Genomic DNA, 230686 nt, shown 5'->3' with positions numbered 1-230686 from the left:
TTTACAGCTCTACCTATTGTGTCTGGCATGTTAGAAAAATATGGTATTCGAGATAAAGTGAAATTGGCAGCATCTGGTAAGTTAGTGACACCAGATAAAATTGCGATTGCACTAGGTTTAGGTGCAGATTTTGTTAATATTGCACGTGGCATGATGATTAGTGTCGGTTGTATTATGAGTCAACAATGTCATATGAATACATGTCCTGTAGGTGTTGCAACGACAGATGCGAAAAAAGAAAAAGCATTGATTGTTGGAGAAAAGCAATATCGTGTCACAAACTATGTAACAAGTTTGCATGAAGGCTTATTCAATATTGCAGCAGCTGTTGGCGTATCCAGTCCTACAGAAATTACTGCTGATCATATTGTATATCGAAAAGTCGATGGTGAATTGCAAACGATACATGATTATAAATTAAAACTCATTAGTTAACTTATTTATTTCGGGAAAATGAAAGCAGCGGATTTTAGCGTTACTGCAAATAATTTTATATTAGTAGTGGATGCTGGTCACACAAGAATTTCAAATATTAAAGCCCTCAGAATATGAATTAAGGTTTGTAACCTTAGTCTTATCTGAGGGCATTTTTATGTTATAAACTATTTGTCGTCCATTTTATCTTTTTCTTTTAAACCTCTGTGCTTTAATTGCTTTTCAAGTTTTTCAAAACTAATATCTTTATTTTCTTTAGTTGAAACACCAAGACGTTTATTTAATTTTTTCATGTCAACTTCTGTGTAATCTATGTCTAAGTGTTCAATTGCTTTTTTATCTTTATAGTCTACTTTGTATTTTACGCCTTTAAGGTCTTTGAAAATACTTTCAGATTTGGCGAATAACTTTTTGGCTTCGTCTTTATCCATACCTAGATCGTCATATTTAATTGTGTTGATTGTAGACTGTTTTAAAACTTTATCATCTTTATATGTGATAGAAGTTAGTACATGTTTACCACTAACATCACCTTCATATGTTTTGGTTTGTTCTTTACCACAAGCTGATAATGCAATGATACAAACTAATGCTACTACAATTAATGAACATAATTTTTTCAAAGTCAGTCGCCTTCTTTCGATATTTGTATTATAAAGAAATTATAACATTTACTAAAAAATGATGTTATTCAAAAATTTAAATTTTGATAATTTTTTTGTAAATATGAGTTTTTTGAAGCGGATTTCTCACAAAGTTTTTAAAAATATTTAAGCCTGAAAACGATAAAACGGTAGAAAACGTAGTGTGTTCCACTGCTGATTTCTTTTTGAGCATTATAGACGGTATGTTGGAAGAAAAGAACAAAAGCTTGTGTACGATAGTATATAGGGACTAAGATTACGACGGATGTGTCGGTGATATTGACGTACTTAAATACGTACGCTATAATTAGCGTATCAGAAGACAAAGGAGGGTTTATATGATTATCACTAGCCCTACAGAAGCGAGAAAAGATTTTTATCAATTACTAAAAAATGTTAATAATAATCACGAACCAATTTATATTAGTGGCAATAATGCCGAAAATAATGCTGTGATTATAGGTTTAGAAGATTGGAAAAGTATACAAGAGACAATATATCTTGAATCTACTGGTACAATGGACAAAGTAAGAGAAAGAGAAAAAGATAGTAGTGGTACAACAAATATAGATGATATTGATTGGGATAATCTGTAATGAGCAATTACACGGTTAAGATTAAAAATTCAGCGAAATCAGATTTAAAGAAAATAAAACATTCTTATTTAAAGAAGTCATTTTTAGAAATTGTTGAGACTTTAAAAAATGATCCGTATAAAATAACACAATCCTTTGAAAAATTAGAACCTAAATATTTAGAGCGATATTCAAGAAGAATTAACCATCAGCACAGGGTCGTCTATACCGTAGATGATCGAAATAAAGAAGTATTGATACTATCGGCATGGTCACATTATGATTAATGGATATTCAACATCTGAATAAGTTTAATGATAAGTTAAATAAAGAAACTAGTATTTAAGTGTAGGGGAAATTGCGGCGTTAATGCGTTGTTATCTCTACGCTTTTTATTTTTTTAATAGCGCAAGACTAAACAGATTGAAATTAATAACAATAAAAGAATAAGGTATTATAATAAGAAATTTTAAATGGTGACGTTTTCGGGATATTAAATTTTAGAAATATGATGTTTTTTAAGTGTATTTCTCACAAAATTTTAAAAATATTTAAGCCTGAAAACGATAAAGCGGTAGGGAACGCTTTTCTGAAAGTTAGTGATACAATAGTTTTAAGTTGAAATACAGGAGGTTGAATTACATGAATCAGTCAGTCAAATTACTTAAGCATTTAACAGATGTAAACGGCATTGCTGGTTATGAAATGCAAGTTAAAGAAGCAATGCGTAACTATATAGAGCCTGTCAGTGATCAAATTATTGAAGATAACTTGGGTGGCATTTTTGGAAAGAAAAATGCTGAGAATGGTCAATACTCAATTATGATTTCTGGTCATATGGATGAAGTTGGTTTTATGGTAACAAAGATTGATAAACATGGTTTTATTTCATTTACGCCAGTTGGTGGATGGTGGAATCAAGTCATGCTATCTCAAAAAGTAACGATTACAACAGATTCGGGCAAAGAAATTAGAGGTATCATCGGTTCTAAACCGCCGCATGTCTTAACGCCTGAAGAACGTAAAAAGCCGATGGAAATCAAAAATATGTTTATAGATATTGGTGTTAGTAGCAAGGAAGAAGCTGAAGAAGCTGGTGTTGAAGTAGGCAATATGGTTACGCCATATAGTGAATTTGAAGTGCTTGCAAATGATAAATATTTAACTGCGAAAGCATTTGATAATCGCTATGGCTGTGCATTAGCTGTTGAGGTATTAAAACGTTTAAAAGATGAAAATATTGGCATTAACTTATACAGTGGTGCCACAGTGCAAGAAGAAGTTGGGTTACGTGGTGCGAAAGTGGCAGCGAATACAATTAAACCAGATTTGGCGATAGCCGTCGATGTGGGTATTGCTTATGATACCCCAGGTATGTCAGGTCAAACGAGCGATAGTAAACTAGGCGGTGGTCCAGTTGTTATTATGATGGATGCTACAAGTATTGCGCACCAAGGTTTGCGCAAGCATATTAAAGATGTAGCTAAGAAACATAACATCGAAGTACAATGGGATACGACACCAGGTGGAGGTACAGATGCGGGAAGTATTCATGTCGCAAATGAAGGTATTCCAACGATGACAATAGGTGTCACGTTACGATACATGCACTCTAATGTATCGGTACTCAATGTGGATGATTATGAAAATTCTATCCGTCTTGTTACTGAAATTGTCCGTTCATTGAATGATGAAACTTATAAAAATATCATGTGGTAGTCAAATCCATAAATAATAAAGAAAGTCTTTAATATGATGTCATGCAAGAACTAAGTTAGATGCTTAGTTAGCATGAGATATCATGTTAAAGGCTTTTTATTTTTAAAAAGTGAGAATAAATCACTGCAGTGTACTTCAATTTTGACATAAATATTAAAAAATTTTCCGGAATGAAATGGCACTAAATTTTTCAAAAATGGGAATACTATATTTGATATGTCTTATTAGAGCGATTTTAAGGGGTAATAAGCATTGACTAGGTCGACTTATAGGTATAGCACACTATTCAAGAAAAGGAATACCCTATTATATCGAAATAACTCATGATACGAGGAGGGGTAAATATGTTGTTAGAGATAAAAGATTTAGTATATGAGGCAAGTGATAGAGTCATACTAAATCATATTAATTTAAAAGTAGATAAAGGTGAAACCATTGCAATTATTGGTCCTTCAGGTAGTGGTAAAAGTACATTTCAAAAATTAATATGTAATTTAATTAGCCCAACCAGTGGAACACTTTACTTTAAAGGTAAACCATATGATGATTACGAACCAGAAATATTACGCCGACACATTAGCTATTTGATGCAACAAAGCGATTTGTTTGGTGAAACGATTGAAGATAATATGATTTTTCCGTCTCTTGCGCGTAATGATAAATTTGATAAGAAACGTGCTAAGCAATTAATTAAAGATGTAGGTTTAGGACACTATCAATTAAGTTCTAAAATAGAACATATGTCAGGTGGTGAGCGTCAAAGGATCGCGATTGCACGCCAATTAATGTATACCCCAGACATCCTTCTATTAGATGAATCAACAAGTGCGTTAGATATTAATAATAAAGAAAAAATAGAAAATATCATTTTTAAATTAGCAGATCAAGGCGTGGCAATTATGTGGATTACCCACAGCGATGACCAAAGTATGCGACACTTTCAAAAGCGTATAACCATTGTTGATGGTCAAATTTCTAATACAGAGGAGTTGAACCAACATGAGTAATACAGCATTAGGACTGACGGCATTGCTATTAGTTATTCCAATTATTATTTCTTATAAAGAAGGTCTACATATTATTAAAGATTTGATTGTGGCGACACTACGTGCGGTCGTACAATTAATCATTTTAGGATTCTTACTGCACTATATTTTTAAAATTAATGACAAATGGCTATTAGTATTATGTGTATTTGTCATTATTGTCAACGCATCATGGAATACGATTAGTCGATCATCACCTGTCATGCACCATGTCTTTTTGATTTCCTTTGTGGCTATCTTTGTTGGAACGGCATTACCGCTTGCAGGTACCATTGCGACAGGGGCCATCCAATTTACAGCCAATGAAGTTATCCCTATCGGCGGCATGCTTGCTAATAATGGCTTGATTGCAATTAATTTAGCTTACCAAAATTTAGATCGTGCATTCGTACAAGATGGTACTAATATTGAATCTAAATTATCACTTGCAGCTACACCTAAATTGGCTTCTAAAGGTGCAATACGTGAAAGTATTCGTTTAGCTATAGTGCCAACAATTGATTCGGTTAAAACATATGGGCTTGTGTCGATTCCTGGTATGATGACAGGCTTAATTATTGGTGGCGTACCACCTTTACAAGCGATTAAATTTCAATTGTTAGTCGTGTTTATTCATACAACTGCGACCATTATGTCTGCTTTGATTGCGACATATTTAAGCTATGGTCAATTTTTCAATGCAAGACATCAATTAGTAGCAAGAAATACGGATGTTAAGAGTGAGTCATGATAGATTTTACCGCATCAGATTTAGGCATTAGTTTTAATTGGAAATGAAGTGACGCGCACATATAGTAATGCTATTATTTAGCTCAGCGAAAATATTCATAAAGGCACGCATACTTTGTAGTCAGTTATCTGTTCTGACATATAAAGCGTGCGTGCTTTTTTGGAGTCATTGTTGAAACTGAAGTAATTATACATAATTATTAAATGACATACTTGTGTTAATTTTTCAAATACTGAAAAACAATTTCAATAATTTTCCAATTAAGCACAGAAAATTAAAGCAAAATATTATATAATAGAACGGTTATATATAAAATTGTGTTGCACACATTTTTTAATAAATCGTTATTCTAAGGGAAATGAATATCGGAAATTTTGTTGAAAGGAGTTTTAAAATGTCAATCATGCGACTATTTACATTCATTTTAAGTATTTTTATCGTAGGAATGGTTGAAATGATGGTTGCAGGAATTATGAACTTGATGAGTCAGGACTTACATGTATCAGAAGCTGTCGTTGGTCAATTAGTGACAATGTACGCTTTAACATTTGCGATATGTGGACCTATTCTTGTTAAATTAACGAACCGTTTTTCATCAAGGCCTGTATTATTATGGACATTACTTATATTTATCATTGGTAATGGCATTATTGCTGTAGCGCCAAATTTTTCAATATTAGTAGTTGGTAGAATTATCTCATCTGCAGCAGCAGCACTAATTATCGTAAAAGTATTAGCTATTACAGCGATGTTATCAGCACCTAAAAATCGTGGCAAAATGATTGGACTTGTATATACAGGGTTTAGTGGTGCCAATGTTTTTGGTGTACCAATTGGAACGGTTATCGGCGATTTAGTAGGTTGGCGCTATACATTTCTATTCTTAATTATTGTGAGTATTATTGTTGGCTTCTTAATGATGATCTATTTACCGAAGGATCAGGAAATACAACGAGGCCCTGTGAATCATGAGGCACCATCTCATGAAAATCATGTTACTTCGAAAATATTAAGACCTGCTGAAGTAGCAAAATATTTAATTATTACGTTTTTAGTATTGATTGCAAACTCAGTGACATTCGTCTTTATAAATCCACTTATTTTATCTAATGGTCATGATATGTCATTCGTTTCATTAGCACTTCTAGTAAATGGAATCGCTGGCGTTATTGGAACATCATTAGGTGGTATATTCTCCGATAAAATTACAAGTAAGCGTTGGTTAATGATTTCTGTTTCTATTTTTATCGTCATGATGTTACTTATGAATTTAATCTTACCTGGTTCAGGTCTATTGTTAGCAGGACTATTTATTTGGAATATCATGCAATGGAGTACTAATCCAGCAGTGCAAAGCGGTGTGATTCAACATGTTGAAGGCGACACAAGCCAAGTAATGAGTTGGAACATGTCTAGTTTAAACGCTGGTATTGGTGTTGGAGGCATTATTGGAGGCTTGGTCATGACACATGTTTCTGTTCAAGCTATCACGTATACGAGTGCCATCATTGGCGCATTAGGATTAATCGTTGTTTTCACATTGAAAAATAATCATTATGCTAAAACATTTAAATCATCATAATTCTCATATGAAAAGCACGCCTGCTATCAAATTCAGGTGTGCTTTTTTAGATGCGATAACGTTATTGATATGTGCGATAATAGCGACGTTCATTATGATACATCGGCCAAGGCATTTTACCGCTTTTAGCAAAATTAGCTAAATCATTTTGCATTTGTCGACTTAAAAATTTAAGGTGAGCAGTTGTTGGATATTGATGTGCTGCTAATATTTGTAAGTTTCCGAACCAAAATACCATATCTAGAATATGGTAAGCACTGCGATAGTGTGCGCTAGAAGTATCATGCCATGCAAATTCAGCAAGCCATAGTTGTGCGTTTGAATCTTGTATATTGAGTTGTTGTAAAAATTGCTTCATCGGCTGTTTGAAATAACAATGTGTAATCGCTAAAGATTGTTGCTTCGCCGTCTGAACATCTTCGTATTTTAAAGGAATATCATTTAATTCCATAATGTCGATAAAGCGTTGCGGCGATAATTTTTTCTGTTCACTAGTAATATAAATATCGCCTTCATCTTTTGTATAACATGCAAAAATTGGTTTCGTTGTTGGATAATTATTTTGTATATAATCTGTTTTAATAGGCGCATATATTAAATCAAGCCCTTTAGAAGGTCCTCGAGATTGTTTTAGCTTCTCCATCAGCATAAGAATATCATCTGTCGATAATGATGTAACATCATCTGTATCTAAATAATCGAGCATCAATTTTTGGAAATGTTGTGCTTTATTGCGTGCACTCTCAAGGGTGTCTAATCGTAGTGCGCCACTTAGCAAAACGACTTTATGGAAGTATGGCTCAATGTCAGGTATTTTAAGTAAAGTCAAAATGCTCATACTGCCTGCAGACTGACCCATTAAAGTAATGTTATTAGCGTCGCCGCCGAAGGATTCAATAAATTGATGCACCCATTTTATGACATTGATTTGATCTGAAAGTCCATTATTGGAATGAAAATCTTTATTAAAATATGACCAGTCTAAATATCCTAATGCGCCTAAACGATAATTGCATGTAATAACGATAATGTCGTTATTTTGTACTAAATGTACCGGTTGATAGAGTTCGGCTGTGCCATGACCATTTTCAAAACTACCACCATAAAAATAAATGATGACAGGTTTCTTCGTCTGATCATTATGTTGTTTCCAAATATTTAAATATAAACAGTCTTCATGTTCAGTAAAAGTTGTAGATTGTGAGGAGAAAAAATCTTCTAATTTGTTGTCTGGTTGCGGTGGGATGGGTTGTATTTCAGTTGCATCAATTGGCTCTGACCATTGTGTTTTTAACGTAGAATGTTTAAAGCGATTGTCATGAACTGGTGGTTCTGCATAAGGAATGCCTAAGAAGATATCTAAACCATCTTGTGTAATACCATGAATTTGACCACCTGTAGTATTAATCTTCATATTTATTAACCTCCTTTATCATCCCCAATTTAATCATACCACGGTCTATAGATGATAGGTGACAAGTATAACAAGACAATTTTGTGACTGAATCAGACGAGCTTGATATCTGTTTTAACTCAAACCATTTTCAGCATTATATGATGTTCTTTTACAGTGACATTTCATTACAATATCACTCTCGCCATCTTGTTATGTTAGTTATTTATAACCCATTTTCAAAATAAAAGAGCTTAGGACATAAATCAATGTCCTAGGGTCTATAATATTATATTGGCAGTAGTTGACTGAATGAAAATGCGCTTGTAACAAGCTTTTTTCAATTCTAGTCAACCTTGCCGGCGGGGCCCCAACATAGAGAAATTGGATTCCCAATTTCTACAGACAATGCAAGTTGGGGTGGGCCGACGAAATAAATTTTGCGAAAATATCATTTCTGTCCCACTCCCAATGTGTGTGTTGAAATCATATATGGCATTGCATTTTAAAATATTTAATGAGATGACTTTGATTCATTATTTAGTGACTCGCGCATCTTTGTATTGATTCGTGTTGCGCGACGGAAATAGACGCTTTCAAATGAACTCGTTGTACCGATGTAATAGAAGATAAGCGCCACAATAATAATAACGATAAAGTCAAATGGATAGTGAATCATATTTAAGCCTTTAAATTCTTTGCTTCCTATAAATGACAGTATTGATAGCACGATTAAATATACAATAATCCATAAGCTACCACCAATTTGTTTCTTTGTATTACGCCAATTCATACGATATTCATAGAAGAAGTAGATTGGTAATCCAAGTATAATGATTAAAATAACTTCAGCCGTTGTTGGCCACATTGCCCAATATATAGCTAATGAAGCTAATACAAATGATAATGGCGCCATTACTTTTAAAATTTTTGCTCTAAATGGACGAGTCATTGTTGGTCCCATTTTTCTTAATGCAATCACTGTCGTTGGGCCAGTTAAATAGGCTACTAAAGTTGCAGTAGAAATAACTGCTGCTAGCGTACCCCAATCTCTAAATAACGTAACCATAATCATACTAATGATGGCATTAAAGATGATTGCTACACGTGGAATATGATATTTTTCATTCATCTTCCCAAGAAATTTAGGGATATGTCCATTTTTCTCCATTGCTCGTAAAACTCGACCTGTAACGGCGACAAATGACACGCCAGTACCGAATGGTGATACAAACGCTTCAATATATAGTAAAATTGCGAGCCAATTAATTCCTAATAAGATAGCTAAATCAGCAAATGGTGAATTGAAGTTGATGCCATTCCATCCACTATGTTGTAACATTGATTGAGGCATAGAAGTGATAAACGTACTTTGTAAAATGATGTACAACACTGCACTGATTGACAGTGAGATAGCGATGCCTCTTGCGATATTTTTTTCAGGATTTTTAATTTCTGAACCCATATTAATAATTGTCTGGAATGAATTGAATGAAAAAATAATCCCTGATGCTGTTGTTGCAGCAAAAATCGGTGCACTTCCGTAAGGCATAAATGTGCTTGCCGAATGGCCGTAATTTGAAGTGTCGAATCCTGATAACATCAACATGATGATGGTTAACATGGGTACGCCTAATTTAAATACAGAAATTAAACTCGTAAATGATGTTAAAAGTTTTACGGACCAATAGTTTAATAATGAAAAAATAACAATGATGAGATATACAGCTAGCAATCCGTATGTGCTAATAGAGCCATTTTCCATTAAATGTTTCATTGGTTTCGCCCAATGCCACGGCCAAGAACTCATATATTGAACAGCTGACACAGCTTCGATAGGTATTATTGTCACCAAAGACACCCAATTCGCCCAAGCAGCAATAAAGCCTAATAATGAGCCATGTGTATACTGGGCATAGTTACTCATGCCACCTGATTGAGGAAACATTGTGCCGATTTCAATGTAGTTATAGGCAATGGTTCCAATGACTAGGAATCCAAGAACCCATGATATGATAGCTGCTGGTCCAGCTATTGATGATGCTTCCCACGCACCAAATAGCCAACCAGATCCTATTAAAGAACCTAACCCTAATAAGACTAATTGGGATAGATTGATTTTGTCGTTGTGCAATTGCTTGTCTTTATTCATAAATACTCCTTCGTTATTGCCAAAAATACAAAAAATAATATGCGACAATTATACGCTTATTATAATAATAGTCAAATGCATTTTTTGTAAGAATGCAAAAGCATTTGTAAAATTAGTTTTTTATAAAATTAGGATATATAATACAATGTGTATTGAAAAATAAAATGGAAGTGATGACTATGAGTGAGAAACAACCGAATGAACAAGTTGAGGCATTTTTAAATAAAGAGAGTCAATGGCAAGAAGAATATAAATATTTGAGAGCGTTAATCTTTAATGAAACAGAATTAGAGGAAGCGTATAAATGGATGCATCCTTGTTACACGCTGAATAATAAAAATGTAGTACTTATCCATGGCTTCAAAAATTATGTTGCACTATTATTTCATAAAGGTGCCATTTTGGAGGATAAATATCATACACTCATTCAACAGACTGAAAAGGTGCAAGCAGCTCGTCAGTTACGATTTGAAAATTTAACAGAGATTCAAGCACGTACCGAAGAAATTAAATATTATCTAGCTGAAGCAATTAAAGCTGAAAAAGCTGGTAAAAAAGTTGAAATGAAGAAAACAGAGGAATATGTTATTCCTAAAGAGTTAGAAGCTAAGTTCGAAGAAATGCCACAGCTAGAGTCGTCATTTTATAAATTAACGCCAGGCAGACAACATCAATATATATATCATATTGGACAAGCTAAACGCAGTGAAACAAGACAAAAGCGTGTTGAAAAGTATATTAACCAAATACTAGAAGGTAAAGGGATGCATGATAAGTAATTAATGAGTAAAAGCATACCGGTTATACAACAACATACAAGATGACACGAAACAACCAATGGCTCATGCTGTTGGTTGTTTTTTAGGTGTGCCTGTCATGGGCAACACTTTGACGGTGGAATTCCGTTACAGGCTTGGGAGTAGGAACTGTTAGCAAAAGGCAAGGGTGTCTACAATGAATGATGAAGATATTAAAATATAAGGATGACTTTGTGGGTGGCGGATGGGCGTTTGTCCGCCTGTAACAATGGATGCGTGTGCATTATTACAAAAATTCGACTTTTGCGATAATATTTCACATTTTCGACACTTTTTTACTATAAAACAACCAATTGAGCGATAATAAATTCGCTTTTGAAAAATATGAGTTATCTATTTAGTTGCAAAAGATAAAATAATAATGTTTAATAACATCATATAGAGTATGTTAGTTTTAAATGTCGAATATACGAATGTGCAAACAAAGTAATCGGTAGAAATTCAACATACATAGCGCCGTTTACTGTTAAGTATTCACATTACAGATGAAAAATATAAAATTCTACATAATCAAGACCATGATGTGTACTTGTTTAACTTATGACTCTATTTGTTTAACAATTGCGATGATGGTCTTTTTATTTTATGCGTATCATTCGTCATATTTTTTATGAGGAAGGAGAAATGATTATGTTAAGTATTAAGCATTTAACGAAAATTTATTCTGGTAATAAAAAGGCAGTAGATGACATCTCTTTAGATATTCAATCTGGGGAATTTATCGCATTTATTGGAACCAGTGGAAGTGGCAAAACGACTGCTTTAAGAATGATAAACCGTATGATTGAAGCGACAGAAGGACAAATTGAAATTGATGGTAAAGACGTTCGGAGTATGAATCCTGTCGAATTACGTAGAAATATTGGCTATGTTATTCAACAAATTGGCTTAATGCCTCATATGACGATTAAAGAGAATATTGTGTTGGTACCCAAATTGTTGAAATGGACTAAAGAAGAAAAGGATAAACGTGCAAAGGAATTAATTAAACTTGTGGATTTACCGGAGTCATTTTTAGAGCGTTATCCAGCAGAACTATCAGGTGGGCAACAACAACGTATCGGTGTCGTAAGAGCACTTGCGGCCGAACAAGATATTATTTTAATGGATGAACCTTTTGGTGCATTGGATCCTATTACGAGAGATACGTTACAAGATTTAGTTAAAACGTTACAACGAAAATTAGGCAAGACGTTTATCTTTGTAACACATGATATGGATGAAGCGATTAAATTAGCAGACAAAATTTGTATTATGTCAGAAGGGAAGGTGGTGCAATTTGATACACCAGACAATATTTTAAGACATCCCGCAAATGATTTTGTACGTGATTTTATAGGACAAAATAGACTGATTCAAGACCGTCCCAATGACAAGACTGTAGAAGGTGTAATGATTAAACCAATCACGATACAAGCAGAAGCAACACTGAATGACGCCGTTCATATTATGAGACAAAAACGTGTTGATACTATTTTTGTAGTAGATAGTAATAACCATTTATTAGGTTTCTTAGACATTGAAGATATAAATCAGGGTATACGTGGACACAAAAGTTTACGAGATACCATGCAACAACATATTTATACCGTTCAAATTGATTCTAAGTTACAAGATTCTGTACGTACGATTTTAAAAAGAAACGTTAGGAATGTACCTGTCGTAGATGATAGGCAACGTTTAGTAGGACTGATTACGCGTGCCAATGTTGTTGATATTGTATATGACACGATTTGGGGTGATAGTGAGGATACAGTGCAAACAGGACATGTGGGGGAAGACACTGCGTCCTCAAAAGTGCATGAGCAACACACTACTAATGTCAAAGTACGTGACATAGGAGATGATAAATCATGATCGAGTTCCTACATGAACATGGTGGACAGTTGATGTCGAAAACACTGGAACATTTCTATATTTCTATAGTGGCATTATTATTTGCCATCATTGTTGCAGTACCTATAGGCATTTTATTATCAAAAACAAAGCGAACTGCCAATATTATATTAACTGTGGCAGGTGTCTTACAAACTATTCCAACACTAGCTGTACTTGCTATTATGATACCGATTTTTGGTGTTGGTAAAACGCCTGCAATTGTAGCGCTATTTATTTATGTATTATTACCTATTTTAAATAACACGGTACTCGGCGTTCAAAATATTGATAGCAACATTAAAGAAGCTGGAAAAAGTATGGGAATGACACAATTTCAATTGATGAAGGATGTGGAATTGCCATTAGCCTTACCGCTTATCATTGGTGGCATTCGTTTGTCGTCTGTGTATGTAATTAGTTGGGCTACACTTGCAAGTTATGTAGGTGCGGGTGGATTAGGTGATTTCATTTTCAATGGTTTAAATTTATATAATCCACTGATGATTGTAACTGCAACGGTACTCGTTACTGCACTAGCATTAGGTGTTGATGCCTTATTAGCTTTAGTTGAAAAATGGGTAGTTCCCAAAGGCTTAAAAGTATCTGGATAATTAGGAGGCTAAGATAATGAAGAAAATTAAATATATACTTGTCGTGCTTGTCTTATCGCTTACCGTATTATCTGGATGTAGTTTGCCCGGACTAGGTAGTAAGAGCACGAAAAATGATGTCAAAATTACAGCATTATCAACAAGTGAATCGCAAATTATTTCACATATGTTACGGTTGTTAATAGAGCATGATACACATGGCAAGATAAAGCCAACATTAGTAAATAATTTAGGGTCAAGTACGATTCAACACAATGCCTTAATTAATGGGGATGCTAATATATCGGGTGTTAGATATAATGGTACAGATTTAACGGGAGCTTTGAAGGAAGCACCAATTAAAGATCCTAAGAAAGCAATGATAGCAACGCAACAAGGATTTAAAAAGAAATTTGATCAAACGTTTTTTGATTCGTATGGTTTTGCGAATACGTATGCATTCATGGTAACGAAGGAAACTGCTAAAAAATATCATTTAGAGACAGTTTCAGATTTAGCAAAGCATAGTAAAGATTTACGTTTAGGTATGGATAGTTCATGGATGAATCGTAAAGGCGATGGCTATGAAGGGTTTAAAAAAGAGTATGGTTTCGACTTTGGTACAGTGAGACCAATGCAAATAGGTCTAGTCTACGACGCATTAAACTCAGAGAAGTTAGACGTTGCATTAGGTTATTCTACAGATGGTCGAATTGCCGCGTATGATTTGAAAGTACTTAAAGATGATAAACAATTTTTCCCACCTTATGCTGCGAGTGCTGTTGCAACAAATGAATTATTACGCCAACATCCAGAACTTAAAACGACGATTAATAAGTTGACTGGAAAGATTTCAACTTCAGAGATGCAGCGCTTGAATTATGAAGCGGATGGTAAAGGTAAAGAACCTGCTGTCGTCGCAGAAGAATTTTTGAAAAAACACCACTATTTTGATAAACAGAAAGGTGGTCATAAGTAATGGAAGGTGATTTATTACAGCAATTATTCAATTATTATGTTACGAACTTTGGCTATCTATGGGATTTATTTTTCAAACACTTATTAATGTCTGTCTATGGTGTGCTGTTTGCAGCTTTAATTGGTATTCCATTGGGAATCTTGCTTGCAAGATACACAAAACTTTCTGGATTCGTAATTACAATTGCAAATATAATTCAAACAGTTCCAGTCATTGCAATGTTAGCTATTTTAATGTTAGTCATGGGCTTAGGCTCAGAAACAGTAGTTTTAACAGTGTTTTTATATGCGTTACTTCCAATTATAAAAAACACTTATACTGGTATAGCTAGTGTTGATGCGAATATTAAGGATGCTGGCAAAGGTATGGGAATGACACGCAATCAAGTGCTACGAATGATTGAATTACCGTTATCTGTTTCGGTTATTATCGGTGGCATTCGTATTGCCTTGGTTGTTGCGATAGGTGTTGTTGCCGTTGGATCATTTATAGGAGCACCTACGCTTGGTGACATTGTGATTCGTGGTACAAATGCGACGGATGGCACAACATTTATTTTAGCAGGTGCGATTCCGATTGCTATCATTGCAATCGTCATTGATGTCCTATTAAGATTTTTAGAAAAACGATTAGACCCAACGACAAGACATCGAAAAAATCAATCTAATCATCGGCCGCAAAGTATTAATATGTAATAGTAGAAGATGTTTGTAATTTAGCGATTCCGTTTCATGGTTTATAAAAATGAGGCTACTCAAGGAGCTCAAATAATCTTTGAGTAGCCGTTTTATAGGTTGTATTTGTATGCGTTTACACTAAAATAGCAATTATTATCATGAAAGTTTTTGGATAAAAAGCGTTAATTATTGTAAAAATACTAAAAATTGAGATGTTTTATTTATAATTTTCTGCAAATTTATGATATTGTTTCTTAATATATCATATTAAAAATTTGTTTTTCTTAAACATAGGAGGCTTATCTAATTCATGGACACATCAAAACAATTTAGAGGTGACAACCGATTGCTTTTGGGTATCGTTTTAGGGGTTATTACCTTTTGGCTATTCGCGCAGTCACTTGTTAATCTTGTTGTCCCATTACAATCAACATATAGTAGTGACGTTGGAACGATAAATATCGCTGTTAGCTTATCTGCCTTATTTGCTGGTTTGTTTATCGTAGGTGCTGGTGATGTTGCTGATAAATTTGGTCGCGTCAAAATTACTTATGTAGGATTGATATTAAATGTTGTAGGTTCATTACTCATCATTATTACACCTTTGCCAGCATTTTTAATTATAGGTAGAATAATTCAAGGTTTGTCTGCAGCATGTATTATGCCATCCACACTTGCTATTATTAACGAATATTATATTGGTACAAGAAGACAACGTGCCTTAAGCTATTGGTCTATTGGTTCTTGGGGTGGTAGTGGTATTTGTACGTTGTTTGGTGGCTTAATGGCTACATATATAGGTTGGCGTTCAATATTTGTTGTTTCAATTCTATTAACATTATTAGCAATGTACTTAATCAAACATGCACCTGAGACTAAAGCAGAACCAATCAAAGGTATGAAAGCAGAAGCTAAAAAGTTTGACGTTATCGGGTTAGTCATTTTAGTAGTGACAATGTTAAGTTTAAATGTAATCATCACACAGACGTCTAATTTTGGTTTAGTTTCACCGTTAATTCTAGGTTTAATTGTAGTGTTTATCTGTTCATTAGTTGGTTTTGTATATTACGAAAATAAAATAAAGCATCCACTTGTTGATTTTTCAATTTTTAAAAATAGAGGATACAGTGGTGCAACTATTTCAAACTTCTTATTAAATGGTGTAGCAGGTGGTGCACTTATCGTCATTAACACGTATTATCAACAACAATTAGGATTTAATTCTTCGCAAACGGGTTATATTTCATTAACGTATTTAATAGCAGTGTTGTCAATGATTCGTGTAGGTGAAAAGATTTTATCTCAACATGGTCCGAAACGCCCACTATTACTAGGAAGTGGCTTTACAGTGATTGGGTTAATCTTATTGTCGTTAACATTTTTACCAGAAATGTGGTATATCGTATCTAGTATAGTTGGATATTTATTGTTTGGTACTGGTTTAGGATTATATGCTACACCATCAACTGATACAGCAGTTGCTAGTGCGCCAGATGATAAGTCGGGTGTTGCTTCAGGGGTATATAAAATGGCGTCATCATTAGGAAATGCATTTGGAGTAGCAGTATCTGGTACGGTTTATACTGTGTTAGCAGCTAATTTAAATTTGAACTTAGGTGGTTTCACAGGTATGATGTTTAATGCCTTGCTAGCAATTGTTGCATTTTTAGTCATTTTACTATTAGTTCCTAAAAATCAAACGAATTTGTAAAACTGAAATGAAAACAAGTTATTATGTAGGGATTTTAAAGGAAATTTTGTGAAAGTAAGTTTATCATACACACTTAATGTTGCGTATTGACGTTTAATGTTAGGTGTGTTCTTTTATAGACGATAAAAGCTGTGTGTATATTAAGCGAATGATTTTCAAATTGACGCTAATATGCGAAAGTAGTATTTTAAAAATGAACAACAACGATGAAGAGGGGTTTATAGGATGAAAATTGCAATTGCTGGATCGGGTGCATTAGGTAGTGGCTTTGGTGCCAAACTATTTCAAGCAGGATATGATGTCACACTTATTGACGGATATACATCTCATGTTGAAGCGGTTAAGCAACATGGATTAAATATAACGATTAATGGAGAGGCATTCGAGTTAAACATTCCGATGTATCATTTTAATGATCAACCGGACGAAAGCATTTACGATGTTGTCTTTCTATTTCCAAAGTCTATGCAATTAAAAGAAGTGATGGAAGCTATGAAGCCACATATTGATAATGAAACGATTGTCGTATGTACGATGAATGGTTTGAAGCATGAAGAAGTCATTGCGCAGTATGTTGCTCAATCACAAATTGTCAGAGGTGTTACGACTTGGACGGCAGGTCTTGAAAGCCCTGGACACAGTCATTTACTTGGTAGTGGACCAGTTGAAATAGGTGAACTAGTTGATGAAGGTAAAGAAAATGTTATAAAAGTTGCTGATTTACTTAACGAAGCGGAATTGAATGGTGTCATTAGTAAAGATTTATACCAATCGATTTGGAAAAAGATTTGTGTTAATGGTACGGCAAATGCATTAAGCACAGTGTTGGAGTGTAATATGGCATCACTGAATGAAAGTAGTTATGCGAAGTGTTTGATTTATAAATTAACGCAAGAAATAGTGCATGTAGCGACGATTGATAATGTTCATTTAAATGTTGATGAAGTATTTGAATATTTAGTTGATTTAAATGAAAAAGTTGGTGCGCATTATCCATCCATGTATCAAGATTTAGTTGTTAATAATAGAAAAACTGAAATTGATTATATTAATGGTGCAGTTGCAACATTAGGTAAACAACGTCATATTGAAGCGCCAGTCAATCGCTTTATTACTGATTTAATTCATACTAAAGAAAGTCAGCGACATGCACAGGATTAATTAGTGTTTTTAGGTATGATTGCAAGGAAATGACAATCACGTGATAATTACGGTCATTATTAAAATTGAAATGTAATAAATAAAGAACAGCAGTAAGGTACTTTCAAATTGAAATGATCTTGGTGCTGTTTTTCTTGATTGGTCTTCGTCATAATTCAGATTTGTCATAGGTCTACGACATACTACTAGCATTTGCTAGACAGTTTTTACGACGACACTTTGAAAAATTTTGAGGCAAATCATTTGGAAGTCTCACGTGAATTTTGTACACTCATCAAGCAAGTAATTATATTAAAAGACAAATAGAGAAAAGGTGTTTATAATGAGTAAAATTTTTGTAACTGGTGCAACGGGCCTTATTGGCATTAAATTAGTTCAAAGACTAAAAGAAGAGGGGCATGAGGTTGCTGGTTTTACTACATCTGAGAATGGTCAACAAAAGCTAGCTACTGTTAATGTAAAAGCATATATTGGTGATATATTAAAAGCTGATACTATTGATCAAGCGTTAGCAGATTTTAAACCAGAAATCATTATCAACCAAATTACGGATTTAAAAAATGTTGATATGGCAGCAAATACGAAAGTACGTATTGAAGGTTCTAAAAATTTAATTGATGCGGCGAAAAAGCATGACGTTAAGAAAGTAATTGCCCAAAGTATTGCCTTTATGTATGAACCTGGCGAAGGATTAGCAAATGAAAAAACGGCACTTGATTTTAACTCAACTGGCGATAGAAAAGTAACGGTTGATGGTGTGGTTGGTCTAGAAGAAGAAACGGCTCGTATGGATGAATACGTTGTTTTACGTTTTGGTTGGTTATATGGCCCAGGTACTTGGTACGGAAAAGATGGCATGATTTATAATCAATTTATGGATGGTCAAGTGACACTTTCAGATGGTGTAACATCATTTGTGCATCTTGATGATGCAGTTGAAACATCTATTCAAGCTATTCATTTTGAAAATGGTATTTATAATGTAGCAGATGATGCACCTGTTATAGGTTCTGAATTTGCAGAATGGTATAAAGAACAACTTGGTGTTGAACCAAATATTGATATTCAACCTGCGCAACCATTTGAACGTGGCGTAAGCAATGAGAAGTTTAAAGCGCAAGGTGGTACTCTGATTTATAAAACTTGGAAAGATGGCATGAATCCAATTAAATAATCGGTTTGTGAATATAGCATGTTAATAATGAAGACTTGTTCAAATAGCTAATCCTCATACATAAATATGTATGTTGCGGATTGATGGGCGATTGAACAAGTCTTTTTTATGGTTTCTTAATTGTCGTTGTATGTAGTACTAACAGAATTGTAATTAACATACTGAATAATGCAATAAATGTTGTAGTTAACGTTAATTTAATTTCTATTGGCAGCCAAGTTAGTACAAAAGACCAGTTATTGCTACCGAGAATGAGATATGGTAATGCATATAATATGAGTGCTATAGCGATACATAAACATAAAGTTAGCCAACTTAAAAATGTGGTAAGTTTTGATTTGCGCAGGATGATTTTCCCGTGACGCATTTGCCAAGCACGATAAGCCGAGAATATAAATGCTAATAAAATAAGTGTTGTCATCAAAACGGTAACAATATTAAATTGATCTTTATATTGATTGAGCATAGACGCAACTGTCGAATATCGCTTGTGATTTACAATTTGTGTGTTAAGATGCTCAACTAATTTGGGTACATATTCCGAATTTAGATTTGCAAGCACAACAATTCCATAATTTTGTTTTGGATTTAGTAAAATAAATGATGAAAAGTTATCGAGCGTTCCTGAATGAAACACTAAATGTTCATCATTATTGGTAAACCAGCCGGAAGCATATGCATTGGCATTAGGTTCACCAATTGTTGATGATAAATTTTTATGTGATTGTTGAACTAATGATTTGTATTTATCAGGTGGATTAAGTTGGAATTTTATCCAATGTTCCAAATCTTCAGTTGATGTCATCATATATGCTGATGGTGTATCCCAAAGGTTAAATTCAGGTTTAGAGACGACAGGTGTCGAACCTTGTAATTCGTAGCCAATAGCATCATTTTTTGATTTATTATTAGTTTGTTTGAATGATGTATGTGTCATATGCAAAGGCTTGAGCCATGAATTTGTAATATATTTTGTATAGGATTGCTTCGTAACGTTTTGGATAATTAAACCTAATAAATCATAGTTCATATTTGAGTATTCAAATTCTTCTCCGGGCTTATGATGTAATTCATCACCCATAATTGTACGGGTTACATCATTTAAACGATTATTTTTATTTGTTACGGCGTCTTCGCTTGTAATATCACTAGGTATACCACTTGTTTGAGCCAAAAGTTGCTTAATCGTAATAGTTTCATTTTGACCATTATAGTTCATTTTAAAATGAGGCACATGTTTGGATACGGCATCATTTAAGTTTAATCGACCTTCTTGAGCTAATTTTAAAATTGCAAGACCTGTGAAAGCTTTCGTATTAGAAGCAATTTCATACTTTGTTGTGGGAGAAGCTTTGACTTTTTTATCAACATCTTGATAACCATAACCTTTATTTAAAAAAACTTTGCCATTTTTTACTATTAAAATTGATGCTCCAGGAATATGTCCCTTTTGTAAATCATGCTCGATAATTGTATCTATTTGTTGTTGCGAATCATTGGTTAACCGTGTCTTCGTATTGCTATTAAATGTTATATATATAGCAATTGAAATGGCGACTAAAATGATAATAGAAATGGATAGAAAATACAGTTTTTTAGTAGTCATAAACGTTCCTTTTTATATGTTAAATTTACTTAAGTGCCTAATGAGATTTATTTTATTATACCAGTTCTATTGAATAAATTAATTAAAGAGGTATATTTACCATTATTTTTGACACCTTATATGTTAATAGGTGTATAATTACATAAAAAATATTAATTAACTCTCTATACTTTTTGGAAAGATAGGCGTATAGTGATATCCATCAAAAAGTATAAAAAGGAATAGGAGATTATGTTCAATCAATTTAAAAGACTTATTATAGGGCAACCTAAAAAAAACAGAGAACTAAAAGACGAAAAGATATCGAAGTTTAAAGGGTTAGCGATTCTTTCGTCGGATGCATTATCTTCAGTGGCTTACGGTCCCGAACAAATACTGATTACATTATCAGTAGTGGGTGCAGTTGCAACTTGGTATACTTTACCGATTGCAGGTGCTGTTCTGATCTTATTAGCTGCTTTAATTATGTCTTATAGGCAAATTATTTATGCATATCCTAAAGGTGGCGGCGCGTATATGGTGTCCAAGACCAATTTAGGAGAAAAATGGGGATTGCTTGCAGGAGGCTCATTATTAGTCGATTACATACTGACTGTTGCTGTTAGTATATCATCTGGTGCTGATGCATTTGTTGCTGCATTCCCAAGTTTATATGGGCATAAAGTACTGATTGCATGTTTACTGGTACTTTTTATTTTAATATTAAATTTACGTGGTTTAACTGAATCTGCCACCGTATTATCCTATCCAGTATATCTTTTCATTATAGGGTTAGTCATATTAATATTTATAGGTACTTTCCGTGTGGCGACAGGAGATATTCAACCACATATGCATGCATCAGTAGGAACTGCGGTTCCTGGAGTAACATTATTCTTGCTATTAAAAGCATTTTCATCAGGGGCTTCATCATTAACAGGTGTTGAAGCTATTTCAAATGCGGTAACCAATTTTAGAGAACCAAGTGCTAATAATGCTGTAAAAACGTTAATTGCTATGGGTTCAATTTTAGCGTTTTTATTAGTTGGTATCGTTGGTTTAGCATATGTTTATGGAATTATGCCACAAACGGAAACGACAGTTTTATCACAATTAGCTATGCAAATATTTGGTGATAATGCTGCCTTCTATTTTGTACAGGCAACGACCGTGATGATTTTGGTATTAGCAGCCAACACTGGATTTACAGCTTTTCCGATGTTAGCGGCTTCAATGTCTAAAGATAAATATATGCCTAGAATGTTTACTGTTAGAGGTGATCGCTTAGGCTACTCTAACTCGATTATTATTTTAGGTGTATTAGCCATTATTTTAATTATTGTATTTGATGGTATGACTGAAGATTTAATTCCATTGTATGCTGTTGGTGTATTTATTCCATTTACACTAGCACAATTCGGTATGGTTATTAAATGGATTCATGAACGTCCTAAGAATTGGTTAAGTAAGTTGTCTGTGAACTTACTTGGTGGTATCGTGACATTTATTGTTTTTATGATTTTACTCATAACTAAATTTAGCCAAGTATGGCCGATACTTATTTTCTTGCCGTTCGTGGTGATTTTCTTCTTGAAAATTAACAAACATTATCGAGATATCGCAGAACAATTACGTTCTGACATTGATGTTCTTAATGTGGACGTGGTAGATCGTAATTTAGCAATTGTGCCGATAACTAGTATTACAACAGCAGTTGATAAGTCTATTTATTACGCACAAATGCTTGCGAATAATGATGTCATTGCGGTACATGTATCATTTGGAGATGAAGATGAAAAAGCATTCCAAGAGAAATGGAAACGTCATTTCCCAGATGTAAGATTAGTTATTTTACACTCGGAATATCGCAGTATTATACGACCAATTTCACGTTTTATCGATAAGATTAATCGTAAAGCCAACGATCAAAACTATATGATTACAGTAGTGATACCAGAATTTATTACTAAGAAACGTTGGCATAATTTATTACACAATCAAACTAGTTTGCGTATGAAATTGTATTTAATTTATCAAAAGAATGTTAACGTATGTACAATTCCATTTAAACTTAAAAAATAGATTCTATAATCAAATCGGATTGATGAAAGGTTATTTACTTTTCATCAATCCGATTTTTTGATGTTGACTATAAAAACCCCGTACATATGAGATGATAATGACTTTGTCTCATATGTACGGGGGGTGTTGTTATGTCTTGCTTAATGTTTGGACTGTAAAGACAAGACAATTTCGTTGTAATTGATATTTTCTCGAATTTGAGCTGCAACGATATTGTTGATTTTATTTTTGCGAATTAATTCATCTAAAAGATGACGTTGTAAGTACAATGCTTCCAATTTGTGGTTGTGGAACATAGCTTGCGGTATGATTTGATTGCTATTTTCTTGACGTTCTTTTCGACGTTGTGCACGCCACTTTAATGAGCGACTCATATCATAGTAATGATTAATGACTAAGCTAACCTCAAGTACATTTGTACTATTTTGTTCTTCTTTTAAGCGTAAAATAATATTGTGATTCACAATACGCATAATTTTTTGAACATCTTTGAATGAATTTTCAAATTCTTGCTTCTTAGATTCTTTGTTTAAGGCTTTGTAGTGCTTCATCGCTTTAAGTCTAAGCCATAACATCTTGAAGAAGTTTGCAAATTTTTCAACAAATGAAGCAGTACGGTGTGTTTCTGTTAATTCGACAATATTGCGGTAATTATTTATATCCTGATATGTTGCCTTACCTTTATCAATTAAACGCTCAAGTGTAGATGTTTCGATTACTTTTGCAATATCTTCTAAACGTTTGAGTTCTTTTGTATTTTGATTATCAGGTTCTGAATTTAATAAAAATAACAATTCTCCATAGTATTGGGTTAATACTGGGCGATAATTTGTATCGTTTTTGTCTTTTTTACTTTCGTTTTTAAAATGCTGGATCACTTTTTGAACAATGAAAATTTTGGCAGATTGATAAGTCATACCTTTAAAAGTAGTATCTTCGGCAGATGGTGTAATTAAAGGTAAAACAATTTGCGCTAAGATTAAATTAATTAATACCATGAAAGATGCAATAAACAATAAATCATTACGGTATTCGAATGCTTGTCCTTTTGTAATGATAAATGGTAATGTAAGTGCCATTGAAAGTGAAATTGTACCGTGAATACCACACATGGTCATAATAAATGCGTAATGCACACGAGAAGGTGGTGTTTCATGTGAATCATGTTCCTCGTCTAGATAAGATTGTATATTTTTCGGGAAATAAAAATCTTTGTACCAGAAATAAACCCAAACAAATCGACATGCATAAATTGCAATAGCGATTAATATAGTGATCAATATTAAAAATGAAAAGTTGTCCGGCTCTGTTTGGAAAATATCTATGACTACAGTAGGAATCATAAAACCTAATACAACAAATACAAAACCATTTAAGGCATAACTAAATGTGTTCCAAATTTGATGGTAATTCATTTGTAGTTCCGTTTGTGCTCTAATTAAACGGTCGCGTTCTAAACCATGGATTAGACCTGCGATTACAACTGCAATGATACCTGAAGCATGAACTTCTTCTGCTAAAAAGTATACGACAAAAGGAGTTAATAATTGAATAAAAGTTAAGGTATTGTTATCTTTTAAACCTTTATTAGCTGTTAAGTCTATACGTATTCTAACGACAACGAATCCAATAATTGCACCAATAAGTACACCTAGTATTGTTGAAATGATAAATTGTTCAACAGCTTGGAATAATGAAAAAGTACCAGTTACTAATGCAGTAACAGCAATTTTAAATGAAATGATACCTGCTGCATCATTGAGTAAAGATTCACCTTCTAAAATCGTCATAGAACCTTTAGGTAATAATTTTCCGCGTGTAATAGCAGATACTGCTACTGCATCAGTAGGACATAAAATTGCTGCTATTGCAAAAGCGGCTGGCATTGGTAAGGCAGGCCAAATCCAATGTATAAAATAGCCAACACCGACTACAGTTGCAAACACTAGTGCCATTGACATTAATAGTATAGGTTTACGATATTCTAATAATTTTGTTCGAGAGACGTGGGTACCTTCCACAAAAAGTAGTGGTGCGATAACGGCAAACATAAATACTTCAGAATTGAATTGGAAATCAACTTGTATTGGAATAATGAAAATAACGACACCTAATGCAATTTGAATAAAGGCAGTAGGAATTTGTGGGAATCGATTATTGATAACCGAACTAATAATCACAGCAAAAATAAAAATTAAAAATGCTTCTAATAGTGCCATACAATACTCCTCAAAATTTTAATAGTTAATATTTTATCACTTTTAAGGCATAATGACATAGATATATTGATAAAATGAAGTTATTTTCAAAAAAACTCTAGTATCGGTTGAACTGATACTAGAGCGAGATGTTTAAATTATTGATTGTCATATCTGAAATGACCGCTGTCATTTTGTCGTTGTTCATACGCGAGCTTTTCAGCATTCGTTTTGTATTTTTTATAAAAGAAAAATAAAAATATAAACCAGAATGGCGAAATATAAATAGCTGCTCTTGTTTCGTCACTAAAGAATAATAAAATGAATACAAAGAAGAAGAACGCTAGAATAATGTAAGCAATAGGCTTACCACCAATCAACTTAAATTTACTGTTTTTATGTGCCTCAGGATGCTTTTTCAAATACATTAGATAAGCGACAATAATCATTGCCCAAACAACTAAAAACAACACAGTTGATAACGTTGTAACGTATATGAATAGTTGAATTGCATTAGGGAAAATGTAGTTTAACAAGGCTGCTATAAGTAATGCAATTGATGAAACTAACATTGATAAATAAGGCACGCCATGACTATTCGTTTTATTTAAAACTTTAGGACCTAACCCTTGTTGTGACAGTCCGAATAAGATACGACTATTCGAATAGATACCACTATTTGTAGCAGAGGCCGCGGCAGTTAGCACGACAAAGTTAACGACACCTGCTGCAAATGGCACGCCGATTAATGTAAAGAGTTTAACGAAAGGGCTACTATTTGGATCGATATCATTCCAAGGTATGACTGACATAATTACTAATAGACCACCGATATAGAATAATAAAATACGGATAGGTACATTATTAATTGCTTTCGGTAAGGTTTTTTCAGGATCTTTCGTTTCACCAGCAGTTACACCTATAAGTTCAATACCAATGAATGAATATACAGCAATTTGGAATGACATTAAGAAACCAAATGTTCCTCCAGGGAACATGCCGCCGTGACTGATTAAGTTTGTGAATGATGCATGCCCATAATGTGTTTTAAATGAGAAAAAGATTAATACAAGACCAACGATAACCATCGCAATAATTGTGACAACTTTAATAATCGAGAACCAAAACTCCAGTTCACCAAATAATCTGGCACCTAATAAGTTGAAGCTAATCAAGATTAAAACAATAAATAGCACGGTAATCCAATTTGGGACTTGTGGATACCAAAATGCAAAGTATTGTCCCATCGCAGTTAGGTCTGACATACTTGATACAATCCAACATAACCAGTAAGTCCAGCCAATGACAAAGCCACCAAAAGGGCCTAAATATTCATTTGCAATATCAACAAATGAATTAAATCTTGTATTGCTCAACAACAATTCGCCTAATGCGCGCATAAAAGCGAATAGTACAACCCCAATAATCATGTATGTGAATAACAGTGATGGACCAGTTAAAGATATTGTTTGACCTGATCCTAGGAATAACCCAGTTCCAATTGCGCCCCCAATTGCTATCAATTGGATGTGTCTGTTATTCAACTCTCTATGCAATTTTCTTGCCATAATTTTCCTCCTCAGGATAAAGCAAATAAAAAAGTTGTGTGTAAGCGTTTTCTTAATTATAAATACTAAAGAAATCCATTTAATAAAGCAATTATTTTTTTAAATATAAGAAAAAACATTTGATAGGTAAGAGTATGATAACTAAAACTTATCGATTTTTTGAAAAGATATAAGTTTTTATGCAAAAATATAAAATAATCATCTAAATGAAGCAGTTAACTATATATATTAGATAAGCTATGGCATAATAAATAACATTTTAATTTGAGTAAAGAAGGTATGGGTATGAAGATAGGGACAATCGCCGATTTACATATTGATCGTCATAATAAAAAAACATCCGACGATTACTTAGAGGCATTGGTTGAAATAGTTAAGTATAAAAATTTGGATATATTGTTGATTGCGGGAGATATCTCAAATCATTATCAATTGACGCACCAATTTATAACGCAATTGACAAAACAATTAGATATACCTGTGAAATTTGTTCCTGGAAACCATGATTTATGGGAAGTTGAAAGTATGACTACGCAAGACATTTGGAATAATTATAAGAGTATGTCACAGTGCTTGGTAGGAAAACCATTTATAGTAAATGAAGAATGGGCAATAATAGGACATACAGGTTGGTATGATTATAGCTTTGCAGCACAACGATTTTCATTAGATGAGTTACAAAAAGGAAAACATTATGGTGCGACTTGGCAAGATAAAGAACGAGTATCTTGGGGCATATCAGATCAAAATTTATCTGAAATAGCAGCTGAACAAGTGAAGAAAGATATATTAGAAGTAGGAAATAGACGAGTGATTTTAGTCACACATGTTGTGACGCACCCTGATTTCATTGTTCCTATGCCGCATCGTATATTCGATTTTTATAATGCATTTATTGGGACAAGTGATTTCAATCCTTTGTATGCGATGTTCGATATACCATATAGTATTATGGGCCATGTTCATTTTCGGAAAAGTGTGATGGATGATGGCAGATGTTATCTCTGTCCGTGTCTAGGCTATCCAAGACAATGGCGTTCAGAAGATATTTACCAGGAAATAAATGAGACGATACAAATAATAGAAATTTAAAATGCGCAAACCTGACCCAGTTTGCGCATTTTATGTTTTACACACGCGAGTAATGTGTTTACTTACGTGTGTTTATTTTGTTGTTGATTTTCAATTGTATATGAATGTGGTTGCACATAAATGCACTTTCTTCCTGGTGAATTAAAGCTGTATTCCATTTTCTCTTTACGAATTTTAATAATTTGTTTGCGATTTGGAATGATGGCAGGTAAAACTAGGCCACGACGAATATGACTCCAAAGTGGATCGATATAATAGTAATAGTAATCATCGTACCCAATGAGTAACGTTACGTGAATATTTGAAACTTGTTTCGCTGGCTTGTTATCAAAGCGGAAAACACGTAGTAATGGTTTAGAACCAAGATTAGTATGGTATATTAACACAGGTTGACCTTGATCGATAATACCTTTAAGATCTTCTAAGGATTTACCAGTGCCGTCTACGATATTAGGATTGTATTTTTGTAAAAATGGTACATATGCTTCTGGAAATATCGTTTGATGATAATTGCCAAGCTTAATGAATAAGTGATGTCCAACATAACCTTTATGTGGATTGTTCGGATGTGTCGGCCAATGTCTCATAATTTCTGTAGCAGGGATATGTTGGTTATTGTATTGCAACATCATGGCTGCGGAAACACCTTCACACCCCATGACCATAGGGATAGGAAATAGCTGACTGATAGGTTTAACTGGTAATATTTTTCGGTTCATAATATAGTCCTCGCATTGATTCAATAAATATTTAATATAATTATATAGCGTCAATGCAAAATGTCCTAAACATATGTTTTATATGAGTGAATAAAATTAATGGAGTGATTAAATGGAATATCAATTACAACAACTTGCGTCGTTAACGTTAGTAGGTATTAAAGAAACGTATGAAAATGGACGACAGGCTCAGCAACATATAGCAGGGTTTTGGCAAAGATGTTATCAAGAGGGAGTAATTGCGGATTTACAGTTAAAAAATAATGGTGATTTAGCCGGGATACTTGGCTTATGTATACCCGAATTAGACGGTAAGATGTCATATATGATTGCAGTTACCGGAGATAATAGTGCTGATATTGAAAAATATGATGTCATAACATTAGCAAGTTCAAAGTATATGGTATTTGAAGCACAGGGCTCAGTACCTAAAGCAGTTCAACAAAAAATGGAAGAGGTTCATCACTACATACATCAATATCAAGCAGATACGGTAAAATCAGCACCATTTTTTGAGTTGTATCAGGATGGTGATACTACAAGTGAAAAATATATTACAGAAATTTGGATGCCTGTTAAAGGGTGATTGAATAGAAATGTACTTGATATGAAGGCGTAATTTTAGTTGAAGATTGGATCTCATAATTCATAAAGAAGAACCCCGACAAAGATAGATATCTTTGCTAGGGTTCTAATTATGTTGAAGTGTTATGCGACATGTTGCTTTTTAATCATTTTAAAGTAAATGATTTGTAGACTGACTAATAGAATGGCTGTAATGAAGATAATAATCATATATGGTGATGTATTAAATTCGCCTTTTAAGCCAACTAATGGTGCAACAGCGCCACCTAAGATAAATTGGAATAAGCCAAGTAAACTTGATGCGTTACCACTGCCACCTGTTCGTTCTTCCATAGCCATTGTGAAACCGAGCGGTCCAATTGACGTCACAGGACACACATTTAAGAAGAATGCGATGAGTAAGACCCAAAGTGGTAAATGGAATGTAAGTGTCAGGATAATTAAAGCAACACCTACCACTTGTATAATAGTTAAAATGATTAATAATATGTGGCGATGTAATTTTTCTACTAATAAAGCAACGACTTGACTGACAATGATTAAACCTACACCGTTAACAGCAAACATGATACTAAATTGTTGGGGTGTCATATTATATAATTTTTGAGTAATAAATGGCGATGCAGATGAATAACTAAATAGCATTACATAAGTTAAACCTTGTAATAACATTGGAATAATAAATGCTGGTTTTTTCAAAAGACTTCCAAAGTCTTTAATGACGCTACTAAAATTCACCTGCTTTAATTCATCTTTAGATGTTTTAGGTAATTGAGAAGCGACGCCAATTAAAATGATGAGTGCCACAATAGTTAAAATTGTGAAAATAGAACGCCATGTTGCTACGGATAAAGCTAATCCACCGGCTAATGGTGCAAGAATAGTGATGATGCCATTAACTACCATTAAAGATGCTAAAAATTTAGCGAGTGCGTTGCCAGTAAATTTATCACCAGCAGAGGCTTTGGCAATAACGATGACGCCACCACCTGTCAAACCTTGAATAAATCGTAAAGTTAAGAATAATGGCAATTGATCAACAAACATAGACAAACCTGATACCAAAATGAAAATGATTAAAATGGATACAGCAATTCGTTTGCGACCAAAAGCATCGGATAAAGGTCCAAAGATAAATTGGCCTAGTGCAAGACCAATCATTGTGAATGATAATGTTAATTGAATTTCTGATGTAGTAGAACCAAAATCACCTTGCACTTTAGGTAATGATGGAACGTACATATCTATAGTTAGTGGGCCAAAAGCGGTCATGACGCCTAACGTAATTAGCAATAAAAATGAAAAATGCTTCGTTTTGGTTTTCGAAGATTGCATGATCAGACTCCTTTAAATGATATAATTATATAAATTATATACGTTTTGTGTGTATTTGTATGTAGTTAGAATACAAGTTTATATAAAAAATCCCTATACTCTTAATGCATCATCACGAATAACGTAGTGATACAGATAAAGTATAGGGAATTAATGTTTATCATCAAAGCAGGTTTAATAATTAATTAGCGCCACCATTGTCATCTTTAAATAAGCTTTCTAATTTAGATTTAATACTGTCGAATTTTGTATTAATATCATTTAACATACTTTCAATTTTACCTTGGCTTGCATTGTTTTTAAGTGCATTATTTGCCTCTGTCAATTTGTTGATTTGGTCTTGATAAAATTGAGTTAGCTTAGAATCAGCTTTGTTTTGTTCTTGCTGCTTCAAGTTGTCGATTTGATTTTGTAAATTTTTAATAATGTCATCAGTTTTTTGGTTGTTTTTAATATTTTCTTTAGCATTATCGACTTGCTGGTTAATTTGGCCGTCTTGATTTTCAACTTGTTTTTTATAATTTTGAGAGACTTTAGGGTCATTACTAACTTTATCGCTATCATTGTTAAGTATGGCGCGTGTGACAAAAATAGCGACAATAATTAAGAGAATAGCAATAATGATATATAACCATTTTTTTGAACGGCGGGATTTCTCGTTTTCTTCTTCAAGAATTTGTTCTCTTCGATAATCTCTACCGTTATAGTATCGTTCCGGGTGCTCTTCAGGATCGCCTTTAGCATATTGTTGTCTATACGATGCGTCTTCAGATTGACGACGATGATTTTGATTTTGATTGTCGTATTGATATGAATCACGGTATTTATCAGTTCTTTTCATGGGTTTCACCTCATTCAAGTTTTAACTGCAAATAATAAAGCTGATGATTTACTTTGACATTATTGTAATTTCAGAATACGAGCAATGTCAGTTGCAGTGTTTAATAAATTTTGTTCGCTATTTTGTAGGACATCTTCTAAAGTGCTAGGTGAAGAGATTATAGAATAGGCACTATCAATACCGAAATCGTAAACATGTTGATAATTTTCGCCTAGACTGCCACAAATCGCGATGACAGGAATATGATATTGTTTTGCAGCTAACGCAACGCCTACGGGTGTTTTACCAAAGATGGTCTGATAATCCATGCGTCCTTCTCCAGTAATAACGAGGTCTGCATCTTTAATTCTTTGATGAAAATCTGTAATGTCAAAGACGACATCAATACCTTTTGTTAAAGTTGTCTCACAAAACGCTAATAATGCTGCGCCCATACCGCCAGCTGCACCAGAACCTGGTATTTGATTAACGGACTTTCCTGTGCACATTTTTATCTTATCATGATAATGCGACATTGCGAAATCCAACTTTGGTATCATCTTTGCATCAGCGCCTTTTTGAGGACCATAAATATAGGTAGCACCATTTTCACCCAATAAAGGACTTGAAACATCGCAGGCCACTTTAAAGGTCACTTCTTTTAATCGCGAATCTAGATTGGTGATATCGATTTGTGCAATGTGAGCAAGATTAGCACCATTCATTTGTAATAAGTCCCCGTTTACATCAGTAAACTTTACACCTAGTGCACTTAGCATACCTGTACCACCGTCATTTGTTGCACTGCCACCAATCCCTAAAATAATGGTCTTAGCACCATGATTTAATGCATCTTTAATTAGTTCACCAGTACCATATGATGATGTGTATAAAGGATTACGTTCCTCTTTTTCTAATAAATCCAAACCTGACGCTGCCGCCATTTCAATAATTGCAATTTGTTGTTCGTCTGCGCGTGCATAACATGCTTCAATAGGTCGCATTAAAGGGTCATTAACGATGACTGTATACTTAGTGGCACCAGTTGCATGCATTAAAGCATCTGTGGTACCTTCACCACCATCAGCCATCGGAATGATATCATAATGAAGGGTATTCCCATAAACATTAGTAAATGCCTGTTTTATAATATTGCCAACTTGCTGTGCGGTCATACTTTCCTTAAATGAGTCAGGAGCGATGACAATTTTTTGTAATTGCATAGTAGACATCCTCTCATTACTGTTGTCGCTCTTATTGTATATAAAATAACTAGTGAACTAAAGTAATCTCTATAGTGCTAATGAGTCGCGCGATAAATCAGTTACATTATAATGGCGTATAAGGATGAGGGGAAAGAGACTAAATTTGCTGTGAAAGGGTATAAAAACTGAAATAAGTATATTTGAAGAGAAGCGGATTGGCTCGCATATTCGAGTATGTTGGAGAACGCAGTTATACATATATTTTGATGTTGAGGAGTTACACATATGAAACTAACACAAACGCATGCTGAAATTTTAAAATTTATCATTGTTGGCGGCATTAATACGTTAAACTATTATGTTGTCTATTTATTGCTGTTAAAATTATTACACATTGAATATATGATTAGTCATATTACCGGATTTATAGTCGCTTTTGTGATTTCGTATTATTTGAATTGTTATTTTGTTTACAGGGTAAAACCTACTTGGAGAAAATTCATTAGTTTTCCAATTACGCAGATTGTCAACGTAAGCTTACAAACAGTTTTATTATATGTATTTGTATCCTGGCTAAATTTGCCAGCAGAAATTGCACCATTTGCTGGTTTAATTATTACGATACCCATCACATTTATATTATCTAAATGGATTTTAAAAGATAGCAATTAAATTAGCGTAAACCACTAAAAAACGCTTTACTCGAACTTTAATATTGTGCGAAATATAATAAATAAATGATATAATATAATGGTCGCCTAACATCTCGGGCGTTACTTTAACGCAGAGAGGAGGTGTATGACGGATGTTCAATTTATTAATTGACATCATGACTTCAGCTTTAAGCGGCTGTCTTGTTGCGTTTTTTGCACATTGGTTACGAACGCGCAACAATAAAAAAGGTGACAAATAACCAACACCTAAATAAATCCCCTCACTATGGCAGTAGTGAGGGGATTTGGTGTATTTAGATGTTCAATTTATTATGTAACTAATTATAGCATTGATGAACAAGGTGTGCAATGTATTTTTGCAATATTACAATAAATGAATTTAATTATATTAGAATTAAGTATTTCGAAAAATGATTTAATAGTTGAGTCATAGGATCATTAGATAAAGCGAATAATCAATTATAGGGACATTGGGATACAAATCAATGTACTAGACTCTACAAGGCTATACTCAGGGACCCAACATAGAGAAATTGGATCCACAGTTTCTACAGACAATGCAAGTTGGCGGGGCCCCAACACAGTAGCTGTCGGAAAGTCAGCTTACAATAATGTGCAAGTTGGCGGAGCCCCAACATAGAGTTTTACTCATGTATTCCTATTTTTAAGTACATATTAGCTGTGGCTAATGTGTAAGAACCACTACATAATAAATCATTAGTGGCTCTTTATCATTTCTGCCCCATAACCTTGTGAATTTTTAAAAGAAATGTGTCACAAATCCACGCGACATTGATAATCGTTATCAACTAATATATGATGTACTTGTAATAAGTATTAATTTTTAACAAATAACAAATTTATATTATGTATATCATCCAGTGAAATAAATAATATAAGCGGCTTAATTTAGATTATTAATTGAAAGGAGTTACATATACGATGAACAATCAGACAAATTGGATAAAGATACTCAGCGGATTTGCTTCTGATAGTAAATGGAAAATTATGTTATCAATTTTGTTGTCTATCATCAGTGTCTTTTCTGGATTAGTTCCATATTGGGCAGTCTTTAAAATTATTTTAATGATGATTAACAATGCATATACGATTAATTCGATTATGGTTTATATCTTTATTGCTTTAATCGCTTATATTTCACAAGTGTGTTGTTTTGGAGCGTCAACGATGCTATCACATATTACGGCATATGAAATTTTATCTGAAATTCGTAAAAAATTAGCTCAAAAATTAATGCGTCTCCCTTTAGGCGTAGTGGAATCTAAGAAAATAGGTGAATTAAAAAATATATTTGTCGATAAGGTTGAAACAATAGAATTACCTTTAGCACATATGATTCCTGAAGTTATAGGAAACTTACTTTTGTCAGCTGCTATCTTTTTATACATAATGCTCATTGATTGGCGTATGGCTAGTGCCTTATTAGTAACGATACCAATTTCAATTTTCGCTTTTAAAAAAGTTATGTCTGGATTTAATGAGACATATGCTGAACAAATGAAATCGAATAATTATATGAATAGCGCGATTGTAGAGTTTATCGAAGGCATTGAAGTGATTAAAACATTTAATCAATCTCAAAGTTCATATAAAAAATATAAAGATGCAGTAGATAATTATAAGATTCACACTTTGAATTGGTTTAAAAATACATGGGGGTATATGAATTTAGGAGCTAGTGTATTACCTTCAACATTTTTAGGGATTTTACCGGTCGGCATGTATTTGATATCTATCAACCAATTAAACTATGCGGAATTTTTCCTATGCATCGTATTATCTTTAGGTGTAGTAGCACCGATTAAGAATTTTACTAATTATGTAAATCATTTAAAGTCTATACAATACGCATTAACTGAAATGAATCAAATATTAAGTCTAGAAGAGTTAGTATTGTCAACAAAATTTAAGAAGCCTCAACATTATGAAATTGCTTTTAATAATGTTGGATTTTCATATAACAAAGATAAGGACGATCTGGTCTTTAAGCATTTATCATTTACAGTACCAGAAAATAATTTCATAGCTATCGTCGGGGCATCTGGTAGCGGTAAGTCAACCATTGCCAAGCTTATATCACGATACTGGGATGTGACTTCAGGTGAAATTACGATTGGCGGTATAAATATAAAAGATATTGAATCGAAACAACTTAACGATTTAGTTGGTTTTGTTGGACAAGATAACTTTTTATTAAATCTTACTTTTAAAGAAAATATTAAACTTGGCAATCCAGAAGCTACGGATGAGGCAGTTGAAAAAGCTGCCAAGTTAGCACAATGTCATGAATTTATTGAAAAGTTGCCAGATGGATATGATACGAATGTTGGTACAGTGGGAGATAAATTGTCTGGTGGTGAAAAACAACGAGTCACTATTGCAAGAATGATATTAAAAGATGCGCCTATCATTGTATTAGATGAAGCGACTGCTTACATTGATCCAGACAACGAACAAAAAATTCAAGAAGCATTAAATGTGTTGACGCAGGATAAAACATTGATTGTTATTGCACATCGGTTATCTACGATTCAACATGCAGATCAAATTATTGTTTTAGGTAAACAACAAATTTTAGAAAAAGGGTCACATCACTTATTGCTAAAATTAAACGGTAATTATAAGAAAATGTGGGATACGCACATGCATACAAAAGATTGGGGAATCAATACTGGACATAATTAAACTAATGAGAAAAGGAGGTCAAATATGTTTCAAATTACATTTAAAATTTTAAACTGGATAAGACCATATAAAGCAAGAATGATTTTAGGATTTAGCATGTCATTTTTAAATGCTATTTTTATTGCGTTACCTATCTTTTTAGCTGCAAAAATATTTAATAATGTGCTATCTCATAAACCTATTTATATGAAAGATATATTGAATGTTGTAATTATCATGGTTTTATTAGTGATTGGACGATTTATTACAGCATATTTCAAAAGCAAAAGCCATGAGAGCATCGCTTATGAAATGAGTGCGAAAGAACGTTTAGATATAGGGGATAAATTGAAAAATGTAAGGTTAGGTTATTTTAATTCGCATCATTCAAATGAGTTAACAACAATAGTAACAACAGATTTAACCTTTTTAGAAAACTTTGCTATGAAAATGGTGGACGTTGTTGTTAATGGATACATATTAATTACAGTACTCATATTGTCTCTACTTGTAGTTTCGTGGCAAGTATCATTATTAGCATGCATTGGCGTATTACTATCATTTTTTGCGATTCAATTATTAGAAAGAAAGAGTCGACAAAATGCGCCAGCGTATCATAATGTACAAAACCAATTAGTGGAAAAGGTATTGGAGGTTATTCGTGGTATTCAAGTAATAAAATCATTCGCGAAAGAAAATACGAGTCTTAAAAGTTTTAACCAAGCAGTCAATGAAAGTAAACGTATAAATACAAAAATAGAAATGCAATATATCCCATTCAATTTATTGCATTTACTTAGTTTAAAAGTTGTTTCAATAATGATTGTATTAGTTGCATGCTTATTATATATGAATCATAGTATTGATTTACCTACCCTTATTATGATTTCAATTTTTTCATTTGTGATATTTGATAGTGTTGAAAATATTAATAGTGCTGCACACGTACTTGAAATGATAGATATGACGATAGATGATATTGAAAAGATAAAAAATGCTCCAGAACTGGATGAGAATGGAAAAAATTTGACGATTAAAAATGAAAATATCGCTTTTCAAAACGTGAATTTTTCATATGATGATAAACAAGTGATAAAGAATGTGAATTTTGAGATACCTACACAAACATCAACAGCAATAATTGGACCTTCAGGAAGTGGGAAATCTACATTATGTCACTTACTCTTGCGCTTTTATGATATCGATGATGGAAATATTCGCATCGATGGTGTTGATATTAAAGATATGACATTAAGTACGTTAATGTCGAAAATTAGTGCAGTATTTCAAAAGGTGTATTTATTTAATGATACGATTGAAAATAACATATTGTTTGGCAATCCAGGTGCAACGAAAGAAGAAATTATTCGTGCAGCGAAGCAAGCATGTTGCCACGACTTCATCATGTCATTACCTGAGGGATATCAAACAATGCTAAATGAAAAAGGTAGTAATTTATCTGGTGGAGAAAGACAGAGAATTTCTATCGCCCGGGCAATTTTGAAAGATGCACCAATTATTATTTTAGACGAAGCAACAGCAAGTATTGATCCTGAAAACGAACATCTCATTCAACATGCAATTGATGAATTGAGTAAAGGCAAAACGGTTATTACAATTGCACACAAACTAGAAACTATTAAAAATGCAGATCAAATTATCGTACTCTGTGATGGTGAAATAATACAAAGAGGAAGTCATGATGAATTAATTCAAAAACCAGGGATGTATCAAGACTTTATAACAATAAAAAGTAAGTCAGCAGGCTGGAAATTATAAATAATAGTTTAATATGGAAACAGAATGTGGAAATAAAAAAGGTGACAAATAACCAACACCTAAATAAATCCCCTCACTACTGCAATAGTGAGGGGATTTGGTGTATTTAGATGTTCAATTTATTATGTAACTAATTATAGCATTGATGAACAAGGCGCTCAACGTAATATTACAATTAATGGATTGTTTCACAACATGGTAAAGCTAGGATGTCTTTTTATTAAGAAATAATGCAATTATTAATTTTAACTGACATATTTTATCGAATCACTGTTTATATCTGCCCGAATTCCGTAAGAAGCCTTAGTCATTTCAATAGCAAGGTCAAAATTTTGCCAAAATTTAAAGTTATACTGAGAAGTTTAAATTCATGTTTTCTTGAAAAACATGCGCCTTAAATGTAAACTTATTAATTATAAAAGTTTACATTTGGATTGAGGTGCTTATTTTTTATGAGGATTTTTATTACAAGTACGAATACTGATGTAGGCAAAACCTATGTTACAAAGCATTTATACAATGCTTTGAAAACACGTGGTCATCGTGTTTGTGTTTTTAAACCATTTCAAACTGAGGAACGCCAAGACGGGACGTTTCCAGATTTAGAAGTATTTAAAAATGAATGTGATTTAAGCTATGACATAACGTCACTTTATACTTTTAAGCAACCTGTATCACCACACCTTGCATTTAAAATGGCAAATCAAATTTTTCTAAATAAGCAGTGTGTATTAGATAAGGTAAAAGTTTTAGATAAGGAATTTGATTTTATCTTAATTGAGGGTGCTGGGGGAATTGCCGTACCAATATATGAAGGTACAGATGATTTCTACATGACTAAAGATCTAATCAATGATTGTGCAGATTGTGTCATCAGTGTGTTGCCATCAAAATTAGGTGCTATTAGCGATGCCATTGTTCACCAAGATTATGTTAATCAGAATGTATCGGCGAGTAATTTTTTAATCATGAATCGCTATACAGACAGTTATATTGAAAAAGACAATCAAATGACGATTGGAAAATTAACAAATAAAACAGTCTATACATTTGAAGAATATGCCACGTATGAAAATTTCTCAGAAGCATTTTTAAAACAATTAATAGGAGTTAAAAATGAATTACACACAACAACTTAAACAAAAAGACTCAGAATATGTTTGGCATCCATTTACACAAATGGGTGTATATAGCAAAGAAGAAGCAATCATCATTGAAAAAGGAAAGGGTAGTTACCTTTACGATACGAATGGCAATAAATATTTAGATGGTTATGCATCGTTGTGGGTCAATGTGCATGGTCATAATAATAAGTACTTGAATAAGGTAATTAAAAAGCAACTCAATAAAATTGCCCATTCTACGCTGCTAGGATCATCAAATATTCCGTCAATAGAACTTGCGGAAAAATTAATCGAAATCACGCCAAGTAATCTAAGAAAAGTATTTTATTCTGATACAGGCAGTGCGTCTGTTGAAATCGCAATAAAGATGGCATATCAGTATTGGAAAAATATTGATAGAGAAAAATATGCCAAGAAAAACAAGTTTATAACGCTAAATCACGGCTATCATGGCGATACGATTGGTGCGGTAAGTGTTGGTGGTATCAAGACCTTTCATAAAATATTTAAAGACTTAATATTCGAGAATATTCAAGTAGAAAGCCCATCTTTCTATCGCAGTAATTACGATACTGAAAATGAAATGATGACAGCTATTTTAACGAATATAGAGCAAATTCTAATTGAAAGAAATGATGAAATCGCAGGGTTTATATTGGAACCGTTGATTCAAGGTGCGACAGGCTTGTTTGTTCATCCTAAAGGCTTTTTGAAAGAAGTCGAGAAATTGTGCAAAAAATACGATGTCTTATTAATTTGTGATGAGGTAGCTGTTGGTTTTGGGAGAACTGGAAAGATGTTTGCATGCAATCATGAAGATGTTCAACCGGATATTATGTGTTTAGGTAAGGCGATTACTGGTGGGTATTTACCACTTGCAGCAACGTTGACGTCTCAAAAAATTTACGATGCGTTTCTAAGTGATTCGCACGGTGTGAATACCTTTTTCCATGGTCATACATACACCGGAAATCAAATCGTTTGTACGGTTGCATTAGAAAATATAAGACTTTATGAAAAACGTAATTTATTGTCACATATTGAAACGATATCATCAACACTTGAGAAACAGTTACATGCGCTGAAGCGTCATCGAAATGTTGGTGATGTAAGAGGACGAGGCTTAATGTTTGGAGTTGAATTGGTTACAGATAAAGATAGTAAAACGCCGTTAGAAATTGAAAAAGTTGAACGTATTGTACGTAATTGTAAAGAAAACGGGCTAATGATCAGAAATTTAGAAAATGTCATTACGTTTGTGCCAGTGTTAAGTATGTCAAATAAAGAAGTAAAAACGATGGTACGTATTTTTAAAAAGGCAGTACATAACATTTTAGATAGGAAGTGTTAATATGAATTTGGCTAAACGCATATTACAAGGGGAACAATTAACAAAAGAGACTGTATTGAAAATTTATGAGGATACTAATATTGATACCTTAGATTTATTAAATGAGGCGTATATTTTAAGAAAACATTATTTCGGTAAAAAAGTAAAATTAAACATGATTTTAAATGCTAAAAGTGGTATATGTCCTGAGAATTGTGGGTACTGTGGACAATCACGAGATATTAAACAAAAACAGCGATATGCTTTAATTCCAGAGGAACAAATTATCGATGGAGCAAAGGTGGCACATGATAATCATATTGGAACATATTGTATTGTTATGAGTGGTAGAGGACCGAGCGATAAAGAAGTTGATCATATTAGTAACACTGTAAGAACGATTAAATCTCAACACCCGCAACTAAAAATATGTGCATGTTTAGGATTAACGAATGACGAACAAGCCAAGAAACTTAAGTCAGCTGGTGTAGACAGATATAACCACAATATTAATACAAGTGAAAATTACCATGATAACGTCGTGACAACGCATAGTTATAAAGATAGAACAGATACGATAGAACTAATGAAAGCGAATAATATATCACCATGTTCTGGCGTGATTTGTGGTATGGGAGAATCTAATCAAGATATTGTTGATATGGCATTTGCTTTGAAAGAAATGGATGCCGACAGTATTCCTATTAATTTTTTGCATCCAATCAAAGGCACAAAGTTTGGAAGCATGGATGATTTAACACCAATGAAATGTTTAAGAATCGTAGCATTATTCCGATTAATCAATCCTACGAAAGAAATTCGTATTGCTGGAGGAAGAGAGGTCAACTTACGTTCGTTACAGCCATTAGCATTAAAAGCGGCGAATTCGATATTTGTCGGTGATTATCTAATTACTGGTGGGCAACCGAACCAATTAGACTACGATATGATTAATGATTTGGGCTTTGAAATTGATTATGACACTTGTGAAAATAAGGAAAACAAGAATGATGTTTCAAGAGCAAATTGATTTATTACAACAGAAAGGGTTATATCGGTCGCTTAAATCGGTAGGGTATATAGATAGACAGTATATTGAAGTAGAAAATAAGCGATGTACGAATTATACATCTAATGATTATTTAGGATTAGGACAAATAGCTTTTGATAAGGATGATTTCGAAAGATTTATGCGGAAGTATAGTTATCACTTATCAAGTTCAAGGTTAATTAGTGGAAGTTCGACAGCTTATGAAGAAATTGAAACAATGTTAGCAGGTTGGCTCGGATATAGTGCATGTACTATCTTAAATAGTGGTTATGATGCTAATTTGGCGTTATTTAATATTTTCAAAAATACAAATTGTGTCGTGTTTTCAGATCAAGAAAATCATGCGAGTATTATTGACGGTATTAAGTTAAGTGGTTTAGAAAAAGTGATATATAAGCATTTAGATATTGCTGATTTAGAAAAAAGGTTAGCGGAATACCCTAATCAAAATATACAAAAAATAATCATATCTGATAGTGTATTTTCAACGAATGGCGACCTTGTGGATATTGGTCAATTAGTCTCATTAAAGCATAAATATAACGCAACACTGATACTCGATGTTTCACATAGTTTTGGAATAGAGAATTACTCGAATTATCAAGGTATAGATATACTCACTTCTAGTTTATCTAAAGCATGTGGTGCATACGGGGGTGTGATTTTAAGTTCAAATGATGTGAAGGATATGTTAATTAATCACGGTAGACCACTCATCTACTCAAGTAGTTTGCCAATTTATAATTTGTATTTTATAAAAAGAAATATTGAAAAGTTAATAAATGCTGATGATAGACGCACTAAATTAAATAGTTTGAGTAAATATTTTAACCAAAAGTTAAAAGCACTCAATGTTAATTATAATAGTTCAAACTCGCCGATTAAGTTTATTGAGTTTGATGACATAGAAGCGGCTGAGAACATTCATCAAACATTATTAAAGCATCATGTGTTTACAAGTTATTTAAGGTATCCAACTGTGACTAAGCCAATGTTAAGAATATCATTGTCGTATTTTCATACTGAACAAGATGTAGATAGGTTGTTTGAAATTTTGCATCAAGAAGATTGAGGTGATCGTCATGTATAGTATAAAAATGCGTTCTAGCAATCAAGATGTTCATATTAGTGGTGCTGAAACGATTTGTGAGTTTGACAAAATAGAACAGACGGTACAAAGGTTTTATAATAAAGGTTTTTTTCATGAAAATGGGCAACCAGATTTTCTCAATATAAAAATACAAAAAATTATGGAACCGATTCAACAAATAAAAGCATTACAAATTATTGAGGATGATAAAGCAAATCTCCAAAAATTAACACAAGAATGTGGTGTCACTGAACAAGCGCTAAATCAAGGGATGACATATATTAAAAATGAAACGGTTTATACAGGAGCTATTATTCTATCGGCTATATCTGGTAAACGTTTAGATTCATTTGGACAAAGGGGGATTAGGGCAACGCATTTTTCGTTTGAAGATATAAATAATAAAGGTGATCTTAATGAAAGAGTGACTGATGCCTTAGCAATTGCTAGTTGTATCAATGCGCATCCATATGTCAAAGGAGAACTTTGTGTGTCCGATGACTTAACGTATACGACAGGTTATTTTGCCTCTGCTAAAATTGGTTACCATCGATTATTTGATATTAAACCAGTTAATACGAGATATGGAGGCAGAATAATATTTGTGGACGATCGTATTGATTTACATCATTACATATCATTTTTAGAAAGCACACCGAAGCAAGTTGTTTATGAAACGGTATAGGGGTTTTAGTATGACATCAAAAGATATTACTCAAATTAGTGTCATTGCTGCGATTTTAACCATTTTGGCAGTTTTGAAAATACCATCCATTATACCAGGATTAGATTTTCAATTATCTGCACCGGCAGCATTATTAATATTAGCTTTCTTTGGAATTAAAAAGTACTTTTTAGGTGGGCTTTTATCAAGCGTTTTATTGCTGATATTTGGCGTATTTAATCCAATTAATGTGATTATTTCTATTATATTTAGAGTTATAGCTATTGCAGTTGTTTATTTATTGAAAATAAATGTACTATCATTAGTTTTAGCAAGTGTATTAGGCAGTTTGGTATCTAGACTACTATTATCTATTATTTTAAATTTACCTGTGTGGGTAGTGTTATTAAACGCGATTCCAGGCGTAATATTCACTTTAATTGTAGCTATTCCTTTATATCTCACATTGAGAAAAAGAATGGCAGTCTTACTAAGATAATAAATCAAAACACGGTCGTCACAATTACTGTTGGCGACCGTGTTTTACTAGTTATTTATTGTTTTCAGTTTCTTTTGTATCTAACAATTTCACTTTGTGATTTTCCCAATCAATTTCATATGTTGATTTAAATGTTCTAGTTTTAAAGTTTTTATAATTTGCGCCTGCCCAGTAGAAGCCATTCCAACGAATTTGGTATAAATCCATTTCACGTTGATAAGTTACTGTAATTTTAGATTTTTTAGCGCCATCTTGTCTGTGTGATAGTACGCTTAAAAATTCTGGATTGAAGTTACTTCTAGATAATAATGGCATTTGGTGTTGCGCTATGAAGTTTTGGCCAGCGTATGCACTGCTTTGTCTGCCAGCTAAGAAGAGTTCATTACCATATGTTGGGTGGAAGCTATCTCGTCCATAAGGTCCCCAGCCATTATTCATAATTTTATGTGCTTCAACTCCCCAGCCAACATTTTTATAATTTGTGTTGCGACTTAATGTTGTTCTGTAACTTTCTTGTTTATAATTAATTGTTTCAGAAAAAGCTGTATTTCCATTAAGTCCACCAGATAAACCATTAGAGATACTAATGTCACCACCAAATGTATAGCCTAAAGTATTTTGAACTTGAAACTCTTCATTTTGATTTTTTGGTGCATAATCAACGACGTTTACTGAATCATTAGATTGTGAGCTTATAGATACATTGTATTTAGCTCCCCAATATAATTTTGAAAAGTCATAGTCATTAGGATTAGGTTTCACAAAGCCTGAGTTAATATTCCCAGTAGCTTTAAGTACTAAAGTATCTTTATCATAACTTTTATCTTTGATGAAATTAAATGTTAAAATCTGTGAAATTTTGAATTTATCTGAATCTGCTGTAGCTGTAGTTTTGTATAAAGTAACTTTATCATCTACTTTTTTTACGCTGACTGGTGTGATTTTGCCTTCAGCATTAGCAGTACCAGAAAGTAATAATAATGCCATAGATGTAGCAACGGATGATTTGACTAATTTATTCATTTTCATATCAATTCTGTCCTTTCACCTTGATTTCATGAGTCTTCCAATTGACCTCGTATTTCACAGTATAGTTTCTATTTACAAATGCATTATGGACTCTATGTCCGTCTAAATAACTGTTGCCATAATGCGTTGATCTTTTAATGGCATGAGTGACATCCATGTTTCTTCCGTAAGTAATTTCAAATTCGCTTGTATCGCTTGAACCTTTTTCATGAGATACTGTGGCGATAAATGAAGGGTTAAATCCACTTTGTACAAGAGGTGGTAACTCACTGTCTGGAACGAAATAATCTCTTGGATCTTTACTATGAGGTTTGTAGCCTACAAATAAATCGCTATCAAATGCTGATTTTTGACCTGATTCAGTGGCGAATGAATTCGCTTTGACGCCCCATAAAACACTTTTTGAGTTTTGTTGTTCTACTTCACTTACATAATTTTGTTGTGTATAGCTAATCGATTTAGAATAGTTAAATGATCCATTACCACCGAGTGATGGGGCTGATTGGAAATTACCACCGATATTGTATCCTAATGTCTGACTCACGTTTGTAGATTCAATTTTATTTTTAGGTAAATAATTAATTAAAGAAACATATTTATCATTTGTTTTCAAACCAATGTTATATTGGAATGGCCATCGCATAGCTTTAACATGATTAGTTTTTTTATAGTTGTAATATGTTGTTCTAGAGCTAATGAATCCTTGCATCTTTAATATCAAAGCATCTTTGTTATATTTTTTATCCTTCACAAAATCAAATTGAATATTTTGAGTCACGCCCCATTTATTACTAGTTTTATCTTCTGTCCTTTTGATAATTTCTATATCGCTTCCTTTACCGATGTCTTCAGTATCGTTGGCAGCTTTAGCATTTTCTAATAACGGATTGGCAAGAGGGGCAAGTAAGCTCACAGATAAAGTTGTAGCTAATATTTTATTTCTAAGCATAAGTTTCACTTTCTTTCTATAATTTTATTTAACTTAATTAAATAATAATATATTTTGAACGTTATTATAATTAACTGTTCATTAACAATTGACCATTATCAACTTTTTTTACAATTAAGTTAAAAATGCCATAATTCCGTTCGATTTAACCTTTTTTGTTTGGAATGCTAAAAGCTAATTTTGTGAGAAATATAGTTAATAAAACCTTGGTATTGTTGACAGTTGTAAACAATTTAAGGTAACCGATTGCACGAATGTCTTGCTTTTATTTTTAATTAATGTTTGTAAAATACAAATTGTTCTTTTTTAAGATTTTTGATGTATCCATCTAAAAGTTAATTATTTATTAACTTGAGAATATTTTATTTAAGCTTTCAAGTTAAATTGCTTCATTTGTATTATTTGTGTATCTACTATGGTGTGATATTTTGTTCTTATAAAAATCAGTTGTTATTATTAAATTTAATGTACGATAAAATAATTTAATGTTATGAGACTGATTCAATATGTTAAAAAATCCTGAGACAAGTATGAAGTGTCCCAGGATTTTATAAAATGATTGAACTGTTTACTTAGGTGTGATGCTTTTAATTTTTACTTCATGTGTTTTCCAGTTCACTTCATATTTAACTGTAACGTTTCGGTTTTTAAAAGCATCATGTTTTCTATCAACGGCTAAACGATGTCTTGTCACGTATGCATAAGTAGCATCCATGTTTCTGCCGTAAGTGATTTCAAACTCGCTTTTATCACCTTTACCTCTTTCGTGTGACAATGTTGTAATAAATGATGGATTAAAGCCACTTTGAATTAAAGGAGGTAGTTGATTATCTGGGACGAAATAGTCTCTTGCTGCTGGACCAGTTGGGTCTTGTGCAAATAAGTATTGATCATATGCAGATACTTGACCATTCGGTGTAACGAATGAATTTGCTTTCACTCCCCATTTAACACCTTTAGAGTTCTGACTTTCTACTTCAGTAACATAGTTTTTTTGATTATAACTAATTGTTTTAGAGTAGTTGAATGAGCCACTGCCTCCGATTGATGGCGCTGATTGGAAGTTTCCGCCGATATTATAGCCTAATTTCTGACTAACATCTGCTGAATCAATTTTATTTTTAGGAAGATAATTGATTAAATCAACATTAGAGTCTTTCGTTTTCAAACTGATATTATATTGAAATGGCCATATCATTCTTTTAATATATGGATATTTTTTTAAGTCTGAATATGTTGTTCTAGAGCTGATGAAGCCTTGCATCTTAACAACTAGAGCATCTTTGTTATATTTTTTATCTTTTACAAAATCAAATTGAATGTTTTGAGTTATAGCTAATCGTTTGCTAGTAATGTCTTGAGTTCTTTTGATGATTTCTGCACCTTGGCCGATATCTTCTATCTTATTTTCTGCTTTAGAAATTTCTATAAATGGATTGGCTAAAGGGGCTATTAAACCAACTGCTAAAGTTGCTGTTAATATTTTATTTTTAATCATAGAAATCACTTTCTTTCTATTTAATTTTAAGTTCATATATATAATAATCTATTTGTAAGCGTTTTCGAATTAACTGTTCGTTAAAAGTTAATTACTATCAACATGTATTGAAGAGACATTTTAGCATTGTTAAATGATGTTTTTGCATTATGTTATGTTTAAAAGATTTATTGGTCGTAGGCGTTTATATAGCTACATAACTATGTTTTGCAAGTCTTATTCTATTGAATTGTTGTTTAATTATGGTGCTTGTAGTGGAAGAGGAATGGATTGCGCAATAGTTTGTGAAAATTTGAAGTTAATAAAGTTGTGCTGATTCAACTAAATGATGAACTATTCGTTAACGATGTAAGGATTATTTAACAAGTTGCAGGTAAAAAAGTAGGCTGACAAATAGCGAAGAAACATTTAATTGATGGAAAATAAAAAAAGAACCGCAGATTCGATTGAGAATCAACGGTTCTTTTTAATCACGGTTTATTACGAAAATTATTTAAAAAATGATGTAAAACTAGAGAAGATATTTTTGATTGATGATGCTGTTTCAGCTGTAGTTATAGCAGCTTTAACTACTTTTGGATTTTGATAAAATGCATATAATACTTTACCTGTGTTTAAAGTTTCAGTTACATAGTTTCTTACTTGTGCATATGATTTAGATACATAATTTTTTTGATCTTCAACTTTTAATGGTTGGATGTATGATTTGTATCCATTACCAAAAACTGATAGTACAGTTTTATCTATTGTACCTTTATATTTAAAATATTTATCAGTGTAGTACTTTGCTGTATCATATTTTTCTTTATAGCTTTTATAAGTATCTGTTAAATATTTGTAACCATAGTTAAATGAATCTTTTAATGATTGGTAGTAACCTAATAATTTAGATTGAGGAACCTCAACTTTTGGTGATTGAATTTGAGGGACTTCAACTTTTGGTGATTCTGCTTTAGGTTTTTCAATTTGTGGTGATTGAATTTGAGGAGCCTCAACTTTTGGCGCCACTTTCTTTTCAGCATCTTTTTGAGCTACTAATGCGTCTAATTGTTTCTGTAAATGCTTTTGTACATCCATAGGTGCTTTATTAACTTCACGTTGTGCTAAACGTCTGTTTTCAATTGAATCTTTTTCATTTAATTTTGAGATTGCATCATTTGCTGATTTCACACGCTCATCATGACGAACGATTGCTTTTTCAATTGAAACTTTTTCTACAAAGCGGTTATTTTTATCGCGTAAATCTTTAGGTAATTTTGAGTTAGCTTCATATGCTGCTGATTTATCGTGTGGTGCTTTGTTATCTTGGAAATCTTTAATTGCTTTATCCGCATTTTCAATATTTTGACGTTCTTTAGCTTTAGAAGATTGTACTGATTCTACCCAAACTTGTTGGCTTCTATCAGGGTTTTCTTTAATTTGTGCAATGTAATTATTTTTTTCTTGTTCAGTTAAGTTATCATTTTTAAGAACATTGTAAAAAGCGTTTTGTTGTGCAACACGTCGGTCTGGGTTCTTGCTGTCTTTAAGTGATTCAGAGAATACTTCTTGTGCACGTTCTGGGTGTTCGCGTAATGTTTTGATGTATTGGTTACGTTGTTCTTCTGTGATACCTTTTAGATGCAATACTTGATAAAAAGCTTTTTGTTGATCTGTTACGTAGTTGTTTTGAGTTGTTTGGTGCTTAGTTGAAGTTTGTTGCGTGTTTTCACTCGCTTTTGCTTCCCCATTTGAAATCATTGTAGCTAAAGTAATTGTTGCTGCCCCAACTAGCAACTTCGAGATATATTTATTTTTCATGTGTATTCCCTTTCTTTTTACATATTAAATTTATTGTATGCTTTTAGAATTTATCACATGAGAATACAAATGGAAATTAACTAATTATTAACTAATGTTAACTAATAGATTAACTAGTGTTAACTATGTAAAAAAGCGTTTAATTCAGAACATTCAGCGTATTTTAAGTAAGGAAGTACTATATGGAGAAATGCAATGGTTTGCTAATAAATAGAGGAGAAAATTGTCTTTCGAAGAGAGTTTGGTAGAGTAGAAATCACATTTGATTTGTCACTGATGCACTTTTTCTTCTATATAATTAGGTCACGACATTAGATAGCTTCGCAACTCATGCATAGGGTCCCAACATAGAAACTTTCGAGGCGAAAGTTAACAAGTAGGAAGAGTTGGGCGCCTTTCTAACAAATAATTTCGCAGAAAATAAAGGAACGCAGTTGGACGTAAAACGTCAACTGCATAAGCCTTTCTAGCTCATAAAATTCGCAGAAAATAAAGGAACGCATTAGATAGCTTCGCTACTAATGCATAAGCCTTTCTAACAAATAAATTTGAAGAAAGGCTAAAAAATATTTTTAGGGGTTGCGAATGAATAAATTAGTTTAATTTTATAAAAATTTATAAAAATTAAAAACGTTGTAAATTTAAAATAAATCATTCATAATATTGTTACTATACTAATTCAAGGTGGTTCAACGCATGTCTCATAATGAAAATCTTAAATTGGCGCAACGCGGTGCTTATTTGAGTTTAATTGTATATATAATCTTATCTATTGTTAAGTATGTCACGGGTTTTGTCTTTAACTCTGCAGCTGTAAGAGCCGACGCATTAAACAATATGACAGATATTATCGTTTCTTTAGCTGTTATTATTGGATTGAAAATTTCAATTAAACCTGCCGATCGAAATCATCCTTATGGCCATTTGAAGTCTGAAAATATTTCTTCATTATTGGTGTCATTTGTCATTATGTTTGTAGGTATCCAAGTAGTTATTCAAAATGCACCTCGTTTGTTCAAAGAAGATGACGTTGTACCTAACGCAATAACAATTATCGTCAGCTTAATCAGTGGTCTTGTAATGTTGATTGTATTTGCAGTCAATCAAAGACTAGCGAAAAGAACGAAAAGTAGTTCTTTAAATTCTGCTGCCAAAGATAATTTATCAGATAGTTTAGTCAGCATTGGAACGGCGATAGGATTAATTTTTACGCAAATCGGTTTCCCAATTGTCGATATTATTTTAGCAACATTGCTAGGCTTACTAATCGTTTATACTGGTTTTGGTATTTTTAAAGAAGCAATTTTTATGTTGAGTGATGGTTTCAATGAAACTGAATTAGAAGCGTATCGCAATGATATTTTAGAAGTTGATGAAGTACAAGAAGTTAAAAGTATTAAAGGGCGTTACCATGGAAGTAGTGTGTTTATTGATGTCACAATTGTTGTAGATGCTAACCTTTCCTTAGTAGAAGCCCATCAAATTTGTGACAATGTCGAACATCATTTGCACAAAAAAGGTATTTCCTCAGTATACGTTCATCCAGAACCAGACCATCTATAATGTATTTAAACGTCTTCATAGATATATAAATATCTGAGGAGGCGTTTTTATTACATTTATTTTTAGGCGCGCCTAAAAATATTTTTTAAACCTTAGAAAAATAGCGGACAAAGGTGTATAATATGATTTATTATTAGGTGGTTATTGATTCATTTATGAATTAAAAAATGAAAATGGGGAATAGGATTTATGTATTTAATGTCTAGTGATAATTGATTTAATCATTGAATTTTAAAACATATTGAAAAGAAAATTACTAAGATTAAATCATCTTAAAATATCCCTGAAATAACGTCCTAAAGATTAAAGGAAAGAGGTTATAAGTTATGCCAAAATTAATTTTATGTCGTCATGGACAAAGCGAGTGGAATGCTAAAAACTTATTTACTGGATGGGAAGATGTTAATTTATCTGAACAAGGTATTAATGAAGCGACTAGAGCAGGTGAAAAAGTAAGAGAAAATAACATTGCCATCGATGTAGCTTTTACATCGTTATTAACACGTGCTTTAGATACAACGCATTATATTTTAACTGAATCTAAACAACAATGGATTCCTGTATATAAAAGCTGGCGTTTAAATGAACGCCACTATGGTGGATTGCAAGGCTTAAATAAAGATGATGCTAGAAAAGAATTTGGAGAAGAACAAGTACATATTTGGCGTCGTTCTTATGATGTGAAACCACCTGCTGAAACTGAAGAACAACGTGAAGCTTACTTAGCTGATCGTCGATATAATCATTTAGATAAACGTATGATGCCTTATTCTGAAAGTCTGAAAGATACTTTAGTTCGAGTGATACCATTTTGGACAGATCATATTTCACAATATTTGCTAGATGGTCAAACGGTATTAGTTTCTGCACACGGAAATTCAATTCGCGCATTGATTAAATATCTTGAAGATGTGTCAGATGAAGATATCATTAATTATGAAATTAAAACAGGTGCACCGCTTGTTTATGAATTAACGGATGATTTAGAAGTTATAGATAAATACTACTTATAAAAAAAGAGCTGCATGTACACAAGGAGTGAGTGTATATGCAGCTCTTAAATATGTGAAGTAATGTAAGGAAATAGTTAAGTATAGAGTTTATATTAACGAGCTAGGGATACTCGAAAATATAGTTAGACATACAATATAGTCAAATTAAAACAATTATTTCGCTCTTTTATGTTGTTTAATAATCTTTAAAGCACGCTTTCTTGTTTTAATGTTAGGGCTATTTAAATTACGACGAGCAGTCTGTAAATCTAATTTCATCTCTATCCCTCCTTGTAAATATATTATGACCGATAACTACTCATATGTAAATAGTAATGATTACGTTTTAAAGAAATTGTAATAAAGTCGTGATAATTTTTTTGAAAATGGGTATAATTACCGGATATCTAAAAATGAGTGTCGTTTTTTAGATGATGAGGGGGAAGCTTTAAATGTCGAAGAAACAAAAATTAACGATGATTATTACTATGCTGATGGGTGGATTTTTTGGATTATTAAATGAAACACTATTAGTGACGGCTTTACCAAGTATTATGAAAGATTTTGAAATTTCATATACACAAGTTCAATGGCTGACAACAGCTTTTTTATTGACTAATGGGATTGTTATTCCTTTGTCCGCGCTTGTTATACAACGTTATACAACAAGACAAGTGTTTTTAGTGGGTATTACTATCTTTTTCTTAGGTACATTACTCGGCGGTTTGAGTCCGCACTTTGCAACATTATTAGTTGCTAGAATTATTCAGGCGTTAGGTGCAGGTATTATGATGCCATTGATGATGACAACGATTTTGGATGTGTTCCAACCGCACGAACGCGGTAAATATATGGGGATATTTGGTTTGGTAATTGGTTTAGCACCAGCTATTGGACCTACTCTTTCAGGTTACCTTGTTGAATATTTTAACTGGAGATCGCTTTTCCATGTTGTCGCTCCAATTGCAGCTGTAACATTTTTAATTGGATTTAAAACGATAAAAAATGTTGGAACTACAATTAAAGTACCTATTGATTTTATTTCTGTCATTTTTTCTGTACTAGGTTTCGGTGGGTTATTGTATGGAACGAGTTCAATTTCAGAAAAAGGTTTTGATAATCCTATCGTATTGGTATCTATGATTGGTGGTATTGCTTTAGTCGCATTATTTGTATTACGTCAATATCGACTATCAACACCATTATTAAATTTTGCTGTATTTAAAAATAAACAATTTACAGTTGGTATCATTATTATGGGTGTCACAATGGTATCGATGATTGGTTCGGAAACGATTTTACCTATCTTTGTGCAAAATTTATTGCATCGTTCAGCTTTAGATTCTGGGTTAACTTTATTACCAGGAGCAATTGTTATGGCATTTATGTCGATGACTTCGGGTGCTTTATATGAAAAGTTTGGTCCTAGAAAGCTTGCTTTAGTAGGTATGGCGATTGTTGTTATTACTACGGCTTATTTTGTTGTAATGGATGAACAAACATCAACAATCATGTTGGCAACAGTTTATGCGATTCGAATGGTTGGTATCGCGTTAGGATTAATTCCAGTAATGACCCATACGATGAATCAATTAAAGCCAGAAATGAATGCACACGGTTCATCTATGACAAACACAGTACAACAAATTGCTGGTTCTATCGGAACAGCTGCATTAATTACTATTTTATCCCATGCAAGCAAAAACTTTTCTCCAACTATGTCAGACTATAATGGCATGAACAAAATTGATATGATGAATCAAATTAAAGTTGATACGATGTTGCATGGTTATCACGCTGGATTTTTATTTGCATTATTGATTACAGTTGTTAGTTTCTTTTGTTCATTTATGTTACAAGGGAAGAAAAAAGAAGTTGATTCTCGTCAATAAATATAAGTTGCTAGCTATATAAAGCTTTTTAGCAAAAGTTCAACATATTGACTTATCCGGCATTTCAGATTAAAATATTTTTATTCCGATTAGAATAATAAGAATAAGGAGATATATTCCATGAAAAGACTTTTATTTGTGATGATAGCTTTCGTTTTCATATTAGCTGCATGTGGAAACAATTCGTCGAAAGACAAGGAAGCTAGTAAAGATAGCAAGACAATTAATGTTGGTACTGAGGGGACTTATGCACCATTTAGTTTCCATGATAAAGATGGTAAATTAACTGGTTACGATATTGATGTTATTAAAGCAGTAGCTAAAGAAGAAGGTTTAAAACTTAAATTTAATGAAACTTCTTGGGATTCTATGTTTGCAGGTTTAGACGCAGGGCGTTTTGATGTAATCGCGAACCAAGTAGGTATTAATCCTGATAGAGAAAAGAAATATAAATTTTCTAAGCCTTACACATTCTCAAGTGCTGTTTTAGTTATTCGTGAAAATGAAAAAGATATTAAAGATTTTGATGATGTTAAAGGTAAGAAGTTAGCACAAACATTTACATCTAATTATGGTAAATTAGCTAAGGATAAAGGTGCTGATATTACAAAAGTTGATGGCTTTAACCAATCAATGGATTTATTATTGTCTAAGCGTGTTGATGGTACATTTAATGATAGTCTGTCATACTTGGATTATAAAAAACAAAAACCTAATGCTAAGATCAAAGCAATCAAAGGTAATGCTGAACAAAGTAGATCTGCATTTGCATTTTCTAAAAAAGTAGATGATGAAACAGTTCAAAAATTCAATGATGGCTTGAAAAAAATCGAGGAAAACGGTGAATTAGCTAAAATAGGTAAGAAATGGTTTGGTCAAGATGTTTCTAAATCTAAATAGCGAACAACAACATGCGCTAGATGCTGCAAAACAAGCTTTCGGACCTATGCTAGAAGGTTTGGTCAAATATTCAATTCCTATTACATTAGTTACATTTGTTTTAGGATTGATTATTGCATTATTTACAGCATTAATGCGAATTTCAACGAGTAAAATTTTAAGAAGTATTTCACGTGTCTATGTATCTATTATTCGAGGAACACCAATGATAGTACAACTATTTATCATATTTTATGGTATTCCAGAATTAGGTAGATTATTAACAAATGACGCTGACAACCAATGGACATTGGCACCTGTAGTGGCTGCTATTATTGGTTTATCATTAAATGTAGGTGCGTATGCTTCGGAAATTATTCGTGGCGGTATTATTTCTATACCGAAAGGACAAACAGAAGCTGCATATTCTATCGGTATGACGTATGGTCAAACGATACAACGTATCATTTTACCGCAGGCAATTCGAGTGTCGATACCTGCACTAGGTAATACATTTTTAAGTTTAATCAAAGATACATCATTATTAGGATTTATTTTAGTGGCTGAAATGTTTAGAAAAGCTCAAGAAGTTGCGTCTACAACATATGAATATTTAACAATTTATGTGTTAGTTGCGCTAATGTACTGGGTGGTATGCTTTATTATTTCAATTATCCAAGGTATCTATGAATCTTATATTGAAAGAGGGTATCGCTCATGATTCAATTGAACAATATCCATAAATCATTTAATGATGTTGAAGTCATCAAAGGTATTGATTTATCTGTTGAACAAGGTGAGGTTGTAACCTTAATCGGTCGATCTGGTTCAGGCAAAACAACATTGTTACGTATGATTAATGCATTAGAAATTCCAACTGAAGGTACAGTTTATGTTAACGGCAAAACATATACATCTAAAGATAAAAAATCACAAATAGAAGTTCGTAAACAGTCTGGTATGGTATTTCAAAGTTATAACCTTTTTCCGCATAAGACGGCATTAGAAAATGTAATGGAAGGTCTTATCACAGTTAAAAAGTTGAAAAAGGATGAGGCACGTGGGAAATCACTTGAGTTACTTGAGAAAGTTGGTTTAACACATGTCAAAGATCAACGTCCACATGCATTATCAGGTGGTCAACAACAACGTGTTGCTATTGCAAGAGCACTAGCAATGAACCCTAAAGTGATGTTGTTTGATGAACCAACATCTGCACTTGATCCTGAACTTGTGAATGATGTTTTAAAAGTTATTAAAGATTTGGCTAATGAAGGCATGACAATGGTCATTGTGACACATGAAATGCGTTTTGCTAAAGAAGTATCTAATAACATTGTATTTATTCATGAAGGCATGATTGGAGAACAAGGGGCTCCAGAAGAGATGTTCAATCGTCCGAAAACAGAAGAATTAAAACGTTTCTTAAATGTTATAAATGAAGAATAATCAAATAAAACCACGTATCATGTTTTAGTATGGCGATGATGCCATATACATGATGCGTGGTTCTTTGTTATGTTGCCAAGATCTTGGAGCGGCCTGTTAACGACGCTTATGATTTAAGTACGTTTTTACCTTATATAGTAATGGTTTGATAGGCTTAATAAAATCACCAATATACTCTTCTACGTGTGCGTTAAATCCTTTTTTAAATTGTTGTACGCCATAGTCTTCTGATGACTCTGAAAAGTCACCGGTAATACCATAGAAATTGTAGCGATCAATATGATGTGCTTTGGCAAACTTAATCATTTCCCATTGCAAATGGTAGGCACCCATATAAGCATTATATTTAGGGTTTGAACCACTAGATAAGTAATAAACTTCATGCTCATTGTAGATAAACAAAGCAGAAGCTAAGTTTAAGACTGCACCATCTTGTTCAATTTGTTCTATTGTATTGTCGATTTTGCGCTTATTGCTATTTAGCTGTTGTTCTAGCTGTGTGCGTTTCGTTTTATTTTTCTTTGAGTTAGGACTTTCTTCCAATGCTTCTTCAACACCTGAGAGTTCAGCTGTTAATTGCTGTTGCTTTAATTGTAACGTTTTTAAATACTCGTTTAAATCGATATAAGCTAACTTTAACATGGCGTGGTCATCGTATAACTTTTGCATTTCTTCAAAGTATGGTAACTCACGGAATTTGAAACCATGCTTTTCTTCGGCCATATGGAATAAGTCGAAAAAGGTTTGCGTTTCATCAATCGTTAACGTTTTAGTTTTGACACCAATATCATATGTTTTTTTAATATTACGTCTCGTTTGATAATCCATTTCTTTTAATAACTGGTCTTCTGTTTTATCCTTTAAATCTAATACAGATAACCAACGGATTTGACTCATTGAATCATAACCGACTGGAAAACCTTGATGCTTATAACCTAATGTGTCCATTGTTCTAACAAATGCTCGGTTGTCATAAGACTTAACAATTTCACCGTCTGCATTGCGTAAATTTTCAATTAAATATGGATCTACAAGGACATATAAACAATTTTGTTTCTTTAAATATGACGTTAATGCTTTAAAGAAAAATGCTACTAATGATTGATTTGTATAATCCATCACTGGCCCGCGATGTGTATAAAAATATTTGAAAAATTTAAGTGTGCGTGCTTCTGTCAATAAGCATCCTGCAATCACTTGACCATTGTCATCTTTAACCCCTACAAGATGCACATCGCCTTTTAAATCAACTTTATGATTGTAATGAATAGCTGATTGTGTGTAATGTGAAAAATGCTTTGTTGTAAACGCATTGAACTCATCCGAAGTCAACGTTACAAAGTTCATTTTATCCCATCCCTCTCTGAATTGAACTGTAATTTTTGAATTTATTAATAATGCTATTTTTTTATTTTATCAAAAACTGATTGCAAATACACATAGAAAATGAAATATATTTTTCTTTGACTATACATAACTGTTATTTCTTTGGATATTTATATTAAATGCATTGGTAGTAGTTGTAGCGCATTGATGTTTGACGGTGTATAGTATTAATTATATTGAAAGTTAGTTGGAAGTTGATAGTAGGAGTGGGAGCATTGAAGCGATTTGTGGCGACGGTATTATTATTACTAGTCTTTATATCAGGATGTGGTAATGATAAATATGTGAAAGAAATAGATGAAGCAGTTAAAATTCAAAATCAAAAACAAGAACAACTTGCCAAAAAAGGCAACGGTGATCGTGTTGATCATTTTGAACGCAAAGATGCTAATATTTATGTCTATGATAAGGATAAAATTATCATTTTAGCTTATAAACCTTTAAGTAATGATGATGAAGTGCATTATTATGCATATAATTTTAGTGATAAACGTGTATCATATAAGCAAGATTTTGATTCGAGACGATATTATCAACAACATGATGCGGATTATCATGAAGAAAATATGACGAACTAGATATGAACAGGAGTTATTATGACTAAAAAATTACTAACATTATTTATAGTGAGCATGTTAATTTTAACAGCTTGCGGTAAAAAAGAATCAGCAACGACATCTTCGAAAAACGGCAAACCATTAGTTGTCATATATGGCGACTATAAATGTCCTTATTGTAAAGAATTAGATGAAAAAGTCATGCCAAAGTTGCGTAAAAATTATATAGATGATCACAAAGTGGAATACCAATTTGTCAATTTAGCTTTCTTAGGTAAAGACTCAATTGTTGGTTCGCGTGCGAGTCATGCAGTATTGATGTATGCACCTAAATCATTTTTAGATTTTCAAAAGCAATTATTTGCTGCCCAGCAAGATGAAAATAAAGAATGGTTAACAAAAGAACTATTAGATAAGCATATTAAACAACTGCATTTAGATAAAGAGACGGAAAATAAAATTATAAAAGATTACAAGACAAAAGATAGCAAGTCTTGGAAAGCTGCAGAGAAAGATAAAAAAATAGCTAAAGATAATCATATAAAAACGACACCAACTGCATTTATTAATGGCGAGAAAGTTGAAGATCCATATGATTATGAAAGTTATGAGAAGTTATTAAAAGATAAAATCAAATAGTCTTAATTGTTGAGAGAAGTAAGTGATACCAATTTATTAGGACAATATGAAAGGCAATTTCTATTAGCAATATGATAGAGATTGTCTTTTTAATGTATGAAGTCTAAATAGGTGGAAATTATCATGTAAACATTGTTTAGTAGGTAATCAGTACAGGATAGGTATTAATTCTTCTCCGTGCAAAATCTTGATTAGTAGTTTTTTTTCTGTGTCTCTTGTTTTATTGTACAAATATTTGTACAATTGAGGTGTGTTAAAAGGAGGCGATAAATATGATTATTAAAAATTATTCATACGCTCGACAGAATTTAAAGGCACTTATGACAAAAGTAAATGATGATAGTGATATGGTAACTGTAACATCTACTGATGATAAAAACGTAGTAATCATGTCAGAATCAGATTATAACTCCATGATGGAAACACTTTACCTCCAACAGAATCCAAATAATGCTGAACACTTAGCTCAATCAATTGCAGATCTAGAACGTGGGAAAACTATAACGAAAGATATAGATGTATAATGGCTAGGTTAAATATTACGTTTTCGCCTCAAGCCTTTGAAGATTATAAGTATTTTCAGCAGAACGATAAAAAAATGGTGAAGAAGATTAATGAGTTACTTAAAAGTATTGACAGAAATGGCGCATTGAAAGGTATAGGTAAGCCTGAAAAGTTAAAATCGAATCTGACTGGGTATTATAGTAGACGTATCAATCACGAACATAGATTGGTTTATACAGTAGATGACAATCATATAAAAATAGCATCATGTAAATACCATTATTAAATCTAAAAGTCACACTATAAAAATAGGGCAAGTTATATTAGGACAATATGAAAGGCAATTTCTATTAGCAATATGATAGAGATTGTCTTTTTTCTTATATTACGACGTTCGTAAATACTATAAAGTTTTCTGTATCATATTTGTACAATAGTCATGTATTAGATAAAACGAAAAGTGGTAAATACCTAAAGTATGATTCGACTTTATATTATTTATAAAAACAGTGCTTGTATTTTAAGTAGCATGAGTATATAATTTTAAAACGTAAAGATTACTATTTAGGAGGGTGACTATGAAAAAGAAATTAGGTATGTTACTTCTTGTACCAGCCGTAACTTTATCATTAGCCGCATGTGGGAATGATGATGGAAAAGATAAAGATGGCAAGGTAACAATTAAAACGACAGTTTATCCATTGCAATCATTTGCAGAGCAAATTGGTGGAAAACACGTGAAGGTATCATCAATCTATCCAGCAGGGACAGATTTACATAGCTATGAACCAACACAAAAAGATATATTAAGCGCAAGCAAGTCAGACTTGTTTATGTATACAGGGGATAATTTAGATCCGGTTGCTAAGAAAGTTGCATCTACTATCAAAGATAAAGATAAAAAACTGTCTTTAGAAGATAAATTAGATAAAGCAAAGCTTTTAACTGATCAACACGAACATGGTGAAGAGCATGAACATGAGGGACATGATCATGAGAAAGAAGAACATCATCATCATGGTGGATATGATCCACACGTATGGTTAGATCCTAAAATTAACCAAACTTTCGCTAAAGAAATTAAAGATGAATTAGTGAAAAAAGATCCAAAACATAAAGATGACTATGAGAAAAATTACAAAAAATTAAACGACGATCTTAAGAAAATTGATAACGATATGAAGCAAGTTACAAAAGATAAGCAAGGTAATGCAGTATTCATTTCACATGAATCAATTGGATACTTAGCTGATCGTTATGGTTTTGTTCAAAAAGGTATTCAAAACATGAATGCTGAAGATCCATCACAAAAAGAATTAACTAAAATTGTTAAAGAAATTAGAGATAGCAATGCTAAATATATTCTTTACGAAGATAATGTTGCGAATAAAGTGACTGAAACAATTCGTAAAGAAACAGATGCGAAGCCTTTAAAATTCTACAACATGGAGTCTTTAAATAAAGAACAACAGAAAAAAGATAATATTACGTATCAATCATTAATGAAATCGAATATTGAAAATATCGGTAAAGCTTTAGACAGTGGTGTTAAAGTGAAAGACGACAAAGCTGAAAGTAAACACGACAAAGCAATTTCTGATGGGTATTTTAAAGATGAGCAAGTTAAAGACCGTGAATTAAGCGATTATGCTGGTGAATGGCAATCTGTTTACCCATACTTAAAAGACGGTACGCTTGATGAAGTGATGGAACATAAAGCTGAAAATGATCCGAAGAAATCTGCTAAAGATTTAAAAGCTTATTATGACAAAGGATATAAAACTGATATTACTAACATTGATATAAAAGGAAATGAAATTACATTTACTAAAGATGGTAAGAAACACACTGGTAAATATGAATACAATGGTAAGAAGACATTGAAATATCCTAAAGGTAATCGTGGCGTGAGATTTATGTTTAAATTGGTCGATGGTAATGATAAAGACTTACCGAAATTCATCCAATTTAGCGATCACAACATTGCACCTAAAAAGGCAGAACACTTCCATATCTTTATGGGTAATGATAATGACGCGTTATTAAAAGAAATGGATAACTGGCCAACATATTATCCTTCAAAATTAAATAAAGACCAAATCAAAGAAGAAATGTTAGCGCATTAATTCAACAGGTTTGCACACTCTACTCAACTGTTAATAGCTGAATAGAGTGTGTTTTTTATTTCGTAGTTATCAATTTCAACAGAGGGAATGATTAATATTACTATAGTTTATAACAAATGATTTGGTAACATATGTCACTCAATGCATGTTAAGATGAGTAAATATAAAAGATAGGGAGTGGGAAGATGACGATTAAAGTTGAAGATAATAAAATTATTTTTTCAAGAACGATAGAAGCACCGATTGAAAAGGTGTTTGATGACTATACGACAAAGGCATTATTTGAAAAATGGTTTCATCCAAAAGACGCTAGTACCAAAGTGTTTCGCTTTAATGCTGTTTCAGGTGGTGATGCATTTTACGCGATTAAAACACCTACAATGACAAGCTATACATTAGCAGAATATAAAACGGTTAAGCGTCCATATTTAATTGAATATATTGACTCATTTGCGACACCTCAAGGTGCAAAAGATACAAAAATGCCAAGCATGAAGATTACTTTGTCATTTTCCGAGTTCGATACAACGAAAACGACAGTGACATCAACATCGGTATTTCCAACAAAAGAAGCCGCTCAACAAGTCATAAACATGGGTGTTGAGCAAGGGATGAATCAAACATTAGATCAACTTGATGCTTTATTGAAATAAAGTTGTTGAAAATATGTAAAAAATTTTATATGCCATTCAGTTTATAATAATAACGTAATATTATTAATTGAATGAAGGATGATTCGATGGCACAACGTTACATTAAAGTATTAATATTATATATTTTTACTACGCTTTTATCTTCAATTACTGTTACTTCGAAATGTGTACCAAATAAAGTTGTTAGATTTATTTTGCGTACAGTCGTAGGCTACGGTATATTTGCATATGGTTTACATTACTTTTCAAATTTAAAAAAGAATAAGTAATACTTACATAAAGCGAGATGAGCGCAATTAAAATGATACCAATTGTTTTATGTCGCGATATCTATCTCGCTATTTTTATGAGTAAATATTAGTTTTGAATTGGTAAAAAGAATTTTCTGAATTTTAATCTATGAATTACATCTAAATACTAATATAATTAATAGGTAAAATTTATTTGATAATAGTAAATGGGGGAAGTGCTGTGATAAAAAATAATAAAACAGTTGAAGATACGTATTCAACTAAAGCAATCGTAGACTCAATATCATCATCTGTTCAAATGAAACAAGTGATGGTACAGCAAACACCAGGACGATACATGCTAAAATCTATGATGGCAGGTTTCTTATTGTCCATTGTTACTGTTTTTATGTTTGGTATTAAAACACAATTCGCAAGTACACATGTTGATGGTCTCATTAATTTAATGGGAGCAATTGCTTTCAGCTTAGGATTGGTCTTGGTTGTACTAACGAATTCTGAATTATTAACAAGTAATTTTATGTATTTTACAGTTGGCTGGTATTATAAAGTTGTTTCTCTTAATAAGATGATGTGGATTTTATTATATTGTTTCCTTGGAAATATTTTAGGTGGTTTTGTATTATTCTTCTTAATGAAATATGCACATGTTATGACACCAGAAATGACACAAGCCTTAACTGCCTTAGTTCAGAAAAAGACAGTCGATTCGACTTGGTTGAATATTTTTACAAAAGGTATTTTCTGTAACTTCTTTATTAATATCGGTATTTTTATTTCTATGCAATTCAAAGGCGGATTGACAAAAGCATTCTTCATTGCTTGTGGTGTTATAGTCTTTGTATACATGGGATATGAGCACGTTGTATTCAATGCTGGATTATATGCAGGTATGGTGTTCTTCAACCTTGATGCTGTATCTTGGTTACATGTATTAAAAAATATCGTTTTTGCATTCCTTGGTAACTTTGTAGGTGGCGGTATTTTTGTAGGACTTGTTTATGCATTTTTAAATGGTAAACGCAATCGATTAGAGCAACAGTAATGGAGTCATAATTGAAGATGTTGTGACAACAATGAATTTAGAATCATCCTTTTTTGGGACCCGTTCCCCAACTTGCACATTATTGTAAGCTGGCTTTCCGCCAGCTTCTGTGTTGGGGCCCCGCCAACTTGCATTGTCTGTAGAATTTCTTTTTGAAATTCTCTGTGTTGGGGCCCCGCCAACTTGCACATTATTGTAAGCTGGCCTGCCGTCAGCTCCTGTGTTGGGGCCCGCAGTCAGCTACTGCCAATATAACATTGTAGAGTCTAGGACATTATGAACTGCACGCTTCAAAGTAGACATTGAAAAATGAAAGCTTTGAAGGGTGCATATGATTAATTCATGTCCTAGACTTTTTTACTGATGCAGTCAATAATGAAATAACCGATTATCGCATGCTTATCTTATTTAGATGAAGCATGTTATCTGACACATGTGCTAAATGTTGGTACGCTATAAGGGGATTTTTAGTTTGAATGAACTATGATGCATTCCAAATAAAAAGAAAGTGATGGGGATTGAAATGACAAACACTACGATTAGACTGGCGAATGAAAACGATGCAGAAACGTTACAAAAGTTAATGTATAAGGCATTCACACCTTTAAGAGAACTTGGAATTGACTGGCCTTCGGTTAATGCTAATTTAGATGCTGTTAAAGAAAATATAGATAAAAATACTACATTTGTCATGACAATTGATGATGAAATTATATCTACGATTACGGTTAGATATCCTTGGGGAAGTGTGAAAAGCATTTCGGGCTATCCTTTTGTCTGGTGGTTTGCGACAAATCCTGAGTATGAAGGGAAAGGCTATGGTAGCCAATTACTTACTTATGTTGAAGAAGCATTTTTGCGAGATACGTTGAAGTCAGCGGCAGTTACTTTAGGTACATCTGCAAGATTACATCCGTGGTTACTTAAAATTTATGAAAAAAGAGGTTATGAAATATACAGCGAACATGAAAATGATGATGGCGATTTAGGTGTAATCATGCGCAAAGTATTGATACCTGAGCGCTTTGACGAAACAATATTAGGCCAACCACCATTTTAAGATAATAATATACACTACAAGCGACCGATATATTGATGCTTGCTCAAATGAATGTTGAGTAGGGATTCATATATCGGTCGTTTTTTTGATTTAACAAAAAGGGAAAATGTATAAGGAATATGCATGATTACAGGCATCAGGGAATTCCCTGATTTTACATTATAATGTGATTCTTTTCACAAAAACAAAATGATTTGGTATACAATACGTGTGAAAGGGTTGGTAAATGTGAATGGGAATATCATTGTTGCACATGGCATGAGGCACGGACGACAGAATCAAGCGTTATTAGCATTTATTTCTGAATTAGTAAAAGATGATATACATCACTATGATATTGCGTTTTTAGAAAGTGAGCATCAGGATTTAGAGACGGTAATGACGACGTTGGTTCAAAGTGGGGTTGACCATTTTAAAATTGTACCATTGCTAATCTTTAGTGCAATGCATTATCTCAAGGATATACCGGATATCGTTCATGAAATGAAACGACGGTATCCAGACATAAAGGTAGAAGTAAGCGAGCCACTTGGCACACATCCTTTAATGAGACGATTAATTGAACAACGTATTTGTGACGCATTAGCAGGTGACGAACAACAAGTTGGAGTTATGGTTGTTGCACACGGCAATATTAATGGAAAGTTTACTAAGGCACACGAAGAGTTACAAATATGCGTTCAAAATTTGCAAATTAGCAATCCGACATATGCGAGAACGCTATATGGAGAGATTAGTTTTACACATGATTTAGAAATCATCTCGAAACGGTATCAAAAATTGATTGTCGTACCTTTATTTTTATATGACGGAAGACTTGTTAACAAAGTGAAGCAGCAAATGAATAACATGGTTATTAATCCAGATATACACATCACACCTTCAATTAACTTCGACCCGATATTAAAACAAATTATTAATGATAGATTAGAAAGTCTTAATGACTCCAATGAAAATATAAAAGCACAAACGAAAATTAAAACCTTTTTGAAATAAATATTATGAAGTAAAGGGGCATATTTTATGGCAAAGCAAAAACTAGTAATGATTGGTAACGGTATGGCGGGCATTCGAACAATCGAAGAAATATTAGAACGCGCCAACGATTTATATGATATTACGGTAATTGGTAAAGAACCTTATCCAAACTATAACCGCATCATGCTTTCAAATATTTTACAAAATAAAATGACAGTTGAAGAAACAATTATGAATCCATATGAGTGGTATGAGGAACATGGTATTGAGTTAATTACAAATGATCCTGTAATTGAAGTAGATAGAGCAAATCAATCAGTTACTACTGCAAATGGTATTGAAGTATCATACGATAAATTGATTTTTGCGACAGGTTCTAAAGCATTCGTCATTCCAGTTCCAGGTTCGACATTACCGAGTGTAATTGGTTGGAGAACGATTGATGATACTGAACAAATGATGAACATTGCTAAGACTAAAAAGAAAGCAATTGTAATTGGTGGAGGCTTACTAGGTTTAGAGTGTGCACGTGGTTTATTAGATCAAGGTATGGAAGTAACGGTGTTACATTTAGCTGAATGGTTGATGGAAATGCAGCTAGACCGTAAAGCTGGAAATATGCTTAAAGCAGATCTAGAAAAGCAAGGTATGAAGTTTGAAATGCAAGCCAACACAACTGAAATCTTAGGAGAAGATGATGTTGAAGGTGTTAAATTGGCTGATGGACGCGAGATTCCGGCAGACTTAGTTGTTATGGCAGTAGGTATTCGACCATACACAGAAGTAGCCAAAGAATCAGGTCTAGATGTTAATCGTGGTATTGTTGTCAATGATGTGATGCAAACAAGTGATAGCAATGTATATGCAGTCGGTGAATGTGCAGAACATAACGGCAAAGTTTATGGACTCGTTGCACCACTATATGAACAAGGTAAAGTATTAGCTGATCATTTAACAAATAAAGAAACGAACGGATACAAGGGATCAACAACATTTACGTCATTAAAAGTTTCTGGGTGTGACTTGTATAGCGCTGGTCAAATTGTAGAAAATGCTGAAATTAAAGGTATTGAAATATTTAATAGCATTGATAATAACTATAAAAAAATCTTTTTGAAAGACGGTAATGTAGTTGGTGCAGTACTATATGGTGATATCGATGATGGTTCACGCTTTTATAACATGATGAAAAAAGGTGAATCCACTGAAGATTACACACTGGTATCATTGCTTACTAAAGGTGGAGAAGAGGCATCGCTATCAATTGCTGATATGGCTGATGATGAAACAATTTGTGGTTGTAATGGTGTTGATAAAGGCACTATAGTAAATGCGATTACGGAAAATGGCTTTACAACAGTTGAAGAAGTAACGGCTAAAACAAAAGCGGGGAATTCATGTGGTAAATGTAAACCGCAAATTGCTCAAATATTACAGCACACCTTAGGAGATGACTTTGTTGCCGCAAAACCTGCTGGTATATGTGGTTGTACTGATTTGACACGCGATCAAATTGTAACGCAAATAAGAGCGAAAGGTTTAAAAACATCTAAAGAAGTTCGACATGTTTTAAACTTTAAAAATAAAGGTGGATGTCCAAAATGTCGACCAGCAATCAACTATTATTTAAACATGGTTTATCCACATGATCATGAAGATGAAAGAGAATCAAGATTTGCTAACGAACGTTACCATGCGAATATTCAAAATGATGGTACATTTTCTGTTATACCTCAAATGCGTGGAGGTGTTACAGATGCAGACCAACTGATTCGTCTAGGAGAAGTGGCTAAGAAATATCATGTGCCACTAGTTAAAGTGACAGGTTCGCAACGTGTTGGTTTGTATGGAGTTAAAAAAGAAGAATTACCAAATATATGGGAAGACCTAGGTATGCGTTCAGCATCAGCTTATGGTAAGAAAACACGCTCAGTTAAAAGCTGTGTTGGTAAAGAGTTTTGTCGATTTGGTACGCAATACACGACACGACTTGGCATTCGTTTAGAAAAAACATTTGAATACATCGATACACCTCATAAATTCAAAATGGGTGTATCAGGATGCCCAAGAAGTTGTGTTGAATCAGGTGTTAAAGATTTTGGTATTATCTCAGTTGAAAATGGATTCCAAATCTATATCGGTGGTAATGGTGGTACAGAAGTTGAAAAAGCTGAATTTTTAACAACTGTAGAAACAGAAGATGAAGTAATCAAATTATGTGGTGCTTTGATGCAATATTATCGCGAAACAGGTATATATGCTGAAAGAACAGCGCCATGGTTAAGAAGACTTGGATTTGAAAATGTAAAAGAAGTCTTACTTAACCCAGAAAGACAAAATGAACTATTTGAACGCATTATGGATGCTAAAAAAGCAGTCGAAGCTGAACCTTGGGAAGCAATAACTAGCAATGAGCAAGCACGTAAAATTTTTGAAGTGGAGAAGGTGTAATACATGGAAACAAAAGAAAAAATTAAAGTGACAACTATAGATGAATTAACACCCCTAATTGGAAAAAAGGTTATTGTCAAAGGCAAAGAGGTAGGATTGTTTTTAACAGAAAGTGGCAAAATTTATGCGATTCACAATATCTGTCCACACAAACAAGGACCATTGTCTGAAGGGACAGTGAGTGGAGAATATGTATTTTGCCCGCTCCACGATCAAAAAATTGATTTAAATACAGGTATTGTTCAAGAACCTGATGAAGGTTGTGTAGATGTTTATGAGGTAGAAGTTACAGACGGGAACGTATATATATGTCTGTAGATGAATATGGCAAGGTTTACTTGATAGGTGCGGGCCCAGGTAATCCGAATTATTTGACTAAAAAGGCTGAGCGTTTAATACGTGAAGCGGATGTCATTCTATATGATCGATTAGTGAATCCGTTGATTTTACAATATGCGAATTTGACTACTGAAATTATCGATGTTGGTAAAAAGCCGTATGCAAAACATATTCAGCAAGAAAAAATAAATGACTGTATCGTGGAAGCAGCGCGTCGATATAACAAGGTTGTTAGACTTAAAGGTGGCGATCCAGCGATATTTGGTCGTGTGCAAGAAGAAGTCGACACACTAAATGAATATCATATTGCGTTTGAAATTGTACCAGGGGTGACATCAGCGAGTGCAGCAGTTGCTACTATGCAAACAGGATTAACGATGCGTGCTGTTGCTAAAAGTGTGACATTTTCTACAGGTCACTTTAAAGATTCAGAAGAAAATGAAGTGGATGTCAATTCCTTAGTGAATGGTGGCACGTTAGCAATTTATATGGGGGTAAAACGTTTAGGGAAAATTATCACACAGATACAACAATACACAGATATTGATTACCCGATAGCGATTGTCTTTCAAGCATCGTGTTTTAACGAGTTTGTTGTTAAGGGGCGTTTAAGTAATATTATTTCAAAATTGCAAGACTATTCAATTGAGGCGAAACCAGGGATATGTATTATTGGGGAAGTTGTTGGTTATACTGAAAACACTCCTAAATCATATGATCCTGCGAAGCAATTTTATGTAGTAAGTGGTTCTAAACATGACGCCCTTATGCTCTGTGAACATTTATATGACGAAGGTTATGGCTGTTTGCTAAACCCAAATGATACATCGAATGGCACATATCATTCGTCGCAATATGATTACTATGATGCATTTATTAAGCAGCAAGAAAATGTAACATATATTTCAACCGATCGTGCAGATGCTAATACAGTGTTATGTCACTAATTTATAAAAAATAAATGAATAAGTAAGGTTTCAACCGAGAGAATATATTCGTGTTGAAGCCTTATTTGTCGTTGTGCCAAATTTGAACGATTTAGATTGGCAATAAGCATGACCATACATGATTGTGTATTATTTCAATGAAATCCCGTTATTGATAGGGAAATTCCTTAAGTAATTAGGTGATTCCCTAATATTTTACGTTTGTGAAAAAATGTACAATCTAATTAAAGCAATAGTCTTGGGCATTTTAAAGTATTTAAAAACACGACATCTATACATCGTATTTTTATACGTAGGAGGATATAAATATGGGAAAATTTGGATTGAATTTCTTTAAACCAACAGAAAAATTTAATGGGAATTGGTCGATCCTAGAAAGTAAAAGTAGAGAATGGGAAAAAATGTACAGAGAACGTTGGAGCCACGATAAAGAAGTAAGAACAACACATGGTGTTAACTGTACAGGCTCATGTTCTTGGAAAGTATTTGTGAAAAATGGTGTTATTACGTGGGAAAATCAACAAACTGACTATCCAAGTTGTGGTCCGGATATGCCTGAATATGAACCGAGAGGATGTCCACGAGGTGCGTCATTCTCTTGGTATGAATACAGTCCACTTCGAATCAAATATCCATATATTCGTGGAAAACTCTGGGATTTATGGACTGAAGCATTAGAAGAAAACAATGGTAATCGCGTTGCTGCATGGGCGTCTATTGTTGAAAATGAAGACAAAGCCAAACAATATAAGCAAGCCCGAGGTATGGGAGGGCACGTGCGTTCAAATTGGAAAGACGTGACAGAGATAATCGCAGCACAATTACTGTATACAATAAAAAAATATGGTCCAGATCGAATCGCAGGATTTACACCTATTCCAGCGATGTCAATGATTAGTTATGCAGCAGGTGCTCGATTCATCAATTTGCTTGGTGGTGAAATGCTTAGTTTTTATGACTGGTATGCAGATTTACCACCTGCCTCTCCACAAATTTGGGGAGAGCAAACAGATGTGCCTGAATCAAGTGACTGGTATAACGCATCATACATTATTATGTGGGGCTCTAATGTACCTTTAACACGTACTCCGGATGCACATTTTATGACAGAAGTCCGCTATAAAGGTACAAAAGTCATTTCAGTAGCACCAGATTACGCAGAAAATGTGAAATTTGCAGATAACTGGCTAGCACCGAATCCTGGTTCAGATGCTGCAATTGCACAAGCAATGACGCATGTTATTTTACAAGAACATTATGTTAATCAACCTAATGAACGCTTTATAAATTACGCCAAACAATATACAGATATGCCGTTTCTTATCATGCTGGATGAAGATGAAAATGGATATAAAGCGGGTCGATTTTTAAGAGCGAGTGACTTAGGTCAAACAACAGAGCAAGGCGAATGGAAGCCAGTTATTCATGATGCAATTAGCGATAGTTTAGTAGTACCTAATGGCACAATGGGTCAACGTTGGGAAGAAGGTAAGAAGTGGAACTTAAAACTAGAAACAGAAGATGGTTCTAAAATTAATCCTACATTATCAATGACAGAAGGTGGATACGAATTAGAAACGATTCAATTCCCATACTTTGATAGTGATGGAGATGGGATATTCAATCGTCCAATTCCAACTCGACAAGTCACTTTAGCAAATGGTGACAAAGTCCGTATTGCTACAATTTTTGACTTAATGGCAAGTCAATATGGCGTGCGTCGTTTTGATCATAAATTAGAATCAAAAGGATACGACGATGCAGAATCAAAATATACACCTGCTTGGCAAGAAGCCATTTCAGGCGTAAAACAAAGTGTTGTCATTCAAGTAGCTAAAGAATTTGCGCAAAACGCTATCGATACTGAAGGGCGTTCAATGATTATCATGGGTGCGGGTATTAACCATTGGTTTAACTCAGATACGATTTATCGTTCAATCTTAAACTTAGTTATGTTATGTGGCTGTCAAGGTGTGAATGGTGGCGGTTGGGCTCACTATGTGGGACAAGAAAAATGTCGCCCGATTGAAGGATGGAGTACTGTCGCATTTGCGAAAGACTGGCAAGGACCACCACGTTTGCAAAACGGAACAAGTTGGTTCTATTTTGCGACAGACCAATGGAAATATGAAGAGTCAAATGTAGATCGTTTAAAATCTCCATTAGCTAAAACAGAAGAGTTAAAGCATCAACATCCAGCTGATTATAATGTTTTAGCAGCTAGACTTGGTTGGTTACCATCATATCCACAATTTAATAAAAATAGTTTGTTGTTTGCAGAAGAAGCTAAAGATGAAGGCATTGAGTCGAATGAGGCAATTTTAAAACGCGCGATAGATGAAGTTAAGTCAAAACAAACGCAATTTGCGATAGAAGATCCGGATTTGAAAAAGAATCATCCGAAATCACTGTTTATATGGCGCTCAAATCTAATCTCAAGTTCTGCAAAAGGTCAAGAATACTTTATGAAGCATTTACTTGGCACAAAATCAGGGTTATTAGCTACACCAAATGAAGATGAAAAGCCAGAAGAAATCACGTGGCGTGAGGAAACAACAGGGAAATTAGATTTAGTCGTTTCTTTAGATTTCAGAATGACAGCAACACCTTTATATTCTGACATTGTATTGCCAGCAGCGACTTGGTATGAGAAGCATGATTTGTCATCTACAGATATGCATCCATATGTACATCCTTTTAATCCAGCTATTGATCCATTATGGGAATCGCGTTCAGACTGGGATATTTATAAAACGTTGGCAAAAGCATTTTCAGAAATGGCAAAAGACTATTTACCTGGAACGTTTAAAGATGTTGTGACAACGCCACTTAGTCATGATACTAAGCAAGAAATTTCAACACCATACGGCGTAGTGAAAGATTGGTCGAAGGGTGAAATTGAAGCGGTACCTGGACGTACAATGCCTAACTTTGCAATTGTAGAACGCGACTACACTAAAATTTACGACAAATATGTCACGCTTGGTCCTGTACTTGAAAAAGGGAAAGTTGGAGCACATGGTGTAAGTTTCGGTGTCAGTGAACAATATGAAGAATTAAAAAGTATGTTAGGTACGTGGAGTGATACAAATGATGATTCTGTGAGAGCGAATCGTCCACGTATTGATACAGCACGTAATGTAGCTGATGCAATACTAAGTATTTCATCTGCTACGAATGGTAAATTATCACAAAAATCTTATGAAGATCTCGAAGAACAAACTGGAATGCCGTTAAAAGATATTTCTAGCGAACGCGCTGCTGAGAAAATTTCGTTTTTAAATATAACTTCACAACCACGAGAAGTAATACCGACAGCAGTATTTCCAGGTTCAAATAAAGAAGGTCGACGATATTCACCATTTACAACGAATATAGAACGTCTAGTACCTTTTAGAACATTAACAGGACGTCAAAGTTATTATGTGGATCACGAAGTTTTCCAACAATTTGGGGAGAGCTTACCAGTATATAAACCGACATTGCCGCCAATGGTATTTGGGAATAGAGATAAGAAAATTAAAGGTGGTACAGATGCGTTAGTACTCAGATACTTAACGCCACATGGTAAATGGAATATACACTCAATGTATCAAGATAATAAGCATATGTTGACACTATTTAGAGGTGGTCCAACGGTTTGGATATCAAATGAAGATGCTGAAAAACACGATATCCAAGATAATGATTGGCTAGAAGTGTATAACCGTAATGGTGTTGTAACGGCAAGAGCAGTTATTTCGCATCGTATGCCTAAAGGTACAATGTTTATGTATCATGCACAAGATAAACATATTCAAACGCCTGGGTCAGAAATTACAGATACACGTGGTGGTTCACACAACGCACCGACTAGAATCCATTTGAAACCAACACAACTAGTCGGAGGATACGCACAAATTAGTTATCACTTTAATTATTATGGACCAATTGGGAACCAAAGGGATTTATATGTAGCAGTTAGAAAGATGAAGGAGGTTAATTGGCTTGAAGATTAAAGCGCAAGTTGCGATGGTATTAAATTTAGATAAATGCATAGGATGCCATACGTGTAGTGTGACATGTAAAAACACTTGGACAAATCGTCCAGGTGCTGAGTACATGTGGTTCAACAACGTAGAAACGAAGCCAGGTGTAGGGTATCCGAAACGTTGGGAAGACCAAGAACACTACAAAGGTGGTTGGGTACTAAATCGTAAAGGGAAACTTGAATTAAAATCTGGAAGTAGAATTTCAAAAATTGCTTTAGGTAAAATTTTTTATAACCCAGATATGCCATTAATTAAAGATTATTATGAGCCATGGAACTATAATTATGAACATTTAACAACTGCGAAATCAGGGAAGCATTCGCCAGTTGCTAGAGCGTATTCAGAAATTACAGGGGATAACATTGAAATTGAATGGGGACCTAACTGGGAAGATGACTTAGCAGGTGGCCATGTTACAGGTCCAAAAGATCCTAACATCCAAAAAATAGAAGAAGATATTAAATTCCAATTTGACGAAACTTTTATGATGTATTTACCACGTTTATGTGAACATTGCTTGAATCCAAGTTGCGTTGCATCGTGTCCTTCAGGTGCTATGTATAAACGTGATGAAGATGGCATTGTATTAGTTGACCAAGACGCATGTCGTGGATGGCGTTACTGTATGACAGGTTGTCCATATAAGAAAGTTTACTTCAATTGGAAAACGAACAAAGCTGAAAAGTGTACATTCTGTTTCCCGAGAATCGAGGCAGGTATGCCTACGGTATGCTCTGAAACTTGTACAGGACGTATGCGTTACTTAGGTGTTTTATTATATGATGCAGATCGAGTTCATGAAGCAGCTTCAGCAGTAGACGAGAAAGATTTATACGAAAAACAATTAGATATATTCTTAAATCCATTTGACGAAGAAGTCATTGCTCAAGCTGAAAAAGATGGTATTGGTTACGATTGGATTGAAGCTGCACAAAACTCTCCAATTTATAAGTTAGCAATTGAATATAAACTTGCATTTCCGTTACATCCTGAATTTAGAACGATGCCGATGGTTTGGTATTGCCCACCACTTAGCCCAATTATGAGCTATTTTGAAGGTAAAAATACAACTCAAAATCCAGATGCGATTTTCCCAGCCATTGAAGAAATGCGTTTACCAATTGAATACTTAGCTAATATTTTCACTGCAGGAGATACAGAACCAGTAAAAGGAGCCCTACAACGTATGGCAATGATGAGAAGTTATATGAGATCTCAAGTTACTCAACAGCCATTTGACACGTCTCGATTAGAGCGATTAGGTATAACGGAGCGCCAAACTAAAGACATGTATCGTTTATTAGGACTAGCCAAATATGAAGATCGATTTGTTATTCCAACATCACACAAAGAAACCTATTTAGATACGTATCACGCACAAGGTAGTACAGGATACAATTACGGTGGCGAGCATTTTGGAGATAACTGTGAAGGCTGTGGCGTTGCAGTAGGTTCAGGAAAAACTGGTCAAGAAATTTATAATGAGAATTTCTATGGAGGGATTTTCCGTGATTAATTTCGATAATTTTAAAAAATATCAAGAAAGTTTTGGATATATGGCACAACAGTTATGTTTTCCAGAAAAATTAACTTTTCATCCAAAAACTTTTGAAGAAACAATTTCGAAAGATCATCCAGCATATGAAGATTTAGTAGCATTTAGAAATGTAATGATGACATTTTCATTATCAGAAATCAAAGCGATTTATACAGATACATTTGATTTTACGAAAAAAGCACCATTATATATGACGTATAACAAATTTGATACGCAAAAAGAACGTGGGCAAATGTTAGCTAAATTAAAGGTATTATATGAAATGTTTGGACTAGAAATGGTAGATAATGAACTTTCTGATTATCTACCGTTGATGCTTCAATTTTTGCAAGTGGCAGAATGGCGAAATGATCCAAGAGCTGAAGAGAATATTCAATTAATCATTATGATTATTGAGGATGGAACATATGTGATGGCGAATGCACTTGGTGAAGATAACAATCCATATGCCTATGTGATTCAAGCACTTAGAAAAACATTGAAATTATGTTTGACATCACCAAAAGGAGTGAAACATCATGCTTAATCAGTTTTTATGGGTTATATTTCCGTATTTATGTTTAGTTGTCTTTGTCGCAGGTCATATTGCACGTTATCGTTATGATAAATTTTCTTGGACAGCTAAATCTAGTGAACTAATAGAAAGAAAAAGGTTGATGTGGGGAAGTTTATTATTTCACTTAGGTATTATTCCAGTGTTTTTTGGACACGTAGTTGGATTGTTAATACCGAAATCATGGATGGATGCAGTGGGTGTGTCTGAGCATTTATATCATATAGGCGCTGTTTATATTGGTAGCATCTTTGGTATAATAACTTTGGTAGGGATGTTTTTATTAACAGCGAGACGTGTTACTACGAAAAGTATTCGAAGATTAAGTTCAGCGTCGGATATATTTGTAAATTTCTTATTATTACTTATCGTATTTATGGGATGTTATGCAACATTAGTAACAAATATACAACATCCAGATTTTAACTACAGAACTTCATTATCAATTTGGTTTAGACAATTATTTATGTTAAAACCAGATGCGTCATTGATGAGTGGTGTACCGATTGCATTTAAAATGCATATATTGTTAGGTTTCACTATTATGGCTTGTTGGCCATTTACACGTTTGGTGCATGTTTGGAGTGTACCTTTGACATATATAAATCGCAGATATATTATTTACCGTAAGAATAAAGTGTAAGCATAAGAGGTGAAAGGATTTGACACCAGAAGCAATAATTGAAGATCGTAGATTTCAAGAGACATTAGATAAAATACGCAAAGAAGAGGGTTATGATTTTGCGGCAATCGCTTTCTATGAATCTAACAAACCATCATCTCCAATAAAATGGCACTATGTTTCAGGTAATAAAAATAATCGATTTAAATTGATTATTCTAAGAAAAGGTCGTGGATTAGCTGGAACTGTTATGAAAACAGGAAAGCGTATGGTAATAGCCAATGTTGGTTTAGCTTTAGGGCCTGAAGAAAAGATTGACTATCCAATTTTATTGAGCGAATCATTAACAGCAGTTTTAGCAGTGCCGCTTTGGTATAAGAATCAAGTGTATGGTGTACTATTATTTGGTCAAAGAGATGGTCGTCCTTTACCAAAAATATTTGATAATGATGATATTCAACGTAAGTTTGGTATTTTCAATGATGATAAATAATGAGATGAATTAGGGTGTAAGTCATGATTAATGAGGACAGTATACAGTTAGATACTTTATTGAAAAAATATTATGAGCATTCAATCGAAAAGATAGTTTTTGCTGATGATAACGGTAAAATTATTGCAATGAATGATGCTGCTAAAGATATATTATCTGAAGAAGATAATTACAGTGCTGTAGCGAATGCGATTTGTCACAGATGTGAAGGGTATACAAATGCCTATGATGTACAATCATGTAAAGACTGTTTCTTAGAATCGATGCAAGTACAAGCTACGAATTTCCAAGTATTTATGAAGACGAAAGATCAAAAAGTGATGCCATTTACAGCAACATATCAGTTGATTGATCAAGACAGGGGAATTCATGCATTTACGCTTCAAAATGTTTCATCACAAATTGAACAGCAAGAGAAATTACATCAACAACGTATGATGCGTAAAACAATCTCAGCCCAAGAAAATGAAAGAAAGCGAATTTCAAGAGAGTTACATGATAGTGTGATTCAAGAAATGCTCAATGTAGATGTTCAATTGAGATTATTAAAATATCAAGAAGATACAACTAAGCTTTTGGAAGACGCAGAAAATATTGAATATATTGTCGCTAAATTAATTGATGATATACGTAATATGTCGGTTGAATTAAGACCCGCTTCTTTGGATGATCTAGGCCTTGAAGCAGCTTTTAAATCATATTTTAAACAGTTTGAAGAAAATTATGGAATAAAAATCATATATACATCAAATATTAAAAATACCCGCTTTGATAGTGATATTGAAACGGTTGTTTATCGAGTAGTGCAAGAAGCTATTCTAAATGCGTTGAAATACGCTGATGTAAATGAAATAAATGTAGGTATCCGTCAAACTGGGCGCCATTTGGTAGCAGAAGTGATAGATGCGGGAAATGGTTTTGATCCAAGTTCTAAGCCTAAAGGTTCTGGACTCGGTTTATATGGAATGAATGAGCGAGCTGAGTTAGTCAGCGGTAGCGTCAATATTGAAACGAAAATTGGTGAGGGTACCAATGTTACATTGAACATTCCAATTTGAAACATACATTGGGGGAATAAAATTGAAAATAGTCATTGCCGATGATCACGCTGTTGTCCGTACGGGGTTCTCTATGATTTTAAATTATCAAAATGATATGGAAGTTGTTGCAACGGCTGCAGATGGCGTCGAAGCTTACCAAAAAGTAATGGAATATAAACCTGATGTGTTACTAATGGATTTAAGTATGCCACCAGGTGAGTCAGGTCTTATCGCTACGAGTAAAATTGCTGACAGTTTTCCTGAAACTAAAATACTAATACTAACAATGTTTGATGATGAGGAGTATTTGTTCCATGTGTTGCGTAATGGTGCGAAAGGTTACATATTGAAAAATGCACCTGATGAACAATTATTGTTAGCTATTCGAACTGTATATAAAGGTGAAACATATGTAGATATGAAACTTACAACATCTTTAGTGAATGAATTTGTATCTAATTCAAATCAGGACACTGCAAACACATCAGATCCTTTTAAAATCTTATCAAAACGAGAACTAGAAATATTGCCACTTATTGCCAAAGGTTACGGGAATAAAGAAATTGCAGAGAAATTATTTGTATCTGTGAAAACAGTAGAAGCACATAAGACGCATATTATGACAAAGCTTGGCTTAAAGAGTAAACCTGAGCTAGTTGAATATGCATTGAAAAAGAAATTATTAGAGTTTTAGAGTTTGAAATTAATATAATTCAGTATAAAAGCGCGAGAGGAAATGATTATCTTCTGGCGCTTTTGTATGTTTCGAAATATATTTTTTTATAAATCGAATGGAACTTAATCCTTCTCCTTTCGGTAACCTATACTAATTCGCTTTGCAAAGGTATAACTTTTAATATAGTTATTGATTTAGAGAATAAATGATTAGTTTTCTACTTTGAACAAGTATTTTAGTTGGTGTATTCAGTGTTGTAGCATCTGTATGAGGATTAAAAATTGTCGCTTTTATTCACATTGCTCAAAAAATAATTAACAGCCTCTGAAATGTATGATGCTAAATTTTGATTATCATATGAATTAAAGTAATCTTTGAAACGCGTATCATCTTCATATGTTTTGGCAATACAACATAATGTTTCATCATCAAAATCAGCGATAGTGTTCATAAATGCCTTCCACTCAAATACGAGATCACTACAATCTTGGATTGGATAATGACTCAAAGACATATGATTAAATTTATTGAAGATAGTTGTCAATTTATGTCTCATATCATGTGATTGTAAGCTGTCTTTACGTCTAATAAATGATTGATATGCTTTCGTATGACCATATTTTATAGATGCTTCTTTATCATATTGTGACTGTAGTGTCTTGTTTAAAATGCTGGTATCAATTAGAGAGTGTCCTTTAATAAATTCACATACAGAGAGTCTAATTAATTGTAAGTCAGAAATCTTTTTATCTAACTTGCTTACTTGCTCTGATAATAACTTTCGCAATTGTTCATTATCATATGAAATATATTGTTTTATTTTAGCGATATCAAAATCAAAAGACTTGAGTATTAAAATCTTTTGTAATTTTTCTAAGTCTTGCTGTTTATAAACGCGATAATTTTTATCATTTTTATCTGGAATTAATAATCCTATTTCATCGTAATAATGTAAAGTTCTTTTAGTTACACCTGTAATTTCAATAATATCTTTTAAAGTGTATGTGTATGCCAAAATTCAGTCACCTCATTTATTATTTTTTGTGCTGGAAGTATTGTGGCAACTTCAATAGGTATGTTTGTTTTTTGTAAAAAGTATTTCACCAAGTGATAGCCACATGCATACCTGGCAGCATGAGATAAGCCAACGATAGGCCTACCTTGAAGTTTATTAATATCATCACCATAGAGATAAGGCATCGATTCAAATATATGCCTTAAATGTAAATGATTATAAATAGTATTTTTAATTTTTACGTTATCACGACTCCAATTAGTATTTGTTACCCACGGTCCAATATGCGCTTTACCATACAATGATTCTACATAGTTTTCAGCTAATCCTTCTGCAATAATCAATTCAATCAAACTTCCGCCATCCCATTCAATATATTGATAGCGCATATTATGATTTACTTCATGTGCAATTAAGCTTTTCATAGAATTAATTGTACTTGTACTCGGCACTAAATAAATCATAATATAACCTGGTATACCACCATCACCACCGCGATTTTTATTTAGATACATAAGTGGTTTTTGGCTATCTCCAAGTAATACTGTGAAATGATAATTAGAAACTTGAGATGAGATACTATAATTTGAAAATTGATCTATAGCAACTTTTAAATATTTTTCGCAATTACTCCAGAAATCATTATTCAGGTATTGTATTGATATTTGGTCAGACATGCGTAAATCTTTGGGTGGAATTTGAAAGGCATTTAAAAAATGATTTGCATTCATTGTCTGTTTGGCATCATTATAAATAGGTATATGTTGTGCTTCAAATTTCTTTTTAAAAGGTACTAATATTTCTTTAGTGAAAATTGAATCACGATCGTTTAATGGTGCCTTGAGTATATTCTTATAGACGGAATCTGATCTAATAATATTGATTTTATACATGATAAACCTCCTTATGTTGTCAGCATAAAGGGTAACGTAACGTGATTTTCAAGCAGTAACTGTAACTAATTGAAAAAATTTAAAGAAAAGTATGTGAGTGTTCCTAAATAATATGATTAAAATGATGGCGAATAAGTGTCTAAAAGTATCTTAAAGGGACATTGTATAGGGTAAATCACTTCATAAATAAGGGAAAATCCTTATGTTCACTTTTTCACAATCATAATAAAATATATATGTAGTCAATACTTTGTCTATATTGAATGTTTTCATATAAATGAAAGCATTTTTAAATAACATTGACCTCTAATATATAGGCAGAGTATTGATATCTATTAAAAAATAAATGATTTTGGTGAAGGTGAAACGTATGTACAAAACAAAAGGTGGCTTTCAACTTACATTACAGACATTAAGTTTAGTGGTTGGGTTTATGGCTTGGAGTATAATTGCGCCATTAATGCCCTTTATTAAACAAGATGTCAATGTTACTGAAGGTCAAATATCAATCATTTTAGCGATACCAGTTATTTTGGGATCGGTGCTCCGTGTGCCATTTGGTTATCTAACAAACATTGTTGGCGCTAAATGGGTATTCTTTACTAGTTTTATCGTATTGTTATTCCCGATATTTTTCTTAAGCCAAGCACAAACACCGGGTATGTTAATGGCGTCAGGGTTTTTCCTTGGTGTAGGTGGTGCAATTTTCTCAGTTGGTGTTACATCAGTTCCTAAATATTTCCCTAAAGAAAAAGTAGGTCTAGCAAATGGTATTTATGGTATGGGGAATATCGGTACAGCAGTTTCTTCATTTTTAGCACCGCCAATTGCGGGTATTATTGGTTGGCAAACAACTGTTAGAAGTTACTTAATTATTATCGCTTTATTTGCATTAATTATGTTTATATTTGGTGATACACAAGAACGTAAAATTAAAGTGCCATTAATGGCACAAATGAAAACATTATCTAAAAACTACAAATTATATTACTTGAGTTATTGGTATTTCATTACTTTTGGTGCTTTTGTAGCATTTGGTATTTTCTTACCTAACTACTTAGTAAATCATTTTGGAATTGACAAAGTAGATGCTGGTATTCGATCAGGTGTATTCATTGCGCTGGCAACATTCTTAAGACCAATAGGTGGCATTTTAGGTGATAAATTTAATGCAGTTAAAGTATTGATGATTGATTTTGTTGTTATGATTATCGGTGCCATTATTTTAGGTATTTCAGACCATATCGCATTATTCACTGTAGGTTGTTTAACAATAAGTATTTGTGCAGGTATTGGTAACGGCTTAATCTTCAAATTAGTACCATCATACTTCTCAAATGAAGCGGGATCCGCAAATGGTATCGTATCAATGATGGGTGGTTTAGGAGGATTCTTCCCACCACTAGTAATCACATACGTAGCTAATTTAACAGGATCAAGTCATTTAGCATTTATTTTCTTAGCGGTATTTGGATGTATTGCATTATTTACCATGCGTCATTTATACCAAAAAGAATATGGCTCATTGAAAAACGGTTGATATGTAATACATGACATTCATTTAGTTAAATACAAAGCCTTAATATCATGCGCAATATTCGTAGCATGACATTAAGGCTTTAGTACTGTATGAAATTTATGAAATGCTAGACGGTTTAAGAAATTGGAATAGATGTTGATGAAGTAGTTTCATTGCTTGGTTTGATTTTAGGCAAGGTAATAGTTAATAACCCATTTTCAAAACTAGCAGTAATATGTTGCTTATCAACAGCTTCAAAATCAAATTGACGCATTAATGATTCGAAGTTACGCTCATCTAAAATGAGTTGTTCAGATTTGTGTTTTGCGCTTCTAGTAGCTTGAATAGTGAGCGTATTATTATTGAAATCGATACTAATATCTTCTTTATTTACACCTGCTAGTTCAGCTTCTAAGTAATATAATTCGTCTGTTTCATATATATTCGTTACAAATGAAGGTGTTGAAAAGTAATTAAATACTTGTTTACCTAAATCTTTAAATGTGTCACTTGGATTACCGTTAAAAAAGTTTTGATTCTCGAATTGATTGAAGTTCAATATCATCACTTCCATTATATAAATTTGTATTACAAAGCCATTATATGAGTAGTATTAAAAAAGATAAAGTAAAAGGGGAGGTAAAAAAGTTATAAATGGGTAGAATTGTGCCTGATAAGGAATCAGGGCAAAAGAACTGAGCATCGAGATTTATACAAGCAATAAAGATAATGAATAAACATAGCGATGCATACTTCTGCCCATCACCTTATGATAGGGAGTTACTTTCTGTCGGAATAGTCAAAATTTTTAGAAACAAAATTCCGCAAATTATTAATTATATCTGATGCTTCTCGTTCTGAAATGTTGAATTCATTAAAGACCTTAACAGAAATTTCAGCAAGAGGGCTTTTTATTGCTTTACCTTGTTCTGTTAGAGAAATTTGTAGGTTTCTTTCATCTTTCTCTTCACGTGTTCGAACAACGTAATCTTTCTTTTCTAATTTCTTTAGTAATGGTGTCAGTGTTCCAGAATCTAAGAATACACGTTCACCTAATTTTTTGATGTTAAGTTTTTCATCATTTTCAATCGCCATTAAAACAATGTAACCAGTATAGGTTAAATCATATTCCTTAAGATAGTTTGTGTATTTTTTAATTATTTCTTTTGAAGAAACATAAAATAAAAAACACAACTGTTTGCTAAGATAGCTGTTTTCTACATACATCCAATCACTCCTTGTTAAAATAAACAATATTATGAAGTGTAATAGTTGTCAAGTACTGATTTCATCGCAATTATTGAATTGTCTATAATTGAATTTAAATGTTAAATAATGCAAAACATATCGATATCTTAGTATTTTCATCGGTAATGACTGATATGACTGATTTTTTAAATTGAAAAAAATGTAATTGTATCATCCTTAATTGTTAAAAGTAGTCAATTATTTTGATAGATAGTAAAATGAAATTTGTTATTAAATTTTTTAAAAGCATCGTGTATGTAATTCGATTTCTATAATAATATTGAGAATAAAAAAATTTGTTACAATCTGGTAAAAACTCTTTATTAAATAAATTGATTCGTTCATACTGAATAGATAAGCAAAAAGGAGTTACATAATGAAGAAGAAAAAAAACGCGATTAAAGTTATCATTATATTATTTATTTCATTAATTGTTGCAGTAGCATTTTTCTTTGGTCTGAAAACATATCAAGGCCATAAGAATATTCAACTAATTGACAGTTACTTGGAAGAGAAAAATCTAAAAGATAAAATTAAATCAGAAAAAACAGAGTATAGTGCTAAAAAAGGTCTCTTCTATAAGGAAGTTACGTTTAAAGATGAACCTGGTGTAACTTATGTTGTGCAACCAATCAGTACTAATAAAGGATTATTTGTTGAAGGCTTTGATACAGAGACTAAGAAAAGTTTGAAAACTGCAAAGCATAAATATTTTAATCAAAATTATAAACCATCAAAATAGTGTGACGTATAACTGGTGAAACAGTTTAGTGCCTTCAATTTTAATTATTTGAGGTAAACAGTTTTTGTATGGAAATTAGTGATTTTTGACATCTATAAAAGATAAATATTTTAATTTTTTATAGATAATTATCAATTTTCTGATATAATTGAGTGATGTCAGATGAAGGGGAGTTTGTACTATGGCTCTATTCAAGAGAAAAATTAGCCTACCTATGCAAGTTGTTATTGCATTAGTGTTAGGTGTTGTCGTAGGACTTTTATTATATGGACAAGAAAACGTAGCAAATTACATTAAACCATTTGGTGACGTATTTTTAAATTTAATTAAAATGATCGTTATACCAGTTGTATTTTGCTCACTAGCGCTTTCTATTTCGAACGTTGGGGAATCGAAAACTGTAGGGCGTTATGGCTGGAAAACAATTTTATACTTTGAAATTATTACAACAATCGCAATAGGTTTAGGGATTATCTTCGGTAACCTATTTAAACCAGGTGCTGGATTAGACCCAACGAAATTACCTAAAGGTGATATTTCTAAATATCAATCAACTGCACATGCAGCAGAACAATCTACATATGGAAATCATTTTATTGATACCATTGTACATATTATTCCGACAAACTTTTTTGAAGCTTTAAATAAGGGTGAATTATTACCTATTATCTTCTTCGCAGTATTCTTTGGATTAGGATTAGCTGCAGTAGGTAAAAAAGCAGAACCAGTTAAAGAATTTTTAAGCGGATCGCTTGAAGCTGTGTTCTGGATGATTAATAAAATTTTAAAATTAGCACCACTTGGAGTGTTTGCATTCATTTGTACTACAATTATTACATTTGGTGCATCCGCATTATTACCACTATTAAAATTAGTATTAGTTGTTGTCTTTGCAATGGTGTTCTTTGTATTCGCTATACTAGGACTAGTTGCATGGATGTGTGGTATTAATATCATGAATATTATTAGAATCTTGAAAAGTGAATTGCTTTTAGCATTTTCTACATCAAGTTCGGAAGCTGTACTTCCTGTAATGATGAAGAAAATGGAAAACTTCGGTTCTCCAAAAGAAATTACTTCTTTTGTTATACCAATTGGTTATACGTTTAACTTAGACGGATCAGCACTTTATCAATCTATTGCAGCATTATTCGTTGCACAGATGTATGGAATGCACTTAACATTATCAGAGCAAATTGTGTTGATGTTAACATTAATGATTACGTCTAAAGGTATGGCGGCAGTACCAGGAACTTCAATTGTTGTTTTATTAACAACATTAGGTGCCATGGGCTTACCGGCACAAGGTTTAGCATTAATTATTGGTGTTGACCGTATCTTAGATATGGTACGTACATGTGTAAACGTTATTGGTAACGCATTATCAACAATCGTTATAGCTAAATGGGAAAACGTATATGACAAAGCAAAAGGTCAAGAATATTTAAAATCAATTTAAAAAATACTATCTGACATTTAAAGCCCCTTACAACCTCTGGTTGTTAGGGGCTTTTATGCATGCGCAAAGCGCAGGCGAACCGAAACAAAGGGGCCTTTAGTTGTTAGGGGCTTTTATGCATGCGCAAAGCGCAGGCGAACAATAAACGAAGGGATCTTTAGTTGTTAGGGGCTTTTATGCATGCGCAAAGCGCAGGCGAACCGAAACGAAGGGATCTTTAGTTATTAGGGGCTTTTATGCATGCGCAAAGCGCAGGCGAACCGAAAATAGACTGACACAGTAATTCTTAAAAAGCAGCAGTAAGATAATTTTCAATTAGAAAACATCTTACTGCTGCTTTTAATATCTTATATATTACTTAAAATTAAAGCTTAATTAGTGTTTCATGTGCATTTTGCCCATGTCATGAATTTTCATCATTAAACCATGTGGTACATCGTCATGATCAACTTTTTTTACTTTAACAATTTTATCAGAATCTGCTAATTTATAAACAATTACAAAATCACCTTTTTTAACTGAAACGTCTGCATCTGAAGGTAATTTAACGTTCTTCTCAATGCTTTCATCTTTTTCACTAATCATTTTTTCAATTGTAGCATTGTCTTTCATAATTCCATAATATGTATCTTTCTTTCCACCAGTCATCATCATGATTACTAGTACAATACATACAATCAACATGATGGCAATTAAACTAATACCAAGACCAAAACCTTTTTTATTTTTCACGGTTCATCAATCTCCTTAAATGTAGTTAATTCTGTTATATCTTAAAGTACAACAGTTTGCAAATGCAGTATTTATATTACATAAAATTAATTTAAAAAGACACACCTTAATCACAATAAATGTGAATAAAATGTGTCTAAAATGTTGTTGTATAATAAAAATATAGTTAAAAGTATTAAACGCTATCAAAAGCGAAATATATATAAATAGGATACTGTTGAAATTTATAGCTAACATGTTCAATTGCTGGCTAATTTTTAAAACTAAAAAACTTACATATTATAAATTAATTTTAATAGGTGTATCTAATGATTTATCATTCATTAGCTTAATGGATTGCGGAACTACTCTTAAAACACATAACTCTGGGTCTTCTTTTGAACTGAAAAAGCTTTTGTCTTGTGTTTCCCATAGCCAATCAATCACTTCTTGTTCTGTAACGATTTCGATTGTCGCTTCCATCTCAACGAAACTACGATTAGTTGTGTCGTTATAGCCTAACAAAACATATGCTGCTGGATTATCTTTAATTTCTTTGACCTTAGCAGAATGGATATTCGTTTTAGTATATAAAGTAAGACCATCATTATAAAAGACCATATATCTACTATTAGGTTTGTTATTATATGCAGTTGATAATACACCAACTTTTGACGTTGCTAACACGTTTTCAATTGCTTGAATTGCTTGTGAGTTACTCATCCTATATCATCTCCTTATGATATAAATAGCCTTTAACGTAAGAAACTAAACACAAGAGGACTGTTAGTATTTAGCTTGGTTTAAAGCAAATATATTTAACCTCGTCGTGATTTAACTTGAGTTCAAATGTACGACCAGTTTCTTCTTGAACTGCAAGCTCCGTTTTAGGGTAATTCGTTTTGTCTAATTCATCTAGAATTTCTTTTTCTATATAGACAAGTTGATCGCTTATTGGAAGCAAATGTTGAATTGAACCATGTTCATGATTCAAAGTTTTAATAATCATCAAAGAATCTTGAGGTAATTCATTATGGAAAATGAAGTCTTGTTTTACGTCTGACATATATCGGTCATTAATTTTATTGAATAATAAGAAATGGTAATTATTATCTTTACGACTCAATACATAATTATTTGTAATTTCAATGTCTTCATTAACAAAAGGTCTAAACATTTTATATAAATGCATTAATGGTAGGGGGCTACCATATTTGTTGTACAAGGAAATATAATTTGAATGGTCATCTAATAATTGATAGCTAATGCCACCGCCATATCGTAATAATGCGATTAAGTGATACACTATGTCAGATAATTGAATTGGATTCTTACCATCATTAGTATATTTAAATCCGCTTACAGACAGGTTATTATATACGAATTGTGTTGATGATATACCTGAATCTAAAATGAATTTCTTATACTGTTCAAAATGAGTGTCAGTTTGATGATAGTGTTGGTTTTTAGTGATAAGATGTGTTGCAGTTTTTGAATTTTCAATATCAATAAAGTAATAATGGAATTTAAGACGCTGCATGACATCATAAACTTGTTCCACGGTTGAATAAGTTTCTAAAAAGCCATCGACTGTCACACTATATTTAATTTCTTTATTTTTGTTTTTAATTTTAAGATGACATAAATGAATTTCATCTGCTGTCATAGAATTAGAGCAAAATACGAGCATAAATTTAACTAATTTCTTGCTTGTCTTATAGTCTTGATTACCTTGTAAAAATGTTAGTATTAATTGCTTCATCGTTTCGAATTGTTGTGTTGATTTAATAGCGATTGCTAAACCTATATTTTTTTCGAAAAGCTTTTCAAAACATCTATTTAACAGGTTGTAATTCGTTTGGCTAATCTCAATATCGTGAATATCGTCAATGAAAACGACAGGTTTTGGTAAGTGCTCAAAGTTAATATCGTAATATTCATTGAAAATAAATTGAAATAGTTCATTGAAATTACTAAATCGAACAAATACTTTGGCACGCTGACTTCGATCTTTCGGATTAAAATCATCTATATGAATATCTGTTGTATTTGTAGCCAGTTGAGCTGTTAAATCAATTGTTGAAATTAACTCAGTGAATTGTGATACGTTATCTTGTTGGAAGTGTATTTGTGGTGGTTCAGTAATCTTGGAAACGAGTGAACGGAACTGTTTAGGACTAAAATGCAAGTAATTCTTAAATTGATTTGCAAAATTTGTATGACTGTTAAAACCGGCCAATTCAGAAACAGTTGTAATAGAATGTTTTGTAGAAAGTAATAAATTGATGGCGTTAACAAGTTTAATACTTGTAAAATAATCTTTAAAATTCATACTCAAATATCGAACAAAAAGATTAGAACAATATGATTCAGAGATGTTGCAATGCATCGCTATATCTTTTAAAGACAAGTGCGCATCAATATTGTCATGAATATAGTTTACACAGTCTATAAACACCGGATTGCTTAAAGCAATATTTGGTAAATATTCATGATCTATTCTTATAAAAGCTTCTTTAAGTAAAGTGTCTATAATACTTTGACCTATATTTTTCCCCATTAAAGAAGAACTTGTTGGTGTACTGATTAAATCGGCAATTAATGACTTAATATAATTACTTGATTGTAATAAATGACGATCTAAATAACCATTAAAGAAATCATCATCTTGTTGATAAAAATAAAAAACGGGTATCATTAATTCGATTATATTTTCGCCGTGGTTAATATTATAAATATCACCATGGTTAATTAAGATAATATAATTACTTACGTCTTTGGTTTCACCATTAATCGTAATATTGAGTTTACTTGTAAGTGAAAATAGCACCATAATATTATTAATATTACGACTTGGTATTGTCGATAATGTATGATGTATTTTAAGTTGGCATGTCATATTTCTCTCTCCTGCCTAATATATATTGAAATCTATCATTTAAATGTAAAACATGGAAATTTTTAAAATCATGGATAGTATACCTATTATAGTTGAATATTTTTGAAAAGGTAATAGTGAAAAATAAAAGAAATTAATGAAAACTCCTAGGAAAACGCTTGTTTTTATGCATTGTGCACAATATAAAAGTAAAATTAGAAAGATAGTAAGCAAAATTTGGAAATTTTCGATAGAGTCTAATTAAATTATTTGGTGCATAATTAATATAGATTTCAAACCTATGTATTTCAAAAAACAATACATAGCCATTTTGAACTAACTTGCTAATCTTTTATTGATATTCAACTATGTTATAAAAAAAGCAAATTGACCAAAATGGAAGTTTGAATCAAAAAACATTAAATGTACCCATGACTTAAATTTTATCGCCATTATTTAAGTTTGGACATACACTTTTGTCATCAAACGCTGAAAATTAGTACGATTGAAATCACTTCTTGTTATAAAAATTCTTAGTAGCCCTGTTACAAAATATTCGCTACAAATTATTCAAATCAACAACAATAACCATCAACTAAGAAATTTTAAACAATCTACTAAAAAATAAAGCGTTTAAAAGTTCTGTTTAGAAAACATCAAGATAAGTATAAACATCTAGAAAAGTGAACATCTAAGAAAATCCATCTAGTTATTGCCGTAACAATTAGAATAATCATTTGAAAAAGTGCATTAGACAACGAAATTCACCATCAAGATAATGAAGCAACAAGAAACAGCACACATCAATGAATTAACACCTTAGATTCATCATGAGAAAATGCATGGCACAACTAGATTTACCATCAAGATAATTCTTAAGCAGCGAAGAATTAACATCTAGAAATGCATAAACATCTTAGATTTTACATCAAGAGATGCGATAACTATAAACAACTAGAAACGTCACCAAGATAGTGCAACAACAAAGAATCAGCATCTTGAAATCGCACTAACATCTAAGAATCAACATCAAGTATTATATTAACATCATAGATAACTTCATCAAGACAGGCATCCACATCTAAGAAACTCATCTAGAATAGCTAACACCTAACATCAAAGAATATTCATCAAGAACAGTATCTAACAGAACTTTTTGACTATATATGAATTAATTATGTTACTAGCTAAATCATCTATTATTAACTTTCACACTCAATTTCTACATCTAATATCAATTTATTAACAATAGAATTAGCAGCAACAAGATATTACTTAAAATTACTCCCCCGAATTTAAAATATAAACAATGTAATAATTAAGGGTATAAATTGATTTATGCTGTAACTAATTAAATGTGTATGGTATCTTCTAACATCAAGAAACGCATTTTAATATAGATATGTACATTTAAACCTTGAGAGATAGATTATAGTAAACTTTAGTACAAAGTATGAATTGCTGAACTCCAATGACTACTATTTGTCCGTTACAACTAAAGTTTCAATCTATCTCTTTCTTTTTGTGTTTAAAACACGACTTTGTAGTAAATATTGAACATCATATTTATTAGCAAGTTCTGCTAAAAAATCTAATAAAGTTTGGGTGTCGATTTTACCATTAATAAAATCAGCTTTAAGTAATTTTGATTGTTGTCTTTCTTCTTCATTCGCACATTTTTTTAAATATCCCCACATATGATCAAAAGCATTACATACACTTCCTATACTCGGTTCAATTAATAAAGCATCATCAATCATTTGTTGGACTTGATGAAGTGATAAATCGGTTTTTAAAGCATTCCTTATCATTTGGTAAGACTGTTGACTGTGTAACAATACATGATATTTTTCCTCACGCCAAAGCTGTTCGATATGGCCACGTTCTTTCATAAAATTACCTCCGATAATTAATGTTAATATACATGCATGTAGTATAGCAATAAAAATGAATGCGCTATCAAAAGTGATGTAAGTGTTTATATAAAATGATAATAGAGTGTTGCAAATATTTTTGGAACCGGTTACAATAAAGTGGAATAAATGGAACCGGTTCTAATTAGGAGGCTAAATATATGAATTATAAGCAATCCGCAGAAGATATTTTGAACGCGATAGGCGGAGAAGAGAATTTAGATGCAATGGCGCATTGTGCAACGAGACTACGATTAGTTTTAAATGACGAAAGTTTAGTAAATGAAGAGGCGCTAAACAATATGGATATAGTTAAAGGGACATTTTCTACTGGGGGACAATACCAAATTATTATTGGGTCTGGTACAGTCAATAAAGTATTTAGTGAACTGGAAAAATTAACTGGAAAAGAAGCATCGACCACTTCGGAAGTCAAAGCACAATCTGCTAAAAATATGAATCCGTTACAGCGATTTGTAAAAATGCTGTCAGATATCTTTGTTCCGATTATACCAGCCATCGTTGCTGGTGGATTATTAATGGGGTTAAATAACATTTTGACTGCGAAAGATTTATTCTTTTCAGGTAAATCATTGATAGATGTATATAGTCAATTTGCTGGATTAGCTGAAATGATAAATGTTTTTGCGAATGCACCATTTACATTATTACCAATTTTAATTGGATTTAGTGCAGCAAAACGTTTTGGTGGCAATCCGTTTTTAGGTGCTGCATTAGGTATGATATTGGTTCATCCATCGCTAATGAGCGCATACGATTTCCCAAAAGCAGTTGAAGCAGGTAAGGCTATTCCATATTGGGATGTATTTGGTTTGCATATTAATCAAGTAGGTTATCAAGGACAAGTGTTACCTATGCTTGTAGCAGCTTATATCTTAGCCTCAATTGAAAAAGGGTTACGCAAAGTTATTCCAACGGTGTTAGATAATTTGTTAACACCATTGTTATCTATTTTTATAACAGCATTTCTAACATTTTCATTTGTAGGTCCAATCACTCGACAATTAGGTTACTGGTTATCAGATGGTTTAACATGGCTTTATGAATTTGGTGGTGCAATTGGTGGATTAATATTCGGATTATTGTATGCTCCGATTGTTATTACAGGTATGCATCATAGCTTTATAGCTGTAGAAACGACATTAATTGCAGATGCCACTAAAACGGGTGGATCATTTATATTCCCGATTGCGACAATGTCTAATGTTGCACAAGGTGGTGCAGCAATTGCAGCGTTCTTTATTATTAAACAAAATAAGAAGTTAAAAGGTGTGGCATCTGCCGCAGGTATTTCAGCATTACTTGGTATTACAGAACCGGCTATGTTTGGTGTTAACTTAAAACTAAGATATCCATTTATTGGTGCTATCGTTGGATCAGGTATTGGTTCAGCATATATTGCTTTCTTCAAGGTTAAAGCAATCGCATTAGGAACTGCTGGATTGCCAGGATTTATTTCAATCAATCCAGTACATGCAGGATGGTTACACTACTTTGTTGGTATGACAATATCATTCATCGTTGCTATAACAGTTACTTTAATTTTATCGAAAAGAAAAGCAAATAAAGAAGTTGTAGAATAAAAAAAGAGGTATGACAGTAATCAAAGTATCAGTCATTGCAAATGCAATAGGATGAAACTTTAAGCTGTCATACCTTTTAATTTAGTTATAATTTCTGTTTTCGCCATAAGAAAATACTAACAATTACGACAAGAATTAATGAAATACCTACCACAATAATCCAAGATATATAACTATGGTCATCAATTGGCAACGGCACATTCATACCGAAGAAACTAAATACGAGCGTTGGTAACGTTAATAGTACCGTGAAAAGTGTTAATGTCTTCATAATCGTATTCATATCATTAGATAATAAGGAAGCGTATGATGTTGTGATACTTTCTAAGATACGTTGATGTAATTCTGTTGTTTCGATGGCTTGGTTATTTTCAATGATTAAATCTTCTAGTAATTCTTCATCTTCTTCAAAACGTTTAATTGCAGGTAAACGGAATAACTTTTTAATAATTGTATCGTTACCTTTTAAGGCAGCTAAAAAGTATACTAAACTTTTTTCAACTTCCATTAATTTGAAAAGTTGTTTGTTAGTAATGTTATTTTTTAGTTCTTTCTCAATACGAATTCTACTTTTATTAAGTAATCGTAAGTTACGATTATAATGGTCGGCAATAGTAGTTAAAATTTCTAATGCAAATCTGCTGTGAAATTTTAAATTAATATCACGCTTAGGTAAATTTTCTAAAAATTCATTTTCAGCGTCACAAACTGTTACGATAATGCCGTTGCCAATAATAATGCCTAATGGAATCGTTACAAAAGATAGAACGCTACGATTAGTTGAATTGACGATAGGTAAATCAATAATGATTAATGAGTAACCAGTATCTTCGTCATATTCAATACGGGAACTTTCTTCTGAGTCCAAAGGGTCACGTATAAAGTCTTCAGGTATATTATATTGTTCCATAAGATTTTCAATTTCTTCTCGGTCTGGTTCTACTACATTAATCCATGACGCTGTATGATCTAATGGTGTTTTTATAATATGTTTATCTATATCTTCAGAATGTCTGAATGAAGTAATCATGATATATAGTTCCTTTCTAAAGGATTTAGGAAAAGCGCGTATTACTTAAGTTAGTGAATCAAGGTTTGATTTATGCAAACGGTTTTCTGCCATTATTCTTAATGGACCATTAAAAACAATATTATGCACATGTTTAGCTAATTCATCAACTGAAATGGGCTGTTTGTCCATTACCCAGTATTTAATAATTGAAATTGTTGCTCCGGAAACGTAACTGTAAAAATACATCTCTGGAATGCCTCCGATAGAATGATTGATACTAATATAACGTTGCATATTATTTTTAATATGTTCGTTGATTTTCAATTCTAATTGACTCGTGCGTTCCAATTGTAAAATAGTATGATAAAACTCTAAATTATCATGAATATGCTGGAAAATATTTTTGAGTATATTATTTACAAAAGTATTCGCAATGTCTTCAATTGAAGAACCGCGTAACAAATCAAATTGAGTATATGTCGTTAGTTCTGAAATATACTCATCTTCCATATCTGCGAGTAACATATATTTATCCTCGTAATGTAAGTAAAATGTCCCTCTATTGATATCAGCGCGTGTTGTTATGTCGCGAATGGTAATCTTTTCTAAATCTTTTTCTTGTAGTAATTTAGTGAACGCTTGTTTAATGGAGGACTTTGTCTTTCTAATTCGCCTATCTTCTTTCAAAAATAAATCAACCTCCTTGTGTTATTGAACAATGTGGGTGTATATGTCTATTAATAAACGTATTGATGAACATTGTGTATTGTTTATTCCCACTTACATATTATAATAGACAACATGCGAAATATTCAACACATTGTCTAATAAGGAGGTAATTAATAAAATGAATATATTTAAAAATAAATTATTATGGATTGCACCAATAGCAACTATGATTATCTTGGTAATTTTTTCTTTAGCTTTTTATCCTGCATATAATCCTAAACCAAAAGATTTACCAATTGGTATATTAAATGAGGATAAAGGTACAACGATTCAAGATAAAAATGTTAACATTGGTAAAAAATTAGAGGATAAATTATTAGATAGTGATTCTAATAAAATTAAATGGGTTAAGGTTGATAGTGAAAAAGATCTTGAAAAAGATTTGAAAGATCAAAAAATCTTTGGAGTAGCTATTATTGATAAAGACTTTTCAAAAGATGCTATGAGTAAAACACAAAAAGTAGTTATGGATAGTAAAAAAGAAGAAATGCAACAAAAAGTTGCTTCAGGTGAAATTCCGCCACAAGTAGTTCAACAAATGAAACAAAAAATGGGGAATCAACAAGTAGAGGTTAAGCAGGCTAAATTTAAAACGATTGTAAGTGAAGGATCAAGCTTACAAGGTTCACAAATTGCATCAGCTGTGTTAACTGGTATGGGTGATAATATTAATGCTCAAATTACGAAGCAAAGTTTGGAAACATTAACGAGTCAAAATGTTAAAGTCAATGCCGCGGACATCAATGGTTTGACGAATCCAGTAAAAGTGGATAATGAAAAACTTAATAAAGTTAAAGATCACCAAGCAGGTGGTAATGCACCATTCCTAATGTTTATGCCAATTTGGATAGGTTCAATCGTAACGTCTATCTTATTGTTCTTTGCATTTAGAACTAGTAACAATATCGTCGTGCAACATCGTATCATTGCTTCAATTGGACAAATGATATTTGCAGTTGTTGCAGCATTTGCAGGTAGCTTCGTTTATATTTATTTCATGCAAGGCGTTCAAGGATTTGATTTTGACCATCCAAATCGTATCGCGATTTTTGTAGCACTTGCGATTCTTGGTTTCGTGGGCCTTATTTTAGGTGTTATGGTATGGCTAGGTATGAAGTCAATTCCAATTTTCTTCATTTTAATGTTCTTTAGTATGCAACTTGTAACGTTACCTAAACAAATGTTGCCTGAAAGTTATCAAAAATATGTATATGATTGGAATCCATTCACACACTATGCAACAAGTGTAAGAGAACTATTATACTTGAATCATCATATTGAATTAAATAGTACAATGTGGATGTTTATAGGGTTTATGATTTTTGGCGCTGTATCAAGTTTAGTTTCAGCTATTGTTAGAAAACATAGCACAAAACGTACTGAAGTGCCGTCATAATTTAATAAATAGGAATATAGCTATACAAGACGTTTGTAGCGAGCGTCATGGTATAGCTATTTTATTTGTATAGCACTTGATGTAAAGTTATTTTAGCTGTCATACTATGTGCTAAACCAAATTCAGTTGTGTCATATCTTCGCTTTTTTGTCACTGTTATAATAGGTATAATCGGATATAATGAAAAGGTGAGGGAGGATTCAAAATGCGTAGGTTATTATATTCATTTCTTTTTTATATGATCATAGGTTTATTTAGTGGCTTTTTCTATAGAGAGCTAACAAAAGCATATGATTTTACTGGTACAACACAATTATCACTTGTACACACACATACACTTATTTTAGGTATGTTTATGTTTTTAATATTATTACCATTGGAGAAGTTATTTAAATTATCAAGTTACTACTTATTTAACTGGTTCTTCTATGTATATAACATAGGTGTTATCGTTACTATAGGTATGATGGTGACAAAAGGATTCTTCCAAGTCACTGGTAAATCATACTCCCCAGAAGCATTTGCAGGCTTTGCAGGTATTGGGCACACAGGTATGCTTGCAGGTTTATTGTTGCTATTTTTCCTTTTAAGACAAGCAATTCTTAAAGAACCACGTGATGAGTCTTTTAAAAAATAATATAACTAGAACTAAAAAATATACACATCTTTCAAAGGAACATTGTTGTTTCGTACTTTGAAAGGTGTGTTTTTATATTGTGATGGGATAGTTATTGATAATTCATGGCTAACTATGCGATTTATTTTAACAATATAAATATTAATAGTATAATGTCTTTAAATGATAATAATTATCAATTTGAGCGCGTTAATGAAAGAAATGAATATAGAGAGTCATAGGAGGCACATAATGAAAGACGTTACAATCATTGGTGGCGGTCCGTCTGGTTTGTATGCAAGCTTTTATGCTGGATTGCGAGATATGTCTGTAAGATTGATAGATGTTCAATCTGAATTAGGGGGTAAGATGAGAATTTACCCTGAAAAAATTATTTGGGATATTGGCGGCATTGCGCCAAAACCTTGTCATGAAATTTTAAAAGATACAATTAAGCAAGGATTATATTTTAAACCGGAAGTTCATTTGAATGAACGTGTGGTAGATATTAGGAAAAAGGCAGAACGTCATTTCGAAGTTGAAACAGAAGCGGGAGAAATATATACATCGAAAGCAGTTATCATTGCTATTGGTGCGGGTATTATTAATCCAAAACAATTAGATGTTAAAGGTGTAGAGAGATATCAATTAACAAATTTACATTATGTTGTACAAAGTTACAGACGTTTCAAAGATAAAGATGTATTAATATCAGGTGGAGGAAATACAGCATTAGATTGGGCGCATGATATTGCCAAGATTGCTAAAAGCGTGACAGTTGTTTATCGAAAAGAAGATGTAAGTGGTTATGAAGCGATGAAAACGCTGGTGACAGATTTAAATGTGAAACTATGCCCGAAAACACGTATTAAATACTTGGTCGGCAATGATGATGAAACGCATATAAGTGAAGTTGTTTTGGAACATGTTGAAAGTGGTGATACGCATACAGTTAAATTTGACGATGTCATTATTAGTCATGGTTTTGATCGTTGTAATACATTATTGAGTGAAACATCTTCAAAGCTAGATATGCATGATGAATGTCGTGTTAAAGGATTTGGAAATACGACAACAAGTATACCTGGTATCTATGCGTGTGGAGATATTGTTTATCATGATGCAAAATCACATCTAATTGCAAGTGCATTTAGTGATGGTGCAAATGCAGCGAACCTTGCTAAAACATATATCCAACCAGATGCGAATGCAGAGGGTTATGTTTCAAGTCATCATGAAGTGTTTAAAGAAGCGAATAAGACTATTGTAAATAAACATTTATACTAGGTTGATATATTGTGTGATGAAAAGTGGGGTAAATAATGGTTAAAGTGACATATGATATTCCGACTTGCGAGGATTATTGCGCATTAAGGATTAATGCAGGTATGAGTCCAAAGACGCGCGAAGCAGCTGAAAAAGGATTACCTAATGCCTTATTTACAGTAACCTTGTATGATAAAGATCGGTTAATTGGTATGGGTAGAGTGATTGGCGATGGAGGAACTGTTTTTCAAATTGTTGATATTGCAGTTTTGAAAAGTTACCAAGGTCAAGGTTACGGCAGTCAAATTATGGAACATATTATGAAGTATATTAAAAATGTATCTGTCGAAAGTGCATACGTTAGTCTGATCGCAGACTACCCAGCGGATAAATTATATGCAAAATTTGGATTTATGCCTACCGAACCAGATTCAGGCGGTATGTATATCAAATACTAAATTAAAAAAGACATCTCGCATAACGGGATGTCTTTTTCATGAATACTATTTATCTACACCGAAATCGATAACAATGCGGCCTTTATTTTCATGTTTAATTACTTTGTTAAGTTGTTCTGGAAGTTCATCAAATGTAATAACTTGCTTGATCTCATGTAAATTTTCAGGCTTTAAATCTTTTGCGAGACGACGCCAAACGCGCTGTCTTAATTTCATAGCAGTAAATACTGAGTCAATTCCTGAAATGTTTACACCTCTTAAAATATGAGGGAATACAGAATTAGTATAAGTATTACCGGCAGTCATACCAATAACTGCAATTGATCCACTATGATTTAAACGTTTTGTAACATAATTAATACCTTCGCCACCAACAGGGTCTACACAAGCTTGCCAAGTTGATGATGCGAGTGGCTTTTTATGATCATCTTCAACAGGAAGTCGATCGATAACTTCTTTGGCACCAAGTTCAAGTAATTGATCGCTAACATCTTGTTTACCTGTACTTGCGATAACTTTATAACCAAGTTCATTAAGCATGAGTACTGCTAAAGTACCGACACCACCTGAAGCACCGCGAACGAGTACAGGACCATCTTCAATATTCATTCCAACTTTTTCAAGTCTTTCAATTGCTAAACCGGCAGTATAACCAGCTGTGCCATATATCATTGATTCTTCTAATGTTAAAGTATCAGGAAGCTTGATAATCCATTCTGATTTTACACGCGCATATTCACTAAAACCGCCATAATGGCTAACACCTAGGTCATAACTCGTTACAATTACTTGTTCTCCTTTTTCAAAGCCTGGTGCTTCGGATTCAACAATTGTACCAGCTAAATCTATTCCTGGAATCATAGGATACGATTTTACGACTGCATTATGATCTTGAGTCGCTAAAGCATCTTTATAATTTATACCAGAGTAATGTACTTTAATCAGCACATCTCCTTTAGGTAAATCAGTAGGCGATAATTGTTTGAAAGTTGGTGTCACTTTACCGCTCTCATCTTTATCAATTACAAACGCTTTAAATGTTTCTATCACAACGATACATCCTCTCTTTTTCTCTTTTGAAAATACGGCCATTTTACTGGAATAAATGTATCATTTATTGATGTTACACACAATCAATAAAATTTGTAATTGATTTGTGTTAATGTATTTTTAAATAGTTTTGGCTGAAAAATAACATAAGTAATATTTTGATTCGATCACTGTTTATTGGAGGATTTATATGGCTGGTATAATCAAAGAAATTTCAAAACAAGATGCTAGTGAATTAGTTGAATTAGCAACTAGAACATTTTATGACACGTTTGGTTCTTACTATGATGACAAAGATTTTGATCAATTTTTTAAAGACAATTATACTGTAGAAAAATTTACACAAGAGATTAACCATGTAGATTCATTTCATTATTTTTATCAAGAAGATGGTGCGAATGTTGGTTATATAAAGATGAATATTAATAGTGCTCAAACTGAAGAAATGGGGGAGACCTATTTAGAAGTGCAGCGCATATATTTTTTGAAAGACTTTCAAGGTGGCGGAAGAGGTTCACAATTGATAGAATTGGCCGAAAAAATTGCACAAGAACATAATAAACATAAAATTTGGCTAGGAGTTTGGGAGCATAATCCTCGTGCTCAAGCATTTTATAAACGTCATGGATTTAAAGTGGTTGGTGAACATCATTTTCAAACAGGTGATGTAACGGATACAGATTTAATTATGGAAAAAGAGTTATAATGATTGTTTTTGCAGCAGATAAAATGAAATCATAGTAATAAATATTGTGTATACCTTGAAATGCTAAATGCGTAATGAATTGTTAAAGTAAAATAATTAAATTTATAGAAAACATAAAATTCACAAAAATTAAATAATAATGAACAAAAATTAGGGTATAATAAAAAGAACCTTAGATTGTAGTTATGGGTATTGTGATAATTCAAATCATATTAATGTTGACGTCTTTGGTAACAGGCCATGAAATGATACACATGGTAGATATGTATTTCAAGCTTATTCAATGAATATCGAATTATAGGAGGAGATATGTATGAAAAGATTAGTTACAGGGTTACTAGCATTATCATTATTTTTAGCTGCATGTGGTCAAGATAGTGACCAACAAAAAGACAGTAATAAAGAAAAAGATGATAAAGCGAAAACTGAACAACAAGATAAAAAAACAAATGATTCATCTAAAGATAAGAAAGATAATAAAGATGATAGTAAAGACGTAAACAAAGATAATAAAGATAATAGTGCAAACGATAACCAGCAACAATCTAATTCAAATGCAACAAACAATGACCAAAACCAAACAAATAATAACCAATCAAGTAATAATCAAGCGAATAATAATCAAAAATCAAGTTACGTTGCACCATATTATGGACAAAATGCCGCGCCGGTTGCACGTCAAATTTATCCGTTTAATGGAAATAAAACTCAAGCTTTACAGCAATTGCCAAATTTCCAAACAGCTTTAAATGCGGCTAATAATGAAGCAAATAAATTTGGTAGTAATAATAAAGTGTATAATGATTATTCTATTGAAGAACATAATGGCAACTATAAGTATGTGTTTAGTTTTAAAGACCCAAATGCAAATGGAAAATATTCAATTGTAACGGTTGATTATACTGGACAAGCAATGGTTACTGATCCAAACTACCAACAATAATGTTAATGTAATTTTGATGCAAGTTAAAAAAATAAAACGGTAAACTCTATAATATGAATTAGGGTTTACCGTTTTTTTGCGTATTTTAAAGTATAATGGTTTACGTTTTATAGTACTTTTAAATCTCATTCACAGCCACTGAGGAATTTAAACACTATTGATTAGATGTCATCTTAGACAATATAAGTTGTGAAATAGATTCTAATGGTTGTTCTTTATGTTGTATTTGTGGATATTTAATCACTGGTATTGCCTGGGAAATTAAATTATTAATTAATAATTGTCGGTCTGTATACCAAATTTTTGATAGATGACGCCAAATATCTTCGTTAACACCTTGAGACTCAATATATTGACTGTGATTTGGAGTGTATAATGCTACTGTTTTGTCTATAGCCATCGCATCAAATATTATATTTGAGTAATCAGTGATAACGACATCAGACATTAGAATTAAGTCTTGAGCACTAAGATACTTTGGTGCAACAAGCGCCTCTTCTGGTAATATCGTTTCATCAACACCCTGAACCACAACATGATAGGCTTTGAATAAAGCATCTGATAGTGGTAATTGTTGCGCACTCACTAATCCAATAGGTGCGTATAATAAAACTGGTTTTTGATCATTTATTTTAAACGATTTCTTATACTGTTGTTGAGTAGTACTTTCGTTACGCTTTTGTAGTAAATATTGGTGTTTAGGATTACCATAAGCCAATACATTTGCTTGGTGACTAGGAAAAGCCGTTTGATAAAAGTGGCTAATATCATCAGCAGAATGTATAACATAATCGAATTGCAACCAGCGATTATACCTTTTAGCACGATAAAAAGGTGTTTCTATATTTTTAATAGGTTCTTTACTATCTAAAAATAATTGCATTATTGGTGTGCCTTGATGTAATTGAATTAAAGTACCATTTGGTTGTAACGTTTCAGGTATATCATTTTCAACTAAAACTACGCGTGCGCTGTTAATTAATTCGTCAGCTTTTTCAGACTTAGGTGATATGAAATGTGGTCCGCGACGATCGTCAGTAACAAAATAACAGGCAGTCATTGGATTATGTTTAACGAAGTAAGTGAATAAATATTTTGAATTACCTATATATTGATGATGATCACCGATAAAAACGATGTGATCTTTTAAAACGTTTGGTTGCTTCGTATACAAGCCGAGGTTTTGTAATTGTTTGTTATCAGCACGTTGCTTTGCTATTTTATATAACCATTTAGGTAGCATAAACTTGGTAGAATACAACCAATTATCTGGTGAATTAAGTTGTTCTGAATCCTCAATAAAAAGGTTGCGAAAAGGTATAGGATGATGATCAATATAAGCCATTTTATTCAAATAAAACTGAGACATCATATCAAAATCTTCAATAGTTTTAATAGTTTCCCATATTGAAGCACTTGTTGCTAAAGGGGCTTTAAAATCAAAAACGACATGACCATCGATTGATAAATCACCTTTCAGAAGTGTCAATAAAGCTAAATCGAAAATCGTTTCTACAGAGTAATAATGTATTAAATCAAGAGTCTGTTGAATCGCATATATCAGGTTAGGATAATAATTATTGTTTTGAGCCCAATCGGCAATGTTGATCGATGATTGACCGAAATAGTGACAATCATTTTTGTATTGTCCATCAACAGTATAATCAACCACGATAGACTTAGGATATAATTGAACCGCATCTAACATAGATTGATAAATCATTATCTCATTGGCATATGGAACGACATGTGTATAACCTTCAGACTGAGCTTTCATTAATTGAGATTCAAACTTTTGCATATTAGAAACATTTATCTGTTTAATCATTGCTATAACTTCCATTTCTCATCGTAGTATCTTCCTTATTTTAGCACGGTCTTATGTAAAATTCATGAATAGTATAAGTTACTTCATTACATTAAGTACAATTCATTTTGATGAACAGATTTAAAATGAAAAATAAAACAATTAAATAGGAAAGTGATATTGTTAATAGTCTGAAAAAATGGTATATTTTAATTGTGAAAAAAATCACATTAATCTCACTGTTCTGTAAAATGTTATCGATAACAAAATGCTATAGCCAGAGCATGATTTTAATGAAGCAATTACACTACTACTTTATGGAAAGAAGAGTCAGCCTATGTTAGTAAATACGTTTAACCCATTTGATAATTTATTATTATCGTCTTTAATTGCAGCAATACCGATTGTACTGTTTTTACTTTGTTTAACTGTTTTTAAAATGAAAGGTATTTATGCAGCCATTACAACACTTGTTGTAACATTACTAATTGCAATACCATTTTTCAAATTGCCAGTTGGTATCGCTTCTGGTGCAGTAGTCGAAGGTTTCTTCCAAGGTATCATTCCGATTGGCTATATCGTTATGATGGCAGTATTGTTATACAAAATTACTGTTGAATCTGGACAATTTTTAACAATTCAAGATAGTATTACAAATATTTCACAAGACCAACGTATTCAAGTTTTACTTATTGGATTTGCATTCAACGCATTTTTAGAAGGTGCAGCAGGATTTGGTGTACCAATTGCAATTTGTGCACTTTTATTAACACAATTAGGATTTAATCCATTAAAAGCTGCGATGTTATGTTTAGTCGCAAATGCAGCGTCTGGTGCTTTTGGTGCGATTGGTATCCCTGTAGGTGTTGTAGAAACGTTGAAATTACCTGGAGATGTTTCAGTATTAGGTGTTTCTCAATCAGCAACTTTAACATTGGCAATCATAAATTTCATTATTCCATTCTTACTTATCTTTATTATTGATGGTTTTAGAGGTGTTAAAGAAACATTACCAGCAATTTTAGTAGTTTCAATCACTTATACACTTACTCAAGGATTATTAACTGTATTCAGTGGACCTGAATTAGCAGATATTATTCCGCCGTTGTTAACAATGTTAGCATTAGCAGTATTTTCTAAAAAATTCCAACCAAAACACATTTATCGTGTTAATAAAGATGAAGAAATTGAACCTGCAAAAGCACATTCTGCAAAAGCAGTATTACATGCATGGAGTCCGTTCATTGTATTAACAGTCATTGTAATGATTTGGAGTGCGCCATTCTTTAAAAACTTATTCTTACCAAATGGTGCTTTATCATCATTAGTATTTAAATTCAACTTACCTGGAACAGTCAGCGAAGTTACGCATAAACCATTAGTATTGACTTTAAATATTATTGGACAAACAGGTACAGCTATTTTATTAACTATTATTATTACAATTTTAATGTCTAAAAAGGTTAACTTTAAAGATGCAGGTAGATTATTCGGTGTTACATTTAAAGAATTATGGTTACCAGTTCTTACAATTTGTTTCATCTTAGCAATTTCTAAAATCACAACTTATGGTGGTTTAAGTGCAGCAATGGGTCAAGGTATTGCTAAAGCAGGTAATGTCTTCCCAGTTCTATCACCAATCTTAGGTTGGATAGGTGTGTTTATGACAGGATCAGTTGTAAATAACAACTCATTATTTGCACCAATTCAAGCTTCTGTTGCACAACAAATTGGAACAAGTGGTTCACTTCTTGTATCTGCTAATACAGTTGGTGGTGTAGCGGCAAAACTGATTTCACCACAATCAATTGCAATTGCAACTGCAGCAGTAAAACAAGTTGGTAAGGAATCAGAATTATTAAAAATGACATTGAAATACAGTGTATGTTTACTAATATTCATCTGTATTTGGACTTTCATCTTGTCATTACTATAAATAAACGTATTTCAAAATATAAATATACAGAGGGTGAGATGTTTTCTAACATCTCATCTTTTTTTAATGAATCATTAATGAAAGAAGTTTGACATTATAATAATGGTAGCGCTTTATGTTAAAATGAAGAGTGAGTAATCAGCAATCAAATTAAATTGGTTGATAGCTGTTAAGGTTTGTGGTTTTGTCTTTGTGCTATCGCACATAAAGTATATAATTAAAGTAGTTTCGTTATTATAAAATATTTATATACATAGTAGATAGTAATAGAGCATCACCATGGGAACCTGTTGAGACACTTATTGATTCAAAGTGGTATTAATATGTCGTATTTCTCGAACGTTCCATTATTCATTTTAAAAAGGGGGACTGTATTTGTTATGACAACACAACATAGCAAAACAGATGTCATCTTAATTGGTGGCGGTATTATGAGTGCAACATTAGGAACATTACTTAAAGAATTATCACCTGAGAAAAATATTAAAGTGTTTGAAAAATTAGCACAACCTGGCGAAGAGAGTTCAAATGTATGGAATAATGCCGGTACAGGGCATTCAGCACTTTGCGAGTTGAACTATACAAAAGAAGGTAAGGATGGCACAGTTGATTGTAGTAAAGCAATTAAGATAAACGAGCAGTACCAAATTTCAAAACAGTTTTGGGCATATTTAGTTAAAACAGGACAATTAGATAACCCAGATCGCTTTATTCAAGCGGTGCCACACATGAGTTTCGTCATTGGCGAAGATAATGTAGCTTTTATAAAAAGTCGTGTTGCAACGTTAAAGAAAAGTGTTTTATTCGAAAAAATGAAATTATCGCAAGATGAAGAAGAAATGAAATCTTGGGTACCGTTAATGATTGAAGGTCGTAAGTCTGATGAACCAATTGCTTTAACTTATGATGAAACTGGTACAGATGTTAATTTTGGTGCGTTAACTGCAAAGTTATTTAATAATTTAGAACAACGTGGTGTGGGAATTCAATATAAGCAGAATGTATTAGACATCAAAAAACAGAAATCTGGGGCATGGCTAGTTAAAGTTAAAGATTTAGAAACTAACGAAACGACAACATATGAATCTGATTTTGTATTTATTGGTGCTGGTGGTGCGAGTTTACCATTACTCCAAAAGACTGGAATTAAACAATCAAAACATATTGGTGGTTTCCCGGTAAGTGGATTATTCCTGCGCTGTACAAATCAAGAAGTGATTGATCGTCATCATGCTAAAGTGTACGGAAAAGCAGCAGTGGGTGCGCCACCAATGTCAGTGCCACACTTAGATACACGTTTTGTAGACGGCAAGCGTTCATTGTTATTTGGTCCATTTGCAGGTTTCTCACCTAAATTTTTAAAAACAGGTTCACATATGGATTTAATTAAATCGGTTAAACCAAATAATATCGTGACGATGTTATCTGCAGGTATCAAAGAAATGAGTCTTACGAAGTATTTAGTGTCACAATTGATGTTATCTAATGATGAGCGTATGGATGATTTAAGAGTCTTTTTCCCAAATGCTAAAAATGAAGATTGGGAAGTGATTACAGCAGGGCAACGTGTCCAAGTAATCAAGGATACTGAGGATTCTAAAGGTAACTTACAATTTGGTACCGAAGTCATTACGTCAGATGATGGCACATTAGCTGCATTACTTGGAGCATCACCTGGTGCGTCAACAGCTGTAGATATTATGTTTGATGTTTTACAGCGATGCTATCGTGATGAATTCAAAGGATGGGAACCAAAGATTAAAGAAATGGTGCCGTCATTTGGTTATCGCTTAACAGATCATGAGGATTTATATCACAAAATTAATGAAGAAGTAATTAAGTATTTACAAGTTAAATAATAAACGAAGCGGTAATGTCTTTTTTTATGTGATAGACATTACCGTTTTTTTTGTTGTTCATAAAAATCATTTTAATTGTTTCAGTTGCTCGTTAATAGTGTCTACGTAGTTCTTGTTTTTAAAGAATTGAATAATCCAAATCAATGTGTAAACCACAATAAAGATAATTGTAAATATGATTAGGTAATTTATTGTTAGTGGAAACCAACCGGCAAGTATTGCTAAAGGTAAGAATCCGACATACGTTGTTATGAAATGCACTATGGTTGCTTTAGTAATGCCCCAATCTGTGTATTTAAAGATAAAATCTCCAAGGAAAAAGACGACGCCTATGAGTAACCATAAAATGATAGAAATCAACATTACGGTAGTTTCTGTGAAATGCGTATAATACAATATGCCAATAGTTGATTGTGGGTTCAGTGGATAATATTTGCCGTCTGCAAATAACATACTAAAGAACAGTGAAAGGGTCAAACCAATGATTAAGCTAATGAATAATGAGTTTTTCAAATTTTTCATATTGATAAGCGCTCCTTTATAGATTTTAAATAACGTCTAGAAGAATAGGTGTAGTGTGCATCTTTAAGATACATACGTATAAGTCCATTTGGCTCTAATAATAATTTTTCAATGCAATACTTGTTGACGATTTCTGATTTGGAAATGCGAATGAAATGTTGTGGTAATTGTTTTTCTAGTTCATAAAGTCGTAATTTTAGTTTGAATTTTTGATTGCTTGTAATGGCTGTTACATTTTTATTAATAACTTGGAATGTTATAACATCTGATATCTGAATGATATGGATTTCTTTGTCTATGTATCCGACTAATGTATGTGATTTGTCTAAATCATTGACTGCATTAATAATACTTTGAACGTGATCATTCATTTTAGGTGCATGTATATCAATATAAGATTCCGTCTCATTTGCATTGATAAATAAATTGAGTTTCATCATAGGTTAATGCCTCCTTCAAAATTATTAAACCATAAACGACCATCGATATATTTAAAATGTGTTGAATGGTAGAAATTAAATGTTAAGTGGCTAGAAAGCGCTAATCAATATAAAAGATACCTCCTGAAATAAAAACAGAAATGTTTTTCAGGAGGTAGAGATTAATGTGAATTATTTGGCAGTGTAATAGTAAAGGTGGTTACATACTCGTTACTTTGTGTGAATTGGATTGTACCATGATGCAATTCAATGATGGATTTTGTAATTGCAAGACCTAAACCATTGCTATTATCATGTTTGCTCACTTTATAAAAACGTTCAAATAAACGTGCTTCAGCTTGTGGACTAATTGGTGAACCATCATTACTTATTGTGAAAATGATGTTGTTGTGACTATGTTGCAAAGCGATGTCAATGGCACCACCAACATCTGTATATTTAATAGCATTTATTAATAAATTACTCAATGCTTGATGTAACAAACGTTGATTTCCTAGGAAATTGATTGATTCTAGGTCAGCTAAAATGATTAACGACTTTTCATCAGCAGCAAATTGTTCATGTCGAATGATATCTTTAATGAGTTGATCGACTTGAATCTTATCATCGAATAATAAATGTTGGTGATTATCTAATTCGGATAAGAGCAACAATTCAGTTGTTAATCCGCTCAGCTGCGTTGTAATGGTATAAATATCATTTATATATTGTTGTCGTAATGTTTTATCAGAAGTTTGTTGTAACTCGCTTAATAAATGATGAATATGTGTTAATGGTGTTTTGATTTCATGAGATACATTTTGTACAAAATGCTGCCTCATTTGATCAACTTGTCCCAATGACTCTCTCATCTTATTAAAGTGATACTGTAATGTTCCAATTTCATCTTTGCGTGTTTGTTTGATAGGTGTTTCAAAATCACCATCAATTAAGCGTTCGGTCGCTAGCTTTAACTTTTTTACTGGACGAATGATTGAATAGGTTGATGCGATAACTAATGAAATCGAGATAAATAATAACAACATTAACAAGACGGCTAAGAATGTTCTAAACTCGCTAAATGTTTCTCCAATATCTGGACGCATGAATACTGCTATTGAACCGTCTTTTGTCTTAAAGTTAATACCAACAGTATTATCTGTTACATTGTCGAAAAATCCAGTTACGAATAATGCGAATGGTTTATCTTTAATACCATGGTAATCTTTATTATTTAACACGTTGTTAATAGCATTTTGTGATAAAGTATCTTCTCTAAAAGGCTCCCCATAAAATGTCTTATGCCCTTTTTGATCAACGGTCATTATTTGGTAATTCATTTGCCCTAAATGTTTGAAATATTGTTGAATGTGCGTTGGTTTAGCCGATTGTTCATATTGTCTTGCTTCTTTAAGCGTCTTCATGATTTTCGCGTCATTAGATGCTTTTAAATTATAATGATAGTAAACGTTTGTTAATACAAAACTTATTAATGCACTAAATAAAATAACCGTAATGGAATAAATCGCAATTCTAGCATAGAGTGTTTTAAACATGATTCTCCACCTTATAGCCTTGACCTCTTACTGTTTCAATTGTAAGTGTGGCATTTAATTTTTTTAATCTTTGGCGTAGTCGCTTAATATGAACGTCAACTGTTCGTTCATCTCCTTCATAATCATAGCCCCAAATTTTTTCTATTATCTGTTCACGAGTAAAGATTTGCTTAGGACGTGTTGCAAGCATAAATAGTAATTGAAATTCCTTGTTCGGTAACGTCATCGTTTTATTAGATACTTGGAGTTCCAAATAAGATTGGTTTAGCGTTAAGTTGCCAATGGTCATTTCTGAATTTGAATTGATATTATATCGGCGTAATACCGCACGAATTCTAAAAATAAGTTCCTTAACCTCAAAGGGTTTGGTTACATAATCGTCAGTACCACTTATAAACGCACGCTCTTTGTCACTAAGTGCATCCCGCGCTGTTAACATGATAACTGGTATATCATAATCATTTTTTAATGTATTACATAATTGAAAGCCGTCCATACCATCCATCATAATATCTACCACTGCAATATCGACACGCTGTTTTTCTAAAAGTTTTAATGCAGCTTCACCACTTGGTTGTGTGTATGCATCAATGTGCTCTGTTTGTAAATGGCTAGCTATATAATTTAGGATTCGAGGATCGTCATCGACAACAAGACATTGCACCATAGCTATAAACTCCCTTATCTTTTTCATTTATTATACATGTAAAATATTTTTGCGTAAAAAAACAATTGTTCATATTGAGTTCATATTTCAACCTTATACTGACGCTAAAGAAGAAATAGGGAGAAGTGAATCGATATGAAATTAGCGATAAAAGAGATTATGTTTTACAAATTTCGTTATATTTTAATCACATTAATCATTCTTTTATTAAGTATTATGGTGTTATTTATTAGTGGTTTAGCTCAAGGGCTTGGTAGGGAGAATATTTCGTTATTTGAACACTTTGATAATGATGAATATGTTGTTCAAAAAATGAAAGAGCCGCAAATTGAGAAATCGCAACTTAGTGATACGCAACAGAATCAAATTAAAAAGGTAATTCATCAAGAACCACATAAAATGAATGTTCAAACATTAAAATTATCTAATAAAGAACAAGATGTGATTACAATGAATGACGTTAAACAACAACGCTTACAACTTAAAAAAGGTGATTATCCTAAAAATGCTCATGAGGTCGCTATTAATGATAAGTTAGCTGCAGATAACATTAGAGTCGGGGATAGATTACATTTTAAAAATAATTCAACTAGTTATAGAGTTTCTGGTATTTTAAACGACACAATGTATGCGCATAGTTCCATTGTGCTATTGAACGATAACGGATTTAATGCATTGAATAAGGTTAATACGGCATTTTATCCAGTGAAAAATTTAACGCAACAACAACGTGATGAGCTTAATAAAATAAATGACGTTCAAGTTGTGAGTGAAAAAGATTTAACAGGTAATATTGCGAGTTATCAAGCAGAGCAAGCACCGTTAAATATGATGATTGTTAGTTTGTTTGCTATTACAGCAATTGTTCTAAGTGCATTTTTCTATGTTATGACGATTCAAAAAATATCACAAATTGGCATTTTGAAAGCAATTGGTATTAAGACAAGACATTTATTGAGTGCGTTAGTTTTACAAATTTTAACACTAACAATAATTGGGGTAGGTATTGCTGTGATCATCATAGTAGGACTATCATTTATGATGCCGGTAACCATGCCTTTTTACTTAACAACGCAAAATATTTTATTGATGGTGGGGATATTTATATTAGTAGCGATTTTAGGTGCCTCACTATCATTTATCAAATTATTTAAAGTGGATCCTATCGAAGCAATTGGAGGTGCAGAATAATGGCATTAGTCGTTGAAGATATCGTCAAAAATTTCGGAGAAGGTTTGTCTGAAACAAAAGTTTTAAAAGGTATTAAATTTGAAGTGGAACAAGGGGAATTTGTCATTTTAAATGGTGCCTCTGGTTCTGGGAAAACAACATTGCTAACGATATTAGGCGGATTGTTAAGTCAAACGAGTGGTACAGTGCTTTACAATGATACACCATTGTTTGATAAACAGCATCGTCCTAGTGATTTACGATTGGAAGATATTGGTTTTATTTTTCAATCTTCACATTTAGTTCCTTATTTAAGAGTGATAGAGCAATTGACACTCGTAGGCCAAGAAGCGGGAATGACCAAACAACAAAGTTCAAAAAGAGCAATACAACTTTTGAAAAATATTGGTTTAGAAGATCGCTTGAATGTATATCCGCATCAGTTATCTGGCGGTGAAAAGCAACGTGTTGCGATTATGAGAGCATTTATGAATAATCCGAAAATCATTTTAGCAGATGAACCCACAGCAAGTTTAGATGCCGATAGAGCAACAAAAGTTGTTGAGATGATACGTCAACAAATTAAAGAACAACAAATGATTGGTATTATGATTACACACGATCGAAGATTATTTGAATATGCAGATCGAGTGGTTGAATTAGAAGATGGCAAAATAACTGATTAGTGGCTTGCAAAGACGCTAAATGTTAATGATTTAAGACATAGTAGTATAAAAGTTAGATAACAGAATACGATTTGGGTTTACAAAAAAGCACGTCACCATTACATAAAATGATGACGTGCTTTAGTTTATTTATTTTCAATATAACAATTGTCTAATCAAGGATTAACGAATATTTAAAGATAGTTTGACGCAATATTAGAAACAACCTATAATAATAGTTTGTTTGTGGATTAACTATTATAAATAAAAGCGGCGTAAAGACATATAAACCAACTACTTGAACAATATAACGTTAATAACAATCTATACTGATACATTACGCCTAGATAATCTTTAATGAGCACATGTAAGAAAAAGTGATATGGTGTATGACTTCCGACACCATCGATAGATAAACCTAATTTTTGGGCTAGTCGTAAGGCGCGTAATACATGAAACTGACTTGTTACACAAACAATTTTAACTGCTTCATGATACAAATTGTTGATGATTTGTTTAGAATATAAAAAGTTTGTGTATGTATTTATAGAGTGAGATTCCATTAGTATATCTGTTTTATCAACACCATGTGCAATCAAATAGCGTTGCATAGCTAAAGCTTCAGGAATTGGTTCGTCTGGTCCTTGTCCGCCAGATACAATGATCTTTGTTGCTGATGCTTGTTGTTGATAGATATCAAGTGCACGGTCTAAACGCGCTGCAAGCATTGGTGTGACAAATTCGGTAAAAATACCAGCACCTAACACAATTATGATATCGACTTCTTTGTTGTATGATCTATGTCTATATGATACTGTCCAAACGAGATAACAAATAAAGGTTAGTAACAGGGAAAGGCATAATATAGCTAACCACATAGACAAACCTTTCACAATGGGTGACTGAATCGTACTTATAAATAGAAGTGCTGATGTGTAGAGTACAAATTTATATGAAAAAGATAATAATTTTTTAATAAATAAGCGACTAGAAGTATGAGAAAATAAATATCTATGTTTGAATAGCATGATAATACTGATTATTATAAATGTTACAAACATAGACCAAGGGAAAGTATAGGTCATGATGCTATAGATGAGTGACAAAAATATCGATATGACAACTAAGATGTAGCATGTTAAATTTAACGTCAGAGTATAGTTGAAAATTAACGGACAAATAACGATAAGTATAAATATTAATAATAAATTCAATAACATACTGACACCTCGCTTATAATAAATATTAAATATAAATGTAGATGATTTAATTTATTAAAGCAAGGAGAACGTAGCAACATGTAAGTCTTAATTTGTTATATTATATATGGGTCAATATTTTTGTGTTTTTTAGATGTGCGATACAATGATTGCTGAGGATACTTTATAAAAATAGTAATTAGGGAGAAATAATTATGGTAAAACATTTACAAGACCATATTCAATTTTTAGAGCAGTTTATAAATAACGTTAACGCATTAACTGCAAAAATGTTGAAAGATTTACAAAATGAATATGAAATTTCATTAGAGCAGTCTAACGTATTAGGTATGTTAAATAAAGAACCTTTGACAATTAGTGAAATCACGCAAAGACAAGGTGTAAATAAGGCCGCAGTAAGCCGACGAATTAAAAAGTTAATCGATGCTAAATTAGTTAAGTTAGATAAACCAAATTTAAATATTGATCAACGTTTGAAATTCATAACCTTAACTGACAAAGGTAGAGCATATTTGAAAGAACGTAATGCGATTATGACAGATATTGCGCAAGATATTACTAATGATTTAAATTCTGAAGATATTGAAAATGTAAGGCAAGTATTAGAAGTAATCAATCATCGCATTAAAACATATAGCAATCATAAATAGGTTTTTGAAGGTGTTCAAATATAAGACTAATTATGTATGTATTGAACACCTTCTTTTTAGTTATAATTGAGAGAGTACTTTCATAAATAATGTAATAAGGTACAATTCTAAAGTAAAGTTAATCATTTCTTGAATTGTATTCTTGGGATAATATTTGTAAAATAATAATGGTAAAATAATAAAATAATTTTTATGATATACATATAACAATTGAAGAGGAACAGAATTGAGGTGAAAGTATGAAATCTTGCCCGAAGTGCGGACAACAAGCACAAGATGATGTACAGATATGTACACAATGTGGACATAAATTTGATAGTCGTCAAGCATTATATAGAAAGTCAACCGATGAAGATATACAAACTAATAACATCAAGATGAGAAAAATGGTGCCTTGGGCAATTGGTTTTTTCATTTTAATCTTAATTATTATATTGTTCTTTTTACTAAGAAACTTCAATTCACCTGAAGCGCAAACTAAAATATTAGTGAATGCGATTGAGAATAATGATAAACAAAAAGTAGCAACATTATTAAGTACTAAAGATAATAAAGTAGATTCTGAAGAAGCGAAAGTATACATTAACTATATCAAAGATGAAGTTGGGCTTAAGCAATTTGTCAGCGACCTTAAAAATACGGTACATAAATTGAATAAGAGTAAGACCAGCGTAGCTTCTTATATTCAAACCAGATCTGGTCAAAATATATTACGTGTAAGTAAAAATGGCACACGTTATATCTTTTTCGATAATATGAGCTTTACTGCACCTACCAAGCAACCAATTGTTAAACCGAAAGAAAAAACAAAATATGAGTTTAAATCTGGTGGTAAGAAAAAGATGGTTATAGCTGAAGCAAATAAAGTGACGCCAATAGGTAATTTTATACCGGGGACATATAGAATTCCAGCTATGAAATCAACTGAGAACGGTGATTTTGCAGGCCATTTAAAATTTGATTTTAGACAAAGTAATTCTGAAACGGTAGATGTTACTGAAGATTTTGAAGAAGCAAATATATCTGTAACTTTAAAAGGCGATACAAAATTAAATGATAGTTCTAAAAAAGTAACTATAAATGACCGTGAAATGGCATTTTCAAGTTCCAAAACGTATGGTCCATATCCACAAAATAAAGATATTACCATTTCAGCTTCAGGTAAAGCGAAAGGTAAAACATTTACAACACAGACGAAGACGATTAAAGCCAGCGATTTAAAATACAATACAGAAATAACTTTGAACTTTGACAGTGAAGATATCGAAGACTATGTTGAAAAGAAAGAAAAAGAAGAAAACAGCTTGAAGAACAAATTGATAGAATTCTTTGCTGGATATTCTTTAGCGAATAATGCTGCGTTTAATCAGTCGGATTTTGATTTTGTATCGTCATATATAAAAAAAGGATCATCCTTTTATGATGATGTAAAGAAGCGTGTATCTAAAGGAAGTTTAATGATGATTAGTTCACCACAAATTATAGATGCCGAAAAACATGGTGATAAGATTACCGCAACCGTAAGATTAATAAATGAAAACGGTAAGCAAGTAGATAAAGAATATGAGCTTGAACAAGGTTCGCAAGACCGCTTGCAATTAATCAAGACATCAGAAAAATAGAGTATAAATCTTAAATAAGATGCATGTGTCATGGAATACAAACAACATCCTTTCAAAGTATTTTCAATTAGTGTGAATTACTTTGAAGGGATTGTTTTTTGTGAAAAAATTTATGGAGTGCTGAGGTTTATATCATTTTATACCTTTTATAAGTTGTAATGATGTTCATGAAACTTGTGAGTAATGCTAATATATAAAAGAGCATATTTAAAATTAGTTTCTGTTCGTGATAGTTATAAACTAATCATTGTATAAAGGAGGAAATATAGTGAATGATTTAAAGCGTTTTAATAAGCGTTCACCGATATTTATTATTATTTTAGGATCTTTGACGGCCATTGGAGCATTATCAATAGATATGTTTTTGCCTGGATTACCAGATATTAGACATGATTTTCAAACAACGACGTCTAACGCACAATTAACATTATCGATGTTTATGATTGGTTTAGCGTTTGGTAATTTGTTTGCTGGTCCAATTTCAGATTCAACTGGGCGCAGAAAGCCGCTTATTATAGCTATGATTATTTTTACATTAGCAAGTTTAGGTATTGTTTTTGTACATAATATTTGGCTGATGGTTGCATTAAGATTTCTTCAAGGAGTGACAGGTGGAGCAGCAGCAGTTATTTCAAGAGCTATAGCAAGTGACATGTATAGTGGTAATGAACTAACTAAGTTTATGGCATTATTGATGCTTGTTAATGGTATTGCACCAGTTGTTGCGCCAACAATAGGGGGCATAATTTTAAATTATTCTGTCTGGCGTATGGTCTTTGTCATTCTGACTATCTTTGGCATCGTCATGGTCATAGGTTCTTTATTAAAAGTACCTGAATCATTAACAGTGACCAATCGTGAGTCAAGTAGTGGATTAAAGACAATGTTTAAAAACTTCAAAATATTATTGAAGACGCCATGTTTTGTATTACCAATGCTCATTCAAGGTATGACATTTGTAATATTATTTACTTATATTTCTGCGTCTCCGTTTATTATTCAAAAAATTTATGGCATGACTGCAATACAATTTAGTTGGATGTTTGCAGGAATTGGTATTACGCTCATTATATCAAGTCAACTTACTGGGTACCTTGTTGATTTTATAGACTCACAAAAATTGATGAGAGTCATGACGATGATTCAGATTATCGGTGTAATTTTAGTGACGATTGTATTGCTTAATCATTGGAACTTTTGGATTTTAGCGATAGGATTTATCATTTTAATAGCACCAGTGACAGGTGTTGCGACACTTGGTTTTACAATAGCTATGGATGAAAGTAGTAGTGGTAGAGGGAGTTCATCAAGTTTATTAGGTTTAGTGCAGTTTTTATTTGGTGGTATTGCATCGCCATTAGTGGGGGTAAAAGGTGAAGATAATCCTATTCCTTACATAATTATTATTATAGCTACAGCAGTTATATTAATTATTTTACAGATTTATAATATGAAGGTATTTAAAACAAATCGATGATAAACATAGTTTCTTCTATTATATTGAATTGAAAAATTTAAAAACAAAACTTGAGCTATTCATAGATCTATGAATTTAGCATCAAAAATAAAAATGCCGAGATTATTATGTGGAAATCTCGGCATTTTTATATTGATAGCACCGTTACATATGTACTATTATCTGTCCATTTGGTTTAAGTTTCTCTAGTTGTTTTATAGCATTTCTTTATTAGAATGAAACCGTATTATTGGTTTTGAAGTTTAATCGTATTAGCCAATAAAATGTCAGCAACTTCTTCAGGTGATTCATTACAACCATTCGAAAGCCAATTAATAAATACTCCAGCTTGACCGCCTATGATATATGTAACATAAAGCTGTTTATTGGTTACTGTAGTACTATAGTCATTCATAATTTGTTGATAGTAATCTCTCGCTAAATTTATATAGTCTATGAATAATGTTTTCATTGGATAGGTAACTAAAATGTCTTTGAAAAACTGCTCATTGTGCTTGATATACTTAGCAATAATAATGAAGAATTTATAAAGTTTAAGCTTATCCTGTTTAATATTTTCGAAATTATGATGTAGCGCGCTTAGAAGAAATTGGAATTTTTCTTTATGCTTTGAGTTGATGGTATCCAATAAATCAAATTTATCTTTGTAATAATCATAAAAAGTAGAACGATTAATATTACAATACGCGCAAATCATTTTAGTGGATATTTCTTGAAAAGGATATTCAGCCATCAAATCAACAAGTGCGTTTTGAATTTCTATTTTGGCTTGTCGTTTCATATTGTTACACCTTTGTGAATTTTAACCAACACTCTTATAAAAATTGTTGGTGTTTTTTTAGTTATCATGTCTCTATAATAAATAAAGTGAATTTTAAAAGCAAATAGGAGGAAATGTTTCATGAAAAAGATGATATTAATTAATGTCATTACGGTTGTTGTACTGTTAGCAATTGGGATTGCTGGTTTTTATTTCTGGAATAAAACAACAAGTTATATAACAACTGATAATGCTAAAGTAAATGGCGATCAAATTAAAATAGCAAGTCCAGCTTCTGGGCAAATCAAATCACTAAATGTTAAGCAAGGTGATAAACTTGATAAAGGTGATAAAGTAGCAACAGTTACTGTTCAAGGTCAAGATGGCGAAACTAAAGATATGGAACTTAAAATGCCACAAAAAGGTACAATTGCTAAATTAGATGGCATGGAAGGTTCTATGGTACAAGCAGGCAATCCAATTGCATATGCTTATAATTTAGATGATTTATATGTAACTGCAAATATTGACGAAAAAGATATTAAAGATGTTGAAGTTGGTAAAGATGTTGATGTGACTATTGACGGTCAAAAAGCTTCTATTAAAGGTAAAGTTGATAGTATTGGAAAAGCTACTGCTGCTAGTTTTTCATTAATGCCATCATCAAATAGTGATGGTAACTATACTAAAGTATCTCAAGTTATACCTGTTAAAATTACGTTAGATTCAGAACCGTCTAAACAAGTTGTTCCTGGAATGAACGCTGAAGTAAAAATTCATAAAAATTAAGGGGGTCATTAAATGACTACGACCTTCATTATTAGCTACATTGTTTTAGCGCTCATTATTGTTGGGGTTATCAATTTATTATTAATAAGATCAAGAAGAAAAGCAAAACGCCAACAAAAGGAACAACATTTTGCGACACGTCAATCAAATCAATCTAAATTTAAAGCAAGTGATTTAGACAGAAAAACTGATCAATCGTCACAACATACGGCGCGTGAAGAGGCACGTATTGACAATAAAGACAATCAGAATCAAGTTAGTCTAACTGATCATGCGAAAGGGTCTGAACAAGATCAAGGATTATTCAATGATAATAAGGATGATGAAGCATTTGCTGCTAAAAATCCTGAATCAGAAGAATATAAAGTAAATGAGAAAATTAAAAAAGAACATAAAAACTATATTTTTGGTGAAGGTGTTTCACGCGGTAAAATATTAGCGGCATTATTATTCGGTATGTTTATTGCGATTTTAAACCAAACATTATTAAATGTTGCTTTGCCAAAAATTAATACGGAATTTAATATTTCTGCGTCAACAGGGCAATGGTTGATGACGGGATTCATGTTAGTAAACGGTATTTTAATACCAATTACGGCGTATCTATTTAATAAATATTCATATCGAAAATTATTTTTAGTTGCGTTAGTACTCTTTACAATTGGCTCATTAATATGTGCGATTTCAATGAATTTCCCAATCATGATGGTTGGACGTGTATTACAAGCTATTGGTGCAGGTGTACTAATGCCATTAGGTTCAATTGTTATTATTACAATTTATCCACCTGAAAAACGTGGTGCTGCCATGGGTACAATGGGTATCGCAATGATTTTAGCACCTGCAATCGGTCCAACATTATCAGGTTATATTGTACAAAATTACCATTGGAATGTGATGTTTTACGGTATGTTCATTATCGGAATTATTGCAATCTTAGTTGGTTTTGTATGGTTTAAGTTATATCAATATACAACAAACCCTAAAGCTGATATCCCAGGTATCATTTTTAGTACAATTGGTTTTGGTGCTTTGTTATACGGCTTTTCAGAAGCGGGGAACAAAGGCTGGGGTTCTGTTGAGATAGAAACAATGTTTGCGATTGGTATTATCTTTATTATTCTATTTGTAATAAGAGAATTAAGAATGAAAGCACCAATGTTGAATTTAGAAGTATTGAAATTTCCAACATTTACACTAACAACAGTAATTAATATGGTTGTAATGATGAGCTTGTATGGTGGTATGATTTTATTACCAATTTACTTACAAAATTTACGTGGTTTCTCAGCATTAGATTCCGGATTGTTATTATTACCTGGTTCTCTAATTATGGGTCTACTAGGACCATTTGCTGGTAAGTTGTTAGACACGATTGGCTTAAAACCTTTAGCCATTTTTGGTATTGCTGTCATGACTTATGCAACATGGGAATTAACTAAATTGAATATGGATACGCCATATATGACAATCATGGGCATCTATGTACTACGTTCATTTGGTATGGCATTTATTATGATGCCAATGGTAACAGCAGCTATTAATGCGTTGCCGGGACGACTTGCCTCCCATGGTAATGCCTTCTTAAATACGATGCGTCAACTAGCTGGTTCTATAGGAACAGCAATCTTGGTTACTGTAATGACAACGCAAACTACACAACATTTATCAGCTTTTGGGGAAGAGTTAGATAAAACGAATCCTGTTGTACAAGATCATATGCGTGAATTAGCATCGCAATATGGTGGTCAAGAAGGCGCAATGAAAGTGTTATTACAATTTGTAAATAAACTAGCAACAGTTGAAGGGATTAATGATGCATTTATAGTTGCAACGATATTTAGCATCATCGCTTTAATTTTATGCTTATTTTTACAAAGTAACAAAAAAGCAAAAGCTACGGCTCAAAAGATAGATGCAGATAATAGTATCAATCATGAATAAATAAAATAAATTAATTGAAGTGTGACTAATCAAAAATTATGTTGTGGGGACATGATTTTTAAAGTATCGGTGCCAATATATGGTTATCGATACTTTTTTTATTTGTTGATTTGTAGAATGTTAGAGGAATTATATTAAAATTTGGCATTGACGTAGTAGGTCATTAATAAAGAAAAAGCAGGAAGTGGGTCAACGAAATGAATTTTGTGAAAATAACATTTCTGTCCCAATCCCTACTATATAACATTATTTTAAACGAGGCATGCGATTACGGAAGAATAAGCTTATAACAAGTAAACCGATGCTACAGCCCAGTAAAATGATGCCGTTATGAATAGCGTCAGCTTCTGTTATTACTTGATCTGGTGGTACATTTAAATAATATTTTTTTAAAGCATCTGCAATTTCTTGTGCGAGTGCTTTAATAATATAACTGAAATACAATGTAATGACTAACATAATTGTTAACACTAAAATATTTACTACTTTTAGAACTGTGCGATTAAATACAATTGTCAGTATTGTTATGACTAGGCTAACGATACATAAAATAAAGAAACCGTTAAAGACTAAAATTAAGCGATCGATTCCTTGTTGTAAATCATTGATATTACCCAAATTAATATTTAATTGATGCATTTTTCCAATTGTCTCGTTAAAATTTTTAATGCCATCAAAATCTACAGATTCTTTGGTGAAGACAATATTAAAAATGGGTTGTTTCCACATACTGTATCCAGCGATTGCGGTTAATATAACAACAATGATTTGAATAATCATGCTTACCAATGAACGTTTTTTCTTACCATATCGTTTACCACGATGAATATTCGGTTGTTGAAATGTCTCATCAAATGGTTCTAATCGTTGATTAGGATTTGTCATGCAAGGTACCTCCGTATAAAGTTCTTTTCTTTACTTATCAATATGTCTAGTTGTCTGTTATAATGATGAAAAATCACTGTTCAATTGTAGTCTTAAATTTGAAAGTGAAAAAGAAAATATCTTCTACATTATATACTTTTTTTGGCAAAGAATGTAGGGGATAGACAATCATTGGATACATAAAATATATAAAGGTAGGTTAAGACATTGATTAGAAACCGTGTTATGAATAGCGTTGTCAATAAATATTTGCTTCACAATCGCTCGATTATGTTTAAAAATGATCAAGATGTTGAAAGATTTTTTTATAAAAGAGAAATTGAAAATAGAAAAAAACATAAGCAGCCTTCAACATTAAATGTTAAAGCAAATTTAGAAAAATTATCATTAGATGATATGCAAGTCTTTCGCTTTAATTTCAGACATCAAATTGATAAGAAAATTTTATATATTCACGGTGGATTCAATGCACTACAACCATCACCGTTCCATTGGAGATTGTTGGATAAAATCACTTTAAGTACATTATATGAGGTTGTACTGCCTATCTATCCAAAGACACCAGAGTTTCATATTGACGATACTTTCCAAGCGATACAACGTGTTTATGATCAATTAGTATCTGAAGTAGGCCATCAAAATGTCGTAGTCATGGGTGATGGTTCAGGTGGTGCACTGGCATTATCCTTTGTACAATCTCTTTTAGACAATCAACAGCCATTACCGAATAAATTGTATTTAATCTCACCAATTTTAGATGCAACACTATCTAATAAAGATATTTCGGACGCTTTAATCGAACAAGATGCGGTTCTAAGTCAGTTTGGTGTCAATGAGATTATGAAAAAATGGGCGAATGGCCTACCATTAACAGATAAGCGCATATCGCCAATTAATGGCACAATAGAAGGATTACCACCAGTTTATATGTTTGGTGGTGGACGTGAAATGACACATCCTGATATGAAGCTATTCGAACAAATGATGTTGCAACATCATCAATACATTGAGTTTTATGATTATCCTAAGATGGTACATGATTTTCCAATTTATCCAATTAGACAATCACATAAAGCTATTAAACAAATTGCCAAATCGATAGATGAGGATGTAACACAAAATAACTAATAACATACAATTGACCCAGTTACGATTTCATGGAAGATGATATTTGACATGAAAACGCAATTGGGTTTTGTTTTTGAAAATATAGCAAGGATTATATAGACTAATTGTTAATGCGCTTCTGAGTGAAAATCACCAATAAGTGTATTGATATGCGTGATGATAAAGTATTGCCCTTTAATTTGATAAAATTGATCTAAAAAATTATCGAATTGACGTGGAATATCACTAAGTTCTGCAAAGTTAGCTGTTTTATCATAATTGCGATGAGCAACTTCATTTTGAAATTTATCATAATGTTCTAGGAAATGTTGATCTTCAAGCTGTTGTTCCACAATAGTCATAATATTATCGATGGCTTGCTTTTGTCCTTGAACATAAGCCATATGCACGCCACGCTTAAGTAGCTGATTTGCTGGTCCGTTAATGTATAACCCTTTTTGTGCATTTAATTCTGTTAATTCAAACTTAACATCATCTAATAAATCTAGTAATTCGATATGAATCTTTTGTTGTAATGCATCTGTCATTTTAATGCTCCTTTGTGTGGAATTGCTATTTTATGTCCTAATTGTTCAGGCCAAGTGATAGTTGGTTGATTTTTATAATAGTGTGCTATTTGTGTTGAAAATGATTCAGGAAAAGCATCAGAACGACGTGTGTGCTGATTAATTCCCATCATCATTACTTCATTTATTGATGCTAGTGTACCATCTTCTTTAGTTAATGTTAAAAATAAATGCAACCGCTTATAATCGTAATCATAAATATATAAAGTAACAGTAAATACATCGCCAAGAGACAATTCTGAGAGGTATGTCGTATGTTCTTCTAGTGTAAATAGCGTATATGCTAAATTTTCGCGTTCTTTTAAAGAAAGACCGTGGCTGTAATTAAAACGATTCACGACGTCACTAAAAATGATATTATAATTTGCATCATGCATATGATTGTTATGGTCAATGAATTCAGATGTTACGGTTTGAGTATGTGTAAAAAGTTGTTTGATAATAACCATCTCCTTAGTGACTATCATACTAAAATAAATTAAGACATACACGTTATTTAATTCATGATAAAATAATAGAGAATTCGTTATTTAGGGGGAGTATCGATGGCTTTAACGATACGGTATCAAACTACATATGAATCGTTTAAAGTAGTTGATGATATCAAAGAGATACCAAAAGATGCGACTATTGTTTGGTATGATTTTGATGAACCGAATGAACAAGAAAATGAATGGTTTAAAGCACATTTTAATTTTAATGATTTAGAAGTGGATGATGCAATTAACGGTATGCCACGAGCTAAATATAAATCTTATAAAGATTATCAATACTTAGTATTTCATAGTATTATGGGGTCAAACTATTCACCAATAGCACTAAATATTTTTATACAAGACAATGTATTAGTAACATATCATCATCAAACGTTGGAATCATTAAATAAAGTAGTCTATAAGTATATGAATACATTAGATGCAGAATTAGATTGTGCAGATGTCGTCATATTAATTTTAGATATGATGGTTGATAAATATTTCAACTTTGTATATGCACTTGAAGATAGTGTTTATCATTTTGAAGACCGCCATGTAGATGATTGCTTTAATAAAATGGTCATGGATAGTGTCTTTAAGTTACGTTCGGATTTGATTAAAGTAAAACGTGTACTGTTTCCTATGCAAGAGCTAATTGATACAATGAAACAAAATGGTGATTTGATTATAGATAATAAACATTCGCTATACATTCAACATATCGATGACCACTTGATTAAGCAACGTAATATCATTCGTACTGCTCAAGAAATGACAAACGAAATACGAGAAAATTTTGAGTCATACACGTCATTTAGAATGAATAGTATTATGCAAGTATTAACATTAGTATCAGTTATATTTTCACCGTTAACATTCATAGCTGGGATTTATGGTATGAACTTTGTAAATATGCCGGCATTACATTTACATTATGGATATTATATTTGCTTAGCTGTAATGTTTGTTATAGCTGTCGTATTAATCATCTTTTTCAGACGTAAAAAATGGTTTTAAATTAGAAATGACGAAAAGGTAGGTTTAATCATGAGTGATTTTCAAAGAGAACAGAGAAAAAATGAACATGTTGAAATAGCAATGGCCCAATCTGACGCAATGCATTCAGATTTTGATAAGATGCGTTTTGTGCATCATTCTATCCCATCAATTAATGTAAATGATATCGATTTGACATCACAGACACCTGACTTAACGATGGCATATCCGGTTTATATTAATGCAATGACGGGTGGTAGCGAGTGGACGAAAAACATCAATGAAAAGCTAGCTGTAGTTGCAAGAGAAACTGGCTTAGCGATGGCAGTTGGATCAACACATGCGGCATTGAGAAATCCACGCATGGCTGAGACGTTTACGATTGCGCGAAAAATGAATCCTGAAGGCATGATTTTTAGCAATGTTGGTGCGGACGTACCAGTAGAAAAGGCTTTGGAAGCAGTTGAATTACTTGAGGCACAAGCGTTACAAATCCATGTTAATTCTCCTCAAGAATTAGTTATGCCTGAAGGGAATCGTGAATTTGTGACTTGGTTAGATAATATAGCGTCGATTGTATCACGAGTGTCTGTTCCAGTCATTATAAAAGAAGTTGGATTTGGTATGAGCAAAGAATTAATGCATGACTTACAACAAATAGGCGTTAAGTATGTCGATGTTAGTGGCAAAGGTGGTACTAACTTTGTAGATATTGAAAATGAACGTCGTGCAAATAAAGATATGGATTACTTATCATCATGGGGACAGTCTACAGTTGAGTCATTACTTGAAACAACGGCTTATCAAAGCGAAATTTCAGTTTTCGCGAGTGGTGGTTTACGTACACCACTCGATGCAATTAAAAGTTTAGCACTTGGCGCAAAGGCAACTGGTATGTCACGTCCGTTTTTAAATCAAGTTGAAAATAATGGCATTGCACATACAGTAGCTTATGTAGAATCATTTATTGAACACATGAAATCAATAATGACGATGTTAGATGCTAAAAATATTGACGACTTAACACAAAAACAAATCGTATTTAGTCCGGAAATATTGTCATGGATAGAACAACGTAGCTTGAATATACATCGAGGATAAATAAAAGAGGAGGCGAAGGCCTCCTCTTTTATTTATGAGTTTGATGTTTAACTAAACCATTGAATGAATCCCATAATGACTATAACACCAATTAAATCGATTAAGAATGCACCAACAATAGGCACAACTAAATATGCTTTAGGTGAGTTTCCATATTTTTTAGTAATAACATCTAAATTTGCCATGGCATTTGGCGTTGCACCAAGCCCATGCCCGATAAAACCACCTACCATTACTGCAGCATCATAATCTTTTCCTAAACCTCTAAATAAAATTAAAACAGCAAATAAAATCATAACGACAACTTGAACTAAAACGATAATAATAAGAGGTATAGCAAGTTTATAAATTTCGATTAATTGAATGCTCATTAGCGCAAGAGATAAGAAAATACCTAATGCGACATCGCCAATTTGATTAGTAATTTTTAAATCTACAATATTAAAATTAAAACTTTCAGAGATATTTCGGACAATAACAGCTACAAATAATGAGCCAACGTAAATTGGAACATTAATCCCTGTTTGAGCTGTAAACAAATGACTGAAATAACTTCCAACTGCCATACAGAATACAACGATTGTAAATTGAATGAAGAATACTTCAGTGGCATTAAATTTACTATGTAAATGTTCGTTATATGCTACTTGGCTATAATCTTTAAATGTATCGTCACTATGTTGAGGCTTTAAGTTATAACGTTTGATTAAAAATTTTACAACTGGTCCACCGATAAGCCCTCCAAATACAAGACCTAAAGTTGCAGCCGCAAGTGCTGCTGTCAATGCTGAGTCAATGCCTAAATCTTGGATTGTCTTACCATAAGCGGCAGCATTACCGTGACCACCTTCCATAGACATAGAACCAGCTGTTAATCCTAGTAACGGTTTAATATTTAATACTTTTGCTAGTGATACACCAACTATGTTTTGAATGACTGAAATGATAGCACAAAACATAAAGTATAATAACAAGACTTTGCCACCTAATTTAAATAATTTCAATGATGCACCAAGACCGATTGTCGTAAAGAATGCTAACATGAAGAAATCTTGAATGAATGAAGCATCTAATTTAATCTTAACCATGCCAAATGAATCCAAAGCCGCAACTAAAATAGCAAAGATTAAGCCGCCAATCACTGGTGCTGGTATACAAATACGTTTTAAAAAATTAACGTGGTTAACGATAGCTTTACCAAGTAAGTAAAGTATACAGGCTAAACATAATGTTGTAATTGCATTAAGTTCTATCATTTTCAAATCCCCCTTGTTGAATATCCCTCTCCCTAAATAAGCTTTTATATGTAAGCGGTATAAAAGGGCACTTTTAACATTATACATGCAACAAATCAATATTTCTAGTTTTTGAAAATAATATCAATAATATTAATGCATCTAAATTTAATAATTATAAATAATTCTATTGTTATATTTTATAATTAAGAACAAGTTCAAACAGAGGAGATGAATCAAAAAATATGATGGACACAAAGAAAAACAATCAACCCATCCGCATGTTGACGGCACGATTGATTGACTTATAAGGAGATAGATTTCATTTTCATGATAGTAATCAATGAAAGATGACATTTATTTCCAAGTATCTTCGGGAAACATACAATCTGATTTACGCATGCGAGACACAAATGGATTACCTTTCACTGTGTAACGTAAAGATTTATGTGTCCAATCACCTTTATTTGGAATACCGATTCGTGGACTAGTAATAATATCTTTAGGATATTTACGATTCTTAGTATCAATAGACAATCTACAGTCATTTAACGTAGCGCCATCGATAGCCCGTGGAATGTTAAATGCCTTAGTCCATTTTCCTGGGCCATTCGTTACCTCGTAGCCTTTCTTACCTCTGTTACGGAACATAGCGGATAAACCGTCTTCTGGTTCAATTGCGCGGATAAGTACGCCTTCAGGTATACCTTCAGATTTTGTTACAAAATTAATGAGTAAATGCGTATGCATGACATGTGCATAAATTGTACCACCACGTTTATATAATGACGTAACTTTAGGTGTTATTTTACCACCATAGCCATGAGCCGCACGATCATTCAAACCTAAGTATGCTTCCGTTTCCACGATGTAGCCTGTATACGTTTGAGTGGTATCCTGATAAATCACTTTGACACCTAATAAGTTTTTAGCAATTTGTCTTGTATCATTATTAACGAAATCCATAATATTTTCCTCGCAATTATATGATTAATTTAAATAAAAATGAAAAAGATATTTTTATTGTGGTAAATGTTTGATAAAATAGTATTGTTAAGAATTATAAAAATGTAAAGTATATACTTTGTTATGGAATATTTTATTTGCAGAGATTGAGACTCTTTTAAATGTGAACATTGCAGTGTGACATATTTTTAGTATAGTTAACGAAGCGTTGACTTTCAAATGAGTCTCCATATAGATGCGTACTTTTAGCGGGTTTTCATTTAACTAGTGATGAAATATAAAGTTCATTTTCCAATGTGAATGACGATTGAAATGAAGTGACTTGATAATGAATCTTGTAAATTATAACGGTAATAATAATTAAAAATATAAATATGATTAACGAAAGGGAGATTACAATGGAACAATTACCTCAAGTAGGTTTTATGAAATCATTCGTATTATTTTGGAAAAATTATGTAAATTTTAAGGGGAGATCAAGACGTAGTGAATATTGGTATATGATGTTGTGGCATTTAATATTTATACTTCCTGCGTTCTTCGTGTTCTTTATGGGAGCAGTGTTTGTGGGTATAGGTGATGAAATAGATGCTAAAGTATTATCTATGTTTGGTGTGATGATATTAATACTTACAATTATATATATGCTTCTTTATTCTTTAGCAACCTTTATTCCCAATTTGGCATTAAGCGTCCGAAGATTCCACGATATATCAAGAACAGTGGTATTGCCTATTATAATGTGTGCATTTAGTATTGTATTCTCTATAGTGGTGCAGTTTATCGAATCATATTATGATAATGATTTTATGTTTATGCCAATTGGAATTGTTATTTTGTTAGTACTTCTATATCTTATTTATTTTGGACTTACAGTTACAATGATAGTATTCCTATGCTTTGACAGTAAGCCGGCAAATAAATATGGCGAAAGCCCAAAATACCCATCTTCAATTAAAAATCAACCAGTGACATCTGAAACACCGGAAAAAGCGGGTACATCTGAAACACCGAAAACACCGAAAACACCGGAAGAAACAGATAATCAATTGTAAGGATATAAATATCTCGGCACAATGATGCTGGGATATTTTTTTACGAATAAGGCAATAAAGGCATGGAAAATGAGTAGTTAAAGCTAATGATACTTAACATGCAAAGAAGATACTATTTAAATATTTCAATTTCAGAAATTTTAAAAATAAATTCACTTTAAAAATATTGCATTTATAGAGAATAGAAATGTTATATTAAGATAAATACATATTGTTTTAGGAGGCAAAGTATGGGACTTGTAATTGAACATGTTACGAAACGTTTTGGCAAGATGACGGCAGTAAATGATATTTCATTAGAGTTAGAATCAGGCAAAATGTTAGGTTTTCTAGGAAGAAATGGTGCAGGTAAAACAACGACATTTCGTATGATTTTAGGCTTAAGTGAACCAACTGAAGGACACATTACGTATAACGGTAAAAAACTAGATAAAACAATGTACAATCGTATTGGTTATTTGCCGGAAGAACGCGGTTTACATGGGAAACTGACAGTTGAAGAAGAATTGAAATATTTGGCAACTTTAAAGGGAATGTCAAAAACAGAAATACAACAGCAAATATCGTATTGGCTTGAGCGTTTTGATATTACTGAAAACCGTAAAAAACGAATTGATAGTCTATCAAAAGGGAATCAACAAAAAATTCAGCTGTTAGCAAGTATGTTACATAAACCAGAATTACTAATATTAGATGAGCCTTTCAGTGGTCTAGACCCAGTTAATGTTGAGTTATTAAAAGAAGCAGTTAAAGACTTAAATGATTGGGGCAGTACAATCGTTTATAGTTCTCACCGTATGGAGCATGTTGAAGAATTATGTGATGATGTTTGTATTTTAGATAAAGGTCAACTTGTTGTTTCTGGTGATATCAATCATGTACGTGCATCTAATGGTAACAAGAAAGTTGTCATTGAGTCAGAAACAACACTACCAGATTTAACACACATTAGAGGCATCATTCATAGTGAAAACATGAAGCAAGGTATTCAGTTGACGATTGAGAATGAAGACGTAGCCAAAGATATTTATCAAGTTGTAGCATATCAAGGTTATGTTAAACGATTCCAAGTTGTAGAACCATCATTACAAGATATATTCATTGAGAAGGTTGGTGGCAAGGATGCATAAGTTTTGGGCGACATTTAGTTTGACATATATCAAAAAAATTAAAGCTAAATCATTTGTAATTTTTATGATTATTATTGCTGCCTTAATGATTGGCCTATCTAACATTGATAAGATTATTAACATGTTTGATGATGGTCCAGATAAAATTGGTGTAGCAGCACCGAATGAACAAATCTATAAGGTTTTCAAGCAACAGGCGAATACATTTCATAGTGATGCTAAGTTTACTAAAGTTTCTATAGAAGATGCTGAAAAAGAAGTAAAAAAACATAAACTTGATAAAGCTTATATTATCAAGGTGAATCAAAATCGCACGTTACAAGGGACAATCATTAGTGAGAAGCGAGTAAGTCATGAAGATTCACAAAAAGTACAAGCACTGCTTACAGCTATTCAAACAAATATGGTAGCCGGGGAATTAAATATCAACAAAGAAGACTTACAAAAATTACAAGCACAAAGTAAAGTTGATAATAAGGTGATTTCTAATGATGAAGTCGATAAAGTATCAGAAGGACAAAAGATTTTCAACTATGCTTTAGCTTATGGCATTATCTTTCTAATGTTCTTTATTGTTTTAAATTATGCATCTCAAATAGCTATGGAAATTGCTAGTGAGAAAACATCGCGTGTCATTGAAATGATTATTACAAGTATTTCACCAATCCAACATATTTTTGCTAAAATTTTAGGCGTTATAGCAGTTGCCGTGACTCAGATTATTTTAATTGTATTGATGGCAGTTATATGCATTTTTGCCTTTGACTTAAAAGACTTGCTACAAGGTTTTAACGTGGAAATGAATCAATTGTCTTGGCAAATTATTATTGTCGGAATTATAAGTAGTATTGTTGGAATTATGGCGTATGTATTACTTGCAGCCATTCTCGGATCATTAACATCTAGAATAGAAGATTTAAATCAATCTTTGATGCCACTGACATTACTTGGTATGATTGCATTTTATATCGCGATATTCACGATAAATAATCCTGATGGGCAACTTGCTTTAATCACAAGTTATATTCCGTTTTTAGCGCCATTTCAATTAGTTGTACGCGCTCAAACTTCAGGGCTTCAAATACATGAGGTCATCTTAAGTTCATTAATCTCAATTGTAATGGTAGCTGTCTTGATATGGATTGCAATTAAAACATATAAAGATTCAGTACTTACATTTGAACGTGGCTTATTTAATTCAATGAAACGTGTATTTAAAAAATAAAATTGATGAGAGTGACACACATTTATCATATAAAATGGTGATGAAAGCGTGTTACTCTTATTTTTTTATATTTAGCTATAGAATAATGTCTAAAAAAGTGTACAATATGAATGTGAAAACGAACTTTTTAAAATGGGAATGTGAAGTAAGAAGAAATGTAAACGAATGATATGTAGCCGATAGATTATTGGTAGCAAATGTGTGATGGAGTGATTTCATGTTATATCCGATTTTTATATTTATATTAGCTGGCTTATGTGAAATAGGTGGGGGATACCTGATTTGGCTGTGGCTTAGGGAAGGACAGTCTTCACTTGTTGGGCTAATAGGCGGTGCGATACTCATGTTATATGGTGTCATTGCGACATTTCAATCATTTCCATCATTCGGAAGAGTATATGCAGCATATGGTGGCGTATTTATCATCATGAGTTTGATTTTTGCGATGGTCGTAGATAAACAAATGCCAGATAAATATGATGTTATCGGTGCAATCATTTGTATTGTAGGTGTTTTAGTAATGTTGCTACCCAGCAGAGCTTGAACACTTGTGGTTAGAAGGGAGAAGTAAAAATGATAGTTGAAGTTGAGCACCAAAGACAAGGTGTAGATTTAATCAAAATTGATAATGATGAAACTAAAATTATTTTTACGAATTATGGAGCAAGAGTAGTGTCTTGGAAATATCATGATAATAATATTGTTCTTGGAAATGTTGTTGAAGCGGATGAATTTTATCATAGTAATCCTTTTAAATTTGGTGCTTCTATAGGAAGATATAGCGGTAGAATTGATAATGCTAAATTTAAGTTGAAAGGTAAAGAATATCAGTTAGAAAAAAACAACGGCGAACATCATTTACATGGTGGATGTCATGGTTTGGACAATAAGTTATTTGATTATGAAATTAGAAATGAAATTGCTCAAATTAAAGTGATATTTAAGACGGTGTTGAAATCAGCTGATGATCATTTCCCGGGTGATATCGATGTGACGATTACACATATTTATGATGCGGATCACCAATGGTCGATTGAATACGAAGCAGTTGCATCAGAAGACACATTGTTTAGTCCTACGAATCATGTGTACTTCAATTTGAATCGAGATAATAATGTCGTTGATAATCATCGCATTTCAAGTAATCAATTAGATATGTATGTATTAGATGAGCGAAATATTGTTACAGGTGATATTCTAGATTTACATGAAGTGTTTGAAGATAACAAGATAAAATTGAGTGATATTTTTACATCACAACATGCGCAATTAAGCCAACAAATGACACGTTTTGGTGGTCTTGATCACCCATTTACAGTTGGTGAACATAAAATGTATGTTGAAAATCATGAATTTATGTTAGAGGTCGATACAGATATGCCTCATGTTGTATTCTTTACTTTTAATCAGCCTGATGAGTGGGATAGTCCATTTAATATTTATAAACCACATTCTGGCTTTACATTAGAAACACAATTTTTACCAAATGATATTAATTTATATGGTGAAAAAGCACCGTCAATTTTAAAAGCTGGTGAAGTGTTCAATTCGAAAACAAGTTTCCGTATCGAAGAAAAAGTAGAAAATGATTAAAAGTATCGGCATTTATATAATATTTATGTTATTTGGCGGAATTTTGAATAGGTTATCAAGAATCGTATCAAATGAAGTGACATCATTAATATACAGTTTGAAATAAAGAAAATATATAACATTAAAAAGGAATCAATAGCATCAGTAGTTATAGATAAGACTATTATACAAACGATGTGTAAGTTGATTCCTTTTTGTTTTGAAAAGTTCATTTAACACTTATAATGAAAGGTAATTATTTCAATGTTCTGTTATACATTTTTTGAAGTTTATCGCGTCTTTTTGGTGACAGAAATGGATTGTTTAGTGCATATCGTAACATATCTTGATTTTGTCTATCATTATAATAAAGGTCATTAAGCTGTTGTACAGATAAACGATGTTCGATTGGTGCTTCTTGTATTAAGTAAAGCTGATCATTTGGAGATACATAGCCTTGTTTTAATACCCGGAAATAGAAACCTGTTTTACCAGATGTAGACATGCGCTTCACTAAATCAGGAATATTATATTTTGCTTGAATTTTCCAGCACGGTTCTCTAATTTCAGAAACCTCAATTAACGCTTCACCTAAACGATATTGATTACCAAAGTAAACATCAGATTCGTCTAAATAATCAAATGTTAAATTCTCTCCAAACATCGCATGAGTAGGTAGTGAAGGTAAATCATCTTGATACAGTGCATAATTATGTTTACTAAACCCACAAACTGCTTTATGTGGTCCACCATGATCTTTATAAGCCTGTTCATCACCAGTGAAACCAGTTGAAGATAACCATGTTGTTTGTGAAATCTTAGTTTTATCTAAAGCAGAGCGCATCGGTCTTTTCGAGCTATAAGGCAAATCTTGGATTTTTCCTGTCGAAATTACGTGAATTGATATCATATCATTCTCCTTAACGTTAAGTTAAAGTATATTGTACTATAAAACATTTTTAGAATTGTAAATTCTGATTGATATGTTTAAAAAAATGTTAGAAATAAGGGTATGTTAATTTATATGAGTCATGTAAAATATGAATTGAATAGATTACATAAATATGGGAGGCTACCTTCATGAAAGATGTCAAAGCACTTAAGTTAATGACATTAAATGATGTTTTAAGTCAAATCAATGGTGACATGACGCTGGGAATTGGTACAGGAAGTACAATGGAATTACTCTTACCTCAAATGGCGCAACTAATTAAAGAACGTGGTTACAATATTACAGGTGTATGCACTTCTAATAAAATTGCATTTTTAGCAAAAGAATTAGGTATTAAAATATGCGAAATCAATGATGTTGATCATATCGACTTAGCAATTGATGGTGCTGATGAAGTAGATCCATCTTTAAATATAATTAAAGGTGGCGGTGGTGCGCTGTTCAGAGAGAAAGTTATAGATGAAATGGCATCGCGTTTTGTTGTGGTTGTCGATGAAACGAAAATGGTTCAATATTTAGGTGAGACGTTTAAGTTACCAGTAGAGGTGGATAAATTTAACTGGTATCACATATTACGTAAAATTGAATCATACGCTGATATAAAAGTAGAACGCCGTGTAAACGAAGATGTCGCATTTATAACTGATAATGGCAATTATATTTTAGATTGTAAGTTACCAAAAGGAATTGACCCATATAAGTTCCATGAGTATTTAATTCATCTGACAGGTGTGTTTGAGACAGGATACTTTTTAGATATGGCAGATCAAGTTATTGTAGGCACTCAAGAGGGTGTTAAAATTTTAGAAAAATAATAATAGTATAGAAAAGCGCTTGCTAGCATCATCTTCTTAAGAGGTACTAGCAAGCGCTTTGTTATTATTTGTTTTTATCTGAAGATTGTTCTTCAGTTTTTTCGATATGTTTTTCTGCATCTATTACAACTGATGAACGTCTGTCTTCTTTATAAGTCGCAGGTTCTTTTAATGATTGTATTTCATCTTCATTTGAATCGTTTGTTAAATCGTCACTTTGTGGTGCATGTTTAACTGATTCTGCTGATTCTACTGACTCCGAAGTGATGTCATGATGTTCATCATGATTAGATTCAGTTTGATTATCTATGTGATGTTGAGGTTCTGTTTTTTCAGTATCATTTTTAGCAATACCGACCGTTGATGCAGTAGCTACACCTGTTTTTTCAGCATCTTTAATATTTGAAGAAGATTTTTCAGCCTCAGTATGATTAGTTTCTTCATCGTCATTGACATGGTCTAAATAATTATTAGGCTCAAGTTCTTCAAGATTTCGTCTTGTTGTTAAATATGCAACACCTCGGATAATTAAGCTTAAACCAATGTATCCTACTGCAACGATTGCTGTTGAAATGGCGATGACTTTGATTGAAAATAGATCGCCGATTTCTTCGCTAAACAAGAAAATAAGTCCAAATGTCATTGAAGCATGGAATGTCGTTGCAATATAAATTGTACGTCCTTTAGTCGCTCTAATTAATTCACCAAGAATCATAGAGAATGAGAATGTATAAAGGAAGTTATAAGCAGCAAATTCTGTACCATAAGTTGTATTTGCTGAGAAAACTGAATACATCAAACCAACAACAATACTTGCAAAGAACGTGTTCATTTTCGTTTCAACAATATTTTGTAAGTATGAACGGAATCCGAATTCTACTACGAACGCCATTAGAATATGTCCAATCAGAATGTGTGTAATAGGTACTGATAAGCCTGTTGATTGTAATAAAATAAAGCTATCTGCAAATGTATTAAAGCTGTACATACCAATAATTAGAATAATTAAAGGTAAAATTAAAGCTAGCAATAGACGTTCAATTACTTTCAGGCTGATTGAGAATTTTAAACCTGCAAGTTGGACCTTTTTATATTTGAAAACGAGTATACAAATGATTGCAGCAATTAATGGTGCTAGATCTGTAACTTCAAATATAAAGTGTTTGACACCAATTATAGACTGGAAATCTCTGAGCATAATGGATAACGCCATTGTAATGACAAAGAAGACAAAAATCGTCATTGCCCATTGAAAACCAGAAATTTTATTGTTTTTCATTATATGTAACCTCCATTAGGTAACAAGCAAAATATCTTTTAGTAACAATTATACATATTACAAGCCGAGAGATAAATTGTCTATGTCAATATTAATGAAAATGTAATAGTCTTGACGTATTTTATTAACATAAATCAGCTAAGTATTCGTTATTACATAGAAAATAGGGGTAAAAGAAATGTAGATAAGTATTTTTAAGATATGGATTTAACTATGAATTGAATTCAAAATTTCCTATACGTTATACTTTAATTGTTAATAAGCCACATAAATAAGAGGGGGAAATGCTGTGTACAAGCAAGGTGAACCAAATTTATGGACTGGAAGGTTAGATAGTGAAACAGACCCGAAAAAATTTAGACATTTTCAAACAGTAACATTTGAAGATTTGTCTAAGCTGGAAAAGAGTAGTAGGCCATCAGGGGTCGGTATATTAGGCTATGCTGTTGACGAAGGTGTTGCTTTAAACAAGGGGCGCATTGGTGCAAAAGAAGGACCAGATGCGATTAAACAAGCATTTGCAGGTTTGCCGGATTTGAATCAATGTGAAACTTTAGTCGATTACGGAAATGTTTATCATGATCATGAGGAATTAATTGATACTCAAAAAGAATTTGCTATGCTTGCAGCGAAGTCAATTGCTAATCATAGACAAACATTTTTATTAGGTGGTGGACATGATATTGCGTATGCTCAATATTTAGCAACACGTAAAGTCTATCCAACACAATCTATTGGTGTGATAAATATTGATGCGCATTTTGATACACGTGCTGAACAACAATCTACATCCGGAACGAGCTTTAGACAAATTTTAGAAGAAGATGAAAACACAGATTATTTAGTGCTTGGTATTGCTCAAGGTGGTAATACGCAAAGTTTATTTGATTATGCTAAAGAGAAAAAGATTGATTATGTCTTTGCAGATGAATTATTGAGTCACGTATCACCAACAATTAAAGATATGATTGAGCGTTTTGTACATGAACATGATGTCATTATGTTTACGATTTGTATGGATGTCATTGATAGTGCGTTTGCGCCTGGGGTAAGTGCGCCGGCAGTGTTAGGTTTGTATCCACATACTGTTCTTGAATTGGCAAAACGTATTATTCCAAGTGATAAGGTGTCTTCAGTTAGTATTGCTGAGATGAATCCAACATATGACGCTGACAATAGAACTGCAAAGCTCGTTGCTAATTTAGTGCATCATTTTTTAAAATAATTAAAAATATTTATATGTGACGAAATTTGCATTGCAGGGCAGAATGTGAGTATTTCGTAATAGAAGTTATATTAACGTTGATATATTTGAAAGATAATTGCAGTAAGAAGACTCTTAAGTTGTAGTCATCTTACTGCTTATTTATGTTATTTGAAATAGCAAAAATAACAACTGTATTGTATGAAAAGTTCTCTTATTATATAATGATTAATTAAAATTTTAACGGAATTCAAGAGGCCTTTTTATAATGACGCCTTATTTGTAAAATGTCATATGTGGTTTAGCCTCTTTATAATAATTTAATCTGTTCTCAAGTGTGCCAGTATGTAATTCTAGCTTATGACCATCAGGGTCAGTAAAGTAAATTGATTGTCTATCTCTAATATCTCTAACTCTTCCTTCTAAGATATTCACGTTATTATCTTTTAACCTCTGATGCCAATATTTAAATTCGCTGTCATCTATAGTGAAAGCTATATGTGTATATGAAAAGTGGATTTCATTACGTGGTATATCTTTTTCTTCATTTAAAGCAATCCATAGGCCTGCAAGCTTAAAATAAGCAGTTTTTTTACCAGTCAATAGCAATTTCCCAAATAAAATATCTCTATAAAAATGTATTGAATCGTTTAAATTTCTGACTGAAAAGCATATATGATTAATAGATTTTAACATCTGGTTCACTTCTTTCTTAGAATTTTTATAATAAATTATTTGTGTATCGATTTTTGAAATGACGTCATTAATTTTTATACGATGATCTGAGCAACTGCATAAGAGGCTCTAATAACTTAAGTTAAAGGCAAAAGGTATACAGTTGACTACGCAACTGCATAAGAGGCTCTAATAACTTAAGTTAAAGAGCCTCTAAAAGGCCATATAAATAATCTTGGCATTGTTGTACGAATGTATGTACTTGTTCGGAGTGTTTACGCTTTTTATGATAATTGATATAAATTTTTCGGCCTAAGTTTGGACGAATTTTTTTATATTCTAAATTGGACGTGTGAAATGATTGGTAATAAAATCTCGGAATGATAGCGTAACCTAAGCCAAGATGAACAAATCCAACTGCTGATTCGAATCGATCTGTTTCTACAACGACATTTGGACGAATATTTCTTCTATTAAAATAGTCATCTAAGTGTTTGCGCACTTGAGAATTTTTGTTTGGCAATATGAGTGGCAAATTTTCAACATCTACCCAATTTTGATTTTTAAATGTTTCTTTAGGTGCTAATAAAATGTAAGATTCCTCATATAAAGGAATGGATCTTATATCTTCGTGGGTTATTTTTTCATTTGTTATAGCTAAATGAATATTAAAATTCAGTAATTGCTCTATAGATTGATGCTTATCATGTATTTCATATAAACGATATTGCTGTTCAGGGTAGTCGGAATGGTGCTTTCGAATTAAATTCGCAATCCATTGATTCGTAGATTCAAGAGTCCCAATTTTTATCCTTGGTTCTGATGTAACGCTTAAATCATACATTTTTTCCATCGTGGATCGATATTGTTGAACTAATTCGCTCGCATAACGATAAAATTGTATTCCTTTTTCGGTAATCTTGATGTCTTTTGTTGAACGTGTAAATAAGTCATAACCTAAATCTGCTTCCATTTTTTTAATCGTAGCAGTTAAAGATGGCTGGCTAATATGTAAAAATTGTGCAGCTTTAGTAAAACTATTATATTTCACGATAGCCAAGAAATATTCTAACTGAATAATTTTCATGTGTTTTGCTCCTTTTATTTATAGATTCAAGCTATGAATAATTAGTTTATTTATATTTGTTGGCTATATTTTAACATACTATAATGAATATTGAAGATAATAATGTAAGCGTTTTAAATTTAGTGGAATTAACTTCTAAAAAGAACAGGAGCGAATTTTATGAGAAAAATTCAAGCAAAAAAAGGTTTGAGTATTGAGTGTAAAGGTTGGGAACAAGAAGCAGTACTTAGAATGTTATACAACAATTTAGACCCAGAAGTTGCTGAAAGACCAGAAGATTTAGTTGTTTATGGTGGTATTGGAAAAGCAGCTCGTAATTGGGAAGCTTTTGAAGCAATAGAGAAAACGTTACGAGAATTAGAATCAGATGAGACAATGTTAGTACAATCAGGAAAGCCAGTTGCTGTATTTAAAACACATGAAGAAGCGCCACGTGTATTAATTTCAAATTCAGTATTAGTACCTGAATGGGCAAACTGGGATCATTTTAATGAATTAGATAAAAAAGGTTTAATCATGTATGGACAGATGACAGCCGGAAGTTGGATATATATTGGTTCTCAAGGTATTGTGCAAGGTACTTATGAGACATTTGCCGAGCTAGGTAATCAACACTTTAATGGAGATTTAGCAGGCACTGTTACACTGACAGCAGGTTTAGGTGGTATGGGTGGTGCGCAACCGTTAGCAATTACTATGAATCATGGGGTAGCAATTTGCGTGGATGTTGATGAAACACGTGTTGATAAGCGAATTGATACGAAATACTGTGATGTTAAAACAGCTGATTTAGATGAAGCATTAAAATTAGCAGAAGAGGCGAAAGAACGTGGAGAAGGATTATCAATCGGGTTAGTTGGAAATGCTGTAGACATCCATCAAGCGATTCTAGAAAAAGGATTTAAAATTGACATTATTACTGACCAAACAAGTGCACATGATCCGCTAAATGGATATGTGCCACAAGGATACTCGGTAGAAGAAGCGAAAGTATTGCGTGAAAAAGATCCGAAAAAATATGTTGAACTGTCACAAGCTTCAATGGCAAAGCATGTTGAATTAATGCTTGAATTCCAAAAACGTGGAGCTGTAGCATTTGATTATGGTAACAATATTCGTCAAGTAGCCTTCAATAACGGAGTGAAAAATGCTTTTGACTTCCCAGGTTTTGTACCAGCTTACATTAGACCATTATTCTGTGAAGGTAAAGGGCCATTCCGCTTTGCTGCGTTGAGTGGTGATCCAAAAGATATCGAGCGTGCGGATGAAGAAATGCGCAAACTTTTCCCAGAAAATGAAAAGTTATTAAGATGGCTTGATTTAGCTGAAGAAAAAATTTCATATCAAGGACTACCATCACGTATTGCTTGGTTAGGCTATGGAGAAAGAGCGAAAATGGGCTTAGCTTTAAATCGTCTTGTACGTGACGGTGAAATTTCAGCACCAATTGTTATTGGACGAGACCATTTAGATGCTGGTTCAGTTGCTAGTCCTAACCGTGAAACAGAAAGTATGAAAGATGGTAGTGACGCGGTTGGTGATTGGGCTGTATTGAATGCACTAATTAACACAGCTGCAGGTGGTTCATGGATTTCATTCCATCACGGTGGCGGTGTTGGCATGGGATATTCACTTCATGCGGGTATGGTTGTTGTAGCAGATGGATCAGAGCGTGCTGAAAGAAGATTGGAACGCGTATTGACTACTGATCCAGGTATGGGTGTTGCCCGACATGTTGATGCTGGCTATGACATCGCTATTCAAACAGCTAAAGAAAAAGGTATTCATATTCCAATGATTGATAAAGCAGGTGATAAGTAATGAATGATTTAATAATTAATCATATAGCAGAATTAATTTTACCGAGATCAACAGATAAACCTTTGAAGGGTAAGGAATTAGATGAATTAAATGTTGTGAAAAATGGTACAGTTGTCATTAAAGATGGCAAAATTGTATATGCTGGACAACATACAGATGACTACGATGCGACTGAGACGATTGATGCTAGTGGAAAAGTAGTTTCTCCGGCATTAGTAGATGCTCATACCCATTTAACATTTGGTGGATCTCGAGAACATGAGATGTCATTAAAACGTCAAGGTAAGTCTTACCTTGAAATATTAGAAATGGGTGGTGGCATATTATCTACCGTTAATGCTACTAGAGAAACATCCGAAGATGACTTGTTTAAAAAAGCAGAGCATGATTTGCTTACTATGATTAAACACGGCGTGCTTGCAGTTGAAAGTAAGAGTGGTTATGGTTTAGATAGAGAAAATGAACTGAAGCAATTGAAAGTGTCTAATCGTTTAGCTGAGAAATATGATTTAGACATGAAACATACTTTCTTAGGGCCTCATGCTGTACCTAAAGAGGCAAGTTCAAATGAGGCATTTTTAGAAGAAATGATTGCGTTACTTCCGGAAGTAAAACAATATGCAGATTTTGCGGATATTTTCTGTGAAACAGGTGTATTTACAATAGAACAATCGCAACATTATATGCAAAAAGCCAAAGAAGCAGGTTTTAAAGTGAAAATACATGCGGATGAAATTGATCCGTTAGGCGGACTGGAATTAGCAATTGATGAACAAGCAATATCAGCAGACCACTTAGTAGCTTCTAGTGATAAAGGAAAAGAAAAGTTGCGAAATAGTGATACTGTAGCTGTCCTCTTACCTGCAACGACGTTCTATTTAGGTAAAGAAGATTATGCAGATGCAAGAGGCATGCTAGACAATAACGGTGCGATTGCATTAGCAACTGATTATAACCCTGGTAGTAGTGTCACAAACAACTTACAACTTGTTATGGCGATTGCAGCCTTGAAATTAAAGCTATCACCTAATGAAGTTTGGAATGCTGTTACTGTCAATGCTGCTAAAGCAATAGACATTAACGCGGGTACAATTAACACAGGTGATAAGGCTAATTTAGTAATTTGGGACGCACCAAATCATGAATATATTCCATACCATTTTGGTATCAATCACGCAGAAAAAGTTATTAAAGACGGTAAGGTCATCGTAGATAACACATTATCTTTTAAAGCATAAAATAATTAGAAAGCTCTAAGCATTGATTTACACTAATGTTTAGAGCTTTTTTGTGATTTGTAAAAACAAGTTTATCCGAGAACATGTTTTTGTATAGATTCTTAGTTATAAAAGTTAGAATAGTTTGACAATAGTGTTACGATATTATTAAACAATTGTCTATCATTAGCGAAAGTAATTAACAAGAGTACATTGTTGTGAAATCATCGTTTAATAGTCAAAGGCGATCATCGTAGGGTAGACAACATATTATTGACTTAAGGAAGGGGAATGACCGATGGGATTAAAAGATCAAGCTGTTGCCTGGAGAAGGTATTTTCATCAATTTCCAGAACTATCCGATAAAGAATTTAAGACTACACAAAAAATTAAAGATATTTTAACAGAACATCATATTAGAATATTAGACTTACCACTTGCGACTGGGCTTGTTGCTGAAGTGGGACAAGGACCGAGTTGTATAGCTGTTCGGGCTGACATTGATGCTTTACCGATTCAAGAGCTTGTTGAACAGGATTTTAAATCTGAAAATGAAGGTGTTATGCATGCGTGTGGTCATGATATTCACATGGCTAGTATTTTGGCTACGGCTGTAAAGTTAAAAGAAATTGAGGGCACTCTTACTGGGCGTGTTAAATTCATTTTTCAACCAGCAGAAGAACTAGGATATGGCGCTTTTAAAATTATTGAAACACATGCATTAAAAGATGTACAAGCGGTATTAGGTTTTCATAATGACCCATCGCGTCCGGTAAGTACATTTGCAATCAAAACAGGGGCAATTACATCAGCAGTAGATCGTTTTGAGTTTCATATTAAAGGCGTGGGTGGTCATGCTGCAAAGCCAGAACAATGTAACGATCCAGTTATTGTGTTGGCGCAATTGATTAATAGTATTCAATCCATAGTTAGTAGAAACCTATCTGCGTTTCATGAAGCGGTAGTAACAATTGGGCAAATATCATGTGGTAATACTTGGAATGTCATTGCTGATCATGCGTATGTACAAGGCACAGTGCGTAGTTTTGATCCTGTGGTGCGAAAGCTTGTAGAAACACGATTACAAGATATTGCGGACGGATTAGCTCAAGCATATAATATGAAAATTAATTTAAATTATACACATTTACCTGGCGCTGTGATGAATGATGAGGCATTGACGCATAAAGCAATGGCAGTAGCCCAACATGTTGGATATAAGGTGGAAATGATGGAACAGCCGCTTACGATTGGAGAAGATTTTTCAGGTTATAGTCAACATTTTCCAAGTGTATTTGCGTTAATTGGTTCTCATAGTGAATATGATTTACATCATCCTCAATATAAACCGGATGAAAGGATTCTTGAAAAAGTACCTGAGTATTTTGTTGAATTTGTAAAAAGACTATTGCATGAGTAATTCGAGCTTGTTTTTATAAAGAAGAAAGTAATTTTTAGTGTAATCATGATTAAGTTCCTAGGAAGATTGGGTAAATAATAACCATTAAGCGAATAAGGAGATGTTAAAAAATGGCAGCTCAAGATCCTAGAACAAAATTTAAAACAACGGATTATGAAAAACAAGAACAAGAGGTACCGGGTTTACAATCTGAAATGACGCCAGCACCTGATTGTGGCGAAACGTCTTACCAAGGTCATCAACGCTTACAAAGCTATAAAATGTTAGTTACAGGTGGTGACTCAGCAATAGGGCGTGCAGCAGCGATTGCGTATGCTAAAGAAGGTGCAGATGTAGCGATTAACTATCTTCCGAGTGAAGAACAAGATGCACAAGAAGTACGCCAAGTGATTGAAGAAAGTGGTCAAAAGGCAGTGTTAATTCCTGGTGATATAAGAGATGAGCAGTTCAACTATGACCTTGTTGAACAAGCATATCAACAATTAGGTGGCTTAGATAATGTTACTTTAGTTGCTGGACATCAACAGTATCATGATGATATTCATGGATTTACAACTGAGGCATTTACAGAAACATTTGAAACGAATGTCTATCCGCTATTTTGGACAGTTCAAAAAGCTTTGGAATATTTAAAACCGGGTGCGTCAATTACGACGACATCATCTGTACAAGGTTATAATCCTAGTCCTATTCTTCATGATTATGCCGCTTCAAAAGCAGCAATTATTTCATTAACTAAAAGTTTTTCAGAAGAATTAGGACCAAAAGGAATTAGAGTGAACTGTGTAGCGCCTGGTCCATTCTGGTCGCCATTACAAATTTCTGGTGGACAACCTCAAAGTAAAATTCCAACATTTGGTCAAAAAACACCTTTAGGTCGTGCAGGTCAACCTGTTGAGTTATGTGGAACTTATGTGCTATTAGCGTCAGAAGAATCAAGTTATACAACTGGACAAGTGTTCGGTGTTAGCGGTGGAGTGCAAATAGATTAGGTTTGTATGAAGCTTTTAATTGAACAATATAATATTAATTTAGCCACTTCAATCAAGTAAATTAAAATGAGTTAGTGAAGTGTATTTTAAATAGTCGGTAAAGGTGTGTATCTTTATCGGCTTATTTTAATACTTTGTCATAAGGAGCGTTTGCTCAGGGTGTGGATTATAAGTTTTAAGCAGAATAAACTTTCTTAATGAGGATGTCAGGACAACAACGAAAAAGTTAAAAACTGTTGCGGGATTGGGTTTAGGGACGGTTAGTGGAAGAAAGTTCAATTCATTAACAAGTGAAATGCCTAAGGTTAGATATTAGACGTCAGAACGGACAAAGAATAATAGGATATGTTTTCAATTATATAGCGAAGTATTTATATGTTAAGATGATGTAAATTACATAGAAACGCTGCCCGTAGAAGTACTGATCATAGAAATGCTGATAAACGTAAATTTGCAAACTCAATATTAAACAAAGGGGTTGTTATTATGGCATTAATAGTATCTAGAGCTATATTATTTTTGATTTTAGCATTAGCTTTTGGAATAGCGACTGTTTTTCCTGAACAAAAGTTGTCATTATATATAGTATTCACATTATTTGTGGCAGTTGCGATTATTATGAATGTATGGTTTACCCATCAAAATATTAAAAAGAATATCATTAAGTTTAACAAATACGTCGCATTCTTTTTAGCCTTTGTCTCAGGGTTACTTTACATTGGATTTGTAATTTATACATTAACTATAGGGAGCTATGATGTTTTACCAATTATTATATTTGCAATAAGTATCGTATTGGTTCAAATATTAGAAAATATACTGGGAATCAGTATAAGAAATACGCGTCCATCAAACAAACAGCTGAAAGTTATTTCTGAACAAAGCGCACAGCAATTTAAAGTCATATCATTAATATTAGTAAGTGTGTCTATCGTGTTCATTTTTATTGCATTAATGCTTAAATGGTGGCTTATACTTGCGATTAGCATTATTGTTTTGATTATTATTATTACAGTAGCAATGATTGTTTATGAAAAATATTATACGACTCCTGATTAATTTATGATTGACGTACTAAGGATTATCTTGTAACGTAAACGTAAATAAGCATCACTTATCTAGAGAGGTGGAGGGACTGGCCCTATGAAGCCTCGGCAACATCTCGAATGTGCCAATTCCAGTAACCGTAATGGTTTGAAGATAAGCAGGTAAAGCACATGAAAACCTCTTTCTTCATCGTTTGTGAGAAAGAGGTATTTTTAATTGGAAAGCAGGTAAAAAGGATGGAAGTACATAAAAAGAGCAATGCTTGGGCATTATTCCCCTTGTTATTATTTGTGGCGTTGTTTTTAGGCGTAGGTATTATCACAGGTGATTTTACTTCAATGCCATTAAATGTTGCAATTACGATAACGGTAATTGTGGCGTTATTAATGAATCGAAAAGAATCATTTGCTAAAAAAGTTGAGGTCTTCACGAAAGGTGCAGGCCATTCAAACATTATTTTAATGATGTTGATTTTTATTTTAGCAGGTGCATTTTCAAATACAGCTGAAAAAATGGGTGGCGTAAAGTCGACAGTTAATTTAGGACTATCATTAATTCCAGAAAATTTAATTATTGTAGGATTGTTTGTGATCTGTATGTTTGTTTCTATATCTATGGGAACGTCAGTAGGGACTGTTGCTGCAATAGCACCTGTTGGTTACGGATTTGCACAAGCGACAGATGTACCAACTGCGCTAGCAATGGCTACAGTTGTTGGAGGTGCAATGTTCGGCGATAATCTATCAATGATTTCAGATACAACAATTGCTGCGGTTAGAACACAACATACGAAAATGAAAGATAAATTCAGAGTAAACTTTAAAATTGTATTGCCAGGTGCTATTTTAACGATTATTATTCTGTATTTCTTAACGAATGGCATTTCTTTAAATCATGCTAAAAACTATGATTATAATCTAATTAAAGTTGTACCGTATATTTTAGTATTAGTATTGGCATTATTAGGTGTAAATGTCATTATCGTATTGATTGGCGGAACATTATTAGCCGGAATCATTGGTCTCATAGATGGTTCATTCGGTTGGATGGGGCTACTAGATGCAGTGTCCAAAGGTATTATAAGCATGGAAGATATTGCTATGATTGCGTTGCTAATTGGTGGTTTAGTCGGTATTATTCAACACAATGGTGGTATTGAATGGTTGTTGCAATTTGTTCGCTCTAAAGTGAAATCAAAGCGTGGCGCAGAATTAGGGATTGCTAGTTTGGTAAGTGTCGCAGATATTGCTACGGCAAACAACACCATCTCTATTATTATGTCAGGTCCTTTAGCTAAAAATATTGCAGATGAATATGATGTAGATTCAAGGAAATCAGCAAGTATTCTTGATATATTTGGAGGCTGCTTCCAAGGTTTATTACCATATAGCCCGCAAGTCATTTCAGCGGCTGGTGTAGCTGGTATTTCACCGTTAATGTTATTCCCATATAGCATTTATCCTATATTATTAGGTGTATGCGGACTTATTGCGATTTTATTTAATTTTCCAAAGCTAAAAAAGAACACTAGTCAAGAAATGAAACATTAATGCTTAACAATATATCGATGTAGCCAAGTAAGGTGGCTTGTTATATTAACAGATCATGTTGTACTCACCGTATAACGCTAATCTTTTAAAAATGATGATCATCTATGTTTGGAACTGAGCAAAAATACGTTAAAATAAAAGTAAGAGCGAAAGTGGGTGGACAACAGTGGCAAAATTTAATGTAGAGAATGAACATGTCGAAGTTGAAATTGAAAAGCTTTATAAATTTTCTCCAGAGTTAGTATACGAAGCTTGGACAAAGAAAGATTTGTTGAAACAATGGTTTATGACATCAGCCAGAACGAATAAAGAGATTGAAGCGGATGTTAAAGAAGGCGGTAAATATCGTATTGTAGATCAACAACGTAATGGCAAAGTAAATGTGATTGAAGGTATTTATGAATCTTTAGTTATGGATGAATACGTTAAGATGACTATCGGTATGCCTGGACTAAGTGAAACACAAGATGTCATTGAGGTAGAATTTTTTGAACGTGAAACAGGTGGCACCCAAATGCTATTTTATTATCGTTCATTAGTTGAAAAAGAAAGACGATTTACTAATTTAGAATACAAGCAAAAGAAAAAAGAATATCATGATGCCATGGTGCATGGTTTCGAATTGATGTTTGATAAGATGTACCACGTTATCGAAACATCAACACAACAATAAAATGATAAAAGGAAGTTATGATAGGCTCAAGGCCATTAAATCATAACTTCCTTTTTTCTAATTTGAAATATCATTATGTAGTAAATACTCATTATATTTTCTTACAAGTGTTTCAAAGAATATATGATAACTGATGAAGCTAGAATAGTCTGTACCATCAGTTAAGTAGAATGTGTTACTGGATACATAGACATTGTAATTTGCTTTTTGAGCAAGGGTATTATCTTTCATTGTAGTAACAGAAATAAAGTATTTTTGTCTAAGTTGAAGCAAGTTTGTTACTTCTAATAATTCATGTGTTTCACCTGATAATGAAATAATAAAGAATAAATCATTAGGTTCACTCTTGTTCAAAATCATTTTAAGTTCATGTTCATCATGAAGTACAATGACATGATTATGTAACGTTAACAATATACGCTGTGCCTCTGAAGCAACGTTTAACTGTGCACGCCCTGTACCATACAAATATATTGTTGAAGCTGTATGCATTTTTTCAGTAAGAAGCTGGTAATCAACGCGTTCTAAATAACTGAATGTACTATCGATTTCTTGTTTGAAACTATCGATAGAGTTAGATGGTAATTGGTGTGTCTTATTACTTTCAAATTTAAGGTACGATTTAAAATCACTATAACCGTCAAAACCTAATTTGCGTGTAAATCTGTGAATGGTTGCATTCGAGGCATGTGTGAATTGTGCTAAATCTTGTATTTTCATATTTTTACATTCATCTATATGTGTATTGATAAAGTGAGCGATATGTAAATCATTGTCATTAAGTTTATCAAAGTTTCGATTAATGTGTTCATCTAAAAACATATTCAACCTCCTTGAAAATAAATGTGTGATAGATCGTTATTACATTAAAACCTTGTATGTCATTATATATATTTGTGTATTGATATAGGTTTGATTATGCGTTTAAAACGAATGTATTACAAATACAACGATGTCATATATAAGGTCGTGAAAAAATTTTCACTATATGAAAAGATAATCTGATTATACAAAATACTTTCAAAATACGTCAATGTCGTTGTAGGTGTGTAAGCGTTTACTATATATTATATTTAAATAGTAAGACATCTATTTATAAATGAATCTAATTAGATGTATTGTTAGGAAAGATGATATGGAGGGAATAGAAGATGAATGCGATAAAGCGTTTCGGTAGTGCAATGATTGTACCAGTATTAATGTTCGCTTTCTTTGGGATAGTGCTTGGCTTTGCGACATTATTTAAAAATCCTACAATCATGGGGAGTTTAGCAGATCAACATACGTTTTGGTTTAAATTTTGGTCAGTAATAGAATCTGGTGGCTGGGTTATTTTTACGCATATGGAAGTTGTATTTGTTGTAGGTTTACCACTTTCTTTAGCTAAAAAAGCACCAGGTCATGCAGCACTTGCAGCATTGATGGGTTACTTAATGTTTAATACATTTATAAATGCCATTTTAACGCAATGGCCACATACGTTTGGCGCTAATTTAGAAAAAGGCGTTGAAAATGTACCTGGTTTAAAATCAATTGCAGGTATTGCCACATTGGATACGAATATTCTAGGTGGTATTATTATTTCAGCTATTATTACTTGGATTCACAATAGATACTATAGTAAACGATTACCAGAAATGGTTGGTGTATTCCAAGGTTTAACATTTGTGGTTACAATCTCATTTTTTGTGATGTTACCATTAGCAGCAATTACTTGTGTTATTTGGCCAACTGTTCAGCACGGTATTGGCTCAATGCAACACTTTATCATTGCTTCAGGCTATATCGGTGTATGGTTGTATCACTTCTTAGAACGTGTATTAATACCGACAGGATTACATCACTTTATTTATGCACCAATTGAAGTTGGACCAGTAGTAGTCAATCACGGCTTGAAAGCTGAATGGTTACAACATTTAAATGAGTTTGCTAAGAGTACTAAGCCATTAAAAGAGCAATTCCCTTATGGCTTTATGTTACAAGGAAATGGGAAAGTATTTGGATGTTTAGGTATTGCCTTAGCAATGTATGCTACGACACCTAAAGAAAATCGTAAAAAGGTGGCGGCACTACTTATTCCTGCCACATTAACAGCAGTCGTTGTAGGTATTACTGAGCCATTAGAATTTACATTCTTATTCATCGCGCCATACTTATTTGTTTTACATGCAGTTTTAGCAGCATCAATGGATACTTTAATGTACGCATTTGGTGTTGTAGGAAATATGGGTGGTGGTTTGTTAGACTTCATTTCAACAAACTGGTTACCACTTGGGAAAGAACATTGGGGCACTTATGTAGCACAAGTTGTTATAGGCTTAATATTTGTAGCGATTTACTTCTTCTTATTCAGATTCTTAATTTTGAAATTTGATATTCCATTACCTGGACGTAAGAAAACAGAAGAGGAAGTTAAATTATTTTCTAAGCAAGATTACAAAAATAAAAAAGGTGATAGCGTAGATTCTAAACGTGCTTCAACTGGAAATGAATACGAAGACAAAGCTGCGTATTACCTAGACGGTTTAGGCGGCAAAGAAAATATCAAAGATGTTACTAACTGTACAACAAGATTACGCTTAACTGTTTATGATGAAAGTAAAGTTGCGGATACGGAATATTTCACGCATCAACAAATGGCACACGGATTAGTAAAGAGTGGTAAGAGTATCCAAGTTGTAGTAGGTATGACAGTACCACAAGTTCGTGAAGCATTTGAACAAATGGTTGATGATCAATCGTCCGAAGATAAATAATACAAAAAAAGACACATCACTATACGCAATCATTGTAAATGATCATCGTATAGATGTGTCTTTTATTATGATATACGAGCTTTGCTCATAGATGACGATCTATAATTGGCAGATAGAATGTCGATATTTCTAGTTGCAATCGTATGTAACAATTTAGCGAATATTTCTGGCGTACATATAATATGCGCATGAGACTTATTCAACGTATAAGTGATATCAGTGTGATTTTGGAACATATTCATAATATCGATGACTTTGTCTTTAATGAAAGCATCTTGCAAGCCATCAATATTGATATCGAAACGCTTTGCAGATTGATATAAATTATCAGAATCAAGTAATTCATTTATTTTCTTTGGTGAAAGTACTTGGAAAATACTATACTGATGAAAACTTAAAAATGAAATGAAGTATGGAAGTTGTTGCTTTGGTAAGCTAATTTCTAATACATACTGATTAAACTGTTTGTTTATTGAGAATTGCAACGCATCACAAAATTGTACACTTTTGCATAACTTACTTAATTTTTTTCTAGTAGTACGGTCATTTAAACCGGCGATGTTGATGATGTATGTTTCGAATTTATCAATTAACATGTGAGGACCTCCCGAGGAATACATGGCATTAAATACACGTTTAATATTTATAAAGGTGACTTAATTTTGTTCAAGTTGATTTTACCACGCTTTTTTTCTTTATTCACTAAGACTTTTGAATGAAGTTTAAAATAATTGTTTATCAGTGTTAAAATATTTGCAATAAGAAGAGAATGGCTAAATAATCTTAATTTTCAGAAAAGTAATTGTAACCTTACTGGTCTTATGGTAATATTTTTCAATATTATCGACGAGGATGTGTTAAAAATGTTTCAAAAATTGAGTATATTTGCCACGAAGAGTTTTTTGGTATGGATGTTAGTAGCAGCTGTTATTGGATTTATTTTCCCACAACATGTTGCGACATTAGGTAAGTGGGTACCTTATTTACTTGGTATTGTTATGTTAGGTATGGGATTAACAATTACACCTAATGATTTCAAAATGGTCTTTAAAGCACCTAGAGCAGTAATTATTGGTGTCTGTCTGCAATTCAGTATTATGCCCACATTAGCATTTATAATTGCAAAGTCTTTTCATTTACCACCTGATATTGCTGTTGGCGTAATATTAGTTGGATGTTGTCCGGGTGGGACATCAAGTAATGTAATGAGTTATTTAGCCAAAGCTAACGTAGCACTTTCTGTTTCTATTACTACGGTCTCTACGTTGCTAGCGCCATTCGTTACACCTGCGTTAATATATCTATTTGCAAATGAATGGTTGGAAGTATCTTTCTTGAGTATGTTGTGGTCAGTTGTTCAAGTTGTATTAATTCCAATTGCTTTAGGTATTGTTTTGCAAATTATTAATCGTAAAATTGCTGAAAAAGCTTCTACAGCTTTGCCGATTGTATCAGTTGTTGCTATTTCATTAATTTTAGCAATAGTTGTAGGTGGCAGTAAGCACCAAATCTTAACTACAGGATTATTAATATTTTTAGTAGTTATTTTACATAACGTATTAGGGTATACGATTGGATATTGGTTAGCTCGTCTTTTAAAATTAGATCGACAAGATCAAAAAGCAGTCAGTATTGAAGTTGGAATGCAGAACTCTGGTTTAGCTGTGTCATTAGCAGCATTGCATTTTAATCCAATTGCAGCAGTACCAGGCGCAGTGTTTAGTTTCATTCATAATATAACAGGGCCTATTTTAGCAAAGTATTGGTCAAAAAAGTTATAATTGCACTAATAGAATGAAGTGGTCATCGGACTGTGTTAAGCTTTGATAAAGAGAAAAAATAGAGGAGTAAATACATGTATAGAGCAGTTATATTTGATTTCGATGGAACAATAATAGATACGGAACAACATTTATTTAATGTTATTAATAAACATTTAGAGATGCATAATGCCGATCCTATAAGCATTGATTTTTATCGTTCTTCTATTGGAGGAGCAGCTACAGATTTGCATGACCATTTAATTAAAGCGATTGGTTCGGAAAATAAAGATAAACTTTATGAAGAACATCATCTTACTAGTACAACATTACCGATGATTGATACGATTAAATCATTGATGGCATTTTTAAAGCAACGTCACATTCCTATGGCGATTGCCACAAGTAGTGTGAAAGCGGAAATAATGCCTACCTTTAAAGCATTAGGTCTAGACGATTATATAGAGGTAGTTGTTGGTAGAGAAGATGTTGAACAAGTTAAACCTGACCCTGAATTATATTTATCTGCAGTACAACAATTAAATTATATGCTGACACAATGTTTGGCTATTGAAGATTCTGTAAATGGTGCAACAGCCGCGATTGCAGCTGGATTAGATGTTATTGTTAATACGAATAAAATGACAAGCGCACAGGACTTTTCTAATGTAGATTATGTAGCAAAAGATATTGATTACGATCAAATTGTAGCGCGTTTCTTTACGAAATAGGAGGCGTATCATGATGGGTTACATTATATTGTTTTTTCTAGCTGGTCCAGTAATTTTAGGCGTTGGAAATTTGGTGATTGGTCCTATATTTAACAAACAGACACCATTTCGCGTGCAAGTAAGATCTTTTGTTGTTGGTTCAATGATTTACTTAATACTCGCAACAATTGGCTATTTTTTACTATTACAAGGTAAACTTTAACGAGAAAACCACCTTACCTCATTAAATGGACGACCATATGTATGTGAAATGGTAGAACGTTCATGTTTATGTATGAGATAGGGTGGTTTAAATAGTTACATATATTTTAATAATAACGTCACGATGATAAGTACAATTAAGATAATATCTATGCCTACCATAATTGTAGCTCTTGTTGCATTACTTCCTTGTTCTTTTGCTGATTTCATAGCACGGTAGTTTGGCACAAAGCTAATAATTAGTAAGATTAAAACAATTACACCAATTAATGCTGTTGTCATGATGAACGACCTCCTTTATTTTTTTCAATCAATTCCCAAATAAACGTAGCAATCACACCGATGATTAACCCAGTGATGACACCGATTTGTACCGTTAAAAATATGGCGCCGAAAATGATACCAATAATTAATGCAATCGGTAAAGTCGTACCGAGTTTAATCTTGCGCTCTGGAGAATTAATAATAGTAAATAATGTAAGACAAATGAGTATGAAAGCAAGTGTTGCAATAATAGTTCTTCCAACTAAATATAGGATGTCAGGTTTTTCCATACCGATATAATTTATGATGAAAAATGCTACAGCAAAGATTACCGATATTTTTGTAGCACGTGGCAGTATTTGTTTTAACATTGATATACTCCTTTTTAATATTATTAAAATTATATCATAATTACCGAGAATAGCTGAAGTTGTATGTGACTCAACGGTACTTGGACAACTTTTTTTATTTTTTAGAAAAATCACAAAATAATTGTTTGCAAAGTTGCAAAAGCCTGCTATAGTAGTTCTGTAAACGATTGCATGGTATGCAAATATTAATGTACCAAAATCGATAATTTATAGTATAATTACGGCAATAAGTTTTTTTATGGATTTATTTAGTATCAATCAGAGATGGGGTAAGAAGTTATGGAGAACAATGAACTACAAAGGGGATTGAGTGCCCGTCAAATTCAAATGATTGCACTTGGTGGTACGATTGGCGTGGGGCTTTTCATGGGTGCGACAAGTACAATTAAATGGACAGGCCCATCAGTTATCCTTGCATATTTAATTGCGGGTATCTTTTTATTTTTAATCATGAGAGCAATGGGGGAAATGATTTATTTAAACCCTACAACAGGATCATTTGCAACATTTGCAAGTGATTATATACATCCTGCAGCAGGTTATATGACAGCATGGAGTAATATATTCCAATGGATTGTTGTTGGTATGAGTGAGGTCATCGCAGTAGGAGAATATATGAAGTTTTGGTTCCCGGAATTGCCAACTTGGATTCCTGGTATTATTGCTATTTTATTATTAATGGCAGCGAATTTATTCTCGGTAAAAGCGTTTGGAGAATTTGAATTTTGGTTTGCTTTAATTAAAGTTGTAACAATTATTTTAATGATTATTGCTGGTTTTGGTCTTATTTTCTTTGGTTTTGGAAATGGTGGCCATGCGGTAGGTATTTCTAATCTATGGACAAATGGCGGATTTATGCCAAATGGTATTGTTGGTTTCTTCTTTGCATTATCAATTGTAATTGGTTCATACCAAGGTGTGGAACTGATAGGTATTACTGCAGGTGAAACTAAAGATCCTCAGAAAAATATCGTTAAAGCAGTGAACGGTGTTATCTGGAGAATTTTAATTTTCTATTTAGGTGCTATTTTTGTTATTGTTTCAGTGTATCCTTGGAATCAATTAGGAGATATTGGAAGTCCGTTTGTTGCAACATTTGCTAAAATCGGTATTACATTTGCAGCTGGATTAATTAACTTTGTTGTATTAACTGCAGCAATGTCAGGATGTAACTCAGGTATTTTCAGTGCGAGTCGTATGATTTATACACTTGCTCATAAAGGTGAAATGCCGAAAATATTTACTAAAATCATGAGAAATGGTGTACCATTGTACACTGTTGTTGCAGTATCTCTTGGTATTTTAATTGGTGCTTTATTAAACGTAATTTTACCTTTATATATCGATGGAGCGAAGAGTATTTTCGTATACGTTTATAGTGCGTCTATTTTACCAGGTATGATTCCTTGGTTTATGATTTTATTCAGTCACTTACGTTTTAGAAAATTACACCCTGAAGAAGTGGAAGGTCACCCATTCAAAATGCCTGGTGGCGCAGTAAGTAACTACTTAACAATATTATTCTTAATATTAGTATTGGTTGGTATGGTATTTAATGTTGAAACTAGAATATCAGTGCTTATTGGCGTTATCTTCTTTACGATTGTAACGATTTATTACTTTATTAGATATAATAAAAATAATGTAAAAGCAAAATAGTATGATTATAATGTGCGCTTATTTTATGACAAACTTGGCCCTAGCTTATTAAAGTTAAATAGCCAAAGAAATGTTATGAGTAGGCGCATTTTTTTATAAATATAGCTTAAATCGAAGTTGTAGTAAGAATTTACCTTTAAAAGGCAATACTATCGATAGTTTTTACTGTGGGCTTAAAAAAATAGCATCATTAAAATAACAAACGCAATTGATATATGGAATGAATCCGTTAATCAACTGCGTTTGTTTTTAATATAAGAAATTGAATGGCCTTATCAAATCATTGGTCATATGCGTATGTTATACAAGATAAAAGACATGTAAGCTTTGAAAATGATGCATAAATTATTATATGACATGATTAAAGAATTTATATAAGACTGTTAATGTTTAAAGTTAATATTTGATAAATGTTTACGATAGTTATCTAAAGCCATTTTAGATTGTGTTATGAAATCTAATGATGCGTGATAATTTAATGCAACATAACGATAATATAAAATATCAATAGTGAACATTTGAGCAAATAATGAAGTTGTTGCTCCCATATGCATCTCATTTTCATCAGTTTTCCCATAAGTTAAAACAATATTTGATGCCTGTGCTACGGGATTATCCCTTGTACTAGTAATTGTAATTATAGGTATATGGTAGTCATCAATAACTTTAACCATTGATTGCATTTCACTTTGCGTACCATTGTTAGTAATAAGAATAACACTGTCGTTCGAATTGTGAGTTGCTAATAATGTTGCAAAAATATGTGTTTCTTGAACAAGTTGAATATTAAGACCTATTCTTGATAACTTTTGGTATAAGTCGGTAGCAACTACAAAAGATGCGCCAAAACCATATATAAAAATCGTCTCAGAACGTTTTAAACAATGACATATTTGATCAATAGTTTTATCATTTAATTCGTTATTAGCATGATTCAGTGCGCGTGTAGTACGTGTATGGAGTTTAGTTCTTAAAGATTCTGTACTTTCGTTATTCATTAATTCAACATTGTAAATTGATGATGCTTTAGGAACATATTTAGATATATTTATTTTCAAGTCATGAAAACCGCCATCAGTAATTTTCTTGCTGAATCGAATGACTGATGATGTACTAATATCTAATAAGCTTGCTAAGTCTTGAGACCTCATTTTAATCACCTTTTGAGGTGAATTTAGTATAAATTTAGCTATCTTTTTTTCATTTTTAGTCATATATGGATATTGACTATCTATTTCTGTTAGTACGTTTGACATATTAATCACTCCACTTTAACGCAATATATTTTATTAGCGTTGGCTATTGTTGTTTAACGCGATGGTATTTACAACTTGTAACGTAAGAGAATGAAAAATAAGCTGAATATGTTGTTTGTTTAATGATATTGAATTATAAAACTGTAAATTTTTTTAAGATGTATAGATAAAAAATAGCATACTCCCATGTGCAAATAATATATCAATATATTGATATATTACCGTAAGTCATACTGTATATTCCCAATTTATACATTATGTACTCATCTATTTAAATCTTAGTAAATGTAGTTATATAAGACTAAATCTACCATCTTAATCATTATGATTATAACTCGATTAATGCATCTTTACAATTTGAAGAAACTTTTTAATTGTATAATTTATGTAATAAAGTGAATTTTAATAAATAACTTGTTTAAATGACATTTTATGAAAAATAGGTTAATGGGCAAATTTAATTGCAAATAATGCGTTAGATAGTTCTGTATGATAAAAATTAAGATATTGAATTTTGTTACCATAGTCGACTTGTCGGAGGGGATGTTTATTAAGTAGTGTTATAATTTCATAATAGGAAACTTGATTTTCGTTTATTATATATGATGTTTCAAAGCCTTTGAACTTATTCAATTCATTAGTAACTATTTGGTTAAATTTATAAATATGCGTTTGAATGTTCCAATCTGTCATTAAAGTATTATATTTAATCGTATCAATGATTTGAATCAAATTAGTAATTTGTTGTCTCATATACTTAGTTTCGTTTATCATGTAGAAGTACCTCCAAAAATCAATTATTAAACAGGAAAGGATATAACAGTGGAAAATGAAAAAAAGAAATACACGTTTAAAGATATAGCATGGAGAGATTTGCTTATAATTCCAATTATAGGTGTTATATTTTATGCACTCACAATTGTAGCTTACATAGGACCAATTTTGTTTGGTTATTATGAAATCGATAGTAATCTGATATTTGTAGCGACTATCACACAAGCTTTAGCATATACGATTGGGATTGGCGTATTTTATTTATTTCACTTAAAAGTTATGCCATCAAGGCTTCGGGCTGGTTATGCGTATATCAAAAAATATTGGCTTAGATTGTCAATAACGTATATTATTGCTCTCATCTTAATTTATACATATGAATATATGACACAGTTTCTACCTAAACATTTGCAATATAGTGAAACAGCCAATGAACTTGAGCTAAATAAAATGTTTGAAGTGCCTGCATTTTTACCTGTAGCATTCTTATTAATTGTGATTGTAGGTCCAATAGTTGAAGAAATCGTATTTAGACATATTTTAATTGGAGAATTAGGTAAGAAGTTTAATTTTATAGCTATGAGTATTGTTTCGGTGTTCTTATTTGCATTTATTCATGTGACTGATGCAAAGTCACCGTTTGAGTTTGGTCCATATCTCATACTATCCATCATATTAGTTTTCACTTATTTAAAATCTGGAAGAAACCTAGGTTCAACAATTGCATTACATATAGCAAATAATTTTGTTTCTTTTGTTATATCAGTAATAAGTATTTATGCGTAGATAAAACCCCGTCGACTCCATAGTTTAGGAATCGATGGGGTTTAAAAATTGATGATAGTTATCAATGGATATGTCTCTGGTTTGAATCGTCTTACCGAATGAATACGAAATATCTATAATATTTTCAATTTCGAGTTCGGCAGTTTTGTCTTGAGCAATGTCATAAATGACTGCATGCCAATGTCCATGTTTACACAAAAGGCCAATAAATATAACGTTTTCGGCTTTAATATTATCATCAACCTTATGATCTACTAACATCACATTTCGTTCTGTACAATAAATTAAAATGTCGGAAAACAACATTGGGAGTGTCATATGTAGTGTGTCATCAAATTTAATATAAAAGTCCATGCGCTTAAGCAATTTTCTTAAGCGTGTTTGTGGAAGACTTAAACATTGTTTTATAATTGCATTGATTTCGCTTTTATATGGTAATGTCGAGTACGACTGACTTTCATTAAGCACTAAAAATAAGGCCGATAATTGTGTTTCAGATAAGTTTAATGCAATTTTAGATTGTGCTTGTTGTATTTGGTAACCACCATTTTTCCCATAATGCGCATAAATTTTAACACCTTGATTTTCTAAATCATCAATATCTCTTAAAATTGTGCGTTTGGATACGTTGCAATATTTAGCTAATTCTAAAGCGGTCATTTTTTTATTTTGTTGAATTGCAGTAATTATTAAATTTTGCCTTTCAGCTTTATTCATGACAGCCACCTCCTAAAAGATGATATATTACACAAAGTATAACATAAGAGTGACAATGAGGACATTTTCAATATCTTTTTAAAAAAATCGGAAAAATTTTGTGGAAAACGCTTACATTTTAAAAAAGATTGTGCTATGATATTACTTGTAACAGGGGGAGCGATTAAACAAAGGGGTAGAGCTATATAACAGATAGCTTTTAATCGTTCAAGTTACATCACAACATCTTCAATATTTATTACTTACTTTCCTTTCTATTTGTCGGCTAGCACGTGACTAGCCGATTTTTTTATGCATAAAATGAAGAAGTCTTCAGTTGTATTGTTGATTCTTTTAATATAGGGTAATAATAAAATGATAATGATATGAGAAGTGGTGGACGAAATGACAGATAAAACATTACAGCAAATAGATAAGTTAATATGTTCATGGTTGAAACAAATAGACAATGTTATTCCACAATTAATTACGGAGATGACTACAGAAACGAAGCGTCATCGATTTGATTTAGTTACAAATGTAGATAAACAGATTCAACAACAATTTCAACAATTTTTAGCAACACATTTTCCGGAACACCAACTATTAGCGGAAGAAAAAAGTAATGAAATGATTACGAATGAAATTAATCATTTATGGATTATGGATCCCATTGATGGAACTGCCAATTTAGTAAAACAGCAAGAAGATTATTGTATTATATTGGCGTATTTTTATGAAGGTAAACCAATGTTATCGTACGTATATGATTATCCGCATAAAAAGCTTTATAAAGCAATACGAGGAGAAGGTGCTTTTTGTAATGGAATTAAGATGGAAGAACCCCCATCGTTAAAATTGGAAGACGCTATTATATCGTTTAATGCACAAGTGATGAATCTGGATACGGTGCAAGATTTATTTGACGCCTCATTTAGTTATCGTTTAGTTGGTGCTTGCGGATTAGATTCTATGCGAGTGGCAAAAGGTCAATTTGGGGCACATATTAATACAAATCCTAAACCTTGGGACATTGCTGCACAGTTTTTATTTGCAGAACTATTGAATCTAAAAATGACGACTTTAGATGGTAAGGCAATTGATCATTTAAAGGGTGCACCTTTTATTATAAGTAATAAAGCATGTCATGAAACGGTACTTAAAATTTTAAATGCAAATGGTGGTTATCAAAAATACAGATAGATATTCTCGAGAGATAAAAAATAATAAAAAATAGTTATACGTCTACAGAAGTATAGTAAAAAAATTATTTTACTATATAATAAATAGAGAAAACAGACAAAGTATGTAAGGAATAGTAAAGGAGTGGTGGGATTGAAACGTTCGTCTAAAAGTAAAATGAGCCTACCGAAAAAAATATTTTTATGGGTATTCGGTATTTTAGTAATCTTAGCGATTGTAGCTGTTGTGTATGTAGCTGCTAAAATTTTTATTACTGGTAATAAGATACACAATCCGTTAGATCGCAATCATTCAGAATTAAGAGATAAAAAAGTGAGTTTAAACGATGGTGATCCATTCACAATCGCTTTATTTGGTGTCGATTCAGATGCTGATCGTAAGAAAAAGGGTGGCGGAGAGCGTAGTGATAGTATTATGATTTTATCTATCAACCCTAAAACGAAGAAAACTGAAATAGTAAGTATACCGCGTGATACAAGAGCGGAAATTGTTGGCCGTGGTACTACTGAAAAAATTGCACATGCCTATGCATATGGTGGACCAAATATGGCTGTTAAATCACTTGAAAAATTGATGAATGTGCCAATTGATCATTATGCGACAATCGATATGGATGGTTTGCATAATATGATAGATAGCATCGGCGGTGTTGATGTAGTAAGTAATGATACATTCACTGTTGATGGTGTTCGTTTTACAAAAGGACAGCAAACACATGTAAATGGTGATCAAGCATTGAAGTTTATTAGAAGTCGTAAAGAAGAAGGTGCTGGTGGTGACTTTGGTCGACAACAACGTCAGCAAATTGTACTTGAAGCGATGGCTAATAAGATTGCAAGCCCATCATCGATTACACATTTTAATAGTCTAATGAATGAAATTCAAAATAATGTTAAAACAGATTTAACTTTAGGTGATTTGAATACGATTAGAAGCAATTATAAAGATGCTAATGACACGATTAATAAACATCAATTGAGTGGTCAAGGCGGCATTCAAAGTGACGGATTGTACTACTTCATTCCTAGTGAGCAGTCAAAAGCTGAAAGTACTAAGTTATTAAAAGATAATCTAGAGTAGTAAACTAAGGGAAAATAAGTTATCAAAATTGTACACAAATTAATTAGATAGAATGAGCTGTATAAAGAATAACGAATAGAATTAATAGCCCGTAAATAGAAGGTGATAACACTTTGTATTTATGGGCTATTTTATTTAATGCCTGATTTGCGGTTTTGTAAATTAATCCATTACAAATTTAATTTAAAGATAAATCTTACCTTCTAAATGACAGTAGATATTTATCAAACTTGGGTTATTAATTTTCAGAAAAAGGGTATTTATAAATGGTATAGCGATTTTTAGGTGAGGTGATTATTAAGTATTGTCATTAATAAGGTTGTGAAAGAAATGGCAAAAAAGCGTGAAACAGATAATTGGAAAGCTAATAATGATAATTATTTTCAATTAAACAAAAAGATGATTTAATTTCGAGCAAAATATTTCAAATAAAAATGATTGCAAAAATAAAAAATACAAAAATACGCTTAACATTATACACTTAAAGTAATACAATTATATTGATTCTATCTGAAAGATGTGTGGGGCATCTTTATTTTAGGTGGAAATTAGGCAATTTATTAAAAGTCATTTACGGAAAAATATATAGATGGGGTGAATAGTATGCAAGAACATTTGGTGGTCACGCTTGATGGTAAAGATTATCTTGTAGAACCAGGTACGAATTTACTTGAATTTATTAAATCACAAGATACTTTTGTACCTTCAATTTGTTATAACGAGTCGATGGGACCAATTCAAACATGTGATACATGTACTGTTGAGATTGACGGTAAAATTGAACGTTCATGTAGTACGGTGATTGATCGTCCAATGACTGTAAATACTGTGAACAATGATGTGAAATATGCTCAAAAAGAAGCGCTTGATCGAATTTTAGAAAAGCATATGCTGTATTGTACAGTATGTGATTATAATAATGGTGATTGTGAAATTCATAATACGATGGATGCATGGGGGCTTCAGCATCAAACGTATGAATATAAAGAGAAGCCATACGAAAAAGATTATGGCCCATTTTATCGCTATGATCCAAATCAATGTATCTTATGTGGCCGTTGTGTAGAAGCATGTCAAGATATTGAAGTAAATGAAACAATTAGAATTGATTGGGATCGTGAGCATCCACGTGTCATTTGGGATAATGATGTACCGATTAATGAATCGTCATGTGTATCTTGTGGTCAATGCGCAACTGTATGCCCATGTAATGCGATGATGGAAGTTAACATGGAAGGTAATGCGGGTTATATGACTGATACGGAACCTGGTTCATTAGCGGCAATGATTGATTTAACTAAAAAAGCAGAACCTGGTTATGGTCCACTATTTGCAATCTCAGATTCAGAAGCAGAAATGCGTAAAGAGCGTATTAAGAAAACTAAAACAGTGTGTACATATTGTGGTGTGGGCTGTTCATTTGAAGTTTGGACTAAAGATAGAGAAATTTTAAAAGTACAACCATCACATGATTCTCCAGCAAATAAAATTGCGACTTGTGTTAAAGGTAAATTTTCATGGGGACATATTAATTCAGATCAACGCTTAACGAAACCATTAGTAAGGAAAAATGGTGAGTTCCATGAAGTAGAATGGGATGAAGCATTAAATGTCATTGCAGATAATTTTACATCTATTAAAGAAAAGTATGGCCCAGATGCACTATCATTCATTTCTTCTTCTAAAGCGACAAATGAAGAATCGTATTTAATGCAAAAATTAGCAAGACAAGTTATTGGCACTAATAACGTTGATAACTGTTCAAGATATTGCCAAGCACCTGCAACAAAAGGCTTATTTAGAACGGTTGGACACGGCGGTGACTCAGGTAGTATTGAAGATTTAGAAAAAGCAGCAATGTCTGTATTGATTGGTACGAATACAGCCGAAGCACATCCGGTTATTGCATCACGCATGAAGCGTGCTCAAAAATTATTTGGACAAAAAACACATGTGTTTGATATTAGAAAACATGAAATGGCTGAACGCGCAGATCGTTTTTATCAACCGAAACCAGGTACAGATTTGGCTTGGTTAAGCGCAGTGACGAAATATATCATTGATCATGACTTACACGATAAAGCCTTTATCGAAGAGTGGGTTGAAGATTTTGATGAATATTACAAGTCATTAGAAACATTTACAATGGCATTCGCTGAAGAGGCTACTGGTATTCCAGAAGCAGAGTTGATTAAGTTCGCTGAAGAATGTGCCAAAGCAGAGTCCGTTGTCATTTGTTGGGCAATGGGTATCACACAACAAGACATTGGAAGTGATTCAAGTACAGCAATTTCAAACTTATTATTAGTTACTGGAAATTATCGTCGACCTGGTACAGGTGCGTATCCATTACGTGGACATAATAATGTTCAAGGTTGTAGTGATATGGGTAGTATGCCTGATAAAATTACTGGTTATCAAAGTATTGAAGCGGACGATATTCGCGCTAAATTCGAAAAAGAATATGGCGTTAAATTGAATCCTAAAGTTGGTAAAGATAATCATGAAATGGTTGAAGGTGTCCATGATGGGGAAATTCATTCATTATATCTATATGGAGAAGATACTGGTATTGTAGATTCAAATATTAATTTTGTACAAGCTGCTTTTGAAAAATTAGATTTCATGGTAGTCCAAGATGAATTTTTAACATTTACAGCTACATTTGCAGATGTTGTCTTACCAGCAAGTCCTTCATTAGAAAAAGATGGTACTTTTACGAATACTGAGCGACGTATTCAACGTTTATACCAAGCATTGAAACCATTAGGTGATTCTAAACCTGACTGGAAAATATTCCAAGCAATTGCTAATAAATTAGGTTTCGATTGGAATTACAAACATCCAAGCGAAATTATGGATGAAATTGCTAGACTAACACCATTATATGCTGGCGTAAGCTACGAACGTTTAGAAGGATTTAATAGTTTACAATGGCCTGTGCATCCAGATGGTACAGATGAACCAATACTTTATTTAGAAGGATTTAATTTCGATAATGGTAAAGCAAAATTATTCCCATTATCATTTGATAATTACTTTAAGCAAGATGAAGTTTATGATATTCATGTAAACAATGGTCGATTGTTAGAGCACTTCCATGAAGGTAATATGACTTATCAAACACCAATGATTAAATACAAAGTGCCGCGTGCATTTGTTGAAATTTCTCCAGAACTTGCTGAAGATAGAGGCATTCATGAAGGTGCAGAAGTTAAGTTGATATCTGAAACAGGAGAAGCGGTATTACAAGTTCATGTGACAGATCGTGTTAAAGGTAAAGAAATCTATATTCCATTAAATAATGATGCGATGGAAAATGGAGATCTAGGTGCAATTAACCTATTAACTAATAGTGATGTTGATCAATACACGGATACACCATCATATAAACGTACAAGCTGTCGTTTGGAAGTAATTACGAAACGTGGTAAGTCACCGTTGAACCCTAATAATTTCCGTGTCAATAAAAAACGTCATCCGCAGTACAGTGTTCAAGTACAGAAAAAATGGGAACGTCCAGATTATGTTTTCCCAGGAAATCAGGTGGATAAATAATGGCTGAGAGAATATCTTCTAAAATTAGACGCTTAGAAAAATCAGAAGAACAAATTAAGTTAGAAAGTTTAAATGAAGTTACAGAGGCAATTGCAGCGAATAAAGATAGTATATTAAAAGCAATCAAACTTATTAAAGTGTTAGATGATGCTAAAATATTAGATGCTTTAAATGGCGCAGTTAGAGGACGTCAAGTGATTATTAATAAATTTGCTGTTGAGCTCAACAAAGATATCTATACTGGTCTGCTCACAAATATGGCTTCAATGGTATTTTTATTAGGTGAATTAAATGTATCAGATTTAAGTGACTTCCTTAATAAAGTTAATAAAGGATTACATGTTGCAAATCAAGCGAGTCCTAATGCGAAGACATCTGTAAGAAGTCTGTTAGGCGTTTTAAAAGATGACGACATGAACCGTAGTTTAACATATATGCTTAATATGCTAAAAGGTATGTCTCGAGAAGCTTAATATGGGTCTATAATAAATCGGATTGATGTAAAAGTTTTTTACTTTTCATCTTTCCGATTTTTTTGTCTTTGAATATAACAGTGTTCTTGCATGTTGGTGTAGGGTCACTGTTTTAAGTTATATTGAAATATTATTTGTATCCGAGTCTTCATCAAACTTTAAACAATATTTTTGAGAATCGAGAAAATCATGTGCTATTGATAATCAACCATCGACAGGGCTATGAAACATCATGTATTATTATGATTATGTAAGTTATTTAAATAAAAAGGGTGAGTGCATATTAATTCGAGAATGTTAAAAACGTCAGCTGTAATTTCTAATACATTATTAGTCATAGGTTTAGTCTGTCTATTTATGATGAAATTAGTGTTAGCTATTACTTTTTTTGCTGTTTCATTATCAATTAGTCTAGTTGTCTTTAATATGATGTTCAGAGATAGAACAACGATGAAAGTAATCGTTAACGCTTCTTTTTTAATCGTAATATTAGCGATTGTAGTGGCATATTTTTTATTGTCTAAGTAAGAAAAATGAGGTTTTGTCTATATGAAGAAGAATTTCAAGTTACGTATTTCAACGCTACTATTGATAGTTATTTTAGTTGTTTTTGCTGTATTACTCATAGTGAATGAAACTAAATTGTTTAAAAATGATGTGAATTACTCTTTTGATGAGGCTGTTTCAATGCAACAAGGGAAAGGTATTGTACAGACAAAAGAAGAGGATGGTAAATTTGTTGAAGCAAATAATGATGAAATTGCTAAAGCAATGACTATTTCACATAAAGACAATGATATGAAGTATATGGATATCACAGAAAAAGTGCCAATGTCGGAATCTGAAGTTAACCAATTGCTAAAAGGTAAGGGGATTTTAGAAAATCGAAGGAAAGTTTTTCTAGAAGCTCAAGAAAAATATGAGGTTAATGTCATTTATCTTGTTAGCCATGCATTAGTAGAAACAGGTAACGGCAAATCAGAATTAGCAAAAGGCATTAAAGATGGAAAAAAACGCTATTACAACTTTTTTGGTATAGGAGCATTCGATAGTAATGCTGTTCGTAGTGGGAAAAGTTATGCTGAAAAGGAACAATGGACATCACCAGATAAGGCGATACTTGGTGGTGCAAAGTTCATTCGTAATGAATATTTTGAAAACAATCAACTGAATTTATATCAAATGCGATGGAATCCAGAAAATCCTGCGCAACATCAATATGCGAGTGACATTCGCTGGGCAGATAAAATTGCCAAATTAATGGATAAATCCTATAAGCAGTTTGGTATAAAGAAAGATGATATTAGACAAACATATTATAAATAAGACATCGGTGCTTAAAGGGGCTGGAACAATTTATTGTTTCGAGCTCCTTTAGCGCATTCTGAGTGTGTTAGTTAAATGGATTTTAACCTAACAAAAAACGCTATATAGCATCAAATATGCTATATCCCACATCATTGTTGCAAATGTACATTATGTAAATGAATATTGCTGTCTAAATGTGCATGTAATATACAATGGTGCAGATAATACACTTAAGTCTTTAAAAATGAAACGTTAGTTCCAAGAGTCATTTTTAAACAATAGTGCATGTGATAAAATAGAAAAGAATGAAAAATATAGAGGTGACAATATGAAGATAGCAATTATAGGTGCAGGCATCGGTGGATTAACAGCTGCTGCATTATTACAAGAACAAGGTCATACTATTAAAGTCTTCGAAAAAAATGAGTCAGTTAAAGAAATTGGCGCTGGGATTGGTATCGGAGATAATGTGCTAAAAAAACTAGGTAATCATGACTTAGCTAAAGGTATTAAAAATGCTGGGCAAATCTTATCTACAATGACAGTGTTAGATGACAAAGATCGCCCGTTAACTACTGTTAAATTAAAAAGTAATACATTGAATGTGACGTTACCACGCCAAACATTAATTGACATTATTAAATCTTATGTAAAAGATGATTCAATATTTACAAATTATGAAGTCACGCATATAGATAATGAGACAGATAAAGTTACCATACATTTCGCGGAACATGAGAGTGAAGCATTTGATTTATGTATTGGTGCTGATGGAATTCATTCTAAAGTGAGACAATCTGTAAATGCTGACAGTAAAGTATTATATCAAGGGTATACATGCTTTAGAGGTTTAATTGATGATATTGATTTAAAGCATCCAGATTGTGCAAAAGAATACTGGGGAAGAAAAGGAAGAGTAGGTATTGTTCCGTTATTAAATAATCAAGCATATTGGTTCATTACAATTAACTCGAAGGAAAACAATCATAAATATAGTTCGTTTGGTAAACCTCATTTGCAAGCATACTTTAATCACTATCCAAATGAAGTTAGAGAGATCTTAGACAAACAAAGTGAAACAGGTATCATATTGCATAATATTTATGATTTGAAACCACTCAAATCTTTTGTTTATGGTCGTACTATTTTACTAGGAGATGCAGCACATGCGACAACGCCTAATATGGGGCAAGGTGCTGGACAAGCAATGGAAGATGCTATCGTATTAGTAAATTGTTTTAACGCATACGACTTTGAAAAAGCATTACAGCGTTATGATAAAATACGTGTTAAACATACTGCAAAAGTAATTAAGCGTTCTAGAAAAATCGGTAAAATTGCCCAATATCGTAGTCGTTTAGTTGTTGCAGTTAGAAACCGTATTATGAAAATGATGCCAAATGCATTAGCAGCTGGACAGACTAAATTCTTATATAAATCGAAAGAAAAGTAATACAACAATATGAAAACCCCCGTATGTTGAAATGAGAGCTCAACATATGGGGGTTCTTGTTTTTATAATGTCATTATAATAAATTCAATTATTAGTTAACGACAAATTGTGGTTTCTCACCTTGAACGGCACTAATTGCAGCATTAGCAACAATTTTAGACATCATGTTACGTGCTTCAAATGTAGCATTACCAATATGTGGTGTTAATACTACATTATTAAGTGATTTTAAGTCATCGGTAATATCTGGTTCAAATTCATACACATCAAGTGCAGCACCTTCAATTTCATTATCTTTCAATGCTTTTACTAATGCTTGTTCGTGCACGATTGGACCACGAGAGGCATTGATTAAATACGCCGTAGATTTCATCATTTTAAATTGTTCTGTATCAATCAAATGATGCATTTTAGGATTATAAGCAGCGTTGATAGTGATAAAATCTGCATTCTTTAATAGTGTATCTAAATCTACATATTTTGCACCGATTTCTCGTTCTTTTTCTTCTTTACGATTAGGTCCTGTGTATAGTACATCCATGTCAAATGCTCTTGCACGACGCGCTACTGCACTACCAATTTCACCTAAACCGATAATGCCGATTGTTTTCCCAGATACTTCTCTACCTCTGAAAAATAAAGGTGCCCATCCGTCAAATCCAGTGGTACGTGATAATTGGTCGCCTTCAACAATACGACGCGCTACTGCAAGTACTAATCCAATTGTTAAATCAGCAGTCGCGTTTGTTGATGCTTTAGGTGTGTTTGTAACATCTATACTTTTTTCTCGGGCATACTCGATATCAATATTATTAAAACCAGCGCCATAGTTGGCAATGATTTTTAAGTCTTTACCAGCATCGATAACATCTTTATCAACGTTTGTAGATAATAAACTAATTAAGGCAGTCGCGTTTTTAACACCTTTAATTAAAGTGTCTTTATCGACTAATCCTTTACCTTCATACATTTCAACTTCAAAATGTTCTTGTAAAAGTTTTAAACCTACTTCTGGTATTGCACCAGCAACATAAACTTTTTCCATAAAAGATCACTCCTTTTATCTTAGTATAGTAGAAGATTAGACAGTATACAACTATGTCATGATGTCTTGTGTATCAATGATGTAAGCGTGTACTTTTGATGGAGGTGATATAACTTAGGCACTGTAGAACTATGAATATTGTAATGTGGAAAAACTGGATCAATTAAATTAGATAACGTAGTTTTAAAGTTAATAGTATTGAAAAAATTAATATTATGAATATGGGAGTAAATATAAATAAGTAGGTGGCAACGAAAAATAGCAAAAAAAGAGCTTCTCCTATAAAGGAAAGCTCAAAGTTTTTTGACGACATATGTACTAGAATTAAGTTTCAAGACAATATGTATCATCGTGTTTATATTAAATATGGATGTAGTTGTAGTTACCTGCTTCACTTGCAGAAATAGTTCTAGAACTTACTGAGAAAGGTCCGCCACTATAATTCATTTCTGAAATTGTAACTGAACCATCACTGTTTACACTTTCTACATATGCAACGTGACCAAATGGTCCTTCAGAAGATTGTAGGATAGCGCCTTTAGAAGGTGTATGGTTTACTGTGAATCCAGCACCTTGTGCAGCAGCAGCCCAATTATTGGCATTTCCCCAAGTAGAACCGATTTCTCCGCCTACTTTATCATATACATACCAAGTACATTGTCCTGCAGTGTATAAGTTACCAGAATGTGAAATTGATGATGTAGTCGTCGTAGTTGTTGTAGTCGTGTTGTAGTTATAGTTGTTGTAATTTGTATAATTTTCAGCAGCATCTGCATGATGTGCTTGACCTACTAATGCTGTACCGATTCCTGCTGTTAACGTAGTTGCTGTTACTAATTTTTTCATGAATAAAGTCCTCCAAAGTTCTATATCTTTTTTTATAAATAAAACGTAGCGACTGTTTTATTCTCACATCTCGAATTGATGACAATAGTTACTTTAACAAAATTAATGCTTCTTGTGGGGAATGTTATTGATTTGTAAAAGAATAAAAAAACTTTGACTAATTTTGTAATAAAAATTAGTCAAAGTTACAATGAGATTAACAGATAATTAATAGGAAATATTTATTTGTAATATGTTTAAATAAATCGAATTGTTAAAGGTATTACATATTCCTGACCATTATAATATTTGACACACGCAATAATTGTGAATACAAAAGATAATATTGAGAAAGCGAATATGGATAAAATACCGATAAATGTAATGATGAAACCTATAATGATAATGAAATTAATATCGGTAGCAATTAGGAAAACGCCTATTAAAGTGATAACGACTAAAACGATAGACCAAATAATATATGAAATCGTATAGTTAAGATAATTTTTTCCAGCACGATCAACTAGTTTCGATTCATCTTTTTTCAATAACCATATAATCAGTGGCCCAATAATAGATGTGAATAAACTTAATAAATAGATAAGCATCGCCATAATGTTCTCATCATTGGATTTGCGATTTGGTTGATGATTTGTTACGTCGTTCATTTCAGTTGTCATATTAGACACTCCTTTGAAAATTGTAATATTATCTTTAACTATAACAAAATATAATCAAAAATAAACATGTTTATTAAACAATTATTAAAAATAAAAATAATTGGTGGACGTCGGCGTTTAAATAGGTTAATTTAAGGTTATATATACTTAACATTTATAATGATGCGTAATGAATTCGCATCATTTTTATATTGTCTTACGTATAATTTGTTTTTAATTTTAACCAAAGATAGAAAGAGGGTTGTTTATGAAAATAGCAATTGTAGGATCAGGAAATGGCGCAGTTACGGCAGCAGTAGATATGGTGAGCAAAGGCCACGATGTTAAATTATATTGTCGTAATCAATCTATAAGTAAGTTTCAAAATGCAATCGAAAAGGGCGGATTTGATTTTAATAATGAAGGTGATGAACGTTTCGTAAAATTCACTGATATTAGTGATGATATGGAATATGTTTTAAAAGATGCTGAAATTGTTCAAGTGATTATTCCATCTTCATACATAGAGTATTATGCTGATGTAATGGCAGAGCATGTAACTGATAATCAGTTGATATTCTTCAACATAGCTGCAGCAATGGGGTCAATTCGTTTTATGAATGTTTTAGAAGATAGACATATTGAAACAAAACCACAATTAGCGGAAGCTAATACGTTGACGTATGGTACGCGTGTCGATTTTGAAAATGCAGCAGTTGATTTATCTCTAAATGTACGTCGTATCTTCTTTTCAACATATGATAGAAGCTGTCTAAATGATTGTTATGACAAAGTTTCAAGTATTTATGATCATTTAGTAAAAGAGGAAAGCTTAATTAAAACAAATCTTGAAAATGGTAATCCTGAAGTGCATCCAGGACCAACATTATTGAATGTCGGTCGCATTGATTATGCTGGTGAGTTCGCTTTATATAAAGAAGGAATTACTAAACATACAGTTAGATTACTTCATGCAATCGAATTAGAACGTTTAAATTTAGGCCGTAGATTAGGTTTTGAATTATCAACAGCTAAAGAATCACGTATTGAACGTGGTTATTTAGAACGTGATAAAGAAGATGAACCATTAAATCGTTTGTTTAATACAAGCCCAGTATTTTCACAAATTCCAGGACCAAATCATGTAGAAAGCAGATATTTAACTGAAGATATTGCATATGGTTTAGTATTATGGTCAAGCTTAGGTCGTGTTATTGATGTACCGACACCAAATATAGATGCAGTAATTGTAATTGCATCAACCATTTTAGAGAGAGACTTCTTTGAGGAAGGCTTAACAGTTGAAGAAATTGGTTTAGATAAGCTTGATTTAGAAAAATATTTAAAATAAATGATGGCTTGAAGATAGAAAAGGATATAGCATTATGCAAAAGCAATAAATTGAAGAAAAGAGGTTTCTCATCAATAAGCGAAGGGGACGATAGATGATGACAAGAAAACCAACCTTTTTAGAATCAATTTCGACAATGATTGTAATGGTTATTGTTGTTGTAACAGGCTTTGTGTTTTTTGATATTCCAATTCAAGTATTATTAATTATTGCCTCAGCATATGCCACATGGATTGCAAAACGTGTAGGCTTAACATGGCAAGATTTAGAAAAAGGCATTGCAGAACGTTTAAATACTGCAATGCCTGCAATTTTAATTATACTAGCGGTAGGAATTATAGTAGGCAGTTGGATGTTTTCTGGCACAGTGCCAGCCTTGATTTATTATGGCTTAGATTTATTGAATCCAAGCTATTTTTTAATATCAGCCTTTTTTATAAGTGCTGTTACATCTGTAGCAACTGGTACAGCATGGGGCTCTGCATCAACTGCAGGGATTGCACTTATTTCTATTGGTAATCAATTGGGGATTCCTCCAGGGATGGCAGCGGGTGCTATTATAGCAGGGGCTGTGTTTGGCGATAAAATGTCACCATTATCAGATACAACTAATTTAGCGGCGCTTGTTACTAAAGTTAATATATTTAAACATATACATTCGATGATGTGGACGACGATACCTGCGTCAATCATAGGTTTATTAGTATGGTTTATTGCTGGATTTCAATTTAAAGGGCATTCAAATGATAAACAGATTCAAACTTTGTTATCAGAGCTTGCACAGATTTATCAAATTAACATATGGGTCTGGGTTCCCTTAATTGTGATCATTGTTTGTTTGCTATTTAAAATGGCTACAGTGCCAGCTATGCTAATATCAAGCTTTTCTGCCATTATAGTGGGGACTTTTAATCATCATTTCAAAATGACAGATGGTTTCAAAGCAACATTTAGTGGTTTTAACGACTCAATGATACATCAGTCTCATATTTCATCCAGTGTGAAAAGCTTGTTAGAACAGGGTGGTATGATGAGTATGACCCAAATACTAGTAACGATATTTTGCGGATATGCATTTGCAGGTATTGTAGAAAAAGCAGGATGTTTAGAAGTCTTATTAACTACTATTTCTAAAGGCATCCATTCTGTAGGAAGTTTAATATGTATTACTGTTATTTGTTGTATTGCGTTTGTATTCGCTGCAGGTGTTGCTTCGATTGTAATTATTATGGTCGGTGTGTTAATGAAAGATTTGTTCGAAAAATACCAAGTCTCTCGTTCCGTTTTATCAAGAACACTTGAAGACTCAAGTACGATGGTCTTACCTTTAATACCATGGGGAACATCGGGTATTTACTATACGAATCAACTTCATGTCTCTGTTGGAGAATTTTTCATATGGACAGTACCATGTTATTTATGCGCAATTATAGCAATTATCTATGGTTTTACAGGGATAGGTATTAAAAAGTCATCGAATTCACGTTTAACTTAATGTGAGCGTGGAATATATATAATATGTTGAAACACTTTAATCATTTATAATTGTAGCGGTTATAATTTGAAAATGTTTTAACTTAGAATAAATATCCTCTATACATATACTGAATATGTTTTGTAGCGGAACATGTTAATATATGTAATGTAAGTTTTATGTCATGATTTTTAATGACTAAATTAATTGAGAATTTGAAGGCAAGTATATTTGTAAGTACTTTAACTAAAAATTTATCAATGTATAGCCGATTTGACGCGCCTAAATTTGGGTGTGTCAATGGCTGTATGTTGTTTATTCTTTATTACAGAGTGAATCGGATTGGTGAAAATCGAAATTTTGAGATTTTTACCAATTCGATTTTTTTTCATAGAAATTAAAAAAGCCAGCAAGGTTATTGAAACCTTGTTGGCTTAATTCACTTTCATCACAAATTAGTGAATGAAGTTATATGATGAAGCTTGGCTAGCTGAGATTGTACGTGAAGTTACAACACCTGGACCATAACCATAGTTCATTTCTGAAACTCTTACTGAACCATTACTGTTAACACTTTCAACGTATGCAACGTGACCGTATGCACCTTGAGTTGTTTGCATAATTGCACCAGCTTTTGGTGTATTGTTCACTGTGTAACCAGCTCTTGCAGCTGCGTTAGCCCAGTTACTTGCATTGCCCCAAGTTGAACCGATTTTACCACCTACACGATCAAATACGTAGTATGTACATTGACCAGAAGTGTATAAGTTACGTCCTGAAGTATAACCACTTGAGATTGAACGGCCATTTGATGATGGAGCCATAGTTGTAGTTACTTGAACATTGTTGCTTGAAGTGCTGTAGCTTGCACCTAAACCACCAGTACGGTAGCTGTTTGTGTTGTAACTATTATAGTTATTGTAGTTATATGATTGATTATTATTTGAGTAGTTGTTGTAACGGCTGTAGTTATTGTAGCTATAACCGTTGTTGTAATTGTTGTAGTTATAGTTATTGTAGCCATTGTAGTAGTAATAGCTGTAGTAGCCATTATCTTGGTTTAATTGACTTGGATGCCAGTTACCTTTCCATGTGTAATGGTAGTTACCTTGTGCATCAATAGTGTAAGTATAGCTATATGATGTTGGGTCATTTGGATTATAACCGTAGTTATCTTGCTCAGAAGCATGAGCTTGATTTCCTGATGCAATTGCGATTGTAGCGAATCCTGCAGTTGCGATAGTAGCTGTAGCGATTTTCTTCATTTTAAAAATATCCTCCTAAAAATTTTAAATCTAAAATATTTTCGTAATGTCCGTGTGACAAAATTAATGTTATAAGTTATCTCTCGTAATTAAACGACAAGAAAGACTATAACAGAAATTAGCGTCCTTGTGTGCTTTGTTAACGTTTTGTAATTTTTTGCTAATATCTTGACACAATAGAATTTTAAAAGTATAGAAATTTGCATTTTGCAAAACTTATAACTACGGCATTCTTTGTGAAAACTGAATGTTTCGAAAATAAGTCTGTTACAAATTTGTAATATTACTGAAAATTCTAAATGTATATTTTGTGCATAATATAGGACTTTTAATCAGAAAATGCATAAAAATTCGACACGAACGATCAAGTTTCTTTGATTATGAAAGCTTTGGTATTTGGATAAAAATGTATATTTAATGGATAAAATATCCTAATTTAGCATAAAAAAATGTTTTAATAAAAGTATTATTTGATATAATCGATTTATGTTTTGTTACTGCTAAAAAACATGTGGCGATATAATTGGTAGTGAATATTAGATGTTGACAATTGATTTGAGAAAGACAAACAGGAGTAAATCAATATATTTGTATATGTGAGGATGTAAGATGACAGATAATTATTCACTACATATTTTTAAAAGTATGAAAATGAGTAGTGTTAAGGAAGCAAACTTAAAAATTATATATTGGCTACAAGGTACAGGTGTAGTTTCAATCAATCTACAACAATATGATGTAAAAAGAAATGATGTCACCGTTATTATGTTGAATGATTTATATCAGATTGATGGTCATGATGATAGTGTATGTTGTGTTGTTGAAGTAAGTGCAAAGACATTTTTGAAGTTTATGAATGCAAACTATATGATGCGTGGCAAGATATTAACAAATGAGGTTGCTAGCACTTTTAGAATCTTGATTAAGTATTTAATCTACAGCAAAATTAAACAACAGCCTTATAATGCTAATGATAAGATTATTAATTACATGTGTGTTGAATTAATGTCATTAAATACATACGATGATAGTCGTCATTTAGTAGCCGAAGAAGTGCACGATTATTTAACAAACAACCACCATAAAAAGATAAATAGGAAAGATGTCATTAATCAAGTTAGTATCACAAACAAAGCTTTAAGTGACATGTTTAAAGCGACACCTTATAGTAATTTTATTCAATATTTAAATCATATTAGACTGGAGCATTGCTTAATTGATATTTTAACTTCTAAGAAGCCCATTGAAGAAATCGCAAGTAGTCATGGTTTTAATCATTATTCTCGTTTTATACACCTCTTTAAAGAAACGTATGGTGACACTCCTAAATTAATTAGAAAAAGATATAGTCCAACATCTCATTCAATTAACCATTCCCAATTAGTTGAAATTGATAAAAATATAATTGAATTATTTGATGATACTAATCAAAGTTCTTCAAGTATGCGCGAGATTGATATACCTTTTGAGCCTACAAAAAGGAGTCAAATGTATCAACCTAAAAACATCTATATTAAAGGAAGTAATTTTTATTGGATGGATTACTATACTATTAAACAAATCATTCAAAGATTAGGTGTTAATCCTGAAAACTTGCATATAATTGTTACATTCGATACAAGCGATGAGCTATCGATTGAACAAATCACTTTATTACTTCAAAAGATAGTGAATTACAATGTAAATGTAGTATTTCGTATTAAACATGAATATAAGGAATTGTTAACGAGTACTGAAAGAGGCAAGATAGAAAAGCTAGTAGCTACAATTTTTAATATGACTTTTGAAAGTAATAGATGTAAGATTGCATTTTTAATTAACGACTTAAATACTACTGCAATTCAAAAACTGAAACGTTTAATAGATAATTATATAGGAGTATTTGAATTAATATATCATCTGGAACCAAATGAGTTGAATACGCGCTATGATAAAGAAATTGATCATCTAATAGACTATTTTATCTTACCGCTAAGACAAATAGAACAGGTGTCTATTGCACGTTCTAAAATTATATGTGATGTAGATTTGATTAATGAGAATAATGACTTAAAAGAAAAAATCACAATTTCTGATATTAATAAGGTAACTGAACTTTTGACAAATTATACAAAATTTCGAGGACTTATTATGCACATGTCAATTATAAGTGAAGCGAGCAAAGAAATAAATTTGACTAGATTATCAATCTTCATTTTTATCATAAATATACTTAATCAATTACGAGGGATTGTTATTTATCAAAATGACACGATGATTGTAACGAAGTTCAAACATGAAGTACAATGTGTCATTTGTTTGCCAGCCGCATTGTTAAATGAGAATTCAGACGCTATACGTTTATCGTGTAAGGGTCTTCAACAATTTAGCCATGCTAAAACTAAACAAATTGTTTTAAGTATAGATAAAGATAATCATACTTCCGAAAATGGTGTACTTGTGAATGATATTATGCAACAACACAGTTATTGGAAAGCTAATTTTATAGAAAGAAATATTTATGATCATTCATTAATGGTCTCAAGCAATAGTATTGTTCATTTGAAATATCATCTTGAGATATAGGCATGGTTTAAGAGAGGTTTTAAAGATGTCTAAATTTAAAGTTAAGCGTTTAACTGCACACATACTAATGTTGAAAGTCATTAATGATATGTTGAAATATTCATTTCATCTCACTTTGACTCAAGTGAAACTATTAAATCTATTAGTTAAATATGATAATTCTGATTCCAATAGCGCTTCAATAGATAGGTTATTAAAAATGAAAGAAATCCAATCTAAGATGGCACTTCTTCAAATGTTAAGTTATTTAAACAATCATCAATGGCTATTGAAAGGAAGAGATCAAAGGGATCAACGTAAATTGACTATTTCGATTAAAAAAATGCATATAGATAAAATAGAATATATGAATAATGAGCTTAGTGACTATATTGAACGTTATTTTGGTCAATACACATTTGATTTTAGTTGTGACTATGTATCGTATTTATTGTCGTCACAAGAATTGTTGCGAAATCTAAAGTGTTATTTAAATATGTGTCAATTATCATTAGAAGAGTTATACGTTTTAGGAATATTAAATCTGCATAAAGGTCAATTGACGGTTAAAGAATTACAGGGTGAATTCCATCACCCGATATTTGCGGTTAGTCCGATTTTAAAGTGTTTAATTTTGAAAGGATTAGTTAAAAAAGAGAGATGTGAATTAGATGAAAGGCGTGTTATTGTAACAATCAAGCGAGAAAAGTTTTCTAAAGTCACTATGCTTATTCAAGCATGTTATAATTATCTTGAAAAGGGAATACAAGTTAAGCTTAATAATAAATAGTTAATCACTTGTATTTCATATACCTATGAAGAATAGTTTATAGTTTTAAGTGGGAGGGATATTATGATTTTAGATAATGTGAATCCAAATGATTTATTTCCAACTGAAAAAAAGGGTCCGTCAGTGCTAGGAATAATTGAGTATCAAGTTCAAGGTGAGAATGAATTTGAAGGGGCATTTATAGCAACAAATGAAAGATTAATTATGAATGTAGATATGAATGGCCAATTTTATTATAGAAGTATTAGTTATAATGAAATAGAGAAGATAGATTATGATGGTCAAACTATAATGTTCAAATTTAATATTGGTAATGTCCCAATGCATGATATTAAAAGTGATAACGTTGAAATGTTTGTTGAATATGTAAAACAACATATGATAGTATAATATCAATGTATGTAGGTTGATAAGAAGAGTTTGAATGATAACTCATTGCATTTAAAGATAAATGGCATGCGTTATGATTTAAAGCTCTTCTTTTTTATATTTTATAAATTTTGTGAGCAAGCCATCAAATTAATATAAAAAATATCAAATCAAACACGTTGATATAGATTAAAATTTTAAAAGTTTACATATCAGTTAAGATACAAAATATTCAGACTAATAATTTTCAATTTGGCAAAATATCTTAAACATCAAATTATTATAAGAAATAAATGTATTTAACCATATTCTAGTAATAAAAATATTGAATTTTTATACTTATTTGTTTAGAATGAACTTTATAACATAGTTGGATAGAGTTTCGATTTAATAAATTACATGTGAACCTTGCTACAACAAGATGTGCATCAGAGGAGTGGTTTAATAATGAGTAAAATTAATGACATTAATGATTTAGTCAACGCAACATTTCAAGTTAAGAAGTTTTTCAGAGATACAAAAAAGAAGTTCAATTTGAACTATGAAGAAATTTATATTTTAAATCATATTTTAAGAAGTGAGTCTAACGAAATCTCATCTAAAGAGATTGCTAAGTGCTCAGAGTTCAAACCTTACTATTTAACTAAAGCTTTACAAAAGCTAAAAGATTTAAAATTGTTATCAAAGAAAAGAAGTTTACAAGACGAAAGAACAGTTATTGTTTATGTTACAGATACACAAAAAGCAAATATTCAAAAACTGATTTCAGAATTAGAAGAATACATTAAAAATTAAATCAAGGTTAATTGCGTTTAATAACATTGAACGATAACAATTTATTAAAACGAAGTTATTTATTCAGCATTGGGACATAAAATTAACTTAAAATTTAAATATTGAAGATGCTTTAATTAAAGTTAAAGACTAGCCATACCTTATTTCAGCTTATTAAGCTTGAAACAAGGTACACTAGTCTTTTTATTTTAATATTTTCTTAGAAAATCAAGTTTACGATCATAAATATTTTCTGCGATATAGCTTTGGATGGTTCCAAGTATTTTTTCTATAATTTGTGTGCGATAAGCAAAAATTCTAACTGCAAAACCATGTGTAGGCAATTGAGAAATAGCAACACGACAATCGAATGTATTGCTATAAGAACTAATGGTTTCATAAACTGAATCGATTAGTTTTTGGTTAACATCTTCGTGTATGAAATAAGCAGAGCCATAATGAGAGTAATGTTCCATATAACCTATTTCATTTATCGATTGTTTATTAGGATTCAATAATAAATTATCATATGTGACTAACTCATCTTCAATATAAATTTCATTTATTAAATGCATATATTGATATTTGAAGGCTTCGCCAGTTTTTGAATAACCAGGAGTTAAAATATCAGTATAAAATAATGAACTAGAATTATTGAGATTGAACGTATTGTGTTGATAAAATTTAGCATTTTCATATGCGATGATTGGATCAGCGACATATTCTAAATATGCGTTATCTTTCAAATTAAAAGTTTGATACTGCTCAACATGATTGGAAGGTGTCTTGTATATTTTTGTTGCACCTTGAGATGTCAATGTCACTTTAGCGTTATCTTCGACATTCACATTCATACGGTAACGATCTCCATCTAAATAACCACCACCTACATTCACTATATAAAATGTAGGAATGGTAGATTGATTTAGATAAACTGGACGTATCACTTTAAGTGCTTTTTCAAAGAAAATATCTCTTGATACTGATCGATTGCCATCAAAAAACACTGTTAAATCAAGTTGCCCAGTCCATTGTTGTTCATCCATTATGATAATCCTTTGAGTAAAGTGTCGCGTTCAATCCAATCGATAACTTCATCCAAACCTTCGTCGGTTTTTAAATTAGTAAAAGTAAATGGACGTTTACCACGAAATACTTTAGTATCTTCAGCCATTTGTTCTAATGATGCACCAACATAGGGAGCTAAATCTGTTTTGTTAATTACAAAGAAATCTGACTTAATCATACCTTGACCACCTTTACGTGGAATCTTTTCACCTTGAGCAACATCGATAATATAAATTGAAAAGTCAACAAGTTCTGGACTAAATGTTGCTGCTAAGTTATCGCCACCAGATTCTATGAAAATTAGTTCTATATCGTCATGACGTTCTAATAATTCGTCTATTGCTGCAAAGTTCATAGATGCATCTTCACGAATCGCAGTATGAGGACATCCACCAGTTTCAACACCAATGATACGACTTTCAGGTAGAACTCCTGAATTTACTAATATCTTTTCGTCTTCTTTTGTATATATATCATTTGTAATAACGCCGATACTCATTTCTTTTGAAAGACGTTTTACAACTTTTTCAATTAATTGTGTTTTACCTGCACCTACAGGTCCACCAATACCAATTTTAATCGGATTTGCCACAATTATAACCTCCTATGATATGAAAATTCTAACATTGACGTTCTCATGCGCCATTTGATTTAGTTCTAAACCAGGCGCTGTCATGCCAAAATCTGCTTCTTTTAATTCGAAAATCTGCTTTCTTGTTTCTTCTATATAAGGAATCATGTGAGTAACTATCTTTTGACCAGCAGTTTGTCCAAGTGGAATAGCACGAACAGCATTTTGAGTTAAACTTGAAACATTTTGATATAAATAGTAATCAATAATCGTTTCAATATCTACACCTAAATAATGGCCTAGCATAGTAAAACAAATAGCTGGATTTAACTTTGCTTTCTTATCTTGCATTTGTTGATGATACCAAGCAATCCATGGGCTATTATAAAGTTCTAAAGCCAATTTAACCATGCGAGTCCCCATTTGTTTTGCACCAACACGTGTTTCTTTAGGTAAGTTTTGAACAAACATCAGCTTATCTATGTGTAATACTTTTTGTGTATCATCATTTTCCAATGCATCATAAACTAAACGCATGGCTAAACCATCAGAATAGGTAAGTTGCTCTTGTAAAAACATTTTTAACCAAGCAATAAAAGTATGATCATCATGAATTATATTTCGTTGAATATATGTTTCAAGACCAAATGAATGACTGAAAGCACCAGTTGGAAACTGTGAATCACAGAACTGAAATAATCTTAAGTGTGTATGATCAATCATGAGAATGTCCTATATGTCTGAAAGCCTTATTAACTTTACGGTCTTCTCGAACATATGGGATGCCTAAACTTTTTAATAAATCTTCAACTAAATAATCATATTGTACTAGCATTTCAGTCTCTGTAAATTGTGCTGGCAAATGACGATTTCCTAATTGATGGGCTATATCTCCCATTTCTTGCAATGTTCTTGGTTGAATCACTAAAAGATCTTCTGAATTAACATCCACAATAATCATATTATGGTCATCTGCGTATAAAATATCTCCATATTGTAAGTCAATAGGTTGTTTTAAACGAATGCCTATTTCAGTGCCATGGTCTGTAACGACTCTTTGAATACGTTTAACGAGATCTGAATTTTCAAGGTATACTTTTTCGACGTGCTTTTGTTTTTCTGAATTTGACAAATTGGCAATATTGCCTTGGATTTCTTCAACAATCATTCTATGTTCCTCCTAGAATAAGAAGTATCTTTGAGTTAATGGTAACTCAGTTGCTGCATTACTTGTAATTTTTTCTCCATCTACATATACTTCATATGTTTGTGGATCAACGTCTAATTTAGGTGTTGCACTGTTGTTTTTCATATCTGCTTTAGATAATTGTCTAATATTTTTAACTGGACGCACCATGCGTTTTAAATTTAATGCGCGATTGATACCATTTTCATAAGCAGTTTTAGACACGAATGTCATTGACGTACTTGTAAGGTTTCCGCCGTATTGACCATACATTTTACGGTACTTCATTGGTTCAGATGTAGGTATAGAACCATTTGCATCGCCATTTACGGCAGAGTTAATTAATCCACCTTTTACAACTAATTCAGGTTTAACACCAAAGAAAATTGGGTCCCATAAGACAATGTCAGCTAGTTTGCCCGGCTCGATAGATCCTACATATTCAGAAATACCATGTGTAATTGCTGGGTTAATTGTATATTTAGCGATATAACGTTTGATGCGATTATTATCATTATGTTCAAAATCACCATCTAAAGGACCACGTTGTTCTTTCATGCGATGTGCTACTTGCCATGTTCGTGTAATTACTTCACCTACACGGCCCATTGCCTGTGAATCGGAACTAATCATACTGAATACACCCATATCTTGCAGAACATCTTCTGCTGCAATCGTTTCTTTACGAATACGTGAATCTGCGAATGCAATATCTTCAGGAATAGCCGCATTTAAATGGTGAGTAATCATTACCATATCTAAATGTTCATCTACAGTATTATGTGTATAAGGCAAAGTTGGATTTGTAGATGAAGGTAAAATATTTGAAAATGCAGCGGATTTAATTAAATCAGGCGCATGACCGCCACCAGCACCTTCAGTATGGTACATATGAAGTACACGGTCTTTAACAGCAGCCATTGTGTCTTCCATAAATCCTGCTTCATTTAAAGTATCTGCATGTAATGCAATTTGAACATCAAATTCATCAGCAACATCTAATGCATGACTCAAAGCAGATGGTGTTGCACCCCAGTCTTCATGTACTTTTAATCCAATTGCTCCGGCATTGATTTGTTCAATGAGTGCAGTTGGATTTGTTGCTTGTCCTTTACCTGTAAAACCGACATTAATCGGTAAACCTTCGGCAGCTTCTAACATTCTATGAATATGCCATGGACCTGGAGTTACAGTTGTTGCTTTAGAACCTTCTGAAGCACCAGTACCACCACCAATATGAGTCGTAATACCACTTTCTAATGCGACCTCTGCTTGTTCAGGATTAATAAAATGAACATGAGTATCAATACCACCAGCAGTGACGATTTTACCTTCAGCGGCAATGATATCTGTTGTTGAACCTATAATAATGTCGACATTATCCATTATATCCGGGTTGCCGGCATTTCCAATGGCGAAAATATAACCATTTTTAATACCTATATCGGCTTTAACAACTTTATCGTAATCGATAATAACGGCATTAGAAATAACAAGGTCTGCAACGTTCACGTCATCACGTGTTACACGAGGATTTTGCGCCATACCGTCTCTAATAGATTTACCACCACCAAAGGTAGCTTCTTCACCATAAACTGCATAGTCTTTTTCTATTTGAGCAAATAGATTCGTATCACCTAAACGAATAGAATCTCCAACAGTAGGACCGTATAAGCTCGTATATTGATTTTGCGTCATTTTAAAGCTCATGATCTTTTTCCTCCTTTTTTATTCACGTTTTCATCACCGTTATCTCCGAATACACCTGCATATTCATCATTTTCATCAGTTGGGCGATAGACACGTGACTCATCGATAGGACCATTGACCATACCACGAAAACCAAAAATTTTACGTTTGCCAGCATATTCAACTAATTGAACTTCTTTTTTATCCCCAGGTTCAAATCGAACAGCTGCTCCAGCTGGAATATCTAAATGTTTTCCATATGCCATTTCACGTTCGAAATCTAATGCTGCATTTGCTTCATAAAAATGAAAATGTGAGCCCACTTGAATTGGTCGATCTCCTGTATTTTCAACTTCGATAACTGTTTCAGGATGATGGTTATTAATTTCAACCTCTGTACTTTTTGTAATAATTTCTCCTGGTATCATTTGACTGCCTCCTTTAAACAATAGGGTGATGTACTGTGATTAACTTAGTACCATCGGGGAACGTAGCCTCGATTTCGATATCTGTAATCATGTGTTCGACACCATCCATGACATCTTCTTTGTTTAGAATTTGTCTACCATAACTCATTAACTCTGCAACGGTCTTACCATCGCGTGCACCTTCTAATAATTCATCGCTGATTAAAGCTAATGCCTCAGGATGATTTAGTTTCAAACCACGTGCTTTACGACGACGTGCAACTTCCGCTGCCACTACAATCATTAATTTGTCTTGCTCTCGTTGTGTAAAATGCAAATTAAAACCCCCAATTTCATATTAGATACAATTTACAAAATTTATATTAATCCTAATTGTTGTGATAAACAAGTAATATACAAAGTTTAATGCGGAACAGTAAAAAATAAATTTACTATTTCGTATTTAAAAATATATGATTACGATTAAAACAAATAGCAAAAGATATTTAGGATTTGGAAAATAGAGTTTTTAATATAACTTTTTGTAAAATGGTAGTATATTAATGAGTAAACATTCAAGAAAAAGGGTGGGCATTTTGAAAATGATAGATGTGCTTTTGAAAAATATATCTCAAGTAGTGTTAATTAGTAATAAGTGGACTGGTTTGTTTATCTTGATTGGATTATTCGTGGCCAACTGGACAGTTGGATTAGCAGCTATGCTAGGTAGTATCATAGCTTATGCATTTGCACGTTACATTAATTATAGTGAAGCAGAGATTAATGATGGTTTAGCCGGATTTAATCCAGTGTTAACTGCCATTGCGTTAACAATATTTTTAGATAAGTCAGGATTAGATATTGTTATAACAATGATAGCAACTTTATTAACGTTACCAGTTGCTGCTGCAGTGAGAGAAGTTTTAAGACCATATAAAGTTCCGATGCTGACGATGCCTTTTGTCATTGTGACTTGGTTTACAGTTTTACTTTCAGGACAGGTTAAATTTGTAGATACATCGTTAAAGTTAATGCCTCAAAACATTGAAACGGTTAATTTTAGCAACAATGATCGAATACATTTCATTCAGTCATTATTTGAAGGATTCAGTCAAGTATTTATCGAAGCGAGTGTAATTGGTGGTGTATGTATTTTAATCGGCATATTGATAGCATCAAGAAAAGCAGCACTCTTAGCTGTTATAGCTAGTTTGTTAAGCTTTATCATTGTAGCTCTATTAGGTGGTAATTATGATGATATTAATCAGGGATTATTCGGTTATAACTTTGTATTAATGGCAATCGCACTAGGATATACATTTAAAACAGCGATTAACCCTTATATTTCGACTTTTTTAGGTGTGTTATTAACAGTAGTGGTGCAACTAGGTACAACAACATTGCTTGAACCGTTTGGCTTACCTGCATTAACATTGCCATTTATTATTGTGACATGGATTTTATTATTTGCTGGTATTAAACATGACAAAGTAGATGCTTGATAGTTAAATCAAACCTAGTATTGTTTGAATATCACCTTAAACCATACAGCGCATTGTATAGTTTAAGGTGTGTTTTTATGGATAAAATTAAGTGCATACTTAATCGAATTATCAGCTTTCTTTTAATTGTTCACAGCACGTTCCTTTTTATTTTTAAAGTCGAGTGTTAAACTAGGAATAAATAATTTATATTGTGTGTTGTGTGGGGTGACTAATATGAATGATATGGATAATTCCTTTTTAATAACAACGGAAATTCAAAGAAAATGGATTGAAAAATTCAAAGCAATTGGAGATACATTTAAGGCTAAGTCTGAATATAATGATCAACATAGCCAATTTCCATATAAAAATATTGAATGGTTAATTAAAGAAGGTTATGGAAAATTAACGTTACCAAAAGCATATGGTGGTGAAGGTGCGACCATAGAAGACATGGTTATTTTGCAATCATTTTTAGGCGAACTTGATGGTGCCACTGCATTATCTATTGGTTGGCATGTGAGTGTCGTAGGACAAATTTATGAACAGAAATTATGGTCTCAAGATATGTTGGAGCAATTTGCTGTTGAAATTAATAATGGTGCATTAGTTAATAGAGCAGTTAGTGAAGCTGAAATGGGTAGTCCAACAAGAGGGGGAAGACCAAGTACACATGCTGTTAAAGCTGATGATGGGTATATTTTAAATGGTGTGAAGACATATACATCAATGAGTAAAGCACTAACACATATTATTGTTGCTGCTTATATAGAAGAATTAGAAAGTGTTGGTTTTTTCTTAGTGGACAGGAATTTGCCTGGTGTTGAAATTGCCGATAATTGGGACGTATTAGGTATGCGAGCGACAGAAAGTCATGATTTAATATTAAATGATGTAAAAGTACCATTAAAACATTTAGTGGAAACAGAGAAAAGTAAAGCGCCAAATGGTTGGATATTGCATATACCAAGCTGTTATTTAGGTATAGCACAAGTTGCTAGAAATTATGCTGTAGACTTTGCAATCCAACATAGCCCTAATAGTATTGAAGGAACGATTGCAACATTGCCAACTGTGCAACAAAATTTAGGGAAAATGGAAACGCTATTGTTATGTGCGAGACAATTTTTATGGAGTACAGCAAAAGGCTATCAACAATATAAAGATGACAGTCAGATAAGAAATTCAACAAGTGCGAGTAAAGTGATGGTAATGAATCAAGGGCTTGAAGTGATTGATTTAGCGATGAGAATAGTTGGTGCTAAAAGCTTAGAAATGAATCGACCATTACAACGTTACTATCGTGACATGCGTGCAGGATTACACAATCCACCTATGGAAGATGCAGCATATACAAATATTGCTAAGAGTATTACAAATACATTTTAAATTTAAAAAGGTAAATCGATCGTTGATTGGCATAAAGAGATGACATTTGACGTTCGGATTTACCCTTTTTTTGTGGGGGTTTATAGGGATGTTAAGATATTTTGCTAAATTTTTTGCGAAAATAAAAAAATAAATAACACTAGCTATTGTAAATGTATATGCAATCTTGTATAATTTTGGAATAATTGATAATCATTTTCAATAGGAGGAAATTATGAAAAAACTATTATTACCATTAATAATTATGTTATTAGTGTTAGCTGCGTGTGGGAACCAAGGTGAAAAAAATAACAAAGCTGAAACTAAATCTTATAAAATGGACGATGGCAAAACGGTAGACATTCCGAAAGACCCTAAACGCATTGCAGTAGTTGCGCCAACATATGCTGGTGGACTTAAAAAATTAGGTGCAAACATTGTAGCTGTAAATCAACAAGTTGATCAAAGCAAAGTATTAAAAGATAAATTTGAAGGTGTTACAAAAATTGGTGATGGCGATGTAGAAAAAGTTGCTAAAGAAAAGCCAGATTTAATTATTGTATACTCTACTGACAAAGACATTAAAAAATATCAAAAAGTAGCACCAACAGTAGTTGTTGACTATAATAAGCATAAATATTTAGAACAACAAGAAATGTTAGGGAAAATTATTGGTAAAGAAGATAAAGTAAAAGCTTGGAAGAAAGATTGGGAAGAAACAACTGCTAAAGACGGTAAAGAAATTAAAAAAGCAATTGGACAAGATGCAACAGTGTCATTGTTTGATGAATTTGATAAAAAATTATACACTTACGGCGATAACTGGGGTCGTGGTGGAGAAGTACTATATCAAGCATTTGGTTTAAAAATGCAACCAGAACAACAAAAGTTAACTGCAAAAGCAGGTTGGGCTGAAGTGAAACAAGAAGAAATTGAAAAATATGCTGGTGATTACATTGTGAGTACAAGTGAAGGTAAACCTACACCAGGATATGAATCAACAAACATGTGGAAGAATTTGAAAGCTACTAAAGAAGGACATATTGTTAAAGTTGATGCTGGTACATACTGGTACAACGATCCTTATACATTAGATTTCATGCGTAAAGATTTAAAAGAAAAATTAATTAAAGCTGCAAAATAATTCAGCTATATAAGTTAGTGAAATGAGAGTCTGAAACATATCAATCTTTTGATATTGTATTAGGCTCTCATTTTTATAGCAAGAAAGTTAGAGTTTTGTATTTTTTTTAAAATAATAAGTGCCGTTGTTATCATTCAATTTAATTAATGATGGATTAGTATTATTACAGCTAAAGTAGTATACCTGAGAAAATAGCTCAATGTATCTCTTCATTAATAAGTTATATCATAATTATTTTAATACATACTTTATGGAAGCCATATCAGGGAATGGCTATCAATTAAAGAAGAGGTTTAAAAGGATTACAACAGAATGTTATGATTTTGTAGAAAGATAAATAACAACGTTTTATAAAAACATAATATTGTTAATGGAAAATGAAATGTAAGGGGGATTTCGAGTGACTAAGAAAGTTTATTTTAACCACGATGGTGGTGTAGATGATTTAGTATCTCTATTTTTATTATTACAAATGGAAAACGTTCATTTGATAGGGGTCAGTACAATTGGTGCTGATTGTTATTTAGAGCCATCTTTGAGCGCATCAGTAAAAATTATTAATCGTTTTTCAAATGAAGATATTCAAGTTGCGCCATCATATGAACGAGGAAAAAATCCATTTCCTAAAGAATGGCGTATGCATACCTTTTTTATGGACGCATTGCCAATTTTAAATGAGCCAGTCAAACACGTTGCTTCAAATGTGAGCGACAAAGAAGCCTTTGAAGACATTATTCAAACTTTAAAGAGACAATCAGAAAAAGTAACATTATTATTTACAGGCCCGCTTACAGATTTAGCAAAAGCACTACAAAAAGATTCATCAATCGTTCAGTATATAGAAAAATTAGTTTGGATGGGTGGTACCTTTTTACCAAAAGGAAATGTTGAAGAACCTGAACATGATGGTTCTGCAGAATGGAATGCATATTGGGATCCAGAAGCGGTTAAAATTGTTTTTGATAGCGATATAGAGATTGATATGATTGCTTTAGAAAGTACGAATCAAGTACCGCTAACGTTAGATGTTAGACAAAGATGGGCGAATGAACGCCAATATACGGGCATTGATTTTTTAGGAGTAAGTTATGCAGCGGTACCACCATTAACACACTTTATAACAAATTCTACATACTTTTTATGGGATGTTTTAACGACTGCTTATATTGGTAACAAGGACTTGGTTCATTCTATTGAGAAGAAAGTAGATGTAATAAGTTATGGCCCAAGTCAAGGTAAGACATTTGAGTGTAAAGATGGGCGCAAAATTAATGTCATAAATCATGTAGATAACAACGCATTTTTTGACTATATAACTACACTTGCTAAAAAAGTAAATTAACAGCTGTGTAGAATAATTAATGTTTTAATTTATATAGAACAACTTATTGTAAACTTTTCGTTTCTTAAAGTTTACAATGGTGCTATAATAATGGTCATGAAATACGAAAGGAAGTAAAAAATGACAACAAAACAGTTAGTATATACAGCTTTAATGACAGCGATTATCGCTATTCTAGGATTGGTACCGGTAATTCCACTACCATTTTCTTCAGTACCAATTGTACTTCAAAACATTGGTATCTTCTTAGCAGGTGTGATTTTAGGACGTAAATATGGCACATTAAGTGTTATCGTCTTTTTATTATTAGTAGTTGCTGGCTTGCCACTGTTATCAGGCGGTCGCGGTGGCATTGGTGTATTCGCAGGTCCTTCAGCAGGGTTTTTACTATTATATCCAGTTGTAGCATTCATGATTGGTGCGATTCGTGATAGATTCATCAATGAAATTAATTTCTGGATTTTATTCGTTGGTATTTTAGTTTTTGGTGTTATAGCATTAGATGTTATTGGTACATTGATTATGGGCATGATTATTAACATACCATTTACGAAAGCTATTTCAATTTCATTAGCTTATTTGCCTGGTGATATATTAAAAGCAATTGTAGCAAGTTTGATTGGTACAGCTTTACTTAATCACTCGCAGTTTCGTCAAATTATGGGATTAAAATAATCATATTTAAGATAGTAAAGTAATTGAATAAGTTGCTTTGAAATTTATTAAAGTGAAAGGAGTAGGTGTCAATGGCTAGTATAAGTATGTCAGATATATATTGTAACGGTACTATATTTGAAAATGACGACGAGCAGTTGATTTATTTAACGCCTTCTTTTCCACAACGATACACAAGCAACACATGGATATATAAAAAGACGCCTACCGAAGAGCGATGGCTGAAAGACTTAGAACGTCAACATCAATTACATACAAATCAAGGTTCAAATCATTATGCGTTTAGTTTCCCGGAAAATGAACAACTTGATAATCATTGGATGGCTATGTTTAAAGATATGAATTTTGAAATAGGTATTATGGAATTGTATGCCATAGAAAGTGATGCGCTTGCTAATTTGCCACGTAACTCTGACGTTGAAATTGCCATCGTTGACGAGTCGCATATAGATGCCTATTTAAAAGTTGCATATCAATTTAGTTTGCCATTTGGAAAAGACTATGCAGATGCACATGAAAAAATGGTAAGGGAACATTATCAAAAAGATGTGATTAAACGCTTAGTAGCTTATTTAAATAATGAACCTATTGGCGTTGTAGATGTCATTGAAAGTGAAAATTACATTGAATTAGATGGATTTGGTGTATTAGAACAATTTCGGCACCAAGGAATTGGATCTACAATTCAATCGTTGATAGGTGAATACGCCATATCAAAAAATCACAAACCAATCATATTAGTTGCAGATGGTGAAGATACAGCAAAAGATATGTATGCAAAGCAAGGTTATGTTTACCAATCATTTTGTTATCAAATATTAAAAGAAGATATTGGAAATTAACGATTGATGATAGGTTTGTATTAGAATAAAAAAGCAGTAAGCTGGTTTCGAGTAGAAATCAACTTACTGCTTTTTAAATTGTTTTGAGCTACTTATACTTATAAAAATAGTGCTTTTATATTGTTGATTCATGTAGAATATCGTTCATTATGTCACACTATAATGAATATGTTATTGTTCAGAATCAATGATACGTTCTGGATGACTGTATATATTAAAGCCACCATTTCGAATAAATCCAACTGCCGTAATATTTAGATCATTAGCTAAGGTTACAGCAAGCGTTGTCGGAGCCGATTTAGATAAAATAACGCCAACACCAATTTTCGCGGCTTTAATTAAAATTTCTGATGAAATACGTCCACTGAAAATTAATACTTTATCTCGGACAGTAATATGTCGCTGAATACAAAATCCATATAATTTATCTAGAGCGTTATGTCTACCAATGTCTTGTCGATGTACAAAAAATGTCAAACCATCGCTTATAGCAGCATTATGTAAGCCACCTGTTTCTTGGTAAATATGACTTGCACTTTGTAATCGAGTCATCATGTTTATAATTTGTATTGGAGTTAAAGTGATTTTAGACATAGATGTTTTAGCGATAGCAGCATCATTTTGAAAATAAAACTCACGACTCTTTCCACAACAAGATGCAATCATTCGTTTTGTGGAATATTGAAAGCGATCGCCTAAATCTTTATTAAGTTCAACATGGGCAAAACCTTTACTATCATCAATCAGTACAGATTTTAATTCATCTCGCTTTAAAATGGCACCTTCCGAAGCCAGAAATCCAATGACTAACTCCTCAAGATTTGTTGGACTGCATATAATAGTCGCAAATTCTTCACCATTCACCATAATTGTAAGTGGAAATTCTGTCACATATTGATCTGTTGTATTGAATAATTTTCCATCTTCATATCTAACAATTGGTTGACCTAAAGATACATCTTTGTTCATTATCTAACCCCTTTAATTAGCTTGAACTTTATTTTAAAGCAATTTGCTTAAAATTTTAACATATTTGCTTAAGTTTGAAATTTGATTGATAAAAATTAATAGCGAGCAATCAGTTTGATTTAAATTGATTTCGAGAATGTACATAATAGGGCATCAATTAATAAATATCAATCTTATGAAAATTTGACAATTGTTTGAATCAATATATAAACAGGCAACGGTTCTTTTCAAATATAATAGTAAGTGTATAATGAAAATGTAAATATAATTAAAAATGGGGGGAGCGCTCAATGAAAATGAAACGTTTATTTGCTGTTGTGATTGCAATGCTTTTAGTATTAGCTGGTTGCTCTAATTCTAACGATAATAATGAAAGTAAAAAAGATGACGCAGACAATGGTAAGAAACAAGAAATTCAAGTTGCAGCGGCAGCAAGTTTAACAGATGTAACCAAGAAATTAGCTTCAGAATTTAAAAAAGAGCATAAAAATGCTGATATTAAATTTAACTATGGTGGATCAGGGGCATTAAGAAAACAAATTGAATCAGGCGCACCTGTTGACGTATTTATGTCTGCAAATACTAAAGATGTAGATGCATTAAAAGACAAGAATAAAGCACATGATACATATAAATATGCGAAAAATAGTCTAGTATTAATTGGTGATAAAGATTCAAATTACACTTCAGTAAAAGACTTAAAAGACAATGATAAATTAGCATTAGGTGAAGTGAAAACTGTACCAGCAGGAAAATATGCGAAACAGTATTTAGATAACAATAACTTATATAAAGAAGTCGAAAGTAAAATCGTTTATGCTAAAGATGTAAAACAAGTATTAAATTATGTTGAAAAGGGTAATGCGAAACAAGGTTTTGTGTATAAAACTGACTTATATAAACAAAATAAAAAAATTGATACTGTAAAAGTAATTAAAGAAGTAGAACTTAAGAAGCCAATCACATACGAAGCTGGTGCTACATCAGATAGTAAATTAGCAAAAGAGTGGATGGAATTCTTAAAATCAGATAAAGCTAAAGAAATATTAAAAGAATACCACTTTGCAGCATAAGGAGTTGTAATCCATGCCTGACTTAACACCTTTTTGGATATCAATACGAGTTGCTGTAATCAGTACGATTATTGTAACGGTTTTAGGTATTTTTATATCTAAATGGTTGTATCGTCGTAAGGGTTCGTGGGTAAAAGTATTGGAAAGTTTATTGATATTACCTATTGTTTTACCGCCAACGGTATTAGGTTTTATTCTATTAATCATCTTCTCGCCAAGAGGACCAATCGGTCAATTCTTTGCGAATGTACTACATTTACCTGTAGTGTTCACTTTGACAGGTGCTGTGATAGCATCTGTCATTGTTAGTTTTCCACTAATGTATCAACATACTGTGCAAGGCTTCAGAGGTATAGACACGAAAATGATTAATACAGCTAGAACAATGGGAGCAAGTGAAACGAAAATTTTCCTCAAATTAATTTTACCATTAGCTAAACGCTCTATTTTAGCAGGTATAATGATGAGTTTTGCTCGTGCATTAGGTGAGTTTGGTGCTACATTAATGGTTGCAGGATATATTCCAAATAAAACCAATACACTACCTTTAGAAATATACTTCTTAGTGGAACAAGGTAGAGAAAATGAAGCGTGGTTATGGGTATTAGTGCTAGTCGCATTCTCTATTGTGGTTATATCTACAATTAATTTATTGAATAAAGATAAATATAAGGAGGTCGACTAGATGCTTAAAATCAATTTGAAATATCAATTAAAGAACACTTTAATTCGCATCAATATAAATGATACTGAACCAAAAATTTATGCAGTTCGTGGTCCATCTGGCATTGGTAAAACTACTGTTTTAAATATGATTGCCGGATTACGTAAAGCAGATGAAGCTATTATCGAAGTGAATGGGCAATTGCTAACTGATACGGCAAAAAACGTGAATGTTAAAATTCAACAACGACGTATTGGATATCTGTTTCAAGACTACCAATTGTTTCCTAATATGACGGTCTATAAAAATATTACTTTTATGGCTGAACCATCTGAACACATCGATCAATTAATTCAAACTTTAAACATTGATCATTTGATGAAACAATATCCTATGACATTGTCAGGTGGAGAGGCACAACGTGTATCACTTGCGCGTGCACTTAGCACGAAACCAGATTTAATTTTATTAGATGAACCTTTTTCTAGTTTGGATGATACTACAAAAGATGAGAGTATTACATTAGTTAAACGTATTTTCAACGAATGGCAAATACCAATCATATTTGTGACACATTCAAACTATGAAGCAGAACAAATGGCTCATGAAATTATTACAATTGGGTAATCATTTATTTGCCATTAAAGAGTTTAGAACGTATTTAAAATTGTAGAAGTGCATGCTTCTATCAGCATTTTAATGATGTTTTAAACTCTTTTTTAGGGGCAGTTTTTTGAGAGACATTGACGCGCGTCATATAATGAAAGTAATGATAAAAAGAAAGGATAACTTAATGTGAGTCAAGAACGTTATTCAAGGCAAATTTTATTTAAACAAATAGGTGAAATAGGTCAAAGCAAAATAAATCAAAAATGTGCGTTGATTATTGGTATGGGCGCATTAGGTACACATGTGGCTGAAGGACTTGTTAGAGCAGGCATTGCTAAACTAATCATTGTTGATAGAGATTATATTGAATTTAGTAATTTACAAAGACAAACATTGTTTACTGAAGAAGATGCTTTGAAAATGATGCCTAAAGTGGTTGCAGCTAAAAAGCATTTGCTAGCGTTACGTAGTGATGTTGATATTGATGATTATATTGCCCATGTGGATTATTATTTTTTGGAAACACATGGACAGGACGTTGACGTTATTATTGATGCAACCGATAACTTTGAAACACGACAACTGATTAATGATTTTGCATATAAACATCGTATACCTTGGATTTATGGTGGTGTTGTACAGAGTACATATACAGAAGCTGCATTTATACCTGGTAAAACACCTTGCTTTAACTGTTTGGTACCACAATTGCCAGCATTAAATTTAACATGTGATACAGTAGGGGTCATTCAACCTGCCGTGACGATGGCAACAAGTTTACAATTAAGAGATGCGATGAAAGTATTAACGGAACAACCAATTGACACAAAAATAACTTATGGCGATATTTGGGAAGGTAGTCATTATTCATTTGGTTTCAGTAAAATGCAACGTTCAGCCTGTACAACTTGTGGAGATGTACCAAGTTATCCGTATTTAAACAAGAATGAACAACGTTATGCAACATTGTGTGGTAGAGACACTGTACAGTATGAAAATGCATCAATTACACACGACATTCTTGTTCAATTTTTAAAACAACATCAACTAAATTATCGCAGTAATTCGTATATGGTTATGTTTGAATTTAAAGGACACCGCATTGTTGCTTTTAAAGGTGGAAGGTTTTTAATACATGGCATGACACGCACATCAGATGCCACACATCTAATGAATTTATTGTTTGGATAAAAAAAGATAAGACAAAAGGAGTGTAATATTATGGGCGAACATCAAAACGTTAAATTGAATCGTACAGTTAAAGCAGCCGTACTAACGGTATCAGATACTAGAGACTTTGATACAGATAAAGGTGGTCAATGCGTGCGCCAATTGTTACAAGCAGATGACGTTGAAGTGAGTGACGCACATTATACAATTGTGAAAGATGAAAAATTAGCCATCACGACGCAGGTGAAGAAGTGGTTAGAAGAAGATATTGATGTCATCATTACGACTGGTGGAACGGGTATTGCACAACGTGATGTGACGATTGAAGCAGTAAAACCACTTTTAACTAAAGAGATAGAAGGCTTTGGGGAATTATTTAGATATTTGAGTTATGTAGAAGATGTTGGCACACGTGCATTATTGTCTCGTGCTGTAGCAGGTACAGTTAATAATAAATTGATATTTTCGATTCCAGGATCAACAGGCGCAGTTAAATTAGCATTAGAAAAGCTCATTAAACCAGAATTAAATCATCTGATTCATGAGCTTACAAAATAATTTATTGACCTGATTGGCGTTGAAAATCTCCAGATTTACCGCCAGACTTGCTTTCAAGGTAGGTTTCGCCAATAATCATACCTTTATCAACTGCTTTCGTCATGTCGTAAATGGTTAAAGCCGTTGCTGATGCAGCGGTTAAAGCTTCCATTTCAACACCGGTTTTGCCAGTTGTAGAGACAGTTGTTTGAATGTTTAAAGTATAAAGGGGTGCATTTGTTTCATCCCAGCTGAAGTGAACATCTATGCCAGTCAATGGTAATGGATGGCACATCGGAATAATTGTTGATGTATTTTTGGCAGCCATAATACCAGCGATTTGAGCAGTGTTCAATACATTGCCTTTGGTATTGGTGTTATTAGAAATCTGCTTATAAATAGTTTCATTCACAGTAATGCTTGAATGAGCGACAGCAGTTCTTTTTGTAATTTGTTTGTCTGATACATCGACCATTTTGGCGTGGCCTTGTTGATTAATATGAGTAAACTCAGTCATTTTACCCCTCCTAGTGCATCTAGTATATCATGAAAAAATAAAAGTTTTGGAGATGATTTTTAATGGTAGTAGAAAAAAGAAACCCAATCCCAGTTAAAGAAGCAATTCAACGTATCGTTAATCAGCAGAGTTCAATGCCGGCAATTACGGTAGCACTTGAAAAAAGTCTAAATCATATCTTAGCAGAAGATATTGTAGCTACTTATGATATACCAAGGTTTGATAAATCACCTTATGATGGTTTTGCAATTCGCAGTGTTGATTCACAAGGGGCAAGTGGTCAGAATCGCATTGAGTTTAAAGTGATTGATCATATTGGTGCAGGTTCAGTTTCTGATAAATTAGTTGGGGATCACGAAGCGGTGCGTATTATGACTGGAGCACAAATACCTAATGGCGCAGATGCTGTTGTTATGTTTGAACAAACGATTGAACTAGAAGATACATTTACAATTCGTAAACCATTTTCAAAAAATGAAAATATATCTTTAAAAGGTGAAGAAACAACGACAGGCGATGTTGTTCTAAAAAAAGGACAAGTAATTAATCCAGGGGCTATTGCGGTCCTTGCAACATATGGCTATGCAGAGGTTAAAGTTATTAAGCAACCAAGCGTCGCTGTTATTGCAACAGGAAGCGAATTATTAGATGTTAATGATGTATTAGAAGATGGAAAAATTCGTAACTCTAATGGTCCAATGATTCGTGCCTTAGCAGAAAAATTAGGTCTTGAAGTTGGTATTTACAAAACACAACAAGATGATTTAGATAGTGGTATACAAGTCGTTAAAGAAGCTATGGAAAAACATGATATCGTTATTACAACGGGCGGAGTTTCTGTTGGAGATTTTGACTATTTACCTGAGATTTATAAGGCTGTAAAGGCGGAAGTGTTATTTAATAAAGTAGCAATGCGTCCTGGTAGCGTAACAACGGTTGCATTTGCAGATGGAAAATATTTGTTTGGATTATCTGGAAATCCATCAGCTTGTTTTACAGGATTTGAACTATTTGTGAAACCAGCTGTTAAACATATGTGTGGCGCACTAGAAGTCTTCCCGCAAATAATTAAAGCAACATTAATGGAAGATTTTACCAAGGCAAACCCATTCACACGATTTATACGTGCTAAAGCAACGTTAACAAGTGCTGGAGCTACTGTAGTACCTTCAGGATTCAATAAATCAGGTGCGGTTGTAGCGATTGCACATGCTAACTGTATGGTCATGTTACCAGGAGGGTCACGTGGTTTTAAAGCGGGTCATACAGTAGATATTATATTGACTGAATCTGACGCTGCTGAAGAGGAACTTCTTTTATGATTTTACAAATTGTAGGTTACAAAAAGTCTGGTAAGACAACATTGATGAGGTATATTGTCTCTTTCTTAAAGTCACATGGTTATACAGTTGCTACTATTAAACATCATGGGCATGGTAAGGAAGATATTCAATTACAGGATTCAGACGTCGATCACATGAAGCATTTTGAAGCGGGGGCAGATCAAAGTATTGTACAAGGATTTCAATATCAGCAAACTGTAACACGTGTAGATAATCAAAATCTTACTCAAATTATTGAAAAATCTGTTACAATTGACACCAATATCGTATTAGTTGAAGGCTTTAAAAATGCTGATTTTGAAAAAGTCGTAGTCTATCGAAATGAAGAAGAGTTGCAAGTATTACAACAGTTGTCGAATGTTTGTTATAGCATTAATGTTAGGGAGCATGAAGATTTTACAGCATTTGAGCAATGGTTATTAAATAAAATTAAAAATGATTGTGATACACAATTAACATAGAGGATTGAAATGAATGAAACAATTTGAAATCGTGACAGAACCGATACAAACAGAACAATATCGTGAATTCACTATAAATGAATATCAAGGTGCAGTAGTTGTTTTTACCGGTCATGTTCGTGAATGGACTAAAGGCGTCAAAACGGAATATTTAGAATATGAAGCGTATATTCCAATGGCTGAAAAGAAATTGGCACAAATTGGAGATGAAATAAATGAAAAATGGCCTGGAACGATAACGAGTATTGTTCATAGAATAGGGCCATTACAAATTTCAGATATCGCTGTATTAATTGCAGTTTCTTCACCGCATCGTAAAGATGCCTATCGAGCAAATGAATATGCAATTGAGCGTATAAAAGAAATTGTTCCGATTTGGAAAAAAGAAATTTGGGAAGATGGTTCAAAATGGCAAGGGCATCAAAAAGGGAATTATGAAGAAGCGAAGAGGGAGGAATAAGAGAGATGAAGGTACTTTACTTCGCAGAAATTAAAGATATATTACAAAAAGCACAGGAAGATATTATGCTTGAACAAGCATTGACTGTGCAACAATTTGAAGATTTATTGTTTGAACGTTATCCGCAAATCAATAATAAAAAGTTTCAAGTTGCTGTAAATGAGGAATTTGTACAAAAATCAGATTTCATTCAACCTAATGATACTGTTGCATTAATTCCACCGGTTAGTGGAGGTTAAGCGAGCATGAAAGCAATAATTCTTGCAGGTGGTCATTCAGTACGATTTGGTAAGCCCAAAGCTTTTGCGGAAGTGAACGGTGAGACCTTTTATAGTAGAGTAATTAAGACATTAGAATCAACAAATATGTTCAATGAAATTATTATTAGTACAAATGCGCAATTGGCAACGCAATTTAAATATCCAAATGTTGTTATAGATGATGAGAATCATAATGATAAAGGTCCATTAGCAGGAATTTATACAATCATGAAGCAACATCCTGAAGAAGAATTGTTTTTTGTCGTTTCTGTTGATACACCAATGATTACTGGTAAAGCTGTAAGCACGTTGTATCAGTTTTTAGTTTCTCATCTTATTGAAAATCATTTAGATGTCGCAGCTTTTAAAGAAGATGGACGTTTTATTCCAACAATTGCATTTTATAGTCCGAATGCATTAGGCGCTATAACTAAAGCACTACATTCTGATAATTATAGTTTTAAAAATGTATATCATGAATTATCAACGGATTATTTGGATGTCAGGGATGTAGATGCGCCCTCATATTGGTACAAAAATATAAATTATCAGCATGATTTGGACGCTTTAATTCAAAAATTGTAAGCCGTTAGGAGGTCCACAAATGGTAGAACAAATAAAAGATAAACTAGGACGTCCCATCCGTGACTTACGTTTATCTGTGACAGATCGGTGTAACTTTAGGTGTGATTATTGCATGCCTAAAGAGGTATTTGGAGATGATTTCGTATTTTTACCTAAAAATGAACTGTTAACGTTTGATGAAATGGCTAGAATCGCTAAAGTATATGCAGAATTAGGTGTGAAAAAAATACGCATTACAGGTGGAGAACCATTGATGCGACGGGATTTAGATGTACTTATAGCTAAATTAAATCAAATCGATGGTATTGAAGATATTGGTTTGACTACAAATGGTTTGTTATTAAAAAAGCATGGACAAAAGTTATATGATGCTGGGCTACGCAGAATTAATGTCAGTTTGGATGCTATTGATGATACGCTATTTCAATCAATCAATAATCGTAATATTAAAGCGACTACGATTTTAGAACAAATTGATTACGCGACGTCTATTGGTTTGAATGTAAAAGTAAATGTTGTTATACAAAAAGGTATTAACGATGATCAAATTATACCAATGCTTGAATATTTTAAAGACAAACATATAGAGATTCGATTTATAGAATTTATGGATGTTGGTAATGATAATGGATGGGATTTCAGCAAAGTTGTAACTAAAGATGAAATGCTTACTATGATAGAGCAGCACTTTGAAATCGATCCTGTAGAACCAAAATATTTTGGGGAAGTAGCAAAATATTATCGCCATAAGGATAATGGTGTTCAATTTGGTTTGATTACAAGTGTTTCACAATCATTTTGTTCTACATGTACACGCGCAAGGCTGTCATCAGATGGGAAGTTTTACGGATGTTTATTTGCAACTGTCGATGGATTTAACGTTAAAGCGTTTATTCGTTCTGGCGTGACCGACGAAGAATTAAAAGAACAATTTAAAGCTTTATGGCAAATAAGAGATGATCGATATTCAGATGAGAGAACTGCTCAAACAGTTGCCAATCGTCAACGTAAAAAGATAAACATGAATTATATTGGTGGTTAATGTGTAGGAACCACTACATATTAAATCATTAGAGATTCTTTAATATTTCTGTCTTACTCCCTAAAATACAATATTATTTATTAAAGTAAAAACGGTCATATCTATGCCAGATTTAATAGAAATGATCGTTTTTAATGTTTTTACAAATCGGCGGGGCCCCAACACAGAAGCTGACAGAAAGACAGCTTACAATAATGTGCAAGTTGGGGAACGGGGCCCCAACACAGAAGCTGACAAAAGTCAACATACAATAATGTGCAAGTTGGGGAACGGGGCCCCAACATAGAGAATTTCAAAAAGAAATTCTACAGACAATGCAAGTTGGCGGGGCCCCAACATAGAAGCTGACAGAAAGTCAGCTTACAATAATGTGCAAGTTGGCGGGGCCCCAACACAGAAGCTGACAAAAGTCAGCTTACAATAATGTGCAAGTTGGGGAACAACGAAATAAAATTTTATGAGAATATCATTTCTATCCCACTCTTAAGAATCACTACATAATAAATCTTTAGTGGTTCTTTAACATTAGTGTCACACTCCATGCCATTGAGTTGTAATATATCTTTTTTAGGTATAAATGTTGTCGAATAAACAACAAGTTGTCCAAAAGATATAAATCTAAACAAGATATAGCCAGCAATTTAATATTTGTAATAGATAAAATGCTAAATTTGATATATAATAAATTTAAGTAATTGTATAATAATATGAATTACAAACATCTAAGAAGAAACATAGGAGGCATCATATTATGAGTAATAAAGTTCAACGTTTTATAGAAGCAGAAAGGGAGTTAAGTCAGTTAAAGCACTGGTTAAAAACAACACATAAGATTTCAATTGAAGAATTTGTAGTACTTTTTAAAGTGTATGAAGCTGAAAAGATTAGCGGTAAAGAATTGAGGGATACATTACATTTTGAAATGCTATGGGATACAAGTAAAATCGATGTGATTATCCGTAAAATCTATAAAAAAGAGCTTATTTCTAAATTGCGTTCTGAAACGGATGAAAGACAAGTATTCTATTTCTATAGTACTTCTCAAAAGAAATTGTTAGATAAAATTACTAAAGAAATAGAAGTGTTAAGCGTTACAAACTAAAAACTTAAAAAGCATGCCAATCAGTACATTATAATTGCGTCTTGGGGACAGACAAATGATGAATAGAGATTGGCATGCTTTTTATTTTTGAATATAAATATTTAGTTCATGGCATTTCTAGTTACATGACGTCCATGAATTAAGAAGTAAACAAGCATAGTAATAATTGCTAAAGCGGCCATAAAGCCGAAGATTTCACTATATGAAAACATATGAGTAAATAACCCAAGGAATGATGGACCGAAGCCGACACCTGCATCTAGACCAACGTAAAAAGTAGATGTCGCGATACCATATTTAATCGGGGGTGAGACTTTTATCGCAATAGATTGCATTGCAGATGATAAATTTCCATACCCTAAACCTAGGCAAGCACCAGCAAGTAATATTAACCAGCTTTGATAGCTTGAAATTAAGCATACAAATGAAAGGAAAAGCATGATAAATGCTGGGTAGACAATAATGTTTTCATTTTTATCATCCATCAATCTACCAGCAATAGGTCTAGTAATTAACGATGCTATAGCATAGCAAATAAAGAAATAGCTTGCTGCAGTGACTAGGTGTCGCTCTAAAGCAAATGCTTGTAAATAAGTTAGGATGGACGCATAGGTAACGCCAATTAAAAGCATAATTACAGCAACAGGAATGGCCTCTTTTGCAATAAATTGATGAATACTAAAGCTTGGTTTATCAATGACATTAGTTTCAGTTTTGTTATTTGTTACTTCGAAATCAACTTTTATAAATAATGAGATAATGAGTCCGAGTATGCCTAATATGACACAAATAATAAACAGTAAGTCAATTGCGTATTTTGTAATAAGTAACATGCCTAGAAATGGGCCAATCGCTGTACCTAATACTAAACTTAAGGAAAATAAACTGATGCCTTCACTTTTTCTATTAACAGGGGTAACGTATGCCGCAATAGTACCTGTTGCAGTTGTCACAACTGCAGTTGCGATACCGTTTATGAGACGTACAAAGATTAAAAAAGCTAAAGATCCATCAATAAAATAAAGTAATTGCGTGATAATTAAAGCAATTAAACCAATAAATAATAATCGTTTAGGTCCGATTTGATTTACAAATTTACCTGTAGCAAATCGACCAATTAAAGACCCGACAATAAATAGTCCTACAACTAATCCGGCTAATGAATCGGAAGCGTCGAAAGCTTGCTTACTATAGCCAGCAATAACTACAAGTAACAAATACATGCATAGGTATACGATAAAGTTGACTAAAAAGTTAATTGTAAAACTTTTGGTGAAAATAGGTGATTTATTTAATGAGCCTTGATTAGTCATTGTGTGCCTCCTTTAATAATATTTCATGAATTTGATTCATCACATTTATGGTTTCTTGCATTTGATCTTGCGAAATGTTTGTTTTGGCAACTACTGCTTGTTGGAGCTTTTGTACATCAAGACAAACAATCTCATATAATTCATGCCCTTTAGGTGTTAAAGTTAAAAACTTTTGTCGTTTATCCTCTAAACTGTTTTCTACTGTAATAAGGTCATTTTCTATTAGAGCTTTTAAAGTTTTTCTTGCAGTAGGCTTTTCAATTGCACGTCTATGTGAAATTTCAATGAGAGTAGTGGGTTGATATTTAGCTATATCGCGTAAGATTAACCATTGACCATAATATATATTGTGTTTTTCCAAAATCGGCTCTGCTAATTTTAAATAGGGGCGATATATTGTTATAAAACTATTGAAAAATTCTTGTGATAGCATAGTGACATCTCCTAAGATAAAATAGTTAGCTTAGCTAACCTTTTTTACAACAATAGTAATTATAAAACGGGGGCAATTAGAAATCAATATATAATTATTAAGAGCAAAAATATTTATACTTTGTTAAAATAAGCGTAATTACATGTAAATAGGGGGATACTAATGATATTGAAATTTGATCACATCATTCATTATATAGATCAGTTAGATCGGTTTAGTTTTCCAGGAGATGTTATAAAATTACATTCAGGTGGGTATCATCATAAATATGGAACATTCAATAAATTAGGTTATATCAATGAAAATTATATTGAGCTACTAGATGTAGAAAATAATGAAAAGTTGAAAAAGATGGCAAAAACGATAGAAGGTGGAGTCGCTTTTGCTACTCAAATTGTTCAAGAGAAGTATGAGCAAGGCTTTAAAAATATTTGTTTGCGTACAAATGATATTGAGGCAGTTAAAAATAAACTACAAAGTGAGCAGGTTGAAGTAGTAGGGCCGATTCAAATGGAAAGAGATACACATAAAGATGGTAAGGTAAAGTGGCAATTGCTTTATATAATGAATCAGGATGATGATGATGAAATTAAACCACCATTTTTTATTCAATGGGAAGAAAGTGATTCCATGCGTACTAAAAAATTGCAAAAATATTTTCAAAAACAATTTTCAATTGAAACTGTTATTGTGAAAAGTAAAAACCGATCGCAAACAGTATCGAATTGGTTGAAATGGTTTGATATGGACATTGTAGAAGAGAACGACCATTACACAGATTTGATTTTAAAAAATGATGATATTTATTTTAGAATTGAAGATGGTAAAGTTTCAAAATATCATTCGGTTATAATAAAAGACGCACAAGCAACTTCACCATATTCAATTTTTATCAGAGGTGCTATTTATCGCTTTGAACCATTAGTATAAATATACGTAAGTGCTATGAGCGAGAATGCCCATATGAATAATGGCAAGCACAATGGAAAGAATCGTTAATATATTATTTAATCGTGATGACTTAATTAAAATGAAAAAGATTGATAATATAAATGTGAAAAAGATAAGTATAACCCGTAAACTAAAGTAATTCACGGTGAGAGGTTGACTCAATGTCATAATGATTGCAACGATGTTCATAATTATAAATAGACTTAAAATAATTGTTCTCATATCAAACACCTCATTGTTAGATTATTGACATTATAACAGGGGTAATTGTATATGAACATTAATGTGGTTGCTTGAGGAGAAATTTATTCATTGAAGTCAAATTGGTTCATGTTAGAAATGAATATCGTGTTAGATGATGAAAGTATTTTGAAGTATAGGTAACTAGTTGAAAAGTATTAATTGTACGATAACATTAAATTTAACAGGAAGCATAGATATAAAATGATTCACAATTAAAATGGGTAAATTTGAACTTGCTAAACTATTAATTGGAGCATGGACATTTCAAAAATAAGAGTTCAAATCATACACAAGCTCTGAATCGACACTATAAGATACAAACTGTATAATTAAAGGTATTGTTAAATAGAAGGAGATATCATAAATCATGGAAAAGATGCATATCACTAATCAGGAACATGACGCATTTGTTAAATCTCACCCAAATGGAGATTTATTACAATTAACGAAATGGGCAGAAACAAAGAAATTAACTGGATGGTACGCGCGAAGAATCGCTGTAGGTCGTGACGGTGAAATTCAGGGTGTTGCGCAGTTACTTTTTAAAAAAGTACCTAAATTACCTTATACGCTATGTTATATTTCACGTGGTTTTGTTGTTGATTATAGTAATAAAGAGGCGTTAAATGCATTGTTAGACAGTGCAAAAGAAATTGCTAAAGCTGAGAAAGCGTATGCAATTAAAATCGATCCTGATGTTGAAGTCGATAAAGGTACAGATGCTTTGCAAAATTTGAAAGCGCTTGGTTTTAAACATAAAGGATTTAAAGAAGGTTTATCAAAAGACTACATCCAACCACGTATGACTATGATTACACCAATTGATAAAAATGATGATGAGTTATTAAATAGTTTTGAACGCCGAAATCGTTCAAAAGTGCGCTTGGCTTTAAAGCGAGGTACGACAGTAGAACGATCTGATAGAGAAGGTTTAAAAACATTTGCTGAATTAATGAAAATCACTGGGGAACGCGATGGCTTCTTAACGCGTGATATTAGTTACTTTGAAAATATTTATGATGCGTTGCATGAAGATGGAGATGCTGAACTATTTTTAGTAAAGTTGGATCCAAAAGAAAATATAGCGAAAGTAAATCAAGAATTGAATGAACTTCATGCCGAAATTGCTAAATGGCAGCAGAAGATGGAAACATCTGAAAAGCAAGCTAAAAAAGCGCAAAATATGATTAATGATGCGCAAAATAAAATTGCTAAAAATGAAGATTTAAAACGAGACCTAGAAGCTTTAGAAAAGGAACATCCTGAAGGTATTTATCTTTCTGGTGCACTATTAATGTTTGCTGGCTCAAAATCATATTACTTATATGGTGCGTCTTCTAATGAATTTAGAGATTTTTTACCAAATCATCATATGCAGTATACGATGATGAAGTATGCACGTGAACATGGTGCAACAACTTACGATTTCGGTGGTACAGATAATGATCCAGATAAAGACTCAGAACATTATGGCTTATGGGCATTTAAAAAAGTTTGGGGAACATACTTAAGTGAAAAGATTGGTGAATTTGATTATGTATTGAATCAGCCATTGTACCAATTAATTGAGCAAGTTAAACCGCGTTTAACAAAAGCTAATATTAAAATATCTCGTAAATTAAAACGAAAATAGATTAACGACTGAAATCTGAACGCTCATAAGACTGTCATTTGCGTTCAGATTTTTTTACACAATATAGAATGGTTGAGTAAAATATTTTTGAATATAGTGAAAGAGGGGGAAGTACTGTGATAAAAAAACTATTACAATTTTCTTTGGGGAATAAGTTTGCTATCTTTTTAATGGTTGTTTTAGTTGTCTTGGGCGGTGTATACGCGAGTGCTAAATTGAAATTAGAATTACTACCAAATGTACAAAATCCAGTTATTTCAGTTACAACAACAATGCCGGGTGCAACGCCACAAAGTACCCAAGATGAAATAAGTAGTAAAATTGACAATCAAGTAAGATCGTTGGCATATGTGAAAAATGTTAAAACGCAATCCATACAAAATGCTTCAATTGTAACAGTTGAATATGAAAATAATACAGATATGGATAAAGCAGAAGAACAGCTTAAAAAAGAAATCGATAAAATTAAATTTAAAGATGAAGTTGGTCAACCAGAATTAAGACGTAATTCGATGGATGCTTTTCCGGTTTTAGCATATTCATTTTCAAATAAAGAGAATGACTTGAAAAAAGTAACGAAAGTACTGAATGAACAATTAATACCAAAATTACAAACGGTAGATGGTGTGCAAAATGCGCAATTAAATGGGCAGACGAACCGTGAAATCACCCTTAAATTTAAGCAAAATGAACTTGAAAAATATGGATTGACTGCTGATGATGTAGAAAACTATCTAAAAACGGCAACAAGAACAACACCACTTGGATTGTTCCAATTTGGTGATAAAGATAAATCAATTGTTGTTGATGGTCAATATCAATCTGTTGATGCTTTTAAAAACATAAATATTCCATTAACGTTGGCAGGAGGACAAGGGCAATCTCAATCCCAAAGTGACAATAAACAAAATTCAGCCATGTCAGATGTTAATCAGGCATCACCGCAGCAAAATTCAAAAGCGTCAGCATCAAATAATATAAGTGGTATGCCGACAGCGAAACTAGGAGATTTAGCTGATATTACAGTTGGTGATGTGCGTACTTCTATTTCTAAAACGAATGGCAAGGATGCGGTTAATTTACAAATAACTAAAGCTCAAGATGCCAATACAGTTCAAGTAGCCAAAGATGTACAACGTAAAATTGATACATTCGTTGATGAAAATAAAGATTTTAATGTCACAAAAACAATGGATACTGCAAAGCCTGTTGAGAAATCACTTTATACGATGATTGAAAAAGCATCATTAGGTACAATCGTGGCAATTATAGTTATTTTGCTGTTTTTAAGAAACATTCGTACGACGGCAATTTCTATTATATCCATTCCGTTATCACTTCTTATGGCGCTTATTGCTCTAAAATTGAGTGATGTTTCATTGAATATACTAACGTTAGGTGCATTAACAGTAGCGATTGGACGTGTGATAGACGATTCGATTGTAGTTGTTGAAAATATTTATCGACGATTAACAGATTCAGAAGAACAACTAAAAGGTGAAAATTTAATTATCAGTGCGACAACTGAAGTATTTAAACCAATAATGTCATCGACACTAGTTACTATTATCGTCTTTTTACCACTTGTGTTTGTATCAGGTTCAGTAGGCGAAATGTTTAGACCTTTTGCATTGGCTATTGCATTTAGTTTATTAGCATCGTTATTAGTGTCAATTACACTCGTTCCAGCGTTGGCAGCTACACTATTTAAAAAAGGCGTTAAACGTCGTAATAAACAACATCAAGAAGGATTAGGTGTTGTTAGTACAACTTATAAAAAAGTATTACATTGGTCATTAAATCATAAGTGGATTGTAATTATATTAAGTACATTAATTTTGCTTGCAACTATTGTATTTGGAGGACCGAGACTAGGCACTAGCTTTATTTCAGCAGGTGACGATAAATTTTTAGCTATTACTTATACACCGAAGCCTGGTGAAACCGAGCAAGCAGTGTTGAATCATGCGAAAGATGTTGAAAAATATTTAAAACAGAAAAAGCATGTAAAAACAATTCAATACTCAGTTGGCGGTAGTAGTCCAGTAGATCCAACGGGTAGTACAAATAGTATGGCAATCATGGTTGAATATGATAATGACACGCCTAATTTTGATGTAGAAGCGGATAAGGTTATTAAACATGCAGATGGCTTTAAACATCCTGGAGAGTGGAAAAATCAAGATTTAGGAACAGGTGCAGGTAATAAATCTGTAGAGGTTACTGTGAAAGGTCCATCAATGGATGCCATAAAATCAACTGTAAAAGATATTGAACAGAAAATGAAACAGGTTAAAGGACTAGCCAATGTCAAATCTGATTTATCGCAAACATATGATCAGTATGAAATTAAAGTTGATCAAAATAAAGCGGCAGAAAATGGTATTTCTGCAAGTCAACTTGCAATGCACTTGAATGAAAACTTACCAGAAAAAACAGTTACGACTGTTAAAGAAAATGGTAAAACTGTTGATGTTAAAGTCAAACAAAATAAGCAAACAGACTGGTCAGAAGATAAGTTGAATAATATAACTTTGAAAAAGCCGACTGGTGGTACGATTAAATTGGGAGATATAGCTACGTTAGTTAAAACAACGACACCAAGTAAATTGACGCAAGAACAAGGTGATTATGCAACGACGGTATCTGCTAAAGTAACAAATAAAGATGTGGGTGGCACAACACGACAAGTGATGTCTAAAATAAATAATTTGGACAAACCGAATAATGTAAAGGTTAATATCGGTGGTGCATCAGATGATATTAACAATGCAATGACACAATTAGCCTTTGCAATGTTAGCTGCAATCATTATCGTATATTTAATCCTAGTTATTACATTTAAAGGTGGCCTAGCACCATTTACAATTTTATTCTCTTTACCATTTACAGTTATCGGTGTAATTATTGCACTATTAATCACAGGAGAAACAATATCAGTACCACGTTTAATTGGTATGCTAATGTTAATTGGAATTGTAGTAACAAATGCCATTGTGTTAATAGACCGTGTCATTAATAATGAGCAACAGGGCATGGAGATGAAAGAAGCATTAATCGAAGCAGGCGGTACTAGAATTAGACCGATATTAATGACGGCGATTGCAACAATCGGTGCATTAGTTCCTTTGTTATTTGGTCAAGATAGCTCGATTCTTATTTCGAAAGGATTAGCTGCTACAGTTATTGGTGGTTTAATTTCATCAACTTTATTAACACTTGTAGTTGTACCAGTAATATATGAAATTCTCTTTACTTTAAAAAAACGATTCACTAAACGATAGATAATATAAAAGCCATAAAAGCGGTCATGATATTGACTACTTTTATGACTTTTTAAAATTTGAAATTTTAGACCTTATTTCACGTGCGATTTAATCGATGTGTTAATAAAACAATACTGGCATTCGATATGTAATCTGATGATAATATAAGGTTGCAATTATGTTATTGCATGCTTTGTTTATTACTTAGAATAATACGATGGTTAAGATGAAATATATGACAAAGATAAATAATGACATTAAATTCAAGATGTTTACGCCTTTTAGATCTTTTTTAAGCATTTTAAATCCTGTCACTTCGACATTACCGACTAAGAGTAATAAGACGATAAATACCCACCAATTCTCTTTTGGAAAACTCATCGTCGTTAATGCTAAGACGAATAATAACAACACACCCATAATAATTCTCAAAATGCGAGTAAATATAACTTCCATTTTAAAAATACTAATAAAACTAACAATTAGATAAAGTATTGCTAGTAAAATCAGATAAAATTGCATATGATAACTTCCTCTCCGTTTCAAAGGGTTCATGTAGGTACAGCAGCGTAGAAAACAGTTGTGATAGATATGCGCGTATGTTGTTAATGAGACACTAAATCATAACACGACAACATCTTGTGATTCTAGATGTAATTAAGCGAAAAATGAAGCAATTCATCAATATAACGTATTCAGAGTAATGCTAGTCAAATTTATGTAATGAAAAGCATTTATTGTCTGAATGATAGATTATTAATCTTGCATTTGAGCACGAACGTTTCTAATTTCATTTTCAATATCTTTAAGTTGACGAACAAGTGCGGAAGTATCTAAATTCAAAGATTCCCGTTTTTCTAAGTCACCTTGAAGACGAACATAATCATATTTAAGTTCGGCTAGTTGGTTTTCTAAAGACATACTATAACACTCCTTTGAAATATAATTAAGTGCATTTAATGTAGATTATAGCATGAAACAGTAGACTTCTAAAATATCTGTGGAGTATGTTAAAGTTATAAATTATGAAGGTTATTGAAAGAAGGGGTAACAGTGACAGAACAATTTACTATGATTATTTTATTAATTGCGCTTGGTTACTTTTTAAAGCGCATTAATTATATAAAGGCAACAGATAGTCAAGTCATTGCTACATTAGTTCTTAATGTCACACTCCCATCTTTAGTTATTGTGAATTTAAACAGTGCAGAATTAAAATTGTCATTCTCCATTTTACCAATTTTAATGATTATCTATGGTATTGTGGCGAAAATGATTGCTGTCTGGTTTTTTAGAAAATATGATAATCACATGCGTGGATCAGTAGGTATGATGACTGGTGCTATGAATATTGGATTGTTTGCATATCCACTAATTGAAGTGATATGGCCTAAAACGGGACTTATTTATTTTGGTATGGCTGATATAGGTGGTGCCTTTGTGATGTTTGGAATTACTTACTTTGTAGGTAGCTACTTTAGTGAAGGTAGTGATCAATTCGATTTTAAATATTTAGGTAAGAAATTATTACAATCAGTGCCACTCGTTACATACATTGTAATGTTTATATTGAATATAAGTCACATCCATTTACCACATGTGGCAATCGATTTCTTTAGCATACTTTCCCATGCAAATATGCCGTTATCAATGATTTTGCTAGGTGTCATGTTGAATTTTACTCTGGAAAGAAAGTATATACCTGCTACTATTAAATATTTATGTTTACATTATGGATTAGCATTAGTTGCGGGATTGTTAGTACATGTGTTGCTACCGGTATCAGATGATATGATTAAGACGACATTGTTGGTCACTTGGATGTTCCCGGTTGGTGTCGCAATTATTTCTTATGGTATTCAGTTTAAATATCGAACGCTGCCATTTATAGGTATGACGACCAATTTAACAATCATTATTAGTATCATTATTTTGTACGTGTATCAGGCAGTGTTTGTCTAGTTTACACATTTGAAAATAAAATCCATTTTAGTATTCGTAGAAAATGAGAGCCCCCTTTACCACAACATGTAAATGCATATTGTGAAAAGGGGGCTTTTATTTATGACATAGTTGTTCAACTCATACATTCTAGCAGATAATGTAGTGCGTTATGCAGCTATCCACTTCATATGTATGGCGCATACTTGATAAACGAATATCATCAAGACTTTAAGAGTATCGCTAATTTTAAAGTCTTAAAACGCATGAATAATGTCATGATGTGTTATTGTGTTTTGTTTTTAGAGCCATGTATTTCCTGGGACATATAGAGGAACATTCAACGTAAAATTCTCGAAAATTAATTTTAATCATTCTATAAGTGAATGATAATTTTCAGAAACGATAACATTTTTACGTTACATGAGTATTTAACTTTCTATTTCAAATTACCTAGAATTATAGCAGCTATCACGATAATAATAATACCTGCCCAAATACCAGTCATCTGACGACGATCTTTTCTTTCTCCTAAAATGAAAATACCGCCTAATGTTGAAACGATAACAAGTAACTGTGATAATGAGAAACTTGTAGCTACACCAACTTTTGGTTGAGAATAGAACATGAACAAGTTACCAATTCCCCAAATCACACCTGGCAATAGATTAAGTGCTGTTGATTTAAGTGATGTTTTATGATTCATGGATAGGATAAAGCCACCAATTGCCATACCGACAGATTGGAAGAACAATGCATCAGTTCCACCAACACCAAAGATGTCACCAAGTACAACGAAACCTACATATCCAACTGTAGATACAATTAAAATACCCATTGCTTTTTTAAATTCAGGATTATCTGATTGACGTTCATTTTTAGCTTTAAGTGAAGTAAGTGCTACACCAGTAACTAATAATATCATGGCGATTAAACCAAAGATAATTTGAGTCATTGAAGACCATTCACCTAAAAAGATAACGCTGAATAATGTTGTACCAACTAATTGCATACCTGTAGAAACTGGCATAGTATTTGATACACCGATTAAACTAATAGATTTAAGCTGATTCGCTTGTCCAAACGCCCATAATGCACCAGAAATAAGACCGACAATAATTACAGTAGGATTATTGAATTTTGCGAAACCAGTAATAAGTAAACCTAATCCAACAATGAGTGCGCCTAGCGTCGTACCACGAATTTGGTTGTAAGGTCCACCGCCGACGAACACATTAATAAGAACGACACTTCCCCAGAATAAAGCAGGTAAAAGTGCGATTAAGAAATCAAGAAATTGCAAGACTACTCACTCTCCTATACTATTTATGCAAGTGCTCCCCTTAATTGACACTTGCATGTTATTGTAAAGCATTCTGCCCTAATAGTAAAAAACAACTACTTATAATTTTCAATATTTACAAAAAGTAGAAAAACCCACAATACATGCTAATGATGTACTGTGGGGTATTTGCTTGGTATTTTATTCAGGGATTGTTTGATCTTTTACGTTACGTGATTCGAATTTGAATTTAATGTACTCATAGTTGATATGGAAACCTAGACCATTAAATCGTTCGATGAGTTTATTATTTTTGTTACGAATTTTAAAATATACTTTTCTAATATCAAAGTTATCAAAAGCATATTGCAATGCATACGCAAGCAACTCGAAAGCGATACCTTTCAAACGGTAATCTACATGAGAACTGAAGTATTTAATCTCGGCGATTGACTGTTGTGAATCAATTTCAAGGTATAAATAACCTTTAAGTAAACCTTCGCTAACAAATAAAAACAAATGATGATGGTCGTCTAAACTATCAATGATATCTTGCGGTGACTGTGCCTGATATTTAAATGTAGTTGTGTGTAATTTGCTGAAAGCACGATAAAACCCTTTGTGATAAGGAATGATATTTGGTTGGTGCATATCTTCTTCTAATCTTGTACGGGCTTCTATGTAATAGTCGGTGAAGTTATAACTTGCTTGAATAACTTTCATTAATGGTTTGTATTGTTGAATGCCTTCTTCAAAAGAAAAGTTAAAGACAGCATCGTCAGGTTGGTTCGAAGTCATTGCTTTAAACAGCGTTTCAAACGTATCGACAGATAATACATAATTGTCAGCCACGAAAGGGCCTATGACTTTGAATTTATTTTTATCGTATGCAAAAGACAATATGATTGCTTTGATTGAATCGTTTTCTTTAATCGAAAATACACCGGGTGATTCAATCGCATCGGTTATTAATACATCTATTTCATTGTACTGTTGAGGAAGTTTATATAAGTATGATGCTGATTCATAATTCGAATGTTCAATGAACGATTTTATTTGTGTAATATCATATAACTGAACTATGCTCATGTCATTACCTCCGTACTTTTTGTTACTTTTATTATATAGTATTTCAACTGAAATGAAAGTTAATAGTGATATTAACATGTTACAATACATTTAACACATCATTTGCAAGCATTGAATTTAAATCAAAGATTAGTGGAATAGATGAAGCGCGTTCGAAATAAAAGAACGTATGAGAAAGGATAATTTATGAAATCTTTAATATTAGCTGAAAAACCATCAGTCGCAAGAGATATTGCTGATGCTTTACAAATAAATCAAAAGCGTAATGGTTACTTTGAAAATAACCAATATATTGTCACGTGGGCGTTAGGTCATCTAGTGACAAATGCGACACCTGAACAATACGATAAAAATTTAAAGGAATGGCGATTAGAAGACCTTCCAATTATACCTAAATATATGAAAACGGTTGTTATTGGTAAAACAAGCAAACAATTTAAAACAGTAAAAGCGTTAATTTTAGATAATAAAGTGAAAGATATTATTATTGCAACAGATGCTGGACGAGAAGGTGAACTAGTTGCAAGATTGATTTTGGATAAAGTTGGTAACAAAAAGCCACTCCGTCGATTATGGATTAGCTCAGTTACTAAAAAAGCTATTCAACAAGGTTTTAAAAATTTAAAAGACGGTCGTCAATATAACGATTTGTATTATGCAGCGTTAGCGAGAAGTGAGGCGGATTGGATTGTTGGGATTAATGCAACGCGTGCACTAACAACAAAGTATGATGCACAGCTATCCCTGGGACGTGTTCAGACACCAACGATTCAATTAGTAAATACACGACAACAAGAGATTAATCAGTTCAAACCACAACAATACTATACATTATCGTTAACGGTAAAAGGGTTTGATTTTCAGCTAGAATCAAATCAGCGATATACCAATAAAGAAACTTTAGAACAGATAGTTAATAATTTGAAAAATGTCGATGGTAAGATTAAATCTGTTGCTACTAAACATAAGAAGTCGTATCCGCAATCACTGTACAATTTAACAGATTTACAACAAGATATGTATAGACGTTATAAAATTGGACCTAAAGAAACATTGAATACACTTCAAAGTTTATATGAGAGACATAAAGTCGTAACCTATCCAAGAACAGATTCAAACTATTTAACAACTGATATGGTAGATACTATGAAAGAACGTATTCAGGCGACGATGGCAACAACATATAAAGACCAAGCACGCCCATTAATGTCTAAAACTTTTTCATCAAAAATGTCGATATTTAATAATCAAAAAGTATCTGATCACCATGCAATTATTCCTACAGAAGTGAGACCTGTCATGTCAGACTTAAGTAATAGAGAACTAAAGTTATACGATATGATTGTCGAGCGTTTTTTAGAAGCTTTAATGCCTCCGCACGAGTATGACGCGATAACTGTAACTTTAGAGGTTACAGGGCACACATTTGTTTTGAAAGAGAATGTAACAACTGTATTAGGCTTTAAATCTATTAGACAAGGTGAGTCTATTACAGAGATGCAACAGCCTTTTTCAGAAGGCGATGAAGTGAAGATTTCAAAAACAAACATTAGAGAACATGAAACAACACCTCCAGAATATTTTAATGAAGGTTCGTTATTAAAAGCGATGGAGAACCCTCAGAACTTTATTCAATTGAAGGATAAAAAATATGCGCAAACTTTAAAACAAACAGGTGGTATAGGCACAGTTGCAACAAGGGCCGACATTATCGATAAATTATTTAATATGAATGCCATTGAATCAAGAGACGGTAAAATTAAAGTAACGTCAAAAGGTAAACAAATATTAGAATTAGCACCAGAAGAATTAACGTCGCCACTTTTAACTGCACAATGGGAAGAAAAATTACTTTTAATTGAACGTGGTAAATATCAGGCGAAAACATTCATTAATGAAATGAAAGATTTTACGAAAGATGTTGTAAATGGGATTAAAAATAGTGATCGTAAATATAAACACGATAATTTAACAACCACTGAATGCCCAACGTGTGGTAAATTCATGATTAAAGTTAAGACTAAAAATGGTCAGATGCTTGTGTGCCAAGATCCATCTTGTAAGACGAAAAAGAATGTACAGCGCAAAACAAATGCAAGATGTCCAAACTGTAAAAAGAAATTAACGTTGTTTGGTAAAGGGAAAGAAGCGGTATATCGTTGTGTTTGTGGACATTCTGAAACGCAAGCACATATGGATCAGCGTATGAAGTCTAAATCCTCTGGTAAAGTATCTCGTAAAGAAATGAAAAAGTATATGAATAAAAATGAAGGTTTAGACAATAATCCGTTTAAAGATGCATTAAAGAACTTGAATTTATAGATAAAATCGAACAAAGTTGAATCAGAAAATTGAAAAGTTCGCTTTTGGTATTGTTTTTTATTAAGAATGATATTAAACTATTAAGGTATTTTAAAAAAAGGAGCATCCATTCGTGAAAAACTATTTCCAGTTCGATAAATATGGAACAAACTTTAAAAGAGAAATCTTAGGCGGTATCACAACTTTCTTATCTATGGCCTATATTTTAGCAGTTAACCCGCAAGTTTTAAGTTTAGCAGGTGTTAAAGGCGTATCAGAAGATATGAAAATGGACCAAGGTGCCATTTTTGTAGCGACTGCATTAGCAGCATTTGTAGGCTCGCTATTCATGGGGCTAATAGCTAAATATCCAATTGCGTTAGCACCAGGTATGGGATTAAATGCATTCTTTGCATTTACTGTTGTGTTAACCATGGGTATTCCTTGGCAAGTTGGTTTAACAGGTGTTTTATTCTCAGGTATATTCTTTGCGATATTAACCGTCACAGGGTTTAGGGAAGTTATTATTAATGCAATTCCTTATCAAATGAAGATGGCTGTTTCAGCAGGTATAGGATTATTTATTACATTTGTAGGTTTACAAAGTTCGGGTATTATAGTTAAAAATGAATCTACATTAGTAACATTGGGACATTTAACTGATCCACCAGTACTTTTAGCGATATTCGGTATCGTTATTACAGTTATTTTATATGCAATTAAATTGCCGGGTTCTATCTTTATCGGTATGATCATCACAGCAATCGTTGGTATGTTCACTGGATTGATTCAAATGCCATCTGGTATTGTAGGTAAGATTCCAAGTATTGAACCAACGTTCGGTGCTGCATTTGAAGCGTTTAAAGACCCAAGTCAATTATTAACGATACAGTTCTTAATTGTTATTTTAACGTTCTTATTTATTGATTTCTTTGATACAGCTGGTACATTAGTAGCCGTTGCTACTCAAGCAGGTATTATGAAAGATAATAAATTACCAAGAGCTGGTAGAGCATTGTTCTCAGATTCTTTAGCTACGATTGTAGGGTCAGTTTTTGGAACAACTACAACAACTTCTTATATCGAATCAACTTCAGGTGTTGCTGTAGGTGCTAGAACAGGATTTGCTAGTATCGTAACAGGTTGTTGTTTCCTATTAGCGCTATTCTTTAGTCCGTTAATCGCTGTTGTAACAAGTGCAGTTACAACACCAGCTTTAGTGGTGGTAGGTGTATTAATGGCTGCAAACTTTGCTGAGATAAACTGGAAAAGTTTTGAAGTTGCAGTGCCAGCATTTATTACAATCATTATGATGCCTTTATCATATTCAATTGCAACTGGTATTGCGTGTGGATTTATTTTCTATCCAATTACAATGCTTATCTCTAAAAAACATAAAGAAGTACATCCGATAATGTATGTATTAATGGTACTATTCATTCTGTACTTCATATTTGTTCATGGTTAAATCCAGACACAAAAAAACGACTGCCAATGATTGGTAGTCGTTTTTTTCTTTGAAGTAAGGATAAAATAAGAAGCGAAATAACATAAAGCAATATTATGAATGTCTTTAAATATCCGATGTAAATATACTTCTTTTAAAATTGTTGAACGTGTTTCTTCTATATTATATACACCTAATTAAAAAGGTTTTAAGAATTATTCTCTATGTCCATCTTTGTATTGTGTGTAAATGACACGAGCATTTTTATTAGGTATATAGGTTGGCGCTGATAATACAACTAGGACAAATAGAATCATTAGGAAAAATAAAATCCAATGAATCAAAATTCCTAAGAAGGGGATAATAGCTAAAAAACTACCTACTATACCAAATATTGGAATAATCGCTATAGGTCTAATCGCATTTTGTCTATTCACTAATAATATAATAGTAAGAATTAGATAAAGTAATGCATTAAAGAGTAAAGGCTGCCATCCAAAACTTAAAATAAACGTTGCACCTAAAAAAGGAATGCCATAGAAAAACTCACAAAGTATTAAAAAGATACCTATAAGAGCTAAAGATAATTTTGGTCCATTTTTCATATTCATTCATCACCGTTCTTATGACTAATTATATAGAATAATTTTCAATGATAATAATAAAATGATTCAAGGTACGAATTTACAATAAAGAAGGAAATAAAAAATATCTCGAAAATAGTTGAACTGACTAAGTATATAAAGTAAAATATAAAAGTATGTGTTAGACAGATAGAAAAATTATGTGAAAAGCCTTGATTTATCGATGTTTTTCGTGTAATATAACTAACGTTGGACTTTAAGAAAAGCGATGAAGCGAAAGGTTACTGACACACCCGGCCGCTTTGCCATGGCGCTGTGTAAGATAGTTTTCGTGGAGAAGTCTATCACTAAATGTAGACGAATAAGGAGGGAAAATTATGGCAAAACAAAAAATCAGAATCAGATTAAAAGCTTATGATCACCGCGTGATTGATCAATCAGCAGAGAAGATTGTAGAAACAGCGAAACGTTCTGGTGCAGATGTTTCTGGACCAATTCCGTTACCAACTGAGAAATCAGTATACACAATCATCCGTGCCGTGCATAAGTATAAAGATTCACGTGAACAATTCGAACAACGTACACATAAACGTTTAATCGATATTGTAAACCCAACACCAAAAACAGTTGACGCTTTAATGGGCTTAAACTTACCATCTGGTGTAGACATCGAAATCAAATTATAATAGACAATTTTAGGAGGTGGACTTTCGATGACCAAAGGAATCTTAGGAAGAAAAATTGGGATGACACAAGTATTCGGAGAAAACGGTGAATTAATCCCTGTAACAGTAGTAGAAGCTAAAGAAAATGTTGTATTACAAAAGAAAACTGTAGAAGTTGATGGATACAACGCAATCCAAGTTGGATTTGAAGACAAAAAAGCATACAAAAAAGATGCAAAATCTAATAAATATGCTAATAAACCAGCTGAAGGTCACGCTAAAAAAGCTGACGCAGCACCTAAGCGCTTCATTCGTGAATTCCGCAATGTAGACGTGGATGCTTACGAAGTAGGTCAAGAAGTCTCAGTAGATACTTTTGTAGCTGGCGACGTTATTGACGTAACAGGCGTATCAAAAGGTAAAGGTTTCCAAGGTGCAATTAAACGCCACGGACAATCTCGTGGACCTATGTCACACGGTTCTCATTTCCACAGAGCACCAGGTTCTGTAGGTATGGCTTCAGATGCTTCTAGAGTATTTAAAGGCCAAAAAATGCCAGGACGTATGGGTGGAAACACTGTAACTGTTCAAAACTTAGAAGTAGTTCAAGTTGACACAGAAAACAAAGTTATCTTAGTAAAAGGTAACGTACCTGGACCTAAAAAAGGTTTAGTAGAAATCAGAACTTCAATTAAAAAAGGTAATAAATAATAAGAAGTGAAAGGAGGAAATGCATAATGGCTAATTATGATGTTTTAAAATTAGACGGAACTAAATCAGGTTCAATCGAATTAAGCGATGCAGTATTCGGTATTGAGCCAAATAATAGCGTTTTATTCGAAGCTATTAATTTACAACGTGCTTCATTACGTCAAGGTACGCATGCTGTTAAGAATCGTTCAGCAGTAAGCGGTGGCGGACGTAAACCATGGAAGCAAAAAGGAACAGGTCGTGCTCGTCAAGGTACAATCCGTGCTCCACAATGGCGTGGCGGTGGTATCGTATTCGGACCAACTCCAAGAAGTTATGCATACAAAATGCCTAAGAAAATGCGTCGTTTAGCTTTACGCTCAGCATTATCTTTCAAAGCTCAAGAGAATGGCTTAACTGTAGTTGACGCATTCAACTTCGAAGCTCCAAAAACTAAAGAATTCAAAAATGTATTATCTACATTAGAACAACCTAAAAAAGTATTAGTAGTTACTGAAAACGAAGATGTAAATGTTGAATTATCAGCACGCAACATCCCTGGCGTTCAAGTGACAACTGCTCAAGGTTTAAATGTTTTAGATATCACTAATGCTGACAGCTTAGTAATTACTGAAGCTGCTGCTAAAAAAGTTGAGGAGGTGCTCGGATAATGGAAGCAAGAGATATTCTTAAGCGCCCCGTAATCACTGAGAAATCTTCTGAAGCAATGGCTGAAGACAAATACACTTTCGACGTTGATACTCGTGTTAATAAAACACAAGTGAAAATGGCAGTTGAAGAAATCTTCAACGTAAAAGTTGCAAGTGTTAATATCATGAATTACAAACCTAAGAAAAAACGTATGGGCCGTTACCAAGGCTATACAAACAAAAGAAGAAAAGCGATTGTAACTCTTAAAGAAGGATCAATCGACTTATTTAACTAATAAACCAATTACCATTAAGGAGGTAAGCGACAATGGCTATTAAAAAGTATAAGCCAATAACAAATGGTCGTCGTAATATGACTTCGTTAGATTTCGCAGAAATCACGAAAACTACACCTGAAAAGTCATTATTAAAACCGCTACCGAAAAAAGCGGGACGTAACAACCAAGGTAAATTGACTGTAAGACACCATGGTGGTGGACACAAACGTCAATACCGTGTTATCGATTTCAAACGTAACAAAGATGGTATCAATGCAAAAGTTGATTCTATTCAATATGATCCAAACCGCTCAGCAAACATCGCTTTAGTTGTATATGCAGACGGTGAAAAACGATATATCATTGCTCCTAAAGGATTAGAAGTAGGTCAAATCGTTGAAAGTGGTGCTGAAGCTGACATCAAAGTTGGTAACGCATTACCATTACAAAACATTCCAGTTGGTACAGTAGTACACAACATCGAGCTTAAACCTGGTAAAGGTGGACAAATCGCTCGTTCAGCTGGTGCAAGTGCTCAAGTACTTGGTAAAGAAGGTAAATACGTATTAATCAGATTAAGATCTGGTGAAGTTCGTATGATCTTATCTACTTGCCGTGCTACAATCGGTCAAGTTGGTAACCTACAACACGAATTAGTTAACGTTGGTAAAGCCGGACGTTCAAGATGGAAAGGTATCCGTCCAACAGTTCGTGGTTCTGTAATGAACCCTAACGATCACCCACACGGTGGTGGTGAAGGTCGTGCTCCTATCGGTAGACCATCTCCAATGTCACCATGGGGTAAACCTACGCTTGGTAAGAAAACTCGTCGTGGTAAAAAATCATCAGACAAACTTATCGTTCGTGGACGTAAGAAAAAATAATATAATCAACTTATTTGGGTGTGCGGCTTAAAGCTGCACGCACATAATAAGAAGGGAGGCGCCCAAATGGCTCGTAGTATTAAAAAAGGACCTTTCGTCGATGAGCATTTAATGAAAAAAGTTGAAGCTCAAGAAGGAAGCGAAAAGAAACAAGTAATCAAAACATGGTCACGTCGTTCTACAATTTTCCCTAATTTCATCGGACATACTTTTGCAGTATACGACGGACGTAAACACGTACCTGTATATGTAACTGAAGATATGGTAGGTCATAAATTAGGTGAGTTTGCTCCTACTCGTACATTTAAAGGACACGTTGCAGACGACAAGAAAACAAGAAGATAATATCTATTAAGTAGAGGAGGACATCCTAATGGAAGCAAAAGCGGTTGCTAGAACAATAAGAATCGCACCTCGTAAAGTAAGACTAGTTCTTGACTTAATCAGAGGTAAAAATGCTGCTGAAGCTATTGCAATTTTAAAATTAACAAACAAAGCTTCATCACCAGTAATTGAAAAAGTATTAATGTCCGCTTTAGCTAATGCTGAACATAACTATGACATGAACACAGATGAATTAGTAGTTAAAGAAGCATATGCTAACGAAGGACCAACATTAAAACGTTTCCGTCCACGTGCGCAAGGTCGTGCAAGTGCGATTAACAAACGTACAAGCCACATTACAATCGTCGTAAGTGACGGTAAAGAAGAAGCTAAAGAAGCTTAATTAACTTTTAAGGAGGGAATACTGTGGGTCAAAAAATTAATCCAATCGGACTTCGTGTTGGTATTATCCGTGATTGGGAAGCTAAATGGTATGCTGAAAAAGACTTCGCTTCACTTTTACACGAAGATTTAAAAATCCGTAAATTTATTGATAATGAATTAAAAGAAGCATCAGTTTCTCACGTAGAGATTGAACGTGCTGCAAACCGTATCAACATTGCAATTCATACTGGTAAACCTGGTATGGTAATTGGTAAAGGCGGTTCAGAAATCGAAAAATTACGCAACAAATTAAATGCGTTAACTGATAAAAAAGTACACATCAACGTAATTGAAATCAAAAAAGTTGATCTTGACGCTCGTTTAGTAGCTGAAAACATCGCACGTCAATTAGAAAACCGTGCTTCATTCCGTCGTGTACAAAAACAAGCAATCACTAGAGCTATGAAACTTGGTGCTAAAGGTATCAAAACTCAAGTATCTGGTCGTTTAGGCGGAGCTGACATCGCTCGTGCTGAACAATATTCAGAAGGAACTGTTCCACTTCATACGTTACGTGCTGACATCGATTATGCACACGCTGAAGCTGACACTACTTACGGTAAATTAGGCGTTAAAGTATGGATCTATCGTGGAGAAGTTCTTCCTACTAAGAACACTAGTGGAGGAGGAAAATAATAATGTTACTACCAAAACGTGTAAAATATCGTCGTCAACATCGTCCTAAAACAACTGGTCGTTCTAAAGGCGGTAACTACGTAACATTTGGTGAGTTTGGTTTACAAGCTACAACAACGTCTTGGATCACATCTCGTCAAATCGAATCTGCTCGTATAGCAATGACACGTTACATGAAACGTGGCGGGAAAGTTTGGATTAAAATCTTCCCACATACACCATATACTAAAAAACCTTTAGAAGTACGTATGGGTGCTGGTAAAGGTGCGGTTGAAGGCTGGATCGCAGTTGTTAAACCAGGTAGAATTTTATTCGAAGTTGCTGGCGTTTCTGAAGAAGTTGCGCGTGAAGCACTACGTTTAGCAAGTCACAAACTTCCAGTAAAAACTAAGTTTGTAAAACGTGAGGAATTGGGTGGTGAAACAAATGAAAGCTAAGGAAATTAGAGACTTAACCACTTCAGAAATCGAAGAACAAATCAAATCTTCAAAAGAAGAGCTTTTTAACCTACGCTTTCAGTTAGCTACAGGTCAATTAGAAGAAACTGCACGTATTCGTACAGTAAGAAAAACGATTGCACGTCTAAAAACTGTTGCTCGTGAAAGAGAAATTGAACAAAGTAAGGCTAATCAATAATTAAGTAAGAGGAGGTTACAAAAGTGAGCGAAAGAAACGATCGTAAAGTTTATGTAGGTAAAGTTGTTTCAGACAAAATGGACAAGACTATTACAGTACTTGTTGAAACTTACAAAACACACAAATTATACGGTAAACGAGTAAAATACTCTAAAAAATACAAAACTCATGATGAAAACAATTCAGCTAAATTAGGAGACATTGTTAAAATTCAAGAAACTCGTCCTTTATCAGCAACAAAACGTTTTCGTTTAGTAGAGATTGTTGAAGAGTCAGTAATTATTTAATACAAGTTTAGAGATAAGGGAGGTTTAACTAATGATCCAACAAGAAACACGCTTGAAAGTAGCAGACAACTCTGGTGCTCGTGAAGTTCTTACAATCAAAGTATTAGGTGGATCTGGTCGTAAAACAGCAAACATCGGCGATGTTATCGTATGTACTGTTAAAAATGCAACACCAGGTGGCGTTGTTAAAAAAGGTGACGTTGTCAAAGCTGTAATCGTACGTACTAAGTCAGGTGTTCGTCGTAATGACGGTTCATATATCAAATTTGATGAAAATGCATGTGTTATCATCCGTGATGACAAAGGCCCACGTGGTACTCGTATCTTCGGACCTGTTGCTCGTGAATTACGTGAAGGTAACTTCATGAAAATCGTATCATTAGCACCAGAAGTACTTTAATTAATAACAACCAATACAAATAAGGAGGTGCCCACATGCATATCAAAAAAGGTGACAACGTTAAAGTTATCGCAGGTAAAGACAAAGGTAAAGAAGGTAAAGTAATCGCTACTCTACCTAAAAAAGACCGTGTCGTTGTGGAAGGTGTTAACATTATGAAAAAACACCAAAAACCAACTCAATTAAATCCTGAAGGTGGAATCTTAGAAACAGAGGCAGCAATCCATGTTTCTAATGTACAATTATTGGACCCTAAAACAAACGAACCAACTCGTGTAGGTTACAAATTTGTTGATGGTAAAAAAGTTCGTATCGCTAAAAAATCTGGCGAAGAAATTAAATCTAATAATTAATAACAAGTTGAAAGGAGGATCCCACTTTGAACCGTTTAAAAGAAAAGTTTAACATTGAAGTTACTGAAAACTTAATGAAAAAATTCAATTATAGTTCAGTAATGGAAGTACCAAAAATAGATAAAATCGTTGTGAACATGGGTGTAGGTGACGCAGTACAAAATTCTAAAGTATTAGACAATGCTGTTGAAGAATTAGAATTGATCACTGGTCAAAAACCATTAGTAACTAAAGCTAAAAAATCAATCGCGACTTTCCGTTTACGTGAAGGTATGCCAATCGGTGCGAAAGTAACACTTCGCGGTGAAAGAATGTATGAATTCTTAGACAAATTAATTTCAGTATCATTACCACGTGTACGTGACTTCCAAGGTGTTTCTAAAAAAGCATTTGACGGACGCGGTAACTACACTTTAGGTGTTAAAGAACAATTAATTTTCCCAGAAATCGACTATGATAAAGTAAGTAAAGTTAGAGGAATGGATATTGTTATCGTAACGACTGCTAACACTGATGAAGAAGCTCGTGAATTGTTAGCTAACTTCGGTATGCCATTCCGTAAATAATTATTTAAAGGAGGCTAATTAAGTGGCTAAAACTTCAATGGTTGCTAAGCAACAAAAAAAACAAAAATATGCAGTTCGTGAATACACTCGTTGTGAACGTTGTGGCCGTCCACATTCTGTATATCGTAAATTTAAATTATGCCGTATTTGTTTCCGTGAATTAGCTTACAAAGGCCAAATCCCTGGCGTTCGTAAAGCTAGCTGGTAATAAAAAAGAGTCTGAAAGGAGGCAACAATCAATGACAATGACAGATCCAATCGCAGATATGCTTACTCGTGTAAGAAACGCAAACATGGTGCGTCACGAGAAGTTAGAATTACCTGCATCAAATATTAAAAAAGAAATTGCTGAAATCTTAAAGAGTGAAGGTTTCATTAAAAATGTTGAATACGTAGAAGATGATAAACAAGGTGTACTTCGTTTATTCTTAAAATATGGTCAAAACGATGAGCGTGTTATCACAGGATTAAAACGTATTTCAAAACCAGGTTTACGTGTTTATGCAAAAGCTAGCGAAATGCCTAAAGTATTAAATGGTTTAGGTATTGCATTAGTATCAACTTCTGAAGGTGTAATCACTGACAAAGAAGCAAGAAAACGTAATGTTGGCGGAGAAATTATCGCATACGTTTGGTAATAAAAAATAAGGAGGTGCCATAACATGAGTCGTGTTGGTAAGAAAATTATTGACATCCCTAGTGACGTAACAGTAACTTTTGATGGAAATCATGTAACTGTTAAAGGTCCTAAAGGTGAATTATCAAGAACTTTAAATGAAAGAATGACATTCAAACAAGAAGAAAACACAATTGAAGTTGTAAGACCATCTGATTCTAAAGAAGATAGAACAAACCATGGTACAACTCGTGCTTTATTAAACAATATGGTACAAGGTGTTTCTCAAGGATACGTAAAAGTACTTGAACTTGTTGGTGTAGGTTACCGTGCTCAAATGCAAGGTAAAGACTTAATCCTTAACGTTGGTTATTCTCACCCAGTAGAAATTAAAGCTGAAGAAAACATTACTTTCTCAGTTGAGAAAAACACAGTCGTTAAAGTTGAAGGTATTTCAAAAGAACAAGTTGGAGCATTAGCATCTAACATCCGTTCAGTAAGACCTCCAGAGCCTTACAAAGGTAAAGGTATTCGTTACCAAGGTGAATACGTTCGCCGTAAAGAAGGTAAAACTGGTAAATAATAGATAAACTCTAAAGAAAGGAGTATTGAAATGATCAGTAAAATTGATAAAAATAAAGTGCGTTTAAAAAGACATGCTCGTGTTCGTACTAACTTATCAGGTACAGCTGAAAAGCCACGTTTAAACGTATATCGTTCAAACAAGCATATCTACGCTCAAATTATTGATGATAATAAAGGCGTAACATTAGCTCAAGCTTCTTCAAAAGACAGCGACATTGCTACTACAGCAACTAAAGTTGAATTAGCAACTAAAGTCGGTGAAGCAATTGCTAAAAAAGCTGCTGACAAAGGCATTAAAGAAATCGTATTTGACCGTGGAGGATATTTATATCACGGACGTGTTAAAGCATTGGCTGAAGCAGCAAGAGAAAGCGGATTAGAATTTTAATTTAAAGGAGGGACAAATACATGGCTCGTAGAGAAGAAGAGACGAAAGAATTTGAAGAACGCGTTGTTACAATCAACCGTGTAGCAAAAGTTGTAAAAGGTGGTCGTCGTTTCCGTTTCACTGCATTAGTTGTAGTTGGAGACAAAAATGGTCGTGTAGGTTTCGGTACTGGTAAAGCTCAAGAGGTACCAGAAGCAATCAAAAAAGCTGTTGAAGCAGCTAAAAAAGATTTAGTAGTTGTTCCACGTGTTGAAGGTACAACTCCACACACAATTACTGGCCGTTACGGTTCAGGAAGCGTATTTATGAAACCGGCTGCACCTGGTACAGGAGTTATCGCTGGTGGTCCTGTTCGTGCCGTACTTGAATTAGCAGGTATCACTGATATCTTAAGTAAATCATTAGGATCAAACACACCAATCAACATGGTTCGTGCTACAATCGATGGTTTACAAAACCTTAAAAATGCTGAAGATGTTGCGAAATTACGTGGCAAAACAGTAGAAGAATTATACAATTAAGGAGGGAAAACTAGTTATGGCTAAATTACAAATTACCCTCACTCGTAGTGTTATTGGTCGTCCTGAAACACAACGTAAAACTGTTGAAGCTTTAGGTCTTAAAAAGACTAACAGTTCAGTAGTTGTTGAAGATAACCCTGCTATTCGTGGGCAAATCAACAAAGTTAAGCACTTAGTAACAGTAGAAGAAAAATAATCAAGGAGGTGCCGAAATGAAATTACATGAGTTAAAACCGGCAGAAGGTTCACGTAAAGAACGCAATCGTGTTGGACGTGGTGTTGCGACAGGTAACGGTAAAACAAGTGGTCGCGGACACAAAGGTCAAAAAGCTCGTTCAGGCGGTGGTGTAAGACCAGGATTCGAAGGTGGTCAATTACCATTATTCCGTCGTTTACCAAAACGTGGTTTTACTAACATAAATCGTAAAGAATATGCTATTGTTAACTTAGACCAACTTAATAAATTTGAAGATGGTACTGAAGTAACTCCAGCTTTATTAGTAGAATCTGGTGTTGTTAAGAATGAAAAATCTGGTATCAAAATACTAGGTAATGGTTCACTTGATAAGAAATTGACAGTGAAAGCTCATAAATTCTCAGCTTCAGCAGCAGAAGCTATTGATGCTAAAGGTGGAGCACACGAGGTGATCTAATGATTCAAACCCTTGTGAACTTCTTTAGAACAAAAGAGGTTCGTAACAAGATTTTCTTCACACTAGCAATGTTAGTAATTTTTAAAATAGGGACTTATATACCAGCTCCAGGAGTAAATCCTGCAGCTTTTGATAATCCCCAAGGTTCTCAAGGTGCCACTGAGTTATTAAATACTTTTGGTGGCGGAGCCTTGAAACGATTTTCTATTTTTGCAATGGGTATTGTACCCTACATCACTGCATCAATCGTAATGCAATTATTACAAATGGATATTGTCCCTAAATTCTCAGAATGGGCAAAACAAGGTGAAGTAGGTAGAAGAAAGTTAAATAACGTTACTCGTTATTTAGCAATTTCTTTAGCATTTATCCAATCTATAGGTATGGCATTCCAATTTAATAATTATCTCAAAGGTGCGCTGATTATCAATCAGTCAATTATGAGTTATTTATTAATAGCACTAGTTTTGACAGCAGGAACTGCTTTCTTAATATGGCTTGGTGATCAAATCACTCAGTTCGGTGTTGGTAATGGTATTTCTATTATCATATTTGCGGGTATTTTATCAACGTTGCCAGCCAGTCTAATTCAATTTGGACAAACTGCGTTCGTTGGGCAAGAAGATACATCATTAGCATGGTTGAAAGTATTAGGACTTTTAGTGTCACTGATACTATTAACTGTAGGTGCTATTTATGTACTTGAAGCCGTTCGTAAAATTCCGATTCAATATGCTAAGAAACAAACTGCTCAAAGATTAGGTTCACAGGCAACTTATCTACCTTTAAAAGTGAACTCAGCCGGTGTTATTCCTGTAATCTTTGCAATGGCGTTCTTCTTACTGCCTAGAACATTAACGTTGTTCTATCCAGATAAAGAATGGGCACAAAACATTGCGAATGCTGCAAATCCTTCAAGTAATGTTGGTATGGTTGTATATATTGTACTAATTATACTATTCACATACTTCTATGCATTTGTACAAGTTAATCCGGAAAAAATGGCTGATAACCTTAAGAAACAAGGTAGCTATGTTCCAGGTATTAGACCTGGTGAACAAACCAAAAAATATATTACTAAAGTTTTATATCGTTTAACTTTTGTAGGTTCTATCTTCTTAGCCGTTATTTCAATTCTACCGATATTAGCAACTAAGTTTATGGGATTACCACAATCAATTCAGATTGGTGGTACAAGTTTACTTATCGTTATTGGTGTAGCGATTGAAACAATGAAATCTTTAGAAGCTCAAGTATCTCAAAAAGAATATAAAGGCTTTGGTGGTAGATAATTTTAGGAGGGCACTTATGAATATCATTTTGATGGGTTTACCTGGCGCAGGTAAAGGAACTCAAGCAAGTGAAATTGTCAAGAAATTCCCAATACCCCACATTTCAACTGGTGACATGTTCAGAAAAGCTATAAAAGAAGAAACTGAATTAGGTAAAGAAGCTAAGTCTTATATGGACCGTGGCGAATTAGTTCCTGATGAAGTGACTGTAGGTATCGTTAAGGAAAGAATTTCTGAAGACGATGCAAAAAAAGGCTTTTTATTAGATGGCTTCCCAAGAACAATCGAGCAAGCTGAGGCATTAAATAATATTATGTCTGAGCTTGACAGAAACATTGATGCTGTCATCAATATCGAAGTTCCGGAAGAAGAATTAATGAACCGTCTTACAGGTCGTCGAATCTGTGAGTCATGTGGTACAACGTATCATCTTGTATTTAATCCTCCGAAGGTCGAAGGTATTTGTGATATCGATGGTGGTAAATTGTATCAACGAGAAGATGATAATCCTGAAACGGTAGCTAATCGTTTGAGTGTTAATATTAAACAATCTAAACCTATTTTAGATTTCTATGATCAAAAAGGTGTATTGAAAAATATTGATGGTTCAAAAGATATTAGCGACGTTACCAAAGATGTCATTGATATTTTAGATCATTTGTAATAGATCAACTTTTAGCGGTCTATTTTAAGTGAGGCATGATTTAATCATATTAGATAGATGAGAGTGGCAATTAACGATAATTAATTCCCGTAATTTTTGTTTAACTTATAAAATTAATCACTGATAGATTCGTAACAATAAAGTTGTCTATTGACGATTACCTTACTATTGCAAAAAGGGGGAAGTTAATCAATGGCTAAACAAGATGTAATTGAATTAGAAGGTACTGTATTAGATACTTTACCGAACGCAATGTTTAAAGTAGAATTAGAAAATGGTCATGAGATTTTAGCTCACGTAAGTGGTAAAATCAGAATGAATTACATTCGTATTCTACCTGGCGACAAAGTAACTGTTGAGATGTCTCCGTACGATTTAACACGCGGAAGAATTACTTATCGTTATAAATAATCGTCACTCCATAATATAGGGAGGTATAAAAATGAAAGTAAGACCATCAGTAAAACCTATTTGCGAAAAATGTAAAGTCATTAAACGTAAAGGTAAAGTAATGGTAATTTGTGAAAATCCAAAACACAAACAAAGACAAGGTTAATAAAAGAGAGGTGTAAATTAATATGGCACGTATTGCAGGAGTAGATATTCCACGTGAAAAACGCGTAGTTATCTCATTAACTTATATATACGGTATCGGTACGTCAACTGCTCAAAAAATTCTTGAAGAAGCTAACGTATCAGCTGATACTCGTGTGAAAGATTTAACTGATGACGAATTAGGTCGCATCCGTGAAGTTGTAGACGGTTATAAAGTCGAAGGTGACTTACGTCGTGAAACTAACTTAAATATCAAACGTTTAATGGAAATTTCATCATACCGTGGTATCCGTCACCGTCGTGGTTTACCAGTTCGTGGTCAAAAAACGAAAAACAACGCGCGTACTCGTAAAGGACCAGTTAAAACGGTAGCTAACAAGAAAAAATAATAGGTAAAGGAGGCAAATTTTAAATGGCACGTAAACAAGTATCTCGTAAACGTAGAGTGAAAAAGAATATTGAAAATGGTGTAGCACACATCCGTTCAACATTCAACAACACTATTGTAACTATCACTGATGAGTTCGGTAATGCTTTATCATGGTCATCAGCTGGTGCATTAGGATTCAAAGGATCTAAAAAATCAACACCATTTGCAGCACAAATGGCTTCTGAAACTGCATCTAAATCAGCTATGGAGCATGGTTTAAAAACAGTTGAAGTAACAGTTAAAGGACCTGGTCCAGGTCGTGAATCAGCTATTCGTGCATTACAATCTGCAGGTTTAGAAGTAACTGCGATCAGAGACGTTACTCCAGTACCTCATAACGGTTGTCGTCCACCAAAACGTCGTCGTGTATAATTTATGATGGTATTGTTACAGGTCACTGAGCAAACATTTTAAATTAAGTCGACGTATATAAGGAGGATATTTAAATGATAGAAATCGAAAAACCTAGAATTGAGACAATTGAAATTAGTGAAGATGCTAAATTCGGTAAGTTCGTTGTTGAACCACTAGAACGTGGCTACGGTACTACACTAGGAAACTCCTTACGTCGTATCCTACTATCTTCATTACCAGGTGCAGCCGTTAAGTATATTGAAATTGAGGGAGTTTTACATGAATTCTCAGCAGTAGACAATGTAGTTGAAGATGTTTCTACAATTATTATGAACATTAAACAATTAGCATTGAAAATATACTCTGAAGAAGATAAAACTTTAGAAATTGATGTACGTGATGAAGGCGAAGTAACAGCAAGCGACATTACACATGATAGTGATGTTGAAATTTTAAACCCAGAGCTTAAAATTGCAACAGTATCTAAAGGTGGTCACTTAAAAATTCGTCTAGTTGCTAACAAGGGTAGAGGTTACGCATTAGCAGAACAAAATAATACTAGTGATTTACCAATTGGTGTAATCCCTGTTGATTCATTGTATTCACCTGTTGAACGTGTGAACTATACTGTTGAAAATACACGTGTAGGTCAAAGCAGTGATTTTGATAAATTAACATTGGATGTTTGGACTAATGGTTCAATCACACCACAAGAATCAGTTTCATTAGCAGCAAAAATAATGACTGAACACTTGAATATCTTCGTTGGTCTTACTGATGAAGCGCAAAACGCTGAAATCATGATTGAAAAAGAAGAAGATCAAAAAGAAAAAGTATTAGAAATGTCTATTGAAGAATTAGACTTATCTGTACGTTCATATAACTGCTTAAAACGCGCAGGAATCAATTCTGTTCAAGAGTTAGCTGACAAATCTGAAGCTGACATGATGAAAGTGCGTAATTTAGGTCGTAAATCTTTAGAAGAAGTTAAATACAAATTAGAAGATTTAGGATTAGGATTAAGAAAAGAAGATTGATAAAGGAGGTTAACTCATGGGTTACAGAAAATTAGGTCGTACTTCTGATCAACGTAAAGCTATGTTACGTGACTTAGCTACATCACTTATTATTAGTGAACGTATTGAAACTACAGAAGCTCGTGCAAAAGAAGTTCGCAGTGTTGTTGAGAAATTAATCACTTTAGGTAAAAAAGGAGATTTAGCTTCTCGTCGTAATGCAGCTAAAACTTTACGTAATGTTGAAATCTTAAACGAAGATGAAACTACACAAACTGCACTTCAAAAATTATTTGGTGAAATCGCAGAGCGTTACACAGAACGTCAAGGTGGTTACACTCGTATCCTTAAACAAGGCCCTCGTCGCGGTGACGGTGCTGAATCAGTAATTATCGAATTAGTATAAGAATTTATATAAATACACTAACTACTTTTATATAAAGCAAATGAGTGCAACGATAATGTTTGCCACATACAAATATTGTCTAGCTCAGAGTACCCCATCAACTAAATAAAGATTTAAAGCGTGAACTCAACAAACTTATGATGGGGTGCGCGCTTTTTTATTGAATAAGATATCGGACTTATGAACAGAAATGTGAACTGCACCCAGTCTAGTAGACAATTAAATAATTAAAATTAATGGTTGGTTTTGTTGTTATACAGAATCAGCCATTTTTAATGTAATTCTTTCATGATTAAAGAAAAGAATAAAATCATGAATTG

241 protein-coding genes, 5 pseudogenes and 1 riboswitch (1 of these 247 cut by a window edge) are annotated in these 230686 nt (G+C 32.9%); of the genes and pseudogenes, 174 read left to right on the top strand and 72 right to left on the bottom strand.

Annotated elements, in window-relative coordinates:
* A protein-coding gene (locus IDG45_RS01225) for an FMN-binding glutamate synthase family protein (RefSeq protein WP_000971447.1) crosses the window boundary here: on the top strand, nt 1-435 show its end. Its footprint begins 1143 nt before the window's first position; 435 of the gene's 1578 nt are visible here — the last part of the coding sequence; its start codon lies off the left edge, out of view; it ends in the stop codon at nt 433-435.
* Between the two features lie 167 nt (nt 436-602).
* Here IDG45_RS01225 and IDG45_RS01220 read toward each other — a convergent pair whose 3' ends face one another.
* Nucleotides 603-1058 (bottom strand): YehR family lipoprotein, encoded by a 456-nt coding sequence (locus IDG45_RS01220; RefSeq protein WP_000732082.1) that lies wholly within the window; start codon nt 1056-1058, stop codon nt 603-605.
* A 359-nt stretch (nt 1059-1417) separates the two neighbouring features.
* On the opposite strand from IDG45_RS01220, the gene IDG45_RS01215 reads away from it, so the two are divergent.
* The 6 genes from IDG45_RS01215 to IDG45_RS01190 all read left to right on the top strand — a co-directional run bounded on the left by IDG45_RS01215 (nt 1418) and on the right by IDG45_RS01190 (nt 6731).
* Entirely contained in the window at nt 1418-1675 is a 258-nt protein-coding gene (locus IDG45_RS01215) for a type II toxin-antitoxin system Phd/YefM family antitoxin (RefSeq protein ID WP_000587617.1), read from the top strand.
* Nucleotides 1675-1941 carry a Txe/YoeB family addiction module toxin gene (locus tag IDG45_RS01210; protein ID WP_000074048.1) on the top strand — a complete coding sequence of 89 codons (267 nt, stop codon included), beginning with the start codon at nt 1675-1677 and terminating at the stop codon, nt 1939-1941. The genes IDG45_RS01215 and IDG45_RS01210 overlap by 1 nt, the downstream gene beginning before the upstream one ends.
* 355 nt (nt 1942-2296) lie before the next feature.
* On the top strand, nt 2297-3373 hold the full coding sequence (locus tag IDG45_RS01205; protein WP_001076675.1) for a M42 family metallopeptidase: 1077 nt from the start codon (nt 2297-2299) through the stop codon (nt 3371-3373).
* Nucleotides 3374-3717: 344 nt separating this feature from the next.
* Entirely contained in the window at nt 3718-4380 is a 663-nt protein-coding gene (locus IDG45_RS01200) for an ABC transporter ATP-binding protein (RefSeq protein WP_000923514.1), read from the top strand.
* Nucleotides 4373-5149 (top strand): ABC transporter permease, encoded by a 777-nt coding sequence (locus IDG45_RS01195; protein WP_000072151.1) that lies wholly within the window; start codon nt 4373-4375, stop codon nt 5147-5149. The genes IDG45_RS01200 and IDG45_RS01195 overlap by 8 nt, the downstream gene beginning before the upstream one ends.
* A 394-nt stretch (nt 5150-5543) precedes the next feature.
* Nucleotides 5544-6731, top strand: a complete 1188-nt coding sequence (locus IDG45_RS01190; protein WP_000026189.1) for an MFS transporter — start codon at nt 5544-5546, stop codon at nt 6729-6731.
* Nucleotides 6732-6792: 61 nt separating this feature from the next.
* Here IDG45_RS01190 and IDG45_RS01185 read toward each other — a convergent pair whose 3' ends face one another.
* Both IDG45_RS01185 and IDG45_RS01180 read right to left on the bottom strand, forming a co-directional pair.
* Nucleotides 6793-8145, bottom strand: a complete 1353-nt coding sequence (locus tag IDG45_RS01185; protein WP_000700930.1) for a carboxylesterase family protein — start codon at nt 8143-8145, stop codon at nt 6793-6795.
* 493 nt (nt 8146-8638) lie between these two features.
* Nucleotides 8639-10276, bottom strand: a complete 1638-nt coding sequence (locus tag IDG45_RS01180; protein ID WP_001030703.1) for an APC family permease — start codon at nt 10274-10276, stop codon at nt 8639-8641.
* Between the two features lie 179 nt (nt 10277-10455).
* Between IDG45_RS01180 and IDG45_RS01175 the strand changes: the two genes are divergently transcribed.
* The 10 genes and pseudogenes from IDG45_RS01175 to IDG45_RS01130 all read left to right on the top strand — a co-directional run bounded on the left by IDG45_RS01175 (nt 10456) and on the right by IDG45_RS01130 (nt 19264).
* Complete coding sequence (locus IDG45_RS01175) at nt 10456-11055, top strand: YdeI/OmpD-associated family protein (RefSeq protein WP_001291480.1); 600 nt, start codon at nt 10456-10458, stop codon at nt 11053-11055.
* A 34-nt stretch (nt 11056-11089) separates the two neighbouring features.
* Nucleotides 11090-11199 (top strand): annotated as a pseudogene (locus tag IDG45_RS01170) (hypothetical protein).
* 79 nt (nt 11200-11278) lie between these two features.
* Complete coding sequence (locus IDG45_RS01165; RefSeq protein WP_001807249.1) at nt 11279-11398, top strand: hypothetical protein; 120 nt, start codon at nt 11279-11281, stop codon at nt 11396-11398.
* A gap of 326 nt (nt 11399-11724) precedes the next feature.
* Nucleotides 11725-12951: a betaine/proline/choline family ABC transporter ATP-binding protein gene (locus tag IDG45_RS01160; protein WP_000948983.1), complete on the top strand. Its 1227-nt coding sequence runs from the start codon at nt 11725-11727 to the stop codon at nt 12949-12951.
* On the top strand, nt 12948-13583 hold the full coding sequence (locus IDG45_RS01155; protein WP_000569109.1) for an ABC transporter permease: 636 nt from the start codon (nt 12948-12950) through the stop codon (nt 13581-13583). Before IDG45_RS01160 ends, IDG45_RS01155 begins: the two co-directional genes overlap by 4 nt.
* Before the next feature lie 16 nt (nt 13584-13599).
* Nucleotides 13600-14541 (top strand): osmoprotectant ABC transporter substrate-binding protein, encoded by a 942-nt coding sequence (locus IDG45_RS01150; RefSeq protein ID WP_000721556.1) that lies wholly within the window; start codon nt 13600-13602, stop codon nt 14539-14541.
* Nucleotides 14541-15236, top strand: coding sequence for an ABC transporter permease (locus IDG45_RS01145; RefSeq protein WP_000398173.1), 696 nt, complete (start codon nt 14541-14543; stop codon nt 15234-15236). Before IDG45_RS01150 ends, IDG45_RS01145 begins: the two co-directional genes overlap by 1 nt.
* 292 nt (nt 15237-15528) lie before the next feature.
* A complete protein-coding gene (locus tag IDG45_RS01140; protein WP_000381272.1) occupies nt 15529-16929 on the top strand; it encodes an MFS transporter in 1401 nt (466 codons plus the stop codon).
* Between the two features lie 225 nt (nt 16930-17154).
* Nucleotides 17155-18090, top strand: a complete 936-nt coding sequence (locus tag IDG45_RS01135; RefSeq protein ID WP_000684052.1) for a 2-dehydropantoate 2-reductase — start codon at nt 17155-17157, stop codon at nt 18088-18090.
* Nucleotides 18091-18412: 322 nt separating this feature from the next.
* Entirely contained in the window at nt 18413-19264 is an 852-nt protein-coding gene (locus IDG45_RS01130; protein ID WP_000034523.1) for an NAD-dependent epimerase/dehydratase family protein, read from the top strand.
* Nucleotides 19265-19370: 106 nt separating this feature from the next.
* On the opposite strand, the gene IDG45_RS01125 is transcribed toward IDG45_RS01130, so the two are convergent.
* Complete coding sequence (locus tag IDG45_RS01125) at nt 19371-20870, bottom strand: serine hydrolase FLP (protein WP_000208560.1); 1500 nt, start codon at nt 20868-20870, stop codon at nt 19371-19373.
* Between the two features lie 231 nt (nt 20871-21101).
* Between IDG45_RS01125 and kimA the strand changes: the two genes are divergently transcribed.
* Nucleotides 21102-22931, top strand: coding sequence for a potassium transporter KimA (gene kimA / locus IDG45_RS01120; RefSeq protein ID WP_000483052.1), 1830 nt, complete (start codon nt 21102-21104; stop codon nt 22929-22931).
* A 140-nt stretch (nt 22932-23071) separates the two neighbouring features.
* Here kimA and IDG45_RS01115 read toward each other — a convergent pair whose 3' ends face one another.
* Both IDG45_RS01115 and IDG45_RS01110 read right to left on the bottom strand, forming a co-directional pair.
* Complete coding sequence (locus IDG45_RS01115) at nt 23072-25150, bottom strand: cation:proton antiporter (protein ID WP_111063734.1); 2079 nt, start codon at nt 25148-25150, stop codon at nt 23072-23074.
* 137 nt (nt 25151-25287) lie between these two features.
* Nucleotides 25288-26697 (bottom strand): amino acid permease, encoded by a 1410-nt coding sequence (locus IDG45_RS01110; RefSeq protein WP_000101538.1) that lies wholly within the window; start codon nt 26695-26697, stop codon nt 25288-25290.
* Between the two features lie 285 nt (nt 26698-26982).
* Between IDG45_RS01110 and IDG45_RS01105 the strand changes: the two genes are divergently transcribed.
* Nucleotides 26983-27789, top strand: coding sequence for a metallophosphoesterase (locus IDG45_RS01105; protein ID WP_000690190.1), 807 nt, complete (start codon nt 26983-26985; stop codon nt 27787-27789).
* 62 nt (nt 27790-27851) lie between these two features.
* Here IDG45_RS01105 and IDG45_RS01100 read toward each other — a convergent pair whose 3' ends face one another.
* The gene (locus IDG45_RS01100) at nt 27852-28508 is read right to left on the bottom strand and encodes a C39 family peptidase (RefSeq protein ID WP_001080281.1); all 657 of its coding nucleotides are present in this window, start codon (nt 28506-28508) and stop codon (nt 27852-27854) included.
* A 112-nt stretch (nt 28509-28620) separates the two neighbouring features.
* Here IDG45_RS01100 and IDG45_RS01095 point away from each other — a divergent pair, with 112 nt between their 5' ends.
* Nucleotides 28621-29094: a GyrI-like domain-containing protein gene (locus IDG45_RS01095; RefSeq protein ID WP_000456493.1), complete on the top strand. Its 474-nt coding sequence runs from the start codon at nt 28621-28623 to the stop codon at nt 29092-29094.
* A gap of 122 nt (nt 29095-29216) precedes the next feature.
* Here the strand turns inward: IDG45_RS01095 and tcaB (IDG45_RS01090) are convergent, their stop codons facing one another.
* From tcaB (IDG45_RS01090) to IDG45_RS01080, 3 genes are all read right to left on the bottom strand, one after another.
* Complete coding sequence (gene tcaB, locus IDG45_RS01090) at nt 29217-30428, bottom strand: putative multidrug effflux MFS transporter TcaB (RefSeq protein ID WP_001191927.1); 1212 nt, start codon at nt 30426-30428, stop codon at nt 29217-29219.
* Nucleotides 30429-30609: 181 nt separating this feature from the next.
* On the bottom strand, nt 30610-31269 hold the full coding sequence (locus IDG45_RS01085; protein WP_031927729.1) for a membrane protein: 660 nt from the start codon (nt 31267-31269) through the stop codon (nt 30610-30612).
* 59 nt (nt 31270-31328) lie between these two features.
* A complete protein-coding gene (locus tag IDG45_RS01080; RefSeq protein WP_001176870.1) occupies nt 31329-32471 on the bottom strand; it encodes a glycerate kinase in 1143 nt (380 codons plus the stop codon).
* 267 nt (nt 32472-32738) lie between these two features.
* On the opposite strand from IDG45_RS01080, the gene gtxA reads away from it, so the two are divergent.
* The 11 genes from gtxA to IDG45_RS01025 all read left to right on the top strand — a co-directional run bounded on the left by gtxA (nt 32739) and on the right by IDG45_RS01025 (nt 43349).
* The gene (gene gtxA / locus IDG45_RS01075; protein WP_000779353.1) at nt 32739-33125 is read left to right on the top strand and encodes a flippase GtxA; all 387 of its coding nucleotides are present in this window, start codon (nt 32739-32741) and stop codon (nt 33123-33125) included.
* Between the two features lie 133 nt (nt 33126-33258).
* Nucleotides 33259-33366 (top strand): type I toxin-antitoxin system Fst family toxin, encoded by a 108-nt coding sequence (locus IDG45_RS01070; RefSeq protein WP_000482647.1) that lies wholly within the window; start codon nt 33259-33261, stop codon nt 33364-33366.
* A 703-nt stretch (nt 33367-34069) separates the two neighbouring features.
* Nucleotides 34070-35833 (top strand): ABC transporter ATP-binding protein, encoded by a 1764-nt coding sequence (locus IDG45_RS01065; RefSeq protein ID WP_054193822.1) that lies wholly within the window; start codon nt 34070-34072, stop codon nt 35831-35833.
* A 24-nt stretch (nt 35834-35857) separates the two neighbouring features.
* Entirely contained in the window at nt 35858-37591 is a 1734-nt protein-coding gene (locus IDG45_RS01060; RefSeq protein ID WP_000486497.1) for an ABC transporter ATP-binding protein, read from the top strand.
* A 230-nt stretch (nt 37592-37821) separates the two neighbouring features.
* The gene (locus IDG45_RS01055) at nt 37822-37989 is read left to right on the top strand and encodes a hypothetical protein (protein WP_031927726.1); all 168 of its coding nucleotides are present in this window, start codon (nt 37822-37824) and stop codon (nt 37987-37989) included.
* Between the two features lie 54 nt (nt 37990-38043).
* On the top strand, nt 38044-38730 hold the full coding sequence (gene bioD / locus IDG45_RS01050) for a dethiobiotin synthase (protein ID WP_001217929.1): 687 nt from the start codon (nt 38044-38046) through the stop codon (nt 38728-38730).
* Complete coding sequence (bioA, locus tag IDG45_RS01045) at nt 38708-40066, top strand: adenosylmethionine--8-amino-7-oxononanoate transaminase (protein WP_042907911.1); 1359 nt, start codon at nt 38708-38710, stop codon at nt 40064-40066. The genes bioD and bioA overlap by 23 nt, the downstream gene beginning before the upstream one ends.
* A 1-nt stretch (nt 40067) precedes the next feature.
* Nucleotides 40068-41075, top strand: coding sequence for a biotin synthase BioB (bioB, locus tag IDG45_RS01040; RefSeq protein ID WP_001046645.1), 1008 nt, complete (start codon nt 40068-40070; stop codon nt 41073-41075).
* Nucleotides 41053-42168: an aminotransferase class I/II-fold pyridoxal phosphate-dependent enzyme gene (locus IDG45_RS01035; protein ID WP_000971544.1), complete on the top strand. Its 1116-nt coding sequence runs from the start codon at nt 41053-41055 to the stop codon at nt 42166-42168. The genes bioB and IDG45_RS01035 overlap by 23 nt, the downstream gene beginning before the upstream one ends.
* Before the next feature lie 10 nt (nt 42169-42178).
* Nucleotides 42179-42871 (top strand): 6-carboxyhexanoate--CoA ligase, encoded by a 693-nt coding sequence (gene bioW, locus IDG45_RS01030; protein ID WP_031927724.1) that lies wholly within the window; start codon nt 42179-42181, stop codon nt 42869-42871.
* A 10-nt stretch (nt 42872-42881) separates the two neighbouring features.
* Nucleotides 42882-43349, top strand: a complete 468-nt coding sequence (locus IDG45_RS01025; RefSeq protein ID WP_000200954.1) for a QueT transporter family protein — start codon at nt 42882-42884, stop codon at nt 43347-43349.
* Nucleotides 43350-43400: 51 nt separating this feature from the next.
* Here the strand turns inward: IDG45_RS01025 and hlgB are convergent, their stop codons facing one another.
* From hlgB to sbi, 4 genes are all read right to left on the bottom strand, one after another.
* Nucleotides 43401-44378: a bi-component gamma-hemolysin HlgAB/HlgCB subunit B gene (gene hlgB, locus IDG45_RS01020; RefSeq protein WP_000783428.1), complete on the bottom strand. Its 978-nt coding sequence runs from the start codon at nt 44376-44378 to the stop codon at nt 43401-43403.
* A gap of 1 nt (nt 44379) precedes the next feature.
* Nucleotides 44380-45327 carry a bi-component gamma-hemolysin HlgCB subunit C gene (gene hlgC / locus IDG45_RS01015; protein ID WP_047212943.1) on the bottom strand — a complete coding sequence of 316 codons (948 nt, stop codon included), beginning with the start codon at nt 45325-45327 and terminating at the stop codon, nt 44380-44382.
* A gap of 568 nt (nt 45328-45895) precedes the next feature.
* A complete protein-coding gene (hlgA, locus tag IDG45_RS01010; RefSeq protein WP_000594519.1) occupies nt 45896-46825 on the bottom strand; it encodes a bi-component gamma-hemolysin HlgAB subunit A in 930 nt (309 codons plus the stop codon).
* A 489-nt stretch (nt 46826-47314) separates the two neighbouring features.
* Nucleotides 47315-48625, bottom strand: a complete 1311-nt coding sequence (gene sbi, locus IDG45_RS01005; RefSeq protein ID WP_000792566.1) for an immunoglobulin-binding protein Sbi — start codon at nt 48623-48625, stop codon at nt 47315-47317.
* 94 nt (nt 48626-48719) lie between these two features.
* Between sbi and IDG45_RS01000 the strand changes: the two genes are divergently transcribed.
* From IDG45_RS01000 to IDG45_RS00990, 3 genes are all read left to right on the top strand, one after another.
* Nucleotides 48720-48839, top strand: coding sequence for a hypothetical protein (locus tag IDG45_RS01000; RefSeq protein WP_001807148.1), 120 nt, complete (start codon nt 48720-48722; stop codon nt 48837-48839).
* Between the two features lie 482 nt (nt 48840-49321).
* Nucleotides 49322-50188, top strand: coding sequence for a cation diffusion facilitator family transporter (locus IDG45_RS00995; protein ID WP_000019127.1), 867 nt, complete (start codon nt 49322-49324; stop codon nt 50186-50188).
* Nucleotides 50189-50514: 326 nt separating this feature from the next.
* Nucleotides 50515-51201, top strand: coding sequence for a 2,3-diphosphoglycerate-dependent phosphoglycerate mutase (locus IDG45_RS00990; protein ID WP_001125208.1), 687 nt, complete (start codon nt 50515-50517; stop codon nt 51199-51201).
* A 153-nt stretch (nt 51202-51354) separates the two neighbouring features.
* On the opposite strand, the gene IDG45_RS00985 is transcribed toward IDG45_RS00990, so the two are convergent.
* On the bottom strand, nt 51355-51459 hold the full coding sequence (locus IDG45_RS00985; protein WP_000762708.1) for a putative metal homeostasis protein: 105 nt from the start codon (nt 51457-51459) through the stop codon (nt 51355-51357).
* Between the two features lie 173 nt (nt 51460-51632).
* Between IDG45_RS00985 and mdeA the strand changes: the two genes are divergently transcribed.
* The 4 genes from mdeA to IDG45_RS00965 all read left to right on the top strand — a co-directional run bounded on the left by mdeA (nt 51633) and on the right by IDG45_RS00965 (nt 55400).
* The gene (gene mdeA / locus IDG45_RS00980; protein ID WP_000038972.1) at nt 51633-53072 is read left to right on the top strand and encodes a multidrug efflux MFS transporter MdeA; all 1440 of its coding nucleotides are present in this window, start codon (nt 51633-51635) and stop codon (nt 53070-53072) included.
* A gap of 120 nt (nt 53073-53192) precedes the next feature.
* Entirely contained in the window at nt 53193-53972 is a 780-nt protein-coding gene (locus IDG45_RS00975) for a transporter substrate-binding domain-containing protein (protein WP_000825931.1), read from the top strand.
* Nucleotides 53953-54672 carry an amino acid ABC transporter permease gene (locus tag IDG45_RS00970; protein WP_000479576.1) on the top strand — a complete coding sequence of 240 codons (720 nt, stop codon included), beginning with the start codon at nt 53953-53955 and terminating at the stop codon, nt 54670-54672. Before IDG45_RS00975 ends, IDG45_RS00970 begins: the two co-directional genes overlap by 20 nt.
* A complete protein-coding gene (locus IDG45_RS00965) occupies nt 54669-55400 on the top strand; it encodes an amino acid ABC transporter ATP-binding protein (RefSeq protein WP_000615459.1) in 732 nt (243 codons plus the stop codon). Before IDG45_RS00970 ends, IDG45_RS00965 begins: the two co-directional genes overlap by 4 nt.
* A gap of 96 nt (nt 55401-55496) precedes the next feature.
* On the opposite strand, the gene fmhA is transcribed toward IDG45_RS00965, so the two are convergent.
* Complete coding sequence (gene fmhA, locus IDG45_RS00960; RefSeq protein WP_001012216.1) at nt 55497-56747, bottom strand: FemA/FemB family glycyltransferase FmhA; 1251 nt, start codon at nt 56745-56747, stop codon at nt 55497-55499.
* Nucleotides 56748-57001: 254 nt separating this feature from the next.
* On the opposite strand from fmhA, the gene IDG45_RS00955 reads away from it, so the two are divergent.
* The 22 genes and pseudogenes from IDG45_RS00955 (at nt 57002) to nreC (ending at nt 77327) form a co-directional block, all read left to right on the top strand.
* Nucleotides 57002-57364, top strand: a complete 363-nt coding sequence (locus IDG45_RS00955) for a DUF4467 domain-containing protein (protein ID WP_000819846.1) — start codon at nt 57002-57004, stop codon at nt 57362-57364.
* An 18-nt stretch (nt 57365-57382) separates the two neighbouring features.
* On the top strand, nt 57383-57982 hold the full coding sequence (locus tag IDG45_RS00950; protein WP_000162805.1) for a DsbA family protein: 600 nt from the start codon (nt 57383-57385) through the stop codon (nt 57980-57982).
* A 6-nt stretch (nt 57983-57988) separates the two neighbouring features.
* A pseudogene (locus IDG45_RS00945) lies at nt 57989-58089 on the top strand (hypothetical protein).
* A gap of 165 nt (nt 58090-58254) precedes the next feature.
* Nucleotides 58255-58506, top strand: coding sequence for a type II toxin-antitoxin system Phd/YefM family antitoxin (locus IDG45_RS00940; RefSeq protein ID WP_000584499.1), 252 nt, complete (start codon nt 58255-58257; stop codon nt 58504-58506).
* The gene (locus tag IDG45_RS00935; RefSeq protein ID WP_000113263.1) at nt 58506-58772 is read left to right on the top strand and encodes a Txe/YoeB family addiction module toxin; all 267 of its coding nucleotides are present in this window, start codon (nt 58506-58508) and stop codon (nt 58770-58772) included. Before IDG45_RS00940 ends, IDG45_RS00935 begins: the two co-directional genes overlap by 1 nt.
* 16 nt (nt 58773-58788) lie before the next feature.
* Nucleotides 58789-58886: pseudogene (locus IDG45_RS14135) on the top strand (hypothetical protein).
* Between the two features lie 178 nt (nt 58887-59064).
* The gene (gene adcA, locus IDG45_RS00930; protein ID WP_000727756.1) at nt 59065-60612 is read left to right on the top strand and encodes a zinc ABC transporter substrate-binding lipoprotein AdcA; all 1548 of its coding nucleotides are present in this window, start codon (nt 59065-59067) and stop codon (nt 60610-60612) included.
* A 185-nt stretch (nt 60613-60797) separates the two neighbouring features.
* On the top strand, nt 60798-61265 hold the full coding sequence (locus tag IDG45_RS00925; protein WP_000153349.1) for an SRPBCC family protein: 468 nt from the start codon (nt 60798-60800) through the stop codon (nt 61263-61265).
* Between the two features lie 86 nt (nt 61266-61351).
* The gene (locus IDG45_RS00920; protein WP_000079140.1) at nt 61352-61534 is read left to right on the top strand and encodes a hypothetical protein; all 183 of its coding nucleotides are present in this window, start codon (nt 61352-61354) and stop codon (nt 61532-61534) included.
* A gap of 202 nt (nt 61535-61736) precedes the next feature.
* On the top strand, nt 61737-62561 hold the full coding sequence (locus IDG45_RS00915; RefSeq protein WP_000594640.1) for a formate/nitrite transporter family protein: 825 nt from the start codon (nt 61737-61739) through the stop codon (nt 62559-62561).
* 523 nt (nt 62562-63084) lie between these two features.
* Complete coding sequence (locus IDG45_RS00910; protein WP_000185898.1) at nt 63085-63621, top strand: GNAT family N-acetyltransferase; 537 nt, start codon at nt 63085-63087, stop codon at nt 63619-63621.
* Nucleotides 63622-63849: 228 nt separating this feature from the next.
* Nucleotides 63850-64582, top strand: a pseudogene (locus IDG45_RS00905) (sirohydrochlorin chelatase).
* Between the two features lie 62 nt (nt 64583-64644).
* Entirely contained in the window at nt 64645-67050 is a 2406-nt protein-coding gene (gene nirB / locus IDG45_RS00900) for a nitrite reductase large subunit NirB (RefSeq protein ID WP_001118719.1), read from the top strand.
* 3 nt (nt 67051-67053) lie between these two features.
* The gene (gene nirD, locus IDG45_RS00895; protein ID WP_031927718.1) at nt 67054-67368 is read left to right on the top strand and encodes a nitrite reductase small subunit NirD; all 315 of its coding nucleotides are present in this window, start codon (nt 67054-67056) and stop codon (nt 67366-67368) included.
* Nucleotides 67359-68336: a uroporphyrinogen-III C-methyltransferase gene (gene cobA / locus IDG45_RS00890; protein WP_000109714.1), complete on the top strand. Its 978-nt coding sequence runs from the start codon at nt 67359-67361 to the stop codon at nt 68334-68336. Before nirD ends, cobA begins: the two co-directional genes overlap by 10 nt.
* 308 nt (nt 68337-68644) lie before the next feature.
* Nucleotides 68645-72334, top strand: a complete 3690-nt coding sequence (locus IDG45_RS00885) for a nitrate reductase subunit alpha (protein WP_000514393.1) — start codon at nt 68645-68647, stop codon at nt 72332-72334.
* On the top strand, nt 72324-73883 hold the full coding sequence (gene narH / locus IDG45_RS00880; protein ID WP_000692645.1) for a nitrate reductase subunit beta: 1560 nt from the start codon (nt 72324-72326) through the stop codon (nt 73881-73883). Before IDG45_RS00885 ends, narH begins: the two co-directional genes overlap by 11 nt.
* On the top strand, nt 73876-74451 hold the full coding sequence (narJ, locus tag IDG45_RS00875; RefSeq protein WP_000606768.1) for a nitrate reductase molybdenum cofactor assembly chaperone: 576 nt from the start codon (nt 73876-73878) through the stop codon (nt 74449-74451). Before narH ends, narJ begins: the two co-directional genes overlap by 8 nt.
* The gene (gene narI, locus IDG45_RS00870; RefSeq protein ID WP_000934156.1) at nt 74444-75121 is read left to right on the top strand and encodes a respiratory nitrate reductase subunit gamma; all 678 of its coding nucleotides are present in this window, start codon (nt 74444-74446) and stop codon (nt 75119-75121) included. Before narJ ends, narI begins: the two co-directional genes overlap by 8 nt.
* Nucleotides 75122-75140: 19 nt before the next feature.
* A complete protein-coding gene (nreA, locus tag IDG45_RS00865) occupies nt 75141-75593 on the top strand; it encodes a nitrate respiration regulation accessory nitrate sensor NreA (RefSeq protein WP_000186933.1) in 453 nt (150 codons plus the stop codon).
* Between the two features lie 23 nt (nt 75594-75616).
* Complete coding sequence (nreB, locus tag IDG45_RS00860) at nt 75617-76651, top strand: nitrate respiration regulation sensor histidine kinase NreB (RefSeq protein ID WP_000606546.1); 1035 nt, start codon at nt 75617-75619, stop codon at nt 76649-76651.
* Nucleotides 76652-76673: 22 nt separating this feature from the next.
* A complete protein-coding gene (gene nreC, locus IDG45_RS00855) occupies nt 76674-77327 on the top strand; it encodes a nitrate respiration regulation response regulator NreC (protein ID WP_000706314.1) in 654 nt (217 codons plus the stop codon).
* 256 nt (nt 77328-77583) lie between these two features.
* Here nreC and IDG45_RS00850 read toward each other — a convergent pair whose 3' ends face one another.
* Together IDG45_RS00850 and IDG45_RS00845 are read right to left on the bottom strand one after the other, a co-directional pair.
* On the bottom strand, nt 77584-78324 hold the full coding sequence (locus IDG45_RS00850; RefSeq protein WP_000332059.1) for a MerR family transcriptional regulator: 741 nt from the start codon (nt 78322-78324) through the stop codon (nt 77584-77586).
* Nucleotides 78303-79217, bottom strand: a complete 915-nt coding sequence (locus IDG45_RS00845; RefSeq protein ID WP_000276765.1) for a DUF2268 domain-containing putative Zn-dependent protease — start codon at nt 79215-79217, stop codon at nt 78303-78305. Before IDG45_RS00845 ends, IDG45_RS00850 begins: the two co-directional genes overlap by 22 nt.
* A gap of 370 nt (nt 79218-79587) precedes the next feature.
* On the opposite strand from IDG45_RS00845, the gene IDG45_RS00840 reads away from it, so the two are divergent.
* Entirely contained in the window at nt 79588-80757 is a 1170-nt protein-coding gene (locus IDG45_RS00840) for a nitrate/nitrite transporter (RefSeq protein ID WP_000278559.1), read from the top strand.
* 115 nt (nt 80758-80872) lie between these two features.
* Here IDG45_RS00840 and IDG45_RS00835 read toward each other — a convergent pair whose 3' ends face one another.
* Nucleotides 80873-81301, bottom strand: a complete 429-nt coding sequence (locus IDG45_RS00835; protein ID WP_014532690.1) for an Hsp20/alpha crystallin family protein — start codon at nt 81299-81301, stop codon at nt 80873-80875.
* Nucleotides 81302-81516: 215 nt separating this feature from the next.
* A complete protein-coding gene (locus IDG45_RS00830) occupies nt 81517-81963 on the bottom strand; it encodes a MarR family winged helix-turn-helix transcriptional regulator (RefSeq protein ID WP_000289215.1) in 447 nt (148 codons plus the stop codon).
* A 397-nt stretch (nt 81964-82360) separates the two neighbouring features.
* On the opposite strand from IDG45_RS00830, the gene IDG45_RS00825 reads away from it, so the two are divergent.
* Together IDG45_RS00825 and IDG45_RS00820 are read left to right on the top strand one after the other, a co-directional pair.
* Entirely contained in the window at nt 82361-82726 is a 366-nt protein-coding gene (locus IDG45_RS00825) for a DUF3139 domain-containing protein (protein ID WP_000727537.1), read from the top strand.
* A 181-nt stretch (nt 82727-82907) separates the two neighbouring features.
* On the top strand, nt 82908-84185 hold the full coding sequence (locus IDG45_RS00820) for a cation:dicarboxylate symporter family transporter (RefSeq protein WP_001173165.1): 1278 nt from the start codon (nt 82908-82910) through the stop codon (nt 84183-84185).
* Between the two features lie 375 nt (nt 84186-84560).
* On the opposite strand, the gene IDG45_RS00815 is transcribed toward IDG45_RS00820, so the two are convergent.
* The 4 genes from IDG45_RS00815 to IDG45_RS00800 all read right to left on the bottom strand — a co-directional run bounded on the left by IDG45_RS00815 (nt 84561) and on the right by IDG45_RS00800 (nt 89666).
* On the bottom strand, nt 84561-84917 hold the full coding sequence (locus IDG45_RS00815) for a DUF4889 domain-containing protein (protein ID WP_000791210.1): 357 nt from the start codon (nt 84915-84917) through the stop codon (nt 84561-84563).
* Between the two features lie 279 nt (nt 84918-85196).
* Nucleotides 85197-85619 (bottom strand): pyridoxamine 5'-phosphate oxidase family protein, encoded by a 423-nt coding sequence (locus IDG45_RS00810; RefSeq protein ID WP_000071902.1) that lies wholly within the window; start codon nt 85617-85619, stop codon nt 85197-85199.
* 70 nt (nt 85620-85689) lie between these two features.
* Nucleotides 85690-87795: an AraC family transcriptional regulator Rsp gene (gene rsp / locus IDG45_RS00805; protein WP_000128357.1), complete on the bottom strand. Its 2106-nt coding sequence runs from the start codon at nt 87793-87795 to the stop codon at nt 85690-85692.
* Nucleotides 87796-89282: 1487 nt separating this feature from the next.
* The gene (locus tag IDG45_RS00800) at nt 89283-89666 is read right to left on the bottom strand and encodes a YbgA family protein (RefSeq protein ID WP_000664365.1); all 384 of its coding nucleotides are present in this window, start codon (nt 89664-89666) and stop codon (nt 89283-89285) included.
* Nucleotides 89667-89848: 182 nt separating this feature from the next.
* Here IDG45_RS00800 and IDG45_RS00795 point away from each other — a divergent pair, with 182 nt between their 5' ends.
* A complete protein-coding gene (locus IDG45_RS00795; protein ID WP_001107103.1) occupies nt 89849-91291 on the top strand; it encodes a sucrose-specific PTS transporter subunit IIBC in 1443 nt (480 codons plus the stop codon).
* Between the two features lie 85 nt (nt 91292-91376).
* On the opposite strand, the gene IDG45_RS00790 is transcribed toward IDG45_RS00795, so the two are convergent.
* Together IDG45_RS00790 and IDG45_RS00785 are read right to left on the bottom strand one after the other, a co-directional pair.
* The gene (locus IDG45_RS00790; protein WP_000633068.1) at nt 91377-92321 is read right to left on the bottom strand and encodes a magnesium transporter CorA family protein; all 945 of its coding nucleotides are present in this window, start codon (nt 92319-92321) and stop codon (nt 91377-91379) included.
* 45 nt (nt 92322-92366) lie between these two features.
* Nucleotides 92367-92990, bottom strand: a complete 624-nt coding sequence (locus IDG45_RS00785) for a TetR/AcrR family transcriptional regulator (protein WP_000656768.1) — start codon at nt 92988-92990, stop codon at nt 92367-92369.
* Nucleotides 92991-93150: 160 nt separating this feature from the next.
* Here IDG45_RS00785 and IDG45_RS00780 point away from each other — a divergent pair, with 160 nt between their 5' ends.
* The 5 genes from IDG45_RS00780 (at nt 93151) to IDG45_RS00760 (ending at nt 96768) form a co-directional block, all read left to right on the top strand.
* The gene (locus IDG45_RS00780) at nt 93151-94428 is read left to right on the top strand and encodes a YhgE/Pip domain-containing protein (protein WP_001020017.1); all 1278 of its coding nucleotides are present in this window, start codon (nt 93151-93153) and stop codon (nt 94426-94428) included.
* Between the two features lie 205 nt (nt 94429-94633).
* Nucleotides 94634-95065, top strand: coding sequence for a DUF2871 domain-containing protein (locus IDG45_RS00775; RefSeq protein ID WP_001253464.1), 432 nt, complete (start codon nt 94634-94636; stop codon nt 95063-95065).
* Nucleotides 95066-95169: 104 nt separating this feature from the next.
* Nucleotides 95170-95286: a hypothetical protein gene (locus IDG45_RS00770; protein WP_001805726.1), complete on the top strand. Its 117-nt coding sequence runs from the start codon at nt 95170-95172 to the stop codon at nt 95284-95286.
* 10 nt (nt 95287-95296) lie between these two features.
* Complete coding sequence (locus IDG45_RS00765) at nt 95297-96331, top strand: NAD(P)/FAD-dependent oxidoreductase (RefSeq protein WP_111063808.1); 1035 nt, start codon at nt 95297-95299, stop codon at nt 96329-96331.
* A 35-nt stretch (nt 96332-96366) separates the two neighbouring features.
* The gene (locus IDG45_RS00760) at nt 96367-96768 is read left to right on the top strand and encodes a GNAT family N-acetyltransferase (protein ID WP_000241606.1); all 402 of its coding nucleotides are present in this window, start codon (nt 96367-96369) and stop codon (nt 96766-96768) included.
* Nucleotides 96769-96813: 45 nt separating this feature from the next.
* Here IDG45_RS00760 and IDG45_RS00755 read toward each other — a convergent pair whose 3' ends face one another.
* A complete protein-coding gene (locus IDG45_RS00755) occupies nt 96814-97818 on the bottom strand; it encodes an oxidoreductase (protein WP_000573243.1) in 1005 nt (334 codons plus the stop codon).
* A 190-nt stretch (nt 97819-98008) separates the two neighbouring features.
* On the opposite strand from IDG45_RS00755, the gene IDG45_RS00750 reads away from it, so the two are divergent.
* Nucleotides 98009-98524 (top strand): GNAT family N-acetyltransferase, encoded by a 516-nt coding sequence (locus tag IDG45_RS00750; protein WP_000907323.1) that lies wholly within the window; start codon nt 98009-98011, stop codon nt 98522-98524.
* 313 nt (nt 98525-98837) lie between these two features.
* Nucleotides 98838-99467 carry a hypothetical protein gene (locus tag IDG45_RS00745; protein WP_000827006.1) on the top strand — a complete coding sequence of 210 codons (630 nt, stop codon included), beginning with the start codon at nt 98838-98840 and terminating at the stop codon, nt 99465-99467.
* 154 nt (nt 99468-99621) lie between these two features.
* On the opposite strand, the gene IDG45_RS00740 is transcribed toward IDG45_RS00745, so the two are convergent.
* Nucleotides 99622-101295: a CDP-glycerol glycerophosphotransferase family protein gene (locus IDG45_RS00740; RefSeq protein WP_025174471.1), complete on the bottom strand. Its 1674-nt coding sequence runs from the start codon at nt 101293-101295 to the stop codon at nt 99622-99624.
* Between the two features lie 316 nt (nt 101296-101611).
* On the opposite strand from IDG45_RS00740, the gene IDG45_RS00735 reads away from it, so the two are divergent.
* The gene (locus IDG45_RS00735; protein ID WP_000960862.1) at nt 101612-103210 is read left to right on the top strand and encodes an L-lactate permease; all 1599 of its coding nucleotides are present in this window, start codon (nt 101612-101614) and stop codon (nt 103208-103210) included.
* A gap of 380 nt (nt 103211-103590) precedes the next feature.
* Entirely contained in the window at nt 103591-105069 is a 1479-nt protein-coding gene (gene mqo / locus IDG45_RS00730; RefSeq protein ID WP_000211371.1) for a malate dehydrogenase (quinone), read from the top strand.
* Between the two features lie 66 nt (nt 105070-105135).
* On the opposite strand, the gene IDG45_RS00725 is transcribed toward mqo, so the two are convergent.
* The 4 genes from IDG45_RS00725 to hssR form a co-directional block, all read right to left on the bottom strand.
* Nucleotides 105136-105591: a DUF3021 domain-containing protein gene (locus IDG45_RS00725; protein WP_000793172.1), complete on the bottom strand. Its 456-nt coding sequence runs from the start codon at nt 105589-105591 to the stop codon at nt 105136-105138.
* Nucleotides 105588-106031, bottom strand: a complete 444-nt coding sequence (locus IDG45_RS00720; RefSeq protein ID WP_000977034.1) for a LytTR family DNA-binding domain-containing protein — start codon at nt 106029-106031, stop codon at nt 105588-105590. Before IDG45_RS00720 ends, IDG45_RS00725 begins: the two co-directional genes overlap by 4 nt.
* Nucleotides 106032-106192: 161 nt before the next feature.
* Entirely contained in the window at nt 106193-107566 is a 1374-nt protein-coding gene (hssS, locus tag IDG45_RS00715; protein ID WP_000477338.1) for a heme sensor histidine kinase HssS, read from the bottom strand.
* A complete protein-coding gene (gene hssR, locus IDG45_RS00710; protein ID WP_000249498.1) occupies nt 107559-108233 on the bottom strand; it encodes a DNA-binding heme response regulator HssR in 675 nt (224 codons plus the stop codon). The genes hssS and hssR overlap by 8 nt, the downstream gene beginning before the upstream one ends.
* A 135-nt stretch (nt 108234-108368) precedes the next feature.
* Here hssR and IDG45_RS00705 point away from each other — a divergent pair, with 135 nt between their 5' ends.
* Nucleotides 108369-109424 (top strand): ABC transporter permease, encoded by a 1056-nt coding sequence (locus tag IDG45_RS00705; RefSeq protein WP_000761392.1) that lies wholly within the window; start codon nt 108369-108371, stop codon nt 109422-109424.
* Nucleotides 109424-110089: an ABC transporter ATP-binding protein gene (locus IDG45_RS00700; RefSeq protein ID WP_001229904.1), complete on the top strand. Its 666-nt coding sequence runs from the start codon at nt 109424-109426 to the stop codon at nt 110087-110089. The genes IDG45_RS00705 and IDG45_RS00700 overlap by 1 nt, the downstream gene beginning before the upstream one ends.
* A gap of 230 nt (nt 110090-110319) precedes the next feature.
* On the opposite strand, the gene IDG45_RS00695 is transcribed toward IDG45_RS00700, so the two are convergent.
* Nucleotides 110320-111288 carry a YdcF family protein gene (locus IDG45_RS00695; RefSeq protein WP_001798773.1) on the bottom strand — a complete coding sequence of 323 codons (969 nt, stop codon included), beginning with the start codon at nt 111286-111288 and terminating at the stop codon, nt 110320-110322.
* Nucleotides 111289-111482: 194 nt separating this feature from the next.
* Between IDG45_RS00695 and tcaR the strand changes: the two genes are divergently transcribed.
* The 4 genes from tcaR to tcaB (IDG45_RS00675) all read left to right on the top strand — a co-directional run bounded on the left by tcaR (nt 111483) and on the right by tcaB (IDG45_RS00675) (nt 115037).
* Nucleotides 111483-111938, top strand: coding sequence for a MarR family transcriptional regulator TcaR (gene tcaR / locus IDG45_RS00690; RefSeq protein ID WP_000238542.1), 456 nt, complete (start codon nt 111483-111485; stop codon nt 111936-111938).
* A gap of 239 nt (nt 111939-112177) precedes the next feature.
* Nucleotides 112178-113560, top strand: a complete 1383-nt coding sequence (tcaA, locus tag IDG45_RS00685; RefSeq protein WP_000833799.1) for a glycopeptide resistance protein TcaA — start codon at nt 112178-112180, stop codon at nt 113558-113560.
* 30 nt (nt 113561-113590) lie between these two features.
* The gene (locus IDG45_RS00680; RefSeq protein ID WP_031901190.1) at nt 113591-113719 is read left to right on the top strand and encodes a hypothetical protein; all 129 of its coding nucleotides are present in this window, start codon (nt 113591-113593) and stop codon (nt 113717-113719) included.
* A 109-nt stretch (nt 113720-113828) separates the two neighbouring features.
* Nucleotides 113829-115037, top strand: a complete 1209-nt coding sequence (gene tcaB, locus IDG45_RS00675) for a putative multidrug effflux MFS transporter TcaB (RefSeq protein WP_206171529.1) — start codon at nt 113829-113831, stop codon at nt 115035-115037.
* Nucleotides 115038-115263: 226 nt separating this feature from the next.
* Here tcaB (IDG45_RS00675) and IDG45_RS00670 read toward each other — a convergent pair whose 3' ends face one another.
* Nucleotides 115264-115818, bottom strand: coding sequence for a TetR/AcrR family transcriptional regulator (locus IDG45_RS00670; protein ID WP_000828571.1), 555 nt, complete (start codon nt 115816-115818; stop codon nt 115264-115266).
* A gap of 120 nt (nt 115819-115938) precedes the next feature.
* Between IDG45_RS00670 and IDG45_RS00665 the strand changes: the two genes are divergently transcribed.
* Together IDG45_RS00665 and IDG45_RS00660 are read left to right on the top strand one after the other, a co-directional pair.
* Nucleotides 115939-116586, top strand: a complete 648-nt coding sequence (locus IDG45_RS00665; protein WP_000738242.1) for an HlyD family secretion protein — start codon at nt 115939-115941, stop codon at nt 116584-116586.
* A 12-nt stretch (nt 116587-116598) separates the two neighbouring features.
* Entirely contained in the window at nt 116599-118530 is a 1932-nt protein-coding gene (locus IDG45_RS00660; RefSeq protein WP_000213897.1) for a DHA2 family efflux MFS transporter permease subunit, read from the top strand.
* A gap of 246 nt (nt 118531-118776) precedes the next feature.
* Here IDG45_RS00660 and IDG45_RS00655 read toward each other — a convergent pair whose 3' ends face one another.
* Nucleotides 118777-119415 (bottom strand): hypothetical protein, encoded by a 639-nt coding sequence (locus IDG45_RS00655; protein WP_000184226.1) that lies wholly within the window; start codon nt 119413-119415, stop codon nt 118777-118779.
* 207 nt (nt 119416-119622) lie between these two features.
* Here IDG45_RS00655 and IDG45_RS00650 point away from each other — a divergent pair, with 207 nt between their 5' ends.
* Nucleotides 119623-120543: an alpha/beta hydrolase fold domain-containing protein gene (locus tag IDG45_RS00650; RefSeq protein ID WP_000620864.1), complete on the top strand. Its 921-nt coding sequence runs from the start codon at nt 119623-119625 to the stop codon at nt 120541-120543.
* Nucleotides 120544-120650: 107 nt separating this feature from the next.
* Here IDG45_RS00650 and IDG45_RS00645 read toward each other — a convergent pair whose 3' ends face one another.
* Nucleotides 120651-121070, bottom strand: a complete 420-nt coding sequence (locus IDG45_RS00645) for a hypothetical protein (RefSeq protein ID WP_000128656.1) — start codon at nt 121068-121070, stop codon at nt 120651-120653.
* Nucleotides 121067-121558 (bottom strand): thioesterase family protein, encoded by a 492-nt coding sequence (locus IDG45_RS00640; protein WP_117218247.1) that lies wholly within the window; start codon nt 121556-121558, stop codon nt 121067-121069. The genes IDG45_RS00645 and IDG45_RS00640 overlap by 4 nt, the downstream gene beginning before the upstream one ends.
* Before the next feature lie 96 nt (nt 121559-121654).
* Here IDG45_RS00640 and corA point away from each other — a divergent pair, with 96 nt between their 5' ends.
* A complete protein-coding gene (gene corA / locus IDG45_RS00635; protein ID WP_001229252.1) occupies nt 121655-122602 on the top strand; it encodes a magnesium/cobalt transporter CorA in 948 nt (315 codons plus the stop codon).
* 30 nt (nt 122603-122632) lie between these two features.
* The gene (gene fni / locus IDG45_RS00630) at nt 122633-123682 is read left to right on the top strand and encodes a type 2 isopentenyl-diphosphate Delta-isomerase (RefSeq protein WP_001279382.1); all 1050 of its coding nucleotides are present in this window, start codon (nt 122633-122635) and stop codon (nt 123680-123682) included.
* A 47-nt stretch (nt 123683-123729) separates the two neighbouring features.
* Here fni and gltS read toward each other — a convergent pair whose 3' ends face one another.
* Nucleotides 123730-124938, bottom strand: coding sequence for a sodium/glutamate symporter (gene gltS / locus IDG45_RS00625; protein WP_000571584.1), 1209 nt, complete (start codon nt 124936-124938; stop codon nt 123730-123732).
* Between the two features lie 336 nt (nt 124939-125274).
* The gene (locus tag IDG45_RS00620) at nt 125275-125883 is read right to left on the bottom strand and encodes a DNA-3-methyladenine glycosylase (RefSeq protein ID WP_000348298.1); all 609 of its coding nucleotides are present in this window, start codon (nt 125881-125883) and stop codon (nt 125275-125277) included.
* Nucleotides 125884-126281: 398 nt separating this feature from the next.
* Between IDG45_RS00620 and IDG45_RS00615 the strand changes: the two genes are divergently transcribed.
* The 6 genes from IDG45_RS00615 to IDG45_RS00590 all read left to right on the top strand — a co-directional run bounded on the left by IDG45_RS00615 (nt 126282) and on the right by IDG45_RS00590 (nt 130886).
* Nucleotides 126282-126938: a DUF805 domain-containing protein gene (locus tag IDG45_RS00615; protein ID WP_000436826.1), complete on the top strand. Its 657-nt coding sequence runs from the start codon at nt 126282-126284 to the stop codon at nt 126936-126938.
* Nucleotides 126939-127168: 230 nt separating this feature from the next.
* Entirely contained in the window at nt 127169-128068 is a 900-nt protein-coding gene (locus IDG45_RS00610; protein WP_000524826.1) for an ABC transporter ATP-binding protein, read from the top strand.
* Entirely contained in the window at nt 128061-129293 is a 1233-nt protein-coding gene (locus IDG45_RS00605) for an ABC transporter permease (RefSeq protein WP_000548682.1), read from the top strand. Before IDG45_RS00610 ends, IDG45_RS00605 begins: the two co-directional genes overlap by 8 nt.
* Nucleotides 129277-129462 carry a hypothetical protein gene (locus IDG45_RS00600; protein ID WP_072357721.1) on the top strand — a complete coding sequence of 62 codons (186 nt, stop codon included), beginning with the start codon at nt 129277-129279 and terminating at the stop codon, nt 129460-129462. The genes IDG45_RS00605 and IDG45_RS00600 overlap by 17 nt, the downstream gene beginning before the upstream one ends.
* A gap of 48 nt (nt 129463-129510) precedes the next feature.
* Complete coding sequence (locus tag IDG45_RS00595; RefSeq protein ID WP_000966695.1) at nt 129511-129837, top strand: YnfA family protein; 327 nt, start codon at nt 129511-129513, stop codon at nt 129835-129837.
* Nucleotides 129838-129866: 29 nt separating this feature from the next.
* The gene (locus tag IDG45_RS00590; RefSeq protein WP_000634685.1) at nt 129867-130886 is read left to right on the top strand and encodes an aldose epimerase family protein; all 1020 of its coding nucleotides are present in this window, start codon (nt 129867-129869) and stop codon (nt 130884-130886) included.
* Between the two features lie 235 nt (nt 130887-131121).
* On the opposite strand, the gene IDG45_RS00585 is transcribed toward IDG45_RS00590, so the two are convergent.
* Nucleotides 131122-131775 (bottom strand): MOSC domain-containing protein, encoded by a 654-nt coding sequence (locus IDG45_RS00585; RefSeq protein WP_111063812.1) that lies wholly within the window; start codon nt 131773-131775, stop codon nt 131122-131124.
* A gap of 170 nt (nt 131776-131945) precedes the next feature.
* On the opposite strand from IDG45_RS00585, the gene IDG45_RS00580 reads away from it, so the two are divergent.
* Nucleotides 131946-132632 (top strand): ribose 5-phosphate isomerase A, encoded by a 687-nt coding sequence (locus tag IDG45_RS00580; protein WP_000655867.1) that lies wholly within the window; start codon nt 131946-131948, stop codon nt 132630-132632.
* 64 nt (nt 132633-132696) lie between these two features.
* Here IDG45_RS00580 and lyrA read toward each other — a convergent pair whose 3' ends face one another.
* A complete protein-coding gene (lyrA, locus tag IDG45_RS00575) occupies nt 132697-133911 on the bottom strand; it encodes a lysostaphin resistance protein LyrA (RefSeq protein WP_000794450.1) in 1215 nt (404 codons plus the stop codon).
* A 289-nt stretch (nt 133912-134200) separates the two neighbouring features.
* Between lyrA and hutG the strand changes: the two genes are divergently transcribed.
* Entirely contained in the window at nt 134201-135136 is a 936-nt protein-coding gene (hutG, locus tag IDG45_RS00570) for a formimidoylglutamase (RefSeq protein ID WP_000277973.1), read from the top strand.
* A 255-nt stretch (nt 135137-135391) separates the two neighbouring features.
* On the opposite strand, the gene fosB is transcribed toward hutG, so the two are convergent.
* Both fosB and IDG45_RS00560 read right to left on the bottom strand, forming a co-directional pair.
* Nucleotides 135392-135811 (bottom strand): FosB/FosD family fosfomycin resistance bacillithiol transferase, encoded by a 420-nt coding sequence (gene fosB / locus IDG45_RS00565; RefSeq protein WP_000920235.1) that lies wholly within the window; start codon nt 135809-135811, stop codon nt 135392-135394.
* Nucleotides 135812-135992: 181 nt separating this feature from the next.
* Nucleotides 135993-136877, bottom strand: coding sequence for a LysR family transcriptional regulator (locus tag IDG45_RS00560; protein ID WP_000691839.1), 885 nt, complete (start codon nt 136875-136877; stop codon nt 135993-135995).
* Nucleotides 136878-137036: 159 nt separating this feature from the next.
* Here IDG45_RS00560 and hutU point away from each other — a divergent pair, with 159 nt between their 5' ends.
* From hutU to IDG45_RS00525, 7 genes are all read left to right on the top strand, one after another.
* A complete protein-coding gene (hutU, locus tag IDG45_RS00555; protein WP_001226823.1) occupies nt 137037-138698 on the top strand; it encodes a urocanate hydratase in 1662 nt (553 codons plus the stop codon).
* Complete coding sequence (gene hutI, locus IDG45_RS00550) at nt 138698-139936, top strand: imidazolonepropionase (RefSeq protein ID WP_000998761.1); 1239 nt, start codon at nt 138698-138700, stop codon at nt 139934-139936. Before hutU ends, hutI begins: the two co-directional genes overlap by 1 nt.
* Before the next feature lie 277 nt (nt 139937-140213).
* Nucleotides 140214-141335 (top strand): M20 peptidase aminoacylase family protein, encoded by a 1122-nt coding sequence (locus IDG45_RS00545; protein WP_000523130.1) that lies wholly within the window; start codon nt 140214-140216, stop codon nt 141333-141335.
* A gap of 110 nt (nt 141336-141445) precedes the next feature.
* A complete protein-coding gene (locus IDG45_RS00540) occupies nt 141446-142327 on the top strand; it encodes an SDR family oxidoreductase (protein ID WP_000730052.1) in 882 nt (293 codons plus the stop codon).
* 486 nt (nt 142328-142813) lie between these two features.
* Nucleotides 142814-143386 (top strand): hypothetical protein, encoded by a 573-nt coding sequence (locus IDG45_RS00535; protein WP_001185201.1) that lies wholly within the window; start codon nt 142814-142816, stop codon nt 143384-143386.
* A gap of 52 nt (nt 143387-143438) precedes the next feature.
* Nucleotides 143439-143534: riboswitch (SAM riboswitch) on the top strand.
* 76 nt (nt 143535-143610) lie between these two features.
* Nucleotides 143611-144924 (top strand): Na+/H+ antiporter NhaC family protein, encoded by a 1314-nt coding sequence (locus IDG45_RS00530; RefSeq protein ID WP_000451828.1) that lies wholly within the window; start codon nt 143611-143613, stop codon nt 144922-144924.
* Between the two features lie 166 nt (nt 144925-145090).
* A complete protein-coding gene (locus IDG45_RS00525; RefSeq protein ID WP_001051556.1) occupies nt 145091-145597 on the top strand; it encodes an SRPBCC family protein in 507 nt (168 codons plus the stop codon).
* Nucleotides 145598-145654: 57 nt separating this feature from the next.
* On the opposite strand, the gene IDG45_RS00520 is transcribed toward IDG45_RS00525, so the two are convergent.
* Complete coding sequence (locus IDG45_RS00520) at nt 145655-146419, bottom strand: MurR/RpiR family transcriptional regulator (RefSeq protein ID WP_000477989.1); 765 nt, start codon at nt 146417-146419, stop codon at nt 145655-145657.
* A gap of 329 nt (nt 146420-146748) precedes the next feature.
* Here IDG45_RS00520 and IDG45_RS00515 point away from each other — a divergent pair, with 329 nt between their 5' ends.
* Nucleotides 146749-148353 (top strand): alpha-glucoside-specific PTS transporter subunit IIBC, encoded by a 1605-nt coding sequence (locus IDG45_RS00515; RefSeq protein WP_000991505.1) that lies wholly within the window; start codon nt 146749-146751, stop codon nt 148351-148353.
* A 65-nt stretch (nt 148354-148418) separates the two neighbouring features.
* Here the strand turns inward: IDG45_RS00515 and IDG45_RS00510 are convergent, their stop codons facing one another.
* On the bottom strand, nt 148419-148949 hold the full coding sequence (locus IDG45_RS00510; RefSeq protein ID WP_000904065.1) for a hypothetical protein: 531 nt from the start codon (nt 148947-148949) through the stop codon (nt 148419-148421).
* Between the two features lie 267 nt (nt 148950-149216).
* Here IDG45_RS00510 and IDG45_RS00505 point away from each other — a divergent pair, with 267 nt between their 5' ends.
* The 3 genes from IDG45_RS00505 to IDG45_RS00495 all read left to right on the top strand — a co-directional run bounded on the left by IDG45_RS00505 (nt 149217) and on the right by IDG45_RS00495 (nt 151046).
* Entirely contained in the window at nt 149217-150134 is a 918-nt protein-coding gene (locus IDG45_RS00505) for a bile acid:sodium symporter family protein (protein WP_000486813.1), read from the top strand.
* A gap of 74 nt (nt 150135-150208) precedes the next feature.
* Nucleotides 150209-150844, top strand: coding sequence for an HAD family hydrolase (locus tag IDG45_RS00500; RefSeq protein WP_000285448.1), 636 nt, complete (start codon nt 150209-150211; stop codon nt 150842-150844).
* Nucleotides 150845-150854: 10 nt separating this feature from the next.
* Nucleotides 150855-151046 (top strand): hypothetical protein, encoded by a 192-nt coding sequence (locus IDG45_RS00495; RefSeq protein WP_000971980.1) that lies wholly within the window; start codon nt 150855-150857, stop codon nt 151044-151046.
* Nucleotides 151047-151141: 95 nt separating this feature from the next.
* On the opposite strand, the gene IDG45_RS00490 is transcribed toward IDG45_RS00495, so the two are convergent.
* Entirely contained in the window at nt 151142-151327 is a 186-nt protein-coding gene (locus tag IDG45_RS00490; RefSeq protein WP_000205307.1) for a hypothetical protein, read from the bottom strand.
* A complete protein-coding gene (locus tag IDG45_RS00485) occupies nt 151324-151680 on the bottom strand; it encodes a hypothetical protein (protein WP_000917672.1) in 357 nt (118 codons plus the stop codon). Before IDG45_RS00485 ends, IDG45_RS00490 begins: the two co-directional genes overlap by 4 nt.
* 279 nt (nt 151681-151959) lie before the next feature.
* Here IDG45_RS00485 and IDG45_RS00480 point away from each other — a divergent pair, with 279 nt between their 5' ends.
* Nucleotides 151960-153339 carry an amino acid permease gene (locus IDG45_RS00480; RefSeq protein WP_000429668.1) on the top strand — a complete coding sequence of 460 codons (1380 nt, stop codon included), beginning with the start codon at nt 151960-151962 and terminating at the stop codon, nt 153337-153339.
* A 383-nt stretch (nt 153340-153722) separates the two neighbouring features.
* On the opposite strand, the gene rpiRc is transcribed toward IDG45_RS00480, so the two are convergent.
* Both rpiRc and IDG45_RS00470 read right to left on the bottom strand, forming a co-directional pair.
* The gene (rpiRc, locus tag IDG45_RS00475; RefSeq protein WP_000073195.1) at nt 153723-154595 is read right to left on the bottom strand and encodes a pentose phosphate pathway transcriptional regulator RpiRC; all 873 of its coding nucleotides are present in this window, start codon (nt 154593-154595) and stop codon (nt 153723-153725) included.
* A 444-nt stretch (nt 154596-155039) separates the two neighbouring features.
* Complete coding sequence (locus IDG45_RS00470; RefSeq protein ID WP_000606725.1) at nt 155040-155369, bottom strand: hypothetical protein; 330 nt, start codon at nt 155367-155369, stop codon at nt 155040-155042.
* 48 nt (nt 155370-155417) lie between these two features.
* Between IDG45_RS00470 and sdpB the strand changes: the two genes are divergently transcribed.
* Nucleotides 155418-156155: a CPBP family intramembrane glutamic endopeptidase SdpB gene (gene sdpB / locus IDG45_RS00465; protein WP_111063816.1), complete on the top strand. Its 738-nt coding sequence runs from the start codon at nt 155418-155420 to the stop codon at nt 156153-156155.
* A 24-nt stretch (nt 156156-156179) separates the two neighbouring features.
* On the opposite strand, the gene IDG45_RS00460 is transcribed toward sdpB, so the two are convergent.
* The gene (locus IDG45_RS00460) at nt 156180-156872 is read right to left on the bottom strand and encodes a helix-turn-helix transcriptional regulator (protein ID WP_001030119.1); all 693 of its coding nucleotides are present in this window, start codon (nt 156870-156872) and stop codon (nt 156180-156182) included.
* A 384-nt stretch (nt 156873-157256) separates the two neighbouring features.
* Here IDG45_RS00460 and IDG45_RS00455 point away from each other — a divergent pair, with 384 nt between their 5' ends.
* The 7 genes from IDG45_RS00455 (at nt 157257) to IDG45_RS00425 (ending at nt 165926) form a co-directional block, all read left to right on the top strand.
* Nucleotides 157257-158054 carry an inositol monophosphatase family protein gene (locus IDG45_RS00455; RefSeq protein ID WP_000130470.1) on the top strand — a complete coding sequence of 266 codons (798 nt, stop codon included), beginning with the start codon at nt 157257-157259 and terminating at the stop codon, nt 158052-158054.
* Between the two features lie 132 nt (nt 158055-158186).
* Nucleotides 158187-159134, top strand: coding sequence for an LCP family glycopolymer transferase (locus IDG45_RS00450; RefSeq protein ID WP_000831055.1), 948 nt, complete (start codon nt 158187-158189; stop codon nt 159132-159134).
* A gap of 603 nt (nt 159135-159737) precedes the next feature.
* Complete coding sequence (gene fdhF / locus IDG45_RS00445) at nt 159738-162692, top strand: formate dehydrogenase subunit alpha (RefSeq protein WP_001155293.1); 2955 nt, start codon at nt 159738-159740, stop codon at nt 162690-162692.
* A complete protein-coding gene (locus tag IDG45_RS00440; RefSeq protein ID WP_000840814.1) occupies nt 162692-163165 on the top strand; it encodes a helical membrane plugin domain-containing protein in 474 nt (157 codons plus the stop codon). Before fdhF ends, IDG45_RS00440 begins: the two co-directional genes overlap by 1 nt.
* A 294-nt stretch (nt 163166-163459) precedes the next feature.
* Entirely contained in the window at nt 163460-163693 is a 234-nt protein-coding gene (locus IDG45_RS00435) for a hypothetical protein (protein ID WP_000921246.1), read from the top strand.
* Nucleotides 163694-163714: 21 nt separating this feature from the next.
* A complete protein-coding gene (locus tag IDG45_RS00430) occupies nt 163715-164491 on the top strand; it encodes an N-acetylglucosaminidase (RefSeq protein WP_000739219.1) in 777 nt (258 codons plus the stop codon).
* A 310-nt stretch (nt 164492-164801) separates the two neighbouring features.
* Nucleotides 164802-165926, top strand: coding sequence for an FAD-dependent monooxygenase (locus IDG45_RS00425; RefSeq protein ID WP_000684159.1), 1125 nt, complete (start codon nt 164802-164804; stop codon nt 165924-165926).
* 91 nt (nt 165927-166017) lie between these two features.
* On the opposite strand, the gene IDG45_RS00420 is transcribed toward IDG45_RS00425, so the two are convergent.
* From IDG45_RS00420 to IDG45_RS00410, 3 genes are all read right to left on the bottom strand, one after another.
* Complete coding sequence (locus IDG45_RS00420) at nt 166018-166971, bottom strand: 2-hydroxyacid dehydrogenase family protein (protein ID WP_000417013.1); 954 nt, start codon at nt 166969-166971, stop codon at nt 166018-166020.
* A 360-nt stretch (nt 166972-167331) separates the two neighbouring features.
* Nucleotides 167332-167817: a CHAP domain-containing protein gene (locus IDG45_RS00415; protein ID WP_000737708.1), complete on the bottom strand. Its 486-nt coding sequence runs from the start codon at nt 167815-167817 to the stop codon at nt 167332-167334.
* A 236-nt stretch (nt 167818-168053) separates the two neighbouring features.
* Nucleotides 168054-168476 carry a DUF4870 domain-containing protein gene (locus tag IDG45_RS00410; protein WP_000206112.1) on the bottom strand — a complete coding sequence of 141 codons (423 nt, stop codon included), beginning with the start codon at nt 168474-168476 and terminating at the stop codon, nt 168054-168056.
* A gap of 247 nt (nt 168477-168723) precedes the next feature.
* Here IDG45_RS00410 and IDG45_RS00405 point away from each other — a divergent pair, with 247 nt between their 5' ends.
* From IDG45_RS00405 to IDG45_RS00395, 3 genes and pseudogenes are all read left to right on the top strand, one after another.
* Nucleotides 168724-169806 carry an NAD/NADP-dependent octopine/nopaline dehydrogenase family protein gene (locus tag IDG45_RS00405; RefSeq protein ID WP_000684565.1) on the top strand — a complete coding sequence of 361 codons (1083 nt, stop codon included), beginning with the start codon at nt 168724-168726 and terminating at the stop codon, nt 169804-169806.
* Between the two features lie 94 nt (nt 169807-169900).
* Complete coding sequence (gene nhaC / locus IDG45_RS00400) at nt 169901-171301, top strand: Na+/H+ antiporter NhaC (protein WP_000989007.1); 1401 nt, start codon at nt 169901-169903, stop codon at nt 171299-171301.
* Nucleotides 171302-171474: 173 nt separating this feature from the next.
* A pseudogene (locus IDG45_RS00395) lies at nt 171475-171718 on the top strand (hypothetical protein).
* 17 nt (nt 171719-171735) lie between these two features.
* On the opposite strand, the gene IDG45_RS00390 reads toward IDG45_RS00395, so the two are convergent.
* Nucleotides 171736-172545, bottom strand: a complete 810-nt coding sequence (locus IDG45_RS00390) for a CHAP domain-containing protein (RefSeq protein ID WP_000717389.1) — start codon at nt 172543-172545, stop codon at nt 171736-171738.
* A 609-nt stretch (nt 172546-173154) separates the two neighbouring features.
* Between IDG45_RS00390 and IDG45_RS00385 the strand changes: the two genes are divergently transcribed.
* The 4 genes from IDG45_RS00385 to sarR all read left to right on the top strand — a co-directional run bounded on the left by IDG45_RS00385 (nt 173155) and on the right by sarR (nt 177043).
* Nucleotides 173155-175110 carry a helix-turn-helix transcriptional regulator gene (locus IDG45_RS00385; RefSeq protein ID WP_031927486.1) on the top strand — a complete coding sequence of 652 codons (1956 nt, stop codon included), beginning with the start codon at nt 173155-173157 and terminating at the stop codon, nt 175108-175110.
* A 25-nt stretch (nt 175111-175135) separates the two neighbouring features.
* On the top strand, nt 175136-175879 hold the full coding sequence (locus IDG45_RS00380; protein WP_000032844.1) for a SarA family transcriptional regulator: 744 nt from the start codon (nt 175136-175138) through the stop codon (nt 175877-175879).
* Nucleotides 175880-175942: 63 nt separating this feature from the next.
* Nucleotides 175943-176269, top strand: a complete 327-nt coding sequence (locus IDG45_RS00375) for a PH domain-containing protein (protein ID WP_000599589.1) — start codon at nt 175943-175945, stop codon at nt 176267-176269.
* 426 nt (nt 176270-176695) lie between these two features.
* A complete protein-coding gene (sarR, locus tag IDG45_RS00370; protein WP_000036076.1) occupies nt 176696-177043 on the top strand; it encodes an HTH-type transcriptional regulator SarR in 348 nt (115 codons plus the stop codon).
* 188 nt (nt 177044-177231) lie between these two features.
* Here the strand turns inward: sarR and IDG45_RS00365 are convergent, their stop codons facing one another.
* From IDG45_RS00365 to IDG45_RS00335, 7 genes are read right to left on the bottom strand one after another with little or no spacing between them, the layout of a single operon-like run.
* Nucleotides 177232-178068: an urease accessory protein UreD gene (locus tag IDG45_RS00365; RefSeq protein WP_000344352.1), complete on the bottom strand. Its 837-nt coding sequence runs from the start codon at nt 178066-178068 to the stop codon at nt 177232-177234.
* Nucleotides 178068-178682: an urease accessory protein UreG gene (gene ureG / locus IDG45_RS00360; protein WP_000002973.1), complete on the bottom strand. Its 615-nt coding sequence runs from the start codon at nt 178680-178682 to the stop codon at nt 178068-178070. Before ureG ends, IDG45_RS00365 begins: the two co-directional genes overlap by 1 nt.
* Before the next feature lie 12 nt (nt 178683-178694).
* Nucleotides 178695-179384 carry an urease accessory protein UreF gene (locus tag IDG45_RS00355; protein WP_000565259.1) on the bottom strand — a complete coding sequence of 230 codons (690 nt, stop codon included), beginning with the start codon at nt 179382-179384 and terminating at the stop codon, nt 178695-178697.
* Nucleotides 179377-179829 (bottom strand): urease accessory protein UreE, encoded by a 453-nt coding sequence (ureE, locus tag IDG45_RS00350; protein ID WP_000634589.1) that lies wholly within the window; start codon nt 179827-179829, stop codon nt 179377-179379. Before ureE ends, IDG45_RS00355 begins: the two co-directional genes overlap by 8 nt.
* Before the next feature lie 12 nt (nt 179830-179841).
* Nucleotides 179842-181557 carry an urease subunit alpha gene (gene ureC / locus IDG45_RS00345; RefSeq protein ID WP_000008673.1) on the bottom strand — a complete coding sequence of 572 codons (1716 nt, stop codon included), beginning with the start codon at nt 181555-181557 and terminating at the stop codon, nt 179842-179844.
* A complete protein-coding gene (locus tag IDG45_RS00340; protein WP_000612130.1) occupies nt 181554-181964 on the bottom strand; it encodes an urease subunit beta in 411 nt (136 codons plus the stop codon). Before IDG45_RS00340 ends, ureC begins: the two co-directional genes overlap by 4 nt.
* A 13-nt stretch (nt 181965-181977) precedes the next feature.
* Nucleotides 181978-182280 (bottom strand): urease subunit gamma, encoded by a 303-nt coding sequence (locus tag IDG45_RS00335; protein ID WP_000545928.1) that lies wholly within the window; start codon nt 182278-182280, stop codon nt 181978-181980.
* 259 nt (nt 182281-182539) lie between these two features.
* On the opposite strand from IDG45_RS00335, the gene yut reads away from it, so the two are divergent.
* The 6 genes from yut (at nt 182540) to IDG45_RS00305 (ending at nt 188798) form a co-directional block, all read left to right on the top strand.
* A complete protein-coding gene (gene yut, locus IDG45_RS00330; RefSeq protein ID WP_025174470.1) occupies nt 182540-183445 on the top strand; it encodes an urea transporter in 906 nt (301 codons plus the stop codon).
* A gap of 216 nt (nt 183446-183661) precedes the next feature.
* Nucleotides 183662-184816, top strand: a complete 1155-nt coding sequence (locus IDG45_RS00325) for an acyl-CoA dehydrogenase family protein (RefSeq protein WP_000999186.1) — start codon at nt 183662-183664, stop codon at nt 184814-184816.
* 214 nt (nt 184817-185030) lie between these two features.
* A complete protein-coding gene (locus tag IDG45_RS00320; RefSeq protein ID WP_031927483.1) occupies nt 185031-185939 on the top strand; it encodes an ABC transporter substrate-binding protein in 909 nt (302 codons plus the stop codon).
* Nucleotides 185940-186339: 400 nt separating this feature from the next.
* Nucleotides 186340-187281, top strand: a complete 942-nt coding sequence (locus IDG45_RS00315) for a nucleoside hydrolase (RefSeq protein WP_000163412.1) — start codon at nt 186340-186342, stop codon at nt 187279-187281.
* A gap of 120 nt (nt 187282-187401) precedes the next feature.
* Entirely contained in the window at nt 187402-187956 is a 555-nt protein-coding gene (locus IDG45_RS00310; protein ID WP_000208737.1) for a biotin transporter BioY, read from the top strand.
* A gap of 71 nt (nt 187957-188027) precedes the next feature.
* Complete coding sequence (locus tag IDG45_RS00305; protein WP_000146739.1) at nt 188028-188798, top strand: GNAT family N-acetyltransferase; 771 nt, start codon at nt 188028-188030, stop codon at nt 188796-188798.
* 171 nt (nt 188799-188969) lie between these two features.
* Here the strand turns inward: IDG45_RS00305 and fdhD are convergent, their stop codons facing one another.
* A complete protein-coding gene (fdhD, locus tag IDG45_RS00300) occupies nt 188970-189767 on the bottom strand; it encodes a formate dehydrogenase accessory sulfurtransferase FdhD (RefSeq protein WP_001030819.1) in 798 nt (265 codons plus the stop codon).
* Between the two features lie 290 nt (nt 189768-190057).
* On the opposite strand from fdhD, the gene modA reads away from it, so the two are divergent.
* From modA to IDG45_RS00275, 5 genes are all read left to right on the top strand, one after another.
* Nucleotides 190058-190840: a molybdate ABC transporter substrate-binding protein gene (modA, locus tag IDG45_RS00295; RefSeq protein WP_000782813.1), complete on the top strand. Its 783-nt coding sequence runs from the start codon at nt 190058-190060 to the stop codon at nt 190838-190840.
* 13 nt (nt 190841-190853) lie between these two features.
* On the top strand, nt 190854-191525 hold the full coding sequence (modB, locus tag IDG45_RS00290) for a molybdate ABC transporter permease subunit (protein WP_001113093.1): 672 nt from the start codon (nt 190854-190856) through the stop codon (nt 191523-191525).
* Nucleotides 191526-192131 (top strand): ATP-binding cassette domain-containing protein, encoded by a 606-nt coding sequence (locus tag IDG45_RS00285; protein WP_000913013.1) that lies wholly within the window; start codon nt 191526-191528, stop codon nt 192129-192131.
* Between the two features lie 168 nt (nt 192132-192299).
* Nucleotides 192300-193304, top strand: coding sequence for a ThiF family adenylyltransferase (locus IDG45_RS00280; protein WP_000076926.1), 1005 nt, complete (start codon nt 192300-192302; stop codon nt 193302-193304).
* 30 nt (nt 193305-193334) lie between these two features.
* The gene (locus IDG45_RS00275) at nt 193335-193841 is read left to right on the top strand and encodes a MogA/MoaB family molybdenum cofactor biosynthesis protein (protein ID WP_000503814.1); all 507 of its coding nucleotides are present in this window, start codon (nt 193335-193337) and stop codon (nt 193839-193841) included.
* Nucleotide 193842: 1 nt separating this feature from the next.
* Here the strand turns inward: IDG45_RS00275 and moaC are convergent, their stop codons facing one another.
* A complete protein-coding gene (gene moaC, locus IDG45_RS00270) occupies nt 193843-194337 on the bottom strand; it encodes a cyclic pyranopterin monophosphate synthase MoaC (protein ID WP_000134534.1) in 495 nt (164 codons plus the stop codon).
* Nucleotides 194338-194399: 62 nt separating this feature from the next.
* Between moaC and IDG45_RS00265 the strand changes: the two genes are divergently transcribed.
* From IDG45_RS00265 to moaA, 6 genes are read left to right on the top strand one after another with little or no spacing between them, the layout of a single operon-like run.
* The gene (locus tag IDG45_RS00265; RefSeq protein WP_000259726.1) at nt 194400-195659 is read left to right on the top strand and encodes a molybdopterin molybdotransferase MoeA; all 1260 of its coding nucleotides are present in this window, start codon (nt 194400-194402) and stop codon (nt 195657-195659) included.
* The gene (gene mobB / locus IDG45_RS00260) at nt 195656-196141 is read left to right on the top strand and encodes a molybdopterin-guanine dinucleotide biosynthesis protein B (protein WP_000602951.1); all 486 of its coding nucleotides are present in this window, start codon (nt 195656-195658) and stop codon (nt 196139-196141) included. The genes IDG45_RS00265 and mobB overlap by 4 nt, the downstream gene beginning before the upstream one ends.
* Nucleotides 196142-196154: 13 nt before the next feature.
* Nucleotides 196155-196601: a molybdenum cofactor biosynthesis protein MoaE gene (locus IDG45_RS00255; protein WP_000808500.1), complete on the top strand. Its 447-nt coding sequence runs from the start codon at nt 196155-196157 to the stop codon at nt 196599-196601.
* 5 nt (nt 196602-196606) lie between these two features.
* Nucleotides 196607-196840, top strand: coding sequence for a molybdopterin converting factor subunit 1 (moaD, locus tag IDG45_RS00250; RefSeq protein ID WP_000866967.1), 234 nt, complete (start codon nt 196607-196609; stop codon nt 196838-196840).
* A gap of 6 nt (nt 196841-196846) precedes the next feature.
* Nucleotides 196847-197446 (top strand): molybdenum cofactor guanylyltransferase MobA, encoded by a 600-nt coding sequence (gene mobA / locus IDG45_RS00245; protein ID WP_000643988.1) that lies wholly within the window; start codon nt 196847-196849, stop codon nt 197444-197446.
* Nucleotides 197447-197465: 19 nt separating this feature from the next.
* The gene (moaA, locus tag IDG45_RS00240; RefSeq protein WP_000230173.1) at nt 197466-198488 is read left to right on the top strand and encodes a GTP 3',8-cyclase MoaA; all 1023 of its coding nucleotides are present in this window, start codon (nt 197466-197468) and stop codon (nt 198486-198488) included.
* 455 nt (nt 198489-198943) lie between these two features.
* Here the strand turns inward: moaA and IDG45_RS00235 are convergent, their stop codons facing one another.
* Nucleotides 198944-199114, bottom strand: a complete 171-nt coding sequence (locus IDG45_RS00235) for a hypothetical protein (protein ID WP_031927354.1) — start codon at nt 199112-199114, stop codon at nt 198944-198946.
* A gap of 125 nt (nt 199115-199239) precedes the next feature.
* Between IDG45_RS00235 and sarV the strand changes: the two genes are divergently transcribed.
* Nucleotides 199240-199590 carry an HTH-type transcriptional regulator SarV gene (gene sarV / locus IDG45_RS00230; protein ID WP_000066900.1) on the top strand — a complete coding sequence of 117 codons (351 nt, stop codon included), beginning with the start codon at nt 199240-199242 and terminating at the stop codon, nt 199588-199590.
* Between the two features lie 101 nt (nt 199591-199691).
* On the opposite strand, the gene IDG45_RS00225 is transcribed toward sarV, so the two are convergent.
* Both IDG45_RS00225 and IDG45_RS00220 read right to left on the bottom strand, forming a co-directional pair.
* Entirely contained in the window at nt 199692-200903 is a 1212-nt protein-coding gene (locus IDG45_RS00225; RefSeq protein ID WP_000184421.1) for an MFS transporter, read from the bottom strand.
* The gene (locus IDG45_RS00220; RefSeq protein ID WP_000951066.1) at nt 200896-201336 is read right to left on the bottom strand and encodes a MarR family winged helix-turn-helix transcriptional regulator; all 441 of its coding nucleotides are present in this window, start codon (nt 201334-201336) and stop codon (nt 200896-200898) included. The genes IDG45_RS00225 and IDG45_RS00220 overlap by 8 nt, the downstream gene beginning before the upstream one ends.
* Before the next feature lie 162 nt (nt 201337-201498).
* On the opposite strand from IDG45_RS00220, the gene IDG45_RS00215 reads away from it, so the two are divergent.
* Complete coding sequence (locus tag IDG45_RS00215; RefSeq protein ID WP_206171526.1) at nt 201499-202266, top strand: VOC family protein; 768 nt, start codon at nt 201499-201501, stop codon at nt 202264-202266.
* On the opposite strand, the gene IDG45_RS00210 is transcribed toward IDG45_RS00215, so the two are convergent.
* Nucleotides 202258-202509, bottom strand: a complete 252-nt coding sequence (locus IDG45_RS00210; protein WP_001566779.1) for a hypothetical protein — start codon at nt 202507-202509, stop codon at nt 202258-202260. The two genes, IDG45_RS00215 and IDG45_RS00210, sit on opposite strands and share 9 nt — an antisense overlap.
* 388 nt (nt 202510-202897) lie before the next feature.
* Here IDG45_RS00210 and femX point away from each other — a divergent pair, with 388 nt between their 5' ends.
* Both femX and IDG45_RS00200 read left to right on the top strand, forming a co-directional pair.
* The gene (gene femX / locus IDG45_RS00205) at nt 202898-204163 is read left to right on the top strand and encodes a lipid II:glycine glycyltransferase (RefSeq protein ID WP_000413856.1); all 1266 of its coding nucleotides are present in this window, start codon (nt 202898-202900) and stop codon (nt 204161-204163) included.
* Between the two features lie 116 nt (nt 204164-204279).
* Nucleotides 204280-207447 carry an efflux RND transporter permease subunit gene (locus tag IDG45_RS00200; protein ID WP_111063820.1) on the top strand — a complete coding sequence of 1056 codons (3168 nt, stop codon included), beginning with the start codon at nt 204280-204282 and terminating at the stop codon, nt 207445-207447.
* A gap of 186 nt (nt 207448-207633) precedes the next feature.
* Here IDG45_RS00200 and mspA read toward each other — a convergent pair whose 3' ends face one another.
* Together mspA and IDG45_RS00190 are read right to left on the bottom strand one after the other, a co-directional pair.
* A complete protein-coding gene (gene mspA, locus IDG45_RS00195; protein WP_001161080.1) occupies nt 207634-207951 on the bottom strand; it encodes a membrane stabilizing protein MspA in 318 nt (105 codons plus the stop codon).
* Nucleotides 207952-208185: 234 nt separating this feature from the next.
* The gene (locus IDG45_RS00190; RefSeq protein ID WP_000051210.1) at nt 208186-208350 is read right to left on the bottom strand and encodes an SE1832 family protein; all 165 of its coding nucleotides are present in this window, start codon (nt 208348-208350) and stop codon (nt 208186-208188) included.
* A 132-nt stretch (nt 208351-208482) separates the two neighbouring features.
* Here IDG45_RS00190 and IDG45_RS00185 point away from each other — a divergent pair, with 132 nt between their 5' ends.
* Nucleotides 208483-209391, top strand: coding sequence for an AEC family transporter (locus tag IDG45_RS00185; RefSeq protein WP_000139197.1), 909 nt, complete (start codon nt 208483-208485; stop codon nt 209389-209391).
* A gap of 170 nt (nt 209392-209561) precedes the next feature.
* Complete coding sequence (locus tag IDG45_RS00180; RefSeq protein WP_014532677.1) at nt 209562-209702, top strand: hypothetical protein; 141 nt, start codon at nt 209562-209564, stop codon at nt 209700-209702.
* A gap of 107 nt (nt 209703-209809) precedes the next feature.
* Here the strand turns inward: IDG45_RS00180 and IDG45_RS00175 are convergent, their stop codons facing one another.
* Together IDG45_RS00175 and IDG45_RS00170 are read right to left on the bottom strand one after the other, a co-directional pair.
* Nucleotides 209810-210673, bottom strand: a complete 864-nt coding sequence (locus IDG45_RS00175) for a GRP family sugar transporter (RefSeq protein WP_001159898.1) — start codon at nt 210671-210673, stop codon at nt 209810-209812.
* Nucleotides 210674-210853: 180 nt separating this feature from the next.
* A complete protein-coding gene (locus IDG45_RS00170) occupies nt 210854-211741 on the bottom strand; it encodes a GNAT family N-acetyltransferase (protein WP_000029536.1) in 888 nt (295 codons plus the stop codon).
* A 65-nt stretch (nt 211742-211806) separates the two neighbouring features.
* Here IDG45_RS00170 and IDG45_RS00165 point away from each other — a divergent pair, with 65 nt between their 5' ends.
* The 3 genes from IDG45_RS00165 to stgP all read left to right on the top strand — a co-directional run bounded on the left by IDG45_RS00165 (nt 211807) and on the right by stgP (nt 215510).
* Nucleotides 211807-211902 (top strand): hypothetical protein, encoded by a 96-nt coding sequence (locus IDG45_RS00165; protein ID WP_014532676.1) that lies wholly within the window; start codon nt 211807-211809, stop codon nt 211900-211902.
* 25 nt (nt 211903-211927) lie between these two features.
* On the top strand, nt 211928-214063 hold the full coding sequence (locus tag IDG45_RS00160; RefSeq protein ID WP_000838497.1) for a DNA topoisomerase III: 2136 nt from the start codon (nt 211928-211930) through the stop codon (nt 214061-214063).
* Nucleotides 214064-214175: 112 nt separating this feature from the next.
* Nucleotides 214176-215510: a 6-thioguanine permease StgP gene (gene stgP, locus IDG45_RS00155; protein ID WP_000800700.1), complete on the top strand. Its 1335-nt coding sequence runs from the start codon at nt 214176-214178 to the stop codon at nt 215508-215510.
* 194 nt (nt 215511-215704) lie between these two features.
* Here stgP and IDG45_RS00150 read toward each other — a convergent pair whose 3' ends face one another.
* Nucleotides 215705-216094, bottom strand: coding sequence for a hypothetical protein (locus tag IDG45_RS00150; RefSeq protein ID WP_000788443.1), 390 nt, complete (start codon nt 216092-216094; stop codon nt 215705-215707).
* Nucleotides 216095-216450: 356 nt separating this feature from the next.
* Here IDG45_RS00150 and rpsJ point away from each other — a divergent pair, with 356 nt between their 5' ends.
* The 29 genes from rpsJ to rplQ all read left to right on the top strand — a co-directional run bounded on the left by rpsJ (nt 216451) and on the right by rplQ (nt 230366).
* Nucleotides 216451-216759: a 30S ribosomal protein S10 gene (gene rpsJ, locus IDG45_RS00145; protein ID WP_001118667.1), complete on the top strand. Its 309-nt coding sequence runs from the start codon at nt 216451-216453 to the stop codon at nt 216757-216759.
* A 27-nt stretch (nt 216760-216786) separates the two neighbouring features.
* Nucleotides 216787-217449, top strand: coding sequence for a 50S ribosomal protein L3 (rplC, locus tag IDG45_RS00140; protein ID WP_000160212.1), 663 nt, complete (start codon nt 216787-216789; stop codon nt 217447-217449).
* A gap of 26 nt (nt 217450-217475) precedes the next feature.
* Nucleotides 217476-218099, top strand: a complete 624-nt coding sequence (gene rplD / locus IDG45_RS00135) for a 50S ribosomal protein L4 (RefSeq protein ID WP_000024827.1) — start codon at nt 217476-217478, stop codon at nt 218097-218099.
* Complete coding sequence (gene rplW, locus IDG45_RS00130; RefSeq protein WP_000388082.1) at nt 218099-218374, top strand: 50S ribosomal protein L23; 276 nt, start codon at nt 218099-218101, stop codon at nt 218372-218374. Before rplD ends, rplW begins: the two co-directional genes overlap by 1 nt.
* A 32-nt stretch (nt 218375-218406) precedes the next feature.
* Entirely contained in the window at nt 218407-219240 is an 834-nt protein-coding gene (rplB, locus tag IDG45_RS00125) for a 50S ribosomal protein L2 (RefSeq protein WP_000985472.1), read from the top strand.
* Nucleotides 219241-219306: 66 nt separating this feature from the next.
* Nucleotides 219307-219585: a 30S ribosomal protein S19 gene (rpsS, locus tag IDG45_RS00120; protein WP_000124353.1), complete on the top strand. Its 279-nt coding sequence runs from the start codon at nt 219307-219309 to the stop codon at nt 219583-219585.
* Nucleotides 219586-219613: 28 nt separating this feature from the next.
* Nucleotides 219614-219967 carry a 50S ribosomal protein L22 gene (gene rplV, locus IDG45_RS00115; RefSeq protein ID WP_000387527.1) on the top strand — a complete coding sequence of 118 codons (354 nt, stop codon included), beginning with the start codon at nt 219614-219616 and terminating at the stop codon, nt 219965-219967.
* Nucleotides 219968-219990: 23 nt separating this feature from the next.
* Nucleotides 219991-220644: a 30S ribosomal protein S3 gene (rpsC, locus tag IDG45_RS00110; RefSeq protein WP_000529877.1), complete on the top strand. Its 654-nt coding sequence runs from the start codon at nt 219991-219993 to the stop codon at nt 220642-220644.
* Between the two features lie 2 nt (nt 220645-220646).
* The gene (gene rplP, locus IDG45_RS00105; RefSeq protein ID WP_000926310.1) at nt 220647-221081 is read left to right on the top strand and encodes a 50S ribosomal protein L16; all 435 of its coding nucleotides are present in this window, start codon (nt 220647-220649) and stop codon (nt 221079-221081) included.
* Entirely contained in the window at nt 221071-221280 is a 210-nt protein-coding gene (gene rpmC / locus IDG45_RS00100) for a 50S ribosomal protein L29 (RefSeq protein ID WP_000644737.1), read from the top strand. Before rplP ends, rpmC begins: the two co-directional genes overlap by 11 nt.
* A gap of 23 nt (nt 221281-221303) precedes the next feature.
* The gene (gene rpsQ, locus IDG45_RS00095; RefSeq protein WP_000004086.1) at nt 221304-221567 is read left to right on the top strand and encodes a 30S ribosomal protein S17; all 264 of its coding nucleotides are present in this window, start codon (nt 221304-221306) and stop codon (nt 221565-221567) included.
* A gap of 31 nt (nt 221568-221598) precedes the next feature.
* Nucleotides 221599-221967: a 50S ribosomal protein L14 gene (rplN, locus tag IDG45_RS00090; protein WP_000615921.1), complete on the top strand. Its 369-nt coding sequence runs from the start codon at nt 221599-221601 to the stop codon at nt 221965-221967.
* 35 nt (nt 221968-222002) lie between these two features.
* Nucleotides 222003-222320 carry a 50S ribosomal protein L24 gene (gene rplX, locus IDG45_RS00085; RefSeq protein ID WP_000547687.1) on the top strand — a complete coding sequence of 106 codons (318 nt, stop codon included), beginning with the start codon at nt 222003-222005 and terminating at the stop codon, nt 222318-222320.
* Nucleotides 222321-222346: 26 nt separating this feature from the next.
* Entirely contained in the window at nt 222347-222886 is a 540-nt protein-coding gene (rplE, locus tag IDG45_RS00080; protein ID WP_001080821.1) for a 50S ribosomal protein L5, read from the top strand.
* 22 nt (nt 222887-222908) lie between these two features.
* Entirely contained in the window at nt 222909-223094 is a 186-nt protein-coding gene (locus IDG45_RS00075; protein ID WP_001140799.1) for a type Z 30S ribosomal protein S14, read from the top strand.
* A gap of 31 nt (nt 223095-223125) precedes the next feature.
* Nucleotides 223126-223524, top strand: a complete 399-nt coding sequence (gene rpsH / locus IDG45_RS00070; protein WP_000178881.1) for a 30S ribosomal protein S8 — start codon at nt 223126-223128, stop codon at nt 223522-223524.
* Between the two features lie 24 nt (nt 223525-223548).
* On the top strand, nt 223549-224085 hold the full coding sequence (gene rplF / locus IDG45_RS00065) for a 50S ribosomal protein L6 (protein ID WP_000091975.1): 537 nt from the start codon (nt 223549-223551) through the stop codon (nt 224083-224085).
* 30 nt (nt 224086-224115) lie between these two features.
* Entirely contained in the window at nt 224116-224475 is a 360-nt protein-coding gene (rplR, locus tag IDG45_RS00060; protein WP_000623881.1) for a 50S ribosomal protein L18, read from the top strand.
* Between the two features lie 20 nt (nt 224476-224495).
* Nucleotides 224496-224996, top strand: a complete 501-nt coding sequence (gene rpsE, locus IDG45_RS00055) for a 30S ribosomal protein S5 (protein ID WP_000113851.1) — start codon at nt 224496-224498, stop codon at nt 224994-224996.
* Nucleotides 224997-225012: 16 nt separating this feature from the next.
* Nucleotides 225013-225192 (top strand): 50S ribosomal protein L30, encoded by a 180-nt coding sequence (gene rpmD, locus IDG45_RS00050; protein WP_001096577.1) that lies wholly within the window; start codon nt 225013-225015, stop codon nt 225190-225192.
* A 16-nt stretch (nt 225193-225208) separates the two neighbouring features.
* Nucleotides 225209-225649, top strand: a complete 441-nt coding sequence (gene rplO / locus IDG45_RS00045; protein WP_000766074.1) for a 50S ribosomal protein L15 — start codon at nt 225209-225211, stop codon at nt 225647-225649.
* Nucleotides 225649-226941, top strand: coding sequence for a preprotein translocase subunit SecY (gene secY, locus IDG45_RS00040; RefSeq protein WP_000616784.1), 1293 nt, complete (start codon nt 225649-225651; stop codon nt 226939-226941). Before rplO ends, secY begins: the two co-directional genes overlap by 1 nt.
* Before the next feature lie 16 nt (nt 226942-226957).
* Nucleotides 226958-227605, top strand: coding sequence for an adenylate kinase (locus IDG45_RS00035; protein ID WP_001021468.1), 648 nt, complete (start codon nt 226958-226960; stop codon nt 227603-227605).
* 192 nt (nt 227606-227797) lie between these two features.
* Nucleotides 227798-228016 (top strand): translation initiation factor IF-1, encoded by a 219-nt coding sequence (gene infA / locus IDG45_RS00030; protein WP_001118443.1) that lies wholly within the window; start codon nt 227798-227800, stop codon nt 228014-228016.
* Between the two features lie 31 nt (nt 228017-228047).
* Nucleotides 228048-228161 carry a 50S ribosomal protein L36 gene (rpmJ, locus tag IDG45_RS00025; protein WP_000868342.1) on the top strand — a complete coding sequence of 38 codons (114 nt, stop codon included), beginning with the start codon at nt 228048-228050 and terminating at the stop codon, nt 228159-228161.
* A 22-nt stretch (nt 228162-228183) separates the two neighbouring features.
* Entirely contained in the window at nt 228184-228549 is a 366-nt protein-coding gene (rpsM, locus tag IDG45_RS00020) for a 30S ribosomal protein S13 (RefSeq protein ID WP_000090796.1), read from the top strand.
* Between the two features lie 23 nt (nt 228550-228572).
* A complete protein-coding gene (rpsK, locus tag IDG45_RS00015) occupies nt 228573-228962 on the top strand; it encodes a 30S ribosomal protein S11 (protein ID WP_000101625.1) in 390 nt (129 codons plus the stop codon).
* Nucleotides 228963-229036: 74 nt separating this feature from the next.
* A complete protein-coding gene (locus IDG45_RS00010) occupies nt 229037-229981 on the top strand; it encodes a DNA-directed RNA polymerase subunit alpha (RefSeq protein ID WP_000569649.1) in 945 nt (314 codons plus the stop codon).
* A gap of 16 nt (nt 229982-229997) precedes the next feature.
* A complete protein-coding gene (gene rplQ, locus IDG45_RS00005; RefSeq protein ID WP_000542274.1) occupies nt 229998-230366 on the top strand; it encodes a 50S ribosomal protein L17 in 369 nt (122 codons plus the stop codon).
* Nucleotides 230367-230686 lie beyond the last annotated feature (320 nt).

Source organism: Staphylococcus sp. EG-SA-10, from assembly GCF_017151945.1.
Taxonomy (GTDB): Bacteria; Bacillota; Bacilli; order Staphylococcales; family Staphylococcaceae; genus Staphylococcus; species Staphylococcus aureus.
This window is presented reverse-complemented; position numbering and strand designations above follow the sequence as displayed.

Coding starts and splice junctions, on each gene's coding strand:
- IDG45_RS01215 (WP_000587617.1), top strand. CDS start 1,418: ATGATTATCACTAGCCCTACAGAAGCGAGAAAAGATTTTTATCAATTA.
- IDG45_RS01210 (WP_000074048.1), top strand. CDS start 1,675: ATGAGCAATTACACGGTTAAGATTAAAAATTCAGCGAAATCAGATTTA.
- IDG45_RS01205 (WP_001076675.1), top strand. CDS start 2,297: ATGAATCAGTCAGTCAAATTACTTAAGCATTTAACAGATGTAAACGGC.
- IDG45_RS01200 (WP_000923514.1), top strand. CDS start 3,718: ATGTTGTTAGAGATAAAAGATTTAGTATATGAGGCAAGTGATAGAGTC.
- IDG45_RS01195 (WP_000072151.1), top strand. CDS start 4,373: ATGAGTAATACAGCATTAGGACTGACGGCATTGCTATTAGTTATTCCA.
- IDG45_RS01190 (WP_000026189.1), top strand. CDS start 5,544: ATGTCAATCATGCGACTATTTACATTCATTTTAAGTATTTTTATCGTA.
- IDG45_RS01185 (WP_000700930.1), bottom strand. CDS start 8,145: ATGAAGATTAATACTACAGGTGGTCAAATTCATGGTATTACACAAGAT.
- IDG45_RS01180 (WP_001030703.1), bottom strand. CDS start 10,276: ATGAATAAAGACAAGCAATTGCACAACGACAAAATCAATCTATCCCAA.
- IDG45_RS01175 (WP_001291480.1), top strand. CDS start 10,456: ATGAGTGAGAAACAACCGAATGAACAAGTTGAGGCATTTTTAAATAAA.
- IDG45_RS01165 (WP_001807249.1), top strand. CDS start 11,279: ATGGGCGTTTGTCCGCCTGTAACAATGGATGCGTGTGCATTATTACAA.
- IDG45_RS01160 (WP_000948983.1), top strand. CDS start 11,725: ATGTTAAGTATTAAGCATTTAACGAAAATTTATTCTGGTAATAAAAAG.
- IDG45_RS01155 (WP_000569109.1), top strand. CDS start 12,948: ATGATCGAGTTCCTACATGAACATGGTGGACAGTTGATGTCGAAAACA.
- IDG45_RS01150 (WP_000721556.1), top strand. CDS start 13,600: ATGAAGAAAATTAAATATATACTTGTCGTGCTTGTCTTATCGCTTACC.
- IDG45_RS01145 (WP_000398173.1), top strand. CDS start 14,541: ATGGAAGGTGATTTATTACAGCAATTATTCAATTATTATGTTACGAAC.
- IDG45_RS01140 (WP_000381272.1), top strand. CDS start 15,529: ATGGACACATCAAAACAATTTAGAGGTGACAACCGATTGCTTTTGGGT.
- IDG45_RS01135 (WP_000684052.1), top strand. CDS start 17,155: ATGAAAATTGCAATTGCTGGATCGGGTGCATTAGGTAGTGGCTTTGGT.
- IDG45_RS01130 (WP_000034523.1), top strand. CDS start 18,413: ATGAGTAAAATTTTTGTAACTGGTGCAACGGGCCTTATTGGCATTAAA.
- IDG45_RS01125 (WP_000208560.1), bottom strand. CDS start 20,870: ATGACTACTAAAAAACTGTATTTTCTATCCATTTCTATTATCATTTTA.
- kimA (WP_000483052.1), top strand. CDS start 21,102: ATGTTCAATCAATTTAAAAGACTTATTATAGGGCAACCTAAAAAAAAC.
- IDG45_RS01115 (WP_111063734.1), bottom strand. CDS start 25,150: ATGGCACTATTAGAAGCATTTTTAATTTTTATTTTTGCTGTGATTATT.
- IDG45_RS01110 (WP_000101538.1), bottom strand. CDS start 26,697: ATGGCAAGAAAATTGCATAGAGAGTTGAATAACAGACACATCCAATTG.
- IDG45_RS01105 (WP_000690190.1), top strand. CDS start 26,983: ATGAAGATAGGGACAATCGCCGATTTACATATTGATCGTCATAATAAA.
- IDG45_RS01100 (WP_001080281.1), bottom strand. CDS start 28,508: ATGAACCGAAAAATATTACCAGTTAAACCTATCAGTCAGCTATTTCCT.
- IDG45_RS01095 (WP_000456493.1), top strand. CDS start 28,621: ATGGAATATCAATTACAACAACTTGCGTCGTTAACGTTAGTAGGTATT.
- tcaB (WP_001191927.1), bottom strand. CDS start 30,428: ATGCAATCTTCGAAAACCAAAACGAAGCATTTTTCATTTTTATTGCTA.
- IDG45_RS01085 (WP_031927729.1), bottom strand. CDS start 31,269: ATGAAAAGAACTGATAAATACCGTGATTCATATCAATACGACAATCAA.
- IDG45_RS01080 (WP_001176870.1), bottom strand. CDS start 32,471: ATGCAATTACAAAAAATTGTCATCGCTCCTGACTCATTTAAGGAAAGT.
- gtxA (WP_000779353.1), top strand. CDS start 32,739: ATGAAACTAACACAAACGCATGCTGAAATTTTAAAATTTATCATTGTT.
- IDG45_RS01070 (WP_000482647.1), top strand. CDS start 33,259: ATGTTCAATTTATTAATTGACATCATGACTTCAGCTTTAAGCGGCTGT.
- IDG45_RS01065 (WP_054193822.1), top strand. CDS start 34,070: ATGAACAATCAGACAAATTGGATAAAGATACTCAGCGGATTTGCTTCT.
- IDG45_RS01060 (WP_000486497.1), top strand. CDS start 35,858: ATGTTTCAAATTACATTTAAAATTTTAAACTGGATAAGACCATATAAA.
- IDG45_RS01055 (WP_031927726.1), top strand. CDS start 37,822: ATGCAATTATTAATTTTAACTGACATATTTTATCGAATCACTGTTTAT.
- bioD (WP_001217929.1), top strand. CDS start 38,044: ATGAGGATTTTTATTACAAGTACGAATACTGATGTAGGCAAAACCTAT.
- bioA (WP_042907911.1), top strand. CDS start 38,708: ATGAATTACACACAACAACTTAAACAAAAAGACTCAGAATATGTTTGG.
- bioB (WP_001046645.1), top strand. CDS start 40,068: ATGAATTTGGCTAAACGCATATTACAAGGGGAACAATTAACAAAAGAG.
- IDG45_RS01035 (WP_000971544.1), top strand. CDS start 41,053: ATGATGTTTCAAGAGCAAATTGATTTATTACAACAGAAAGGGTTATAT.
- bioW (WP_031927724.1), top strand. CDS start 42,179: ATGTATAGTATAAAAATGCGTTCTAGCAATCAAGATGTTCATATTAGT.
- IDG45_RS01025 (WP_000200954.1), top strand. CDS start 42,882: ATGACATCAAAAGATATTACTCAAATTAGTGTCATTGCTGCGATTTTA.
- hlgB (WP_000783428.1), bottom strand. CDS start 44,378: ATGAAAATGAATAAATTAGTCAAATCATCCGTTGCTACATCTATGGCA.
- hlgC (WP_047212943.1), bottom strand. CDS start 45,327: ATGCTTAGAAATAAAATATTAGCTACAACTTTATCTGTGAGCTTACTT.
- hlgA (WP_000594519.1), bottom strand. CDS start 46,825: ATGATTAAAAATAAAATATTAACAGCAACTTTAGCAGTTGGTTTAATA.
- sbi (WP_000792566.1), bottom strand. CDS start 48,625: ATGAAAAATAAATATATCTCGAAGTTGCTAGTTGGGGCAGCAACAATT.
- IDG45_RS01000 (WP_001807148.1), top strand. CDS start 48,720: ATGTTAACTAATAGATTAACTAGTGTTAACTATGTAAAAAAGCGTTTA.
- IDG45_RS00995 (WP_000019127.1), top strand. CDS start 49,322: ATGTCTCATAATGAAAATCTTAAATTGGCGCAACGCGGTGCTTATTTG.
- IDG45_RS00990 (WP_001125208.1), top strand. CDS start 50,515: ATGCCAAAATTAATTTTATGTCGTCATGGACAAAGCGAGTGGAATGCT.
- IDG45_RS00985 (WP_000762708.1), bottom strand. CDS start 51,459: ATGAAATTAGATTTACAGACTGCTCGTCGTAATTTAAATAGCCCTAAC.
- mdeA (WP_000038972.1), top strand. CDS start 51,633: ATGTCGAAGAAACAAAAATTAACGATGATTATTACTATGCTGATGGGT.
- IDG45_RS00975 (WP_000825931.1), top strand. CDS start 53,193: ATGAAAAGACTTTTATTTGTGATGATAGCTTTCGTTTTCATATTAGCT.
- IDG45_RS00970 (WP_000479576.1), top strand. CDS start 53,953: ATGTTTCTAAATCTAAATAGCGAACAACAACATGCGCTAGATGCTGCA.
- IDG45_RS00965 (WP_000615459.1), top strand. CDS start 54,669: ATGATTCAATTGAACAATATCCATAAATCATTTAATGATGTTGAAGTC.
- fmhA (WP_001012216.1), bottom strand. CDS start 56,747: ATGAACTTTGTAACGTTGACTTCGGATGAGTTCAATGCGTTTACAACA.
- IDG45_RS00950 (WP_000162805.1), top strand. CDS start 57,383: ATGACTAAAAAATTACTAACATTATTTATAGTGAGCATGTTAATTTTA.
- IDG45_RS00940 (WP_000584499.1), top strand. CDS start 58,255: ATGATTATTAAAAATTATTCATACGCTCGACAGAATTTAAAGGCACTT.
- IDG45_RS00935 (WP_000113263.1), top strand. CDS start 58,506: ATGGCTAGGTTAAATATTACGTTTTCGCCTCAAGCCTTTGAAGATTAT.
- adcA (WP_000727756.1), top strand. CDS start 59,065: ATGAAAAAGAAATTAGGTATGTTACTTCTTGTACCAGCCGTAACTTTA.
- IDG45_RS00925 (WP_000153349.1), top strand. CDS start 60,798: ATGACGATTAAAGTTGAAGATAATAAAATTATTTTTTCAAGAACGATA.
- IDG45_RS00920 (WP_000079140.1), top strand. CDS start 61,352: ATGGCACAACGTTACATTAAAGTATTAATATTATATATTTTTACTACG.
- IDG45_RS00910 (WP_000185898.1), top strand. CDS start 63,085: ATGACAAACACTACGATTAGACTGGCGAATGAAAACGATGCAGAAACG.
- nirB (WP_001118719.1), top strand. CDS start 64,645: ATGGCAAAGCAAAAACTAGTAATGATTGGTAACGGTATGGCGGGCATT.
- nirD (WP_031927718.1), top strand. CDS start 67,054: ATGGAAACAAAAGAAAAAATTAAAGTGACAACTATAGATGAATTAACA.
- cobA (WP_000109714.1), top strand. CDS start 67,359: ATGTCTGTAGATGAATATGGCAAGGTTTACTTGATAGGTGCGGGCCCA.
- IDG45_RS00885 (WP_000514393.1), top strand. CDS start 68,645: ATGGGAAAATTTGGATTGAATTTCTTTAAACCAACAGAAAAATTTAAT.
- narI (WP_000934156.1), top strand. CDS start 74,444: ATGCTTAATCAGTTTTTATGGGTTATATTTCCGTATTTATGTTTAGTT.
- nreB (WP_000606546.1), top strand. CDS start 75,617: ATGATTAATGAGGACAGTATACAGTTAGATACTTTATTGAAAAAATAT.
- IDG45_RS00845 (WP_000276765.1), bottom strand. CDS start 79,217: ATGTATAAAATCAATATTATTAGATCAGATTCCGTCTATAAGAATATA.
- IDG45_RS00840 (WP_000278559.1), top strand. CDS start 79,588: ATGTACAAAACAAAAGGTGGCTTTCAACTTACATTACAGACATTAAGT.
- IDG45_RS00835 (WP_014532690.1), bottom strand. CDS start 81,301: ATGATATTGAACTTCAATCAATTCGAGAATCAAAACTTTTTTAACGGT.
- IDG45_RS00830 (WP_000289215.1), bottom strand. CDS start 81,963: ATGTATGTAGAAAACAGCTATCTTAGCAAACAGTTGTGTTTTTTATTT.
- IDG45_RS00825 (WP_000727537.1), top strand. CDS start 82,361: ATGAAGAAGAAAAAAAACGCGATTAAAGTTATCATTATATTATTTATT.
- IDG45_RS00820 (WP_001173165.1), top strand. CDS start 82,908: ATGGCTCTATTCAAGAGAAAAATTAGCCTACCTATGCAAGTTGTTATT.
- IDG45_RS00810 (WP_000071902.1), bottom strand. CDS start 85,619: ATGAGTAACTCACAAGCAATTCAAGCAATTGAAAACGTGTTAGCAACG.
- rsp (WP_000128357.1), bottom strand. CDS start 87,795: ATGACATGCCAACTTAAAATACATCATACATTATCGACAATACCAAGT.
- IDG45_RS00800 (WP_000664365.1), bottom strand. CDS start 89,666: ATGAAAGAACGTGGCCATATCGAACAGCTTTGGCGTGAGGAAAAATAT.
- IDG45_RS00795 (WP_001107103.1), top strand. CDS start 89,849: ATGAATTATAAGCAATCCGCAGAAGATATTTTGAACGCGATAGGCGGA.
- IDG45_RS00790 (WP_000633068.1), bottom strand. CDS start 92,321: ATGATTACTTCATTCAGACATTCTGAAGATATAGATAAACATATTATA.
- IDG45_RS00780 (WP_001020017.1), top strand. CDS start 93,151: ATGAATATATTTAAAAATAAATTATTATGGATTGCACCAATAGCAACT.
- IDG45_RS00775 (WP_001253464.1), top strand. CDS start 94,634: ATGCGTAGGTTATTATATTCATTTCTTTTTTATATGATCATAGGTTTA.
- IDG45_RS00770 (WP_001805726.1), top strand. CDS start 95,170: ATGGCTAACTATGCGATTTATTTTAACAATATAAATATTAATAGTATA.
- IDG45_RS00765 (WP_111063808.1), top strand. CDS start 95,297: ATGAAAGACGTTACAATCATTGGTGGCGGTCCGTCTGGTTTGTATGCA.
- IDG45_RS00760 (WP_000241606.1), top strand. CDS start 96,367: ATGGTTAAAGTGACATATGATATTCCGACTTGCGAGGATTATTGCGCA.
- IDG45_RS00750 (WP_000907323.1), top strand. CDS start 98,009: ATGGCTGGTATAATCAAAGAAATTTCAAAACAAGATGCTAGTGAATTA.
- IDG45_RS00745 (WP_000827006.1), top strand. CDS start 98,838: ATGAAAAGATTAGTTACAGGGTTACTAGCATTATCATTATTTTTAGCT.
- IDG45_RS00740 (WP_025174471.1), bottom strand. CDS start 101,295: ATGATTAAACAGATAAATGTTTCTAATATGCAAAAGTTTGAATCTCAA.
- IDG45_RS00735 (WP_000960862.1), top strand. CDS start 101,612: ATGTTAGTAAATACGTTTAACCCATTTGATAATTTATTATTATCGTCT.
- mqo (WP_000211371.1), top strand. CDS start 103,591: ATGACAACACAACATAGCAAAACAGATGTCATCTTAATTGGTGGCGGT.
- IDG45_RS00725 (WP_000793172.1), bottom strand. CDS start 105,591: ATGAAAAATTTGAAAAACTCATTATTCATTAGCTTAATCATTGGTTTG.
- IDG45_RS00720 (WP_000977034.1), bottom strand. CDS start 106,031: ATGATGAAACTCAATTTATTTATCAATGCAAATGAGACGGAATCTTAT.
- hssS (WP_000477338.1), bottom strand. CDS start 107,566: ATGTTTAAAACACTCTATGCTAGAATTGCGATTTATTCCATTACGGTT.
- hssR (WP_000249498.1), bottom strand. CDS start 108,233: ATGGTGCAATGTCTTGTTGTCGATGACGATCCTCGAATCCTAAATTAT.
- IDG45_RS00705 (WP_000761392.1), top strand. CDS start 108,369: ATGAAATTAGCGATAAAAGAGATTATGTTTTACAAATTTCGTTATATT.
- IDG45_RS00700 (WP_001229904.1), top strand. CDS start 109,424: ATGGCATTAGTCGTTGAAGATATCGTCAAAAATTTCGGAGAAGGTTTG.
- IDG45_RS00695 (WP_001798773.1), bottom strand. CDS start 111,288: ATGTTATTGAATTTATTATTAATATTTATACTTATCGTTATTTGTCCG.
- tcaR (WP_000238542.1), top strand. CDS start 111,483: ATGGTAAAACATTTACAAGACCATATTCAATTTTTAGAGCAGTTTATA.
- tcaA (WP_000833799.1), top strand. CDS start 112,178: ATGAAATCTTGCCCGAAGTGCGGACAACAAGCACAAGATGATGTACAG.
- IDG45_RS00680 (WP_031901190.1), top strand. CDS start 113,591: ATGGAATACAAACAACATCCTTTCAAAGTATTTTCAATTAGTGTGAAT.
- IDG45_RS00670 (WP_000828571.1), bottom strand. CDS start 115,818: ATGAAACGACAAGCCAAAATAGAAATTCAAAACGCACTTGTTGATTTG.
- IDG45_RS00665 (WP_000738242.1), top strand. CDS start 115,939: ATGAAAAAGATGATATTAATTAATGTCATTACGGTTGTTGTACTGTTA.
- IDG45_RS00660 (WP_000213897.1), top strand. CDS start 116,599: ATGACTACGACCTTCATTATTAGCTACATTGTTTTAGCGCTCATTATT.
- IDG45_RS00655 (WP_000184226.1), bottom strand. CDS start 119,415: ATGACAAATCCTAATCAACGATTAGAACCATTTGATGAGACATTTCAA.
- IDG45_RS00645 (WP_000128656.1), bottom strand. CDS start 121,070: ATGACAGATGCATTACAACAAAAGATTCATATCGAATTACTAGATTTA.
- IDG45_RS00640 (WP_117218247.1), bottom strand. CDS start 121,558: ATGGTTATTATCAAACAACTTTTTACACATACTCAAACCGTAACATCT.
- corA (WP_001229252.1), top strand. CDS start 121,655: ATGGCTTTAACGATACGGTATCAAACTACATATGAATCGTTTAAAGTA.
- fni (WP_001279382.1), top strand. CDS start 122,633: ATGAGTGATTTTCAAAGAGAACAGAGAAAAAATGAACATGTTGAAATA.
- gltS (WP_000571584.1), bottom strand. CDS start 124,938: ATGATAGAACTTAATGCAATTACAACATTATGTTTAGCCTGTATACTT.
- IDG45_RS00620 (WP_000348298.1), bottom strand. CDS start 125,883: ATGGATTTCGTTAATAATGATACAAGACAAATTGCTAAAAACTTATTA.
- IDG45_RS00615 (WP_000436826.1), top strand. CDS start 126,282: ATGGAACAATTACCTCAAGTAGGTTTTATGAAATCATTCGTATTATTT.
- IDG45_RS00610 (WP_000524826.1), top strand. CDS start 127,169: ATGGGACTTGTAATTGAACATGTTACGAAACGTTTTGGCAAGATGACG.
- IDG45_RS00605 (WP_000548682.1), top strand. CDS start 128,061: ATGCATAAGTTTTGGGCGACATTTAGTTTGACATATATCAAAAAAATT.
- IDG45_RS00595 (WP_000966695.1), top strand. CDS start 129,511: ATGTTATATCCGATTTTTATATTTATATTAGCTGGCTTATGTGAAATA.
- IDG45_RS00590 (WP_000634685.1), top strand. CDS start 129,867: ATGATAGTTGAAGTTGAGCACCAAAGACAAGGTGTAGATTTAATCAAA.
- IDG45_RS00585 (WP_111063812.1), bottom strand. CDS start 131,775: ATGATATCAATTCACGTAATTTCGACAGGAAAAATCCAAGATTTGCCT.
- IDG45_RS00580 (WP_000655867.1), top strand. CDS start 131,946: ATGAAAGATGTCAAAGCACTTAAGTTAATGACATTAAATGATGTTTTA.
- lyrA (WP_000794450.1), bottom strand. CDS start 133,911: ATGAAAAACAATAAAATTTCTGGTTTTCAATGGGCAATGACGATTTTT.
- fosB (WP_000920235.1), bottom strand. CDS start 135,811: ATGTTAAAATCTATTAATCATATATGCTTTTCAGTCAGAAATTTAAAC.
- IDG45_RS00560 (WP_000691839.1), bottom strand. CDS start 136,877: ATGAAAATTATTCAGTTAGAATATTTCTTGGCTATCGTGAAATATAAT.
- hutU (WP_001226823.1), top strand. CDS start 137,037: ATGAGAAAAATTCAAGCAAAAAAAGGTTTGAGTATTGAGTGTAAAGGT.
- hutI (WP_000998761.1), top strand. CDS start 138,698: ATGAATGATTTAATAATTAATCATATAGCAGAATTAATTTTACCGAGA.
- IDG45_RS00545 (WP_000523130.1), top strand. CDS start 140,214: ATGGGATTAAAAGATCAAGCTGTTGCCTGGAGAAGGTATTTTCATCAA.
- IDG45_RS00540 (WP_000730052.1), top strand. CDS start 141,446: ATGGCAGCTCAAGATCCTAGAACAAAATTTAAAACAACGGATTATGAA.
- IDG45_RS00535 (WP_001185201.1), top strand. CDS start 142,814: ATGGCATTAATAGTATCTAGAGCTATATTATTTTTGATTTTAGCATTA.
- IDG45_RS00530 (WP_000451828.1), top strand. CDS start 143,611: ATGGAAGTACATAAAAAGAGCAATGCTTGGGCATTATTCCCCTTGTTA.
- IDG45_RS00520 (WP_000477989.1), bottom strand. CDS start 146,419: ATGTTTTTAGATGAACACATTAATCGAAACTTTGATAAACTTAATGAC.
- IDG45_RS00515 (WP_000991505.1), top strand. CDS start 146,749: ATGAATGCGATAAAGCGTTTCGGTAGTGCAATGATTGTACCAGTATTA.
- IDG45_RS00510 (WP_000904065.1), bottom strand. CDS start 148,949: ATGTTAATTGATAAATTCGAAACATACATCATCAACATCGCCGGTTTA.
- IDG45_RS00505 (WP_000486813.1), top strand. CDS start 149,217: ATGTTTCAAAAATTGAGTATATTTGCCACGAAGAGTTTTTTGGTATGG.
- IDG45_RS00500 (WP_000285448.1), top strand. CDS start 150,209: ATGTATAGAGCAGTTATATTTGATTTCGATGGAACAATAATAGATACG.
- IDG45_RS00495 (WP_000971980.1), top strand. CDS start 150,855: ATGATGGGTTACATTATATTGTTTTTTCTAGCTGGTCCAGTAATTTTA.
- IDG45_RS00490 (WP_000205307.1), bottom strand. CDS start 151,327: ATGACAACAGCATTAATTGGTGTAATTGTTTTAATCTTACTAATTATT.
- IDG45_RS00485 (WP_000917672.1), bottom strand. CDS start 151,680: ATGTTAAAACAAATACTGCCACGTGCTACAAAAATATCGGTAATCTTT.
- IDG45_RS00480 (WP_000429668.1), top strand. CDS start 151,960: ATGGAGAACAATGAACTACAAAGGGGATTGAGTGCCCGTCAAATTCAA.
- rpiRc (WP_000073195.1), bottom strand. CDS start 154,595: ATGTCAAACGTACTAACAGAAATAGATAGTCAATATCCATATATGACT.
- IDG45_RS00470 (WP_000606725.1), bottom strand. CDS start 155,369: ATGATAAACGAAACTAAGTATATGAGACAACAAATTACTAATTTGATT.
- IDG45_RS00460 (WP_001030119.1), bottom strand. CDS start 156,872: ATGAATAAAGCTGAAAGGCAAAATTTAATAATTACTGCAATTCAACAA.
- IDG45_RS00455 (WP_000130470.1), top strand. CDS start 157,257: ATGACAGATAAAACATTACAGCAAATAGATAAGTTAATATGTTCATGG.
- fdhF (WP_001155293.1), top strand. CDS start 159,738: ATGCAAGAACATTTGGTGGTCACGCTTGATGGTAAAGATTATCTTGTA.
- IDG45_RS00440 (WP_000840814.1), top strand. CDS start 162,692: ATGGCTGAGAGAATATCTTCTAAAATTAGACGCTTAGAAAAATCAGAA.
- IDG45_RS00435 (WP_000921246.1), top strand. CDS start 163,460: ATGTTAAAAACGTCAGCTGTAATTTCTAATACATTATTAGTCATAGGT.
- IDG45_RS00430 (WP_000739219.1), top strand. CDS start 163,715: ATGAAGAAGAATTTCAAGTTACGTATTTCAACGCTACTATTGATAGTT.
- IDG45_RS00425 (WP_000684159.1), top strand. CDS start 164,802: ATGAAGATAGCAATTATAGGTGCAGGCATCGGTGGATTAACAGCTGCT.
- IDG45_RS00420 (WP_000417013.1), bottom strand. CDS start 166,971: ATGGAAAAAGTTTATGTTGCTGGTGCAATACCAGAAGTAGGTTTAAAA.
- IDG45_RS00415 (WP_000737708.1), bottom strand. CDS start 167,817: ATGAAAAAATTAGTAACAGCAACTACGTTAACAGCAGGAATCGGTACA.
- IDG45_RS00410 (WP_000206112.1), bottom strand. CDS start 168,476: ATGACAACTGAAATGAACGACGTAACAAATCATCAACCAAATCGCAAA.
- IDG45_RS00405 (WP_000684565.1), top strand. CDS start 168,724: ATGAAAATAGCAATTGTAGGATCAGGAAATGGCGCAGTTACGGCAGCA.
- nhaC (WP_000989007.1), top strand. CDS start 169,901: ATGATGACAAGAAAACCAACCTTTTTAGAATCAATTTCGACAATGATT.
- IDG45_RS00390 (WP_000717389.1), bottom strand. CDS start 172,545: ATGAAGAAAATCGCTACAGCTACTATCGCAACTGCAGGATTCGCTACA.
- IDG45_RS00385 (WP_031927486.1), top strand. CDS start 173,155: ATGACAGATAATTATTCACTACATATTTTTAAAAGTATGAAAATGAGT.
- IDG45_RS00380 (WP_000032844.1), top strand. CDS start 175,136: ATGTCTAAATTTAAAGTTAAGCGTTTAACTGCACACATACTAATGTTG.
- IDG45_RS00375 (WP_000599589.1), top strand. CDS start 175,943: ATGATTTTAGATAATGTGAATCCAAATGATTTATTTCCAACTGAAAAA.
- sarR (WP_000036076.1), top strand. CDS start 176,696: ATGAGTAAAATTAATGACATTAATGATTTAGTCAACGCAACATTTCAA.
- IDG45_RS00365 (WP_000344352.1), bottom strand. CDS start 178,068: ATGGATGAACAACAATGGACTGGGCAACTTGATTTAACAGTGTTTTTT.
- IDG45_RS00355 (WP_000565259.1), bottom strand. CDS start 179,384: ATGATTGATCATACACACTTAAGATTATTTCAGTTCTGTGATTCACAG.
- ureE (WP_000634589.1), bottom strand. CDS start 179,829: ATGATTGTTGAAGAAATCCAAGGCAATATTGCCAATTTGTCAAATTCA.
- ureC (WP_000008673.1), bottom strand. CDS start 181,557: ATGAGCTTTAAAATGACGCAAAATCAATATACGAGCTTATACGGTCCT.
- IDG45_RS00340 (WP_000612130.1), bottom strand. CDS start 181,964: ATGATACCAGGAGAAATTATTACAAAAAGTACAGAGGTTGAAATTAAT.
- IDG45_RS00325 (WP_000999186.1), top strand. CDS start 183,662: ATGAATGATATGGATAATTCCTTTTTAATAACAACGGAAATTCAAAGA.
- IDG45_RS00320 (WP_031927483.1), top strand. CDS start 185,031: ATGAAAAAACTATTATTACCATTAATAATTATGTTATTAGTGTTAGCT.
- IDG45_RS00310 (WP_000208737.1), top strand. CDS start 187,402: ATGACAACAAAACAGTTAGTATATACAGCTTTAATGACAGCGATTATC.
- IDG45_RS00305 (WP_000146739.1), top strand. CDS start 188,028: ATGGCTAGTATAAGTATGTCAGATATATATTGTAACGGTACTATATTT.
- fdhD (WP_001030819.1), bottom strand. CDS start 189,767: ATGAACAAAGATGTATCTTTAGGTCAACCAATTGTTAGATATGAAGAT.
- modA (WP_000782813.1), top strand. CDS start 190,058: ATGAAAATGAAACGTTTATTTGCTGTTGTGATTGCAATGCTTTTAGTA.
- modB (WP_001113093.1), top strand. CDS start 190,854: ATGCCTGACTTAACACCTTTTTGGATATCAATACGAGTTGCTGTAATC.
- IDG45_RS00285 (WP_000913013.1), top strand. CDS start 191,526: ATGCTTAAAATCAATTTGAAATATCAATTAAAGAACACTTTAATTCGC.
- IDG45_RS00275 (WP_000503814.1), top strand. CDS start 193,335: ATGGGCGAACATCAAAACGTTAAATTGAATCGTACAGTTAAAGCAGCC.
- moaC (WP_000134534.1), bottom strand. CDS start 194,337: ATGACTGAGTTTACTCATATTAATCAACAAGGCCACGCCAAAATGGTC.
- IDG45_RS00265 (WP_000259726.1), top strand. CDS start 194,400: ATGGTAGTAGAAAAAAGAAACCCAATCCCAGTTAAAGAAGCAATTCAA.
- mobB (WP_000602951.1), top strand. CDS start 195,656: ATGATTTTACAAATTGTAGGTTACAAAAAGTCTGGTAAGACAACATTG.
- IDG45_RS00255 (WP_000808500.1), top strand. CDS start 196,155: ATGAAACAATTTGAAATCGTGACAGAACCGATACAAACAGAACAATAT.
- moaD (WP_000866967.1), top strand. CDS start 196,607: ATGAAGGTACTTTACTTCGCAGAAATTAAAGATATATTACAAAAAGCA.
- mobA (WP_000643988.1), top strand. CDS start 196,847: ATGAAAGCAATAATTCTTGCAGGTGGTCATTCAGTACGATTTGGTAAG.
- moaA (WP_000230173.1), top strand. CDS start 197,466: ATGGTAGAACAAATAAAAGATAAACTAGGACGTCCCATCCGTGACTTA.
- sarV (WP_000066900.1), top strand. CDS start 199,240: ATGAGTAATAAAGTTCAACGTTTTATAGAAGCAGAAAGGGAGTTAAGT.
- IDG45_RS00225 (WP_000184421.1), bottom strand. CDS start 200,903: ATGACTAATCAAGGCTCATTAAATAAATCACCTATTTTCACCAAAAGT.
- IDG45_RS00220 (WP_000951066.1), bottom strand. CDS start 201,336: ATGCTATCACAAGAATTTTTCAATAGTTTTATAACAATATATCGCCCC.
- IDG45_RS00215 (WP_206171526.1), top strand. CDS start 201,499: ATGATATTGAAATTTGATCACATCATTCATTATATAGATCAGTTAGAT.
- IDG45_RS00210 (WP_001566779.1), bottom strand. CDS start 202,509: ATGAGAACAATTATTTTAAGTCTATTTATAATTATGAACATCGTTGCA.
- femX (WP_000413856.1), top strand. CDS start 202,898: ATGGAAAAGATGCATATCACTAATCAGGAACATGACGCATTTGTTAAA.
- mspA (WP_001161080.1), bottom strand. CDS start 207,951: ATGCAATTTTATCTGATTTTACTAGCAATACTTTATCTAATTGTTAGT.
- IDG45_RS00190 (WP_000051210.1), bottom strand. CDS start 208,350: ATGTCTTTAGAAAACCAACTAGCCGAACTTAAATATGATTATGTTCGT.
- IDG45_RS00180 (WP_014532677.1), top strand. CDS start 209,562: ATGTATGGCGCATACTTGATAAACGAATATCATCAAGACTTTAAGAGT.
- IDG45_RS00170 (WP_000029536.1), bottom strand. CDS start 211,741: ATGAGCATAGTTCAGTTATATGATATTACACAAATAAAATCGTTCATT.
- IDG45_RS00160 (WP_000838497.1), top strand. CDS start 211,928: ATGAAATCTTTAATATTAGCTGAAAAACCATCAGTCGCAAGAGATATT.
- IDG45_RS00150 (WP_000788443.1), bottom strand. CDS start 216,094: ATGAAAAATGGACCAAAATTATCTTTAGCTCTTATAGGTATCTTTTTA.
- rpsJ (WP_001118667.1), top strand. CDS start 216,451: ATGGCAAAACAAAAAATCAGAATCAGATTAAAAGCTTATGATCACCGC.
- rplC (WP_000160212.1), top strand. CDS start 216,787: ATGACCAAAGGAATCTTAGGAAGAAAAATTGGGATGACACAAGTATTC.
- rplD (WP_000024827.1), top strand. CDS start 217,476: ATGGCTAATTATGATGTTTTAAAATTAGACGGAACTAAATCAGGTTCA.
- rplW (WP_000388082.1), top strand. CDS start 218,099: ATGGAAGCAAGAGATATTCTTAAGCGCCCCGTAATCACTGAGAAATCT.
- rplB (WP_000985472.1), top strand. CDS start 218,407: ATGGCTATTAAAAAGTATAAGCCAATAACAAATGGTCGTCGTAATATG.
- rpsS (WP_000124353.1), top strand. CDS start 219,307: ATGGCTCGTAGTATTAAAAAAGGACCTTTCGTCGATGAGCATTTAATG.
- rplV (WP_000387527.1), top strand. CDS start 219,614: ATGGAAGCAAAAGCGGTTGCTAGAACAATAAGAATCGCACCTCGTAAA.
- rplP (WP_000926310.1), top strand. CDS start 220,647: ATGTTACTACCAAAACGTGTAAAATATCGTCGTCAACATCGTCCTAAA.
- rpmC (WP_000644737.1), top strand. CDS start 221,071: ATGAAAGCTAAGGAAATTAGAGACTTAACCACTTCAGAAATCGAAGAA.
- rplN (WP_000615921.1), top strand. CDS start 221,599: ATGATCCAACAAGAAACACGCTTGAAAGTAGCAGACAACTCTGGTGCT.
- rplX (WP_000547687.1), top strand. CDS start 222,003: ATGCATATCAAAAAAGGTGACAACGTTAAAGTTATCGCAGGTAAAGAC.
- rpsH (WP_000178881.1), top strand. CDS start 223,126: ATGACAATGACAGATCCAATCGCAGATATGCTTACTCGTGTAAGAAAC.
- rplF (WP_000091975.1), top strand. CDS start 223,549: ATGAGTCGTGTTGGTAAGAAAATTATTGACATCCCTAGTGACGTAACA.
- rplR (WP_000623881.1), top strand. CDS start 224,116: ATGATCAGTAAAATTGATAAAAATAAAGTGCGTTTAAAAAGACATGCT.
- rpsE (WP_000113851.1), top strand. CDS start 224,496: ATGGCTCGTAGAGAAGAAGAGACGAAAGAATTTGAAGAACGCGTTGTT.
- rpmD (WP_001096577.1), top strand. CDS start 225,013: ATGGCTAAATTACAAATTACCCTCACTCGTAGTGTTATTGGTCGTCCT.
- rplO (WP_000766074.1), top strand. CDS start 225,209: ATGAAATTACATGAGTTAAAACCGGCAGAAGGTTCACGTAAAGAACGC.
- secY (WP_000616784.1), top strand. CDS start 225,649: ATGATTCAAACCCTTGTGAACTTCTTTAGAACAAAAGAGGTTCGTAAC.
- IDG45_RS00035 (WP_001021468.1), top strand. CDS start 226,958: ATGAATATCATTTTGATGGGTTTACCTGGCGCAGGTAAAGGAACTCAA.
- infA (WP_001118443.1), top strand. CDS start 227,798: ATGGCTAAACAAGATGTAATTGAATTAGAAGGTACTGTATTAGATACT.
- rpmJ (WP_000868342.1), top strand. CDS start 228,048: ATGAAAGTAAGACCATCAGTAAAACCTATTTGCGAAAAATGTAAAGTC.
- rpsM (WP_000090796.1), top strand. CDS start 228,184: ATGGCACGTATTGCAGGAGTAGATATTCCACGTGAAAAACGCGTAGTT.
- rpsK (WP_000101625.1), top strand. CDS start 228,573: ATGGCACGTAAACAAGTATCTCGTAAACGTAGAGTGAAAAAGAATATT.
- IDG45_RS00010 (WP_000569649.1), top strand. CDS start 229,037: ATGATAGAAATCGAAAAACCTAGAATTGAGACAATTGAAATTAGTGAA.
- rplQ (WP_000542274.1), top strand. CDS start 229,998: ATGGGTTACAGAAAATTAGGTCGTACTTCTGATCAACGTAAAGCTATG.